The organism is Paenibacillus sp. ov031 (assembly GCF_900143165.1).
Taxonomy (GTDB): domain Bacteria; phylum Bacillota; class Bacilli; order Paenibacillales; family Paenibacillaceae; genus Paenibacillus; species Paenibacillus marchantiae.
Genome location: NZ_FRDO01000002.1, coordinates 403,700 through 634,385 on the forward strand (window position 1 = coordinate 403,700; position 230,686 = coordinate 634,385).

Here is a 230,686-nt window from a genome sequence, read left to right on the forward strand (position 1 = left end):
TTACCCTTCAGAACGATTGTTTATTGACAAATTTTCGCATATAAGTTATGTTTTCCTGCTAGATGTGTAACAAACTACAATGCTGAGTGGTGAGGTAATGAACGTCACTTTCGACGAAAAGCAGCCAATTTTTCAACAAGTAGCAGATATCATTGAGGACGATATTCTCAACGGAACTTACCGAGAGGATGAGCAAATTCTTTCCGTTGCTCAGTTTTCTCAGCTCTTTCAAATCAATCCAGCGACTGTTGTGAAGGGAATTGGCCTGCTCGTAAATGAAGAAATATTGTATAAAAAAAGAGGGCTTGGCATGTATGTCTCGTCTGATGCCAAACAAAAGATTAAGAATAAGCGAAGAAATCGTTTTTATAAGGAATTACTGTCCAATCTCATTTGTGAAGCTGACAAACTTGAACTGGCAACCGAGGATATCATTGAGATGATTAAACAATTAAGGAAGGAATGAATTCATTGTGAGCATCTTGGTGAGTTGCGACAAATTAAATAAGAAATATGGTCGAACCTATGCATTACGGGATCTGGATATACAGCTCGAGGAAAACGTTATTTACGGCTTGCTCGGACGAAACGGCGCAGGCAAAACAACCTTGCTAAACATCATAGCAGGTGGACTCTTCGCGAATGATGGCACCATTGAGATAAGAGGTAAAAAGTTGGGTAAAGGAGCCCTACCAGAAGATTGCTGTTTCGTACGGGAGAATAACAAGCTATTTGGAGGAGCTCGATTGATTGAGATTTTGCAGTTCGCTGCAAATTTCTATCCCAATTGGGATTGGACGTTTGCTCATAAGCTTCTTCAAACGTTTGAGCTTGATCCCAACAAAAAAATCAAGCAGCTCTCAAGAGGCACAGAATCACTCGTAGGAAACATTATCGGTCTGTCTAGCCGATCGTCGTTGACATTATTCGACGAACCAGTGCTTGGCCTTGATGTATTGATGCGGGAAAGGTTTTACAAGGAGCTTTTGGAGGATTACGCCAATCATCCCCGTACGATTTTAATTTCTACGCATTTGATTGATGAAATCGCCCCAATCGCAGAGCGAGTCTATATCATTGATGAGGGCTCTCTCCTGCTTCATGACGAGATGAATCGGATACGGATGGCAGCTTATTTGATTCGTGGAAATTCAGATGCCGTAGCTTTGTTCACAAAAGGAAAGCGAGTATTACATACAGAATCTTACGGCCACGGAAAGCTTGCCGCCGTCTACGAAAAATTCAACGATGAGGACAGGCTGCAGGCCCGCAAACTAGACATAACGATTGAAAATTTGACGCTTCAGAAGTTTTTTTCGTATTTGATCGAAGGAGGTCGTTAAATTGGGTGCATTGACCGTTCATTTAAAGGCGACCTATTTGCAAATGAGGATTTATATATGGATGGTCATTATTTTAATCCTCCTTGGCAGGTTGGCGGAATTCATTGTTGGCCTCTTTATAGACAGCAGTCAGAACACAGGAATCGCGGATGGCAACCTGCTGCTGCTTATTTTGCTCATTTTCGCAATCGTACTTCCGCTTAGCTATTACAACCGCATCGTACATTTAGGAGCAAGCCGAAAGCAATATTTTTTTGGTCTTCAATTCGTTTATGCTGTGTGGGCAGTGGCCATCGCTTTATTTAATTCTTTATGGCCTATGCTTGAAGTGAATCTACTCCACAAAAACACCGTAAACCTTATTGAAGCGTTTCATTGGAACGAATTTGGCGTGGCAGGTTCTTTTCTCTACCAAACTATTTTTTATTTGATGACGATGGCGCTCCTAAGCATGCTAATCTCCGGCTACCACCACCTTGTCGGCTGGCTGCTGTGGGTGCTATTCATTCTGGCGATTCCAACCGGAACAGCGATTCCCGCGCTACGCGCTCATGTTGTTTCTTTTTTCGAAGCATTGTTATTCAACGACTCACTAATCAAGGGTGTTGGATTTAATCTTGTGCTTTTCATCGTGTTCGTAGCCGGTGGTTGGTTTTTCACAAAGGGGAGAACATACTAAACTATCTGGGTAGAAGCTTAGGTTACAATAATGACATCGACAGATTTCCTGTTTAGCTCGTATAATAGGGGGAAATTGGTAGATAGGAGTGAATCAAGCGAATTTATGGTATACATACTGGCTTTTATGCTGTCTTTTGCTATCGTGGTTCTGCTTATTCCGCCGCTTGGTCGACTGGCACATCGGCTCGATTTTGTGGACAAGCCCCGAGAAGATGTGGAGCGTAAGCTGCACAGGCAGCCCATTCCACTGACGGCGAGTTACGCGATATTTACTGGATTCTTCCTGACATACATTGTTCTTACGAAAGAAATTTCATGGGAAACGGCGGCCCTGGTCGCCGGCGGAATGCTTCTGTTAACGATTGGTACAGTTGATGACTGGTACAAAACCAAAGGCAAAGACTTCCCTGCCCTGCCCAAGATGCTCGTACAGATCTCTGCCGCAGTGCTCGTATTTGCTTCCGGCATTGCGTTCACCGGGTTCGTGAATCCCTTCAATTCCGAATACATTATGCTTCCGATCTGGCTGCAATTTATTCTGACGATCCTGTGGATCTTCGGTGTGACAACAGTCATTAACTTCACGGACGGCATGGACGGACTGGCAGGCGGTTTGTCCGCCATCTCAGCCATTACACTGTTTATCGTGGCAATGACCAAAGGCCAAACCGATTCTGCCCTTATGGCCATTACGCTGGTCGGGGTCACCCTGGGTTATCTGAAATATAACAAAGCCCCCGCCAAGGTGTTCATGGGCGATGCAGGAGCTACGTTTCTCGGCTTCATCCTGGCGGTAATCGCCCTGGATGGTGCTTTCAAACAAGCGACCATGCTGTCTATCTTCATTCCGATTTTGGCACTCGGTGTGCCGATCTTCGACAACATTTTTGTGGTCATCAAACGTTTCATTCAAGGCAAAGCCATCTATCAGGCAGATGCAAGTCAAGCCCATTATCGCTTGCTGCGCGCTGGTCTGAATCACAAACAGGTGGTTGGCGTCCTGTATCTCATCAGTACCTGTCTATGCCTCTCTTCCATTATTTTGATGCTGGTAGAGATGTAATATTAGTAACAAACGTTTCAACAAAAGATGTAAAAAAAGAGACGAGCCCACTGATCCTGTGGCTCGTCTCTTTGCTATTTCACTGACGAAGTGAATTATCCTTTTAATAGAGTAACTACCGATTCATGCACAAACTTCTGTCAACGCGCCATACTCTATCCGATCCCTGCCCTGCCTGCATCTGCACCTTATATTCGCTCTTATCTTGAGGCTACAGGTGGTAGAAGGACCACAGGTTGCTGCCCATCTGTCCAACCCGGTCGATCAAGTTCAACGAGACGGCGATAACGCTCTTCCCGGGCTAGCAATTGTTCGTGAGAACCTTGCATGGTGATCTGTCCATTTTCCATAAAAATAAGTTCATCCATCCGTTCCACTCCCATCAGGTGATGGGTGACCCAGATCATTGTTTTACCTTGCATGCTGTCCAGAATCGTCCGCATGAGCGCTCGCTCCGTTACAGGATCAAGTCCTACAGTCGGTTCATCGAAAATAACGACAGGCGTTTCGCGAAGAAGTACCCGAGCCAGTGCAATCCGCTGTCTTTCTCCACCAGAGAAACGAAGTCCTGTCTCCAGCATCGGGGTATGATAACCCTGCGGTAAAGATTCAATGAGATCGGATAAACCTACTTGCGCAGCCACTCGCTGGATTTCCTCGTCTGTTGCATGCGGACGGCCGATCCGCAGATTGTTAGCTACTGTTGTATCAAATAGATGTGGACTTTGGTTCAGCACCGCAATGACATCCGTTATATTTTCGCCCATCGTTTGTACTGGAAGATCATTGATGAATATGTTCCCGGCAGATGGGAGCAACGCTCCCTGAATGAGCTTCAGAAGGGTTGATTTCCCACCGCCGCTGCGACCGAGTATAGCCAAGTGTTTGCCCTGCGGAAGATGAAGAGACACCTCCTGCACAGCCAATGGAGCACCTGACGTATAACGATAACTCACCTGATCGATCTGAATATCGGCTCGCAATCTGGGAGGAATACGTAGGCGGATACGTCGGTCCGACGCTTTTTCCTTACGCTCCAGAGAACCCAGCTGTTGTCCTTCTACAGGATTGCTGCCTGATATACCTGTCGTCATATCATCTTTGGCTCCGGCTGCTGCTTTCGCTTCTTCAGTTCCAGACTGTTCTGGCAGATGCTCTTCACCTTCCAAGTGCTGCAATCGTTCCAGCGATTCACGATACTGCGGGATATGCTCCACCGCATCTCCTACGGGCAGCAGTGCTTCCGTGAGTGGAAACAACACCAGCACAAATGCAGCAATCATAACCGCAGGCAGCTGTCCGGCAGAAGCCGCACTTCCCGCCCATAAGGTCACGGATACCACCATCAGTCCAATCACGCACTGCGCAACCAGATCACGCCAGCGCGTCCATTGCCGCAAGCGGAGTCGAATCATATCCGCCTGTCCTTCAGCCTCTTCCTGCTGACGCACAAATTCTTCAGCTCGTCCACTCGCTATCCAATCACCGAGGCCAAGCACACCATCTGTCAGACGAGTGTACAACTTGGCGTTCTCCCGCTTTAGTCGCACCCGCAACTTCCACGTCACGCGGAGGGAGATGGCAGGCAGCACGGCAACCAGAAACAGCATATACAACCCCATCCACAGTGCAAACCCCAGATCAACGCTGCCAAAGACCACAACAGCTCCACCGTACATCATGAGCGCGGTAACCGCTGGAAATACCGTACGCAGGTAAATATCCTGCAGTCGTTCTACGTCCTCTGCGAGGGCACCAAGTACGTCTCCCGTCTGCATACGAGAGCGCAGGAACAATGCCTGCGGCTCCAAAATTTGATACAGCTTCACGCGCTGATCCGCCAGTATACGCAAAACCGCATCATGTCCGGCCAGACGTTCGACATACCGGAATACGGCACGGAAAATCCCAAATGCACGAACACCCACGATAGGTACATATACCATCAAAATATTTTCAGGACGGAGCGCCGACTTGGAGATCAGAAACCCGGAGGTGAAGAGCAGCAGCACAGCACATAATGTAGCGCATATCCCCAGCGCAATGACTGCCACGAGTCTCCAGCGGTACTGTGCCACGTACGGAGTGATCCAGCTATTCTTTTTGCTCCCGCTCCGGGCTGTTTCTGTCTGCTCATATCCGGCTTTCATCTTACACCGCCTCCATCTGGGCCTGAATCATCTGGTAATATACGCCTTGTCGGGCCAACAATTCCTCATGTGTTCCTGTCTCTGCAACCGTGCCGCCCTCCATCACGATAATGCGATCCATATGGGGCATCCAATGCAGTCGATGTGTTGCCAAAAACACCATCTTACCCTCAAACAGCGTTAACATCGTCTGTTTCAGTTCATACTCGGTCTCCACATCCAGATGCGCAGTCGGCTCATCCAGCAGTAGGATCGGGCGCGCACTAAGCAGAGCTCTCGCCAAAGCTACCCGTTGCTCCTGTCCCCCACTGAGCTGCCTTCCCCCAGCCCCGATCGGCTCCTGCAACCCATTCGGCAAAGAGGAGGTAAGCTTATGCAGACCTGCTGCGTGAATGGCGTCAGCCACCTCCGCATCCGAAGCTTCAGGCATATAGAACCGAACATTATCCGCTAAGCTGCCACTGAAAATAGTTGGATGCTGCGGAATCGCCGCCGTTTGTTTTCTCCAATCTTCCATCATCTCTGGAGATAAGGGCTGGCCGTTATATAAAATCTGACCTGAAGTAAGCTGCTGGAAACCCGCCAGTACATCAATCAGGGTCGATTTCCCTGCTCCGCTCGCTCCGATAATCCCTACTTTACCAAGACCAGAAACCTGAAACGTCACATCATTCAGCGAACATGGCCCGTCTTCCTGATGCCGTACCTGTACGTTAGTGAGCGCCAGTCTGCTCGCTGCCTCCCAAGAGGGTTTCGATGAGAAAGCAGCCACACCACTTCGGGCATCCACCTCACGCATGACCACCCGTATGGTGGATGGAGCCACACCGCTTAGGCCAGAAGAAAGCTCAGAAGAAGAGGATTCTCCGTTCTTTTCTGACACCCCATGCAGAACAGCACTCGTGTATGCTTCCTTTTGCTTACGTTCGGCCATTTTCCCTCGTTCAATCATCTGGCTGATCGATTCCCCGGCCTCTTTACCGTCCAGTGTAGCGTGGTAATCTGCGCCTACCATTCGTACAGGCAGGAAGTATTCCGGCGCGAGAATGAGTACGGTCAGCGCTGGTCCAAGCAGCATATGTCCTTCCGTCAGGCGCAGCCCCAATCCAACCGCCACCGAAGCCACCGACAGCATGGTGAAGAAATCGAGTGCGAAGGAGGATAGAAAAGCCATACGCAGCGTAGACATCGTAGCCTTGCGATATCGCTGACTGACCCGAACGATTGTTTCTCCATGCTTAACGCTTTGTCCCAGTGTTTTGAGTGTTTCCAGTCCACGGAGCGTATCTACGAAATGGTTGGCCAGCGCTTTGTACGACTTGAACTGTCCATCGATCTTGCGTTGTGCAGCCAACCCCACCAAAATCATAAACACAATCAGGATCGGCAGCGTCAGCGTCAAAATAACCCCGGACATCATATCCAGCTTGAAGACATAGAACAGAATAACGATTGGCGTGAACCCCATCCCCAGCATTCGGGGAATAAACAGTTCAAGATACGTCTTATACTGGGCTGTTCCTTCGCGTGCCAAGGTTACCAGGTGCCCTGTTCCTTCCGTTTTGGCAAAACGCGGCCCCAGCCGGAACCACTGCTCCACCATCTGTCTACGCAGATCGTTCCCTGTCTTCTCCGCGTACCGCGAAGCGATGAGCTGCAACCAGAACGATAGGGCATAGCGGGCGGCAAAAGCGGCCAGGAACAACAGCAGCACTGGGTACTGCTCCGTTACAGGTGAACCTTGAAACAATGCCGTAATCGCCTGTGCCAGCCATTTCGCCTGCATGATAATCGTCATTGCCTGCAACAGTACCAGCGCTGAAGCCAGCGCCAGTACCGGTCGAATGCCCGGCAGCTTCAACAGCCCCCGTCCCATATCAGTACTCCAGGTGATGCTGGTCGTTCAGACGTTTGCGGAAAATATAATAACTCCAGATCTGATAACCGAGTACAAACGGAAGCAGCGTACAAGCCACAATCGTCATCACTTTTAGCGAATATGCACCGGATGAAGCATTGTAGACCGTCAGGTCAAACGCCGAACCCATTGAACTCACCATGACCCTTGGGAACAGACCGATAAATACGGAGGCAAACGCGATTGCAATCACGGCTCCAGTCATGCCGAAAGCCCAGGCTTCACGTTTCTGTCGCACGAAGTAAGCGGCCAAACCCAATGAAGCAGCGCCAAGGACAACCATAATCCAGAGAGCCCAGCCGCGTACGGCAAACACATCGGTCATGAAGTATGTCATCACAGCGTAGATCACGAGGATCGCGGCCAGCGGCAACATCAGTTTTTTGGCCATATTCAGGGCACGTTCTCTAAGATCTCCGACGGTCCGCAATGAAGCAAACAGCAAACCGTGCACCAGACACAACAACGTAACGCTCAACCCACCTACAACCGTATACGGATTGACGATGTCCAGGAAGCCGGGACGGAGCTGCATCTGCGCATCAATAGGCAGTCCTTTCATCAAGGTAGCGAAAACAACCCCGAACAGGAATGGCAGTAGCGCACTGGAGACTACGATAATGATGTCCCATGTTTTGCGCCAGCGTTCATGTCTCATCTTGCTGCGGAATTCAAAGGCAACTCCGCGGCCGATCAAAGCCAGCAGCACCACGACCAGTGGCAGATAAAACCCGCTAAACAGCGTGGCGTACCAATGCGGGAAGGCTGCAAACATTGCACCCCCTGCCGTAATCAGCCAGACCTCATTGCCATCCCAAAACGGACCGATCGAGTTGATTAGAGTACGACGTTCACGATCCGTTTTGCCAATCATTGCAGTGGACATGCCCACACCAAAATCAAAACCTTCCAGAAAGAAAAAACCAACAAACAAGACGGCAATCAGCAAAAACCACAATTCACTTAGTGACAACAGAATAACCCCCATCCACGCCGAACGGATCGGCCGATTCATCATGCTCCTCCGGCTTTTCGACTGCATATGGCCCTGCCTTGATTTCACGAACGAACAGATAGACCATCACCGCTCCCAGGATTGCATAAGTGACTGTAAATGCGATGGTGGAAAACAAAATCTGACCTGCGCTTACGTTCGGGGATACCCCGGCTTCCGTCGTCATATAACCGAATACCGTCCACGGCTGCCTTCCTACCTCAGTCATAATCCATCCCGATGTATTGGCGATAAACGGCAGAGAGATGGCAAACACCATCAAGCGCATAAACCATTTGCCTGCTCCCTCTAATTTGCGGCGCATCGCCAGGAATGTACCGTAGATCGCTAGCAAAATCATCAATCCGCCCGCAGCAATCATGATGCGGAAGCTCCAGAACGTCGTCCGTACCGGTGGAATATAGTCCCCTGGTCCATACGTTTGCTCATACTCCGCTTGCAGCTCCTTCATGCCTTTGACACTGCCAGAGAACTTGCTATAGGACAGATAACTGAGCAATCCAGGGATTTTGATCTCGCCGGAATTTTCCTGTTTGTCCGGATCAACAAAGGCTACCACCGTCCATGGTGCCGGATCTTCCGTCGTCGTCCATGTTCCTTCACTGGCCGCCATTTTCATAGGCTGCGTCTCCACCAGATATTGCGCCTGGAAGTGACCCGAGAAGGCAACCCCCAGCGAGGAAACCAGACCAATTATGATGGCAATGTTGAACGATTTGCGGAAGATCTCCACATCCTGCTTCTTCATCAACTTGTAAGCACTAATCCCAGTTACCACAAAAGCACCTGTCATTAATGCGCCAAAGATCGTATGTGGGAACTCCACTAGTAGCTGACCATTCGTAATCAGTGCAAAGAAATCATTCATCTCGGCGCGGCCGTTGTTAATCTCGAAGCCAACCGGATGCTGCATGAATGAGTTGGCTGCCAGAATCCACAGCGCGGACAAGAATGTACCGATGAATACCAGCCAAATGCAGGCCAGATGCACTTTCTTGGACAAGCGATCCCATCCGAAAATCCAAAGCCCAATAAAGGTAGACTCCATAAAAAACGCCAGCAAGGCTTCAATCGCCAGTGGCGCACCGAACACATCCCCGACAAACCGGGAATACTCGGACCAGTTCATGCCGAACTGGAATTCCTGAAAGATACCTGTGACCACACCGACGGCAAAGTTAATCAGGAACAGTTTGCCCCAAAATTTGGCCATCGTTTTGTAAACTTCCTTACCCTTTACTACGTACAACGTCTCCATAATTGCTACCAGCAGTACAAGACCAATGGACAGCGGTACAAAAAAGAAATGGAAAATCGTTGTGAGCGCATATTGGATACGCGATAACATGATCGGATCCATACCGTTACCCCTTCTTTCTGTTCATATCGCAGTTTTCGTATTTGGCATTGAAGCCCCTTCTTCAGTTTCTGTCAGCCAAACACGTATTGATGAACGTATTGTGCCAGATAGACTATTTTATACATGTGACAATTATCACAAACCCTGCCATGACAGCAAAAAAAAGTGACGATGGTCACACAATAGAAAAAAACAAGCCTAATGTTAGAGCTTGCCAGCTTCGTCTATTCACGGAAGATGCTCATGTTTAGGACGGAACGCCCATATGTTAGTCTCAGGCATAAAATACGCCGGGCAAAAAAGGCATTACATATTGAATTATTGGATTCATTGATATCATTCAAAGCAGCGCCAATCCGATGTTTATCAGATGGTGCTGCTTCAATCCATGAACGGACAAAAATGCAAATCAAGTGAGGTGATTCATCGATGGAAGAGCTGTCTCCGATCCCAGACCCGGAGCCTCATCAAGGGGTAGATGCAGAAGAGTTAAGTACGGCCCTGCCTGCCTTTCGTTATGTCCTTTTCCCCCGGAAGGGAGGATGGTCTGCTTTTCCCTATCCAGACATCGCTGCTCTGATGGTTGCGGAAGGGCTTGTCTACTATGTCAGTAGCCTGGAGCGCTCCGAGGAAATGCCTGCGAATATCACCGTCATCACGCTTCCCGAAGCAGAACAATTGCTGCAGGAGCCCCGTACGGTTGCTGTGGTTGCGCATCCCTACTGGCTGACCGCCACAGCCTCGCTCCATCCGGGGCTCTGTATTGTACTTCTTCCCGAGCCAGTTGGTGAAGAAGCGGAGTCTCCCTTATGGGAGAGCTGCATTTCAAGACTGGTCGGTATCGCCGATCTGGTGGGCACGACTTCAGAAACACGCTATATGAAGCTGGTATTCCAGGGCGTACGCGCCATCTGGCTGAATGGAGAGGATACCTCTCCTGCTGGTGTCATGCAAAAGGATGACCTCGAGGTCCCTCTCCGGGACTATGAACTGCTATTCCTGCATGCGCTGCGACAGACGCTCTCGGGTGTTCAGGATACGGTCACCCAGCTGCAATGCAGTGTGCGGGCCGACTTCTATCGTCAGCTTCGTTCCAAAGCAGGAGCGCATGAGACGATTTCCTTTTTGCTGGCAGCCTATGAATATGTGCTAGAGGATTCCAGAGCGGCCACTTCACTCAAGGAAGCCTTCTCTCACGCGGTATTAAACGGGCGCAATGATTGTGTAAGCTCCCACTATCGATTCCTCTCCGCCATTCATGCAAGGGCCGGGGAAATCGAGAATGCGTTGCAGGTGTATGGAATCAGCGCAGGTAACGAGCAGGAACGGCACCATTATGAACAACTCTGTCGCTGGCTTGAGGCCGGGGAGGAACAGCTTGTCCGGGCAGAACTGCTGCGTCTGAATGATGACTATGGAAATGCATTGCACATTTTGGATGAACTCGGAGGCGAAACGGCGCGGCATTGGAAATTTCGTATCTATCAGGAGACTGGACGTGTGGAAGATGCATTAGATTTGGTGCATGCAGTGGATATTCAGGATAGCCCCAGCCGACAGGATTATCGGCAGCTATCGGGTCTAGCTCTGGCTCTGCGCGGAGAACGTCACGGGGCGGTGAGACAATTTCTGGAGACGGCACTGGAGGATGAAGATGCTCTTGCACGAATCGTCGAGATGGAGCTGTTGGATCAAGCCGTCCAGCAATTGCTGGGGGAGGTGCCATGATGCTGGACCCGAAGAAGCGCAGACAACATGTGAATGGACCGATGGTGCATAAGGATATACGATCCGAAACAACTCATACTCCAACGGAAACGCTGGAATCGCTGCATGCTGACCCAGAGGGGCAAGGGGATCAGCAGGATGCTGTAAAACGCCAGGACACAGGCCTATTCAGAGAGCCGTTTTCCGTTCGTCGGGTTCGTAAAAGTCAGGGCAATAAACTGACCGCCATGCTTCAGGTACGTAACGAGCGCGGGCGATATCTGGAGGAAGTGCTGGACGATCTGAGTGAATTCGTAGATGAGATCGTCATTGTGGACGATGCCAGCACTGATGGAACACCCGATATATGCAGAGCCTATCCAAAGGTCGTTCGTCTGGAAGTGCTGGAAAAGCCATTATTTGCGGAGGAATGGCGATTACGCAACGCTCTATGGCAAGCAGCGGCAGGTACCTCCCCGGATTGGCTGCTCTCGGTTGATGCCGATGAGCTATACAGCACGGAAGCGAAGAAAGCGATACGCGCTCTGATTAACCAGGACCACGCGGACTGGATCGCTTTCCGCTTCTACGATATGTGGGGCGGACGAACCCACTATCGGGAAGATGACCTTTGGGGGCTTCACCGACGTCATACCGCTTCCCTGGTCCGTTATATGCCAGGTTATCCTTACTTTTATCCGCAGCAAAATCATCATGTGCCTCGTCTTCCCTTGCCCTGCACTGTATTGCCTGGAATCAGCACAGAATTGAAAGTCCAGCATCTGGGCTGGGCCGGAAGTCTGGAGGATCGGGTTCGGAAATATTTGCGTTATAAACGAATTGATCCACACGGCGAGTGGGGCAGCCTGGAGCACTATGAATCGATTCTTGATCCGGAGCCCCGACTGATTCCGTGGAAGGAGGAGCAGTGAAATGGGCGTGGTCAGCATATTGACACACAGCTTCACCGATGGATATAACCGGGAATTCAGCCGGGTGTTCGGGGGCGGTCTGGAGCGTTACGTCCTGGATTTATGCAGTGTAATCCGCGGATTGGGACACATCCCCGAGGTTCATCAACTGTCCTATTTTGAAGCTTTTCAGACCCGTACGGAACAGATTGATGTATACGGATATGCCTACGATATGAATGATGTGCCCGAAGCTTTTGCCCGAATGGCTGCCGCAGCACGAGGACCTGTGATCTATGCAAGCTGCCTGTGGCAGCCCATTGCCTACAAGCCGGGCAGTCTCGGCATCTGCCACGGTATTAACTGGGATCGTCCCGCGCTGCCGCTCGAAACCAAGCAGCAAGTCGCTGAGCATATTCAGCTGGCACTGGATGGACTTGTACGCATCGTGTCGGTCGATTCACATTTTCAGACCTTTTGCCGTGCTGCTTGTACGTTTGCCGATGCCGGTCAGGTTGTGCTCATTCCCAATGCAGTGGATACCTCCTACTTCACGCCTGCTCCGCCAAGGCGTACATTCGAGCATGAACAGGAAGAAGAATGGTTGGCAGCGTGGAAGAAGGATCTTGCAAGTCATGAAGATCATAGTGAAGCTGCCATCTCGGGGTTGAATGCTCCGTCATCCGTGGAGGAAAGAAGCGATGGAAACGGCATGGTGCGGGCGGACAGATCCGAGGTGACAGTAATCGCTGAAGAACTGGACTCGCCAAATATCAGACAGGGCATGGCTGGTCACCAGCCAAATGTGCTAACGGGTAATCATTTGAAGGAGCAGGAGGATGAAACAACGACTGCAATCCATGTGAGCCCTTCCCGTCCACTACGCATTTTATATCCACGCCGCATCAGCATGGAACGGGGCATTATTCCGATGATGCTGGCAGCTGACCGACTGCTCGGTGCCTTTCCTGATCTAGAGGTCGAATTTGCCGGAGAGCTGGTTGAAGGCAGCACGGTGGGCCGATCCTTCCGGTATTGGCATCGCACGCACCCTCATGCGGATCGAATTATACAGCGCACGTATGATTTTCGGGATATTCGCGAGGCCTACCATCAGGCAGATATCGCCGTGATTCCGACCGTCTTCTCGGAAGGAACATCCTACGCTTGTCTGGAGGCGATGAGCTGTGGGCTTCCGGTTGTTGCTTCCAATGTTGGCGGTCTGAATGATCTGATTCAGGATGGCTTCAACGGACTGCTGGTACCTCCAGGTGAAGAAGCGCTGACCGCTGCGCTGGTACGCCTCGTTCAGGATCGGGCTGAGCGGGAGCGGCTGGGTATCTATGCCCGCGAGACGGCGCTGTCCTACGACATATCCCACTGGCGGCGCAGGTGGAGTACGGTATTGGAATCTTTTTTGGCAGAAGCAGGATTAAAGGAGGGAATTCGGGGATGATGGATACGCCAAATGCAACGGATTTCACGGAATCAAGATACATTCGGGAGGGTGACCCCAAAACGGATACATTGGTTTTTCCACTGCATCCTGCGTGGTGGAGCCGTCCGTACGAGTACGAATGGGCACGCTTGTTTGCGCGGCAGGAAGACGTCGTACTCGACGCTGCCTGTGGTATATCCCATCCGTTCAAATTCTGGCTGGCAGAGCACTGCCGGGAAGTTCATGCCTGTGATTGGGATGAGCGTATTTTGTCCAGAGAAGCGATCCGGCTGGATATCGCTTCTGATTTTGGTGAACAGGCCGCACGTGACCTGCCGGAATCGAGCCTGGACCGACTAAATCTTGCGCAGGCCAATCTGGCTCAGCTTCCGTATGAATCGGAGATGTTTGACAGCGTATTCTGCATCTCTGTGTTGGAGCATCTGGATACAGGCACGATGCTGCGCGCCTTTCGCGAATTCGCCAGGGTGCTGAAGCCGGACGGACGGTTGATAGCCACGTTTGATGTGCCCGAGATGCGTCCAGACCTGCTGGAGACGATTATGGCTGTTACCGGACTGACGATCGAAGGCAAGCTGAGCGTGAAAGAACCAGAGGATGCCATCTGGTCTGACATGTACGGCCCGGCAATCCGTTGTTTTCGTGCTGTTATTCGTAAAGAGTAATTGGGATGGATAAACGGGATCACGGATCAGGGGCATAGATTAAGATTAACTCTACATCCTTAAATTTTTTGAATACCGAAGCCGTTAGAGATGAACCAGCAGCATGCTGCACTGGTTAGCGTATGCTTCGGTGGATGCTGCGCCGGGTGATGTCAGGCGCAGCAGGGTGTGCAGGCCCGGCGGGATTGTCGTCGTCGGGCTGCCGGAAGCGGCAGGTTGCCGTGCAGTGACTTGGGCCCATTCGGCCCAATCACGCGCAGTGCGCTGCCGCCCGGCGAGCAAAGCGAGCGTGCCCGCCAGTACCATGGCGGGCACTTCGTGCGTGAAGGACTGCTGCGCGCCATGCGGCGTGCCGAACAGCGCAAGCAGCCCTTCACGCACACTTGCGGGCGCGCGCAGCAGCCCGCAGCGGGCCGCAGGCGGAAGCGCCGCGAGCAGTTCCGGCGCCTGGCCGGGCGCCAGGGCCTGCAGCAGGCGCAGCCATGCGGCCCAGGCGCCTACGCGTGCGAGCGCCAGCGCCGCGGCGTGCACGGCCTGCGGCGCTGGCGCGGCGCAGCTGGCCGGAGCGCCCCGCAGCAGCGCATCGGCTGCGCGGGCTGCATCGGGCGTGGCTGCCTGCTGGCGGGCCTTACGCCGCGCTGGCGGCGACGCGGCTGCGCCTCGCGCTGAGCCCGCAGCAGCACTGGCGAAGGGCTCGCCGGGCTGCTTGTGGCCGAGCGCCCACAGCACCAGCGCCGCCTCCGGCCCGTGCTGCGCATGCGTCGCCCAGGGCTGCAAAGCCGCACGGGCAGCGGCGTCCTCGCCGAGCTGGGCCAGCACCAGCCCGGCGGCGAGGGGCTGCGCCCGCAGCGCGGCGGACAGCGATGCCGCGTGGCGCAGCAGCCATTCGGGCCGATGCGCATCCAGCGCGGCCGGGATCAGCGCCTGCCAGGCCGCAGGCGGCAGACTGATCCGCTGGGCTGCGCTTGCGATGGCGTTCGGCCGCCCGCTAGCTGCGGCCAGCAGCAACAGCCGCTGCAATGCTGGCAAGCTGCCGGGCTGTACGGCGAGCGCAGATGTATAAGCCTTAGCTGCCTCCTGCCAGCAGCCCAGCCGTTCATGGGCCATGCCTTCCAGAGTCAGGCTGCGATACGTTCCGGCACCGGAAACGGACGTATATCGACTGGCTGTGGAAGCTGCTGCTTTGGCCTGCTTGAGCCAGTCGAGCGCCGCAGCATCCCGTCCTTGATCGAGCTCCAACACAGCACCAAGCTCCAGCAAGTCAGGGAAGTCAGCATATAGCGGCCTCCATTCCTCAACGATAGCGAGTGCTCTCTCTGGGCGGCTACGTTCCCGCCAGGCATAAGCCGTTTTGAGTACCAGATCCGAATGATAGCCACATTCCGGCGTAAGCTTTGCCAGCAAAGATTGTAACAACTTGAGCGCTTCATCGTATCTCGCTTGCTGAAACCACTCGGCAGCCATGGCATATAACAGTTCCGGTTGATCCGGCGACTTATGGAGAGCGGAGCGAATCAGCCGCATATTGCGCTCGGGTTTATTTTTGCCAACAATAACGTGCTCCAGGTAGCCATAATGAATAATCTCAAGCTCGGAATCGACCACACCCCACGGAGCGAAGGATAGAATCGAAGATGCCACTTCTTCATGAATCATGCCTTGAAAAGCAATCCGGGGATCATTCCGAAATAAACGACACACCGCATCCGTCACACGCTCTTCTCCAGACATTCCGAGCAAACTCGTGACCTGTATCCAGTAGCCCCATACGTCGTCCTGACTTGAGGTCAGCAGCCGCTTCATCTTCGTCAGATTGTGCTCGGTCTGCATCCAGACTTCATCCGCATCCAGTACCAGAATCCAAGGATGAGTGGCCGCAGCAAGAGACAGGTTGCGGGCAGCACTAAAATCTCCGGTCCATGCCGCACTGATGACAACCGCCCCATAACGACGGGCAATATCGATCGTCTCATCCGTTGATCCCGTATCCACAATGATGATCTCATCCACAACATCCTGAATAGCATCCAAGCATCGCTGAAGCGACCGGGCCTCATCCTTCACAATCATGCACAGGCTGATTCCTGTCTGCATGTTCATCCTCCCTCCTTCCTATACGGGGTTCTGCTCTCTTTCATTCAATCTTCAAAACTCAAAACCATCCGGCCCCGGTAAATCCAGCCTAATCTGTTGAACCACAGGCCAACAACGGTCTCGCTGTCCTTCTGTCCCTTGAGCATATGCCTCGAAGTGATGATCGGCAGCACTGACAAGCCCTTTCACCAACCAGCTGGTTCCCACACGTGAATCGGAGGCTCCAACAAAGGGTTCTCCCGCTTCCTGCCGGGCGCCTTCCACCAATGGATATACTCCTTCTGCCAACTGCCCCTGACCAAGCTGAACCAGCGCATGCAGGACATCCCATTTACCGGATGACACGCATCCCTCCATCATTAATCCAATTGCCTGCCAGCCATTATATGCTGTTCCAGCAGCCACGTTTGTGTCGTCATTTTGGGCATCGGCTTGTGAACTCCCGATTCGTTCTGTCTGTTGATATCGCTCCGACTCCGTACCCGGTTGCGAATGACGATACAGCCACGCAGTCAGTTGATCTTTCCCCTCTATTGGTCTACCTTCAATCCAGTTTAGTCGCTCTATCCAATGGGTAGCTGATACAGAAAGCTCTCCTTTTTTTCGCCGTACCGTGTCCAGCTTAAGGCGTGCCTTGTTCCATTTCCCCTGTTGAATCTGAAGCAAAGCCTCAGCCATGGATAACCTCTCCCGCATCTCCCCGGAAAGGTCTGAAGATATGTCTGGCAACAACTTCACAGCTGTATCATAACAACGACACTGCTCCAGAATGCCCAATACTTTCTGGATCGCCTCTTCTGAAGTAATTGCAAATCGCTCCTTAATCAGCTCCACCAAGTGTTGCTCTTGACCCGAAACCCGCATGATCCGAAAAATCCGGTACAACGGCGGCAGCAGGCTCGATTTCGCACGGACTGCTTCCACATAAGCATCCACAGCACCTTCAAGATCCGCCCGCCCCTCCAGCAGCCTACCCAAGGTATACCAGGTCTGATAGGTTCCAATTCCTTCTTCTGTATGAAATATGGGTGGCGGCGGTCCCATACGAACTGCTTCACGCAGCGATAGTTCTGCCTTTTCGGTCTCCCCCAGCGCCTCCTCACATACTCCGCGATGATGCAGCAGGTCCGTGTATTCTGGGAAGAGTTCAAGAGCAGCATGGATATGATCCAATGCTTCCTGCCAGCGACTCAAATGCTGGAAACAGCGAATCTCATATTTGAACAACAGATGCGCATAACTTGTCAGGGTTGGATCAATTCCCGCTTTTGCTACGCCAAACGTCTTCAGTGCCTGTTCCGTTTCCCCCATCCGCAGATACTCGACACCCAGGTTATAGTGATGAAATGGCTGCTCCGGCTCTTCCTCCACCGCCTGTTGAAGCAAACGCAAATTCCGGTTCACCTTATCCTTGCGCTCCACAATGGCTGTCTGATACCCGTAATGGTGAATGATCATGTCTGTCACGTGAAAAGCAGCCTGTGGATTCTTCCGACAGATTGCCACCGCAATCTGCTCATGAATCCGACCCTCAAACCGATGCTCCGGCTCGTTCCTGAAGAGGCGCAATACCGGATTTACCGTCACCCCCTGCTGACCTGAACCCGTATAGTTATGGATATTTAAAAACAATCCGTCACATCCGCTGGCTGCCGTCCAGCTTCTGATCTGCTCCCGTGCATTCTCATCCAACGCCTCGTCCGCATCGAGAAAAAGAATCCATTCGCCCGAAGCCCGCTCCAGCCCAGCATTTCGTGCCGCGGCAAAATCGTCGCTCCACACAAACGGCACAACTACTGCCCCATATTCCCTGGCAATGGCAGCACTTCGGTCCGACGAACCGGTATCCACAACAATGATCTCGTCCACCGCCCCGCGGACACTTTCAAGACAATGAGGCAACAGTTCTTCTTCATCCTTCACGATCATGCATAATGAAATGTGCTTGGTCGGCAAGCTGGTTCCTCCTCTCCTTCGCACGGAACACCGTGCGCCAAGGGATACCCTCTGCGGTGCGTAGTTGCTGCTCCAAAACAGTCTGTTGTGCCAAAAGTACCTTGTCAGCGGGTGAGCGAGTTCGTTCCTGTCTGATAACCTCTAGCGCCAACCTCATATAACAGACAGCAGCTCCAGCTCTCGCCTGTCGCTGTTCTGAATCCTTCTCCAATACCTGCTGGAAAAGAATCAATGCCTGATTGTAATGCCCTTTAGCATACACGGCTTCCCCAAGGTAAAAGAGGCTTTCCGCATCCAAATCGCCTTGTGACATACATTGAATGAGCAGATCTGCGGCCGCCATGGTGTATCCCTGGCGGTAAAGAACAGCGGCCAGCCATTGGCTATGAACATCATTTTCGTCGTGTTCAGGATTAGTCGAAGCCATCTTCTCGTACAGCTTCCTGACAAACGCCAGTTGCCCCATCTGCACTGCCCGAGTCAATATGTTCTTACTCAGCTCCGTTGCAACCTGAAGCGTCTGATGAGCTGTTTTCCCATCTCTGTCATCCACGACATGCACCCGTTTTCCCGTATCCAGCAGGTCATTCAGCAGCCTCCAGCCTTCCCTTTCCTGTGGTTCTGCTGCTGCCACCAATGATTCCGGTACAGATAATTCATTTGTCCAAAAGGTCACTGCCAAGTCCGATCGTTGCTCAGGATGGAGGTTCCTAGCCTCACTCAGTTCCTCACTCCACTGATTCTGCACGTACTGCAACGCATCTGATACCCTGTTGTCACATAACATCCAATACAGGTACTCTTCATTTTTTATACGCGTATTTCGGGCATCTCCATGTAGCAAGTTCAATGCCTGCCCATACGCTCCACTGGAAGCAAGTGCATAAACCACATGCGCCAGATCATCCTCGTATGTTATTACGCTCGGATCTGAATCCTCTTCCTTTGAGCGCTCTTTCTTTGAAATCTCTTTCCAGCGTGCGAGTAATGTCTCTGTTATGCTTTCATCCGTCTCTCCGGATTGCTGCAATACATCGGCTAACCCTGTCCATGCAGGAGCATACGTGATCTCGCTCCCCAGAGCCAGGCTGTACAGATGAGCAGACTCCTGCAGAAAGCCTCTTTTCTGTGCAAGCCTTCCCATGGCTGTATAGGCCTTGTAGCTATCGCAACCTATATCCGTTACGTAATATCTTTCCATTCGAGCTGGCTCTCTGTGAACATCTTCAGAGGACTTGCCCTCACATAATTCATCGCTTCCTGGTTTATCTGTTTGTTCAATTGCCTGCTGATGTACGCCTCGAATCTCTGCCTTGTTATTGTCCTTGAGATCAGCTCCATTGAAGCCCTCCCGGCAATCTGTTGCTCTTGCATAAGACTTGTAGGCCCTCTCCTCCAGACCCTGTTGCTCCAAAATCTCTCCATATATCAGATGCAGGTCGGCATACCCTGCATAACGCTGTCTTTCTACCGCCAATAACCCATGAGCCTCGTCATAGCGCCCCATTGCCAGAAGAACCTTGGCATAGTCCCGAACCAGAGTGGAGCGATACGGAGCTTGCAGGGGTGTATGAAGAAAGGATTCAGTAAAGGCTTCTGCTGCCTGTTCGATATTCCCTAGCTGACAGTATGTTACCCCCACATTATAGAGGTGAAAAGGTTGCCCCGGACGATCAGCTAATTCCAGCTGCAAAAGCTTTAGATTACGCAAGGGTTTATGTCCTAGAGCAATCGTGGACGGCAAATAACCATCATGAACCAAACACAGTGGAGCCAAGGGTTCATGCTCAGCGATCCCGTCTTCCTCACGGGTAGAGGAGTCGTTTATTTCCAGAGCGCCTTCTTCTTGTTTTCCATCATCCTTTGCTCCTCCACGAACCAATTGCTCATGGATACGCCCCGCATACCGATATCCTTGGTGGGCGCGAAAAAGACGCACAGGTTGGAAGATGACACTCTCTCCCGTTCCCTCGCCAATTCGGTTCTCTATCGTAATCCGCAGTCTCGAAACGCTCTTATGGACCTTCGGTAGATAATCCAAAAGCTCTTCCAATCCCTGTATGACATACTCATCCGCGTCCAGACACAGAATCCATTCCGTGCTCGCGAGAGGCAAACTTATATTTCTGGCATGTGCAAAATCATCTTCCCAACGGGCGTGAAGCACCGTTGCTCCATAATGTCTGGCGATCTCCGGTGTACGATCTGTTGACCCGGTATCTGTAATGAAGCATTCGCTGCCCATCGGCTTGAAGCTGTCGAGACAGCGGGCCAGATGATGTTCTTCATTTTGCACAATCATATGAATTCCGAGTAACCTGTTCTGCATATGCAGCCACCTCCAATGCAAAAAAAAGTACATGAAGCCCACCAAAGGGACTCCATGTACCTATATGACAACAAACCGGGTTATGTGCCTTGTCCATTGAAGAACACATCAATCGTGCTGGATGCTCCCAGCAGACTGGAGCGGTAGGAAAGACGTGTATATTTGAGAAAACGCTGCGGCACCAGAACATCGACCGAGCCTGGCAAAATCCCGGTCACCGTGTCCACATCATCGTACCAGTTGGTACCGTTGGCACTGATTTCCACGCGGGCATCGACCCGGTTAAGCCCCGGCCCCCTGTTATATACAAAGAAAGAATAAGTGCCGAATACACTCGTCGTGACCGCCGGAAGCGGTGTAAACGTGTTTGCCGTTGGCGTGCTGAGAAGCTGTGATTCCTGAAAGCTTTTTTGCGAGATGGACGTCACGCTGCTGAGTGTACCCGCCGTAATCGTGGCTCCCAATACGCTGGTAATGGTACCATTCAACAAATTGGTCAACGTTCCGGCTGTAATGGTGGCACCAAGTACACTGGTAATCGTACCGTTCAGCAAATTCGTTAACGTTCCCGCTGTCACGGTAGCTCCCAGTACACTAGTGATGGTACCATTTAACAAGTTCGTCAGTGTTCCGGCTGTAATCGTTGCTCCCAGTACACTTGTGATTGTACCGTTCAACAGATTGGTCAGCGTCCCTGCGGTAATCGTCGCTCCAAGCACGCTGGTGATTGTACCTGCCGTGATTGTTGCTCCCAGTACACTGGTGATCGTTCCGGCTGTGATTGTCGCTCCCAGTACACTTGTGATTGTACCATTCAGCAAGTTCGTCAGCGTCCCCGCCGTCACCGTGGCTCCAAGCACACTGGTGATCGTTCCGGCTGTGATCGTCGCTCCCAGTACACTCGTGATTGTACCGTTCAGCAAGTTCGTCAGTGTCCCTGCGGTCACTGTGGCTCCTAGAACGCTATTGATTGTACCCGCCGTAATCGTTGCTCCCAGTACACTAGTAATTGTTCCGGCTGTGATCGTCGCCCCGAGTACACTGGTAATTGTACCGTTCAGCAAGTTCGTCAGTGTTCCCGCGGTCACTGTGGCTCCAAGCACGCTGGTGATCGTTCCGGCTGTGATCGTCGCTCCCAGTACACTGGTAATTGTACCGTTCAGCAAGTTCGTCAGTGTTCCTGCGGTGATTGTAGCTCCAAGCACGCTGGTGATGGTACCATTGAGCAGGTTTGTTAATGTCCCCGCCGTCACGGTTGCCCCGAGCACACTTGTGATCGTTCCGGCAGTAATGGTGGCTCCCAAAACACTGGTGATTGTACCATTCAGCAGGTTTGTTAATGTTCCGGCTGTGATGGTTGCGCCAAGCACGCTGTTAATTGTACCCGCCGTGATCGTTGCTCCGAGGACGCTGGTAATCGTTCCGTTAAGAATATTTGTGATAGTTCCGGCATTAATCGTAACGGTAGTCAGACCTGAGATATTACTGATCGTACCATCCAAAATAATTCCGAGTACGTTCCCGCTTGTATCGGTGTGAACCGGCTGGGCTGCGCCTGTACTATCATGACCAAAAATCAGAGTTCTCAGATTATCCGGATTCGTGTTAAACGTTGTAAAGTTAGGCATATGCCTCGTCCTCCTCCCTGGTCAAATCGGTTGTAGAATTCCACGTTCTTACGGCATACGCTGTGCCTGAAAATAAACATCGAGCCGGGTCGGCTGATCCGGTTCAACCGATTGGATAACCAGCCGGGTATAACGCAGGAATCGCAGCGGCACAAGCGCTTTGGTCTGCCCTCCGGCAATCACTTCCTGGCTGTCCACAGCATAGTCCCTGGCATTAGGGCTGATCTGAATCTGCACAAGAGCCGGATGTTCGCCCCGATTTACAATGCCATATGTGTACATGCTGAGCGATGAGGTGTCTTGAGCCGGAAGAGAATTCATACTACCGTTTGTCTCGGCTCCGACATACGTATGCTCTGTAAAACAGTGAGTAGCACCAGGGAGTGTCGTACGTGAGGAAGTACCCTGCTTGAACCGGGGACGAGTAATCCGGGAACAAGGAGGTTTCAGCAATTTAGCGCGGCAGGAACGACGGGATTGGCGACGGCTGACATATTTAGTTGTTTGGTTCGTTCTCTTCTTGCTACGCTTCGCTGTTCGACTCATATCGATTTCCCCTTAAAAAATGTGCTTACGCATCGTATGCCTGCATGTAAAATACGGGCACGGCATACGCCGTTATTTGAGGATTTACTGTTTGTATCCCAAACCCTTCCCCTTTTTCCCACATACACTGCAAGTACAACCTCTTCACGTCTCTATTTCAAAATTTCATAGAAGCAGCACATTCCAAAAAATTCACTTTGGTTATCTTATTCAGGCAGATTGGAGGTGGATTATATGACCAATTCCAATGTATTCAATCAATCTAACGGTCCCTTATATACTCAACTGACTAATACATTCTCTGCCCCTGGCATTGAGTCCACTCCAGAGGGCGGGGCGGCAGCCGCAGGCAGTTCTTTTGCACTGACTACCAATAATGTCAGTGTAGGTGCTGGACTAAATCTGTTGCTGCAGGTCGTTAATGCAGTGGGCAGTGGGCGTACCTTGTACGTCTCTAGGATCAGCGGAGGCACAACCGCAGCTGCTACACTCATTGTCTATTCCGGCGGAACCATTACAGGTGGTACCACACCTGTGCCAGTCAATACATTGTTGGGCAATACCAATACGAGTGTAATGACAACAAGGCAAAATACCGGCACATTAACGGGAACATTAACAAGCTTGTTAAGCATTCCTCTTACAGCGGGCATGTATATGTTAAACCTGAACGGTTCTATCATCGTCCCTCCAGGACAGACACTATCCATCAGTGCGGGAACAGGCTCCCAAACCGCCTCCATTAATCTTTCCTGGTGGGAATTCTGACATATCATTTAAAAAAGGAGTGTGCACAATGCCGAATGATCACGTGTTCAACCCGCTAAACCGTCCCGTTTATACATCCATTACGAATACGTTTACCTCTCCCGGCATTGTGGCTCCACCTGAGAATAATGCAGGTAGTACTGGCAATCTGTACAATGCAGGCTCAACCAACTCCACAACACTAGGATTGCTGGGGGGCAGTGTTATTGCTACTGTCCAACTGACCAACCCAGCCGGGAGCGGTAAAAATGTATATATATCACGGCTTTCTGGCGGAATCACAGTCGCGCTCAACTTGCTTTCTTCCTTCAGTGGTACCATGACTCTGTCTGCAAATGGAACATTGACATCACCGAGCACACTCACACCGGTAAACAATAATTTATCAAGCAGTAACACGAGCATTGCAACGGTGCGATTCTCCGCTGCCGCTCCCACGGGTACCACAACCTTATTGGCTATGCCCTTGCAGGTAGGTCCCTTTCTATCCAATGAGTTAGGACGTTACGTGGTTCCTCCCGGTCAGTCCATTAACCTGTCGGTGAGTGGCTCACTCTCAGTTGGGGGGCTGATGGCCTCCACCTCCTATTTCTCTTGGTGGGAAGTATGATGTACTGCCCTATTAGATGGAAAGAGCCGCTTACGGATAAGTAACCGTAGCGGCTGTTCATCGTTCGATCTTCTTTTTACCGTAACGATGGCAGTTATGGCTGTCTGACTGGCTTCTGCCCATGTTCACCAGTCGATTCTGCCGGAAGTGGTTGTTCCCCCTTCCATAAGATTCGTTGCAGCAACATGCCGGCCAAACCAATGGCCAGTGTCACCATGCCAATATATTGAAATGTGGGACTGGGCCCCACGCTCCGAATCAAGGCACCTCCAGCAAGTGGAGCAACGACCAGCACGACACTCGAAAGCGAGTTTTGAATACCGAATACACGGCCGACAAAGGCAGGAGGGGTTTCTTTTTGCAGCAAGTAATTCAACGTCACCATGAACAGTCCATTGCCCACTCCGATGCATAAGCCCCAGATGATAATCCAGAACTCGGACGTTTGGGAACTGACCCAGCCAAGCGCAGCAATTCCGGCACCAATCAGCAAATATCCTCCACCCAACCCCCAGCCATACCCTATTCGCGGAAGTCGATTCAATAGTAGAATAATCACAACCGCACCTGCCCCAGCGGATGATCCCAGCCAGCCGATCAGAGCTTCGTTGCCAGGCTTGATCTCCCGAAACAGCGTCGTAAACTGGTAATCGATCATGAGGATCGCCATTAATCCAAAGCAACCAAACAGAATCGTACTCAGAAGGGTGCGGCTGCTCTGGATAAAACGCCAACCCTTCTGCCATTGAATGAATAGAGATTCCGCGGTCTCCCCCGTTTCCAAAGGACCTCCATCCGATGCAGAAGGTTCTGGATCCTCTGTTAGACGCCGTAAAGGCCATAACACGACTCCGGACAACAAACGTGTACAAGCATTGATTAAAATACAGACTTGCGGTGAAAAGACGGCCACAATGACTGCACCCAGCAGCGGTCCCGCTACTTTGGAGCATTGGTTCACAAAACCGTTCAGTGACGATGCTTGAAACAAATGCTCCTCTGCTACCACTTGACGCGTAAGTGCCTGCTGCGCAGGTACATGGAATACCCCCATCATCGCTCGTAAAGCAAGAAGCGGCAGCAGCCAAGCCGCACTTGGCGCGAACAGAATTGCAATCGTTAATAAGACGGTGATCACATCACATATCATCATGATTTTCACCTTATGCAAACGATCAGCCAGTGCACCTGCCACCGAGCCAAGTACGATCCCCGGAACAGCCATACATACCGGAATAAGGGCTATGATCAGAGGATCAGCACCCCAACGATAAGCGACCATTACCTGGATGGCGAGCGCGTCAAACCAATCTCCAAAGGTTGCGAGCGAATAAGCAATAAACATCCGCATGAAGCGGAAGTTGGTCCATAGGCTTTTGGATGAACCATTGGACGAAATGGATGATGGATTGGGTTCATTTGAAATGACGTTCATACGTATACTTCCTCCCCTGATTACAGCCTTGTTGCTGGCTTATATGTTCCTTGGCTGTAATCATAAGGGTGTTATATCAGAGGAAGATCAGAGGATGGAGCAAACGGGGATAAAAATGTGCGGATTTCATCCACAATTTGTTGTCCATAAATAGGCACGCCGTAACTTTTGGAGATATCCGCATAAATTTGATGGTATTTAGTGCGAAGTCGCCCCTCTATCCGGTGGTGTGCCATGAACAACAATATTTGGTAAGCCGAATTGAGATATAGCGGTGCGTTCAATGTCATTTTCAATACGTCCAGACCATCGTCCATTCTAGGCTCTGCCTCTCGGATTCTCCCTTGTCTAAGCAACCATAGGCCTTCCATAACTTGAAAGCGTCCGATTTCCCGCAAGTATGGCGCATCTTTCAACCCGGAACGCAGAGCAGACATCTGATCCTCTACCGCTTCGCCGCTGCCACCCCACAGTTCCACATACAACGCTGAGAGCTTTACCGGAAGTCTGAAATGAACCAGTTCATCTTTCTCCATCACGTGATACGTTTCAATGAGTCGAGCCTTGGCTCGTTCATACTGGCCCACCTCTGCGTAGACTTCAACAATGTTCAGAATACGAAGTTCACGAAGCTGATCGGCAGACAAAGCGGATGATTTCAGAGCCTTTTCGTACAATGGCAAACTCTCCGATGGTTCAATCAGGGTATGTGTAAAAATTAGCAGCCAATACAAACGTTCCTCGAAGGGAATTTCCGTCGTTGTAATCAACCATTCCAGATCTCCCTGAATAAAGTGAATATACAACTGATAAAATGGATCAATCTCAATGCCCAGTGCTTCTTGCTGATCCAGCAGCGTGAGCATCGATTTGCCCTGCCCATACAGATGATATTTGCGGAACAATCCATGAATCACTTCTCGCATCTCCTGATCTTGGGCGGAAGGGTTAGAGGGCAATATTGCCATATTCGATCGGATGATAAGTCGGTAACCATAACCACGCACGGTCTCCAGTGCAATTTCTTCCCAACGTTTCAGTTTCTTGCGCAGTCGATACACATGGTCGTCCACGGTGCGTTCAACCGGATATTCCAAGGGCCATACCCGATCCAGCAGTTGGCTGCGAGTAAAGGCTTTTTCCTTGTTCTCATACAAAAAATACAGCAGTGCAAATTCCTTCGCCAGCAGGCGGATGGAATCGGTGCGCTGGATTACCGTGTATGTTCCTTCATCGAATTGTAACAACATGCTTGGCCCTCCTATGTATGCTTACTACTTGTGATCCTTATTCTGTTCAACATACCACAAAAACCCTTTGCGAGAACGCAAAAGGTTTTTGTAATGAGATGTACTGGCTCTCTTCGGTAATCGCAAGGTGCTCCCTGGATTTAACCCAGCACCACGCGATCGTCGGCCATTTTTTTACCGCTGATACGTTCAAACTCACCCAATAACTCAGGTACGGTCAGCGTGCGCTTACGCTCTTCACTAACGTCCAAAATAATTCGGCCTTTGTCCATCATAATTAGACGATTGCCCAAACGTATGGCCTGCTCCATATTGTGTGTGACCATCAACGTTGTAAGTCTCATCTCACGTACAAGCGTCTCTGTCAGCTCTGTGATCAGCTCCGCACGAGAAGGATCAAGCGCAGCCGTATGCTCGTCCAGCAGCAAAATTTGCGGCTGGGTGAATGTTGCCATGAGCAGGCTGAGCGCCTGGCGTTCACCGCCAGACAGAAGGCCCACTTTGGCATTGGGGCGTTTGTCGAGTCCAATGCCGAGTTTCTCCAACTGGGCGTTGAAAATCTCCCGTCTTGCACGGGTCACTCCAAAGCCCAGTCCACGGCCCTTGCCACGTTTGTACGCCATCGCCATATTCTCCTCAATGGACATATGCGGTGCTGTACCCGCCATCGGGTCCTGAAACACACGGCCAATCCAACTGCTGCGTTTATGCTCAGGCAGGCTTTTGATGGAACGATCATTGATCAGCACATCGCCCATATCTGGCTTCATGACGCCTGAGATAATGTTCATCAACGTTGATTTTCCCGCGCCATTACTGCCAATCACGGTCACGAAGTCTCCCGGGTTCATCGTCAGGTTTACGCCAACCAGCGCAGTCTTCTCGTCGGTCGTTCCCGGATTAAACAGTTTGGTCACTTGTGTAATCTCAAGCATAATCACATGCCTCCCTTCGCCTGTTGGCTCGACGAGCCCATAAGCTCTTCGGTTCGTTTGCGAGCCAGGCTTTTCTGCTTCATGGAGCGCTGCATGGTTGGGAAAACAAGTGCGATAATAACGATCACAGCGGTGATCAGCTTCAGATCCGATGTATCAAACCATTCGACCTGGAGTGCGATCGCGACCACAATCCGGTAAATAATTGAACCGACAACGGCCGCAAGTGTGGCCCAGAATACGGTTCTTGCACCCAGAATGGCTTCCCCGATAATAACGGAGGCCAGTCCGATAACGATCATCCCAATTCCCATCGTAATATCTGCAAAACCGGATTGCTGTGCAATAAATGCTCCAGACAGCGCAACAAGTCCGTTGGACAGACTGACACCAACAATGGTGGTCACATCCGTATTCGCGCCGAAGCTGCGAATCATGCGTTTGTTGTCACCTGTGGCGCGCAGTGCCAGTCCGATATCTGTTTTCATAAACAGATCCAGCATGATTTTGAATACCAGCACAACTACGATAATGATAACCATGACATGCTCACCCGAGAAGGGGTTATCCATGCCCATAATGGATTTGTTCGGTGCGCCGAGAATACGCATATTAATTGAATACAGAGCAATCATCATCAGAATACCGGATAACAGCCCGTTAATTTTGCCTTTGGTGTGCAGCAGACCTGTACAGGCGCCAGCCACCATTCCTCCAGCCATTGCTGCCAAGCAAGCGAGCCAAGGAGAGAAGTCGTTGGATATCATGACCGCCGCGATTGCGCCTCCAGTTGTAAAACTTCCGTCTACGGTGAGATCGGGGAAGTCCAGTATGCGGAATGTAATATATACACCCAATGCCATCAGTGCATACAACAATCCAAGCTCGATTGCCCCTTCAATTGAACCCCAAGTCAAATTCACATTGCTTCCTCCCTGTCTATCGAAAAGAATGAGGCGAACCCGCCTGCACGTCCGCCTCGCATCCGTACTGCCGGAGGATCTCCGGTCAGATTATTGAATAATGTTGTTATCCTGGTCCTTCACTTCTGCCTTCATCTCATCGGTAACAGTGATGCCTTGAGCTTCAGCAGCTTTCAGGTTCAGAATCAGATCCAGCTTGTCCGGCACGGTGACTTTCATGTCGCCCGGTTTCGACCCATTTTTCAAAATGTCCGCAGCCATTTCACCCACTTGGTATCCGTGATCGTAGTATTTGAAGCCAACGGTTGCGAAAGCCCCTTTTTCCACGGTATCCCGGTCACTGGAGAAGAACGGAATTTTATTTTTGTTCGCGGTCTGGATGATTGTATCCACTGCGCTAACTACCGAGTTATCCAGCGTGATATAGAAGGCATTCACTTTGCTAACCAGAGAATCGGTTGCCTGTTTTACTTCGGATGTGTTCGTAACTGGTGCTTTGACCAGCTTGATATTATGTGTTGCCAGCGCTTTTTCCGCATTGTTCGCCATCACCACCGCATTCGGTTCGCCCTCGTTAATAACCAGACCTACCGTCTTCACATCCGGTAAATATTTGGCGATAAAATCAGCCAATTGCACGATCGCCTCCGGGTTCGTATCCGATGCACCTGTTACGTTACCACCTGGCTTGTCCATGTCACTCACCAGTTTGGCACCCAGCGGGTCCGTCACTGCCGCGAAAAGCAATGGCTTGTCCTTCACTTGTTGAGCCAGGGCCAGTGCGGATGGCGTTGCTATCCCTAGAACCAGGTCATTCTTGGAATCGCCGGCAATCTTCTGGGCAATGGACAGGTTGTTCGTTGAATCGCCTTGCGCGTTATTATAGTCAATCGTCAAGTTCTTGTTCTCTTCAAGACCAGCATCCTTCAGCGCTGCAATGAATCCTTCACGTGTGGCATCCAGCGATGGATGCTCGACGATTTGCGAGATCGCGATGCGATACGATTTTTCTGCCGTACCTTCACCTGTTGTGCTGCCCGATCCCTCGGTCGTTGTGCTACCGCCGCTGTTATTTCCGCAACCTGCCGCTACGATCATAGATGCAACCATCATCAGAGACATTAACCATTTCTTTTTCATGTGTGAGAACCCCTCTCCATCTTCTAAAATGTTGATGCCCTCATCGTTATCCAAGTGACACGATAGGACGGGACAAAACGAACGCTTCAACGCATTGTTGCTTTGACCGACAAAAGCAGACAAATATAGACTTTTCTCATGCGACTGAAGTCCATGACTCGTGTTGGTATTTTATTGTTTCCCTAATATTAAGGTGCGACCTGTTTCCCGTCAATGGTTGAACCGCTTCCAATTTGCATTCATTGCAGATACGTGAGAGAAAACATTACATAAAACAAAAAAAGGCCTCTGCAATTTTGCAATAAGGCCTCTGCTAAGAAAGGATATACAACTGGGTGAAGAGAAAATACACATCATTCTTTTTCTTTTTTCAATTCTTCTAGTTCAGATAATGTTAGCCCGGTAGCTTTGATAATGGTATCTTGATCAAGCCCCAAAGCGAGCATATTGATTGCGATTTTACGTTTACTCTCTGCTTCTCCTTCTTTGATGCCTTCTTTGATGCCTTCTTCGATTCCTTTTTGGATGCCTTCCTCCAAGCCTTTCTTGAGAGCTTCTTCTCGTGCGCCCTCAATCATGGAAACTTCATCCCATAGAAATTTCTGACGGTCGATATATTGTTGACGTGCTTGCTCATCCTGGCTCAGAAACTCCAATACACTCATGGCTTTTTTCAACGCCGGTTCCGGTTCGTGCATCAATAACTCCTCCCAGCTAGACTTGGTTATCCCCTTTAAAAATAATAGCCATCGCACTAATCCATCATTCATCATAATGTTGTTGTCTTTTAACTTCGAAATTTCGCCTAAAATGAATCTCTATATCATCTGTCAGGGATATATCTGTATGATCTTCTCTTAAATGAAATACGTTGTGATAATGATCATTAGCGAGCATATTGAAATTAACAATGTTAATCGCTACGCATTTTTTTGAGCTGGATGTAAATTTAATAATAACACGCATCTAATACTTAATATAACGTTTTTACGTCATTTTCCAAACAAAAAAGAGACTGTTCCGAGTGATCGAAACAATCTCTATACATGCTAATTCCCAGCCGCTTCGCGAATCTGGTACGTGCATTTTTTGCCGCCATCCGCATAACATTCGGTGCGCTCCACATCAGCCTGCAGCAATGAACGGAACAGTTCCAGTTCACAGCGGCAAGCCTGTTTATAGACACTCGCTACCTGCACAATAGGGCAGTTCAGCTCGGTAAGCACATAGGTGCCATCCTCTTCCTTGGAGGCATCGGCCATATATCCGTTTGCATTCTGAATGCGCGCGAGTTCCTCGACACGTCCGGCCAGATCCTGACCTTGCATCTGTGGCTGTCCGCTGCGAAGCAGCTTGTCCCGGCGGCTCTCGAACAATGCATCCACGACACCGCTGCCCGCTGAATCCGACAGTTCCTCCAGCAGTTCCAGGGTCAGTGATGAATATGATTTTGGGAAAAAGCTATCCCCGCGTACCGTCAGATGGTATACGGCGGAGGGACGTCCAGCTGTAGCTCTGGCTTCCCGAACTTCAATCCATCCCTCCTGCTCCAGTGCCGTGAGGTGACGGCGAATCGCCATGCCGGTCAGACCAAGCTCAGCTGTCATTTCCCTTGCGGTCATTGTGCCTTGCTGCTTCAGCATGAACAAAATCCGTTCACGCGTCGTTCGTTCCTCTTCGCGCTTCACGATCAGCACCTGCTCTCCCTGCTTATGCGGTTACCGGTGCTGCCTCCCGGCAGGCATCCGAGCAAAAGCGGTTATGCGTCTCTTCGCAATCCTCACAGCTTACATGCTGCAGGTTGCAGGTTGGACAGTTAATATAACGGTCATGCGTCGTTCCACAGTGATAACAGCTGGCAATCACGATATCTTCATCCGTCCGGTTAATCGGCACGGAAATACGCTCGTCAAAAACATAACATTTCCCATCAAACAAACGACCTTGTACCTCATCATCCTTACCATAGGTCACGATTCCGCCATCAAGTTGAGCCACGTCCTGGAAACCTTCCTTAATCATGAACCCGGTCAGCTTTTCACAACGGATACCGCCAGTACAGTAAGTAATGATCTTTTTGTCCTTCATGTCGCCCAGGTTATCCCGAATCCATTCCGGAAACTCGCGGAACGACTCTACGTCCGGACGAATTGCACCTCGAAAATGACCAATCTCGTACTCGTAGTCATTGCGGCCATCAATTACAATGACATCCTCCTGTTGAAGATGCTCGTAAAATTCTTTCGGGGACAACCGTTTACCGCTAATTTCGTTCGGGTCCAAGTCTTCGTCCACACGGAACGTAACCAGCTCAGCTTTGTGACGAACAAATATTTTTTTGAACGCATGCTCTTCGACATCATCAATCTTGAATACCATATCGCTGAACAGCGGGTTGGCATGCATATCCTTCATGTACTGCTCGGTTTGCTCTGGTGTACCGGATACGGTACCGTTAATGCCTTCCGAGGCAATCAGAATACGTCCTTTTACACCCAGGTCCTTACAGTATTGCAGATGCTCTTGCGTAAACGTTTCAGGGTCTTCAATCTTCACGAACTTATAATATAAAAGCACGCGGTACGCGCTGTTACACATGTGTATCACCTGTTCCTATTCCATGTTGTTATTGGCCGGATCATCCGACAAGACTACAACGTTGCAACCTTGCTTATGAAAAAGAAAAGAAACAGCCGTCCGAAACAATGTCTCGAACTGCTGCTTTGAACATTCGACTTTTATTCCTGCATTCTAGTTTATCGGAAGCGGAATAGCTTAGTCAATATAAATGTATAGAAAGGAATGTAAGTTATGGAATACATTTTTCGCTACTTACCTTAATTGAACGATTAAGAATACTGAATGGCATTGGCGATCAGCATAAATACAATACCCATAGCGATCCACATGACCATCAGCGGCCAGAAGAATCTAACCCATTTCTGATACGGAATGCCGGATACCGCGAGACTACCCATTAAGGCTGAAGACGTTGGCAGAATCATGTTGGTGAATCCGTCTCCGAACTGGAAAGCCAGTACGGCAGTCTGACGGGTAACCCCGAGCAGATCCGATAATGGAACCATAATCGGCATCGTTGTCACTGCCATACCTGTACCCGAGGTGATGAACACGTTCATGATATTTTGGAAGAAATACATACCCAGTACCTGCACGGAGGACGGCAATTCGCCAACCGCTGTAGACATTCCGTATACTACGGAGTCAATCACGTTACCCTGATCGAGGACAACCATGATGCCTCTTGCCAGACCGATGATAAAGGCACCATAAGCGATGCCACTAGCACCTTTGACGAATTCACTTGCAATTCGACTAGGACCGAACCCGGAGACAAGACCAGCGATCACGCCCATGCTCAGGAAGAGGGCCGCCAGTTCTTCCATCCACCAGCCTTCTTTCGATACACCCCAGATTAACAGGGCAAAGCCAGCTACAATTGTAATGATAGTCAGAATATGTGTGATGCGAATCGTTGGCAGTTTGTTCAGGTCCACCGCAGGTGTATCTGCTGCCTGCTCCTGCTCCAGCTCATGCACCAAACCACGTGTTGGATCAGACTTCACTCTGGACGCGTACCGCATAATATAGATACTTGTCACGGAGATGAGACACACCAGGATAATTGCACGAAGCCACATCCCTGAGAAAATTGGAACTTCTGCAATGGCCTGAGCCAGTCCTACGTTGAACGGATTGAGCAGTCCGGCAGTGAAACCACACGAGGCCCCCAGCGAGATCATCGCCGTACCGGTTAGAGCGTCATACCCCAGCGCACGCGCAATGGCAATCCCGATCGGTACAAAGACCATAACCTCTGTGGACATGCCCATCGTGAATCCACCAACTGAGAACAAGGTGATGAATATTGGAATGACCCATAATCCCTTATTGGCGAACGAACGGGCTACCCTACCTGTAAGGGCTTCAATCGTTCCCGTACTCGTAATGATCTGAAATGCTCCGCCGATGATGAAAATAAAGAATACAACGTCCGCGGAGTCAACCAGTCCGCGAACGATGGACTTGGGAATATCCCATAATCCCGTTGGATTGGCCTCTACATGATGATATGAACCTGGAACGAGCAAGGATTTGCCTGTTGCTTCATCCTTGACCCGATCAAATTCCCCTGCTGGAATAATGTAGGTTAGCACGGTAGCTACCAGCACCAGAATAAACAAGATGACGAAGGTGTGAGGCATCTTAAACCATTTGCGCCGTTGTTGTGGTTGTTTTGTTATGTTTTCCAATTCATCATCCCTCGTCCTTCTGTTGTTTCCATGCTTCAAATTCATCACGTACCTGCTGCAATGCTGCCTTGTCTGCGTACAAATCGAACGCCGTCAGTGCAAGTGCCTTCGCCGCACGGTTCAGCTCAATCATGCCTTCCTCTGCTCCGGCAAGCCGGGCAAATTCAGGTGTGTGTGTTGTCGCATCTCCTAACCGAATATACGGATGGATTGCGGCTGTAATCTGGCTTACGTTACCGATATCCGAAGAACCGACGCCGCCCGTTTGCGGTGGATCATGCACTTCAATACCCATATCCTCCAGGTTCTGCTGGAACAGACCCGCCAGAGTCTTGTTGTTATTCCGCTCGGCATAGATCAGGCCTTCCGTAATATCTACCGTAGCCCCAACACCTTCCGCAGCATGGCGCACGACGCGATATACTTTGTCCATGACGATTTTCAGCTCTTCGACGGTCTTCGCCCGAATGATATATACGGCTTCAGCCAGCTCAGGCACCACGTTGGGCGCATCTCCACCCTTGGTGATAATCCCGTTCACCCTAACGTCATCCTTCAAATAAGGACGCAGTGAGTTTATACCCGCGTACGCGTTGACCAAGGCATCCAGTGCACTAATACCTTTCTCAGGAGATGAGGCAGCATGTGCCTGTTTGCCGTGGAACGTAAAGGTTGCATCCACACAGGACAACGCACCTCTCAGTACCATCGTTTTTTGCTGCGGGTGACACATCATGACGGCATCAATCTCATTGAATACGCCATCGTTCACCATAATGATTTTTCCGCCGCCCTCTTCTTCAGCCGGTGTGCCAAGAACGACGATCCTTCCCGGAAGATCAGGGCAAGATTCCTTGAGCGCCAGTGCTGCACCTACAGCAGAGGTTCCGATCAGATTGTGTCCGCAGGCGTGTCCGATGCGGGGCAGCGCATCATATTCAGCGAGCAGTGCAATCGTGGGTCCACTTGGTTGGCCTTCCCATACAGCACGGAACGAGGTGTCGAGGCCTGAAATGCCTTTTTCCACCTGAAATCCGGCTGCTTCCAGCGGTTCGGTTAACCATTGTTGTGCTTGGGCTTCCTGAAAGCTAAGTTCAGGGTTAGCGTGAATGCGCAGGGATAATTCCCGCAAGTCGGGGTCCAGCCGATCTACGGTTTCTTTGATTTTTTGCTTCATATGAGCTGGGTCAGGATACATATTGTTTTGCCGCCTTTCTCCAAATACAGCATTTCTATATTCAATTTAATCGAATAAATATACAATCAGATTGGATATATTGTATGTGTGACCAAGCCAGAAGTAAATTCAAAAAAATTAAGGAATAGCCCATAAAAAATTTTATGGACTCGCTAGACAATAACATATGGATATCATTAGATGTCAGTATATTACTGGTTATTTTTCATATTAGCCAAGACGGCATCGGTATACATTTTAATCTTATGTACATCCTTCGAATGGGTACTTCCTATAAAAATGACACTGCCAAACAGCAATAAAATTCCTTATTTGATAATAAAATATCGGATAATTATGCATGAATAAATGCACCTATTCCGCTATGTCTGTATCTAGTTTCCGTCCACAACATGCTGTGTTCCAGCCGTTTTCATCAAGTCAATAAAGCGACCCACCGTTGCCTGCTGCAGCACACTTCCCTTATACACTAACCACGTATTACGCCGCAATCCCTGTCCATTCTGTCGAATCAATTCCTGCTGGTGAAGGCCATCCGAATCAGACACAAAAATACCCGGAATAATGGCATAACCAAGCCCATAACGCACCATTTCCTTACATGTCTCATAGCTGTCCACACGCATCGCTACGGTTGGTGAACATTCATAGCGCTCATACCACCAGGCCGCTACTCCCTCTCGGAAGGGGCTCACAGGAGTTCCACCCGTTTTCGTCAAGGGCTCCTGAAATGCAATTTGCGGAAGCTCGGGAAGTTCATCCAGATTAATGGGTTCACGGGATACAATACAGATCGGTTCATCGTGCAGCAGATGTTTCCCCTCATACCATGGATGCTCCCCCCGGATGACCCCTACCTGAATTTCATCCCGCATCAACAGTTCCATAACCTCCACACTCAGAGCACAGGTCACAGCAAACTGAACCTCAGGGTACAGTTCCTTGAACTGCTTTAACAAGGGAGGAAGCTTGTACAACGAATAATGATTGGCAATCCCAAGACGCAGCGTTCCCTTAACCTCATTCCGAATGTTCGACAGCTGCTCCTTGACCTGATTAAGCTCATTGAGCATTTTACGGGCATAGATCGCGAGATGCTCTCCTTCGGGAGTAAATCTGGCGCCTTTTAACGTTTTATCGATAAGTGGCACGCCAAATTCCTTCTCCAATTGCTGCAAACGGTATGTCAAAGCCGGCTGGGTCATAAACATGCGCTCCGCAGCCTTGGTCAGACTACTTTCTTCGGAAACGCTCAGCAGCAGACGGCAGTCCTTTTCATCCATGATCATGTTCCCCCTTTACTTCTCGTCTCTTCAGTATAACCCAGAAAACCAGCGTTAAAGGTACAGAAAAAGCCCAACTCGATATGAGTCAGGCCCGCTCTGCTAATTTACTTCTTCTTCGATGATGATTTACTGCGAGATCGTAATGACCGAGGTGACAAAGTGGTATGATTCATTTTCCTGCACTGCCTGTGACAGCAAAATTCGGTTGCCTTCCGGACTCCAGCTCAGTGGATCAGATGCGTTATCCATTTCGGCCGAGATCTGGAACTGCTCCGCCGATTCCGTATTAGAGACGAACAGCCCTTTTTCATCGTCACTTTCCGAATTGATTGTGTAGGCGATTTTGGAATCGTCACCAGACCAGCTCGTGCCGAAGATCTGCGTGCCTCTGGCAAGCGTGGCTTTTTCATTCCCTTCCAGATCGGTTAGCACCAGCGCCCGTTTGGTATCGGCTGTTTTTTTCACAATCGCCAGTCTTGATCCATCGTTGGACGGGATTACCCTCTCTACACTTTTCAACACCTGCTTCACTTCACCGGTCTTCGTATCGTAGCTATTCAACTGTCCGTCCGTGCCTGTGATGTAGTAAATTACATTCCCCGAAACGCTGACACTGCTTACATTGAAGTTCCCCGTCTTGACCAGCGCTTTGGTTGTTCCATCCACACTTGCTGATATGATATCCCCATTCATGTTTGGAAAAACAACATGCTCCTTATCCAGCCATGCGCCTTCAAAGACAAATCCATCCTCCTTGCCTGCAGGAACCACTTCCCCGTTGTGCAGGTTCAGAATGAAGCCTTTGCCCGTCGATTCCTCTGGTTCTCTGTAGAAAATATACTGACTATCCGGGGACACGAGTGGTGAGCCCAGATTCACTTCACTTTCCTTCACGGGTGTATCTGTGCCCTTTGTAATATCGTACATGTATAAGTTATGCGGGTAACGTTTCTCACCCTCAACGGTGACAGGCTTCATGGACTCGTTTACTTTATCCGACAAAATCCAGTCATTGCTTAGCCACGCTACCCCGCGCATATTCGACAGTTTATCGATTTTCTCCAGCTTAAAGCTCTGGTATACCGATGTATTTGTATTGTCCTTGACTGTAATATCCGTGCCGGATTTCCCGTTCTGTGTATTATCCCCTGGTTTCGTTGTTCCCCCGCATGCTGTTACCGATAATAGGACAATCGCCCCGAGCGTGCCCATAGCCGCCTGTTTCCAATTCATCATGGTCCCTCCTGAGTGCTTTCTATAGACCAAGCATACACATCGCATACTTCCAAAGTTATTCAGACTTGTTTCCAACTTGTAAACTTGAATGGGCAAGAGGGAAAACAAGCTGGAACGTCGTCCCTTCCCCGTGTTTCGGATCGCCCGGCAACAATGAGATTGTGCCGCCCTGCTTCTCTACAAATTGCTTGACGAGTGATAGTCCCAGCCCGGTTCCCCCGGTTTTTCTGGCCCTGTCTTTGTTGATGGTGTAAAAGGGTTCAAAGATTTTCTCGCTCGCCTCATCCGGAATGGGCGTACCTGAGTTGAAGATGCGAATCACCGCTTGTCGCTCCTGCATTCGCAGTTCATTGCTTACCCGGATGACACCTCCCGGCACATTATATTTGATCGCATTATCCAACAGATTGATGAAAATATGCATCAGGCTCTCCCGATCGCTGCGGATCACCGCAGGCAGTAACGTCAGCTCCATGTTCAGCGCAAACTTCTCGGCTTTGCCCCGCATCCGGCCACAGGCATCCTCCAGTAGAGCACGAACCTCCACGTCTTCCGCCTGATTCTCAAAATCATATTTCTCCAGGGCTGATAAATGTAATACCTTCTCAACCATCTCGTACAACCGCTCCGTTTCCTTGCCAATATTGCTCGTGGCATCATCCAGCAATTGCGGATCATCCTTATACATGTCCAGCAGCTCCACATATGCCTTAATCGACGTAAGTGGTGTCTTGAACTCATGGCTGATGTTACCGATATATTGTTTCTGCTGCTGCTCCAGAGCCTGAAGCTTCTCGATAGCGAGCTGAAGCTTCTGCTGTTCCGCATGCATGGCTTCAATATTTTGTTGAATCGATGTGCTCATATAATAAATGCCCTGTCCCAGTTCGCCCAATTCATCCTTGCGACTCACTGGTGATTCGGTAATATAATGCCCTTCACGAATGGAATCGGCAGACTTCTTCAATCGGGTTATAGCAACAGCAAAACGATTGTAGAAGAGATATCCCAGAATGAAGCTAAGTCCAACAACCGCAATCCCCGCCCACATAAACAACTGAAGGATACGGGCATAGAATTCATGATAGCTCTGAACCGGATACTGCATGCGCACAGCACCCATCTGTCCATCCGGTCCGTCCAGCGGTGCTACATATAGCAGGGTGTCCCCCTGTTCGTGATAAGCAATTTTATTTTGCAGCGCATAGTTCAGCGTCGCTGTGATATCTGCACTTTCCTCAGACATGATTGATGAACCAACCTGCTGTCCCTTCATATCATAAAGCGCGATGGGCAGACCTGTGGAGCTTGCAAGCTCTTGAGCCAACCTGCGGCCATTTTGCTGTAAAAAAACCTCCTGCTCCAGACGAACGGACTCGGTATAGTAAGACTGCCGCACATTCAGATTCACCAGACGGGTCTGCTGGGACAGAATGGTCTCGATCTGCGTCTGCTGGTTGCGCTCAATACCTCGCAATACCAGCGAGCTGAGCACAACGACGGTCAGGATTAGCAATGCAGCTAGAAAAACGCTGAACTTCAGCTTGATGCTGATTCTCATACCGAGCCGCCCGGTTCAGGGGCTGATGCCTTATAGCCGATTCCGTATACCGTTTGCAATTTTTGCTGGTCGGTATCGCCGATCTTTTTGCGCAGCCGCTGAATATGAATATCCACCGTGCGTGTGCCCCCGGCATATTCCATGCCCCACACCCGGTCCAGCAGATCATCCCGCGTGTATACACGCTCGGGGTTGGACATCAGAATGGTCAGCAAGTCGAACTCTTTTGGCGTCAAATCCAGCTTCTCCTCATTCACCGTCACGGTGCGGTGAGCGATATGGATGCGCAGTGTTCCATTGACGATAACCTGATTCTTCTGGTCGTCAGGGGACGGGCTGCTTTTCTCCACACGGCGCATCAATGCCTTTACCCGGGCGAGCAACTCGCGGATCTCAAACGGTTTAGTCATATAATCATCCGCGCCCATTTCCAGGCCTACGATCTTATCCACGATATCATTTTTGACAGTCAGCAAAATAATGCCGATATCCTCTCGATCCTCCAGCCTGCGGCATACGCCGTATCCGTCCAGCTTGGGCATCATCACGTCCAGAATCATGACCTGCGGATGGAATGACGCCACCTTGACCAGCGCTTCTTCGCCGTCATTTGCTGTCTCTACTTCATATCCTTCGCGCCGCAGCGCGTAAGCAATGGCACTGACAATGCTTGACTCGTCATCCACGACCAATACTTTCTTATTCATCGAAATCATCCTCTATATGTGTCATGAGTTATCGTATTCTTTGGATCTATGTTAACAAGGTATGGCCTGATTAGCTATGGAGGACTTTTCGATTTGTGAGAAACGCCAGATATACTGTATCCTCTCAGCTTCGACTTCGCTCCACTTTTTTTATACCCCAAACACAACAAAAAGAGCCAACCCGTAATTGGATTAGCCCTGTAAAGTGTAATTTCAGTTTCATATCACTGCTTAGGCAGCAGTTTTTTGATTTCCTCTGCAGAGAGTCCGGAGGCTTTCACCACAGCTGAAATATCTACGCCAAGTGCAAGAAGCTCGCGAGCCATTTCCACTTTACCTTCTACTCTACCTTCTACTTTCCCTTTGGCTTCACCCTCAGCACGTGCACCTTCAATCATCGACTTTTCATCGCTTAGTGCTTTCATCCGTGCATCATAAGCCATTCTCGTAGCTGCATCCTGACTCAGAAATTCCAGCGTGTCCATCGCCTTTTTTAGCATCGGTTCATTCATCGCCAGCACCTCCCAGTTTGATGGATCAATCCCTTTTAAGAATAAAAGCCAGTTCACCAGTCCACCCTTATCCATAGGGACAGGGTGTTGATCCAGTTTGGTCAATTCCATCACATGAATTTCTATATCATCTGTCAAACCAATACCTGTATGATCTTCGCGTAAATGAAAAACATTGTGATATCGTTCATTGTCCAGACATGAGTAATTTAAAATATTGATCGTCACACATTTTTTCAAAAGATTATAGTTTTCGCCCTTCTTGATCTGGTGAGAGTACATTTCACTCCAGTAGAACAGCGTCCTTTTTTCCATATTATACGGATTAAACAGCTGCATCTCAATGTTGATTAACTTACCCTCCACCGTACGCGCTTTGATATCTAAAATGGATTGTTTATCTTCCGGACTATCTTTGTCCGTAAACGTGTTAATAAGTGTAATCTCCGTAAGAGGCGACTCACCGGTTTCAATAAACGTGCTGTTAAGGAAAGCTAACAAAACATCTTTACTTTGCTCACTTCCAAAAATACGTTTGAATACAAAATCAACTCGAGGATCGAGCAAATCCGTCATCCTGCATCAGCTCCATTCTTACCCAGGATTATATCATAATTCCCATACTTTCTTCAGCTTAACGTTGGACCTGCATTCACATCTGATCACTCTTCAAAAGACAAATTCATTGGCTCGTCCGACATCTCATACTCTGTCTCCATATGAGTCAATGGTGTATTCGGATCAACCTCTTCGAAACGGAAACTATCCACCCAAACTTTTCCTTTGCCGTTCAAAATAACCCCGAATGAGATGACCGCACTGCCCTGCGGAACACCTGATGATAATGATAGGGTGACAGAAGCGCTTCAGACGCCACTTCTTCAAGCCCGATATCCTCGTACAGATTCGTTTCAATAAAGTAGAGACTTTGCTGAATCAATTCACTGTATGAATTCAAATAAAGTCCAGCCCCTTTCCATATCCTTACTATACGTGTGGCTGCACATTTCGTTTTGATCATTTTTGCTAACCTGTTCTGGTGACAAACTTCGCTACAGCCCCCACCTATGATCTGAACCTCTCTAAGATAACGAGGTAATACTGCACAAATAACGAAAAAAGAGCCCATCATCAGGAGGAATGCTCCATCCCATGATTGGCTCTTCTTTAATCTGACTAACGCCCCAAGTGCGGCGCCTTTTTATTTCTATACTCCACTCAAATCGAAATTATTTTCCAAAATCAACATCATACTGCCGGCACCGGCTGAGCTCCAACTTCCTCCTCATGATCCAACAGATCATGTTTCTCCCAAGCCCGGCTCTTCCAACGGAAATACATAATGACAGCTCGTGTCCACTCGTCTGCGGCAATAGCAAGCCAGACACCGGCGAGCCCCATGTGAAGCTTGAACACCAGCAGATAGCCCAGCGGTAGACTCATGCAGACCATGGAGATCAGTCCCATGTATACCGGGAACTTTGCATCACCTGCGGCACGAAGGGAACCAATAATCACAATATTGCAGGTTCGCCCGGTCTCCAGCAGAAGACTGAGCAGGATGACCTGTGCGCCCAGCTTGATAATTTCCGGATTATCTGTGAAAACACTCATCAGCGGAACACGGAAGAGAATAATAATTACATCGATCACAACCGTGGCGAGCAGCGCCCATTTCACACTGTCGAATACACGTTTGTATGCATCGTTCTTGCGCCGTGCACCGACCAGTCGGCCAACAATAATGGATGTCCCCATTCCGATCGCCATGCTGAATAGATAAATGTAGCTTGAAATGTTACCCGCATATTGCCGGGTTGCCATCGCTTCAGCTCCGAGATAGGTCACGTACAGTGTGAAGACGAGCTGGCAGGACTGATATACAACGGATTCCAGTGCAGAGGGGATGCCAATTCGCAAGATTTTGCTGATAAATTTCTTCGAAAGGTTGATGTAATAGCTAAACTCTACCCTTACATCCATAACCCGATAGAGCAACCAGAAGAAAATAATCAAACAGATCAGACGGCTTCCGACCGTTGAGATCGCTGCCCCTTCTACACCAAGCTTCGGCATGCCGAAATGGCCAAAAATAAGGGCGTAGTTACCAACGACGTGAATCACGTTCATCAGAACGGAAACATACATCGTCTCTTTGGTGTAACCATGCGTACGAATCGTCGCGGCCAGCGCGTTAATCAGCGCCTGAAGGAAGATCCCGCCTCCGACAATACTTATATAAGAACGGGCAAAATCGTATATTTCACCTTGGATATGAAGCAGTGTAAGCAGATGTCCTCCTAACAGAAGGAAGCTTCCGCTCAGGATCAGTCCAACAATCAGATTTAGTGTAATCGCGTTACCTGTTACCTGTGCCGCCTCACTCAACTTCTTCGAACCAATATATTGTGCCACAACAATAGCAGCGCCATGTCCAATGACTTCCAGTACAAGAATCGCAATGGAAATAATCTGGTTGGCTGCTCCGACTCCGGATACTGCATTATCGGACACTGAACTGAGCATGAACGTATCCACGCTCCCCATCAACATAAACAAGAAGAGTTCCAGGAAAATAGGCCATGTTAGCCGAATCAGATTCAGATCCTTGGCATCCGAACGCAGGGACTCTTTGGTTGAGGATATTGCTGTCATTTTCTCACCTTTCCCGTGTGGGCTTTAATTCTTAGGGTATGTTAGCACAGGTGGTTTGAAAATGCAGTAGTTTTGCGAAAAAACTTGAAAGTTTTTTGAAATTCCAATAATAGGTATTTTCAGTCCTTTCATTTAGTTTGCATTATAGAGAAGAAATACATTCATATAGTCGTTCTAAATACATGTTCTCAGGAGATATACGAAGTCCGAGACGATGAGCAAAAACCCTCACACATCCCTATTGGATCGGGATATGTAAGGGTCCAAGGTTTAAATTAGCCAATAACTCATGTGTGGTGCTCAGATCTATCCTTTTACCGATCCGGCAGCAATACCTTCAAACAATTCGATTGCTCAAGACGAGGAAAGCGATCAGGATCGGCAGGATGCTAATCATCAGTGTCGCACCAATCACTCCCCAATTTATTTCACTGAACCTTGTGTTACACCATTGATAATCCATTTCTGTGCAAACAAGTAAATGATGATCATCGGCAGCAACGCCAGCAGGTACGATGCAAACGCCAGGTTGAAGTCAGTATTGAATTGACCCTGGAACACATATTGTACCAGTGGAAGCGTGTATTGTGCCGGATCACTAATAATAATGAGTGGCAGCAGAAAGTCATTATAGGTAGACAGACAAGTTAGAATACCAACCGTAGCACTGATCGGTGCCATCAATGGGAAAATGATTTTCCAGAATGTGCCCCAGGTTGTTGCTCCATCTACGAAGGCTGCTTCCTCCAGCGCTACTGGAATGGACCGAATGTAACCTACATACACAAATACGTTAAAGGCGAGACCATACACCGTATGCAGCAGGATAAGACCCAGAAGATTGGTCATTTCCAGTGATGCAGTCAGCTTAACAATCGGCAGCATGATGATTGGAAACGGAATAAACATCGCGCTGACGAAGTAATAATACAGCCCTTTGAAAAATTTCCGCTTCTCCATATTCCGGGCAATCGCGTAAGCAACCATAGAGTTACTGAGCAAGGTCAGAATGACTGTTGACGCAGTAACAATGGCACTGTTACGGAACGATTGGAAGAAGTTTGTCATGTCTATTGCACTTGCAAAGTTCTCCCAGTGAAGCGTTGTCGGAATAGCAAAGACCGATTGGGCCATTTGCTCCGGATTTTTCAATGCGATTGTAACCGTCATATATAAAGGGAACAGAATGAACAAGGTACCCAGAATAATTAACAACATAACGGGCCAGTTGGTACGTAAACGGCTTCTCATTACAGATCCGTCTCCCTTCTTTGCAGGAACCGGATTTGCAGAATCGAAATCACCGCAATAACGATGAAATAGATAACCGAGTTCGCAGATTGATATGCATATTCGCCGCCTTCAAATCCACCCGTGTAGATCAGATGGGAGATGGACTGTGTTGCCCGTCCCGGTCCACCATTCGTCAAGGCCACGATCTGGTCAAAGACCATCAGTGAGTTTTTCATCGCCAGCACCATATTAATTGTGAAGAACGGGGCAATAAGCGGAAACGTAATGCTCCAGAATTCACGCCATTTTCCAGCGCCGTCCAGATTTGATGCTTCATACAATGTCGTAGGGATGGTTTGCAATCCCGCCAAATACAGAATCGTATTCAACGCGACTGATTGCCACACCGCTACAATTACGATCCCAATCCATGCCAGACTTTCGCTGCCCAGAATGTTGGTGGATAGGGCGTTGATGCCCAGGTTTTGTCCCCAGATCGGGAATACGTTGGAGAACAGGTAGTTAAATATGTAACCTACAATCAATACACTCAGGATATTCGGCAAGAAGTAGATGCCACGGAAAAAGTTACGGAACTTGATCTTGGCATTCAGCCCGAGTGCAATGAGCAGGCTTAGAATATTCGTAAGGATCGTTACAACGATCGCAAACTTGAAGGTAAACCAGTAGGCGTTGCCTACATTGTCATCTTGAAACAAATTGAAATAGTTTTTGAATCCAACAAAATCATAACCTTTACCGAATCCGTTGTAGTTCGTAAATGAATAATAGATCCCCTGGAGGGCCGGCAGCGTCATAAATACAAAGAACAGTATTACCGCCGGAACCGTCATCCAGTAATAAGGCGCGATGCGCTTGTTCATACTCCATCCTCCTTCGGACAAGGCGTTATCGCCGATTCGCTACCTTGTCCCATTCTTTGTCGAGTGTATCCAGATAGTTGTCGATGTTCTTGTTTTGCAAAAAGGACTGTACGATGGAATTCAGCTGCACCGCAGCCGGAATATAGTGATCGGCGAAGTCGATAACCTTGCCCTGCTCAATGTAAGGTGTCAGTTCCTGTACAGCAGGATCATCTTGTTTTACACCTTCCACCGCAGAGAACAGCGTCTGTTCCTTAATGTACTTGCCTATATTTTCAGGCTCCAGCAGAAACGCGATGAACTGCTCGGCCTGCTCCTTGTTTGGTGTATTCGCTGAAATGGTAAACAGAGAGTCGATTCCGTTCACCAACTTGATCTGGCTCGGATCGTTGCCTGTCGGGAATGGGAAGAAACCAATGTCCACATTCGGGTTGGCTTTGCGAATCTCGGAGATCGCCCAGGTACCCTGGATGTACATATAAGCTTCACCATTGGCAAAGGCACGGTTACCATCCGAATACGCTTTACCGAAGTTGTCGCCGTGACCGTAATTCATCAGCTCCAACTGCTTCTCCGCAACCTCACGGTATTTCTCCTTGAAGGTCACTTTGTTCTCGCGACGCTCCAGGTAGAAATCAATACCAACCAAGTTAGGTCCGAGTGCATTGAACGGCAGATTCGTCTGCCAATCATCCTTGTATGTGAAGTAAAACGGAATTTTACCCGCATCCTTAATTTTTTTGGCTGTAGCAATCAGCTCGTCCCAGGTCTTGGGTACGTTCAGACCCATTTCTTTAAACAAGGTTTTGTTGTACATGATGCCGTTTGCATTTGTTGCGTAAGGAACACCTGTCACTTCATCCATGCCCGTGACATCCTTCAGCATCTTTATGTAGTTGGGATCGATCGTTTTTAACAGTGGACTGTCTGTCAGATCGGCGAAAATATCACTCTGTGCAAGAATGGAATAGGTATCGGTTGCCCCCATTGCCATAATGTCTGGCACATCGTTCTTCACCACACGTGTCTTCAGCACCGTCTCCGCGTCAGGTGGATTCACCTGAGTGACCTGAATATCGGGGTGTTCGGCGTTGAATGTTTTGATTAATTCGTCAAAGGTTCCTTTGGCTTCGGGTTTGTTTTGAAAAAATTCAACCTGCACTTTGCCATTGGCATTATTCCCGCTTGTGCAGGAAGACAGAAGTACAGCCGTTATTCCACAAAGCAGCATTAACCCGAGTGCCTTGGTAAGCGATGTTCTCATGTTGTACCTCCCTCAGCTTATATACGTAAAGATTTACCCATTAAATTAGTGAAGTAACCACGTGGTTAATCCTTCCACCGTTTTATACTTAGAGCGTTGACTATAATGTGTCCTATTATTCCTAAAACGGTTTCGGTAAAAATGAATCAGTCCCACTGACCGCGAGTCCGCTCGTCGACATAACAAAAAAGGACATCGGAAATATCCAATGTCCCTCATGTATCCAGTTACGCTGCTTACATCACAGCTGTTGTTAACTCATTATCAACGCTCTATTTTCGGCAAAGCATTACGTAAACGCTTGGCTCGGTAACTCTGAAATGCACGGATTAACATGCCGATGACCAGCATAACCACACCAACATTTATTGCTACATCCGCCAAATTGAGAATACCACGTCCCGACGGAAATACGAGAAAATCCGTTACACGTGCGTAGATAAAACGATCAATTGCATTACCCAAAGCACCACCGACCATGAAACCGGCACCTGCCTGCATCCAGAAACCGCGAATCTCACCTTTTCTCCGATAATACATCATACCCGCCACGAACAGAATGGCGACCACACCGAACAGACGCGCATTCCCTTGAAACAGGCTGCCTGCCATTCCACTATTCTCATAATGCTGCAATTGCATTCCCGAGTCGCCAAGCCTCATCGTGTCCCCAACTTCCATATACATCCTCACCGCCATCTTGGTTCCCTGATCAACCAAGGTAACCAGCAGTGCTACAAAATAAAATAACATTGTGCCACTCCTCCTGCCGGACGCTCAAAAGTTAAACTAAAGGGTCTCCGCTGTAACATTTCCTTCACTTTAACACACCCGAAGCGTTGTCACCAACTGGACAGAGAACGCGCATTGTACACACTCATAGGAATGGAATGGGCAAAAAAAATCCGTACCTGGAATAGGCACGGATGATAAATACTTTTATTGGAGTTAAAACCACAATTTTATTGAATAGCAGAGAGCACATCCAGCAGCATGGATTTGAATTTCGGACGGTCAATGGCCTCGCAGACACGTACATTCGGCTCTTTACCGAAACGTCCGTTGATATCCACAACGCTATATCCGCGCGTTAACTCTCCTGCTGCTTCTACATCCACATAATACTGACCGGATTTGGTCATGAGCGACTCATCTGCGGCAACAGCCATCAGCAACGTGTCCGGGTGAGTGGTGCCATTCAGTTTATGTACCGATTTGTTGAACTGCATAACCACTTTGTTGATGGCTGTGAAGAAATCGGCACCAGATGTACCCAGTGCTGCAATTTCAGCGTGATCATCATCATCCATAACAGAATACTGAGTACACATTTCCCAGCCAACCATGGTCGTCGGAATGCCTGCGTGCAATACAATTTTGGCTGCTTCCGGATCTACATAGAAGTTATACTCCGCGGCTGGTGTGATATTACCCAGTGCATTATTCGTTCCACCCATGATGTAGAGGTGAGCAATCTCCGGAATAATGGTTGGGTCCTTCTGGATTGCCATCGCAATGTTGGTCAGAGGTGCAATGGCCAGAAGCGAGATTTCGCCCGGATGTGCGTGTACCTTTTCAATGATAAAATCAACCGCATGCCCTGCCTCTGGACGCTGGTCCGCCTTCGGGAAATGGGCTCCGCCCATGCCGTCATCACCATGTACGTCTTCCACCGTGCGGTGCTGGGCCTTGCCATAGGCCATCAATGGGCGTTCGCACCCTTTGTACACAGGCACCTTGCCGCCATGTCCCGCAACCTGTACCGTGTACAGGGCATTTTCAACCTCCTGGTCAAACTGTACGTTCCCACCTGTAATCGTAATGCCCTCCACCTGGAAATGGTGCAGTGCCGTCAGGATCGCAATCGTATCGTCTCCTGCTGTATCTGTATCGATGATGACTTTTCTCATGATGCCGCGCTCCTTCTTCGTTGAATTGATATTCATTCCAAATAAACACTAGGGTTTATTTTACATCAAAAACGTACCGATGACGATGGAAACGCCGATGATAATGGAACGCAGCAGCTGTGCTACCGCCATATTGCCTCGTGCGATTTCGTCACAGACCCGCATCTTGGGGGTAAGGAAGTCAAATATAATATAGACCAGACACAAAATAATGATTCCAAGCGCCGACCAGAGCAGCATATCCAGCCATGAATGCGTAGAAAAGGACACCATGCCCACAATGATACACAGGCCCAGCAATTTGCTGCCCATATACATGCCTGCCGCCTCATTGCCTTTCGCGATTTCCTCGCTATCGTTATACCGGGTCAATTGGCTAAAAGCGAAATACCCACATACCAATACTACCAGCAGAATGCCTACACCTACCGCTACATTCAGCAGGTTCAATCCCAAATTGTCCATTCCTTCTCCTCCTCGTCATCCATCCGTTCATTGACCACAGCCGCACAATAATAGGCCATATCTCCGGTTACCTTCTCCCCGATCCGGGGCAGCACACCGGCAAAACGTCCACCGATGACAAACACTCCTGTAAGCAAATAACCGCTGTATTCGCCATCTTCTGTCTGAATCACGGCCTGTTCCATCGGTACCAGCTGCTGATATATTTTAGGCTGATTATTATAATAGGCTGCGATCTCATCTTCTTCTTGCAGTTCGGCTATTGTGTTGGAGTTCGTAGGGGCGTGCAGCTGATGAGAAGCAGCCGTTTGGCCCGCATGATGATCCGATCCCTCACCCAGCAACGATGTGCCTCGACCTTCGCGGCCCCAATAGCTTTTAGCCACATAAGGCATTGCGCTCCATTCGAAAGGTTCAGCTTCGAAATAAGTAGGTAGCAGATAACGCGAAATCGCCGCTAACTCTGCATCGTTAAACAGCCGAAACCCGCAATATTCCATGGTTTGTTCGTTGCGTTCATAGAGTGACCAGATCGCCGCCATGAAACCCTTGCTCTGCATCAGCACATGCTGTGCAGGATTCATCAGACCCAGGCGGTTATCCTGAACCAATTCAAGCAGTGCTGCGCCGATGTCCACGCCGGTCGTTTCATCTCGATCATCGATTAGATATTCCAGGGGATAGAGCCGGTACAACAGGTTAATCTCGCGTCCATGATGGTAGAGCGCCTCCCCTGGAATAATCTCCAACTCCTCCAGTGGAGCGTAAAACGTTTCATACCCCGCCTTCTGGCACAGCTTCATCAGATACTCCGTATTGGTCCGATCCTCCACATGCTCTCCAAATGAAGTAAAGGTCACCGGGCCCAGCAAACCCTGCTGTGCGTAAGCATCCAGCCAGCGGCGAAAGCATTCCCGGATACATTCATCCATTCCTTTGGACGGAGCATGGAGCGATATTTTTTCAACCATCCCCACCAAAATACCTTCCAATGCAGCTGCTTCAGGTATGCCGGTTGGGGTATCCGTGTTATTTTCGATACATTTAGGTCCGGCTTCCCCAATAATCCAGTCCTGCCGAGTAATCCCGCCTGTCACCATCTCCATACGAGCCGCCGGAATAAGGCCGGGATGAATGCCCAGCTGCTGCTCCAGGAAAGAGTCGGGCATGTATTGCTGAATAAAACGCATCACCTTGCAATAAATCCCGTCTACAGCCTCAACTGCTGCACGCAATTCCTGCATCTCTGCAGGGGAATAAACCGTCAATGCAGGCACACAATATTGCTTGCCATACATCCGATGGTAGGGAACTTGCTGCCCTGCTTCACCCCTGAATACTTCTTCATGACTGAATGGCAGTTGGTATATATTCCTCATCAGGTTCTAACCTCCCGAACTGCGGAAGAAGCTGCCAAAGCCGCTCGATTTTGAACTGGATTTGCTGTAGGAGCTGCTGTCCTTGTTGCTCCGATAGGACGATCCGCCACCGTAATAATAGTGCCCACTGCTGGAGTCATATTCACATCCGGTATCGTATTCCGGGTCACACTCATCGCTATTGCTGCTACAACCGGATAATACGGCTGGAACCGCAAGCATTAGCGAGAAGGCAACCAGCTTGGCGCGTGATCCAGGTTTGGGTTTGGGATTTTCGTCCATTACAAATCTACCTCCTTCATAAAAAACAACACTTTCTTGCGATCCGCATCCAACACGGAATACACAAATTCATAGGTCGTACCGCCCCGGACCATGTAATGGTCCAGCAGTTGCTCGGCAAGTTCCATCGTGTACGAGGAGGATTCTGCCAAGTCCAATTCCTGAAATGCACACCCATTCCACAGCATGTATTCCGCACTGTACATGGAGGACATTTTACACATTGCCAGTGCAGCGTCCGCAATCGCTGTACCGTATTCCGCAGGTTTTTGATTGTCATACTCGGTCACGTAAACTGCATGCTCCCGACGATCCTCGGATTCATTGGATAGATGCGCCCAGAGCTTATTTTTCATCAGGGTAGCATCGACCAGCTTGCGCATGAAAAGCTCATCGCGAGTACCCGATACCTGCTCCAGTACGCCCGTCTCCACCTGCCGGTCATCCGACCAGTTCCGATAAGTCAATAAATAATAAATAACGATAACCTGCCTTTCTGTGAGCTCTAAGAGGAGCCGTTTCAATACACACAAACGTATTAAACGCATGAGAAGGAAAAAAGTTACACTATTCCCGATGACATGTAAAAAAGCATTTTGCATAAATCCCAAGAGTGGTTTTCAATCAGCAAGATATAGATCGAAATGAATCTATTCGTCTAGATCTTTTGCACGCGAACAATAAGAATCGAATTATGCAAAATGCTAGTAAAGATAACATTGTGGCGACACACAATTTTACCAGCTAATTACCTCGGATATCATCCCGTTATAAAGCTAACTTTGAAAATCAAAAAGGCCAGAGATCTCCCTCCGGCCTTCTTTCCTTCTTCATCTATTTCAAGATAAGCTCCATAATCTGACCAGTCTCACAGCTCTGCCCACTGGGCCAACATATCATTGTATTCACCAGACAATTGCTCACGTTCGTTCCACATTTGCTCCAGCTCGTTTGGATTATCCTGCACGGATTCAAGCTGACGATCCATCTCCTGGATTTGCCCTTCAAGGTGAGCCAGTCGCTGCTCCAATTGTTCAGCGGACAGCTTTTTAGAAGTGGACGTTGTATCAGGCGTTCTACCCGACTCCGTCTCCAGTTTCGGTTTTGAACTTCCACGTGATGGAGTGGCTACAACTGCTACATGCTGATTTGCCGCAGCTGCGCGGGCTTGCAGATCAAGCTTCTTCTCGCGATAGGCTTCATAGTCTCCAAGATAAGTGGTCATCCGCCCATTCTCCAGTTCCCACACGCGGGAAGCGAGTCGATTGACGAAGTAACGGTCATGCGAGATGGCAAGCACCGTTCCTTCGAAATCAACGAGCGACTCTTCGAGCGCTTCCCTTGAAGCGATATCCAGATGGTTGGTCGGTTCATCCAGCAAAAGCACATTCGGCTTCCGCTGAACCAGCAGAGCCAGCCTTAGCCTCGTCCATTCCCCACCAGATAACTGTCCTACCGAGCGAAATACATCTGCTCCATAGAATAGATATCGGGCCAAAATGCCGCGTGCTTCTCCTTCTTCCACGCCCGCTTCCAGACGGAAGTACTCCAACACATTCAGCTTCGGATTGGAAGGCTCCTCCTGCTGGGCCAGATAGCCAACATCTACACGTGCACCCCACTCCAGGTTGCCTGCACTGGGTTGTTCCTCGCCCAGCAACAGCTTGAACAACGTTGTTTTGCCTGAACCATTGCGTCCAATAAGGGCAATTTTGTCGCCATATTCGAGCAATCCTGATACACCGCGCAGAATTGGACGTTCTCCATAAGCCTTTTCGACCTGTTCCATAACGGCCACTCGTTTTCCCGTACGGTCTGTAGGGCGTACATCGAAGTCGGCGTTACGCCGCTCCAGTACCGGGCGTTTCACCTGTTCCATCCGTTCGATTGCTTTACGCATCGAAGCTGCACGCCGGAAGAACTTTTCATTACCCCCGACTCGGCCCCATTCTTCCAGTTGGCGGATCGTTTCTTTCATTTTTTTGATCACCTTCTGCTGCTCTTTGAACTCCTCGAATTGCTGCATCAGTCGTTGTTCCTTCACTTTCATATATTCCGTATAACCACCAGCTGACGTCTGCGCTTCTCCATCCTCCAGTTCTAACGTCCGGGATGCTACACGGTCCAAAAAGTAGCGATCATGTGAGATCAGAATTATCGTACCTGTGTAGTCACGCAAAAATCCTTCCAGCCATTCCACCCGCTCCAGATCAAGGTGGTTGGTCGGCTCATCCAGCAATAACAGATCAGGCCTTACAATTAGCTGTGAAGCCAGCACAACCCGGGTCTGTTCACCACCAGACAACGAACCAAAACGCCATCCGTAATGCTCCTTCGCAATATCCAGACCGTCCGCCACCTGATCGATCCGGGCATCCATTTCATATCCACCCTCGCGCTCGAACTGATCCTGCAAGGCCGCGTACCGCTTCAACAGTCGCTCCAATTGGTTCGGATCGGATGCACAGTCCGGATCGGACATCTGCTGCTCCATATCCTTCATTTCACTCCGGCACGCCATAAGCTCCCTGAATCCAAGACTCAGCACATCTAGCACCGTGTAATTATCCATTCCCTCCGGCACCTGAGCCACGTAACCGATACGTGTATCCTTCTTGATCATCAATTGTCCTTCATCCGGCTGGTTCAGTCGTGCCATCAGACGCATCAATGTCGTTTTACCGCTGCCGTTGCGGCCGATCAGGGCGACCTTGTCGCCCTCCATAATTTCAAACGTAATGCCGTCCAGCACCAGATGTGCTCCGTGGTATTGAGTCAGTTGTTGCGCGCTAATAATCATCATAATAAGGTTCCTCCTATGGATTGGAAGATCCTGACCGCAACACAAAAAGAGCCGCAGGAGGTTAGCTCCGCGGCCCTTCAGAATTCAAGCAATATCGCTTATCGTCCGAATGAGGTCAAGGCAGGCATCTTCTCGCAAATGTTAATTTCCGTATATTCAAAATTGGACAGACTTCTCCCGTTGGTCAGAAAAGTATGAACAATGCCAGCCATAGCAATCGGCAGCTGGCTAATACGGTTGTTAAGCATCTCGTGATTCACCTGTCTTCACCTCCCTTGTCATAATTAATGTCAATATATCACAGACGAATGCATTCCTGCAACCGCCCTATCGTCCAATTCACTCTTACTGTACAGCAGCTAACCCTCCGATTAATTCCGTCTCCGACGCCGAAACACTACATCCGTAATCGCCACCGTAATTAGTGTCAACATTCCCGCTGCACCCAGCGATGCACCAAGCAAGGCATAACCGATACCGTTCCACCCGCCAATCTCAATGCTAATCATGATCACAACGGCTCCGCCGAGCAAGGCCACACATGGCAGTATATATTGAACACCGGTCATTCGACGTCCCTGCAACCGATAGATAAGCCATTCGATCAGCAGCTGCACAGCCCACATGCCAAGCGTCCACAGGATGAGTACTTCCATAAGGTTCTCCTCCTTCTTGCTGAATGGTTAGAGCCTTCGCTACAGACCTCTCATTACTTCAACCAGTTGGCAAAGAACTCCCGGTATCCCTCTTTCATGATCGTGCGCGAAAAAGCACCAAAGGCATACTCACGGTTGTCTTCCGACACACTGCGCGGTGCAGCAGCAGCCATGTTCACCAGTTCAAACCAGTTATCCTCATTGCCTGCAAAGGCATGCGTTGATCGAATGTGACCATAGCAGGCATGCTCCGGCTTCACAACCATTTTGCCCATCGCCATGGCTTCAGTCAGCGGCATCGCAAACGTATCAAAGGCCGAACAGCTCCAATACACCTTGGACGAGTTCATCAGGGTAAATACTTCATCCTGTGTCAGCGCAAATTGCAATTTTACATTGTCCGGAATGTTGTATTTCTTCATGCTTTCCTCATAGCGGCGACCGCCGAATACCATGTATACTTCCTTGTCCGGGTTCTGCCGGGCGTATTCCAGCACCAGATCCGGGCGACGATTTGCTTCATCCCGACCAATCCAGAGCACACGATTATGCACAACCTGACTCGGGTCGTAGTGGCGGTTTGCGAGCTCTTCGTTGAAGCCGATCGGGATGACGTTCACGTCATGTACACCGAAATTCCGGCCCAGTTCTGTTTTCAAAAACTCCGTCTGCACAATTGCTTTATCCACCATCGTATAAAATGGCTTCATCATCTCATACCCCGTCAGCGCCGGGTCGGGAAAACTGTGTGGGAACAACACACTCTTCGGTAAAAACATCTTCAAAAACGTAAACCCGGATACGGTGTAGATGACATGCTCTATATTTTGGCTATATATCTGGTCTAATACGATATCATAGTTCACCAGGTCGCCTTTCTCATGCTCATAACCCGGTAACCAGTCATACCCGCTGACATGGCGCTCCGGCGAAATGAACACAATCTCCACGCCCAGCTCCAGCCCGATCTGCTTCAACCGATCCGCAAATACGCGCGGGCCTTGTGCCTCCGTGAATTGAATTTTACGCATTACGAGTCCTACTTTACGCATGTTCTGCACCCCTCATTTCTATTCCCTACAACACTGCTTCATGCACTGTTTCAGCGTCATTGCCGTCTCGTGCCACTGGTTCCGCAGCTGTTCCTCAGGCCATACACAGTCTGCGCTTCTCAGATCCCCATCAATCAGACGCAGCATCCAGAGCGAGAATACAATGGCATACGCACTGTACCACCTTTTATAAGAAACTCGATCAACCTGAACGCTATGGCGCTCCAGCCCGTCCAGATAAACATCGATAATCCGCTCCCGCAGCTCAGGCGTAACGGTTCTCGGGAACAGCGGATGCGATAGATCCACCAGATGATACAAGTCCCAAAGAGCCGTATTCAGGTGCGCATGCTCCCAATCGATAATTACCAGCCTGCCATTCACATCCGCCATGTTGCCGGGATGGAGATCTCCGTGACACAAGACACGAGGTAACTCCTCCTCTGCCGTATGGATTAGCGCGGCGATGTTGTGCCAATCCGATGGTGACAGCGTGATCTCCAGTTTGGATAACAAATCAGCGGTGGATTCCTTTTGCTCAAGCAGATCATCCAGCATGTCCCGAATTGGCGGTTTCTGACCGACCCGGGGCAGCTCACCCCAATCTGCAACAGATAACGTGTGCCACTCCGCCATATGTACAGCAGCAGCCAGCATCGTCTCTTCCCGCGAATCATGCACCAGTTCGCCCAGATCCTCATAGATGATCCAGCTCTGTTTTGCGTTAATTTCACGGTCTGATGCAGCAATCAGCGCTGGATAGATAGGGGGCAATACAGACAGCACATGCCTCGACATCCATTGCTCGCGCCCATATTGCTCAGGATTAGTTAGCGGTTTGAAAATATAACTTTCCCCTGTATGAACAGTGAAACGCTCCACATACTTGCCATTCATGCCTCTGTAGAGCTGTTCCCTGCTTGTTATATATTGTTCATTCAACGTCCCTTCTGGAGTCACCCAGCGATGCGCCTGCACGTCTTCATTCACGCCATTCACCTTCCATTTCGTCCCCAGGCTTGGAGCTGGTGCTATTCATGTTTGCCTTTGCAGCCCTACTTCTGTCCACGCTCCGTGCCCGTCTATCCGTTAGTATTTCTATCCATCATACGTTGCCGTTCATAAGCCTGCAAGCTTTGAGCAAAAGCACTTTTCCTAGCGTTAAATAAGAGTTTCTGAAATGGCAGTTGCAATTTAGTTAGTAATCACTTACTATACAATCATGAAGAACAAACCTCATGTTGACAGCAAAAAGAAAGACATCCTACAAGCGGCGATGCGCTTGTTTGCAACCAAAGGCGTTGACGGCATTTCCGTCAAAGAGATCGGTGACGCCGCCGGAGTAACGGATGCGGCGATCTACAAACATTTTAAAAACAAAGATGCCGTTGCCCTTGAGGCCTTCACCCAATATTGCGCGGACTATACCGCCCTCATTGACGGGTATGTTCGCCAGGAGGGCCCGGTGCTGGAACGCTTCCAGCAACTGATTACCGAAGTTCTCCACCTGCATGATGAAGATCCCTACGGACTGCTGTTAATTTCACAAAATCACGAGATTTTCATTGAAGCTGGAAGCAGTGAAGATTACCGCCAGCCGCTGGATGCGTTGATTGATCTAATCGATCAGGGGATTATGCGAGGTGAACTGCCCGCTCAGGATTCTCGGCTAACTGCCGTTTTGGTCATTGGTGCCATTACACGCATGGCCGTATCTAGTATGCAGGGTGAACTGCCGGAGCTGCTTGTTCCATACACCGGGGAGACCGTTCACCGTCTTGTGTCGATGTTGGGCCAGGGGGCAAATGATATGGGGCAGAAGCGGGCGGAATAGCTTTGCGAAGATCGTTCCGGTCTGTCGGCGATCAAGAGATGCATCTGATCGCACAGTGCTCCTGTGTAAAAACATTCTTTTAAATTAGAAGCGCCGGCTTCAACTGACTTTCAGGAGGTTCCTGAATATTTACCAGGTCATTCGTGACCTTTTCTTTTTGCACATGATGTTAGTGTTCATTAACTAAAATAGTCAGGACGTGTCATCATTATGAAGAAAATATTAATTATTCAAGGCAACCCCGTCTCCCCAAGTTACAATGGCGCAATCGCCGAAGCTTATCGTAAAGGCGCTGTGCAGGCAGGTGCCGAGGTTCGCATGATCACCCTGAACGAACTAGAGTTCAACATGAATTTAGAGGGAGGCTATCGTAATAAACTGCCGCTCGAACCGGACTTGCTGGAAGCCCAAGAGGCCATTAAGTGGGCAGAGCATCTCGTATGGGTGTTTCCGATTTGGTGGGGAGGACCACCAGCTTTGTTCAAAGGATTCATCGACCGCATCTTCATGCCAGGCTATGCCTTCAAGTATCACAAAGGTAAACTTTTCCCGGATCAACTGCTCAAAGGTCGCTCCGCACGCATGATCACCACCATGGATGGTCCGAACTGGTACTACAAATGGTTCCAGGGTGAACCTGCACACAAAATGATGAAGATCTCCACCTTTGCTCTGACAGGCATCAAACCTGTGCGCATAACACCTGTAGATCTGGTCGGCAAACAGTCCGAGGAACAGAGAAAGAAATGGCTGGAGAAAATTGAGCAGCTTGGACAGAAATTGGGGTAAAAAAACAACTCGTTCTTGAAGGGATTTTCATATAATGTTATCACTAAATTAAACGATATATTCTTCTAACAATTTATATTCGAGACTATTTACATTTAATAGAAAGAAATTAAACTTAACCAAAAAAGATACTGCGTGCATAAGCACAGCAGTATCTTTGTCCATATATAAACGCTATTCAAGTAGATGGGATAACTCAACTCCAAGACAGACTAAGCTTCCAATGCAATGCCTTCATAGAACCGACGAATGACCTTCTCGGCTGGTTTACCATAAACTCCGTATCCATCATCACTCAAGGCATCTTGCTCCTGATGCAGATGGGCGCTCCAGTCCCACAGACCAAAGCCGCGTACCCACTCCCGCTTACTTGCATGACGGAACATGGCTTTATAGAACTGCTCCTGCTCTTCCGCATTCACTTCACCTTTCAATCCCCAGTCGTTCGGCACCTGTGCCGATCCACTGCGGCTAGGGCAGCCCGCTTCTGCGAAGAAAAAGGGTTTACCATAAGGTGCAATGGCCTGTTCAATCCGATCCAATTGCGCTTCCCAATCTCCGATGGGATAGTACCCACTGGACGAGATGACGTCCACGGCATCCCACCAATTCACATGCCCTTCCTGATACTTGTCGGTGTTGTAGGATACTAGCCCCGAATACACTTCACGCACTCCCGCGATGACCTCGCGCCATTCCTCGCTCCGACGCTCAGACTGCACCATCTCACAACCCACAATAAACATCTCGCATTTCTCACGCTCTGCAATGGCCGCATAATGCTTCTGATACACGGTATAACTGTGGAACCAGTCCTGCCATTTTGGCTCACACGGCACATCGATATCAAAGAAGTTAATGTGTGCACGCCATGTGCCATCGGTGCAATTGACGGTTGGTTTCAGAATGACCCGCAGTCCCAGTGTGCGGGCATAACGTATCATATCCACCAATTCATCGTCTTCCACCATATGTTCACCCTCATATTTGACCTCTACAGCCTGCGGACGATCCTGATGTGCCGCCAGTGCAATAATAACATGCGAACTACCAGTGCGTTCAGCCATCAGACGCAAGGATTCTTTCGCTTCCGGCTTGCGGAAGTCTCCCCTACCACTCATCCAGCCAAATGTAAATCCCTTGATGTATTCCATATGCATTATTCCGCAATGCCCCTTTTTCAATTAATGTAAAATGAATGACCGAATGTATAACACGTCCCACTACGATTGCAGTACCATCAGCTTTATTTAAAATTGTTTCACTTCAATTATAATTTGCCTTCCTCACGGTCTCCGGCAATGACTTCGTCGGTCTCGATAACGTAGTTCACAATCTCTTCGACAGTGGTATAAGCCACTCCAACGTATGTGTCGGCTGCACCATAATAGATGGCAATCCGTCCTGTCTCTGCATCATGCAATGTGGCGCATGGGAAGACGACATTGTCCACAAAGCCTTGCTCCTCATACCATTTTTCCGGGGTCAGTACGAAGTTGGAGGAACGATATTTCACTTTGGATGGCTCATCCAGATCCAGAATGACCGCACCCATACTATAAACAAAACCATTGCACGTTCCGGTTACGCCGTGGTAGAACATCAGCCAGCCTTCGGACGTTTCAATCGGTGCCGGACCGCCGCCAATTTTGACCGATTGCCACCAGCCCTGACCACCTTTGCTCATGACATGACGGTGCTTGCCCCAGTACACGAGATCCGGACTTTCGCTCAGAAAAATGTCCCCGAATGGCGTATGTCCGCTGTCGCTTGGTCTAGACAACATCACATAGTTATCATTGATTTTGCGTGGAAACAACACGCCATTGCGGTTAAACGGCAGCATCGGATTCTCAAGACGCACAAACGTTTTGAAATCTTCCGTCTTAGCCAACCCCAGCGCTGCACCGTAAAAATCGGTACACCAGATGATGTAATACGTATCTTCCACTTTCACCAGACGTGGGTCGTATGCATAGTTCGGCATGAAGGAATCGCCGTTCTCGTCCACAAAAGTAATTCGTTGTTCTTCAATATTCCACTTCAGGCCATCCTCACTAGATCCCATGTGCAGGTGTGGACGTCCATTAATGGTTTCTGCGCGGAATACTCCGATGAATTTCCCCTCATAAGGAATCACCGCACTGTTGAAAATACGGGCAACTCCCTTGACCGGGTTACGCGGCACAATCGGGTTGGCGGAGTGTCTCCATACAGGACCTTCCGTTCCCTCCGGTTTATCCTCCCAAGGCATATTCGGCAATGCATCCCCAACAATGTGTACGTTTTTCGTATCAACAACTGTCATCGTTTCATTTCTCCCTTCGTTTTTATTTAACGGAGCCTTGTGCGAAGCCGTTGTAGATGTACTTCTGTAGCAGTAGGAAGATGATCATCGTTGGAATGATGGCGATCATGATACCTGCGCTGATGACCTCCCACTGTGATCCGAACGGTCCCTTGAATTTGAAAAGAGCCGTGGATATGACCTGTAAGTCTGTCTTGGGCATGTACAGGAATGGTGTGTAAAAGTCATTGTAGATGTTGACACCCTTCACGATAATGACCGTTACAATCGCTGGTTTCAGAAGTGGCAGAATGATTCTCCAATAGATCGTGAAGTAGGAAGCGCCGTCCAGCATGGCGGATTCATCCAATGCATTCGAGATGGAACCCAGGAATTGCAGGAAGATATATACCGCGATGATATCTGTACCAAGGTACATCACAATGGCTGCCCATCTGGTATTGAACAGGTCGAGCGCGTTGATGATCTGGAATGTGGCGACCTGCGTCGTCACACTCGGAATGAGGGTAGCGAGCAGAAACGCGGCGACCATAATTTTCTTGCCTTTGAATTTGAAACGATCCAGCACATACGCGATCATGGAACCCGTTAAAGTGGCACCCACGATGGAGATGATCAGGATGATAATCGTATTTTTGAAACCGACCAGCATGTTGCCGTCCACAAAAGCCTTGGTATAGTTCGCAAAGTTCAGCCAGTTGGCTGGTGGGGCCAGCGGACTGCTGGTCGCATATTCTGCATTGGTTTTGAGCGATGCAAACAGCACCACAACGATGGGTACAAGCGCAATGAACGCTGCGAGAATGAGTGAAGCATATTTAAATATGCTCGCAAGGGTATATTTGAATGGTTGCACGTTCATTCCTCCCCTTTCATGGTGACACGCTGAACCAGCGTAACAAGAATGACAATAAACAACAGCACAACAGCCATTGCCGATGCCAAGCCCAGCTTGCCGTATTTAAATGCCAAGTGAACGGTCTGAATCACAAATGTCTCACTGCCATTGGAACCGTCTGTCATAATGTATGGAATATCGAACGCACTGATTGCGCCGCTAATCGCCAAAATCAGGTTGAGCTGCAGGATACGCGTAATGCTCGGCAGGATGATATGGCGGAACTGCTGCCAGCGATTGGCCCCGTCAATATCTGACGCTTCATAGACATCCTTTTGAATGGAAGAGATCGCACCCAGGAAGATAATGAAGTTAAAGCCCATGTATCTCCATACTGATGCTCCTGCGAGCGACACGTTAATAATATTCGGATTCCCAAGCCAGAGCTGGGTGTATTGTCCAAGCCCTACGGCCTGCATGAGTGTATCGAGGGTACCATCCGGTTTGAAGAAAAAGAGGAAGATAAATCCGATGGCTACGCCATTCAGCAGATAGGGGAAGAACAATATGCCTTTGAAAAAGTTTTTGCCGCGGATTTTGAAGCTTAGAATCGTTGCAAAGTAGAGGGCCAGACCCATTTGTACGAAGGTAGCCACAAAATAATACAAACTGACAATAAACACTTTAAAATACTCAGGGTCACTGAATATCCGCGAGTAGTTCTCAAACCCCACATAGTCGAACCTTTTGCTATATCCGTTCCAATCGGTGAAGCTGTATTTGAACATATTAATGACAGGCAAATAAGCAAACGTGAACAGCAGTGCCAGCGGAATGATCGAGAAGGCACAGATGATAAATATGCGTTGCGCTGAATAGCCCCAATTCGAAATCTTCAAGTATTTCATGCTCTCCACACCTCCAAGCGGTTCTGCCGCTTTTATATCGAAAGACTCCCGTCCAATGAACAAATCCGGCTGGATAATCAACCACCGAAGGTGGCATTTCACATCCGATATGCTGCATCCAGATGCAAAATGCCGTGGGAAAAGGGGAGACCCTCTCCCCTCAGCCAAGGCGTGGTGCCTCGCTGTATTTCAGCGGTGGTCGGCCAACAGGTAGCGCCTTTACAGATCGATGAATCCCCGCAATCTGCTTATTTCGCCAGTTCTGTCCGCGCTTTAACCCATTTATCATTCAGATCCTTCATGATGTCGTCGTACGATTCGCTGCGATTACCGATGGCAGCTTCGATAATGCGTTTCTTGAAGTCAGGCTGCCAGAGGCCAATCTCGCCTTCGTTGTCGATTTTGTCAACCAGACCTTCCTGTCCTTCTTTGGCAGGAGTCAGTGTGGAGAATGTAACGTCTTTGTATTGATCCAAAATCGGTGGCAATTCCGCATTTTTGTCTGCGCTCATACCCCCGCCTTGCTCAACCGCGTAATTCGATTTCGCCAGGAACCAGTCAATCCAGGCTTTCGCAGCAGGTTTGTTCTCACTGTTCACGTTCATGCCGATGTTATAGTCTGCTGCGAGTGGAACGACAACATCACTTGCATTCGTAGGAAATGGCAAGAATCCGATATTATCCGGTGTATCCGTCAAGCCTTGAATTTGGGTAATCGCCCAAGATCCAAGCGCCATCGTTGCAATTTTCCCATTCGCCAGATCAGCCTTGGAGCTTTCCCAGTCGGTTGTGGTCGGATCTTTCTCAATCAGGCCATTCTTGGCTGCGTCGTAAAGCACTTTGTACAATTCATAGTGCGGCTTGCCAGCCACAAAGTTTTCATCCGTGTTCGGTTGGTCAATGTTTACGTAGTCCACACTGCCTGCAACCGTCGGCAGATCTGCTTCCCATTGTGTCAAAGCCCAGCCGGAGGCATAGTTGGTGTACAATGGAACTGCGTCCGTATTGTCTTTCACCAATTGCAGTGCAGCCTGGAACTGCTCAGGCGTTTTGGGAACTTCCGCAATGCCAGCGTCCTTGAACACCTGCTTGTTATAGATGATGCCAGAGAACGTGATAACGGTTGGAATTCCATATATCTGACCGTCCACCATACGTTCTTCGATGCCTGTGTACTTCTCTTTCAGCTCATCGTACGTGCCTAGTGGTTCAAAAAAGTCCGGAATGTCGGCAATCGGTACGCTGGTGGGGATCATCAGCACGTCACCATAATCTTTGGTACTCATACGAATCTTCACTTGTCCCTCATAATCGGCCAGTGCCTGGAAGTTTACTTTGACATCCGGGTATTCCTTATTGAACTCCGCGGCGTAATCTTTGAATACGCTATCAACAATATCTGTACGCTGCGTGAGAACGGTGATTTCACCCTTAATATCCGCAGGATCTGTACTGATTTCCTCTCCTGCCTGTGGAGATCCACCCCCGGAAGAGCAAGCTGCGAGCAGAGAAGTGATGAGCAGCATGGTAAGCAGAAGCATCCAGCCTTTGTTTTTTCTCATTTGGTTCTACCCCTTTTCTAAGTTAATTTAAGTTATCGTTAAGGTTACAAAATGAATTTTATTATGGCAGTGTTTACCTGTCAATTAAATTATTTATTACTTAGCAAAAGTTTTTATCACAAGATTCGTTGACAACGTATTTTCCCGACACTAATATTAATAAATAAAGTTAACGTTAACTTAAATATCAATTGAATCCTGTACTTTGAAGGAGCGCTCACTTATGACTCACACCAATGACACCAAAACTGAAATAAAAGAACACTGGGAAGGTCATATTCTGCCATTTTGGTCTGCCCTCAAAGATCATAACAACGGCGGATTCTACGGCTGGGTCGGTAATGACCTTCAGGTCGATCCACTCGCTCCCAAGGGCGGAATCGCCACGGCACGACAATTATGGTCTTTTGCAGCAGCCTACCGGGTAACCGGAAATGAAATCTGGCGTGATCACGCTGAACATGCTTACCGTTTTCTTGTGGACCATGTGATAGATACGGAGTATGGCGGCATGTACTGGATGGTGGATGCCAAAGGAGAACCAATGGACACGAGCAAGCATGTATATACGCAATCCTTCGGCGTCTACTCACTGAGTGAGTACTATCGTGCCACTGGGGATGCATCTGCTTTGGAACTTGCGAAAACGCTTTTTGCCCTGATAGAGGATCAAGGGCTGAATGCCGAATTACCTGCATACAAGGAACAATTTGATCGCTTCTGGAATGAACAGCCCAATGAAATGCTGAGCGAGAATGGTGTGATCGCGGATTACACGATGAATACGCATATTCACGTGTTGGAGGCCTATACCACGCTCTACCGAGTGTGGCCAGATCAGCAGGTGAAGACGGCGCTGGAACGCTTGCTCGGCATCTTATATGAACGGGTGTATGACAAAGACACGAAGTTTCTCGGGGTATTTTTCAACAAGGATTGGGACTCCATCATCGATCTACGCTCATTCGGGCATGACATTGAAGCCAGCTGGCTGATCGACGAAACGTTGAAAGTGCTGCGTCTGGATCAACACCCGGAGTATTCTGCGATGGTTACGGATATTGCCTATAACATTTCCAATGTGGCTGTACAGGCCGATGGCTCCCTGATGAATGAACAAGAGGGTGACCGTGTGGATGAGAAACGGATATGGTGGGTTCAGGCCGAGGCGATGGTCGGCTTCTACAACGCCTATGAGCGTACAGGTGACCGTTTGTTTTTGGAGAGAGTAGAACGCTTGTGGACATATACGAAGGAACACATTATCGATCACCGCGCTGGCGGGGAATGGTACTGGTCGGTAGACGGGAACGGCACACCGGATCAAAGCGAAATCGCCGGACCGTGGAAATGCCCATATCACAATAGCCGATTCTGCATTGAACTAATTGAGAGGATGGGATAACGATGATACACCCCAAATACAATGAATTATTGGAGCAACAGGAGCAGCTGCTTACGCGCCAAAATGAAATTGACTCTTCCTTCTACAATGGCGTATATGATCGGTACCGTTATCCGGTAATCACACGCCATCATGTACCGCTGCACTGGAGATTTGATCTGGACGAAACGACGAACCCCCACTTCATGGAGCGTCTGGGCATTAACGCTACGCTTAATCCGGGGGCCATCTATTTCAATGGCAAATACGTGATGGTCATCCGAACCGAAGGATTGGACCGTAAATCCATCTTCGCTCTAGCTGAGAGTGATAACGGCATCGACGGATTTCGCTTCACAGGCAAACCCTTAGTGTGGGAAGATATCGATGCCGACGAAACCAACCAATATGATATGCGATTGGTTCAGCATGAAGATGGCTGGATCTATGGTATTTACTGCTCGGAGCGCAAAGACCCTGAAGCACCAGCATTTGATACATCCAGTGCCGTAGCCCAGGCAGGACTTGTCCGGACACGCGATCTGCTCAGCTGGGAGCGTCTGCCCAACATCACGACCAACTCTCCTCAACAGCGAAATGTTGTATTGCACCCCGAATTTGTAAATGGTAAATATGCGTTCTATACACGGCCACAGGACGGATTCATCTCCACAGGCAGCGGCGGCGGGATTGCCTTTGGTCTGTGCGATGATATTCTGAATCCAGTAATTGAGGAAGAGACAATCATCGATGAACGGAAATACCATACCGTATACGAAGTGAAAAATGGTCAAGGCCCTGCTCCGCTCAAAACGGATCGCGGCTGGATTCACATTGCCCACGGGGTGCGCAACACGGCGGCGGGTCTTCGCTATGTGCTGTACACGTTCGCCACGGATCTGAATGATCCGGCACGCATCATCGCCAAGCCGGGCGGACACTTCATTGCTCCATATGACGACGAGCGCGTAGGCGATGTGTCCAATGTTATTTTCTGCAATGGTGCGGTGGTCAACGAACAGGGTGAGGTCTTCATTTATTACGCATCCAGCGATACCCGCTGTCATGTGGCCACAACGACGCTGGATAAACTGGTCGATTACACCTTCAATACCCCATCTGATCCTTATCGTTCCCTGGATTGTGCCAACCAGCGCGGTGACCTGATTGAGCGGAATGAGAAGCTTCTCCAAAAGCAAATGGTTTAAAACTGAAGATCAGCCTTCAACGGAAAATGTGGCATGCTGAAAAATTAGCGCAGCGCTAACCAGAATTTCTTTATTCCATGTGGGTAACGATGTATACTAATATGGATTGTTGTTATGTTTGAAGGAAGCGCTAACCATAATGACAGCACATTGTACGTAAACCGGCTTGAAGGAGGCGACCAAAGCTGAAGAACAATATCACCATGCGGGATATCGCCGACAAGCTCGGAGTTAGCAGTGTGACGGTCTCGAAAGCATTAAATGATAAAGATGGCGTCAGTGGCGAATTGAAGGAAAAAATTAAAGTGCTTGCCGTTCAGATGGGCTATCGGTATAACGCCGCAGCCCGTTCGATGAAGGAAGGCCTGACTCATAATATTGGTGTTATTATCCCGGAGCGTTTTACCGGACCTACACAATCGTTCTATGTACGTGTATTCCAGCGCATCACCAAACATCTGGAGGATCAGGGGTACTACGGTATTCTGCATATTCTGAATGTTCAGGACGAAGAGGAATTAATACTACCGAAGCTCTATAGTGACAACAAAGTGGATGGTTTCATTGTGCTTGGACAAGTCAGCAAGGAATATATCGAGCTGGTCCAGTCGATGGAGGTACCCAAAATGTTTCTCGATTTCTACGATGAGCATTCTGATATTGATTCTGTCGTTACCGATAACTTTTACGCTGCTTATGAGCTGACAAACGTTCTGGTACAGCAGGGACACCGCCGCATCGCTTATGTGGGGAATCTCTATTCTACTAGCAGCATTCAGGACCGATTCCTCGGTTATTACAAATCATTGCTGGAGCATCGGTTGCCGATGAATCCGGATCTTGTGCTTAATGACCGCGATGAGCGAGGTACGTTTATTGAAATTGATCTGCCAGAGCAGCTGCCTACGGCATTTGTATGCAACTGTGATCAGGTGGCCCATCTGCTCGTTCAGAAACTGACTTCACTGGGTATTCAGGTTCCTGCACAATGCTCCGTGGTTGGGTTCGATAATGATATCTATGCCACACTCTCCGAGCCCAAATTAACTACGGTTGAAGTCGATGTCGAACAGATGGCGCGCACTGCGGTTCATTCCATGCTCAAAAAGATTGATAACCCGAGTCGCAGCTTCGGCCGCGTACACGTGAAGGGTAATATCATTTATCGTGATTCGGTAACTGCTGCACCTGCCCTTTCGGATAACGTATCTAACTAAAAAGGAACGAAGACTTCCCGTTCCACAAAAAGAGTGCTCCCGGCCATTACGGCTGCAGGAGCACTCTTTGCTTATGAAAAAAAGAGAAAGTGGTCAGGAACCACTATAGATCACGGCCACTCTCCACTCGATTCCAAAAACCTAACTCCTGTTACAGCCTAGTAACTCGTCTTCAGCCAGTTGTCTTTGGACCAGGATAATTTGCCTGCACCTGCTCCGCTCGAACCGGTGAGGCGTGCATTCAGCGTCGCTGGATCATCGGTAGTGTAGCTGTAAGGAAGTGAAGAGAATCCGTTCCAGGAGAAAGCTTTCACTGCGGCCGGAACCGGGCTGAGCGGACTGCCGGATGTATCACTGTTTCCACGGAATGAGCTTCCATCCAGAGAATACATCGTGTCAGTCACCTGAATTTTACCGGTATATGTTGCGTCGGCCGGGTCCGTCTGGTTATTGCGGACCGGGAACAGTACGTCTTTGATCACCGACTTTTCGACCAGTACTGCACCATCTTCAGTGGAAATCGCTCCGTTGCCGATGATATCAAAGTGATACCCTTTGGACGAAATCGCCGTTGCCATTGCAGAAGTGATTCTGGATTTGGCCGCACGTGCCCCTGTCGCATCCATCACAATATTGTAGGCATGCGCATTGCCTCCGCGCAGACGCGGCATGCGATCCTGGATATCTTTGTACAAGTTATGGTGCAGAGTCATGGACAGATTAGCATTGGCCGATTCGAAGCTGGTCGAACCAACCAAATGACCTTTTTTCTGAGGAGATGAAATGGCAATGATATCGGCTTTGCTGAGCCCAACCGCGCTGCTGCGCAGGTAGTTGTACATCGGATAGGAAGCCTTGTTCGCCTCCAACTCGTTAATCTGCTGGGTAACCCAGCTGTTTGAGCTGCCGTCATCCCCTTTGAAGAGGGACCAGGAGATGGTCACACCGCTCGTTCCTTTTTTCGAATCGACAAGCCCGTCGTAGGCTTTATTGAATGTGCAGTGATCAATCCATACGTTGCTGTTCTCTTCAAGGGTGATGTAATCCCAGTCGTTTTTGTCGTAGTCGCCTTTGGTCGCTTCATCCCATTCCCATAACTCATCGAATTCGAGGTTGCGGATAATAACGTTGGAACTGCGTTTGACACTGATGGCTCCGTGCTTGATCTTGGCCCCGTTGGCTGAGAAGATGGTCAGGCCATTAAAGCTGTCGATCGTCAGCTTGCTGACACCCGTTTGCTTCAATACAGGATGAGTCAGCGCATCATTATGCTTGGCAAAAGGCGATGTCTGTGCAGCGCTCGGAATTTCGTTCCATCCCAGATTCAGGTCGTTCATAATCTCGACGACTTTGACACCGGAGTTCTTTTTCAGCGCCGCTGCGAGATCCGTTGCATTGTATACCTTCTTATACTTGGACGTGTCCGATTCGCTGATGGTACCTCCACCCGTATTGCCTTGGGAGAAACCTGTAAGATTGTAATCTGCATTGCCTGCTGCCTGTACACTTGTCGGTCCAGACAGTAGGGTGAAGCCCAACGTCAGAGCCAGCGCGGCACTGCACCATGTTCGAATTTTGCTTTTCATAAAACCATTCCTCCCTAATTATAATGATTGCGTCTGTCCATCTCTGCCATCGCAAGTCACGAAGGACATGTCCTCAATGTAAATGTTGGAAGCGATTACAACAATAATCCTTATCTCAGATCGTTTTGGGATCCTGATATCAGTCCTCAAATAACACCCGATTTAACCCGGAGCATTCCCATTTCAACTTATAGACATGAAAAAAAGCCCCCAAAGGGGCTCACTATTATCTCGAATATTCCTAATTTATCTTTTGATGGAACGTGTCCAGAACCCGCCATGGAACTGTTTGGGCTCAACGGTGATGACAAATGCTTTGGGATCAAGCTCCAGAATCGTCTGATATAGAAGTTTCTGGTTTTTTCGTTTCGCCAAAATCTCCATAACCAGCCGGTCTCCATCTCGTCCACTACCAACCCAGGCGGTGACACCGTATCCTTTATCCCGCAAGGCATTCGCTACATCCCCGCCCATCTGGTTACAAATAACCTTAACGGTAACGTAACCAAGCGCAATCTTCTCTTCGATCCAGGCACCCAGCAATACCCCCAGCCCATAACCAACAGCATATACAATTAACGCAGATGGCTGGGTCAGATATTTGAGTACCAGATTCAGACCGAGTACGTAGATCACAATTTCGCCCATACTGATGAGCGCAGCAATATATTTCTGTCCTTTGAGCGTCAGAATCATCCGAAGTGTATAAGCAGATACATACACAATCTGGATCAAAAAGATAAATACCAATATTTTAAACAATCGCAATCCCTCTTTCCTGACTTTCACAACGAAATGGGCCGTTTGTTGCGTGCCTTCTTTCCGCTTCCTCTACATATCATTTATTCTTCTGCCTGTTTACTCTATCTCCATCATTGGACGTTATGCGGTCATTTTAAACGGTTGAACGTAAATTGGACTGCATTTTCTATTTTCTGCGCACTGGCAAGCCGGAACTGACATTATAGAGCCCTTTTCACTCATTATCAACCCGGCCTGAGACCCAGGGGCGAAAAGCGGCGTGTCTGAATATGCTGAACCAACAGCAATTCGATTGAGGCGTACAGGCAAAAAGGTTCGGGAAACGACGGCTACCAAAAGGGGGAACTGTCATGCAGTTGTGGCACGAGGCAGCGGGAAGGTATGGAACAACTCATATTTTGCCATGATCCACGGAGCGGGCTTAAAGCCGTTATCGCCATCCATAGTACAGTGCTGGGTCCCGCACTCGGGGGATGCCGCTGCTGGACGTATGCATCGGAGGAAGAAGCGGTTCGGGATGCCATCAAACTCGCGAAGGGCATGACCTACAAATCGGCGGTCTCCGGTCTGCCATATGGCGGGGGCAAAGCTGTGGTGTGGGATGTGCCAGCCGAATTGATCATCAAATCGGGCGATGCCAGCCCAGACAACAATCTGAATCCCAAAAAAGGCAAGGATACATCGAACGGATTAGATAAGGATTTAGATAAGACATCCAAAAACAGCCTACAAGCCTGCCGGCGTGCCGAAACATTCCGTTCTCTGGGCCGCTATCTGGAACGACTGAACGGACGTTATGTGACGGGGCTGGATCTGGGCACTACGGCGGCAGATATGGACCAGATCCGGCTGGAGACGGTACATGTGACGGACACGACCGGATCGCTTGGCGCACAGGATGACTTCACAGCCGAGATGACCGCCTACGGTGTATACACTGGCATTGTGACATCGCTGCGTCACCAAGGCATTGACGCCTTGCAGGGCATTGACGCCTTGCAGGGCATTGACGCCTTGCAGGGCATTTGCGTTGCCGTCCAGGGACTGGGCAAGGTCGGGTATGCCCTGTGCCGTTACCTGCATGCAGCCGGGGCACGGCTCATTGTGGCAGACGTTGTACCCGAACGTGTACAACGTGCCCTTGTGCAGTTCAGCGGCGCCATGTCGGCCGATCCGGCCCATATTCACGCCGCTGACTGCAAGGTGTTCGCCCCCTGTGCCCTAGGGGGCGTATTGACCCCGGCAACGGTGGAGGAGCTGCGCTGCTCCATCGTTGCCGGGGCGGCGAACAACCAGCTCAGCCATCGGGAGCTGGTTGTTCGCGGCATGCAGGCGCGCGGCATCCTGTACGCGCCTGACTATGTGCTCAACGCAGGCGGAATCATCAGCACCGCCTACGAGCTGGAAGGCGCAGGGCCAGACCTGATCCGCCAAAAGGTGGCGGGGATTGCGGGCACGCTGTCCAAGGTCTATGCGATAGCAGAGCAATCTGCCCTCTCCACGGCGGATGCAGCCGATCAGCTGGCAGAAGCTGTCCTGCAAAGCGGAAACCCCCATGCTTAGCATACCGATACCGATTTAACACACTAATTCAATCTCCCAATCGTTTAAGTGCTACAGAATCCAGATCACTGTTACAGCTCGCATATCATTTATTTTCTCCATCTTTAAAGTACATCGCATCACGTAAAGAATTAGAAAAAACGTAAAAAAGCCAATCCGATTCATCAACACCGGATTGGCTTTAATCAGCTTTTCTTCAGGATTCCATCTGCTAAACTTCATCAGGCAACCTCAACCAACCTACTACCGCCCGCCTTAAACTTCAACCATTACAGAAGCCCGCTTCACCCGATGCAGCATCGTCCAGAATAGCATGTTAATAAATACTAGGAGTGCTACATAGATCCAGATGCCTGCTGGTATGGTGCGGATGAATACATGTAGTCCCCATAACAGTGCCATGAGCGGAAAGAAGGCAAAGACGAGCCAGCCGTCACTCTGTCCGGCCACACTAAAGGATTGGGAAAACGGCGGTTTTCGCATCAACAACTTTCCAGACAGCGGAATAAGTGCAGTTGCCACCAAAAATATTACGATCAGATCAGGAAGAATTCTTAACCCAAAGGTCCACACAAATACAATGGCGTTCAATATAAATACGGGTAAGAACATGTTGCATAAGAAAGCTTTTAGCGCTCCACTATATAGCACATTCTCGTTGGCCAGAGGGGCTGCCCGGAAAGTCCAAAACGCCTTGTATTGTCCGGAATACTTCAGCATGGTCACAACAGACACAATCAGCAAGAGCACAATATATAGCGTGTAAAAGAAGGAGCTTTCCCTAAATTCTGCCCACGAAGAACTCTGCAATTGGGTGAACCAGAATACATAGGGCAATACAAAAGATAAACCCATCGACGGGTATACCTTCAACTTGAACTCCCTTTCACTTCGCATCATACTGGCAGACAAACGAAAGCACGCCTGCTCTTCTCTGGAACGGGAGAATACCTTCGCCATGATGCGATCCCAATTCCCACGTCTTCGTCCAGAGGCCTGACCTGCGTGTGACATTTTCTCCAAATACAATTCGAAGGAAGGCATCAGCTTCACGTACACCAACAGACTGACCATTGGAACGATCACAGCAAGCGCTGAGAAAGTATACAGCCAGGCATCTCCCCCGCCGCCGAACAGCAGCTCAAAAACCGCTGCATACCATACCGGAGGCAGCAGTAACTGCCACCAGGCAGGTGTGAACACCATATTAAAGTCGATGATGCTGAACGAACGTATGACCAGCTGATAGCCTACGGCAATGCCGATGGAAAGAAGGATTTGCATCATATTGATCATGTCCTTAAGCTTCTCGCCATCCAGAAACTTCATCATGAATAGATAGATCAGGGACGTGGTCACCAGAATTAACATATTAATCAGCACCAGTTCCACCAGAAAAAGCAGGAAAAAGCCGATCCCGTGGGCAATCAATCCGGCTACCAGCGGCGCAGCCGTCAGAGAGCCTGTCAGGAGCAGCAAATAAACCCCTGCGTGAATGGCACGAGCCAAGCCAACAGTGCGTCCATTTACCGGCTTGGTCATGATGATATTACGATCCCGAATATCGAGCAGTACCGAAGAAAAGTCGGAGATCATGGAGGTCATGATCATAAACATCAGCATGGCGGTCACTAGACCCATCTGAAGCATATAATGTCCCGTATCCCAGACGACAAACGGAACCATAATCAGCCCCATCAGTGCATACAACCAGAGGGAACGCAGATACAGATTGCCTTCTTTCTGCTCCTTATTGCCATTGCGTGCTGACAATACCGTCGGTACCCTCCGCTGATCCATCTGGAACTTCACCCGTAGAATCAAACGCAGTACGTCATAATCCGCTCCTGTTCTGGCGATGATAGGCCGAAAACGATCCAGAATCTTCAGCGTGCGGAAGTCGGAGGATTCCGCCATATCAGTACACCTCCTGCACGATGGACACAAAACGTTCTGCAATTGCCCGATGCTCATTGAAGCCCGTCAGTTGATTGAATACTTCCTCCAGTGAGCCTTCCATGGATTGCTGCTGGAGCTGCCTGAACGTACCATCCGCCATCACGCGTCCTTCGGCAATCAGAACGATTCGGCTGCTGATCTTCTCCACCACATCCATGATGTGTGACGAATAGAATATCGTTGTACCCTTGGCCGACAGCTGTGTCAAAATCTCCTTTACCACCATTACACTGTTGGCGTCCAGTCCGCTGAGTGGTTCATCCAGGAACAACAAATCCGGGTCATGCAACAGCGCGGAGATCAGCAGCACTTTCTGACGCATGCCTTTGGAGAAGGAAGCAATGCGGGAATGATATGATTTTTCCAGTCCAAAACAATCCATCAACTGCTTCGCCTTATAATCGGCATCTTCATAGGACAACCCGTACAATTCTCCTATAAAGGTCAGATACTCTGCCGGGGTTAATTGCTCGTATAGCTCCGCGACTTCCGGTACATAACCGATTCTTCGCTTATATTCCGCGTCACCATCTGCGATATCCTTGCCAAAGATGCGGACCGTACCCACATATCCCTCAACTAGTCCGAGCAAAATCTTGACCGTCGTGCTTTTACCCGCACCGTTCGGACCAATATATCCGATCATCTCGCCCCGATTCACTTCTAAATCAATCCCATTTAGCACATAACGCCCGTTATACCGCATACGCAAGCCTTCAATTGACAGTACTTGTTTTTCACTCACTTCGTTATCCAGCCCCTGTCTCTACTATTTCTACAATTCTACTAGTTTACCACAGATTGGATTAACAGAGAGGGATAAAGAAAAATTAAAAGACCTTTGCTCTGCACAAAGAAGTGCATAACAAAGATCCTGAATTTATAGAATAGAATTTGATTTTTGTTAATTTATCAATTAAGTCTGGTAATTATTATTTTTTTATTTAGTTGAAATTCTTATTAGTAAAATGTAAAACAACACACCTCCTACCACTCCAAAAAAAGCATATAAATCTATAAAAATATAAGCTATAAACGCGGATGATATCAACGTCACAATAATCCCAGCTCTATTTTTTAATAATATTCTATAGGTTAGATAACCTAGCAATCCAGAGATTAATGTCGACAACAAAAAAGGAAGAATAACGTACATTTGCTAACCTCCTAACTCGCACCCGTGTTTTACCATTTTTATTTTGTGGCAGGATCCTACCAATAATATATCTTAGCAATGTAATCGTCCTGAGGATTAAGCTTTTCCGTTATTTATACTAATACCTTATTTCTGCTATTGATAATCTAAAGTTAGAATAAAAGGTTCAATTGGAATGTTTAATCTCTAGCTTATAGAGCTTCATATTTTTCACAATTAAACCCCTGTCCCACTCATAATGAGGGACAAGGGTTTAATTGTGAATCTTTATGATGATTAACCAACAAAACAATCAATCCTTATTGAACCTTAACAATCTGGAAGTGCTGATTCGTACCACCATTATCTGTCCACTGGATTGCAGCTGCCCCGTCTGCCAGGGATTGTCCCGAAATATCAAGCACCTTGCCTGTGCTGCGGTTTTTCAATTTATAATAACCACCACCCACACTAACCAACTGCCATTGCTGACTGGCCCAGCCGCCATCGTTCCACTGTTCAATAACAGCTCCATCTGCTGTGGAACCATTCTCTACACCGATTAGCTTGCCGCTGGAACGATTGATGATTTTGACATAACCGCCACCCTCATCCGTGATCTGCCACTGCTGGCTGGTCGTTCCGCCGTCTGCCCGCTGCTCCAGATCCGCACCGTTATCCGCAGAACCACCGATGACATTAAGCAATTTATTGCTTTTGCGACTAATCAGCTGATACGAAGCATTCGGGTCCCATACATCGGGCGTATCCACTCCGGTTACGGAACCCGTGGCTGCATCTATGGTAATACTGCTTGCCCAGTTCATCGCCAGACTGGTTGCACTTGGGAAAGACAACGGCAGCCACACATATTTAGAATCCTGCACTGGCCCGCTCCAGGCGCCAGCCCAGCGATCGCCCATGTAGAGATAGGATGTTGTCTGTGAGCCTTCCACGGGAAGCACATACGCCGATTGGGAACCATAGGTTGTACTATCCCCAAAGTTGCTCAGGCCGCTCCATGTGCCAGTTATGCTGGTAGCAGTCGCATATTTTGCCTGATTCGGGTTCCATCCCGTAGCCCCGGATGTGATCAGGAAATAGACGCCACCCTTTTTGAACATGGCAGGTGCCTCACGATATTGACCCGGCCATAGCGTCGTTACGAGCGATTCCACACCGAGAAAATCAGGAGTCAGCTTGTAGATATTCAGGTCAGCATTCACTTTGGTCGCCGAGATGAGATAAGCCGTTCCGTTGTCGTTGAATACCGTCATGTCTCTCGAATCATAGCCAAGCGGACGATAGCTGCCCACATACGTATAATTGCCATCCACTGTACTTGAGGTCGCTACCGCCACTCTCGCTTCACCATAGTCAACCCCGTTTTCCTTATGCATCCAAAGAACATACTTGCCTGTTGCACTGTTATAAATGACTTTCGGGCGTTCGATGTTGGAAATGTTCAGCTCGGCAGCCGAGCTGCTGGTAAGCACATCATTGCGATACTCCCAGTTTTTCAGATCTGCTGAACGATATACAGATACCGCCTTGAACGTTCCATTAGGGTTGCGATTCTCCCCAAACCAGTAATAGTACCCATTAGCCTTAATCATCCCGCCCCCATGGGCATGAATGACATTGCCGTTTGTATCCTTGAACTGTACCCCGTTGATTACACTGAGTGGAGCAGCGGAAGCCTGTTGTCCTGGAGCGACCAGCATACCTAGCGATTGTAGCGCCAGGATTAGAGCAAGCAGATAACAAAGGCGACGAGTGTAACGATGTGTTTTTGTTTTCTTTTTCAACCAACCCTCATTCATAGAACAATGCACCTCCGTAATTAATTTATAAAGCGCTTACAATAAAATCGATACGTCTCTTCTTCCTCCGATCGATGATGCATTTCATAGGATTACCTGTTTCTCAGACTGGCTCGGCACTCACCTCCTGATTACGATTGTATCCGCCATCCCCCTGCTCGAATAGTGAACAATACGGCGGAACATGTACGAATAAACACTGAACTTATGGAGTGAACAGCAAAAAGACGCTTCATCCGAAGCGTCCTCTGTTATACATAAGCCAAATCCCTATAATATACGTTATCTCCAGCTAAACTTAGATTAGCTGCAACAACATGTTGTTCATATTCGTTATCTTGTGTAATAACATTTTCTTATGTGCTAACGCTTTTCTTAATTTTCGTCGTCAAAATCCTGGTCAAACGAAAGCACTTTGCCTGTATTGGCATCGACGTCTACATCGGCTTCACCGTTTGCTGTTCTTAGTTCCACTTCATAAACATAACGGCCGTTATCATGATCCAGTTCGATTTCGGTTACTTTTCCGCCTGTCACCTGTTTCAGGGCAATGTTCGAAGCTTGTGCCTCTGTCAGTTTAACCTGTTTTGAAGCAGAGTGATTGGAAGACGTACCTGCCACAGTGCCTTTATAATCATCGTCGTCATCGTAATCTTCATCATCGATTACGGCAAGGATTTTACCGGTGTAGGCTTCCAAACGAACGACAACGTCCTTGCTTCCTTTTTTGTCGATTTCAACTTCATAGAACGTTTGGCCGTTTCTGCGCTCCAGATCCACATCATCCACTTTGCCATCCGTTGCTTTCAAGGCTGCTTCTTTTGCCTGTGCGACTGTCAGCAATGTATCTGTGTTCTGGGTCTGTGTTACTGATTGTGTAGTGGACGTTTGCGTAGGCTGAACCGATTGTCCATTTACACTCCCACTGGCCAGAGCGGCTGATCCTCCGAGCAGCACCGCTGCCGACAAGCTGCCAATCCATAGTTTATGTTTGTTCATCATCATCATTCATCTCCTCGTTGTTGTTCTCGTTTTCGTCTACAGTTATAGATTAACCTGTACGAATGAGAGATCAGCGAGAGTCAGATTAGAATTTGATGAGAAAAGGAGTGAGCACCTCACATTATTCCTTAGAATAGCAATGTGACTGGCTTCATGCAGAGCTTTTAAACCATCGTGAAGTCCCTAATCCTCGTCCTCATCCCAAGTAACCGAACGAATCGCGCCTGAAATGGCATTCACCTGCACAATGGCCTCACGACCGTCATCCAGGTCAATTTCAACCAGATAATACGGATTGCCACTATTCGTTCCACGGAGTTCGATATCATCCACTTCACCAGGAACCTTAGCCAGTGCCTTCTGCTCTGCTTCTTTCTCGCTCAGAAATGAAGTCTTGGTGCCTTCCCCTGTTGTCGGGTCGGGCGAAGATGCCTCCAGCGGCTTTGAAGACTGTTTCTCCCCGTTATACGGATCAATGGTCCATTGCTCCCGACCATTGTCCTTCATCTTGAATACCGCCAGATACACCGGGCTCCCCTGCTGCTCGACAAGTTCGAGCGACACCAGTTCGGCATCCGTTTGTTTCAGCAATTCCGTCTTGATCTGTTCCCGGCTCCATAACGTCTTCTCCTCGGCTTGTGGGTTGGACTCCAGCCGTTTAATGGAATTCACGGTCGCCGTAACCGCATCAACTTGTACGTCATACAGTCCGGTTTCTGAGCGGAGCTGCATGATGTAGGTTCCGTCCTTCAACGTGGAATTCAGGATCTCTCCCGGATATTGATCCAAGACCGCTTGGGCCGCTGCATCTGCTGTTAACATCACGCGGTCTGATTGCCACGGCCTCCACCACATGACCGCTATAACGACAAGGAGAGCCAGGAGCCCCGCACCCCACCATAATGAACGTCTTGGCTTCGCCCATCCTTTGCGTCGTTGTTCTTCCCGTTTCATTTCCGGACGCCCCTCATGCTCTTCCATCATGGTTCCCCCTTACGCACTCTCTTATGATCCGTAATCCTACTGTGTTTACCAGTATATAAGAGAAGAATGAGATTTTCATGAGAGTGATCCGTTCTGTACGGATGTGGGCAAAATTATCGAAGCCTCGGTTCCCCTGCCCTCGGTGCTGTTTAATTCAATACGTGCGCCCACGGCTTCTGCGATATCTTTGGCCAGGGAAAGTCCCAAGCCCGAACCGCTTGCTTCGCCGCTGCGTGTTCTGGCCTGATCAACTCGATAGAAACGGTCAAACACCTTGGACAGTTCCTCTTCCCGCATACCGATTCCCTTATCCACAATACATATCCGACATTCCTGCCCCTTTGCCTCCAGCCGGACTTCAATGGCATCCTCACTATATTTACGAGCATTGTCCAGCAAAATAAAAAGCAGCTGCTTCAGCTTGCTCACATCGCTAATCGCCCATATCCTGCCTGGGTCATCGCAGTGGACTTCCCGATGATAGGCTTCGCGAAATGCACGTGTGGAATCCAGCGCAAGCCGGGTGATATCCATCCGCTCCAGCTGTACATTCCACTGCTCTGGCTGCTTTGCCAGCAATAGCAGCTGCTCGGTCATCTCCCGCATGCGCACGGATTCGGACAGAATGGCTTCTACCGCCTCGTCGAATACTTCGGGACGTTCCTTGCCCCTTCGTTGCAGCAGACTGGCATAACTTTCAATGATGGTAAGTGGTGTTTTCAGTTCATGAGAAGCATCAGAAACAAAGCGCTCCTGCCGCTCGAAGTTGGATTCCAGCAGATCCATCATACGGTTGAACGTCTGCCCCATCGTTTTCAACTCATCCTTCGATTTTTCGTCGAGTGGAAGCCGCTTGAACTGGCCGCTCGACTGGATATCACTCATCGTACGTGTCATCTGCTGGATCGGCCGTGTCATCCGGTTCGCCAGAATACGGCTGGAGATGATGGCCGGAATCAGCGCGATGATGGTCACGGCAACTAGAACCGTACGAAGCACAGACAGGCGATTCTCGGTATCTTCAATGCTCTCGGTGACTTGTAGATTCACTACTTCTCCATCCGGCCAGATCACTGGAACAGAGACCCAGACATAACCGATTTGTTCAACTTGGGTATACTCCGATTTTTTTTCGCTTTCGTATTTGTAGGACAGCTTGCTCAGCTGCTCCTCTGCCGAGGTCGTCACCGGCGGGGAGCTGGTGCCGTCTTCATTGACGATCCGCAGCATGCCGTCCAGCGGCGCGTAGGCCCGGAGCAAGTCGTCCGGCGGAATGGAACCGGCAGACTGGCGCACTCCTTTTACAATAGACTCGGCCTCAGCCTCTACCCGCTTGATCTCGTTATCGATCGACATCCGTTCGAACACGATATACACCGACAGGTTGACGGCAATCAGCAGCACGGCAAACAATACGGACGAATATCCGTAGATTCTGCTGCGCAGACTCATACTTGCTCCTTCAGAACGTAACCAACACCCCGAACGGTATGTATTAAGGGTGGTGTGAATCCGTTATCGACTTTTTTGCGCACATAACGGATATACACATCCACCACATTGGTATCTCCATAATAATCGTATCCCCAGACGGCCTGAACAATCTGGTCCCGGCTCAGCACCTGGCGCTGGTTTTGCAACAGATACACCAATAGATCGAACTCACGCGGTGTAAGCTCAATCGATTGACCATCCCGGGATATCTCACGGGTTCCTTCATTCAGCTTCAATCCACCTGCGGTAAGCCAGCCTGTCTCATTTCCCGCCGTATGCTCGGGTGATTGCGCCGTATCCCGTGGGACCGAAGTGGCAGAGTGGGTAGCAGCCGATGCAGCACTCAGGCGCAGTGCAGCGCGTACTCTGGCAAGCAACTCTTCAATACGGAACGGCTTAGTAATGTAATCGTTGGCTCCGAGATCGAGTCCGGATACTTTGTCTTCCACAGAGTCTTTGGCTGTAAGCATCAGAATGGGCACGGTCGCATCTTTGGCACGTATCCGTCGCAACACTTCAATCCCACTCAGACCCGGCAGCATAATATCCAGCAGAATCAGATCCCATTGCCCCTCCCCATACATCTCCAGCCCTTCCGTTCCGCTGCCTGCCTTGCCTACCTGATATCCCTCATACTGTAATTCCAGTTCAAGCAGGCGTGCAATTTTGGGCTCATCCTCGATCACCAGCACGGCTTCATTCATGCAGAGCTCCCCCTCATTCCGTCATTCCATTCTCCCGTTATATTACAATACGAATTACAATTTACCTAAGGCATCCTCTACCAATTCATCCCCGGCGATCAGATCAAAAGCCATTCGATACGTCTTCTCCTCCTGGAGGGAAGCAGCGATTACACGAGCCACATCTTCACGTGGAATACTTCCCGGTTTCAGATCTGTTCCTACAGAGATTTTGCCGATACCCGGCTCATTTTTCAAACCACCTGGACGGATAATGGTGTAATTCAGATCACTTGCGAACAACGCCCGATCGGCATAATGCTTCGCCACGTAATACGGCTTAATGGCGTCGGACCACTTCTCCCGCTGATCTGCCCCAAACGCACTGACCAAAATATATCTGGTAATTCCCTGCTGCTGTGCCGCCTCCATTGTTTTCACCGCACCATCGAGATCAATGAGCAATGTTTTGTCTTCGCCCGTAGATCCACCGGAACCCGCTGTAAACACAATGGCATTGTGATCTTTCATTGCCTCGGCCAGATCATCCACGCTGCCTTCCAAATCGCCAATCACCACATTGGCACCAAACTGCTTCAGTGCATCTGCCTGCTCCGGTTTGCGAATCATCGCGGTGACTTGATGTTTCCCTTCCTGTGCCAGTTGCTGCAACAGAAATTTGCCGATTTGTCCGTTCGCTCCAATGACTAATACGTTCATATGTCATTCTCCTCTCGGTTTTCCTTTTATAAGCTAGCTTTTATAAAACAGACTTGTCTTTAATTTAAACGAAAGCCGACGCTTCTAAGCGCCGGCTGCTATGTATTACTACCGTTCAGCGCATCTGGCAAGATGCGGATAACACGTCTTTCCTTTAATATACCATACACCCTATACGGTTATACCGAGCACTTTTTTCTTCAATACATATCTGATAACAACGGTTATACTTCCGCATTCACTTCATGGAACTTAGCCCCTATGCCAAACGGATGCTGGTTAAAAATAAAAAAAGGCACCCCAAATGGGGTGCCTTTCTGTTGCATGGCGTACAGGTATTAGTAAGCCAGTGCAAACAAACCGTGAATATGAGCAAGGTAACGGATGTTACTTGCTTCTTTCATCATGGTTGCTGGCAGACCTTTCAGACGAGTCTGGTTGCCACCGATCATGCCGACAGCATCCTTACGACCCAGACTTCCCAGTGTACCGGAGAATACTGGTGTGAAGGATTCCATTGCGCCACCTTTGAACATTACGCCCAAGTTGTGACCAATAGTTTCACCCATTTGCCAAGCCAATTGTGCTGTTGGAGGGTATGGACGAGCGCCTTCGCTAGGGAAGACCACTGCGCTGTCACCAGCAACAAACACGTCTTTATGGGATGTGGATTGCAGTACTTCCGTAACTTTCGCACGGCCACGATCCACTTCAATTCCGCTGTTGGCAACAACTGCATTACCTTGAACGCCGCCTGTCCATACGAGTGTGTTCGTAGGGATCGAGCTTCCGTCTTTCAGCAGAACTTCATTTTCTTTCATTTCGGTAATCGCTACGCCAACGATGAAGTTAACGCCACGTTTTTCCAGACTCGCTTTTGCACGCTCAACCAGTTCTGGCGGGAATCCTGCCAGGATGGAAGGACCTGCTTCAACCGTGTACAGGGAAACTTCTTTGAAGTCGATACCTTTTTCTTGGCATACAGCCGGAAGAAGGTCAGCGAATTCACCAACAAGCTCGATACCTGTCAAACCACCGCCACCGATAACAAACGTAGCGTCTGCTTTGTTGCCGGATTGTTTGTAAGCATCCAAACGAGCTTCCACGTGTGCACGAATGCGATTAGCATCGCTAACGGATTTCAGCGTGAAGCTGTACTCCTGCAATCCCGGAATTCCGAAGAATGCCGTTTCACTGCCCAAGGCAACAACGAGTGCATCGTAAGAGTAAGTAGAACCGCTGGTCATGAGAACTTTTTTCTCGTCCGGCTTGATTGTATCCACCGTATCGATTTTCAAGTTCACATTTTTACCACTCAGCAATTTTTCGAGTGGAAGGGCAACTGCTTTTTCAGCAATGCTTCCTGCTGCAAGACGGTGCAGTTCCGTAATAATTTGGTGCGTAGGGTAACGGTTCACGACTGTAATAGTCGCTTCTTCCGGTGTCAGGTATTGACGCGCAGTCAGCGCAGTCAACAGACCACCGTAACCTCCGCCCAAGATCAAAATTTGCTTCGACATATCCATCCTCCGTTCTTCTAATCTTAACGTTGCTGTTGTTGACGCTCGTTCAGGATGCTCAGGAATGATTGAGCAAAACGAAGCGTTTGTTGTACGTTTGGATCTTTAAGCATTTTGAGCATAGCGAACAAACCAACCGAAGTTTGCTCGGCTTGCGCACGATCACTTGCTTCGATGGCAGCAGAAGCTACACCTTTAGCTTTGTCTACAACAGGTTTAGCAAACTCGCCCATTGCGCTCATTGTGTCGCTGATCAGAACTTTGTCTGTAGCTACGCTTTGTGCAAAGTCATAAGCTTTGGTCATTGCAGTGACCATTTCAGCCAGTTTAGGCAAGTTCTCCACCAGAACGGTCAGAGACTCCTGTACCTCAGGCTTCATCAATTGATCCAGTACGTCCAAGGACTGGCGTTGGGAAACGTCGGCACCTTCTGTAACCGGCACCTCTTGTTGAGTAGGCGATTGTGACATAAGAGAAAGTCCTCCTTTACTTTGGGATAGAAGTCCGCGACTTTCATGATGCCTGTCAAGCAGAGCCGAACCACAAATACATCCAATACAACTAAATGTACCAAATTTCACACAATAGAATGAGCATAGCCCAAGGGCCGTTCCCACATCGTGTATTGTATCTTGGGTCTATTGCGGACAACATGTGTTGACGCAAAACGACAAGCAGGCCGAAACCGAACTCTATACCCCTATATTACACCTCTTACACATGAACATGAAAAAGAAATTTTTTACACTTGTGAAGATATTGTGAACATTGTAACAAAATCGATTTTTTTGTCAAGCATTGTGGTCGGATTAAAATCGATTATTCTCCTGTCCCAGATCCGTAATCCTACCACATGTGGTAGGAAGACAAGATCACATATGACCATATGTGCGATATGTACACAAGGAAGGATTTTTTCAAATGAATTTTTCAGGAATTGTTTTCCAAAACCATGAATTTCATGCAACGAAATTGGTCACTGTCGTTATTATGCAGCTAGGGGTGCAGCCTTATTCCTGAAATGACATCATTTCTTGTTCAAGTATGAACCTATCCTGGCACGAAAGCAAAAAAGACAGAAAGAAGGCCTGACGGATCGTCCTGCCTCCTGATATTTCTTTCACTGTTCGCCAGATCTAATCGTTACATTTCGGCCACACCATAACGATTTCTGGGGAATGCTGATCCATTTCTTCAAGCAACGCTTTTATTGCAACGACAGCAGCTCGCTCTAATTCCTCCACCTCCAGAAGTATCGAGATAGCTTGATCGACCTGAAGCTTCTCGTTTGGCTTTCCGCCTTCAGGAAAAGGAAAACACTGTTTGAGCACGTTTAACCTTTGGGACATGTTTCGATATAACTCTTCCGCCTGAAGACAGAATGGAATCAAGCTGGAATAGCGGGGAATCGAAGCCCACTTTAGACAAAGTTCCCTGAAAAACTCACTTGCATAACGTCTTGCATCCCACAAAACCGCAATGTTATAAGCGTGACCGTTCGGTTCTACCCTTCTGTATTCTAGGGCTTCTCTCCAGACCGCATAAGCAGCCAGACCACTGACTGTGTTCGACAAGGTATACGGGTCCTCCCCACGATAATGAGCCAAAACATCTGTCAGTGCCGCGCGCAAGTTCATTTCTCGTATCATGCCATCTGATTCCGCTGCCAGTACAAATACTTCCTGATTCACCCCCCGGCCCACATGATCATAGGGAATTGTCACTGATTTAATGAAATCTGTACCGTACAGGGTCCGGGCTGCATCATCATAGCCATAAATCAATCCGAATTCGGGAATATTCAGGTCCCATACTACGGCCGGAATTCCCCTATGAATGGAGTAACGAATCAAGGAGAGGGCCCGAACAAGCCTTGGATTTAGCAACCTTTTCCCCTTCGCTTTCTCCTCTAGCATCGAAGGATCGATCAGATTGGCATTGAGTCCCGCTTCGCTCGCCAAAGCCTCAACCGCATGGGAACGATAACCCATATGGTGCAATCCTCTGATAAGTACCTCTTTGAAGTTATAGGCGGTGGGTCCAGCGATATGTATGTCCTGAGGCAGGATGGTCAGACGAAAAGAAAGTCCACTCATCCCCATAACCATGGGGAGAGATGGAGATGAACCGATATAACCTAACATCTCGTGAATGGATGCTGCTGCCGAGTTCCAGGTTTGGGGAGCCCGAAACGAAAGGGGTTCCTCCAGAATCACTCGATTTTGCCCGAGTGAATTCCACTCTGCCAGCATTTCTTCTACGGATAAATGAATATGAAGCTGCGACACTTTTTTACGTGAACGGGACAGAATTTGATACGCATTGGCACTTGTCAGATTGAATTTACAGGCAATTTCTTGCGGTGACAGCTGCTCCATCCAATACGATGTGAAGACCTGCTGCTCTCTTAAATTCAGACATCCCAGCAGCTTGTAGAGATTATTCCTCATTTCCTGCTGAGCAACAGCTTGATACGGATCATAGCCAGTCTCCTGCGATATCCGTTCGGTGTCATTCAAAAGATGGTTCAGCGTCTTGTCGAGCGAGTCTTGATCGCTCCATGAGGGATCATCGGCTCCAAATGCAAGGAAAGAAGAAAAATGTTGTTCACGCTGCTGCTCTCGGCGTTGCATATGTGAGTACGCCTGATTACGCACAATGCGCTGCATCCAGGCCATAAAACGCTCGGCATTCTGAAGCTGCCCCATATGAATGAACGCCCGAATAAGCCCATCCTGTAAAATATCTTCTGCGAGATAAGAATCATGTGTAAGTGCTCGCACATAACGGAACAATTGCCTACGGTAACGGTGAATCAATTCACCAAAAGCCTCTGTATCCCCAGTTTGGGCTCGTTGGATAAGCGCGACATCCGACTCCTTTTGCCGATTCTCGAATGTCTCATCTTCCCCTGGCCTGATATGGCGATTGTCAGCTAATTCATCCATGTGTATCTCCCCTTCTCATAGCCTTGCTTCACTTACAATTACATTATTCCATCTTCAAAATAGCAGCTTCGATCATGGCTTCCGTCTCCGCGAGTGCCACCATGATTGTCGCAGCAGCCTCCCAGTTCCGGGAGACAAGACGGGATTGGCATTCCCCGAATTGGCGCGATTGTGCGTATTTCAAAGCAGAAAGGTCAGGATGGATTGTTTTAAAAAATGACCCATAATCATGGGCACGACGCGCGCCTACTGGCAGAGCAAAATACACATAATGAGCCCACTCATTACCATCGATTGCATCAGCACGAACCTGTTCCGCCTTATGAAGAATCGCTGAAGCTCCTGTTCGTCCTTCCTGTGCAGCAATATCATGGATCTGTTCTGTAAGCGTTGATTTGAACCAAGTAAAAGCACGACGGTTAATCTCCTCCAGATCAGGCTGTTCAATGCGTTCAGGACTCCACCATCGTCGATACACACCGCTACTCCACGGGAATTCAGACTTCCATGCTTCCTCAAGTTTATCCAGTGTCAGGAAGACATTCGGGAATCCAGCAGGATCATGCAGGCATATTTCATCGCCCTCCATGCTCAACGCCACTACATAATGATCGCAACCACCCAGGTTGGGAGAGTTGGGATTGTAGACGAGTTTGCCCATATCCAGCGGACCCATCATCACAGGACCCTGCTTCAAAGCCTCTCTTAGCTCATCTACAGGCATCTCTGTACCCGGTGATTGCACACTTTCGCGCACACTAAATCCCAGAATGCTCATCGCTTTGCTGATGGCCAGATCAGGACTAGAGGTACAGTTATCAAAAAAAAGCATATCTTCCTGCGTTCGAAAGGCCCCTAGTGAAAAGCCACCGACTGCTTCAAGCAGACCGGGGTCTACCTTTTCTCCAATGGACGACAGCAGCATTGAAGCTGAATTAGCGTAGCAATATGCACCATTTCCAATATAATTGCTCATATCATAACATCCTCTCATTTCTTTAATGAAGCACGCGGTTATGCAATGCCTATACTTATACTGACTCTTCGTACTGATCATTTCTGACAGAATATCCAGAACAAATTTCTGCCCTTATCACAATAGCAACGTTTAGAATACGGGCATCCCGGTTAATAAGGACTACACCAGAAACGAAGGAGATGTTCGATATGAGTAATTCAACTAGCGATAAAATTAAAGCAGGCGTAAACAAGGCCAAAGGCGAAGTGAAAGATCAGATCGGTAATGCGACTAACAACAGATCCCTTCAGGCTGAGGGCAAGAAAGACAAAGCCAAAGGTGCTGTGCAGGACAAAATTGCTGATGTAAAAAAACATCACTAGATCCATTTGTTAAACGTGAACACGCACGACAATTCGTGCAGTAAATATAGGATCATTGCCCGACCGTCCATACCGGTTGAAAGCCGGGATTCGACGGGGGCGCAAAAAAGCCAAGGAAGGTGTTATTCACTACACCCTTCCCTGGCTTTTTTTGCCCTGGTTAGATAGCCGGAACTGCATATCTCGCCATATCGATAATAAAGCTGCGTGCTTCTCTTGTCGTGTGGTATTCACGGCTGAATTGTCTTACCCATTCGGGATGTTCCTGATACCATCGAAAGGTCTGCTCCAGTCCCTGCTCCAGCGTCATCTGGGGAAACCATCCGGTCTCTGATCGTAATTTTCCCGAGTGAACGACCAGACTCGAACCTCTGGACTGGGTGGGCTCCTGCTCCCGAATCTCCGCCGTTCCATTAGAAGTATGCAATTGGTGCAAAAGATCTCCGATCTCTTGCATGGTTGTTCCTTGCCCTGTCGAAATGTTATAGATCTGCTGATCTTGTCCATTCAGCATAATCTGTTCAATCGCTCGCAGCGCATCATCTACATACAAAAAATCACGTACAGCTGATCCCTGAATATCCAGAGGAAGGCTGTCCATCATTCGGCCAAAATTACGCGGGATAATCCGGTCCGGCAACTGCCAAGGTCCATAAAGATTGGTTAAACGAAATATTTTTATAGGAAGCTGGTAACATTGAGCGTAGGATCGTGCGAGCATCTCACAGGCTACTTTGGAAGCGGAGTAAGGGGATACCGGAGCATATTCATCGGATTCATGATACACTCTGCCCATCTCCCCTCCGTATACCTCAACAGATGAAGCCAGCACCACGGGAATATGGTGATCGGAAGCGTATTGCAGAATGGCCTGTGTACTGAGGGTGTTGTTACGAAACACTTCTCCGGGGTGATGATACGAATAATCTACGTGTGGCATCGCTGCCAGATGAATAATATAGTCTGTTTCGTGCGGCAAGCTAAATCTGTCCTTCGCGAGATCACAACAGATAAAGGCCATCTCATGAAGTGGAGAGCTGTGAACAAGCCTCTGACAATAATCATCCTGGTCCACCAGGGTGATTCGATGTCCTTTTTGCGCCAAATACTGAGAAAGGTTAAATCCTACAAATCCAGAAGCCCCTGTAATGACAATATTCAAGCACATTCCCCCTTGGATTAATACAACAAGTTACTGAAGAGAGTCTATGTTCTGATTATAACCTTATAGTGATACATTTTGTATCATTTTACAATTGTTTTTTGTTCTTCACCAGAAATAAACGGGTAATGCCATAGAGAGGTGATATTTACGATGAAAGAGGCCATCAACAATGTACAAACGATGTTATTTCAGGACGATGGTGTGATCCCCAATCATCCGATTCTGCCTGTACTTCTGTATAAAGGAATTTGGGCAACAAATTCCGCTCGTGCAGAGTCGTTACTGAACCAAAATGGATGGGGAAACAGCTGGATTAACGGTGTGTTTGATTATCATCATTTTCACAGCAATGCTCATGAAGTACTTGCAGTGGTTAGTGGCTGGGTTGAGCTCATTCTTGGTGGGCAACATGGAAAGGTTGTGCGTCTTCATGCAGGAGATGTGGTCGTATTACCTGCGGGAACCGGACATAAGCGGCTGAGTGCGAGCCGTGATTTCCGCATTGCAGGGGCCTATCCAGGTGGCATGAGCTATAATACCCGAACGGGTGAACCGGGGGAGCGTCCCAAAGTTCTGCGTGAAATTCAGGAGGTTCCCATTCCGGATACAGATCCAGTCTATGGGCAAGAGGGGCCACTATTGGAGTTATGGAATCAGAATAAGACATGAAAGAATAAATGGACTGCTCCGGGATAAAAAAACTACCGGGAACAGTCCATTTCGGTTACTGGGGGAGCCTCACACTGTAGAATCGCATGGCATGTGGCTTCCCTTCCATCTCAAGCCGTCCCTTTATGATCAACTGTCGAACACGGTATTCAATGAATGCGTCTCCGACAGCTTGTTCAAGATGGCCCAGCACCTCACCTACGACGCGGGCTGATTTTATAAACTCGCCAGGCTGTCTGGTTAACGTGACCTCTCTAGCCTTCTGCATAATGTACTCATCAATCGCGTCTTCGGGCACGCTCTGAATCTGGCCATCCTTCATTAATCGCAGAAGTCCTGGCTGTACAGCCAGATTCACCCACTCTTGCTCCATGTGTTTTCGTTCCTCCACAGACAACGGTTCAGCATTCACACAGTGTTGCCACATCGATAACAACTTCTCAGAAAAAATTCCACCTGTTCTAGGAACATCATACTGAACTTCAGAAGGTTTGAATAATTCCTGATATAATGCACCGGTATCGATCAAATAGATAGGCCCCAGCCTTTTACGTAGCAAATGCATGGCATATAAAAGCCCCGTTCTCTCATGAGCATTATTCGCATACCAAATGGTGATTCGCGTATCTTCATCAATTGAACTCAACATGTTGTTTAATTGAAGCAGCTTATCCATGCCTTGGACGGCATAACTTCCATGCTCACCCAAATAAAGTTTCTCAAGTAGCCAGAGGTGCCTGCGGTGTAAATCCGCCTTGTTCGTCAGATCGCCCAATGGACCGATGGCATAGTAGTCATTCATAGAGAAAAACCGCCGCTCCGAGCGACCTGGAACCTTGCCCATCGCAACCTTAATGCTACCTAGTGGCGATTCACCAATCGCTATATGAATTTCACGTGGTATCTGTGCCTTTAATGCCTGTTGCTCCGCTTTCTCCCGGTTCCGATTCTCATCCAATGTCTTAAATATCGACTGTATTTTCGTTACAAAATGAACAGAATGTTCTTCCGCTGACTGATCACTGACTGCCATATCTGCGCTGAGATAGAGCGTACGCAATAACGAACGCAGCTCGTCCTCATCCATACGGTACAGCTCCTGATCAAAATCAAAGATATTGTCAATCATGTTTATCCCCCTCCAAACAGTCTAAACCGATGGTTATCTGCGACTAAACCATACAAAATCGAACGTACGTATTTGTATCATCGTAAGTTTACGACGAAATAGACTTTCCAGAGGAGTGACTCAGATCATTCATTTCCTCACGATTGGATGACGAACGGGTAAAATGCCGCTCCAGCTTCCGACTTGCCCAAAGGGATACCGCGATAAACAACAACACGCCGCCCCATCGCACAGGGTGCTCCATAAACTGAGCTACATTGGAACCGATATACGTCACACAGAAGATCATAATGGCTTTACCAAAACTCACCGCAAGCAGGAAGGACATTAATCTCATCCGCGCAATACCTGCCGCTACATTAATAATGACGAACGGACCAACCGGAAAAATACTCAACAAAAACACATAACTGAATGCATTCCGCCGAATCCATACCATGCTGCGCTGCACACGGGGTTTATTAGCCCAACGTTCCACAAAAGCCGACTTCCCAATCTCCCGTACAATCAGGAACGTAACGGTACAGCCGAGTACCATCCCGATCCATGAATATAAAAATCCTGCCCATAGCCCGTACACCGCTCCGTTAACCCCAACAATGAGCAGTGTAGGCAGCGGGGGCACGAACGATTTCATAAAGGTAAGCAAAATTGCCGGTAAAGGGCCCAGGGAGCGAAACTTCTCCAGCCAAAAACGAATATTCTCTTCCGTAATATAGGACATGATGTCCAAAGATGCCGGGTTCATCTGCTTCCCTCCAATCTATACAGTTCAAATTTACTAAAGATGTGGTGCCCATTATAAAATACATCTGGTAAACCGATGTGAAGTTTCACGACTCACTTCTCCCCAGTATAACGTACATATGAGCGCTGTACCGTTGTCAATTTGAAGAAATTTCACCAGCGAAGCTAAAAAACAAAAAGCACACCCTGACCCGTTCAGTCTTGGTGTGCTCTCTATATCGGATACCCCGCTTGAAACCCATGGTGAACAAGCTTGGGGAAGTATTTGTATTTCGCATAAACCGTTTATTCTAGCTGAGCTTCCTGCATTGCCAATTCATTCAGCTCTTCCTGATGCGCAGCATTCCACTCGGGAATACCGGAACGCATGAATTCTTCGGCATCCATCGCTGCTTTGGACTGGTTGCACAGATTGCAGGCGCAGACACAGTTAAGTGGGGTGGTATGCCCACCTTTAGCTCGTGGCAGAAGATGGTCAATCGTGTCTCCATACGATCCACAGAAGTAGCAGGTATAGTTATCACGGGTCAAAATAAACCGTTTGAAATCCTTGTTGCTAAACAATCGACGGATCGTGTACCGATTAACCACAACAGCGGCTTTTTCCTTGACCAACGTGACCGCCAGCTCCATATCCACTTCCTGATGCCAGCGCCGCCCTTTGTCCGTCTTGCCACGCATGCGCACCATGCCCTGCCGATTCGTCCGAAGCGATGACGGATCTTCCGGATCAATCGCTACAGGCACCGCCGGAGTATGACGGCGGGGACGGCTTTCCGTTCCAGCCCCATGACTGCGGCTGGAATGTGCAGGCGCCCGCTGCCCGGATGATCCGGCACGGGCTGCGTCTTCGCCGCCTGCCTTAGGCGCACGCTCCTTGCGTGCCGGGCGCGGCTTCGACCCGGGCGAGCCTGGCTGGCGCCCGGGTGCAGGAGGCGCAGCCTCCATGGCCGTGCCCGGCGCTTGGCCGGGGGCGGGCTTTGCAGCAGCGGCAGGCTGCGCGGCTGCTGCTGGGGGTCCGGCGACCGCGGCATCGCCACGGTCGCTCAGGTTCGGCGCACTGGCCTCAGCTATGCTGCGGGCCTGTCCTGCGCCGGACAGCAGCGCGGCAGCACGTTTGCGGCGCCGCTTGCGTTTGCGCTTGGCTGCGGTCGGCTGATCCGCAGCCCCTGGCTCTGCTGCCGGGCCTTGCGGCTTGGCTAGCAGCAGAGCCTTCGCCGCCGCAATCTCCTGCTCGGCGGCCTGATCCGTGCCAGCGGCTATACGCGCGCGGGCACGCTTCGCAGATGGATCAGCATTCGCTGTATGCGTCTGCGAATCCCTTTCTTGCAGATCAGCCCTCGTCTGCGGCTGATCTACCTTCTCGCTCTCCACCTCAGTTCCGGAGAGCGGCTCCGTTTGCTCATTACCCGACTGCAGTTCTGGGCGCTTCGCCTTTCTCCTCCTTCTCCTCTTCTTGCGGTTGCCCGAAGGCGAAGAAACAGTTGAAGAAGCAACGAAGTCAGCCGTTTCACCTTCCATCGAAGAAGATGAACTTACGGACGGCTTAGACTGCTCGTGTCTTTCTGAAGTAGAAGCAACAGAAGGCGTACTATTTGCTGTATCGACGATCCGTTCTGCTGTATGACTTGCAGATGCAGAAGGCCGTGCAGCCGCAGCACCTTTATGACTCTTTATCGCCTCATCCATAGGCCGGAGTGAGGTATTATTGTTATCGGCTTGTCCACCGAGCTGACGACAGTGACGACAAGCGCCACGTCTGGCTCCCGGGCCAGCCCGCTTTCCGGTTCTTCGTCGAAATTCGGACAAAGGTCGCTTTTGCCCGCAATACATACATGTCTTGGTCAGTTGCGCTTCATGTTCCGTCATTTCCTGCCGGAAAGGGGCCGAGCCCATCTCCATGTTGTCACCTCGGTTCCGTATGAATCCGGTTTCTTTCTATTGTATCACATCTGCTCGCCAACACACTCATAGCCAGATGTCCCATAGTCTTTGGTCTTGTACTCCTGGGTCTGCCCCACGCATTCGTGAAGGATGTGTTCCACGTATTCCAATATATCTTGCATCGGTTTCCCGCATTGTTCACATGTTGTCATTGTTCTCACCTTAATCCTGTTCTTAAAAGTCAATACATCCATTGAATAAATGAATATACACTGTTTTACTACGCTGGCAGAACAACCTTCCGATCGCTGTTACCCCCAGATTTCTTTAATCCCCTTTTTAAAAGGTAAAATCCGGTGCTAAAGGCGAGCGCTACGCTTCTTCAGGTTTTTTCTGCCCTCTCCGTTAATGTGTATTTTTTATTCAAACCTAGATTAGACTTATAAATTATTTAAAATGTGTTCCGCCTTCTCATTACCCTTCGCTTATGAAAAAGAAACATCCGTTCCCCATGTATGAATCTAATCGGCAATCAAAAAAACCGTTCCCCGCTCAACCCTAATGGTCGACCAAGAAACGGTTTATTATTCCTGTATTAGCATAAATATTTTAACGAACGTCGAGTTGTCCCGAGTTTTGTTGTGGTACCAGACGTGGCTTCGGTTTTGGCAAATTGCCGAATATTACCCATGCAAACGGAACAAATCTTGCCGTGAGTCCAACCACAATCCACGATGCGATTAACGCCACACCAAAACCTCCGGCGTACCACAGGTGAATCAGCCAGGATACCCCGGTTTGTGGTGGATAATTCCGATAGATCAACAGGAAGAATGGATGAATCAGATAAATACCGAAGGACAATGCCCCAAGCCGATTGAGCGGCTTAACGATCAGCGATGGTCCTTTACGATAGAGAAGGTACGCAATCTGAATGAGCACCAACGCACAGGCGAACGTATGCAGATTCCAGAAAAACTCGTACCACAGCGTGTTATATGTCGCAATCTTCAGGCGCAACAGATAATAAATGTATACATGGCCGAGTCCGGCAAAAATCCATACCGCCCACAGCAAAATCCATGAAACTACACGAGCTTTAGTTGCATTTTCCCGACTAATGACAAACCATTGTTTAATCTTCGGAAAGTATACCCCGATAAATGCACCCAGCATGAAATAAGAGAAGTACGAGAATGCCCAACTTCCCTTGTTCGGCACCTGGAAGCCATATTTATTACTTACGATAAATGCCCACTGAATGAGCAACCCAATCGGTACCGACCATTTGACAACTGAGGGATATTTCTTGAGCAGCCACAATACCAACGGGAATAACAGATAAAATTGCATGTTAATAAATACAAAGTACAGATGCGTATACGCCTTGCCGGTGAACAGTTTTGTTATGAAGCTTACTGCTGATTCTCCGAACGGACGGCCCTGATAATGCGTGAAGTGCAGGATAACAAAATACATTAATGAAAATAGAAAATACGGTAGTAAAATGTAAACAAATCTTTTTTTGTAAAAATTGCTGACCAGCTTCTTATCTAGCGGGCGAGAATAATAGTTATAGAACAGTACAAAACTGCTCATGAAAATAAACGTTGGTGTACCATATTTCATAAAAATATTAATAAAATTGTACAGCCAGTAATACCCTGAACCCGTCATGTCTACCGTCGCATATGAAGTGGAATGCACACACAGCACGCCGATGATAGCCATTGCCCGTACGAGATTCAGCTCTGGGATTCGCTCTCTTTTGATTGTTTCACTCATAATTAGCGTTTCTCCTTAATATGTTTCGTTGATATGTCTAAGATGACTTAATACGATAAGCACACTATCTATTAAAAAGCATAAAGCTTAAGATGGGTAGTCCAAATTCTTAAAAGTTCCTAAATATTCAACATGTTTCACAGTCTTTTCATGTCTATATATGTAAAAAAAGACCGCTATGACGCGGCCTGCGAGCTTGTTTCGTATCTGTCCAAAATATTGCTGGTTCACTGGGATGAAAATGGTAAACTTCAATGCTGACGACTAGCTAGAATTTGTTTATAGATCTCAATAGCCGATTGTCTTGAGGTTTTCAGATCCACAATGGCATCCTGGCGAGGCTGATGAATCTCTTTGCTATGCAAACCCTTCAGGTCAGGCAGCCATTTGCGGATATAATCCCCTTGGGGATCATACTTCTCTGACTGTGTCACCGGATTGTTCACCCGAAAGTATGGAGCTGCATTCTCGCCAAGTGATGCACACCACAGCCAGTTGCCCCGGTTTTGAATATTGTCATAGTCACGAAGCTTGCGTCTGAAATACGCTTCACCTAGCGTAAACGGGCATTGCAGATTTTTGGTAAGAAACATTGCGGTCAGAATACGAAGCCGATTCGGCATATGTCCAGTCTCATTCAGTTCCGTCATCGCTGCGTCGATAATCGGAATGCCTGTTTCGGCCTTGCACCAACGTTCGAAGTGAACCTCGCTGAGCAGCGACAGATCATATACCTTTTCATATGTAAAATAATGACTCTCATACACCGCCCGATACAGATAGAAGTCGCGGAAGCACAATTGTCTGATCCACTCGTCCGAATGCTCCGTGCGTTTCGCAGCATCGTACATCTTGCGGATGGATACAGCCCCCACAGCTACATAAGAACTGAGCCGGCTCGGTTCATAAGCTTCATATTCATCCCGATGGTCGCCGTAATCGGCAATTCTATCAGATAAAAATCCATCCAACATTAGATGAGGATCATTCAAATCAGATACATCATATGCCAGCAATTGTTGTGGTACCTGGAAGGTCTCTGGCCATTCTATCTGCTGATCACTGACCTTCACCTCTGCAACCGTAGTGGTTGAAGCTGGATTAGGATGCTCATTCATGAATTCCACCCAGCGTCGGTGGAAGGCAGCAAATACTTTATATGGCTCGGACTTGCCCGTAAAATCAGCGAATCCCTTCAAATCCATCAGCAGATGATCCGTCAGCTGCGTAAATGTGACTTCTCGTTCCTCGGTTACCTTGCGTATTCCACGGTCCCGTTCAATTGCATATGGGGTCATATCCCGATGAACTACAACTTCATCTATACGACCTTGCATCTGTTCGAGAATATAATCAATCACCTCAGCTGGTTTGCCATAAGCCATGTGCAGCGTAAGGCCTGACTTGCGGTACCGCTTACCAAGCTCTACAGCATGCTGTAGAAAATTCACTCCACTATGTTCCTGTTCACGACCTTGCCGCAGCAGAAACGGATCATAGATGAGCACATGCAGACTCTCTGCATCCTGGTGCAGTAAATAATCGAATGCGACCAGGTCATCTGTGCGCAAATCTTTGCGATGTATGAATAACTTCATGCTTCATCCTCCTGCCTGAACTTCTGCCTACTTTGCCGTTAAATCTTCATACAGCCTGCTTGTCTCCGGCTCCGGTTGATGTCCCAGTTCCTCAAGCAGGGTCAGCGTAAATGAATGATATATTCTGAGTATGGCTTGTTGATCATCCATGGATGCACTTACCCTCATCATTAATCGGCAGATTTCTTCGGCATATGGCTCCCGTTCCTGTAGTTCACTCAACTGCTCCATCGCTTCCTTGCCCCGTCCATGCTTCATGTCCCATTCCGCGATATCCATAACCAGTCCTATATACTTAATTCTCAGATCTCTCGCTTTGGCTTGAGCCCAGCGATAATCATGCTCCTCCAGATAGTCACCACGGTAGAGGGGGACGATATCCCGCAGTTGATCGACATTGTCTGATGTAACGTCAGCGTATGCCATACCTTGCTCGAACTGCTCTACATCACTCACCAGATTACCCGATAACAAACGATAGCGGTTCATGTTGTATTCCAGCTTGCCCGTCATGTTCCATTCTTTCAGCAGTTTACGGATCTGATAAACGGAAGTATGCAGATGGGTTAGCCCTTTCTCTTGCGAGACATCCGCCCACAACTTATCGAGCAGAATCTCTTTGCTTACCCAATCCCCTCTATGGTGAAACAAAAAAGCAAACAGTTCTTGCGATTTGGCTGTGCGCCACTTGTGCTTTTCTGCTTCCTGATCCAGGCTTCTGTAAATATCCAGATGTTTAAAAGTAAGCAATCCAGGCAAACGGATATCCAACTCCACAGCCTCAGATTCCTGAACCTCAGCAGTTGCAGCAACCTGAGAGGATGAGGAAATCATGCCTGCGGCAATGCGATCGATTGTTTTGGCAAGCCTCGCTGAACTTACCGGCTTCAGCACATAATCCAGCGCCTGAAGTTCAAAGGCTTCAACCGCATGATCGGCGTAAGCCGTTATAAATATAATGCGAATACTGCTGTCCAATTGCTGTATATATTCAGCCGCTTCCAGTCCATTCATTTCCGGCATGCCAATGTCCAGAAACACAACGTCCACACGCTCTTTTGCCAGAAAATCCAGACCGGCACGGGCTGTTGAAAAACACTGCACGGGGGTAATCCGCCCATCCGATCGTAACAGGCGTTCCAGATGAAGCTGCGCCGGTTTCTCGTCATCGATTACAATGGCTTTCATCGCTCTTCCAGCCTCCTGCCGTGAATTATTCAATGGGAATACCGATTATCTTGGCATTCGTTTAATAATCTGTTAACCAAATTCGCCTAACTCGGCCCATTATTTGGAACCGTTTTTCTTCTCCACAGGTATGCGAAACCGTATTAGCGTTCCTTTCCCCGAATGACTCTGAATCTCCAGCCCTTGACCATATAAAGACAACAGGCGCCGATTAATATTCTGTAGCCCTACACCTCCAGGACCTTCGATTCGCCCTGAACTTACCTGAGCCAAACGCTCAGGAGGTATGCCTACTCCATCATCCTGTACCACAATGACGATGTGTTCATCCTCCCTGGTAATGCCCAGGTTAACCATGCCGCCTGCAGCACGTTCCATCACCCCATGACGAATCGCATTCTCCACAAGCGGTTGAATACTAAGCGGTGGCAGGTAAAGACGAACATCTGGGTCGATATCATAATGGACCACCAAACGTTCCTCGAAACGTGCTTGTTCCAGATGTACATAGGACTCCACTAACTCCAGTTCCTTCGCTAGTGGAACCAGTTGGTCGCGGTTCTGGAAGTCGAAACTTCCTCGCAAGTAATGACTCAGTTCAATAAGCAAATCGGTCGCTTTATCCGGATTGACGGCGCATGTCGCTATGATGACGTTGAGCGCGTTATATAGAAAGTGCGGTTTGATCTGGGCCTGCAAAAAAGCCATTTCCGTACGAACAACCTCCTGTACCGAGGTACGCATCTCAATTAACGTCCGTACTCTTGCACGCAATTCACCTGCATCCACAGGTTTGCTCAGAAAATCATTTGCTCCTGCCTGGAATCCCATTTTGATATCCTCTGGCAGCCCGCGAGCTGTCAGCATTAGAATGGGCAACTCGGACAAGGAACTGTTCTCACGAAGCTTACGGCACAGCTCAAGCCCGGACATTTGCGGCATCATCCAGTCTGTAATCACAAGATCAATGGAGGGGTGTTCTTCACGAAGCTTCAGTGCTGCTGCCCCGCTATCTGCTGCAATGACACGGTAACGTTCCGTGGATAGAAGATTGAACAATACCTGTCGATTCACAGGATCATCGTCCACAATCAGAATGGTATGCTCTGCTTCCAGATTATCATCCGTCTCATCCCAATCCATTGCTGCTGCCGTATCCTGCGTTCTTCTTTCTTGAGTAGATACATATTGGGCTGCAACAGGCCTCGAACTCGCTTGCAGCAAAGGAAACTGCACAACTGGCAGGGTAAAATGAAAGGTCGAACCTTCACCTGGCTCCGAATCTACCCAGATGGTCCCTCCGCCAAGCTCGACTAGTTTGCGAGTGATACTCAGTCCAAGACCAGTTCCCCCGTTAACCCTCTCACTTGTTCCATTGCCCTGTTCGTAAGACTGAAATATGTCTTCCAGTTTATTTTGGGTGATACCGACACCTGTATCAGCGACAGATACCGTCACCATAGCTCCATCCACACGAGCATAGATACGAATCTCACCCTGCTTCGTGTACTTATACGCATTGCCCAGCAGGTTGTACAGAATCTGCCTTAGGCGATCCTCGTCCGCTTCAACCAACGGCAACGCTGGAGGCCATTGCTGGATCAGTACAACCGGTTTATCTTCAAAGGTAAAACCAGAGACTTCAACGACCGATCGGGCAACTGATTCGAGGTCCACAGCACTCCGTTTTAATTCAATTTCACCATTTTTGAGCTTGGAAAAGTCCAAAATATCGTTTACCAGCAGCGAAAGCCGCTTTCCAGTTGAGGTGATCATGGACAGATTTTTGGCCTGCTTGGGTGTGACCGCCCCGGCCGCCCCTTCCAGCATCGATTGAGCTATATTAATGATGCCGTGAAGGGGCGTTCTTAGTTCATGGGACGTATTCGCCATAAACTCATCCTTGAGACTGTCGATGGCAAGCAAACGTTCAGACAACGCTTCAACTTCACGGAATGACTGTGCAAACCGAATCGCTGTTAGAATCATCTGTGCAAAGACAAATAACAGCAGCTCATACAGTGCTAGAAATGTCGTATCCACGGTGGTGAAAGCACCAACGGTGTGCAGCACAACCACCATAAATATACTCATCATGCTCATCAGGACATAATGACCGTCATTCGGTTGCTTTTTCAGCCAATGGAGCATCGCTCGCAACGTGTAACCAATCACCACGAGTGAAATTAGCAGCATGGGCAGCTCCAGCAATGAGAACAGAACAGGAGACAATGTAAGACCAACCGCGCATTGGACGAGTACCAAAACCACACCCAAGCGAACAAACCATTGATGGACCGCTCCAGGTACCAGTGCATCCATATAACGGAGCAAGAAATAATACGCAAGAGCCGCGCTGATTAATTGAAGCCGCAGAATATCATTATTCGGTAAGAACGGTAACAGTGTTCCCAGCAACTTCTCTCCATGAGTCAATGCGTACAACGCACCGGATAGGCTGAATAATCCCAGATACTGAAGCTCTTTTTCACTGCGCCGCAGCCGGAAGAGCATCAGGAAGAAGGCCGCTGGCAGAATAAATCCGAACAGTGTCATCAGATCCTTGAGCCAGTCCTGCTGTTGGCCTTTCAGAATGCTGTGCTCGTCTCCGAACAAAATGGATGCAACAATGCCGCCAGACGAGTAGCTGTAATTCGATACCTGAATGATAATATCTGCAACGTCGCCATCTATGGAGGTAAATCCCGTAAAAGGCAAATTGAGCTGAATATCGGTATTTTCCGTTGTACCTGGCAGCCCTTTGCCGCCAATCTCTTTGCCATCTATGAATAAACGATGGGCCATGCGGATATTTTGAGTACGTATCCCATAATCGTTCTTCTCTAATCTCGGGGGAATGCGAACACGCAAATGATACGTTCCATAACCGTGCGCCTCTCCAAGAGTTCCATTCCATCGGGATGGGACATGGATAGGGAGAGGCTTGGAAATCGGCTTGCGTCCAGATACATCCGCTTCAAAGTCAACGGGTGTCAACAATTGGCCCGGATAGAAATCCCACGTACCATCCAGGGAAGCAGCCCCCTGTCTATCGAAATTCCAGCCGGTCAGGTCCATAACCCCATCATTCGCATGAGGGTTGCCGCGCTCGGTAAATATCGTCTGTACAATGGAACCCAGAGGAAAAACAACAATACATATAAAGCTAATGGTGAGCATAATCCAGTGTTTTCTCATCTATGTAATCCTTCCGCCTCCATGGCGAGAGACGTCTAATTTTGTCGTTTTATACCTATAACTCCATGTTACACGTTTCTGTTGCTGACGGAAATAGTTCTTACATGATATTTTAACGTCAAAAAAGCCACAGGCTCAGCTACCGGAATGCAGACCGGAGTAGGACCTGTGACTTTTTTGAACTTGTTGGCTATCTGTTTTACTTTTCTCGTTTCCTTACGCTTGTCCAACGACCTGGGCCAGTTTCTGCACGATTCCAGCCCATCCCTGCTCCATCCGTTCACGAATGATGGCATGAGCCTGTCCAAATTCAGTCAGTTTGTCCGCGTCCCAGCCACTGTGAATCAAGGTAAAGTCGGTGTCTTGTCCTTGCTCCGTCAGTTCAAACGTAAGCGTCCAGTCCTTACCCCATTGGAATGACAGCTTGCGTGGCGGCTGAACTTCCGTAACTTTACACGGTGATTTTCCGAAGGGTCCAGCTTCCAGTATAAATTCATGCCCTTCCACTGGCTCTAGATTGCTTGGCATAAACCATGATTCCAAGCCTTTTGACGTCGATACAATCCCCCATACTTTCTCCACAGGCGCGTGAAGCAACAGCTGCTCCCGAATATCTGGCAATGCACTTGAAGATTCCATGATATCTCTCCTTCTAAATGGATATAACTCATTGTTCAAGATTAGATGATGTGTGTCAAATATATTCTGCTAACAACAGGTACTCTGGCAGGCGCTTTGTTGACCGGCTCTCAAACCCACCCTATAATTGGAACATATTACATAAAAGGTGTGTGATTTCTCATGATAGTCTTCTCTGAAAAATTCAATTCCAACCGTTGCCGGAAGGGATAAACATTTCGTAGCTAGTCCCTTCCACATTCTTATTTTAATTATGTTGTGGAGGAAACGTTACATGTCTTTTAGTTATTATGGTCCATTATGTACCGAGGTTTATAATGCCACCAAACCCGTTGGTCAATCTCTTGGAGGCGATATTGAATTTTACCGTAATTATCTGACGAACTGCAATGGACGCATCCTGGAAGCGATGTCTGGTTCAGGTCGAATGCTAATTCCATTACTTGAGGCTGGTTTAAACGTGGACGGACTTGATTATTCATCAGATATGCTCAATTCTTGCCGTACTCTTTGCACCGAGCGAGGGTTGCCCCTGCCTGAATTGTTCGCTGCTGATCTGGAGACACTTGATCTTCCTTACCGGTATGAAGTCATTATAATCGCCGCAGGCTCCCTGCTACTTATTCAAGACAGGCAGGCTTCCATAAAGGCCCTGCGTAATCTGTATCAACATCTGGAACCGGGAGGTCGACTTGTGCTGGACCTCTTTCTACCCGATGTAACGAATACGACCTCACACTACTCAGGTACCTCAACTGTTCAATTACCGGATGGCGATACGATTACAATGGAGAGCAAAGACATCGAAGTAAATATGCTTCAGCAGTACAAAGTAAGTCTGATACGCTACGAAAAGTGGCGCCATGGCACCCTCATAGCCACAGAACTGCAACAGCTTGCATTACGTTGGTACGGTGTGGAGGAGCTGCGTATGATTCTGGAACAGATCGGTTTCATCGACGTTGTTGTATATGCTGACTTCGATCCCAAACAGGCACCTTCGCGTTCTGATCAGAAATTTGTGTTTGAAGCTACACGAGGAATACCCTCGAAGTGATTTCACTTTCAGGCCAAAGCGCTAACGAATCGATCTCACCGGGAAGGATCCAAGATCGAGGAAGAAACGTGCCTACGATTTGTTAATCCGTAAACCTGTGGAAATTGCAGCTAATAACAGCTGTTCGGTTCGTTAGATCGTAATGATACAGAAAAGGGATGTCCTCCGTCATGTTCATGACTTATGGGACATCCCTTATTAATTGCATTTATATAAATGTTCTAATTAAGATCAGTATCCGCGGGAATATGGCTGTGCAACAGGCGCTTTATCTTTGCTAACACCCAGTTCCAGAGCTGCATGAGTCGCCCAGTAAGGATCGCGCAGCATACCTCTGCCAACCGCGACCAGATCTGCATCACCGTTGCCGATAACTGCTTGAGCCAGTGCTGAATCCTCAAGCATACCTACCGCAATGACAGGAACGTTCAGTTCTTCACGGAAACGACGAGCAAAAGGCACTTGGTAACCAGGATAGTTACCCGGTTTACGTTGTCCGGAAGCCCCTTCACCACCGGAGCTAATGTGGAATATATCCACGCCTGCTGCCTGATAGGCACGGGAAATTTCAATGGTATGATCAATATCATATCCGCCATCAGCGTACTCCACTGCCGAAATCCGCATAATCAGAGGCATATCTTCAGGCATTTCTTTTTTCACTGCATGAATAATCTCGACACCAAAACGGGAAAGATCCTGTCCATACGCATCCTCGCGATGGTTCATCAGCGGAGAATGGAACTGGTGGATGAGGTAACCATGTGCACCATGCAGCTCAATAGCATCGACCCCAGCAGCTACTGCGCGGCGTACACCGTCCGCAAACTTCTGTACCATAGCTTGTGTTTCCTCTGTAGTTAAAGCATGTGGCGTATTGAAGCTCTCTCCAGGGAAGGTAACCACCGATGGAGCTACAGGTCGAGCCGCATCCTCTGCTTTACGTCCAGCATGCGCGATCTGAATCGCCACCTTGGAGCCATAAGCGTGAATGCCATCCACCAGCTTGGTAAAGGCAGGAATGTGTTCATCTGACCAGATGCCCAAATCATTGTCGGTAATACGTCCGTCCGGATCAACATCCGTCATCTCAATCACGATCAATCCTGTACCCCCAACCGCACGGCTTACATAGTGTACCTGATGCCAATCGTTCGGAATACCGTCTTTGGCAGTAACGGAATATTGGCACATCGGTGCCATGACGACACGGTTATTTAGTTGAAGTCCCTTGAATTGATACGGGGAAAATAATTTCTCTGTCATTTCAATTACATCTCCTATTCAATATGATGATGATATATGTTGAGGCAATTCCTTGTTTTCCAGATCGGAAAACAGCTGCCCATGCTTGCCGCAGTTGTCCTGCTTCAAATCCTCAATCACTATTATGAACCTAACCTATAGAAATACAAGTACGTACTTTTTTGTGAGATAGTACCCTTTTTTATACCTAGTCGACCCTTTCCTCTGATGCATTCACCACAACTCGAAATGAATCTAAAACATGATATGATAGCCATACAGACATACAGGTTATAATATACCCAACTATAATAAACCGAGCCGAAGGAGCGATTACTGGTGAAAGATATTTTAATTCAAAGACTGACAACCTATGCTCAAATGGATACGCAATCCGATGAAAATAGTGAAACCTGCCCTTCCACACCAGGCCAGCTGGTCTTGGGTAAATACCTGGTTGAAGAATGTAAATCCATTGGATTGCAGGAAGTGACCATGGATGATAACGGCTACGTAATGGCGACATTGCCATCCAACACCGACAAGGATGTTCCAGTGATCGGTTTCCTCGCACATCTGGATACAGCAACCGACTTCACAGGCAAAGATGTCAAACCACAGGTCATCGACAACTATGATGGACAGGATATTGTGCTGAATCAGGAATTGGATGTAGTGTTATCCACCACTGATTTCCCTGAACTGCGTGAATATAAAGGCCACACTCTGATTACAACAGATGGCACAACACTGCTTGGTGCGGACAATAAAGCCGGTATTACCGAGATCATGACGGCAATGGCCTACCTGATTGAACACCCGGAATTAAAACACGGAAAGATTCGTGTTGCTTTTACCCCGGATGAAGAGATTGGCCGTGGGCCGCATAAGTTCGATGTGCCTGCTTTTGGCGCCAAATATGCCTACACGGTGGACGGCGGACCTCTCGGTGAGCTGGAATACGAAAGAATCAACGCGGCGGCTGCCAAAATCACAGTACGGGGCACCAACGTGCACCCGGGCACAGCCAAAAACAAGATGGTCAATTCCGCTAAAATTGCGATGGAGTTGAACCGCCGACTGCCTGCGGAGGAAGCTCCCGAATTCACAGAAGGTTATGAAGGATTCTATCATTTGTTATCTATCGAGGGAGACGTCGAACTGACCAAGATGAGCTACATCATCCGGGACTTCGACCGGGAGAAGTTTGAGAAACGTAAAGCGTATTTGTTGGATGTCGTGGGCGAATTGAAAAGCAAATATGGCGAGAAAAGCATTTCCATTGAATTGAATGATCAATACTATAACATGCGTGAGAAAATCGAACCTGTGCGCCAGATCGTCGATATTGCACATGAAGCGATGACTCGCCTGGATATCGAGCCTGTCATCCGCCCAATTCGGGGAGGTACAGACGGTTCCCAGCTCTCGTACATGGGTATGCCTACACCCAACATCTTCACGGGCGGAGAGAACTATCACGGCAAATTCGAATATGTATCGGTTGATAATATGGTGAAGGCCACACAGGTCATCGTGGAAATTGCTCAATTATTTGAACAGCGTGGAGATATTTAATCCAATTCAAACATAAAGCTACAGCACAGCAATTCAAATGGATCATCCACCGACAGGTGGATGCAAAACACCCTCTGGCATAGGACATGCAGAGGGTGTTTTTGTCGTACTAATGGTTTAAGAATGCTGTAAAATAGCAGAACTATCCTTATTTATTCGTACATATTACCTCCCGCAATTTCGCGCAACTGCTCCAGATTGCAGATGACAATGTTGCGCTGTTCTTTGCGGATGATTTCACGGTCGCGGAGGTCATGGATCACTCGGTTCAAATGTCTATAGCTCGTGCCCAGCATATCCGCCAGTTCTGTCAGCTTGGAAGTCTGGATTTCTTCTGTGATCTGCTCCCCCTGCTCCATCGTGGACAGCAAATAGCTTGCAAAACGGCTCTCGACAGGATAAAGCAGATTAAGACTCGACAGATTCGAGAAGGTATATAATTTGTGGGTCACATGACTGAGCATAAAATGGAGAAACTTCGGGTTTTCAGCATATGTATTCTTGAGATAGCGATAGCTTACACCGAGCAGCAGGCTCTTATTGACGGATTCCACCGTGTTTTTGGCTTCCTTGCCATTGACCAGCTCCAGATCACCTACCAGCGCAGGAGGCATACTGAAACGAAGCAACAAAGACTTGCCATTCGGCAGTGTTGTATAAATCTTGAGCTTACCCTGGACGAGAAAATATAATCGTTCGGGCCGTTCACCTTTGGCACATATAATCTCACCTTTGGAGGCTTCGAGCAACCTTAATTCAGCAAGCGCAGGTTCGTCGAGCACCTGATCCAGGCCATGCTCCCGCGCAAGCTGGCGCAGCAATCCAAAGTCCATAATTTCTCTCATCTCGGATAAACCCCCTGTGTGAATCTACATATACAATGGACACATGTCCCATAAACGATATAGGTTCGTACAAATATCTTGATATAAAAATAGTTACAACTAGATTTTATATCCAATACATTCATTCAAATGGGAAATATTCTAAAATTAAGCCTTCAAAATGACAATATTTTATGGAAAATGGAGTACATGATAGCGCACTCTTATCCGATGAAAGATAAAGCGATAAGCATAGTTACAACTGCTAATTTAGAATCCAAATAAAGAAAGGATGGTTCGACCTACTATGAACGTTGTAGATGCCCTTTTGAAAGTAATGCCTTATATCCGTCTGATTCTTAGAGAACCAGCCAGTCTAACGGTGTATGATCACGAGAAGGTATTGTATTCTGTCTCCACCGAAAAGTTCAATCTCGGATTCAACGAAGGCGATCCTCTTTTGGATGGATATAAGAACTTCACCGCTCTCAAGAACGGAAACGAAGCCTCTCTGACCCACCTGCCGGCAGAATACTACGGTATTGAGCTGGATGTCCTTAATATACCGATCTTTGATGACAATCATCAGGTCGTTGCTATTTTCTGCGTATCGTATGATCAATCGAACCAGAATCAGCTTGAAGCTATTATACAAGAAAACCAAACGATTAATGGAAACCTGGTTGAAATGGTCCAGCACGTTGCCGCTCATGCGGAGGAATTGCAGGCCACCAGCGAACAGATTCTGGAGAATACACGTCTGGCAGTAAAGAATTCGTCTCAGATCAACAAGGTTGCCGGGTTCATTCGTGAAATCTCGGAACAGACCAACTTGCTTGGGCTTAATGCCGCTATCGAAGCTGCGCGTGTAGGTGAAGCCGGAGCAGGCTTTGGTGTGGTCGCAACGGAAGTGCGCAAACTTTCTGTCGATGCCAAACAGGCTACCAGCGATATTGATATCAGCTTAAAAGATGTACAACAGGTTATTAAACAGATGGAAGTCGAAGTATCCCAGATTGCAGCTTCTTCTCAGGAGCAAGCCACGCTCGTATCCTCCTTTACGGATGTCATCGAGAAGCTGAATGAAGCCGGAGAACGCATGAAAGCTCTGTCTGAACAACTCATCAGTTACTCTGTGAACGATTAAGGGCAGGTACATCTCCCGATAGGATGGTTACCCATTCCACCAGATATACTGAACATTAACTACTTTATATGTAATAAACAGGACTTGGAATCCCCGTCCCCGTGACGGAAATTCTAAGTCCTGTTTCATTTGTCTTTTTATCGTAGTGTATGTGGATCTCTTGTTGTATTTGTATCCGTTATTTCTTCGTTATTTAGCAACTTCACTTCATTTTGTTCCTACTACCTCGGCCTCCGACTCCCAGCATTCAACTTCGCCCGGAATGTGAATACGGTCCCGAGTAAAGATCGGGTCACGTCCTTCGGCCTTTTGTTTCTTGTAATCTTTCAGCGCATCGAATGTCACCTTGGACAGCATCAGGATGGCAATCAGATTCACCACAACCATCAGCCCCATGAATAGGTCGGCCAAATCCCATACCAGCTGGACCTTGGCAACGGCACCGAACAGCACCATCGCGATAACACACACACGGTATACCCACAGCCAACCTTTATTGGATTTGATAAACTCAATATTGGTCTCCCCGTAGTAATAATTCCCGATGAGCGTACTAAAGGCAAACAGGAACACCATCACTGCCAAAAATCCGGACGCCCATGAACCCATATGCACACTTAATGCCGCTTGAGTTAATTCAATTCCACCCAGATTGGAACCTTTGTATACACCTGATAGCAAAATAATCATGGCCGTGCTTGTACAAATGACCAAGGTATCCGTCAACACGCCAAACGCCTGAATAAGCCCTTGTTTGACCGGATGTGTTGTATCCGCCGTAGCCGCAGCATTCGGCGCACTACCCATACCCGCCTCATTGGAGAACAAACCACGTTTGACACCATTCATCAGCGCGGCTCCAAGTGTACCACCAGCGACCTGTTCAATGCCGAAGGCATTTTTCACAATCAGCGCAATCATGGCCGGAAGCTGTGTGATGTTCGACAGAACAACAAATGCAGCCACGCCAATATACAGCACAGCAAGAACAACAACGATGTATTCGGACGCCTTGGCAATCCGTTTAACACCACCCATGATGATTGCCGCAAACACAACGGCCATAATAATACCTACCGTCAACCGATCGATGCCGAATGAATTTTTGAATGCGACTGTAATCGTGTTGGACTGCACAGCATTAAAGACCAAACCGAACGACAACGTGATGAGAATTGCGAACAATATCCCCATCCATCGTTTCCCGAGGCCACGCTCCATATAATAAGCAGGACCCCCGCGGAATCCGCCCTTATCTTTGATTTTATAAATTTGAGCAAGCGTACTCTCCACAAAACTCGAAGCCGAACCAAAAATCGCGATAACCCACATCCAGAATACAGCCCCTGGTCCCCCCAGTGCGATTGCCAGTGCAATACCGGTAATATTCCCGGTTCCCACGCGCGCTGCCATACTGATACAGAATGCCTGAAACGGCGAAATTTTGCCGGGCTCCTTGCTCTTTGGCTCCTTGAGCACTTTCACCATATCTCCAATCATGCGGAATTGCATGAACCGGGTCTTGGTCGTAAAATACAAACCACATACGACCAACAAGATGATTAACAGCTTGGACCATAGAAAATCATTGAAAACTGCAATAATATCTTGTATTGTTTGCTCCATTGGCAATGCCCCTTTTCGTTGATGGTTCGTTAAAAAGCGTTCCCCAGCTGTATGACTGAGCGAAAAATTCTCATACTACTTCATAAAGGCATGCAGTTCTATCGCCTCAGACGGACCGTTTTGTGCTGAAGTACGATAGGTTAAGAGATCGTTTGTACCATTCTGCATATCTCGGAATCCACATTTTCGGATGTTACCTATACTACAGGGGCATCTACGGAAACCGACAAATACCTACACAGAAACATTTAAATTTTTTATAAATAAGCAACGTTTATCCATTCACTGTCACTTTATCTGACATATTTGTTAGCATGCACGGGTCTTCACATCAGGATATACAACCAAGTATGATAATAGGGGACATTAATAGCAGGGAAAGATCATTTATAGATGCAGAGAACGGAATATATAGGAGTTAACTTAATCAGAAAGGAGGACACGGAAATGCGTTATTTTATTGTGGATGATGATCCTGGGATTCGATCCATGCTGATGGATATTATTGAAGATGAGGGGCTCGGCGAGATTGCGGGGGAAGCTGAAGATGGGGCTCATATTCATGCTGAACTGCTGGAGCTGCATAAGGTGGATGTACTGCTGATTGATCTGCTCATGCCGCAGCGAGACGGGATTCAGACGATACGTGCACTTGAAGGAAGGTTCGATGGCAAGATCGTGATGATCTCCCAGATTGAGTCGAAAAATATGATCGGGGAAGCCTATTCGCTTGGCACCGAATATTATATTACGAAGCCGATTAATCGGCTGGAGATCCTGTCTGTTCTGCGTCTGGTGGACGAGCGTCTGCGTATGCAGCAATCCATCGCAGATATTCAGCGTACGTTGCAAGGACTGTCTAGACTGCAATCTTCCGAACGTGCTTCAACACCAGCCCCCGACAAAACAATTACGACCGCAGGACATTTCCTGCTATCCGAGATGGGCATGATCGGAGAAGCGGGCAGCAGAGATTTGCTGGACATGCTGGAATACCTGGAGCAGATTGAAACGGAGGAGCATAAGCTCTCTCCATACACGTTCCCATCACTTAAGGATATCTTCCAGAATGTAGCCATACGCAAACTGGGTTCCGATGCCTCACCAGCGGAAGTAACGAAGGAGATTAAAGCATCTGAGCAGCGCGTTCGCCGTGCAATTTTCCAAACATTAAGCCATGTCGTATCGCTCGGACTCACGGATTACACACATCCGAAGTTTGAGAATTACGCGTCGAAGTTCTTTGACTTTACGGAGATTCGCAAGAAAATGCTGGAACTACAAAACAATGTGGAGCCCTCCTTGTCCCAGACCCGCATTAATACCAAAAAGTTCGTTCAGGTACTGTATCTGGAAGCCAAGCGGCTGTTGCATTGAGGAGTAACAAAAAAACATGCGCTCATGATTGAACTGGAATGATAGAGCATTCGTTCTTCCTGCTCTCTATTCCAGCTATTATCATGTGCGCATGCAAAAAAAGCTCATCTATATCCATCAAGCCCTCGGCTTGCTTAAGTGCATTCGATTATACTCATTGATCAATTCATCCAGTACCATGGACTGCTGAAGCACATCGGGATGTCCAAATCTACCCTCGTTATGCTCTACCAACATATGAAGGTTATGTCTGGCTTTCTCTATTTGATTTTTCAATTCCAAACTCATAACCATCGCGTCTAATCCCTCCCTATTTCTGTGTTACATTTTAGGTTTTCCTGTCAATCTATAGTTGGATTAACATATCGCATAGTTCACATGGATGTTTTGTATCCTTCTCCAATTTTTGAAAGTCTCTATAGCTATTCCTAGAAGACGATCCGTAAATGGCTCTGGAACGCCTAATTGAAGGCCAGATTACAATTTCATAAGCAAATTTTCCCCACTAACTTCATAATCAAACAGTTGTGTCATTATTGTGTATGTTAAAAAAACCAAAAAAAACACCTCTCGATCTAAGGCTTACCCAAGGGGTTATCCTATATCGATAGAGAGGTGCTTTATCGTTAGATTACTTTAATCAATGTGTGACCTTCACTGTGATGACTTCGCTAGAAACCGATCCACTTTCGTTAATCCATTCCACAACATATTCATACTCGCCAGGTGCACGATCTTTGATCACTGTTGTTGCTGTCTGTGCATTCGGAGATGCTGCAGTCAACGGTTGGCTGTCGATCTCTTGACCATTCTCAGACAAACGATAGGAGGTGGCATTTGTGCCCCACCACATATTCATCGTAATCGTGTAGTTTCCATCCCCATCCCAGTTGTCATGAGAGAGCACCGGCTTCCCTGGTGCTGCATCACGAACGATTACGGTATGCGGAGCGCATTCGGTAGTCCCTTTTGAATTGATTAGTTCGCAAGTATATACATACGTACCGTTTACCCGACCCGAAATATCCGTGGATGCCTTTTGGGCAGAAGGGCTTGAGGCCGTGAGCTTCTGCGTATCGATCAGTTCACCGTTCTCATACAATTTATACTGTGTACCGTTATTCCCCCACCACATATTCATGGTGATGGTGTATGTTCCATCCGCCAAACCGTCGCCATGTTGGTTATCGTCGGACAAGGAAGGTACACCCGGTGCACCTGTGGCTTGGTCTGCGGCGATGACTGTCACTTCCACGGAAAGCTCGGTGATGAGTCCCGCGCCGTTAACTGCTTTGGCTGTAAAGGTGTGTTTTCCCACCAGACCCGTCAGTGCAATCTCATCACCCTGTTCTACGGCCTCACCGTCCCAAGTCAACTCCAGAAGAGTAATCCCGGACTCCGGATCTTCTGCCTTCACATCAACTTGGAGTACATCCTCTTCACTCATCTGTTCCGCAGGCATGCCTGTAATGACCGGAGGTGTCGTATCTTCTACTTCTTGCGGACCACCTACATAACGAATATTCGGTGCCGCTGGCTGCTCCATGCCTACTCCAAGATGGAAGCCGGTATGTGGCGGCTGGTTATAGGCTACATTTTGCCAAGCTACCCCAAGGCGGTAGACTGGATCATGCATCAACGTGCGAATACGCACATCCGTCTCATCTGTCGTCGTATAAATGCGTAATTCCGAGCTGTCCTGACTGCGCCACATCACTTCTTCACGCCAGTCTCCAAACAGATCTGCCTGCAAACTCGGGTTCGCTTTGGTGCTATTGTTCGAAGCTGCACCTGTTGCCGTCAGCAGATTAACTGTCGTTTGGTTCTCATAATCCCATTTGTCGATACGAATATCATCCTGAAGCTCACGCAGCAGGTCACCGTCCCACCAGATGCCGAAGTTGGTGGACGATGGAATCTTCGTCGTGATCAGTTCCCCCTGAGCACTGTATAGCCCGGTGATTGGAATATGCTCAGCATTGGTAATGGTTGCAGCCCATACCTCAGCTCCCGGATAGTTCGGATCAATATCGGCAGCCATGCCACGTCCGGTATCGATGCCTGTGAACACACCCCAGAGGATTTCACCTGTAGCCGCATCGCGCATTTCCATACCATACTTAGAATCTTTATGTTCGTGTACGTCGAACACTTCCAGTCCTGGACGTGTCGGGTCCAGATCACTCAGATGCATGGCATCACCATGACCTAGTTTCGTATTGTAGAGCGGTTTGCCATTATCGTCGATGGCCATCGCACCAAATGTAATCTCATCCTTGCCGTCGCCATCCACATCTGCAACCGAGAGATTGTGATTCCCTTGGCCTGCATACTCGCCGTAGCCATCGTCGCTTGAGTCAAAACGCCATACTTTGCTTATCTTTCCATCACGGAAATTGTAGGATGCCAGCACAGTACGCGTATAATATCCACGGCTGAACATGGCACTTGGATGTTCGCCATCCAGATACGCTACCGCTGCCAGGAAACGGTCCACCCGGTTTCCATAGCCATCGCCCCAGGAAGCAACATCTCCACGCGGCGGATCATATTCCACCGTATCCAGTGCTGCTCCGGTTTCACCATCGAACACCGTCAGGAATTCATCACCAAGCAGAACGTAACCGGAACTGTTCCGGTGGTCTGCATTGGCGTCTCCAATGACTTTTCCTTGTCCATCGACGGTACCATCTGCGGTACGCATCATCAGTTCGGCTCTGCCATCACCATCGAAGTCATAAACCAGGAATGGAGAGTAGTGCGCACCCGCACGAATATTCGGCCCCATATTGATGCGCCACAATCTTGTTCCATCCAGCTTATAGGCATCCATATAGACAATACCGGTATATCCGGATTGGGAGTTATCCTTGCCGTTGTTTGGCGACCACATCAGAACAATCTCATATTCGCCATCACCATCGACATCGCCCACGCTGGCATCACCCGCATAATACGAATACGGCTGCCCGTCTTTCGTATAGGCATCAGCAGGCTTTTGCAGAGGTACAGACAGGTATTGCTCCTGCCAAACGCCGAATTCCTTCGTTGCCGCTTTTTCAATGCCGTTTTCTACCGTCATGACCCGGTATTTGGACGCATCGGTGCCTTCGGCATCCGTAAAGTTGGTGCTTCCCGTTATCGGTTCATCGTTAAGCTTCACACCATCCCGATACAAATTGAAAGCAATGGTCTCGGCATCCAAGCCTAGCATGCGCCAGCCGATATAGTTGCCGTTTTCTGTTTTTACAGCCACCGGAGCACGGTCCAGATACTCCATTTCACGATTCAGCGTCGTTGCTACTGGTGTTTCGAGTGCAGCCGAAAGTTCGGATACCCCTCCCGCATTCACAGACGCCACTTTATAGAAATAAGGAATGGTGCTGAGAATGGTGGAGTCTGTGTATGCCGTCTCCTTGGTGCGAGCGATGAGATCATACGGTCCATCCTGCTTCACAGCACGATAGATTTGGTATGCACGCGCTCCTGTTGATTCCGTCCAAGTGATGGAGACGTCATTTTTGTTGATGCTTTGTAACGACAGACCTGAAGGAACCTCTGCCTTGTCTACAGATGAATCAATCGTCGATACAGGCAATGCATTGGATGCTACCGATTCCGTACCTGTACGATCCGCAGCCGTTACCGTATATACATAATTCATGCCCAGGTCAATCTTATTATCGGTATAGGTTGTTGCATCCGTGGTTCCCAGCAGCTCGGCCTTGGCCGCTCCAGTTGACTGACGGTATACCTTATACTGTACGTCATCGGCAATAGCATCCCACGACAATGCAGCGGTGATCGGATCACTCTCCAGATCCAGGCCATTCAGTTTCAGATTGGAAGGGGCCACCAATACAGGTGTAATCTCAAGTCCGTTGAGATGCGCCGTAGCCCCACTGAAGACCAGATTCATCTGCCCGTCCTGCACGGTAATCTGGTTGATCACTTTTTCGGCAATATTCTGAGCACCGGAAGATACGGTTCCATAATCTTTGCCTTCGATGTTAATGTTGGTTTTTGCTGACCCAATCCAGTCCCCAGTGTACGTCTTGACCGAATAGGTACCATTCGGCAGATCCACTTTGAATTCATATGATCCGTTAAAATAGATCACGAAGTCACGACGCAGGTTATCCGTCGCACTGCCACGATCCCGATCCGCCATATTGGCGGAAGACGTTAATCCATAACCGCGTTCTGGTGTATACAGCGTATTCCGATTGACTTCCGTATACCCTTCAGCAACCGGAGAACCTACCGGGCCAAAGTCATATCGATACGTTGCCGATTTGGTGGTGAAGCTGACTTCATCCGAAGGATCGGATTCGCCGCGGCCATTCACAGCCGTTACTCGAACCGTGTACGACTTACCTTCAACCAAACCACTTAGCGTTAAAGTAGGTACGGTTGCCGTTCCTGCCAGCTTGTAGGCAGTTTGCGGCTCTGTTGAGAGCTTACGGTATACTTTGTAGATGTCTGCGGTGTCATCCGCCGTCCATTTCAATACCGCTCCGGCGTTGCTAATGCTGCCTGCCTTCAATCCAGCAGGTTTGGCAGGCAATTCAGCTGGAACTTCAGCATCCTGAACCGCTTCCGATAACGGCAGATCCAGTTCACGAACGGCACCTGCAACCAAACGGGCAATCTGAATCGCTCCATATTCCTGGAAGTGCGTATTATCCGTTGCCCCGTTCGGGAATGCCTGATAGATGCCTGGTGATACATGGAGGAAGACAGACAATGTCGCTTCCGGTCCAATGGAATCATAGTACGCAATGCTGAGTGCGCTCAGATCGATCAGCTTCACATTTTTCTCGGAAGCCACCTCTTTCATCGCCTGCACATATTCAGGGAAGGATACATTGAACTTGCCTGTGTCTGCATTAAAGTCCCTGCGACCCATTGGGGTGACCAGAATTGGGGTAGCTCCCCGCTGCTGAACGCCGTCTATGTAGGTTTTCAGATAGTTTTTGTAATCGGCGGGTGAAGCATAACGGTCAGGAACACTGATCGTTGCATCGTTGTGTCCGAACTGCACGAACAGATAATCTCCCGGACGAATGAGGCGCAGAACCTCATCTAATCGGCCTTCGAAAATAAAGGATTTGGAGCTGCGTCCACCGATGGAATGGTTCTTAATCTCCACGGCATCACTGAAAAAGGACGGGAACATTTGTCCCCAACCCGCTTGGGGCTCCCAATATGGATTATACGTCTGCATCGTGGAGTCACCCGCAAGGTACACAGCAGGTTTGTTCCCTGCCTCGCGTTCCTGTTGTTTGGTGATCACGAGCGCATTGATATTAGCGGCCGTTCCGGAGAATTCAAAGTTCATCTGCCCATCCACCAGGGCAATATCGAAGCTCATCTCCAGATATTCACCCGCTGGCTTGGTATTCTGCTGAACCTTGTTCATGCTCTCCACTTTGATCGCAATATCTGTGTTGCCTGCACTGTCGCCAGCGACAAGGGAGACGGTATAATCACCGTTTGGCAAATCCACCTTGAATCCGCCCCCATCGGCGATTTTGGCAAAATCGGATTTAATCGGATCACTTGTACCCCGATCCTGTACCGTTACCTTGGATACATCGGTGAATCCATAGCCACGTTCCGCCGAATACGCAGACGTTGCGTCCACACCTGTATATCCATTCGCAACAGCTCCTGAACCAAAATCGAATTTATAAGTGCCTCCACCGGCAGCTTCATCAGCCGATACGGCTGCACTTGCTGTTGGTGTGCCAAACATTGTTCCCCACCCCAGACTGGAAATTGTAAATACCCATAGGAGCAAAACCAAACCAACCTGCCGCGTCTTCGCGATCATGAACACCCATCCTTTCGTTTCCTCATCATAGAATGATTAAAGCCAGAACGATGGTACAACCCATAAGTAAGCGCTTGCATTTTGTCGTTTAAAAAAAGAACTACTTTTGATTAACGGATCACCTCTTTAATTTTTAATTTTCAAATTCTTTAATGCTTCACATCAGTAAACTTTGAGGCAAAGGTTTTCATTTCCCCTCGATACTATCCCTTCTTCCAGGGAATGAACATGTAATTTCCCGTCTTTTTCCACCAATAAACCGATTTCTTCGTTCTTGATCTCTAACACATGCCTTACAAGGGAAGGGATAATGCCCCAAAAGGTAATAAAATCCCTTTTCATACGAAATACATTCAGGTACAATAGGGCGATGTGTGTGTCCGGACCAGGCGGATACGAAATACGAAGTATAGAGGACGGTTCAGTTCGAACGGATCATCCTGATTTGATTATTTGGAGGCTCATCAACACCATGCAAACCGATTCACAGACTAAAGTCAAAATCATAAACGCCGATCCCAGCGCGATGGGATTATTTGGGTTGGCCATCGTCACTCTGGTCGCTTCCTCCCAAAAGCTTGGCATTACAGACGGCCTTAGCTACGCCATTCCTTGGGCGATTTTCCTCGGTGCCTTTGCCCAGCTGTTCGCTTGCATTCAAGATTCCAAACGCAACAATACCTTTGGTACAACTGCCTTCGGCGCATACGCATTCTTCTGGTTCGCGATGGGTGCCAACTGGCTGATCAAAATGGGCGTGTTTGGCTCCACTCTTGCGGAACAGGCAGATGGCAAGCAGCTCGGATTTGCTTTTGCCGGATACCTCGTGTTCACCCTGTTCATGACGCTGGGTGCCGTGGAAGCCAACAAAGTATTGCTCATCATTTTCATTCTCATTGACTTCCTGTTCCTTGGCCTGACCTTTGACGCGTTCGGCGTAGCTCCTCATATCTTCCATACCATCGCAGCTTATGCTGAAATGGGAATCGGAATCGTGTCGTTGTACGGCACAGGTGCTTCCGTACTGAACGCTCACTTCGGCTATACGTTCTTGCCCATCGGCAAGCCGGCTGGCATTTTCAGACCCAAGGCTTAATATACAGCATCAAACCGCCAGCGCGCCGGTCCGCGCCTGGCGGTTTTTTTGAATTATGCTTCACTTGAATAGGGATACAGCTTCTTTTTTACTTTTTACCATTTTTTTATTTCTTTTTCTGAAAAAAAGTATAATATTAACATGTCATATACAACATTCTACTAGGTGAGGGAGTTTATAACAAATGAGAAACAAAGCAAGATCGGCAGTTTTATCCTTAGCACTAGCCGCAACTTTGGCGATTCCAGCAGTAGTTAGCGCTGATAGCGTCCAAGCAAATCCGGCAGATGAGACAACGCCACCAATTGTTACTCCGTTCTCTGTTGGTAACCAACAGCCGCTCACAACTGTGAGCGCTGCTACTTCTATCGTCCCCGCTTATTTCTCGGTTCCAGCTGGTTACGGACATGGTAAATTCTACTTCCTAAACAATGGAACAAGCAATCTAACTGTTACGATGACACACTCATCAGGATTAGAGTATATTGCAGCTACTGTTAAGCCGGGAGCAGCATATACTTGGAGAAGCACGGCGGATTATCCGCAAGGTATGCGCGGTGGTGATTATACCATCTCATTCCATTGTTCCAGTGGTGTAAATGCAAAGTGGTCTGCATTCGCTTCCAATAGCGTCACTGAAGCTAACGCATAAAACATTAAAATCCGTTACGACTGATTATTCACAAAAAAGGATTCGAAATGTAACAGTGTATGACAGTCTATTATATTGGTACATCAGACGGCATGTCGTCGACGCTAGAAGCGCCTTAGCTTCCGATAATATCGGTGAACGAGCAGGACTCAAGCAGTCGGCTATTGCCCGTCTGGAGAGCTCCGCGCAGATTCCGCGCTTCGATACGCTCCAGAAGGTGGCTTTTGCGCTTGGCTTGCGCTTTGAACTGGTTCCTGATGGCGAGGAAGAAGTGATCGACACCTATACTAGAACTAACATATAGAGAGGATGGACGCGGCATATCTTGCAGCGTCCATCAGCCATACTGTCAGGAGGACTACAAAGAATGAGAGAGATACCTAAACCTACGGAATCAGATCAAGTGGAGAGAAAGTATGTGCGCGAAACACGTTGTTTCAAGACGGCAAGAGTATTTCCAACCGATGTAAATAACCATAATACCTTGTTTGGCGGCAAACTCATGTCCTATATCGATGACATTGCATCCATCGCCGCATCCAAGTTGTGCCGGGTCAATACCGTTACGGCTTCGACCGATTCGGTCGATTTCTTGTATCCGATTAATCCGACGGATTCGGTGACGTTGGAATCCTTCGCATCGTGGACGGGACGAAGTTCGATGGAGATTTTTGTGAAGGTGATCCGCGAGGATCTGAAGACGGGGGAGAAGAAGATTGCGGCGACCGCATTCCTTACCTTTGTCGCTTTGGATGAAAATAACCGTAAACTCATTGTCCCTCGCATCATTCCGGAGACGGAGGAAGAGAAGAAATTATACGAGACTGCTCCAGCCCGGGCGGCCATGCGGAAACAACGGCGGGCAGAAAGCAAGAACTTCGCCGACTTCCTCACCGTTAGTTATCCTTGGGAATAAGAGAATCAGGCACGCTATTCAGTCCTGAAGCATGCGTTCATGAATGGTCCGGCCCTTCTGCCCTGGTTCAATCAGGAGACGGGTCGGTTTGATGTTAATTAGCGCGGTCAACTGTTCTCCCATGTAGTGGGAAGAATACTTGAACCCAATCTCCGCCCAGTGCATAATCACACCAACGGTCGCAGATACCAGGTAACTTAGCATGATATCGTAATTAATGGTGTAGTCGCTATCTTCGGTCACCAATACAAAATCCTCGGTTAAATATGTTCTGAACATATTGCAGAGTCTCGTTCCCATATCCCCATGCATCGTCATCAAGGCTCGAAAGATATCCTGATGTGCTTCGATATATTCAAATACAGGCATCGTTGATGGCAGCAATGCCGTCATATCCACTTCTTTTAACTCCGCGTAAGGTGATGCATAAGCTTGTCCCACGCCCTGCATGAAATCATCCAGAATGAATTGCAATAGCTCGGGTTTACCAGGAAAATGTAAATAGAACGTTCCCCGGTTATAATCTGCCCGCTCCGTAATGTCACGAATCGTGACGGCTTCAGCTCCCTTTTCCAATATCAAAGAAACTGCCGCAGCAATGATGGCATCCTGCGTTCTTCGTGCTCTCCGATCCTGAGGGTGTTCGATAATCAACATTTCCACCTCCTCTGTCCATTATTGTAACCTAAATGAACACCGCTTACATCTCTGTCCGATAGCTGACATATGCGCTGTCAATGATGATTGTCACATTACTATGTATATCTTAACATTGAGATAGGAACGATAGACCACAGGTTGAATGTTCACTCACAGTTCACCTGATTTCATTTTATAAGGAGCGAATACATGATGAGTACATCATATACCCAAACAGCAGTTATTACAGGAGCAGCCGGAGGCATCGGTAAAGAATTGGCACGCCGCCTTGCTGAACGCAAAATTAATCTGGTGCTGGTCGACCTGAACGAAGAAGTCATCCAGCAAACCATCACGGATCTGAAACTCGACAAAGAGCACGCCATTGCAGTGAAAGCAAACGTATCTCAGGAAGCCGACGTGAAAAACTATGTGCAGCAAGCACTTGATACGTTTGGTCGTATCGATTATTTTGCCAACAATGCCGGCATTGAAGGTCCAACCGGACTGATCGAGGATCTGAGCGTTGAAGCGCTCGACCTCGTATATAACGTCAATGTGCGCGGCGTATTCCTTGGTTTGCAGAACGTCATCCCTGTCATGAAAAAACAAAAATCAGGTGCGATTCTGAATACCTCTTCCCTCGCAGGTCTGATGGGTGCTCCAGCCGTATCTCCATATATTATGTCCAAACATGCCGTGATTGGCCTCACCCGCACAGCAGCGAATGAACTCGCGCCTCATGGTATTCGGGTTAACGCGGTATTGCCAGGCACCATTAATACCCGTATGATGCGTCAAATCGAAGCAAACTCCGGTAATGTGGAAGATTATCAATCAGCTACCGTATCCGCAATTCCGATGGGCCGCTATGGTGAACCGGAAGAAGTCGCAGCCATCATGAACTTCCTGTTATCCGAAGAAGCTTCGTATGTCACCGCTTCGCTCTATACTGTCGATGGCGGTATGATGGGTCAATAAGAAGAATGGGGCTAGCCTAACTTGGCTGACGCTTTAAAAGGTATTTCCGAGTGTACAATCCAAAATGACCTCAAATTCCACAATAACGTGGAGGCTGAGGTCATTTTTTTAATAAATAGATTGATTTAAATTTAATCCACGTAGCCTGCGAGACCTTTTTCCATCAAGTAGTCCATTTCAGCATCCAGTATGCTTTCAACGGTTAGTTCATCCAGCTTTACATCTTTGCGGCTCAAAATGTAGTCGGCCAGATCGTCACCGTCGATATCCACGTCGCCTTTGGCATTTTCATGTGCTTTGTTAATGTACGCCTGCTCATGCTTCAGGACAAGAGCGATATTCGCTTCGCTTGCCTTCGTCTTCTCTGCAATATATGCCTTCATTTCCTGTTCATTCATTGAATTTGCTTCAGTCACGTTAAAGTCAGCTCCTTGATTCATACGTTCTGTTGCCATTGTAGCATAGGTTAACCCACAACAGACATGCCTTATTCCTTATCCCTAGGATAAACGAACGTAAAATGTTGCACCTTCCCCTACTACACTGCGGGCGTAAATCTCACCTTTGTGCTGCTCCACGATCGACCTTGCAATCGCAAGACCCAATCCATGTCCACCATGTTTCCGTGCTCTGGAGGCATCCGTGCGATAGAAGCGATCGAAGATCCGGTCCAGATGTTCGTGCGCAATGCCTTCTCCCGTGTTGGAAACGGCCAGCACAACGTCATTGTTCTGTTTCTTCAACGATACGTTGACCGAGCCCTTGGCTCTGGAGTATTTCACAGCATTATCGAGCAAAATCAGAATGACCTGCTTGATCTGTTCGCTGTTGCCATGGACCATGAGCTGCGGCTCAATGCTGTAGTCCAGAGATATATTTTTCTCAAAAATTACGGCTTCCATCGTCAAAATAATCGTCTCCACCGCATCGCTCATATTGAATTTGGCATGAATCATCGAGGATCTTGAATCGTCAATTTGAGTCAGATATAACAGATCATTCGTCAGTCCCGACATGCGTTCCGTCTCCGACTTGATGTAATGCAGCCATTTAGCTTGATTCTCAATCGTATCCTCCCGGTTCGCGAGAAGCACATCTGTGTTGGTATTAATGATCGCCAGCGGCGTTTTCAATTCATGTGAAGCATCGGCTATGAACTGCTTTTGCTTCTCAAAGGCTTCCTTAACCGGGGTAATGGATCGATTGGCGAAATAGCGGCTCAGGAAATAGATAACGATCAGCATGATCAAACCCACGACGGCAAAAGTATAAATCAGATTCGTAAGGATGCCCTGTTGGGCCGTCACATCGATGAACACAATCATATGCCCTGTGCTGCTCGGGTCGATCACATAAGCCCAGTCCGTTCCATTCAGTGTAAACTGTCCGGTCTTCCGATCCAGATCGTCGACTTTATTCACCTTTTGCAAAGCTTCAGTATAGAACGTGTCATCCATATCAAACCTGGAGTGTGCATCGGTGATTTTCCATTCACTGTCCGTCTTGACCATGAACGATACAGAGCGTCCTGGCGGTGAATTCGGATCACTCCCCGGTGCTCCATCGGCAATGGAATCGGATGGCTGAGATCCTGCCACTGAACCCCTGTCATCACCGCGCGGCATCTTGCTGGAGTTGTACGGACCATGATAGAAATCCGACACTTTGAACAGCTCCATGTTGGTTTCCCGCTGTACATTCTGGTACGTAATGATGTAGATCGTGGCAAAGGCAACCAGCATCATAATTGATATGGATACCAGGTTCACGATCAGAAATCGGTTTCTGAGTTTCTTGAACATCAGGACGTCACCTCAAGTACGTACCCCACACCCCGAATCGTATTGATGCGGACCGAGGAGTTCAGGAAGGTTAATTTTTTGCGTAAAAACGAGATGTACACCTCCACATTGTTATACTCCACTTCCGAATCGAAACCCCACAACTTCTCAATAATCTGCTCTTTGGAAGTAATGGCCTGTTTGCGCGTGATTAGCAGTTCCAGCAGTTCATTCTCTTTCAGATTCAGCTTGATCTCCTTGCCTTGCACACTCAGCTTCAGCTGCGTCGTGTTCAGTTCGATGTCACCGAACTTCAGTCCATCCTCTGGAACAACTTCTCCCTTCCTTCTAAGGGCTGCCCGAATCCGTGCGAGCAATTCCTCCGTGGCAAAGGGCTTTGCTATATAATCATCGGCTCCATAATCCAGCCCGGTCACTTTGTCTGAAATTTCTCCTTTGGCTGTGAGCAGAATGACAGGCGTATGATTGCCTTCGCTGCGCAGTTTTTTCAGCACGGTAATCCCGTCCATTTCCGGCATCATGATGTCCAGCAGCAACAGATCATAGATTCCACTTAGCGCATAATCCAGACCCGATCTCCCGTCATGCACCATGTCTACAGAGTAATTGTGTTTTTTCAATATTTGCGATACGGCTTCTGCCAAATGAACCTCATCTTCCGCAATTAGTATTCTCATCGGTTCTTCATTCCTCTGCATGAATTGGTTTCGATATATGTCAATCTATTATACCAACGATTGTAGCAACCGAACCTTGAATCAATCTTAATTTCAGTTTTTTCGCGAACTATTAAAGGAAGGTAAAAAAAGATCAACGGAATGTAAAATCATTTAAGATTCATTCAAGGTTGGCGCTCTAAGATACAGACATGGAAGCAATACACGATGCAACAAAACATACAAAACATGGATGAAAGGACTGAACCCCAATGGCAATTGAAGTATTCAACCGATATGAGAGCAAGTATCTCCTGACAGATGAGCAATACGAGAACTTCTACACCGATCTGCTGAAGTATATGGAACTGGACGCCTTTAACAAGAAACACGAGTTTTACTCCATCAGCAATCTGTACTTCGACACTCCGCAGGACTCCCTGATCCGCGCAAGTCTCTCCAAACCTAAATACAAGGAGAAGCTGAGACTGCGGGCATACGGAGTTCCTGAAGAGAATGCGAAGGTATATCTGGAGATCAAAAAGAAAGTATTTGGCCTGGTGAACAAACGCCGAACTGCCCTGAAGCTGGATGAAGCCTACGAATTTGTTCGGACAGGCAAAGCACCTGATCTCGCCGATTACATGAACAAACAGGTTGTCGAAGAGATCAAGTATTTCCTCCGGCTGTACGATCTGGAACCAAAAGTATATCTGGCGTATGAACGCAAGGCACTGTTCGACAAGAACAGCCGCGATCTCCGCATCACCTTTGATACCAACATCCGCAGTCGTAGATACGATCTGAAGCTGGAGCAAGGAGATTATGGTGAGCCGCTGGTGAAAGACGGACGCTGGCTGATGGAAGTCAAAGCCGAGAAAACCGTTCCGATGTGGCTCTCCCAACTGTTATCCGAACACGGTCTTTACCGCACCGGATTCTCGAAATACGGCAATGAGTACAGACATCTGGCCAGAACAACCAACCTGAACTACCAGACTGAACGAGAATTGCTGCCGGGTACCGATTTCAACCCATCCATAGAACAAGAAAAAACAATCACAGAAAGAGAGCGTGTCCTGTATGCTTGATTCCATCTTTAGTTCCGCACTAACCGATACAACTCTGACCTTCAGCAATGCCATTGTTACCATCGGCCTTGCCATCATTATGGGGGCCATTATCAGCCTGACATACATGAAGACCAATCAAAGCACCTACTCCCAGAGCTTTACGCTAACCATGGTTGTTTTGCCAGTCATCGTAGCCATTATCATTCTTCTGATCGGCAGCAACATTGCCCGTGCATTCAGCCTCGCCGGTGCCTTCTCCATCATCCGATTCAGAAGTGCGCCTGGTGACCCGAAAGATATTGCTTATGTTTTGTTCACCATGGCTTCCGGTCTTGCCTGCGGTGTAGGCGCATTCGGTTATGCCGTAATGTTCACCATCATCCTGTGTGTACTGATGTTTGTCCTGAGCCGCTTCAACTTCGGAGCGAAGAAAAGCCAGCAAAAAACATTGAAAGTGACTATTCCCGAGAATCTGAGTTACGAAGAAGCACTGGACGAAGTATTCCACAAATTCAATGTCGTACATGAGCTCAAAAAAATCAGAACAACCGAACTTGGCAGTCTGTACGAGCTGGTCTACAACGTAACCATTCATGAAAGTGTCAATCAAAAAGAATTCCTCGACATGATCCGTACCCGAAACGGTAATCTGGATATCTCGTTAACTATGAGTCCAACAGCCACTGAATATTAAAATTCGAAGGGAACGATATAATATGAAAAAGAAAATCATAACTGGCAGCAAACTGTGGTCCGTCGCGATGATTACTGCAATGGTTACAGCTTGCAGCGCTCCGGCAGCAACCAGCAGCACTGCAAACGCCGCAGTGTCAACGACAGGGACAACCAAAACCGTATCCGTCAGTGAACAAACCTCGGTGAAGTATGCCGATCTGGTCACAATGGATGCAGACGATACCAACGTTAGCTGGAGTGCAACAGATTCCACAACGATTAAGCTGAACGGGACGACCGCTTCCATCACAGGATCGGGTGCAAAAGCAGCAAACGGATCAGTAACCATCTCCGCAGCAGGTACCTATGTACTTAGCGGCAAACTTACCGATGGACAGATTGTAGTTAATGTTGCTGATAAGGGCACCGTACATCTCGTATTAAACGGGGCAACAATCAATGATAACGACAGTGCAGCCATCTATATCCAGAAAGCGGGCAAAGCTATCATTACGCTGGAGGAAGGAACCGAGAATGCTGTCTCCGATGGCAAGACATACGTATACGCCGACGCTACAACGGATGAGCCGGATGCAGCCATCTTCAGCAAGGCAGACCTGACGTTCAATGGTACAGGCAAGCTGACGGTTACAGGCAACTACAATGAAGGTATTACGAGCAAGGATGATCTGAAAATCGTCAGTGGCACAATTAACGTCAAATCTGCGGATGATGGCATCAAAGGTAAAGATATGGTGGCCATTCAAGCCGGTACCATTACCATTGATTCAGAAGGTGACGGCATTAAATCCACAAACGATACGGATACGACTAAAGGCTTCGTTGCCATTGCTGGAGGTACATTCAACATCCAGAGCGGCAGCGACGGCATTCAAGCGGAAACCGCATTGGTTACGGATGGCGGCACATTTAACATCGTAACCGGAGGCGGCAGTGCCAATGCACCAGAAAAAGTAGAAGAAGGACCATTTGGCGGCGGTGGCGGCGGATGGGGTGGCGGTACACCTCCAACCGATATGGGTACACCACCGGATGGTGAACCACCTGCTGATATGCCGAGCAATAATGGCACGAACGCAACAGGCGCAGCTCCATCCAGCTCTACAAATGCCAAAGCACCTGCTGATTCCAATGCGGATGCAGACACAAGCACAACAACAGAAGAAGAAACGACGAGTGCCAAAGCACTTAAAGCTGGAGTTGACCTCACCGTCAATGGCGGTACGTATACCATTGATTCCATGGATGATTCCCTACACAGTAACAACAATGTAATTGTCAATGACGGCAAGTTCAGCATTGAATCCGGTGATGACGGCATTCATGCAGATCAGGCGCTTACCATTAACGGCGGAACGATCACCATTGCCAAGAGCTATGAAGGCCTTGAAGGTGCAATCATCACCCTGAACGATGGGGATGTGGATGTGACTGCATCAGATGATGGCGTGAACGCTTCGGGTGACATAACTGCAACTGACGCTGATGCTGATGCCGATGCTGCAACCACTGCAGATGACAGTACTAAAGTAGCCGATACCGATACAACTGCAGTCTCCAACACTTCTGTTACAGAGACGACTGGCACAACATCAACTACGGATCAGTCCAATCAAAGTACAGACGCGAATAGCAATGCTCGCCCACAAGGCGGTGGGCCAGGTGGTATGCCGGGTGAATCCGCCAGCAACAGTGAGCTTCATATCAACGGCGGTTCCCTCACCGTAAATGCAGGCGGCGATGGACTGGATTCGAATGGCTCCATCTATATGACAAACGGAACGGTCATTGTGAACGGTCCAACGGATAACGGCAACGGTCCACTCGACTATGATGGTACATTCGAGATGAGTGGTGGATATTTGGTCGCTGCCGGCAGTTCCGGCATGGCACAAGGTACATCCGATACATCAACTCAAAATACAATCGTGATGACATACCCTGAAACACAAAAAGCAGGCACACTCGTTCATGTGCAAGACAGTGAAGGCAATAACATCCTGACCTTTGCTCCAGCGAAAGATTATCAATCTGTTGTGGTTAGTTCCCCTGATCTGAAGAAGGATGGATCTTACGTGATTTACTCCGGCGGAACATCGACGGGCAAAGCAGTGGATGGACTCTATACAGACGGAACGTATAGTGGTGGGACCAAAGTGGTTGCCTTCCAATCCACAAGCAATGTAACTTGGGTGAATGAATCTGGTGTTACAACTGCCAATACAGGTATGGGTCCAGGTGGAGGCGGTGGCCAAGGTGGATTCGGCGGCGGAAGAAACAGACCGCAATCGGGTACAACAACCGATACTACAGGTACAACGGGCACTACGGATACCGCGAAGTAAGTTAAGATTCAGGTCATAAAAGGCAACAAATAAATGATTAAAAACAAGGGATGTCCCATACGTCATGAATATGACGGAGGACATCCCTTGTTTTTGCTATTTTGTTCTAAAGAAGCTCGTACAAGCTATTCGCTCCCAATGGATGAAGGAATAACGTTGCTGATGTTCATTAAATGCTGCATTCCTTGATTATTCACCTTTTAAGATGCGGTAGGTTTGTTAGTACTCAAAACGTATATACATACACCTTGGTACGCAACGTGTCCCGGCATGTGATTGTCCGTAGCGGTACCTTGCCTGGCAATGCAAAACAGACGCTAATCACCTTTGCTCCCGGAGGCAGCTCCCGATTGAACTTGTCGACGAGTCGATTCATTGCTCCAGGAAACAAATAACAGATGACGCAATCTGCGTGTTCATATGAACTAGTATAGATGTTGCCACGGATGAATCGCAGCCGTCCCTCCAGAGAATGGCGCTTTCCCTTTGCTCGCCGTAAGCGGACACTTAGAAAAGCAATCAGTTGGGAGGCCCATAAGGGAACAATTGAATTCTCAATACCCGTTAGCCGTTTGCCTGGACAATGCCTCACTACGTCCAGTGCGAGCGTTCCCCAGCCGGAGCCTGCTTCAATCACGTCACCGTAACCGGGAATACGGTTGACCTCTTGAATGACTGTCTGCCTGACGATGCTGGATGTGGGCATCGGTGAGATTCCATTTTTCCAACTGACCAGCACGATGGATACTACCGATATAAGTGTCACCACAGCAATCAGCCATGGGATAAATTGAAATATGAACATAACCTCAACCCTTTGGATTTTAATTAAGAGGTGGCATTTGCACCTTCATCATAACAAAAGAAGCTTCTCCAGGTCTAAAAAACCTGACAGAAGCTTCCTTCTTGTTATTCTATTTTAACTATATCTCATTCCATCCCGCTGCTCATTCCACGCATTCAGTCCGGCACATGGGACTTCATGTATACACCCTTTTTGTACACCGATTTGATTGTAAAATGTACGCCCAGCTTGCGATTCGTCCGGTAGATCAGCGAGTTAATCTCGTCAATGCCTACCGGTTCACTCTCCAGCATGCTTCGCTCCGGCCACACTTGGCCGACAATCTGCTCCCGTGTCACAAAGTGATCCAACTGGCTGTACAATAGCTTGAACAGTTGGTACTCTTTCTTGGACAGTGGAATCTCCACTTCTCCAATCTGCACCGTTTGCAGGTGATCCTGTAAACGCACGCCCTCGCCCAGCAGGTCAGATAGCCGATATTCTCTCGTTTCTTCGAGATCCCCTTCTACGCGAAGCTGAATCAAGCCGTTGACCAGTGTCAGGCTGTCTCCTTCGGCAAACGGGTATTTCTCATAAGGAACGAGGCGCTGCCCGTTCAATTCCGTTCCATTTTTACTATCCAGATCCTCAATCCAAAGTTGCTGCTGCACATCATAATGAATGCGGCAGTGCCGCTTCGATATCAACTGATTGTAAACAGACAAGTCCAGTTCGTCTCCACCCGTATAACGCCCCACTGTAATAGAACGCCCCTGGCTGACATAAGCGAACGAACCGTCACTTTCCTGCCCTGGCGTACGAATGACGATTTTTGCCGTCTCCCGCATGTTATTCTCCCACCTTCAAATATCACTCTATCTCTATGAGCGTTCCGTTCATAAATAATGATAAATTCATCAGATTTGTTCCATTGTTTGCATCCATAATAATTTATATAGTGTATACAGGCATCGTTATATGCTTTTCTCTACTATACCAGACGTTGTGCCTTTTTTCTCATAACAGTCGTATCCATGCCCTAGCCCAATCAACAAGAGAGGTCCCTCATCATGAACAAAAAAAACATTTTCATATATGTGCTGCTCGCCTTCACCCTATCCATTACATTAACAGTGCTCTCCCGCATCAATGATGATCACGGAGAATCACTGAAAGGCACAACCACAACCGAAACTTCATGGTTGCAACTGAATACCCAGCCGTAAGTATACTCTATTATAACGTGATCAACAGAAAAAACGTTTCACGAATGTCATCTTATGCTGGGTCATGCCATCCTGAACGAGGTTCGATCATAATCCGTTCATCAGAATAAGGCCCCTGGACGCTAAAAACCAGCGCTCAAGAGCCTCATTTTAATGCATATTTATGATATGGATACCGATCAGTTCATCCGATAATGACTTATGTCAAAATCAATGTTGCAACGGCATTCCCCGCCCTCAGCGCCGCTTTTTCCTGATACCAAGTTTCCTCCACCCATACACAATAAGAGCTACAGAGCCAGCAATCCATAATAATTGCCATAACATGATACTCAGATCAAATCCCATGTTGTATCCCTCCCCTAAAGATTGTGAATGCTGTATCGAATATCCTAAAATTGGTTTTTTTATCCTACGGCAGATCGGATTCATTAGACTGTTCTATCTCTCTAGCCTGAATTTCCTCCATCCGGCTCGACACCTTCTGATACAGATAAGAAATGCCAAGCAGCAGTACGCCAAAGCTGAAATAGGCAATGATCTTGCTGCCCGATGTAAGCAATCCCACATCATAGAACACCATTTTCCCGGTGGAAAATAACGTCAGGCCCAGACCGAGGCGCCGAATCATCACATATTTTCTTCGGAACCCGTAGGCGATATACAGGATCGCAAGCAGCAGATAGATTAGGCTGAACATCAGCCCTACATCTCCCCAATGGAACTGGACCGTCAAGAACACGGTGATGACACCCAGCAGATAGACCCCTGCGATCACCGGATACCATTCAACGCTCTTGAACTGCCCGCGGATTGCCGTGATCAGCAGATCCCTTCCTGCAAAAAACACGCCCACATTAAAGATAATTAATACGAGTAAACCTACGACTTCAGCCGCTGTGTGCTGCTGAACATCCGGCTGAAGTGCCGGCATGGATAACGTTACTGCCAGTGCAATACAACAGCCCACCGCATGCAGGAAGACGATGTAACCCTGCACGATCCGATCACGCAAAAGCCTCACTTTACTCAATCCATAGGCCATGGCAATGGTCAGCGCAGCGAACATCAGCCATTTGTAGAACAGGTATAACAGGAATGAGTCATCAACTGCTTTCATATACAATTCATTCGATTCATACAGCACATATAACCACAGATTGGCGAGTGTGATGTACTTGAATGCATTCAAAAAGCCAAGCTCTATCTGGCTATAATGATATTTCTCTCCGGATAGGGAGCCGTTGCGATCCAAGGCGTAATAGAGTGTAATAAGCAGCGCACCCAGCGTGATGCAGGAGTATTTTAGCATGAAATAGGATTGCTCCCCCATGATGAACAGCACCAGCACGTCATAGTACACAAAGGTGAACATGCACAGAAGCACGATTCCCCATCCAGCACGTTCCACCAACTTGAACCGCTTCAGATGTCCGAGCGTAACCAACAGAACTCCTTCGATCAGCCAGCCCATAGACAGCCACTTCGCACCAAACTGGAACGGTATAATCAGAATGGCAAAGGTCAGTGAAGTCACGTAGAACAATAGAAGGGTCTGCTTTTCCTGAGGCATCCTCTGCTGGATAAAACGGGCGAGCCCGAAATAGACCAGAGCGAAAATCAGAGCAAGCAAACCTTGTGCGTCATTCCAGCCCGCTGCATCGAACAATACATATAACATCAGGCAGCTGATGCTCGTATTCATGGCGAGCAGTGCAAAGTCCCACCAGGTTAACTTCACCCTATGTTTAAACGGATACGCCAGTGTAATGCCGAGATATAATGCAAATGTCACAATGGAATACACCATGCCGATCTTCTCACTTGGTGAGAGCCATAACAGGATGAGCATGGACGGTGTGTTGAACAGAAAACTGATATAGTGCACGATTGGCCACCGTTTGCCAAATGAAATCAAAACAATAATTCCGTTCAGGAGCAACAGATAAATCATGGCCACATAAACAGCCGAGCCTTGAAGGCCGAAATAGGCCATGTAGGAGATTAACGGTAAATACCCTCCAACCAAACCAAGTGAGCAGATCGTCCTGGACTGATACCTTAACGAAAGTAGAACGGATAACGCCGAAACCAGCACCGACAAGGCAAGTCCCGTATATAACCCGATGATATGCAATAGAAAATAGCTGTAGAAAACGGAGCCAAACAGAACCGATATCCCGCCGCCCAGCAGCCCCATCGCGAACGTCTGTCTTTTACGCCGGAACAGCCATTCTCCCCCGGCAAGCATAAGCGCACCAAGCAGGAAGAACGCTACGCCTTTCACCTCATCGCTGAACCAGGTCTTGTAGGAGTACTGAAAGGCTGCACCAACGCCAAGAATGATCAGCAGGATGGCGACCTTGTTGATCCAGCTCAGGCCAATCTTCATCTCCATCCGATTCTGGCGAATGCGCCGCTGAATGGTCTCTTCGCTTAAGCCTTCTTCTGCCATATGCTCATATCCTTGTTGCATCTGTCCGCGCAGCTCCTCTTCCCTCTCCCACAGGGTCTGCCTATGCAATGCAATACATTCCTGCACCTCAGCAGCCAGATGAGCAATTCTTTCCTTCATCTCATTGGCGTCACCCTGAAGTTCCTCTGAAGCTCGGTTGAATATGGCATTCAAATTCACTTTGGCGCGGTGCTCATGCGCCACGAGCCGATCATTATGTACACTCGTCTTTCCCCGAAAGTAGGTCTCCATCTTCTCCTGGGATACACGAATGAGATTCAATTTCTCATCCAGCATCTGTTCTGATAGAGCCATGCGAAGACGGGCATTCTCCTCTTCCATTTTCCGTGTGCGTACTTCAAGCTGTTGGAGCTTGAGTTGGTGCGCTTCATATTGCGTTCGCAGTTGTTCGTTCTGCACGATCAGGTCATCGGATTGATAGTCCTGAAGCAGAGCATTATATTCCTTTACCAGCTGCTTCTGCTGCTCCTGAACCTGGTGAAGCCGATCCTTGAACTCTTTCATGAGCTTCCTCCGTTGGTTGATGTTGAATTCATTCCCTATATTTTACTATATGTATGCCATAAAATGGGGTTTAAGGAATAGAATCATTCAACCGTTTTCTGCGGATTGGAAGTCGTTACGGGATTTTTTCAAAAAGCTTACATAAAAAAAAGCCCGGGAAGCATCAGCTCCCAGGACTCTCATTCATTGATATAGTCATTCTACACACGTATACAACTTCTGGTGATCTTACTGAGCCTCGGATACTTGCTTACGCCGGATCTTTCGTATCCGCCGTCTCCGGCTCCATAATTTCGGTGGTATCCGGGTCCAGCCAGTTCGCGAGCAGGGTCCGTACATATTGCAGATCACTCTCTGACAAATCATAGTACCATGTGCCGCTGCGTGTTGCGCCTTCACCCTTCAGCATGTAATTGCTGATTGTTGGCGTGCTGTCTTTCATATATAGAGACTCGGCAAATTTCACGATGAAATCCGAGTTCATGTTGGTTGTAAAATTCGATCCAGCGATTTGGATAACGTCCGGGATCTTAGTCAGGTTTTTGACCTCAAGCGCACGATTCATGAAAGCACTTAGAAAAAGACGGTGCCGCATCGTCCGATTGAAATCGGAATCTTCCCGGTAACGGACATAGCCCAGCGCTTCTTCGCCGCTGTAGATCGGTTTGTTCGCTTCAACAAACAGCTTCTCATGCGTTTTCAATTTGTTCTCAATATTTTTCTTAATCGGCAATTCAACACCGCCAACCGCATCAACAATATCCTTGAGTCCGTTAAAATTAATCGCGGCATAGAAATCGACTTTGTTTTCCAACAAATGCTCCACGGTATCCATCGCCATCTTGGCTTCACCATGTGCATAGGCTGAATTAATCTTCGACTTCACATCCCGGCCGATAATATCGGTGTAGGAGTCACGTGGAATCGACAGCAGCAACACTTTATTTTCTTCCGGACGCACAACAGAATAGATCATGGTATCCGAACGGCTTGGTTCGTTATCTCGTTGATCAATTCCTAACAACAACAGCGAGAATGGATCGGTATGTTCTACAACGGGTGCATCCTTATCGCCAACTGGCTTGAAGGATTCATCGAGCGTTTCCTTTACGGTTTCCGAAGCAAACAGGTTAAATGCAAACACAACGAGTTGCTTTTGATAGATAAATCCGAGTCCCCCCAGCACAATTAAAGTACTCAGGATGATAATCAAAGGTTTCTTCCATCTCTTCTTCGGTTTCTTCGGCTTCCGTCTGGTTAAATGTGCGGCACTGTTCTCCATCATATCTCCTTTAATAACGGTCTTAGAATCATTTAACTATATTAATAACACGTTTTCAATAGATTACGTTATAATCTGCTATACAAGAAATGACACAGAAGGAGCGATGAACGATGGAATATCGACGTTTGGGGAATAGCGGTCTGCGCGTTTCCGCACTTGGACTCGGCACCAATGCCTTTGGTAAACGGGCGGATGACCCAACTTCTATCCGCATTATTCATGCGGCACTGGATCAAGGAATCAATTTTATCGATACCGCCAACATCTACGCCGGAACGGAATCGGAGCGGATTATTGGACAAGCCCTGATGGGCAGACGTGAAAACGCTGTGCTTGCTACCAAAGCCGGACTTCCCCGGCATGAGGGTCCCCATGGGCGCGGTTCCTCCCGCTATCATTTGCAGCAAGAGCTTGAACATAGCCTGCGGCGTCTGCAAACGGACTATGTGGATCTGTATCAGATCCATACTTTTGATCCGCACACCCCGCTGGATGAGACGCTGCGCACATTGGACGATATGGTCACTTCCGGCAAAGTCCGCTATATCGGAGCTTCCAACTATGCAGCCTGGGAGCTGATGAAAGCCCTTGGTACCAGCGAGCTAAAAGGATATGTACGTTATATCTCGACCCAAACCAGCTACTCTCTGGCTGATCGCACACCTGAGCATGAGCTTGTACCGATGTGTCTTGATCAAGGCGTAGGTATCATTCCATATTTCCCGCTGGCTGGTGGCATTCTGACAGGCAAATACAACGGTGAAGCGGGCGTGCCTTCCGGTTCCAGAGCGGATACCGATCCGGCCTTCAATCGTTTCCTGCTGGAACACAATATTAAATTAGGTGAGCAGGTCAGCGAAAAGGCATCGGCGTATGGCTGCTCTCCAAGTGTCCTGTCGCTTGCATGGCTGCTGGCACGCCCTGCTGTTTCGACGGTTATCGTTGGGGCAACGAGCACGGAACAGCTGGAGCATAATCTGGCTAGCCTGGACATGAAACTGACCGATGATATAATCTCGCAGCTCGATCAACTCAGCGACTCTTTCCGTCATGGTAAGCCATTTGCGACTTATCGGATTAATTGAACCAATACAAAAAACCTCCCGGCTAAAAAGTCTGGGAGGTACAACTTCACTACACTCTGTAGTCTAATAAAGCATAGAAAAAATCTTTCTATGAATTAAACATCTGTTTTATGTTGGATAAATTCTTGCATGATTTCCATGTATTCATCCTTACGATCACTTAACACATCAAAGAACACCTTGTCCGCGGCTTCAACAAGATGAATACCTTCAAGCGCCAAGCGAGTTCCTTCCGGCGTTGTTGTAATAATATTCGCACGGGTATCGGTAAGATGACGCTTGCGAGTTATTAACTCTCTCTTTTCAAGAGCACGGAGCACTTGAGAAGTAACGTTAACATCCACATTGGCAAATTGCGCAAGCTGGACCTGAGTTACCCCCTTACCCTCTGTATCGCGTTCATTGAGCCACACACAGGCATGCAATAATACAAATTGGGGTTGTGTTAATTCCAGAGGCTCGAGCACCCTGCGTATTTCCTTTTGCCACATCGTAGTAACCTGCCATAGCAGATACCCCGGACTTTCCTGAGCATTTTTATACCGTGAGCTTTCCATCTCATATACCTCCATCATTACACCTTGAGCTTCATCCTATCTTATAACGATTGTCGGAACGCATGCGTTTCAACGTTGTACATTTTCAGCGGAAAACATTAGCGTGAAGGAATAAATTGCTTGACCCATTGACCAAATCCATGCGGATTACGGCTCTGGATCAGGACTGTACCTTCACCTCGAAATCGGCATACCAATCCTTCTCCACTGGTCACGCTAGATAACCAACCTTGTGAAGCTTTCTCAATGCGATAATTCATATAATTGGGCCATGCGACCAAGTGGGCATTATCCACGATCACTTCTTCACCCGCAGCCAGATTAATCGCATGGATTGCACCATAGGATGATAGGAACACTGTTCCTCGCCCACTGATCTCTATAATAAAGAAACCCTCTCCCGAGAAGAGACCTTTCTTCAAGTTTTGCATTTTGGTATTCACCTGGATGCCTTCCGTTCCGGCCAGAAAACCATCTTTCTGTACGTAGAGCGAATAGGAGCCATCCAGTTCAATCGCCTCCACATCCCCCATGCTGGAGGGTGACAACAGAATTTCCGCAGATCCCCCTGCAGCCGTTAATTCCTGAAAAAAGAATTTCTCGCCGCTGATCATTCGTCCGAATCCGGCAAACATACCGCCTTCAGCAGATCCCTTCAAGTCAACGGTTGGTGTCATGGATACCATGGCCCCGCTTTCTGCCTTGAACCGTTCTCCCCGTTGCAATTGCACCTTAAGCATCGCAAATGCACCATCATATAGAATTTCATAGTTCACGGCTTCATCAGCTCCTTATTGTCCGTGTTAAAATCATTTAACCCATTATCCTCTAACACTGAGAATTTGTCTCCGTATTCCTTAATAATGTGCTGATCTCCCCAGTTACAAAGGGCATTCAGAATCGGTTCCAAACTTCGGCCATACTCACTCAGTTCATACTCCACCTTGGGAGGTACCTGATTATACACAATGCGGTTCACAATCCCGTCATCTTCAAGCTCCCTCAGCTGCTGTGTTAACATTTTCTGCGTAATTGCGGGCATAATACGTTTGAGATCACTAGTGCGTTTCTTCCCGTGTGTCAGATGGCAGAGGATAACGCATTTCCACTTGCCACCGATGACTTCAAGTGTCGCTTCAACTGAAATATTATACTTCTTTCTGATCATGCTGAATGTCCTCCCGGAAATTGTTATTCATAAAAGCAATTGCTATATAGGCACTAAAAAGTACGTAGGGTACTAAAAAGTACGTACTATTCATTTTATGTCGAATAACTCATAATAGCATTTGCCGGTACGTAAATCTACATTCTGGGGAGTTGAACAAGACATGTTACATGATTCAAAACGCAGTACCTGGGCACTGCTGGCGCTGGCAATCAGTGCGTTTGCCATCGGCACCACTGAATTTATCAGCGTTGGTCTGCTGCCCCTTATTGCAGATGACCTGGGCATTTCCGTAACGACAGCGGGACTGACCGTTACTTTATATGCATTAGGCGTAACCTTCGGGGCACCGATTCTGACATCATTGACGTCAACGGTGTCACGCAAGACGCTGCTGCTTGCCATTATGGTTGTTTTCATCGCTGGTAACACCATGGCGGCGCTCTCGAGTGGAATTACCATGCTGCTCATTGCGCGAATTGTCTCCGCCTTGGCACACGGAGTGTTCATGTCCATTGGTTCCACCATTGCGGCAGACCTGGTTCCTGCAAACCGACGGGCGAGCGCTATTGCCATCATGTTCTCTGGTTTGACCATTGCTACAGTAACTGGTGTACCCCTGGGTACACTCATCGGTCAAAACTGGGGATGGCGCGCAGCTTTCATTCTTATCGTTGTCGTAGGTGTTGTGGCCTTTATCGGCAACATGCTTCTCGTGCCATCCACGTTGCAACGCGGAACGCGAACTGCCTTCCGAGAACAACTGAAGCTGGTAACAGGCGGACGGTTGCTGCTGGCTTTTGCCATTACCGCCGTGGGATATGGGGGAACGTTTGTGGTATTCACTTATCTGTCCCCACTATTGCATGATATCAGCGGGTATTCCGAGAAAACGGTCGCGGGAATTCTGCTGCTGTACGGGATCGCCATTGCTATCGGCAATATTATCGGGGGGAAAGCCGCCAACCGCAATCCGCTCAGAGCACTCTTCTATATGTTTATCATCCAGACCGTTATTCTGGGCATACTGTATTTCACAGTTCCATTTAAGCTGGCAGCGTTACTCACGATACTCGGCATGGGTCTGCTTGCCTTCATGAATGTGCCAGGGCTTCAGACGTACGTCGTGACGCTCGCAGAACGTTATGCTCCACAAGCCAAAGACGTCGCCTCCGCCTTCAACATCGCAGCCTTTAACGCAGGTATCGCAATAGGTGCATATTTGGGCGGTGTAATCACAGATTCCATCGGTCTGATTCATACCACATGGGTTGGTGCAATTATGGTTCTGGCTGCTGTTCTTCTGACTGGTTGGGCAAGAGCGCTTGATCGTAAACATCCCTATTCCCCATCAGAGTCGTAAGACAGGTTAGGAGGTTCGGTCAGATATCAGCCTAAACACGCGTCTTTCCTAGGTTGAAGCTGCAACTCGGAACCGGTTTCGCCTTTATTTTAATCTAGTATAATACGTTAATTCGAATTTAATCTACTATGACTTAATGAAGGAAACTAGAATTTATCGTTTAACATCGTTACTATCATTTTGATTCATAATATGAGGAGGACTTCACATGACAGCACAACATTTACAATCCACAGTAGCTTTAAATAACGGCGTTCATATGCCTTGGTTCGGACTGGGCGTATTTAAGGTAGAAGAAGGAGCTGAATTAATCGAGGCCGTTAAACAAGCCATTGCTCACGGTTACCGCAGTATTGATACAGCTGCTATATACGGCAACGAATCCGGTGTAGGCCAAGCGATTGCCGAGGCATTGAGAGAGAATAATCTGAAACGTGAAGAATTGTTCATTACGTCCAAAGTGTGGAACGCAGACCTCGGATATGATGAGACGCTTGCGGCATATGAGACAACGCTGAACAAACTTGGACTGGAATACCTGGACCTGTATCTAATTCACTGGCCAAAAGCAGGGAGATACAAAGGCGCATGGAAAGCGATGGAGCAGCTGTACAAAGCAGGCCGCATTAAAGCCATTGGCGTCAGCAACTTCCAGATTCATCATCTTGAAGATCTGTTGCAGGATGCTGAAGTGAAGCCAGCAATTAATCAGGTAGAGTACCACCCTCGTCTGACTCAAGCTCCACTTAAAGCATTCTGTGAGAAAAACGGAATTCAATTGGAAGCTTGGTCGCCGCTCATGCAGGGTCAACTTCTGGACAATCCGGTTCTGACCGAAATTGCCACTGCAAAAGGTAAATCGGTAGCACAAGTCATCCTGCGCTGGGACTTGCAAAACGGTGTCATCACCATTCCCAAGTCTACCAAGGAAAAACGTATTGTCGAGAACTCTTCCATCTTCGACTTTGAATTGTCCAATGATGAGATGGAGCGTATTAGCGCCCTGAACGAAGATGTTCGCGTTGGACCTGATCCTGACAACTTTGATTTCTAATTGATGATTCTAATTATGTCGGAGTATATTTCCTCTAGATAAACTAAGTAGGGCAAAGCCTTGTTGGAGCCTGCTTTGACATACCATAGCCAAAAACCACCGGATCAAGAGCCGGTGGTTTTTGGTCTTCCCTTTTCTTATCTTCTTCTGTTTAGCGCCGAGAAACAATCCATGTGTCATATTCTCTTTCCACTAACTAAGCTCGCCAACACTGCACATTTCAATTAAAAATGTTGTATTTCAATTTTTAACTATTGAAGCTGCCACAAGGCAGGAACGTTGGATGGTTCCCATCCTGACAAGGAGGTGTGGGGCTGCAAACATTTATACGTCTTGCCGCTATATGTGACCAGTTGTCCCGCAGTATAAGCTGTGTTGACCTGCCATGCGGATACACCAGGATTTGTCGTTTCGGCGGCTGTCTTCACACTCACCGCGTTGCTCGCTGCAGACACGTTGCCTGCCGCATCCTTTGCTTTTACCGTAAATGTATACGAGGTATCCGCAGCAAGTCCGCTGATCGTTGCCGTCGTACCGGTTACCGTTGTTGCCAGTGTCGTTCCGTTGTACACGTCATAACCCGTTACACCCACATTGTCAGTGGATGCCGACCAACTCAGCGTTATGCTGGATGTGGTTTGTGCCGTCGACGCAAGGTTCGTTGGTGCAGTTGGCGCTTGCGTATCACCTCCCGGCTGAGCCGTTGTGCTTACAGTTACAGCATTACTGGCTGCAGACAGATTACCTGCTGCATCTTTTGCTTTTACCGTGAAGGTATAGGAAGTACCCGCTGTAAGTCCGCTGATTGTTGCTGTCGTTCCGGTAACCGATGTCGCAAGATTAGCGCCATTATAGACGTTATAACCGGTAACCCCTACATTATCCGTTGAAGCATTCCAAGCCAACGTTACAGAGTTTGCCGTCACACCTGTCGAACGAGCATTCCCGGGTACGCTTGGTGCCGTCGTATCTACTGGTGGCACTGTACCTCCAGTAGGCAGATCGGCTTTCAGTTTGTTTTGAAGTGTTTTGTTACGGTCACCGCTGAGCTCCCAGAACATCGCTCCGCCGAGTCCTTTGCTCTTGATATAAGCCGTTTTATATCCAACGGACTCCGCATCGTCATAGCTGATAAAGCGCTTGTTGGACGCATTATAGAGATATGGCACTTTGGCTGTGTCATTCCAGTAACGCGTGTACCCGTTTTTGTTGATGTAATTGGCTTCCAGATCGTAGAAATCAAAAGAGCCTGCTTCCCATGTTCCAACGGAAGAACCACCCGTGCACGTCTGATACTGTCCGTTGCCTGCTTGTGCGCATCCATCCCAGCCACGACCGTAGAATGGAACACCAAGCACGAGTTTAGCGGCCGGTACACCTGCATCCAGATGCCCTTGTGCTCCGGCTGCCACATTAAATGTATTGGCATCTGGCACGCCAGCGGCTGAAGCTGCAGGATCATAGTTCAACGGCGCATTATGTGCGCTGATTTTTTGCCAAGCCCCGTTAAAATCGTATGTCATAATGTTAATCCAGTCGACGATGGCAGCAATTTTTGCAAGCTCCGTATTGGAAGCATAGGTCGCAGATGCACCGCTTGCAATCGTAAGCAGATACTTCTTGCCGTCCACAGCTCCCGCTGCATCCAATTTTTCACGGATTTTGCTCAGGAGCAATGTGTAGTTTTGCTTATCTTCAGGACGTTTGCTGTTACCATCGAGACCGCCTGATACCGGGTACTCCCAGTCCAGATCTACCCCGTCAAAATTGTACTTCCGCAGGAAGTCAACAGCAGAGTTCGCAAAGACCTCTCGAGTTGCAGCAGTCGCGGCTACATCAGAGAAACGGTTGGACCACGTCCATCCTCCAACGGAGATAATAGTCTTCAGGTTAGGATTAGTTTGTTTCAACTTGTTAAGCTGATTGATATTACCTGCAATGGGCTGATCCCACGTATCCCCTGCAAATGTCTTGCCCGTATCGATCCATGGATCGCCGAGCACAATCGTTCCGTTCGGTACATTGATCGTTTGGCTTTTTTCATTCTGACAGGTCCAGGTTACAGGATTGGGGCCCGAAGGGTCCGGATTTCCATGAATGCCGTTCCAGCAAATATCAGCAAAAGCATAGTTGATATGCGTCACTTTGGTCGGATCGATATCAGCTACATTATAGTTTCTGCCGTACGCAGCCCAGGACGGATAGTAACCAACAATTTTATAAGAATCTGCTGCTTCGGCCGTAGCAGGTTGGAGCGCGAAGGAAGGAACGATGACGGATAAGAGCAGGGACAGACCAAGGAAAAACTTTGCAGTCTTCTTAAAAGCAGTGTGTTTATTTAAATGTATCATTTAATACACAACCTCCTCTGTCTTTTGCGTGCTAAGCCCATTCAGGAATGGACGATGTGCGTTCGAGAACTGGTTATTCGTATACGCGTCCCAGTTGATTGACCAGGTCATAATGCCCTTGAGACCGGCATAGCCCGCAGGCTGGCGCAAGGTATAGGAACCGCCGTATGATACTCCTTTGATCAGATAATTCAATGCCTTTTGCAGCTCAGCTGGCGCCGTATAGCCGCCTCCAGCCGCTTGCTGGGAAGCTGGTACGCCAATCGCGATCTGGTCCGGGCGCAGAGGACTAAAGAATGGACCCGAGCTTCCGCCTACGTTAAACCCTTGAAGCAGCATTTCGGCCATGGCGACATGGAAATCAGCTGTCCCTTGAGCGTAAGAACGTCCATCCAGCCCCACCATCGAACCGGTGTTATAGTGCTGCACATGAAGTAGGGTCAGGTCATTGCGCAAGGCATGAATCACTGGAAGATACGCCCCCCAAGGACCACCATAGTTCAGATATCCGCCTTGTACATAGGCCGTTTCCGGTGCAGCGGTCAGGACGAAATTAGCACCAAAGTGTGATTTAAGCGCTTTCACGCCGTTAATCAGGTTAACGATCTTCGGAGTCGTTGGACTGCGGAAGTCGGTATCGCCCGCATTTAAAGACAGGGAGCTTCCTTCAAGATCGATGTCGAGACCATTGAATCCGTAAGTTGAAATAATGGATTTTAGGGAATCCTCGAACTGTTGTCTCTTGGTCGCATCTGTGAGCTCAATCGTGCCATTGGCTCCCCCCATAGATATCAGTACCTTCTTCCCTTGGCTTTGAAGGTACGCAATGTCCGACTTGAACTCTTCTACCGTAGCGTTATACGGAGTAAAAGCGAGCGTTCCGCTGCCGGGTGAAATCGGCTCGGCAAAGGAGACATTAATAACATCATAAGCTGTTGAAACGTTGCGCAGTTTAATGTTGGTAGAGCCATTATCGAAGTTGTGCCAGTAGCCGATCAGCCATTTGCTGCCGCTAGGCCCAGGATTCGAAGATCCGTTGGAAGTGGTAACGCTGAGAGAGGTGCTTGCTGCGGACAGATTGCCTGCCGCATCTTTTGCTTTGACTGTAAAAACATATGTGGTGCCAGCTGTCAGTCCTGTGACTACAGCCGTAGTCGTTGAAGTGTTCGCCGCGAGAGAACCGTTCCGGTACACTTCATATCCGGTTACGCCCACATTGTCCGTGGAAGCGTTCCAGGTAAGATTGACCGATGTATCCGTGACGAGGGATGAGGTTAAACCTGCAGGGACGGTAGGTGGTGTCGTATCCGGAGTTGGAGTTCCCCCTCCCGTACCTTCCCCGACGTATTTCCACAATGCAGGCACATTTGAGGGCTCCCATCCGGTCAAAGCCGTATGGGGCTGAATACATTCATAATCTTTATTTAAATAGGTTACTAGATCTCCTTGTTTGTATGCGGTGCCTGCCTGCCACTGGGCAGCGGCGTCTGCTCTTGGTGCAAACCACGTAATAATCAGAAGAAATGCCAAAGCGAATGTAATGACCGGGCGGAATCGAACAGCTTGATTCAAGCAAAATCCCTCCTGTATTCAGATTATTTTCACCTTGCAAACAAAGCTTCACTGGTGCACTTACATGTGATCCGCGATCTATAGAGCTTATAAAACCGTCTGACGATGAGTATCGCTTCACTCCCTTCCCTTATCAAAATGGACCTTCCCTCTCGTATTCTTTTTTTGCAGACATCATCCAAATTTACAGGGAATTTACAGATCCTCACCCTGTATTTAATCAGTAAAATGCAATTGAGATAAGGGATAAATTATTTCTATGGGGGGCGAAAAATGTAATATACCGCACAAAAAGGCCATCTACCAAGTCATTAAGAGACTTGATAGATGGCCTTTTTTTATTTTTATTTTATAAATAAACGGATGTATTACAACGCTTATTTTAACTTCGAGGAGACTAGTTCAAATGACAGCAGACCTTCGAAAGGTTGCCACCCATCCTCACCGGATAAAATAACAGGCACAGTATATTCGGCCGCTTCCTGATCACTGAGTATTTTCGCCCACGGAACTCTCCCCATCACACTTCCGGCCCCAGGTCCGGCACTATGATATTCGAAGTACGCTACCGTCGCTTCCGCATCGTTCTTGTTCCAGTTATGCCAACCCTCCTGCTTCACATGCGCCCCCATCCAGCAGTTCAGGAAGCAGACTTTGGCATGATTTCGCCACGGTCTGCCTAGATATACGGACTGAACGGGGGCGTTGCTGGTCAGGTCACAATCGATAAACACATAGCCATAACGTGCATCCTCTGGTGTGGAAGCAGCCGTGATCCAGCCATTCACTTCTCCCTCTGCAGCAGCAGCATCGCACAAGCGATTCTTCGCAAAAATCTCACAGCCCTGGAACACTGCCGTAGCCGAGCCAAAAATAAAATCCACATCGCCCTCAATGTAACAGTCCTCATAATATTGGCGCAGCTTCCGCCGCTCTGCCCCGTCACGCGGTCCCCCGAAGAAACTCCGGTCAATGGGCTGCTCGGGCAGCGGTCCGGTAAAGATCGTGTCCTGGTGACCTATAAATCGGCAATGCCTGAAGGCTGCCCGGTCCCCATCCACGTAGACAGCCAACGCCTGACCCACCTCACGACCAGGTCCAGCCGAGTTGATGAAGGAAAGTCCTTCAGCGGTGAAATCATCTGCACCAATAAAGGCCGTGTACGAATGAAAGGTATGATACAACTCCCCGTTCGGGAACTTTTTGAGCGCATAATCATCATACCTGATGATAGTCTGATCAGCTCCCGCACCGACGAGGTGAACCATCGGCTTCTCGATGTGTAGTTTTTCAATATAAGTGCCTGGCTTTATGCGAATCGTATACTTTTCAGTGCAGTCGGCCGGAATCGCATCAATGGCAGCCTGAATAGTGGGAAAATCGCCGCTTCCGTCCGCAGCAACCAGGTAACCATTCCTGTACAGATCCACATCTGATCCATGTGACAGAGGTTTGTTCATGGCAATCGCTCCATTTCCAGCGCAGCCAGCAAGAGCGGTGCCATGCCCATAAACGAGTCGCTTACAATCTGCTCGCCGACATAATAACTGTATGAACCATCCCGATCCAGACTGAGCCCTGCCCCGTGACAGATCGCGTTCAGCTTCACGCCTTCCTCCGTTTCTTCCATCAAACGGGACGTCAGTCCCTGCCATCCCTTCTCTGCGGCCTGCCTGAAATGCGGCTCAAGGTAACGCAAGCGAACGCCCTTCGCCATGGCATACACAAACATGCTTGAACCGGAAGCTTCCAGATAATTGCCCTTGCGGAATCCCTGGTCCAACACCTGGAACCAGAGCCCGCTCTCCTGCTCCTGTACACGTACCAATGCATTACACATGCGCTCGAAGATGCCAATGATTGTGCCCCGTTGCGGATGATGGATCGGGAAGTGCTCCAGACTATCCACGATCGCCATCGCATACCAGCCCATCGCCCGGCTCCAGAAATGTGCGGAGCATCCGGTTACGGAGTCGGCCCAGATCTGCTCCTTCGATTCATCCCAGCCATGATAGAGCAGACCCGTGCGCGGATCACGCGTCTTGCGTTCGATTAGCAAAATCTGATGAGCCACTTCATCCCACAGATCAGGTCGGTCAAACGTCTTAGCATAATGCGCCAAGAATGGGGACGACATATACAATCCATCCAGCCACATCTGGAACGGATAGATTTTTTTGTGCCAAAATCCGCCCTCCGACGTTCGGGGCTGTCCAGCGAGCTGGGCTGCGAGCAGATGCGCAGCTTCAGCGTATCGCTGATCCCCGGTGGTTTCCAGCAATTCGAACAGGTTCTTGCCCTGATTAATCTGATCCAGGTTGTACTCTTCCAGGGAATACGTTCCGATGGAACCATCCTCCTGAACATACAGATCCATATGTCTTTTCATAAAAGAAACATACTCGTCCTTGCCGTATTGCTTGCCAGTGCGTGCCATTGCCATTAACGTCATTCCCTGAACATATGCCCACCGTTCCGAAGGAAACACATGATAGCCCTCTCCATCGCATTGCTGGCAAATCATCTCCGCTATTCGCTCCGACCAAGATAACTGCGTCTGTACTTGCATAAAAGAACCCTCCCTGGACCTTGAATGTTGTACTCAGCCTATCCTTAATGCTCAGACACCTGCTGACGGCAAACTGCCGTCGAATTGCGATGATTCAGCTTCGGTTGGATAATCACCGGATAATCCGTCTGCTCATCACGGATCAACGATACGATCAACTCTGCTGCCTGTGCTGCCAGTTCATCCAGCGGCGGGCCAATGGTGGTTAGCGCCACCTCGGCATACTGCATATCCGGCAGATCATCATAACCGATTAACGAAATATCATTCGGCACATTGTAGCCGGCTTCCAGCAAAGCCCGCAGCGCGCCTCGGGTCACCAGGTTGTTCAAGCCAATAAATGCCGTTGGCGAATCTGATTCAAACGTATAATTCCGAATGGCAAAATAACCATCCTCCCAGGAGGAATGTGCAGGCAGCACATGGCGTTGATCAAAATCAAGGCCTGTGCGCTGCAACGCTTCCCGATACCCTTCAAGCTTGATATTTTGGGAGTTGCCAATGAAACCAATCCGGCTATGTCCCAGTGATTTCAGATGCTCAACCGCTTTGTATATGCCCTCTTTCCGGTCAATCTTGATGTAAGGGGAATTCGGGGCTTCATCTGTACCAAGCACAAAACATGGCATGTTGAGTGTCGCGAACTTTTTCCAGAAGGCATCCCGATTGTCCAGCGCATAATCCCACAGGATACATCCATCCACGCGAAGCTGGCTAAAAACATCCAGCCCATCATCCGCGACGACCAAAATCATCTGGTATCCCCGCTTCTTCAGCTCCGCGTGCAGATTGCCCGATATATTCGAAAACAACGGATTGCTCAGTTCATCAAGAACAAAGCCAATAATGTTGCTTCTGCCGGTGGAGAGCTGCTGTGCCATAATGTTTTTTCGATATTGATGCTTCTCCGCAACCGCAAGCACCTTCTGCCGCGTCGCCGGTTTGATACGGGGATCACCGTTGAGCGCCTTGGATACTGTGCTGTAGCTCACTCCCGCTAATTTGGCAATGTCCTTAATGGTTATCAAAATCAATCAACACCTCTCAACCCTTGGGAAGCTTATTGCTGTGCAGCCTTATACCGGTCATATTGCGCCTGTCTGCCGGCAATAACCTGCTCAATGTTCATTTTTTTCAAAGTTTCAATATAGCTGTCAAACTGGTCCAGACTGGCATCTCCACTTATAAATTTGAAGTTCATCTCTTCCACATATGTCGTAATATCCGGCATGGACATGCTCTCTACACTCGCCTCATCTGGCAGAGCATATACAAATGGAAACGGCTCGTGGATGTAAGGCTCCAATTCCTTGTCGAGCTTGGCATGCCATTCGGCCACAACGGAATCCGCCGAATCGGTAGACTGAATGTTCGGCAGATTCACGGGACCAATGCCGAGTTTCTGGATATAGTCATTATCTTTGCCTTTGTCCGTGAATGTCTTCACGCCATTCTCTTCGGTGTACGTATCATCCTTGATTCCCCACGTATAATACGTCTGCGCTTCTTCACTAACCGCATAATCGAGGAAACGGAAGGCGAGTTCAGGATTTTTGCTATCTTTGGAGATTCCAAAAATCCCACTCACAGGAGTACGTCCAATATAGAACTGGTCTCCATGCGGTCCTTTCAGTGGCAGAATGCCTTTGAAGATGGGCTCCGCCGGATCATAATCCTTGAACAGCGGGCTGTAGACCATCGACATGTACCAGCTAAAATTAAACGTGGCTCCGGTTACATCCTGCGAGATGCGGGAGGTCACCTGATCACTTGTGGTACTGGCATAGTCCACCCCGAGCAGTCCTTCTTTGTACAGCCCGTTCAGGTACGACAGATATTCCTTGTAGGCAGGCTCGTAATAGCTGAAATGCACCTTACCCTGGTCATCAGCATAGAACTGATTGGACAGATCGAGGCCAAAAGCAGGACCAAATGCCATCGGCACAAACTTGGATTCCATGGACAACGGTATTTCATCCGCCTCGCCGTTTCCGTTCGGGTCGTCTGTCTTGAATTTGCGCAGCATCGCTGTGAACTCATCCAGTGTCGTAGGTTCGTTCAGCCCCAGCTTCTTCAACCAGCGTTCATTCACCATAAACAAGGGCATGTAGTTTTTCGTAAGCGTTTGCTGCGGAACATAATACATTTTACCATCTGGCGTCGTTAAACTGGCTTTGACGGAGGGGGATTTGTCGTATATTTTTTTGAGATTCACACCATACTTCTCCACTAGGTCATTCAGCGGAATAAACAGACCACTGTTAATGTATTTCATGAGTTGATCCTGATCCGGCAGATAGACGATATCCGGCAATCCTGTTCCGGCCGCAAGCCTTGGATTCACCGCATCTGCATAATTCTGCGGCGGAATGAGATCCCAATCGACTGTTACCCCGGCATTACTCTCAATTTTCTTCACAATCTCGGCAGTAGAGAGATCCACGTTAGTCGTCCATGCGTTAGTCCCGAGAATCGACAGCTTGGCATCTTTCTGGTCCGTTACCGGACCTGCCCCTGTGTAGCTGAACGCTGGCTCCGAGCTTGGTGAAGCACTGCCCTTATCTCCCCCTACTCCTGTACTGCTGCTGCATCCGGCGAGACTGATAGCAAGAATCACCGCGAGAACACTTTTTCTTCCGGCCCCTCTGATTATCATCCGTTATTCCTCCTTGTTATGAACAACCTTGGGTGAAGCATGGTGATCAATAAGGCTATCCTTTCACGGCTCCGAGGGTAATCCCTTTGACGAAGTACCGCTGGATAAAAGGGTAGATCGTAACGATTGGCAAAATGCTGACCACAATCGACACATACCGAACCTGAAGTGTGGACACCGCGAGCGCACCCGTGGTCATCGTGCCACCCATTTTTTGCATGACCTCCGGTGATGCCATGATCAGCACCCTGCGCAGGAACATTTGCAAGGGCTGCATATCCTGTTTGCCCAGATATAGCAGGGCTGAGAAGAAGTTGTTCCAGTGGAATACGGCGTAATATAGCGTCAGCACAGCAAGCGTTGGCTTGATAATGGGTATCGCCAGACGATACAGCATCGTCAGTTCATTGGCCCCGTCTATGCTTGCACTCTCGAAGATTTCATTCGGAATACCCTCAAAGGCTGAGCGGCAGATCATGACGTTAAACGTAATGACCAGCACAGGAAGCACCATCACCCAGCGGGTGTTATATAGCCCCAGTGACGTAATCAGCATGTAGACCGGGATGAGTCCACCCGAGAAATACATGGTGAAGGCGATGAAAAAGTTCAGCTTTCTGCGCAGGAAAAATTGCTGCCTGGATAACGGAAATGCAGCGAGGCACGTAGCTACAATATTCAGCAATGTACCTATAACGGTGTACCACAGGGTGTTATAGAAGGACACCCACAACTCCCGGTATTGGAGCACCATTTTGTACCCGGACAAAGTGAATCCTACCGGCCACAACGCAACCTTTTGTTTGTCGATCGCATCAACTGAGCTGAATGAAATGCTGATCACGTACAGAAAAGGATACAGCGTAACGACGACTGCCAATATGGTCAGTAGGTAGACAAATCCGTAGAATAACCGGTCACTTCTCGATTTTTGCATACAGGTCTCCTTTGGGTCGGGATATGGTCTTACCAGAGTGACATCTTGGTCAGACGCCGGGTCATCGTATTAGCCGCGAACACAAGCACAAAGGTGATAATGGAGTTGAACAGGCCGACGGCTGTCGCAAATCCGTAGTTCTGTCCTTCAATCCCCATTCGGTATACGTAGGTGGATAACACGTCTGCGGTCTCATAGGTAGCACCGTTATAGAGCAGATATACTTTCTCAAATCCTACGCTCATAATGCCTCCAAGCGACAGGAGCAGCAGGATGACAATCGTTGGTTTGATACTGGGAAGTGTCAGGTGCCATAGCTCCTGGAATTTGTTGACGCCGTCAATTTTGCCGGAATCGTACATTTCGGGGTCAATGCCCATAATGGCTGCAATGTAGATAATGGAGCTGAAGCCAAAGCTCTGCCAGATATCGGAGCTGGTGAATATCGTTCGGAACCATCCGGCGTCCATCATGAAGTTCACTTTCTCCATACCGAGCTTGGCAATCAGGGTGTTCACGATCCCGTCCGTGGGTGACAGGAAGTTAATAATCATGCCCGCGACCACGACGGTGGAGATGAAATGCGGAAGGTAGGTGACGGTCTGGGCGAACCGCTTGAACGTCTGATTCTTGATTTCTACAATACAGACGGCGAACAGAATGGGGATGGAGAAGCCGAACAGGAGCGGCAGGAAGGCGAGCAAAAACGTATTGCGCAGCAGCCTCCAGAAGTAGATGGAATTCACGAACTGATCAAACCACCTCAGGCCCACCCATTCCCCGCTGAACATTCCCTGCCCCGGCATGAAATTGCGGAAGGCCAGCAGCATGCCCGGCATGGGAACATACATGAAGATGACGTAATACAGAAAAATGGGTGAGAACATCAGCAGCAAATACTTATCCCGTTTGATCAGGCTGAACAGCGTGGACATGCGATTTTTCACTTCATAGACTCCCCTTCGCATTAAAATTACAACGTTTGAATTTTTGAACACAAACATGCCACTTCATGCATAAATCAAATCATCCCCTTAAATACAAAAACCGTTAAATCCCTTTAATAATGGAATATTAATACAAATATGAATCGATTGATGAAGTAGATATAAACTTAAGCCTATAATTACAACGTTGTAATTTTTCCCTAAATGTATACGCTTACATGAACTATTTTTCCCATCTTAGCAAAGTCCATCTGGTTTGGCAACAACAAAAATCAGTGTTTGCTTGCGAAGAGATCTAGATGCTTTTGTCGATCTGGGAGACAGGTTAGCGGGCAAAAAAAGCACGAAAAAAGGGCAATGAACGTGTTTCTTTCGTTCTGCCCGGTTCTTGTCCTGCCTACGCCAGCGTTCTGGTGCAGCGCAGGATTGTTACATTTTTTATACGTGTACCCTTGGCTTCAACCTCTTCGGATTCTACATCTGGTTTCGATACTCCATCGGTGTTACACCTGTCACGCGCTGAAATGCCCTGTAGAACTGACTGACATTGGAGAACCCCAGCCCAAAGCTGATGGTAGTCACCGAATCTGTTGTATGGCGCAGTCGTCGGGTGGCTTCCTCCACACGCAAATTCAGCACGTACTGATACGGCGTTGAACCTGTCAGTGCCTTGAAGGAACGCATAAAATGATATCTGCTCTGGTGCGCAACCGCCGCCATGGATTCAATGTCCATTGGACTTGTATAGTCACTGTGTATATACTCCAGCACCCGCCGCAGATGGGGGTCGATGAACGCGCCGCCGTTGCTATTAGTTCGCTGAAGCAGATTCGAAAGCTGCCCGCAAACCAGGCTAGACCCCACGCTCCCCGCCACACCTATTCCTGCGGTTGCCAGCATCAGGTTACTCCCATCCGGTTGACCAGTCAGCATTCGTCCAAGATATGTCTCTACTGCAAGCTCCGTTTCCTGTATCTGCAATGGTTCAGGCGCATCGTCCAGCAAAATGGCGTTCCAGCCTCGAAACAGTCTGCTAATTTCAGCAGGATCGAAGGTTTGTGTAGTCCGAAATTCGGTCTGCTCCCCTTGCCTTCCTGAATCCTCCAATCCGCCAGCTGGCGGCTTACGAAACTTGATAACGATAACCGCGGAATCCGAACCAATCTCAAAAAAGTGCTCCATCCGGGGATGTGCAATAATCCCTAGTCCTGCTTGTAGTGGATAAGCATGCTGTTCCTGCACCAGATGGCATTGCCCTCTTACAGGCAACGTAACCTGATACCAGTCATCATGCACATGAGGTTCATTGGTGAATCCGCCAGAAGCCTTCCACAATTCCAATCCATTCAGCATCATATTTAATTCCATCGTTTCCTCACCTGCTGACATTATAGCAAATCGTGCTCACTTTCCAAGCACTTTTCACAAAGACAATATCTGTCTGTATCTTTTATCATGGTAAAAAAAATAATTCGAGGTGATCTCCCGTGGCACAAGCCGCTGTAAGCAAAATGCAAATCAATCACTCCGCCAATTGGGCGCTTGCCGGAGTCAGCTTCGCCCATCTGCTGAATGATGCGATGCAGACCGTTGTTCCGTCTGCTTTTCCGCTTTTCCAGCAGACCATGCAGCTCAGTTTCGCCCAGATGGGCTGGATTGCCTTCACATTGAATATTACCGCATCGGTTCTACAGCCGCTGGTCGGTTATATGTCTGATCGCAAGCCCATGCCAATCCTACTGCCCGGAGGCATGTTGTTCTCCCTGATCGGTGTTTTCGGCTTTGCCTTATCTTCCGAGCTATGGATGCTGCTTGTCTCCGCAGCATTGATCGGCATAGGCTCATCCATTCTGCATCCCGAATCCTCACGCGTTGCCCATCTGGCGGCAGGTCGAGGACGCGGAATGGCACAGTCCATCTTCCAGGTCGGTGGCAACACAGGTCAGGCTCTCGCCCCGTTGCTGGTTGCCTTTATCCTGCTCCCGCATGGACAGCTTAGTTTTCTGTGGCTAATGGCTTTTGCCCTAATCGGGATCTTTATCCAGTCTTCCGTTAGCCGTTGGTATAGAGACAAATTGGCGGAAAATCGCAGCCGTCAGCAACAGCCTGTACAGGCAAATGGCATTGTGCAGCCTGCTGCCCAACCTGTAAGTCGGGGATTTATCGCTTTTACAATGGGGATCCTCATCCTGCTGCTGTTTTCCAAATTCGTTTATATTGCCGGCATGACCGGATACTATGCCTTTTATTACGCCGATGCGTATAACCTGCCTCTTTCGCAGGCCCAGATCTGCCTGTTCGTTCTGCAATTTGCGGGTATGGTTGGAACCCTGCTCGGCGGCCCACTGGCTGACCGTTATGGACGTAAACCGATGATCTGGTTCTCCATCGCGGGTACTGCACCATTTTCACTGCTGCTGCCTTATGCGGGACCTGCTCTATCCATGGTATTATGCGGCATCATCGGTTTGATTCTGATGTCCGGCTTCAGTGTCATCATTGTCTACGCACAGGAGTTGCTGCCGCGTCATATTGGGACGGTATCGGGATTGTTCTTCGGCCTGTCGTTCGGCATGGCGGGACTCGGCTCGGTTGTGCTCGGTTCCCTGATTGATGTGACCAGCATTTCATTCGTCATCAAGCTATGTTCTTTTTTGCCGCTGCTCGGGGTGTATGCTGTATTCCTGCGCCGGGATCGGCCAAGAAACGCCTAATATGCATTGAAACGTCAGTCGTTTTGTGACTACAATAAGGTCAGGATAATGGAGACAGAGGCTAAACAGAAGGAAGGAATAACCCATGATCATTGATGTACAGCATGTTACTTGGAAAAGGGGACCAATCACCCTGCTGAACGATGTCAGCTGGCGTGTAAACGAAGGCGAACATTGGGCATTGCTTGGCCTGAATGGTTCTGGTAAAACCACACTCCTGAACATGATCACCGGATATCTCTGGCCCACAGAAGGTACAATATCTGTGCTCGGACACCGTTACGGGGATGTGGATTTGCGTGAGCTGCGGAAGTCGATTGGCTGGGTCAGCTCCTCCCTTCAGGAGAAATTGTATGGCACCGACCGCACCCAGTATGTCGTGATTAGTGGCAAACACGCCACCATCGGACTATACGATAAACTGTCCGACGAGGATCTGGATCAAGCACGAGAATTGATGCATACGCTCGGCTGTCAGCATCTGTGGGATCGCGAATACCGTACCTGCTCCCAGGGGGAGAAGCAGAAGCTGCTCATTGCCCGAGCCCTGATGGCTAACCCGCGTGTTCTCATTCTGGACGAACCTTGCAATGGGCTCGATCTGTTCTCTAGAGAGCGGCTACTTGAAAGTATCAGTGAGCTGACGCAGAAGCCGGATACCCCTTCGCTCATCTACGTGACTCATCATACGGAGGAAATATTGCCTGTGTTCAGTCACAGCCTGCTGCTCCGGCGGGGTGAGATCGTGAATAGCGGATTAACCAGTGAGTTGATGAACAAAGACGTACTGAGTAACTTTTTTGAATCACCTGTGGATGTGGACCGACATGGAGAACGTGTATATGTCAGAGCATCGGATAAATAATTTTTTATATCTACTCACAGTCAGAATAGTCGAAGCAGCCCAAAATCTTATCCACATGTGGACAGGTTTTTGGGCTCTTTGGCTATATTATGAATTATCCACAATTTTCTGTGTATTATTTCCGGGCAGACAGGAATAAAAACAACGGAATCCGCTGTCTGCGCAGGTACGTCTCCTCGTTCACAAAATGCTGACGCTGAGGCGCCGATTCCCGCAGATGCTGTACTTGAAATCCTGCCTGTTGTAATGCCATATAGTAGGATTCGATGGAACGATGCATTTTTTTCACCGTACCTCCAAGCCATTGCTGCTCCCGAAATCCCTCCACAAAATACTGATCGACAACCCAGTTGGTTCGGACCCCCGAAGGCTGCAACGTTGACGTGATCACAGGATGTTCTACCGAAAATACGAATGTGCCATTCTCTTTTAACGTATGGTATACCTTGCGAAATAGGCTGTCCACATCCTCAATATAATGAATCGCCAGTCTGGATATGACCAGATCATATGTATCTGCGGGATAGCTCCAATCTTCCATATACGCTTGCTCAATCTGTGCGTTCTGACCCTTTATCGATTCATTAGCTACCTGAATCATATTCACTGAACCTTCAATTCCTGTGTAACTGCCACCACGGTGGGCGGGACCCAACAGTTCTGCTCCGAACCTTGCATCCCCACAGCCGAGATCCAATATGCTCAAGCCCCCAACGTCTCCGACTAACTCCAGCATTACAGGCTTCTCCAACGTATCATTGGCATTCTCCTGCCACTGCCGGCGTTCCATATACTTCTCGAAATTGGCCCCATCTTCGTAAAAATCCGATCCCCGTTCGCTCATTGCGCAACCCCTCCGTTACTGTAATGAAGTTCAGCTCTCATATTCAGCCTGGAAGATTATACAGAATATCGGCATAGGTTTCTACAGCAAAAAGGCTGTCGCCCGAAATACTCCAGCAGACAGCCCTTACGTATTAGAAGATGATGATTATAATGGCTCAGCCAAAACGCTGCGTTTTGTACCATTTGCTCTCACGTTTCTTGATCTTGTCCATTACCAAAGAGTAGAAAGCTTTGATCGAGATAAGAATAAACAGCTGCGCATACGTAAAATAGGATACACAGGCGTATATGAAATTACGAGTATTGCTCTGTCCAATGTCTGCCGCGAGTGCAAGATTGATCTGCAATACATATATAAAGTACATAAACGCCCATCCAATGACGAGAAATACATACGCATCTCCGGCAAATTGGAACGGTGAACTCACTCCCGGTTTGAATATCGCAATGACCTGGTAGACCAGATTAACGAGAAAGATGATATCCGATACAATGATGGCGAGCATAAACCAAAAGTAACTGACCGCATAATAGATAACCAACAACTTGTTACGCCAGCTGGACCGGTTGAACAGGTTATGGATATTATCCAAAACAACCTGGTAGTTCCCTTTTGCCCATCGTTCACGCTGCTTCATATACACGCCGACCTTTTCCGGCTCTTGTTGATAGGCTTCTGCCTGGGGCGCAAGGGCAATGAATTGCCCTCGATTCAAAATCTCAAAGGATAATGCCGTATCTTCCGTGATCGCTGTAACATCCCAGCCGCCAATCTCACGAATTAGCTCCGTTTTAATAATATAATTGGTCCCCGGAATGGAACCCAGCTGGAATAATTCCCACAGCCCTGTGTGGTAAACCCGCTGTGATGTGATGATCTCCAGATTAATGCATTTGGAAAGGAAGTTCTGTCCCCGGTTCCGAGCTTTATTTCTGCCAAACACGACACCGTATTGTTCCGGGTTTTCCAAAGACTTCTGTGTTAGAAACATCAGGGAATTCCGCTCAGGGGCAGCATCTGCATCAAAGATGCAAATCCACTCACCCGTAGATATCTCTAGACCGTCATTCAATGCACCAGACTTGCCTCCCGTACCCTTACGCTCCATAACAGTCACATTCCGATGTACATAACTGGTTTGGCTCAGAAATGTCCGCAGCTTCTCCGCTGTATCGTCCGTGCAGTTATCCGCAATAACGATGATCTGAACCTTATCTTCAGGATAATTCAGACGCAGGATATGCTCCACGGTAGCTACAATAACCAATCCTTCATTATGTGCAGGTACCATGACGGTTACGGTTGGATAATGATCCATGTTCTTAGGAATCTGAATCCCCTTTTTGTCCTGTTTTTGGATAAAACGAACGGCTCCAGCCATAATGACTATGGATTCAAATACGGCAATCCATATACTAAATATCGATAATAGCAATATAAAATCAGCCACTTACCTTCCTCCGATCGTACTTGCGATTCACCTTGGATCGAAAGCGAAGAGTGGCAATCGTTAATACAATTGTAAAAACCGCGAACATACAGCTGACGGCGATGCAGATCGGGATGAACCATGACATATAGTCCACAGAGCATCTCTCCTTTCCCGCTAGTTTTAGATATACTCTCCAATGAGATCTGTCTCTGTGTTCCGTTCCAGCGCGGCAATAACAGCATCAATATCCTCATACTTGCCGAACTGTTCCTTCTGGAATACCAGTGCACCGGATCGAATAACCGTCTGTAGTTCATTGCCTTTTTTATCAATCATCTGCAGGTCCATCATCGCTTTTTTGATCCGTTCTGTAAGCACTGGCAAGTGCCCCACATCGGTCATCGGGCAAATGATCACAAACCGTCCCCGATCCACATAAAACTTGTAATCCTCATACCGGATTTGCTTTTGGATCGTATTGGACAGCTCAAGCAGAAACTGTGCATATCGTACGGAACCAAGTGACTCCAGTACCAATGGCAAAAATTCAATCTTGAACATGGCCATGCTGAACCCATATTGCTCCGAATAACGTCTGGCAAGATTGCTTTGCTTAATGACCGTATCGGCAAGAGCTTCCTTGTTGCCCAAGGATGTATCTGGATCAATCTGCGGATTACGTTCCTGCAGCTCCTGCAGACGTTCCATGACACGGGCACTGCGCACAAGACTTGCCTTAACAAAAGCAGCCACAGCCACATTAGCCGGGATTAATAGCCACCATGAGAACGTAAGCACATTCACATCTGCATAGGTAACAAGCCAGACAAAGTAAGAGACCAGATATACAAATCCGGCGACGACAGACACTCCGACAGGTATCACAAAACCAAGAACCAGCGCACCAAGCGAGGCGATACTGAACACCACATCCAGTATGGTATAACTCTGATTCATATAAATTTTAAGATAGACAACGAGTTGCTGGATCACGGCTAATCCGATCAAACTGGCATATCCCCATGCAATAAGACGAATGGGTGCTTTGTTCCTCATAGTTACCTTCTCTCCAGTAGAATTTGATAGTGATAATTATAATACAACAAATTATGACATGATTAGACAAATATTATGCTAACATAATATTAAAAATATAAAATGACAGAATAATTACTTTTTAAGGAACTTTTGTAATTCAGTCTCGCCAAGTAAAGGGAATAGGTTATCAAACATATGTGTATTGCCATCAAATACGTACCCTCCCGGATAAGCGTTATCCAGACTGCGCAAGGCGATCATATGGTTATACAGCTGTTTGGCCCATTTTGGATCACCAGATTGAACAGCGAGCAGCATGGCGAGTCCATAAACGGATGGAGATTCATAGGATACGGCGGGTGTACGCCCCGTACGTTTATATTGGCCCGGCAACTGATGACGGGTATCGAATTCTGTTTTCAGAAAAGCAATAAGCTTGTCCGGCGTCCGGTTGGTTGCCGTTAAATGGTTGGCGACAATTAGCTGATCAATTAGATTGACCGTATCATCATATGTATATTCTTTCGTTACAACATTAAAGGTTTTAGGGTAAAATACGCCGTCATCCGGCATGCTTTTCAGCAGAGATTCGTATTTGTTACAGGTTCCTGGTTCCAGCATTTCATGCTCTTCCATCGCTTGCAGCGCCTGCAGATCAATATAAACCAGACTTAATATATCCGGTGAATGTCCATTAGCGAAATCGTGAAAATCAACATAATACCCCTTGGTCTGAACGGATTGCGTCAGTGTACGGACAATATGATTGGCTGTTCCCAGCTTCTCCTCCCGGCCCTGCTCCCATTGATCTGCCGCCTTCAATAATGCCCCGACGATTCGAAAATCATCGCCAAGCGCATTGGTGGTCACATGAGACTTCCCTTCCGCATCCAGCTTCCAGGCAATATAGTTTTGAGGCATCAGGAAATAAGTCTTTAAGAGATCATAACTCTGCTCAAATAACACCTGATCGTTCTTGGTTACGGCGTATTGCATCCACAGTCCGATGGATTCAGACAAAGCCTCCCGACCTGCCACAATATTTGGATCTTCTGACGAAGCATCCTGAAGATAAGTGGCCAGTGTGCCATTCGAATTGGTCATATGATTCTGTACAAAAGAGACTGTCGGGGATGGATCGTTCATCACAAACCGCTCCTTCATAAAAATAATCCATGCTGCCGCGATACCAACTGCCAGTATGACCAACCACACCAGTCTTTTCCGGTTCATGACCTGCATATTTCCCTCCTGTGTTGTTACAGCTCTGGAATATCACTCTTTGCTCATTCAGATTGATCCATATAAGGTCGGCGGCCGCCCTTTTTGACGAATTTCCAATCCACCTCAATATTGTGGCGCATCCGGCGCAGCAGCTTAACCGCAATCTCAATCTCTTCCTCCGTTAAGCCCTCCAGCGTTACCTGGTCCGAATGAACACCCTCCCTGCGGATGAACTCCCAGGCTTCAAGACCCGCATCTGTCGGATATAACAACTTATTCTTTTTATTACCCATTGCCGACTGTTTGACGACAAACCCGTCCGCTTCCAGTTTGCTGATGGCTCTGGCCGCAGTGGTCCGATCCACTTTGATTAATTCAGCGAGCTGGTTGGGGATAATACCAGGATTCTCACATATGCGATAAAGATACAAATACTGTCCACGAGACAAGTTCAGATGTTGGAATTCAACGTTGCTGATTGAATCCAAACAGCGGGCAATCATGCCGATTTCACGCAACACTTCTTTTTTTTCAGTCAATGGATTCACCCCTCTATAAAATTGTTGCATTCGCAACATAATTGATGATATAACTGAATTGAATCAGTTTAAATTTTAAACATGATAACACATCGAACAGGTATATATTCAAGCTATCTACCAGTTTACCATGCCAGAATAGAATTACGATTGACTAAAGGAGAAACATTCATGAATACAACTATTGTTGAAGCTAATAACCAGGAATTGCTCGATGCCTGCTTCGCCATTCGTACCGCTATTTTTGTTGAAGAGCAAGGGGTGCCGGCTGAGGACGAATTCGATGCTTATGATGCACTGGATACGGAAGCAAAACATATCCTGCTCTACGTAGACGGCGTTCCTGCCGCCTCTTCCAGACTACGTGTGGTCGAAAATGTTGCCAAATTGGAACGGATCTGTGTCATGATCGATTATCGGAAACATGGACTTGGTCGTGTGCTGATCGATAAGCTGGAGCAGATGGCTCTCGCTCAAGGGCTGGAGAAAGCCAAGCTGCACGCACAGGTACAAGCCTCAGGGTTCTATGAACGTCTCGGATACACGGCAGTCTCGGACGTATTCATGGAAGATGGCATTCCTCATCTGCTGATGACCAAGAACTTAAAATAAATATCAAAAAGAGCATTCTCAAAGTTCAAGAACAAGACTTTGGGATGCTCTTTTTGGTTTCTAATGAACCCAGTCAGTGCTATTAATGGAGATTCAACCATTTTGGGATTGTAACGAATCGTACACGCCTTAGTTTCTGTTTTGCAAACTAGCTTGCACCTTCTATATCAATTTGACTGCAATAACGTGACAAAGAAGCCAGGCGTTAACCTGACTTCTTCTCTTGCATCCTTATCCCAAAGCCAGACGACCTGGCTGAGATTCAGTGGCATTATTTTTCATCTGCTTACTGCGCAATTGTCCGCATGCTGCATCGATATCGGTACCATGTTCCATGCGTACAGTTGCGTTAATGTTATTCTTTTTCAACGTATCATAAAAGCCCAGAATGGACTCTTCCGTACTCCGTTGATACTGACTGTGCTCATCCACCGGATTATACGGAATCAGATTGATGCTGACCATACTCTTACGACTGGACAACAGTTCAGCCAGTTCTGCTGCATGTTCCCGCTGATCGTTGACGTCCCGGAGCAAAATATACTCAAACATAATACGCTTGTTCGTCGTAGCCAGGTAATAATCCACTGCATCCATCAATTGTTCAATCGGGAAGGCCCGGTTGATCTTCATGATATGTGTCCGCAGTTCGTTATTCGGTGCGTGCAGGGAGATTGCTAGATTAACCTGCAGACTGCTGTCTGCAAATTCCTTGATCTTGTCAGGTAGCCCACTCGTGGATACGGTGATCCGTTTAGCCGCAAGCGCCAGTCCTTTACGATGCTTGATCACTTCGATGAAGTCAGTCATGTTCTGGAAATTGTCAAACGGCTCGCCAATTCCCATTACGACCACGTTAGTTACCCGCTCGCCTTGACCAGCTGCATCAAGATACTGTTGTACATGCATAATCTGTTCTACAATCTCACCACCGGACAAATCGCGGCTCTTCTTGATCAGCCCGCTCGCGCAGAAGCTGCAACCAATATTACATCCCACTTGAGTAGTTACACATACAGTGAGACCGTATCTTTGGCGCATTAAGACCGTTTCAATCAGATTACCGTCCTGCATACGCAGCAGAAATTTCACGGTGCCGTCTGCGGATTCCTGCTTCACATGTTCACTCAGCGAGTTCATCGTGAAGTGCTCGGAAATGACATCCAGGCATTCCTGACGCACGTCCGTCATGTCTGTAAAATCGTGCACACGCTCCTGATATAACCATTCCCAGATGCGGGAAGCACGGGATTTCTTCTGTCCGTGCTCCGGCAGCCAGTCACGTAGTTGCTCTAATGTTAATCCATATATGGATGATTTAATCATGTTATTGTCCTCTTTTCGCAAAAAGCATATGGCTTATCGGTCTATCGAAAAAACCTCTACTCTGTATTGTCCCAAAATTGACGAGGGAACACAAGGGCTTTTGCATTTCTTCCAAGAGGTTTTATCAATGGCAAATCTGCACAGTAGCTTACTTCTCCACTTCAATTCCCAACCGTTTAGAAGTGAATAATACCGGAGGTGTGCAGCAGAACCAGAAGCACCAGGATTGGCGCTATATAACGCAGCATGAACAGCCATACCCGGAACCAGCCTGCACGCAGGCCGGAAGCTTCGGCTGCCTTTTTCCAGAAGTATCCGGCAAAAATAGTAACGAGCAATCCACCAATCGGAAGTAAAATGTTGGACGCCATAAAGTCCATCCAGTCGAACACACTCTTCGAGCCAATCTTCCATTCAGGGAATAACCCGAGCGACAATACCGAAGGAAGCCCAACGATGAAGACCGCAAGTGAGATGGTCCATACCGAACGACTCCGGCTCCAGGATAGTCTCTCCATGAAATATTTCACCGGAACTTCCAGCAAGGATACAGCCGAAGTTAACGCCGCAATCGCTAGAAGCACGAAGAACAACCCACCAAACACGAAGCCCAGCGGCATAGCCGAGAAGGCTGCCGGCAGAGCCACAAAGATCAGCGACGGGCCCTGATCTGGTGCAATCCCGAAGGAGAATGTCGTTGGGAATATGATCAGACCGGCAATGAATGCATAGATCAAGTCACCCGCACCGACAGCAATGGTTGCTGCACCGAGCGATTGATTTTTATCAACATATGAACCGTATGTCACGAGAATACCCATACCCAGCGATAGGGAGAAGAAAGCATGTCCAAGCGCAACAAGCGCAGATTCGGTCGTGAGTTGCGAGAAGTCAGGATTCAGGAAGAAGGAAACTCCCGCACCAGCTCCCGGCAAAGTCACTGCACGAACCATCAGGATAATGAGCAGAACGAGCATCGCTGGAATCAGCACTTTGTTAAATTTCTCGATCCCATTCGATACCCCTTTGGCTACGATCCAGCCTGTAATCAGAACTGAAATCAGCTGCCAGACAATCGGCATATAACCGCCTACAAAATCACCAAATTGCCCAGCATAGTCAGGATTGTTATACAGCGTGCCGCTGAATGACGTCACTGCATATTGCAGCGTCCAGCCTGCAATGATGACATAAAAGGAAAGAATGATAAACGGCGTCAATACTTGCAGCAAACCAGCCGCAAGCCACCCTTTTTGCCCACCCGCTTTAATAAAGGCCGTAGCCGCGCTTCCTCTGCCGCTACGACCAATCGCAAGCTCAGCCAGCAATACGGGCAGACCAATCAATAGGAGACAAACGATAAAGAGCAGGAAAAACGCCGCTCCCCCGTTCTCTCCCGTAATATAAGGAAACTTCCACATGTTGCCGAGACCCACTGAACTACCAATGGCAGCCAGGATAAATCCGGCCTGTGAGAAGCGTTCACCTTTGCCCGGTTCGTCTTGATTCAAATTGGAATTACTGGACTTACTGAAATTCATTATATCTACTCCATCTGTTCTAAGATTTTCCGTTATTATATAACAGTCATCCACTCAGGTCATTCGAAAATCGAAATTAATCGAAATGTTATTTATTTACAGGAATGTCTACATTAAATATGCTGCCCTTGCCTTCTTCCCTTAACAAAGCAATCTGACCATGATGGGCTTCCACTATCCACTTCGCAATCGCAAGCCCTAAACCGTGTCCTCCCGGACCACGTGTACGTGTTTTGTCCCCACGATAAAAGCGATCGAAGATTCGCTCCACATCCTCCGGCCTGATGCCAACTCCCGTATCTGCTACAGACAAATGGAAGATAGGACGTCCCTCTTCATCCCGATCCGACAGCACCACGCGAACCTCCCCACCCCGTGGAGTAAACTTCACAGCATTATCCAGCAAAATGGTCAGTACCTGTCTCAGTTTCTCCGGATCGCCATTGAGAACCATCTTATCAGGCCCTTCCAGCTCCATTAGAATGCCCTTTGCCGCTTTGAGACGCCGAATGGATTGCATCGTCTTTTCGGCAATCGGACGAAAATCGAAATCCCGCTTGACCAGTTCAAGCTCATCCGAGTCAGACCGTGCCAGAACGAGTAGATCTTGCACCATACGTGTCATTCGCCTGATCTCATCTTTCATGTTGGAAAGGGTTCTTCTGGCAAAAGAAGGTGCGTCCTGTCCAAGCTCCAGCTCAAGGGCGTTAACGGATGCCAGCAGCACGCTCAGCGGAGTGCGCAGCTCATGAGAAGCATCTCCTACAAACTCACGTTGTCGATTGTAGGATTTCACAATAGGAACCATCGCTTTACGGGACATCAGCCAACCGATGAGACAGGCAATAAATACAAACAGAATCGCCAATAAAATTAGCAGCATTAGCAGCCTGTGCAGCAGTTTGTATTGCGGCGTTACATTAATACCCGCATAGAGCGTCATTTCTGGACCATTCTTGGTCAGCACGTTCTGGCCGGTTACCATCAGATGGAGAGTCGATGGTGCAACAGGTGCAGCATCTTCCTCTCCGTTATCCAATACATCTGCGGGAACGCTCAGGCTTACCTCTTTAATCTCCTTGGCACGTGGTTTCCAGTCCTGTACAAGCCCCAGAAGGTCTGAACGCATCCCAGGGAACATTTCATTGCCTGAGATCACTTTGCCGTCCGAACCGAGGACATAATAAAAGAACTGGTCGCTGCCCGATCCCCATAACCTTCGATTATCCAGCGTATCTCCGGCCTTGCCTTCTTGCATATTCTTTTCCACCAAAGCCCGCTCAACCGCAACGAGAGAGAGAAGATTATCCTTCTGACCATTGATGACAATGTAAGATAACAGAACATAGACCACGCCTACAAATAGTGCAAGCAGCACAATCGTCAGGCTGCTGTATGTGAGGGTAAGTCGACCCTGCGTACGACCGAACAAATTTCCTTCAGTTCTTCCTGGGTGGATGCCTTGTTCGTCTCTACCTATTCGTTTTCTATTATTCAAGCTTGTAGCCCACCCCTCGGATGCTATGGATCAGGTGTTGTTTGTTGAATAGCTCAAGCTTTTTGCGCAGCAGCTTAATCGTGGCATCCACAATTTTGGTCGAAACGTCCGAGTCGTACCCCCAGATCCGTTCCAGGATTAATTCGCGGCTGAGGGTAGCGCTCTTGTTCCGTAACAACAGATCCAGCATCTGAAATTCACGAGGGCTTAACTGGATGACCTCCTCTTCCATACTCAGCGTCAGGCTGGAACGATTCAGATACAGACCATCCAGCTCAGCAACCTCTTCCAGCAGCGGTGCATAATTACGGCGACACAAGGCTCTCAGCCTGGCTTGAAGCTCTTCCAATTCAAATGGCTTCACCAGATAATCGTCTGCTCCTGCATCCAATCCCTGAACCCGGTCACACAGCGCGTCCTTGGCGGTTAACATCAAGATTGCTCCAGCATAGCCGTTCTCTCTTAATTTCTTGCATACGGATAGCCCTGTCCATCCAGGCAGCATCCAGTCCAGTACAGCCACATCATAATGAGAATCCATGCAATAGTGATAGGCGTCTTCCCCATTTCCCACCCATTCTACAGTCCCAAAGCCGGTTTTCTCCAACATATGAACAATCAACTCACCCAACAAGGAATCATCTTCAGCAAGCAGTATGCGGTGTGTAGTCAATGTGAACCTCCTAAGAAGCAGTATGTGATAAAGACGAGCACGCCAACCCTGCCCGGTTTAATTTTCAAACATTCTCGCACTTCCAGATGGTCCGTGTCCAATACATCGCGTTTGTAAAAATACCCCAGTCTGTCTTTCTCCGTTTTTTCACCTTTCGGGATTACAGTAAGGGTGCAACAAAAAATAAATCAAAATTAGGAGTGAATGTACAATGAAAAAATGGATTCCTGCCATGCTGGGTGCAACGATGATCTTCTCTGCCACATCGGCTTCAGTATTTGCCGCCACCCCGACCGCTGTAACTCAAGTCTCTGCTGCAACGAATGCCAAGGTGAGTTCGAATGGATATAATATCAGTCTGGATCAGAACTCCCTGTGCTCCAATACATCGCTGCAAAAAGTACTCGGCCTGAGCAAAACGGAATTGCAAAAGCAATTCCAGGCTGGTAAAACGTTGGCGGATCTGGCTAAAACAAAGGGCGTCAGCACAACTAAAGTAACCAACGCCTTGTTGCAGCCACAGCTGACCAAGCTCGCAAGTGATCAGAAGTCCGGCAAGCTCACGCAAGCCAAAGTGGCTTCTATCAAGACAGACCTGACCAAGCAGCTGAATAATTCCCTGACCAAAAAAGTGACCACCGTAACGACGGTAACAACAACGTCTACGACCACTTCAACCACATCCAAGACGGCTGCGGCTACAGCAAAATCAACGGATACCACGTCATCCAATAACCTGACTAGTCTGAATAAATCTGCCGCGGCATCTGCACTCAACCTGTCGCAAACGGAGTTGAATCAGCAAATCAAGGCTGGTAAATCCATCGTTGATATTGCCAAGGATCAGGGCGTAGACAAGAGCAAAGTCATTAATACTGTCGTAACCAAAGAAAAAAGCTGGGTCACTTCTCAACTGAATGAGTCCTGGAAAAACACGACCGGTACTTTAACCACAGAGCAGCAGCAATTCAAGGACAGCGGTTATTTGGCCAAGGCTGCCCAGTTGTTCAACACATCCGCAGATGAGCTGCAAACCCAACTGAAGAATGGAAAAACGTTAACTGCGATTGCCAAAGAAAAAGGCGTGGATTCCAGCAAACTGACGGAAACACTCCATACCTATGCCAAAGAGCAAGTAACCGAGCAATGTAACCAAGCCAGCTAATCCCCTTCCCCATTAACCCCAAACTACCACCAAACCATAAAAAGAGAGGGTCCTGTTCACAGGACCCTCTCTCCATCTATTGCATGATACATCTTTTCACTTCCTTGGCTTTCAGCAAACTTTAAGCTTCCATCCGAGTAAAACATGACCCAAAATTCATCCCTTTTTCAGCTTGGTCACCTATACTTGCACCAATCTCAATCGCCCATGCTGAGGAGGAGAAGGATGAACACACTGAGCTACAGAGATCCAAATACCCGATGGAACAGGCATTTCTGGCTGTATGCGGCTCTAATTTTCACTGGCGGTCTATTGCTGCGTTTGTACCTTGGAACACAATTCAGGGGTTATATCGGAGATCAGTCCCTGTTCGTCGATTGGATGAATGCCGTCCATCAATACGGGGTTCGTGAATCATACCTGTATGGAAAAGATCAGAACTATCCCCCCGTGTTTATCTTCATTCTGGGGTTGTACCGCTGGATACTGGGTGGGCTCGGCATAACCGCCTCAGCTGGCAATCTGTCCCTGAAAATACTGCCTATCGCCTTTGATATGCTGTCCTTGGCGGTCTTGACTCTTACATTCAAAAAGCTAAGCTCTGGTGCACGGTTGGTTCTGCTTGCAGTTCTTTCCTTCAACCCCGGTCTGCTGGTCGACAGCGCCATGTGGGGACAGATCGACATCCTGCACAGTACATTAATGGTGCTGTCTACCGTTCTGCTGCTATGTAATCCTCTATTGGCGGGTGTATTGTTCTCCGTTGCCCTGCTGGCAAAGTTTCAGGCGATTGTCATTGTTCCGGTGATCGGTATTGTATTACTACGCCAGCTTTATCACAGGCGATTTCGCGGCACGTTTCTATTTGTAGCAGGATTAATGATGGCTATCCTGCCTGTGCTTCTCTATTTTGCTGCAAACGGAACCCTCGGCACCATGCTATCCAACGCCTACGGAAGCGCCGTTAATATGTATCCGCAGCTTTCGCTGAACGCCATGAATATCTGGTATCACCTGCTTGGTGATCCGGGAACCAGCGATGCTACGGTGTTGTTTGGCATAGTAACGTATAAAATGTTTGGTCTGCTGCTGCTTGCCATTGCCGTGGTTGGAGTAGCGGCCTATCTACTGCTGATTAAGGAAATTCGTATTCCATCCCTGCTCATTGCAGGTGCAGCGGTGAATCTCGCCTTCTTTATGCTGCCAACGGAAATTCATGAGCGTTACAGCATACCTGCTTTGTTATTCTTGGTTCTAGTTCCGTTCTTTGAACGTAAATGGATGTACGCTGCAATCACCTTCTCCCTGACTACATACGTAAATATTGCCATGATCATGAGCACGGGCTCTGGTGGCGACTTTGGAGCTGGGGAAGGGCTATCTCGCATCGGTGGTGAGCATGGTAACTTTGGCGGAGGACATGGAGCGAGCTTTAGCATGCACGGTTCGGGACTGACCAATGGCTTGATGTACAGCATGGGTATTTCCATTGCGATGATCCATATCGTGATCCTGCTCTGGGTTGTATTTGCCATGACCCGTGAAATTCTGGATGGACGAAAAAAACGTAGCTGAATATTATTTTGCAAGAATAAAAAAGAGGTGTTCCAACAGCCATTTCCATGGTTGCCGAAACACCTTTATTCCCATTAAATTTTAATTTCAAGCAACTCATATTTGATAATGCCCATCGGCGCATTGACATGAATGACACTGCCTACTTCTTTGCCCATCAGTTCTTTGCCAAGCGGGCTTTCGTACGATATTTTGTTATCAGCAACATCCGCCTCGGCCGGACCAACCAGCATGTATTCAATCTTCTCGGCGAATTCGATATCATTAAGCAGAATAGTTGAGCCAATGCTTACTTTGTTCGAGTCGATATTGTCCGAAGTGATGACTCTTGCTTTGGTCAGCATTTTCTCCAGAATCAAAATGCGGGTTTCCATAAAAGCCTGATCATCTTTGGCTGAATGATACTCACTATTTTCCTTCAGGTCACCGTAACTGATCGCGAGTTTCAGACGCGCCGCCAGTTCCTTACGCTTCACCGTCTTTAATTCCCTCAGTTCGTCCTCCAGCTTTTCCAAGCCTTCCTGTGTCAAAATCACTTCATCATTAGCCATTTTTTCCATCTCCTAATCTTGCTTTCTATCTATATTCTAACCTATATCCACTCCAAACGGTTAACATACCAAGAAAAAGAAATAACGCTCCCATTGATGGAAAGATGTGTATGCGTAACCTTTACTGTTACTTACTATATATAGGTAATAAACCTAGAATCATCTCAATACGATGTCGCATTTTTTCTATAATGGTCATTATTGCCATATAAAGTCTTCTAACCTACAATAGACGATACTGCTATCGAAGGAGGAAATATTTTGTATGCAACGATTCAATTCATAGGACTCTTCCTGATCCTTCCTGCTGCCTCCGGGTGGATTATGTTGAATAGTTTCCTGAAAAAGGCTTCGGGAAATGGCCGAAAACTTCTCAAGGTGTTCGAATTTATTTTTCTGACCATCACTCTATTGCTTTTCGCAGCAGGTCTTGCAATAGACAGTATGGGTGTTCAGGGAGGAGAACCCTTATCCATGTATGAAGACTCCGGCCTGATGGCATCCAATTACGCCACGCTGGATCACCGTAGTCTTCTTGTCCTTTTGGTCACGTTATTGCTTGGCTTGCTCGCTTATTTAGCAATGTTCACACGTCCAGGTAAGCTCTCACCGATCATTTACACCTTATGCAATAGTATCCTTGTATTAAATATCGTTTGGGGTATCGTCTATATCACGCATACTAGCATTGCTTGGTACACCGAGACGGGTATGTTCTTGATGTTTGCTGTGCTTCTGTTGCAGAGCAGCTATCTATCACTTATCTTCCTTTATATTGGTCGATTGAAACGTTCATGGGATGGCTTTATCGAGGCTACTCTGGTTGAATATCCAACGTCTATGGATATGGAGCATTTACCAAAATGGCAACGACTGCTATACCGGTCTATCATTCGCTTTCATACCGCCCCGATAGTGTGGACCATTCTGATGTTTCCCATACAGCTTGTTATACAATTGATCCTTGTTCTGTTTGGACAACGCCCGGATAGCGCCATTCGCGTATTTCTGGATACAAGCAGCTTCAATTACTCCAGACTGCCGGCTCCACCGCCAAATATGATTCCCGGTGATGGGCACTATCTATGTACAGTTGCAGCCGGTGGACATCAAAAATGGGTCAAACCCGTGCGAGCAGGCATACGACATGGCCACATCATTCACGTTAACCGGCAACTCATGATCGCCAACGCATTCGAGCATGTTATGGAGCAGTATACACCGCGGTTCCATGGCTTAGTTCGAGGTTTGTACAATCGCTATGGATATCCAATTAGTAAACATATTCGTTCCAAATGGACCGCCGATATCGTCTATCTATTGATGAAACCACTCGAGTGGCTATTCCTCATCGTCCTTTATACAACAGACGCTCACCCTGAAAACCGAATTCATATCCAGTACAGTGAGATGCGAGGAAAATATACACGTTTCTAGAAAAACGGAATTTTAACTGTACCGGTACAATTGAACCAAACCAGTGTATTCATTTTATCCGTTCACTTTTACAATGAATTCAGGGCAGCAGCAATTAATAATACGCCCACTACATGACTCGAGGTGATCTGGATGAATGTTACATTGACTCCATCTGAAATACAGGCCTACCTGAAACGGATAGGCATTCATAATATCAAGGAACCCACCCTGGAATTCCTATCCGAAATCCAGCAGGCACATGTGCAGCATCTATCCTGGCAAACGGTCGATATTTTTGCAGGTCGGCCTGCGGGCATTGATCTTCAAGAATCGGTCCAGCTTATATTGCAAGGCCGGAGTGGTTACTGTTTTCATCTGAATGGCGCATTCAGCGTTCTGCTTCGCTCTCTGGGATATACGGTGCATTGGCATCGTGCCGGAGTTCAGCCATTCGGAGAGCAGCCACGTGTGAACTCGTTCCATCTCGGTCTTTCCGTCTCTTTGCCAGGTGAAGACCCGAATGTGGAACGTTGGATTGTGGACGTCGGTCTGGGCGGCATGCCCTTTGAACCGCTTCCTCTTCGTTATGGAACCTACGGTTCGGCGCCATTTACGTATACATTAATGCCTTCATCTGTTGCTCCTGGCGGATGGCGACTTGAATATGAGCCGAACGGGCCAAGTGAGGGTGTCGACTTCGCTCCCGAAGAGCTTACCAACCTGGAGGAGTTCATTCCCAAGCATGAATTCTACAGCCAGTCAGCCGATTCGCCCTGGCATAACGCATTTTTGCTCCGTCAGAGGCATGCTCTCCAAAGCAACGAACTACGTGGATGTATGCTCCGGACGCATGACCGCGATGGTATCCGCAAAAAGGAGATTCAAACCTACACCGATTGGAAAGACGTATTAGCTGAGAAATTCCACGAACCGTTGGTGAATTACACAGAAGTGGAACGCAAAGAAATGTGGGGACGGGTACAGGCTGCACATGAGGAATGGAAAAGAACAAAGCAGGTATGAAGCGACACGCGCAGACCCGATAAACCGATGATTATAAAGGAAAGTGTGCAATCCATGCCGAATACATCGTCAGGTGATAAATGATGATAACGATTCAAATTCTTCAAGTTCCGGCAGAATTGCCGGAGTCATACTGGAATCTTTTTCTGTCGCGAGTATCTGAGGAAAGACGAGGACAAGCTTCACGTTTTGTACATCAGGCGGACGCCTATCGCTCTGTTCTGGGTGAAGTGTTGACCCGTGTGGCGCTGAGCAAGTTGACTGGCCTAAGGCCGGGAGAGCTTTCGTTTACCCGTAACAAATACGGCAAACCTTCCCTCAGTCACCATGCTGATGTTCAATTTAATGTCTCGCACTCTGGCGATTGGATTGCTTTAATCTCTGGCGGTGAGGCTGATCTGGGTGTGGATGTTGAAAAAATAGCGCCTATCGACATGAAGATTGCAGAGCGTTTCTTCTCTCTCACGGAGAGCGGATTCCTGACTGCGGAGCCCGCAGAGATGCAGCTGGAGACCTTCTACCGTCTATGGACGCTGAAGGAAAGCTACATCAAGGCCGTCGGCATGGGCCTGTCCATGCCACTTGATTCATTCTCCATGATCCGCAATGCTGACGGGAACTGGCACTCGCCAGAAGCAGCCGCATATCCATTCCTCAGCCTGCGGCTGGATCACGGTCATATGTTAGCAGCTTGTTCCGCAGGAGAAGATTTACCCACCCAGCCGGATGTCATCACAATCGAAGGGTTGTATCAAGCATTATTATGAAGGAGGGGTTACAAACCCCTCCTTCATTTTTTACATTTTATCAAAACGTGCATTAATCCCTTTCCGAACCATAATTTTCAAAAAAAATGATTAACATTCTGTCCAGTTAATGGTACTATAGGACCAAAAGGAAGAGAAGTAGGTAATATAGATCAGGTATTTATAACTATTTTCTACAGTACATACTTGTTAATGCTCGATTCTCTCTCCATTTATTATTTTAGAAGGAAGTGGACAAATGCATATCTTTTTGCAAAACAATGCAGGTGTGACCAAAAACGTTAAGGTTGGTTTCAGCTGGACAACACTCTTTTTTGGATTTTTTCCTGCGCTTTTCCGTGGTGATTTGAAATGGGCTGCCATCATGTTTTTGATTAGTGTTGCTCTTGGAGTCTTCACTGTGGGCATCGGAGCTTGGGTTAGTGGAATCGTATTCTCCTTCGTTTACAACAAAATTTACATTAAAGAATTGCTGGAGAAAGGCTACCGTCCTGCAAATGCTGAGTCTCAAGCGGTTCTTGAGAGAAATCAGATTATTGCTCGAGCAGCATAAACTTAGAAAAGAATGTAACAAACATAGCAATTTAGATTTTATTGTAGATTGATGAACTAGCACGCATTTAGAAATACCGAAAAGTCCCCGGCGAACCCGCCAGGGACTTTATAATATTCAATGAACTGCATTCACGTACTCCTGATCTGAAGAGATATCATGTTCAACTGCCAGGCTACAGGACTTAACCTTTCGATTGTACAGACGATTCCTGCGTCAATGGTGGAGATTTCTTTTGCCTCCGGAAGAGACCGTGACCACTGGATTTTCGTATCGTTGCTGCCGCGTCAGCATCGCTGATTTTCAGGGCAAAACATAGGCCAATTAACAAAAACGTAGCAGCCCCCAGTAAAGCCAAACGGTACGCCAGCATATTCGGCTCCATCGCTCCAGCCGCAGTAACCGTCGTTGTACCTACGCCAGCCAGAACAGCAGACAATAACGCCATTCCAATGGCGGAACCCAGCCGATTTTGCACCGTGAACCAGGTGGAGGCTCGTCCCATGGAAGGAGGCGGTATTCGGGCAAAAGAAGCAATCTGTACCGCGCCTACCGTCTGCCCCAGGAAGATCCCCACGCCGAACAATAAGGAACGAATGAACCACGGATTCGTATCCACTGTAATCTGACTAAGCGTAATGAAAATCACAGCCGTGCAGATCAAACCCATGGATATCAGCTTACGCGGACCCAGCCGAGGATATGTCCAGGGCACAAGCTGCGAAGCGATCATAAGTCCCAGAGCTTCAGGGAATGTGGTTAGTCCTGTCTCCAGCGCAGAGGCGTTAAGCACGTTTTGATACATCAGCGGAAATACATACAACATGCCCAGCAGACCCGCTGCTCCACATACCGACACCAGACCCGAATAGCGGAATAAACGGTCTTTCAGCAAATGGAGATCAAGCAAAGGCTGCTTCGCGCGCAGTTCGGCAAACACAAGCAACGTGAGCAGGATGATTCCCGTCAGACCAGCTCCAATAATAAGAGGGGAAGTCCACCCTCGCAGTGGACCCTGACTAAGAGCGTACATCGTCAGAGCGAGTCCTGGGGCAGATAATAACCACCCCGGTACATCCAGTCGACCGGCTCCCTGTTCTTTGTGCTCCTTCAGATAAATCATTCCGAAGATTACCGCTGGAATGCCGACGGGTAGATTCACATAGAAGATCCATCGCCAAGAGAGCTGGTCCACAATCAATCCGCTCACAATCGGCCCTAGGGCCGGGGCCAGCGCGATGGGCAGTACGAGCATTCGAGATACCTTCGCCCGTTCCTGGGGAGGGAAGGTTCGAAACAGCATCGCCATCCCCACAGGAGTAAGCAGACCACCCCCTGCACCCTGCAAAATGCGAAAGAATGTTAGCGTACTTAATTGATCGGCCGTCGCACATAGTGCAGAGGATACCGTAAACAGCGCCAGTGCAGATAAGAAAACTCGTTTCGTTCCCCATCGATCACCAAGCCACCCGGCAACAGGCAGGAATACAGCCAAACTCACCAAATACCCCACGTTCAAGGTACCCGAAGCAGCCGGGGGAATCCCTAGCTCCTCACTAATGGTTCGTAATGCTACGTTCAAGACCGTTCCATCCATAGCCACCATAAACATCGCTAACACATAGACGATGCTAACAATGACCTTGGGATTCAGACCGAATTTCATCTGCTAGCCTCATGAACGGCTCCAGGCATACCGATTTCATCACAGAGGCTTAACGGTTTCAGATCTGTCCATTGCTCGGCGATGTAATCAAGACACACCCGGCGCTTGGCCTTGCCAAGCATCACGGTCCAACCTGCGGGCACTTCAAGGGATGCAGGCCAGAGGGAGTATTGCCCCTCCTCATTGATTAACACCAGATAATTGCTGTCTTCATATTCAAATGGGTTGCTCATCGCCTTATCCTCCTATTTATGTTGAATTTCGCGCTTGTTCAGCTCTTCCAGCTTGGCGGCCAGTGTTCGGCAGATTTCCTCCAGCGGTCCAGGCTGACAGAGGTCTTTGTGACGGCAATCGATATCATGACGTTCCAATTGGCCCCCGATATACGCATTCCACATTTCCGGTTCAATCGGGTCGAACCAGTCCGGAATAATGGTGGAACGGAAGAAGATCAGATCCCCCTCGAATCGGGATGGCGTATAGGCCCCCAAGATCCGTACGGAATTTTCATAGGTCTTCCGCAGCTTCATGATCGTATCTTCGTCCAAACTTGCCAGTGCACTGCCCTCACTGCGCAATATGCGCATAGCCGTTGCCATATCCAGCGGCCCATCCCCAATGCTGTCCGGATCATAACCACCCAGTGCAAGCAATGCCGTTAAGGCTTCTTCCTCATCCGGTTCTCCGCGAATCGGCAGATAGTGGCTCGGATACGCATCCAGCATGGCAAGAAACTCCACTTCTTCCCCTTCCGATTGCAGTTGTACCGCCATAGCCTGGGCTACGTTACCTCCGAGAGACCAGCCAAGCAGACGGTAAGGTCCCTCAGGCTGTACCGAGCGGATATGGCGGATGTAGTCTGCTGTCATATCTTCCAGTGTAGACGGAAGTTCCTCGTACTCAGCAATTCCTCTGGCCTGTAACCCATAGAACGGATATTCCATGCCCAGATGTTTCATCAGCCCAGCATAACACCAGCTAAGTCCTCCTGCAGGATGGACACAGAATATAGGCAGATGTTCCCCATGCGTTCTGAGCGGCAACAGAACTTGAAGCGAGCTTTTTCCGGAATCGCTATCCATCTCCAATCGCTCCACCAGCCCCGCTACGGTAGCTGTTTCGAACAGAATGCCGATACCCGGCTCCCTTCCCATCGCTTCACGAATGCGGCTCATCAAGCGAACAGCCAGTAACGAATGACCACCCAGCTCGAAGAAACTGTCGTCAATGCTAACACTCCGCATGCCCAATACTTCGGCAAACAAATCACAGAGGATCTCCTCCTGCGGGTTGCGAGGCGCTCTGCCACCTGTCGTTAATTGCATTTCCGGTGCGGGTAGTGCCTTGCGATCGAGCTTTCCATTAGCTGTAAGCGGCAGGCTCTCCATCGCTACAACCGCAGATGGAACCATATAATCCGGAAGGCTGGCAGACGCATGACGACGCAAGGCAGTCGATTCCGGTATCGTCCCTGTGTCCGAAGCCGGAACGATATAAGCTACAAGACGTTTATCCCCCGGCTGGTCCTCACGGACAATTACAGCAGCCTGGCCCACGCTTGAATGCCTTGCCAGCACCGCTTCAATCTCGCCAAGCTCAATGCGGAATCCCCGTATTTTCACCTGCTGATCCGCCCGCCCCAAATAATCAAGCGAGCCATCATGCAGACGCTTCGCCAGATCTCCTGTCCGGTACATACGTGTGCCTGGTGGACCGTATGGATCAGCAACGAATCGCTCAGCTGTAAGATCAGGTCGTTTCCAATAACCACGAGCCAGACCCTCTCCGGCTACATACATCTCTCCGGTTACTCCTGTTGGTACAGGCTCAAGCTGATCATCCAACACATATACCCGAAGATCCGGTATGGCGCATCCAATCCAGCTGCTCGCGCCTTCCGTAGAACTGCCTGCATGCAGTTCCTGGTAGCTGACATGAACCGTCGTCTCAGTGATGCCATACATATTGATGAGTCTTGGCGCATCATCAGCATGACGTTCATACCAATCATCCAAGCGCCCAAGCTCCAGTGCCTCGCCTCCAAAAATGACATAACGGAGTGCAAGCTGCTGTCCCCAGGCCGGATTTTCCCTGTCAGCCTGCATGAGTTGGTAGAATGCGGATGGCGTCTGGTTCAATACGGTCACCTTTTGCTCAGCAAGCAACTGCAGGAACGCTCCAGGTGAACGGCTAATCTCATGAGGAACAACGACTAATCGCCCTCCATGCAGCAGCGGTCCCCAGATTTCCCATACGGAGAAGTCAAATGCATAGGAGTGGAACAAGGTCCATACATGACTCGCGTCAAAATGGAACCAGTGCTGCGTGGCATCCAATAAACGGATGACATTCGCATGCGGAATAACGACCCCTTTGGGCTTGCCTGTCGAGCCTGAGGTATAGATCATGTAAGCCGGGCTCAGAGGTGTTACACGCCCATTGCGTTCACTATCCGCAGGGTTTCGATCATCCAGCATCTCCAATTGCTGCAAAGTATGCAAATCGTCCATATTAATACACTGAATTTCTGCCACCTGTGGAAGCAAGGTGTATACCTCTGTACTCGTTACCATTACTTTCGGTGCTGCATCTGTCAGCATATGTGTCAACCGATCTGCCGGATAATTGGGGTCAAGTGGCAGATACGCGGCTCCTGCTTTTAGCACAGCGAGAATGCCCACAACCATTTCAACGGAACGAGGCAAGGCTAGCGCAACCATTTGTTCCGGTGCCACGCCTTGAGCGATCAGTAATCTGGCAAGCTGATTGGCTCTTGCATTCAGCTCCCTGTAATTCAAGGTGATATCCTCACAGGTCATGGCAGTCGCTTCCGGAAGAGCAGCTGCTTGTATTTCAAAGCGCTCGGCTATGGTCAGTTGCGCATCCTCACTCAGCGTAAAGGACCATTCTTTTTCAAGCTGGGCCTGCTCTGTTGGGGTCACGACATGAAATCTGCTGATTCGCTCATCCAACTGCTGCACTGCATCTTCAAGCACCTGCATCAATCGGACCACAAGTTCACCTGCAGTAGACTCCCGAAAGAGATCTGCACTATATTCCAGCACACCTTCAATTCCGCCTGGAGATCCGTTATGCTCACGCTGCTCTGTCAGCTCAAGGGTTAGATCAAATTTGGATGAACCCACACCATGCATGCGGGTTTCCGCCACAATACCCGGTAGATCAAGACGAATATCCGGTGTATTTTGCAGCACAAGCATCACTTGAAAGAGCGGATGTTTGGAACGGGATCGAGGCGGATTTAATACTTCAACCAACCGTTCAAAGGGCAGATCCTGATGTTCATATGCTGCCAGGTCGACTTCTCGCACACGAGCCAGCAGCTCACGGAATGTTGGATCACCTGAAGTATCTGTGCGCAGCACAAGGGTGTTAATGAACATACCCACGACTTCATCCAGCGCATCATCGCTCCGTCCGGCAATCGGTGTTCCTATCGCGATATCCGTTCCTGCACCCATTCGGGTAAGCAGCAAGGACAGTGCCGAGTGCAGCACCATGAACAGGCTGACTTTATTCTCACGTGCGATGATCATTAATTGCTCATGAAAACGTTGACTGATCGTAAAAGGCACTGACCCACCGCGATAACTGGACACGACTGGACGTGCGTAATCCGTAGGGAATGTAACCTGCTCCGGTAAATGGGCCAGCTGGTTGCTCCAGAATTCCATCTGTCTTGCAATCAGACTGTCCTGCTGTTTCTCATTCCCTAGCAATCTCTCCTGCCACACCGCATAGTCGGCATATTGAATGCGCAGCGGCTCCCAGGCAGGTGAAGAACCCCTCAAGCGTGATGCATAAGCCACCGACAGATCGCGGATGAGCGGTGACAATGACCATCCATCCCCGGCAATATGATGCAGCAGCAACAACAGCACATGCTCATCAGCGCCGATTCTGAACAACTCGGCACGAATGCCTGGTTCAGTGGAAAGCTGGAAACTGTAGCGTGACGCTTCTGTCAGAAGCTCGGGAAGCTCCTGCTCCGTAGCAGCGGTTATATTCAATTTCACTTTGACGTCAGCAGCATTCAGAATATGCTGGCTCGCAGAACCCATTTCAGGCGGATACAACGTTCGTAATGTCTCATGACGGTCTACAATATCCTGCAGGGCGTTCTCCAGAGCATCCGTATCCAGCTTCCCGGCCAACCGGGCAACCAGCGGAATGTTATACGTCGGATTGGCGCCTTCCAGACAATACATGAACCACAACCTCCGCTGGGCAAAGGAGAGCGGAAGCTCCCCCTGACGTGAAACAGGCTGAATAACAGGTCTCACCGATTTCGCCTGATCCAATCGTTTGGCTAGGCCTGCGGCGGTTGGAGCTTCAAATACACTGCCGATCGTTAGATCTGCACCGAATACATCACGGATACGTGCTGTAATTCGTCCAGCCAGCAGAGAGTGCCCACCCAGTTCAAAGAAATCATCGTCAATGCCCACACGACCAACACCAAGAATCTCAGCGAACAGACTGCACAGAATTTCTTCTTGTGGCGTGCGCGCCTCCCGTCCATTGGCATTGGACAGCAAAGTAGGCACAGGAAGCCGTTTGCGATCGATCTTTTTATTCGGTGTCAACGGCATCTCGGGCAGTAGTGTGAATGCAGCAGGCACCATGTAATCCGGCAACGCATCCGCCACGTAAGCTCTTAGTTCTGCCAGATCCATACGATTCTCGAGTTCAGACTCACCCACTACGTACGCTGCCAATCGCTGGTTTCCCGGTTGGTCTTCGCGAGCCATGACCGTGACCTGAGCTACGCCAGGATACCTGGAGATTACCGATTCAATCTCGCCCAGTTCTATCCGGAAACCTCTAATTTTGATCTGATGATCTGCACGACCCAAATAATCGATAGAACCATCCGGCAGCCATTTCGCCAAATCTCCTGTACGGTACATCCGACTGCCTGGCTGACCGAAGGGATTGGCTACAAAGCGTTCTGCGGTCAGATCAGGCCTGCCCAAATACCCGCGCGCAAGCCCTTCGCCTGCGATATAGAGTTCCCCTACTACACCCGAGGGTACTGGCTTTAAGCCTTGATCCAGCACATATAGCTGCGTGTTGCGAACCGGACCACCAATCGACGGTTTCCCCATTTCCCCTGTGTCGAACGAGGCAGCTGTGGAATAAATGGTTGTCTCGGTTGGGCCGTACTGGTTATTAACGTGACACCCCAGTTCCTGCAAAGAAAGCTTCAGTTCCTCCGTCAGCGCCTCTCCTCCAGTAATCAAGGTTAGCCCATCGAATCGCCCTGGCCGGCTCGTCACCAAAGACTGCCATAACGTAGGCGTAGCCTGCATGATGGTGGTTCCCAGCTCTCTCATCTTCCCAGCCAGAGCTACCGGATCAAGAATCGTCTCTTTGTGTGCAATATCCAGCCGGGCACCCGTCGTAAGCGGCAGAAATACTTCCAGTACGGATATGTCAAAAGCAATCGTAGTCACCGACAGCCAGTGGTCCTGCGGACCAACCTGTAGTCTCGTCTTCATATCCTCAAGCAGATTCGCCAGCCCCAGATGGGTTACGGCTACGCCCTTGGGCTTACCTGTGGAGCCTGAAGTGTAGATAATATACGAAGGATTGTGCAGAGAAGCTGTACTTGTCAGATCATCACCTTCGGGATTACTTCCAAGCCGGCGACTCACTGCCGTAGCAGTATTTGGTTCATCCATGACCATCATCGGTACACTGGATGTTGTCGGCAGACTGGAAACATGGTCCATCACCGTCACCACACAAGCAGGCTTGGCATCCTCCAACATGTAGATCAGACGCTCTTCGGGATAGTCAGGGTCAAGCGGCAGATAGGCGGCCCCCGTTTTGTGGACAGCCACAATGGCGATGACCACTTCGAGCGAACGAGGCAGAGCAATGGCCACCCGCTGTTCCGGTCCTGCCTGATATCGTTGTATCAATTCATGAGCCAACTGATTCGCTCGTTCATTCAACTCCGCATATGTCAGGGACTCCCCTTCGAATGTCAGCGCCGTTGCAGAAGGTGTACGGCGGACCTGCTGTTCAAACAGTGCTGCTGAATTGCTATCGGCCGTCACCCCTCCCGTTCCATTCCATGTCACCAATACTTGTTCACGTTCGGCAGGGAGCAGCAATTCCAGTCGTCCCACCGTCTCCGTCTCCATGCCTTCCTGCATTACCAAGTTCAGCAGCTGCATATAACGAAGCTGATGGTTCTGCAGTTCGGAATCATTGTAGATAGACGGATTCGCATCAAAATCAATGCTCAGCCCATGACCATGCCCTTGGTCCACCACATGAATGGACAGATCGTCTACCGGGCCCGTGGACAGGTTGTGAATCATGCCGCGCTGCCCTGCAAAGTTTAATTCATGGTGGAATGGCATGACATTAATCATGGGTCCGAACAGGCGACGATTCTCTCCAAGCAGCTTCAGATCACGCCGCAGATCCTGGTGCCGATAGCGTTGATGCTTGCGTACCGCCCGAATCTCCTGGACAACCTGTTTCAGCAACTCTGACACGGTCAGATTTGACTCTACGTTGAGACGCAGCGGAAGTACATTCATGACCATACCCGGAACCCGCAAGGATGTTGATCCCAATCGGCACATCACGGGCAGGGCCAGCACAACATCGGTCGCCCCTGTCATGCGGTGTACGTAAATGGCTGTTGCCGCTACAAACAAATCCGGCCAGGTCACACCGAACCTTGCCGCTGCCGCCTGCATTTGCTCGCGCTGCGACTGTGTAAGCAGACCGCTCTGTCTCAGGAAGTAGGTAGAGGTTCGCGGAGCCCGTTCCCCCAGACTGATAACATCCGGTTCATCAGCATATCGATCCATCCAGAACTGACGATCCTGTTCTTTATCCACGGAGCCAAGATAAGCCTCGTCTTCCTGAAGTACAGCCGTCAATGAGCCAAACGACGCCCCCTGCTGCACTTGATCTACAGCTTCTCCTCGTACACTTGCGGAGTATAGGCTCGCCACCCTGCGGGTAATCAGCGAAACGCCGTATCCATCGATTGCGATATGATGAATTCGCTGGTACCAGTAATAACAATTATGGCTTACCTGGAACAACGCCTCCGTGAAGAGTGGACCTGTCGCCAGATTGACGGGATTGGCAAGATCATTTTTCATCCAGGCCAGTGCTGCTGTGTGGGGCTCCGATTCCTCCCTCACGTCGATGACATGAAATGTCCAATGATTCGGGTTGGTGTTCAAAGACTGCCATGGGCCTTGTTCATTTTCGCCATAAACCATATTCAGTGATTCTGCTTCCGAAACGGTCTGTCGCACACTTTCTTCGAATCGTCTGGCGTCTACGCTACCCTCGATGACCACATACTCGGCAGTATTGTACATCGGATTGTCCGGATTCAACTGCTGAGCGAACCAGATGCCGGACTGTGCAGAGGACAGGGGCCAAGCCGTGTCCCGACTGTGCGACGTATGCACGGCCCCGCTCAAAAGTAGTCTCCGTTCGGGAGCACCTTATTTGGGGCCTTATCCAGCAATGCTGCCCATGCAGCCAATGTAGGCAGCTCCGCCAGATCCACGAACGTTACCCCCGCTCCTTCCACTCGAAAGCGCTCAGCCAGACTCATAATACGAATGGAATCCAGTCCCCACATCTGAATCAGATCATCGTGCTCTCCAATGTTGCCAGGCTGCTCCTGGAGCATCTCTCCGACCTGATTTCTCAATGCTTCCAACGTGACTTGTTCAATGCCATGACTTCCGTCCTGAATTGGCTCTGCTGCGGATGCCGTTTGCTGCTCAGCCTCCGAACCAGCCACCTGAGCAGATGCAGCATAGGAGCGCTCCCCTTGCTCACCCACTTCGGATTTCAGTGCTCCTTCATTTCCGTCAGCGGCAGAATCATTTAGCGATTCAAGTAAACGTCCGGTTGTCAGTGTTACCGCGCACCTTTCTGCTGCATACGTCAGGGCCATGCGATGTTTTTCCGCCGAGAAATCAGCTACTGCATCCGCAACCAGGAACGCCTGAATGTCTCTCATAAAGGCTTCACAAGAGGTCATCAGACATCCGATATGAGCATAAATACCGCAAACGATCAGTTGATCACGGCCATCCCGCTGCATTAGTTCGAACAGTTCTGTTTTCTGGAAGGCGCTATATCGCCATTTGGTCATGAACGTATCCTGCGGAGCGGGTGCGAGCGCATCAATAATCTCTTTTTGCACAGGTCCTCCATCAATTCCCGCACCCCAAAAGTCCAGCTGTAACCCACGCTGCTCCGGAGTCTGTCCGCCCGGTTGTGCGGAGTAGACCACCGGAATGCCAAGCTCATGACACTTCGAACGAAGTTGTGAAATATGATCGATCAGCTCCACAACAGGGGATTGCCCTGCCATAAAGGCGTTCATAAAATATTGCTGCATATCATGGATCAGGAGTACCGAGCGCTTCGTATCCGGTGTCCATGTTACCTTGTTGACAGGAAGCTCCGACTCTACAGGCATTGCATAGGGTTGAATCTTTGGAAGTGCCATGAATATCCCTCTTTTCAGCTTTATTTATCACAATCATGTTCATCACTGCGCTGTAGTGCTATCTATCAGAAATAACAATTAGGATATGGGCTGTTTAGCCGTAATCATCTCACGCAACGCTTTTTTGCTTACTTTGCCAACTTGAGTTTTGGGAAAAGACTGCACAAACTCAATCCGATCCGGTATTTTATAGCTCGCCAGGCCCCGGTTACGCAGAAAAGATTTCACTTCGGCAGCTGACGGAGCTTCACCGCTCGGCACGATAAATGCACAGGAGCGCTCGCCCAGATATTCATCCGGCATGGATACCAATGCCGCATCATGTACGGCAGGATGGGCCAGCAGATGATTTTCCACTTCCTCGGCAGCCACTTTGTCGCCGCCACGGTTGATTTGATCCTTCGCCCGTCCTTCCACAACGAGATATCCATCAGCCGTAAGACTGGCAATATCTCCGGTACGATAGAAACCGTCCGTGGTAAACGATCTGGCATTATGTTCATCAGCCTTGTAGTAACCTCGAATCGTATAAGGTCCTCTTGTCAGTAAATGCCCCGATTGTCCTTGTTCCACATCCATGTCCTCTTCATCCACAATTCGTACTTCATCATACGGAGACATCGGCTTGCCCTGAGTGTTAACAATCACATGCAACGGATCATCCAGACGGGTGTAGTTCACCAGCCCCTCCGCCATGCCGAACACTTGCTGTAAGGTGCAGCCTAGGACGGGTTGGACACGTGCAGCCACCTCGGCGCTGAATTTGGCTCCACCAACCTGAAGCACCTCAAGTGAAGGAAGTTTAATCCCCAGGGTAGCCGCCGCATTCAACCATATGAGTGCAAGTGGTGGTACAAGAGCCGTTATGGTTACCTTATGGCGCATAATGAGTGGAAAAGCTTCATCCGGGCTGGACCCGCGTGACAGTACAATGGTTCCACCCGCATACAGCGTACCCAGAAAGCCGGGTGAGCTCATGGGATAGTTATGTGCTATAGGCAGAACGGCTAGGTAGACACTATCTGGGGTAAGTCCGCAGACTTCCACACTTCTCCGCAAACTGTAGATGTAGTCATCATGAGTGCGGGGAATCATTTTGGACAGCCCGGTACTTCCACCAGACAACTGTAGAAAAGCAACATCCGAAGAAACTGGCACATCCGGCAGTGTGACTGTTGCTGTATAAACATCCTCCAAAGCCGTAAATCGCCCCGCTTCTCCCGCCACGAATACATGCCGAAGTCCCGGAACCTCTGCCTGAACCTCTTCGGCCAGTGTGCGGTAATCAAACCCTCCATCCTGATCAGGTATCACGTATGCTACGGCCTCAGAGAAACGGGCAAAATACGTAATCTCACTCTTCCGATGTAAGGGAAGTGCATATACAGGCAGTGCACCAATGCGGAATAAGGCAAAACACACCTCGATAAACGCCGTAATATTGGGCAGCTGGATAATAACTCGATCATGCTGTCGTATTCCTTTGGCATATAAGCCAGCGGCCAGACGATCCACCCGATCGTTCAGCTCCGCATAGGTTAATTGTTGTTCACCACTGATAACGGCTACTCGATTGCCATATAGTTCTGCGCGCTGGCGGAGCATTTCTCCAAACGTAATTCCTTCCCAGCAGCCTTCCTGACGATAACGTTCGGCAACTTCCTCAGGCCAGGCCTGAAATCCTGACAGCATCATTCATTCCTCCTTCATACTGGACACAGATGAATCCAAACCCATGGCGAGCAGCATTGTTCCGAATTTCGCTGAGGTCTCTGCCAGCTCCGCTTCGGCTGTAGAACCTGCCACAATACCCGCGCCAGCGAACAGTTTAAGCGTATTCCCTTCCACTTCCGCACATCGGATCGTTACAGCCCACTCGCCGTCACCCTCACTATCACACCAGCCCACCATGCCGGTGAATAATCCCCGTTCAAACGGTTCCTGTTCTCGGATGGCTTCCCGAGCGGCCTGTACAGGCGTTCCACAAATTGCTGGTGTAGGGTGGAGAGCAAACGCAAGTTCCAGTGATGATGTGTTCACATTAGCAAGCTCCCCGTGAATTTCCGTAGATAAGTGCCACATGGTTCGTGTTTGGATCAAGGAGGGTTCTGCCGGGACGGAGAGCTGCTTACACAACGGACGCAGCGCTTCCGCCACAGCCTCAATGACTACTGCATGTTCATGGCGATCTTTGGCGGAAGCCAGCAGTGCTTTTGCACGGCGACGGTCCTCAGCCGGATCATCACTCCGGGCAGCAGACCCAGCGAGTGGATTGGCTCTCACTTTGGACCCTTTCCGGGTAACCAGCAATTCGGGACTCGCTCCGATATAAGTCCGATGAGTTTCTTTTTCCGCCTCCACATAAGCGCGTTTATTCGTTGTTATATCACCTTTTTCTAGAGAGAGTTTCGTCATCGGAACAGCAAATGTATATCCGTGTGTGTTATCCCTGAACAAATTACGGAGTAACTGATGCGTGTTCACAATCGTCTGTGAAGTCACATGCAGTGTACGGGATAACACCACTTTGTGGAGATTGCCTTGATTTAGATCCAACAAAACGTTTTTTACGCTTTGCTGAAATATAGCTCCGGCAGGTTCTTCACGTACCTCACAACCCACTGCAGCTGGGCGTTTTTCCACCGATGCTCTGGCGTCCGGGGATAAAGGATCAGCCCATTGGATCTTCTCTGGCACGAATAGCTCTGCAGAAGAATGTATCGGATCGAACGGAATGGCGCCGACCACAATCGGTTTCGTTTGGCCCGAGCGTCTCGCCTTTTCCATCAACTGCTCCATCCGGTTAATGAAAAGCTGCGTTTCTTCCTTCCGCTTTTGTTCAGTAACATTAACCGCGCCCATGGAATCCGTTGTATTCCCTTCCGATACCTCCATGGCAGACCATCGGATCTGTTCCCCTTGAGCTAACAGGGTATGTTGCGGTGAAGACCAGAAAAAGGACGTCCCCTCTCGATATTGTTCCAGAAGGTGTAAGGCGGAAGTTGCAGCAACCGTACCCGCTTTTGACATGATTATCATCTCCTTATCTTGATTCAGGCACCTAGCGTGGCGCCTCCGTCCACACACAAGTTATGCATCGTAATATGTCTAGCCTGATCCGATACCAAAAAAAGCACACTATCCGCTATATCCGATGGCAACGCCAGCCTGTTCAGTGGTATGCCCAGTCGGTATGCTTGCTGGGAACCCGCGATAACTGCCTGTGCTCCCTGCTCATCCGCCCACAATGCACGCTGCATATCGGTATCCGTCGAACCTGGAGATACAATGTTACAGCGGATATGATCTGAGGCGTATTCAAGAGCCAAACATTTGGTGAACATGGTTGAAGCCGCTTTGGAGGCTACGTAGGCGGACATATGCATCCGGGGCACACCAGAAGCATTTGAACCGACAGTAACGATCGCCCCCGACTGACGTTCGGCCATGTATCGCACCACAGCACGTGACATGTAAAATACACCATGTGTATTCACGTCAAAAGTTCTTGTCCACTCTTCATCGCGGAGCTCACTCACAGCCCCCGTGTATAGTACTCCCGCTGCATTCACCAAAATGCCAATCGGACCTAATGTATTCTCAATACGCTGGATTGCATCTTCGACGAATTGACGATTAGATATATCCACAGGACAGGCCGTTGCTTGATAACCCTGACTATGCAGATCTGTGACCAGTTGATTCAACTGATCCTCTCGTATGTCGACAGCTGCAACAATAGCGCCCTGCTCAGCAAGCAATCTCGCCACGGCTGCACCGATGCCTTGCGCAGCACCGGTGACTACGGCTACTTTTCCATCAATTCCTGTGTAACTCACTCCTGTTCCTCCCTTGCATTACTGCTCCCTCTCCTGTTGGAGAGATATGTTAGCCTGCTGAACCTGATTGGATCATCCGTAAATCCGTCACATTTCGGTCCACTTGCCTTTCGCCCAATCTCCCATACCGATACCTCTGATTGAGAAATACTGTCGTCTCTTTCCTCCTACGACTCCGGGCTACAGGCAAAACGCATCGTACGACTAATCAGAAACGGCAATACGGATACATGGTTTTCTTCTTCAAACTCGGTATATTTAATGTCCAGACCCGGCTGATTCAGCGCAGATAACCGTTCTGTAAGACTCGAAGCCTTATCATTGTTGCGCGCAGGATGTGTCTTCTCCTGTTCACCCATGCCAATCCACACCTTGACGTTCACGGGATGCTGCTTCAGCCGTGCGACAAATTCCTGTTCCTCCGCCAGCATGACGTTCTGATTCCAGTGAAGCGAAGGGCTGCCCGCAATGTAATAGCGAAAAGCTTCCGGTTTCTTGAACAGCGTATGCAACACGAACAATCCACCAAGGGAATGACCAAAAATAGCCTGTCTGCTCCGATCAATCCTGAACTGCTGTTCCATATCCGGCTTCAGCTCTTCTTCAATAAACTGCAAGAATTCATCGGCTCCACCCTGTTTTGGTAAAGGTGTTCCATCCGAATTCTGGGTATATTCCGTTGTGGTCTGCGGGGTAAAGTCATAGTAACGGTGCGGTGAAAAAGGACCGGCCGTTGGATACCCGATGCCAACAACAATGGCCGGAAGTGCTCCGGTCTTCTCCGGTCTGCGGCCCTGTACACGAACGGCTTCGACCATCGTGCCAAACACCGAGTTGGCATCCAGCAGATAGATCACCGGATATCCCGAAGGCGGTGGTGCTTCTGCCGGTTGGAATACCATGATTTGATAGGCATGATTGCCGTTGCGTGATTTCATGGTCCACTGTTCGGCGCGTGGAATCTGTACGGTACTGCGTGCGATATGTTCAAGGGTGCCAGATGCGGGTTGATTGGGCTGAAACGTCATTACGGATGGTTCCTCCTCGTTGTTCTGCGTATATAAGTTGAATATTGAATTACACATACACTCCACCGTCAGAATAACCTTCCAATCGCTGTTATCTCCAGATTTCCTCTATCCCCTCTTATAAAGGGAGAAATCCGGAGATAGCCTATGCTTTCGACGTAGCTTTCTTTCAGAAAGCTTTCAGGCGAACGCTTCGCTTCTCCAGGTTTTTTCTGACGTCTCCGTTTCTGTGTAGTTCATAAACTCAACTTATACTGTTATGTTTAATATAATTATTGAAATGTATGAGATTGATTCTCATTACCAATTATAAGAGAGTAAATCCGACTGTCCCATGGACGATATCCAGAAATGATTTTGATTATCTCCATATTTCCACATTTCTGTAACCGACTTGGTTACCCCTCAAAATAAAAAAACTCCCTCACGGAATACCTGAAACGCTGGAATTTGTCCGGCTTCTGGCACTCCGCAGGGAGCTACATTTCTCATATTTCGATCAATACATCAATGGATTGTCTCTATTATTGGGTCAACGCCTTCAGCGTGTCGTCAATGACATGACCATAAGCAATCAATCCACCGCCCAGCCACGGAGCTGGCTCTACTGCGTACACATTTCCAGCTTTAACGGCTGGCATGCTGTTCCATACTTTGGTATCCGTCATTTCCTTCATGCTCCCCCGACCCTGTTCCACCGTGAAAATAAAGTCGGCATCAATCTCAGGCAACACCTCGGTCGATACCGTTGCGCTGTTCTCCGTTTGTACCAGTGTTGGCTTGCCAAGCCCCAATTGCTGATATACCACGTAACCACTAAAGTAGTTACCACCCATCATACTAATCCCGCGAGGTGCAAAACGAATGATCGCTGCTTTCTTGCCTTCGGTAACTTTAGCGAGCTTGGCCTTAGCATCATCTACCTTCGCATGATATGTTGCAATGGCTTTTTCGGCCTCAGCCGTTTTGCCCAGAAGATCACCGATCACCTGCAAAGACTTCTCTACATCACCCGAAGCATTCGTAAATACGTAGGTTGGTGCAATTTTCGAATAACTCTCATATACACCGTTCTCAGCATATTGGGCCGTGTGTAGAATAATAAAATCCGGATTGTACGCCATTAGTGCTTCAGGAGAAGGCAAACCACTGGAGAAATCCAGTGTTGGCACTCCGCTCAACTGGTCCTTAAGGTAAACATGGCCTTGCGTACCACTTGCCCACTGAGCTACCGGTTTAACGCCTAGCGTCAGCAGAGAGTCTTCCAGATAAGGTGCAAAAACACGCTCCGTATGCTCAGGAACGATAACATCATGTCCCAGATCATCTTTGACAGTTCGTTCTCCTTTGGTTTCTTCCGTGTTCTCTTCGCTTACAGCAGTCCCTGATGAGGCCGTGGTGGAAGCCTCCGTTGTTGGCTGCTCTTTCTGTGCTTCTCCCTCAACTTCTGATTTTGAACCACAGGCAGACAGCAGACCCGTAATCAATACCAGTACGAGCAAGGCCGAGAAACCGGTACTACGAAATGGACGAACGGAACTTTGTCCGTTACCTTTTTTCTGTTGAAACATGACATATCCCCCTTGATAAACATTCTCATTTAGATAGATGGATTATATGTCATGTAGCCCGGGAATCACCATGGACGTTATCCAGATATACATTTGGACAATATCCCGTGAAAATCAGGAGCGCTTCATCCAGCATGCGCATCACGCCTACGGCAGAGTAGTCAAACCATGGGTCACCTGTGATCAGATGAATCTGGTATTGCCTTACTGCCTTAAGCTGACGCCATACCGGCGAGTGCTGTAGACTAAGCCAATACGCCCGCGATGCGGCCTCAGGACACACCATAACAAGAATCCGATCTTGATTTAGCGCAGCCAGTTGTTCCAATGTTAACCGTGTGTTGGCCTGAACATCGGGAAACGTCTCCAGTTGTAATCCATTATTGTACAACACCTCTTCAATGCCCGGATTTCGATACAGATAAAGGTGCTGACCATACACCCGGACAACGATGACCTTCTCTCGCCCCACTTTCTGTTTTACGGAATCCCGTGCCTTCTCGACTCGCTGATTGTATACGCTAATCCACTGCTCTGCCTGTTCTTCCCGCTCCAAAAAAGCAGCAATCATGCGTAACTGCGCACGCCAATCCAAGTGATACTTCGGTACAAAACAACAAGGTGCAATCTCAGCCAGTTTGGCCTGATCCTGATCACTGATCTGATCCGTACCGACAATAGCGTCCGGCCGGATATGAACCAAACGCTCCACGTTGGCTTCAAATCTCAAGCTGGTATACGGGTCTGTTAGTCTCAAGTGTGACTGAATCTCTGTTCGGTGCGCGTTATAATAATAAGCGGTCCATTTGGGGTCAATCGGCGCAGCGACAGGCATGACATTAAGCGCCAGCAGCTGTCCAATAATGCTGGAGGAGCAGGTGGCGATGCGTATTCTCGCATTTTTGGCATAATCCGAAGGAGATACGCCCACTTCTTTTTTAAATTTGCGGCTGAAATAATACTCATCGCTATAGCCCACTCTCAGCGCGATTTCACGAAGTTTGTATCCTGTTTCTTTCAGATATCGTTTCGCACGATTGATGCGAAGATCGGTCAGATATTCCATTGCACTCTGCCCGTAGGTCTTCTTGAACAGGTCCACGAAATATTTCGCACTGATATTGGCTTTGTGGGCGAGATCCGCAATAGACAAGGGTTCGTCATAGTGCTCATCCATATATACTTTTACCTTGGCAAGATCCGTCTTGGGACTGCGGCCGGTAACGGGTAAGTGCGCAGGGGTCTGCGAATCATTTTCCAGTAACATGAGGCCACTCCTTTCGATCTGCTTGATCGGTTTGATATGAAATGTACAGGGCAATACAGCCGGTACTATATTAGACTAACGAAAATGATAATCATTATCAATTAAAATATCACATTCTTTTCCATTCAGTCAATCCATATATGGAAGAATGTACACAGTTCGATGTTGAGACTATCGCGTAAAAGGCAAAAAAGCTAACTGCGTGTTTTGGGCACGAGTTAGCTTTTGATGACGAATTTTGCAACATTAAGTTTGTAAAAATTTGAATTGAATTTAATCCCGGCTCCGCAGCTTGCCGAGTAGACGAATAATTTCTAGATACAGCCATACCAGCGTAACCATCAATCCAAATGCACCGTACCACTCCATATATTTCGGAGCACCGTTGTCGGCACCACTTTCAATAAAATCAAAATCAAGTACCAGATTCAGTGCGGCCACAATGACGATGACGACAGAAATGCCGATTCCGATCAGGCTGTTGTCATGCAGATAGGGAACGGTAATCCCGAAAAAACCAAGAACAAAACTGAGGAGATACATAATCATGATGCCTCCGGTTGCTGCCACAACCCCCAGCTTGAAATTCTCCGTAGCTTTGATCAGTCTTGTCTTGTATGCCATCAGCAGAGCAATAAAGACGGCCATGGTCAGCAAAGCAGCTTGCAGCGTAATGCCGTTATACAAGTATTCATACGTAGCCGAGAGTGCTCCGAGGAACATCCCTTCCGCAACGGCATAGATCGGCACAAGATAAGGCGCTGCAACAGGTTTGAATGAAATAATCAATGCGAGGATAAATCCGACAATCGCCCCTCCATATGCAAGAGGAAGCACTTCCTGCCCATTGAAAAACATCATCCAAGATGCAAATGCACTGCCCAGCAGGATTACCAGCGTAATAAACGCCTTGTTTACCGTACCGTTAATCGTCATTCTAGTCTGATATCGATCATCTCCATAGCCTCTGGAGTCTTCAAACGTACTATCTTTGAGTGTGGGGTTACCGCTACGTCCGATCAAAACAATCACCTCTTCTATGTATTTGGTTAATCCTGTACTACCATCTCTACGTTCTACATTGCCATTTCTACGAACTACATATTAAATTGCATATTGAAAATATAAATTCTAATGCTTCCAGGCAGACGTGGGATGCAATCCGGAGATCACATCCTTGTCTGTTGACGCAAGGCATGGGCTATATGTCCCAAAACTTTGCGAAGAATACTTTACGCTTTATTCAGCACATTCCATCATTTGATTCCAATTCTTAACGCTCTTGGGGCATATTCGAGATAATTATTTGTACAACACTTTATCTACATTGTATTTCGCACGCATCGTGTTGATGATATAGGTCTCGTAAATTTCGCGATCCACCGGATCTTCAATAACGCACACTTCAATGGTGGTTACTTCCTCGCGGTGTGACTTCATTGGTGATACGGTATCTTCAAAATGTTTCTTGATGCGCGGTCTTAATTTTCGTGCTTTCCCGACAAATAACAACTCATCAGCAGCATTGTAAAACATAAAGATACCGCCCTGTTCCCGCGTAATCAGGTGGAAATCGGTGAATCCATAAATGTGGCTAAGCTGTGGATCAGCCTGCTTCGTGATGGTGACATCTGGTGTTGGCACAGTAATATTAATCAATAGGTTCACTTCCTCATTATCTATAGGTTTACATCCTATCATATATTATAAAGGGAAACCATTTCATTAATAAGAAGCAAGATTCAAGCTTTTTTCAACTATTACGACAAATATTTCAAAAAAAAGGTTAACTTCCCTGATTCAAAGTGGTACTATAGGGGTATGAGGAAGAATTTGGGCACTAAGACATATGTCTTTATATCTACTTCCGTCTATTGTACCCTATGATTGATCATCTTTTTCATACTGAATTCTGTTACGTGCGCACGACAAGAGTACAGTTAGCAAGAACCTAGCCTTATAGTGTTACGATTCATCATCTATTCGACCCTTGCAGCAAGCAAACGTAGAAAGATCCTAGATTTACGAAGATAGTATAGAACTGGATTGACCTAGAAAGCCTGCAATTATAGCCGTACGAGAGTAAATAGACACACGTAGAAGGACAGATAGCTATCGATCCTAGAGAGACTAGTCATGCAACGCCAACCTAGAAAGTTATAAGCAGCAGCACTATAAAAGATGGATCACGTTTCACCCCAGCCCGGCATGATGCCAGGGCTTTTTTACGTTTGCGCAAACAACCAACCACCTCCGCAGGGAAACAGAGGTATCGTGGTTCTTTCTGCGGGGGTTATAATATGGCAAGATAGCAAATAAGGGAGTGATGGGATGTATTCCGATCTGCAACTGACGGAGGACCGCCCTGTATATATACAAGTCAAAGATTATATGAAGCGATTGATGCTCAAAGGCGGCCTGCAAGCCAAACAAAAGCTTCCTTCCACCCGCGAACTCAGTACACTCATGAAAGTAAGCCGCAGCACGATTCTGCTGGCCTATGCTGAACTTGAGGAGGAAGGCCTGATTTACGCGATCAAAGGCAAAGGCAATTACGTAAGCTCCACCATTGATGCACCTGAGGCAACATCCGGGTGGCAGCTGGACTGGAACGAACGTGTCAGCGATTATGCAATCCAGGCAGAGCAGTATGATCTGATGAAACATGGCTCTGGCTCAGAGCGTGGTGAGATTTCATTTACCAGCATCGCGCCGGATGAGAAGCTGTTCGACATGCACAATGTCAAAAGAGCCTTTCTCGACCGGATGTCGCTTGAAGGGGAAGTGCTGCTGAATTACGGATATGCACAAGGCTACAGACCTCTTATGAAGTATCTGCTGCGCTATATGGAAAATAAAGGTGTCGACCTATCCGGCAAAGATATTCTGATTACCAACGGATTTACGGAAGGTTTTGATCTGGTACTAGGCGCACTTCGCAAAAAAAGCGGCAGGGCCCTGTGTGAAAACCCGACACATCATACCGCTGTTAAAAATCTGAGACTTCATCAATTCCATCTCACCGGTGTGGATATGGAATCAGATGGTCTGGACCTAAAGCAGTTGGAACGGGAACTTGCAGCCAACCCGTATGATCTGGCCTATCTCGTGCCCTCCTACCACAATCCAACCGGGATCGTCACATCACCTGCCAAACGGACAGAGATCATTCGGTTGATGAACCAGTACCAGGTGCCGATTATTGAAGACGGCTTTAACGAGGAACTGCGCTATTCCGGTTCCCATGTCTCCCCTCTGATTGCCAGTGTGGGCAAAGGGAACGGACTCGTGTATCTGGGCAGCTTCTCCAAGATATTGTTTCCGGGACTGCGTGTAGGCTGGGTCATTGCGGATGCGGCGCTGATTGATTACCTGGAAAGCATGAAACGGGCGCGCAGCATTCATACCTCGACGCTGGACCAGTCCCTGCTCTATCAATATCTGAGCAACGGCAATTTCGAGAAATATTTGAAGCGGGCCCGTACAGAGTACAAGCGAAAATATGAACTGGTGGTCCGTTGCTTGCGGCAGTATCTGCCAATGTGCCGGGTTTCCGGTGAAGGCGGACTTCACCTGTTCGTACAATTTCCACCAGAATACCGCACGAGGGAGCTGCTGGCGGCTTGCAAGGCAAAAGGCGTTACCTTCATGCCCGGGGATACCTTTTATCTTGAACCAGGCCAGGGACAAAACACGATGCGTTTGGGCTTCTCCCGAGTCAGCGATGAGAACATTCGCAAAGGTATTCGCATCATTGGCGAGACGGTTGCTCAAATGAAATGAGGAGGATTCACATGAAAGTTGGCGTGATAATGGGTGGCACATCTTCGGAGCGGAATGTTTCTCTGCTCACCGGACGGGAGATGATGAACCATCTGGATGGACAGAAGTATGAGGTTATTCCGGTGGAGATCAACAGCAAACGAGATCTCATTGACAAAGCCGCAGGATTGGATGTGGCACTGCTCGCTCTGCACGGCAAATACGGCGAGGATGGTACGATTCAAGGTACGTTGGAGTCGCTGGGTGTTCCTTACACAGGCTGTGGTGTCCTCGCGAGCAGCGTATGCATGGACAAAGATATGTCCAAACGCCTCATCCAGCATGCGGGTGTACCTACTGGCGAGTGGCTTCAGGTAAGCAGTCTGGATGAATTGTCATCAGTCGCTGTGCAGCAGTTAACGTATCCCGTTGTGGTAAAGCCCAATTCAGGCGGTTCCAGTATCGGCACGCAAGTGGTGCAAGAACCCTCGGCTCTTCATGCGGCTGTAGAAGCGGCTCTCGTCTGGGACGAAGTCGTCATGATTGAGCAATATATTGAGGGTGAGGAGATTACCTGCGCCGTTCTGGATGGTCAGATGCTTCCTGTTATCTCGATTCGTTCAAATGCCGATTTTTTCGATTACACCTCCAAATATAATGATGGCGGCGCTGAGGAGCAGGTCGTCCATTTGCCTGCGGATTTGCATAAACGTGTAGAAGCTGCGGCATTAACCTGTTACCGGGTGTTGAAATGTAGTGTCTATGCTCGCGTGGACATGATGATTCGGGATGGCATGCCCTATGTGCTTGAGGTGAATACGTTGCCAGGTCTTACCCGAAATAGCCTGCTGCCCAAAAGTGCAGCCGCTGCTGGTATCTCCTTTGCCAGTTTGCTGGATTCCATTATTGATCTCTCGTTAATAGAACGCCAAAAGGAGGCAACTCGATCATGAGTCTGAATGTAACGATTCGTAACAGTTCCTCTGAAGATCTGCAAGATATGGTCGTTCTTATGGATCAACTCGGTTACCCAACCACGTATGCCGAGATGAAGGAGCGTTATTCGCACATCGCTGCGGATTCAAACTTTGCAACGTTGGTTGCCGAGGTCCGTGGCCGTGTCGTTGGACTGATTGGCCTCCAAACATCTTATCTATATGAAAAAAACGGAAGACACTGCCGTATTATGGCTCTTATCGTGCATGACCAGTTCAGAAGCTCCGGCATCGGTCGTCAGCTTATTCTGGAAGCAGAACAATGGGCAGCCACTCATGGCGTGGATTCCTTGTCTCTAAACAGCGGCAATCGCCCGGATCGTGAAGCTGCGCATGAATTCTACCAACAGATGGGCTTTACCGCGGGAAGCACTGGCTTTAGCAAAAAGCCGCAGGCTTTGCAGCATAGCTGACTGTTTACAAAGTAACATCAAAAAAACGCCCATTTCCGACACAAAGGTCGGAAACGGGCGTTCTCTATTTCGCTATAAGTAAATTATCTTTTGGCCTTCATGGATTCATACGCAGCAAGTAACTCCTCTACAGCCACGCCATTAATCTTCATTCCTGCCACCTGACACTGTTCCAACTGTACGCCGGATAGATTACAGTCATTGAAATGACTGCCCTTGAGGTCACAATGCTCCCAACGCATGGGTGCTCTGTCTGCGCCGAGGTGTGTATCCTGAAAATGAACACCATCCAAAGCACAGAATTCAACCTTGCTATCTGTTAAACGCAAATCGGCCAATAATATGTTGGTCATATTCAGATTGGTGAATTTGCCCCCACTCAGGTTGCAATCGGTCATCCGGATATCCCGAAGATTGCTGGTGCTGAAGCGAAGTGAATCCAGATCAGCTTGGTAAAATTCAGTAACCGTCTCATCCTTAACATTGGATATTTCCTCGGATGGGAGCTGGATCACAGGCTCTATTGTTATGATTTTCTCATATCCATATTCATCTTCAGACGCATAGAGACAGATATAACCCATTTTCTCATAAAAATGATGATTATCCCGCTGTCTTCCCGACGTCTCCAGCTTCCATATCCCAATCTCCGGGAATTCGGCCTCAACAAGCCTGATGACCTGAGATCCTATACCCCGACCATGACAAACGGGATCAATAAAGATTTTATCCAGTCTCGCATGCCTGCTTCCCAATACATTGACACTGACTCCACCAATGGTACATCCATCCCATTCTATAACGTAATAGTCCCATTCACGGATCACGTAACTGTGCATACGAACAGACGAATAGCCTGGTGGACAAAGGTTGCTGTCCGGAACTGTGTCTCCTTTAGCCCAGACCCTGATCGCATGATCAAAGGCTCTGGTGCATATCATCGTGAGCACTTCAGCATCCTCATGGCGTGCACGACGAAGCTGAACTAGAGATTGCAGCCCCAGTGAAGATGCTGGTGCCGGTTGTACTTTATGTCGCTCAAAATAATCGTAGTCTGCCTGATCCGAAAGTTTTCTGCGAGAGACATAACGAAATCCAGCATGCTCAAGCACCTTGCGTGAAGGCTGGTTAAACGGCTTTACAATACCCACAATTCGATCCAATAGAGTATGTTCAAATAAGTATGTCGTTAAGGCATTCACTGCTTCTGTGATATACCCTTTATTCCGATAATCCCGTGAAATGGCGTAAGCCACTTCACGATCATCACTATCCAGCATGTCATTGGGAAACACACCACACCAGCCAATGATTTGCTGATCTTTGTTGTGTACAACAGCCAGCATGACCCGTACATCTTTCGGATCGAACTGCTCGTAACTGCCAACAACAAATTGCAGAAAACCATGCAGCTGTTCCTCTGTCATCCTCCATTCGGGAAGAATATCCGTGATTTCCGGTTGTCGGGTTAATGCGTACAGCGCGTACTGGTCTTCCAGCGTTAGTGGACGTAATGTAATCGAACTGGATTGGATGATTAATTGACTTTTCATATATAACACCTCTGGGGATTTATTTGGGATGGCACGACAAAGAGGAGCACCTCCAATAGAGGCACTCCCCGATTCGTTTCATCATTTCAGAAACGCCGAAGCTCCTCGTAATGGGTCAAAAAGGACACACGTATCCCGTTAATGGTCTAACGGAATTTTTTCATTGTGTTCTTTCATGATCATTACGAGAAATCTGGCATACTCTGAAATCCCCTCTCAACCTAAGACTCACATACAAATCTTACTTATGGCCGGTCGATGAAAATCCAGCCTGTTTCTTTTTCCTTATCTACAGATGCCCCAAGAGATTCGGCCATAAAGCGCAGCGGGACGTAAGTTTTGCCGTTTTTGCCCACATAAGCAGGTTCGACCATTGTTACTTCCTTGCCTGCAACGGTGGCCTTCTTGGAACCCACAGTCAGGACAATCTCATCGCCGGTGATATCGTCAATAACGACGATTTTATCCGACCCTTTGGTCCATTTCACTTCAGCATCCAATTCCTCGGACAGATAACGAAGAGGAACAAATGTTGTATTTTTAACAGTGACTGCGCCATAGGTTTCGTCGTCCGGATACAACATGACATATTTACGGGTGATTCCCGCTTCATCCTTCAACAGCTGATACACAAGTGAATTGGAATCAAAATTGCGCAACATCTGACCTGGAGTGATATCTCCCTGCATCAGATCAATTGCACCAGCCGTTTTGTCCACGGCATCCACAGTTACTGGTCCACCAATATTCCACAGTTCACTGTCACCATATACGGATACCGATTTGATCGGCAGATCTTCAGAAGCAGGCAACGCTACTTTGAAATCATAATTCTGTTTACGGATATTCAGTGCGCTGTCCAGATAAAAGTCCAATTTGAGATTGGTCTCAGTTCCGAACACCGTCTTCAATTCAGGTGTTTCGGTCAACAAGTTGGCTAGTTCCTTGTCGTAATTGGCAAGAATCTCGTCAAGACCGCCCTTAATCATTTCATACAATGAAGCAACTTCGGCATCCCGTGATTCGCTAATCGTAGAAGGAAGGGCACTGCCGTCGCCAATATCAACCGTGTTGAATGTAACGAGGATAGGGTAGAACACATCATACAGATCTCCAATCAGATCCTTGAGTCCTTGCTCATCCTGAGCAACACTTGTCAGAAACGGTTTAACCATGGCAAGAAGCTCTTCTCCACTGATCTCCACATGCAGCTTGGAGAGGCTCAGCGATTCACCGTTAACCGATTCCTGTACCGGCGTTACGGAAATATTTTTCGGGTTGGACAAATGCTTCAGCGCAAAGGTCAGCAATTTCGGGGAAAGCTCCTCGATCTGCTTCTCCAACGCCTTCGTATCTAGCATAGGAAGTGTGTCATCCTCCAAAGATATGTATAGAGGCTTTTGCGCTCCGTCTACATCAATGACCATTTCCGATTTATCCATCGACAGATGGAAAGGTAATTTCTTTCCTTGCATACTCAGTGTACCTTTGACAGACGCCGTGTTGGAGTCCTTCGCTTTGGCATCTTCAATATCCAATGAAACGGAATTAATGAGTTCAATCATTTGAAGCGCATCCTCATCGACGAGGTTTGCTGTAGGTTCAATTTTTATATGCATCGACTGTTTGGATTCACCGGACTTGACGGTTGTGCTGTTGACAACGGCTTTGCTAATATCTACGCCACCTACGGCCTGACATCCCGTAAGCGTAACCATCATCAAAACGAGTGGTACGGCAATCCACTTCAATAGCTTGTGATTTTTGATACGATCTCCTCCTTAGGAAAAATGTGGTTCACTCCTATTATGAGGGTTATAGGTAATTGTTGTAAACCGGATCGGTAAATAAATACCAAAAAAAGGCCGAACGATGGTCCGACCTCGGGTATGACGTATATTTAAAATTTGGTGTAATTGGCTTCAACAACACTATGCCTAGTCCAATCATAAACAGTTCAGTTTATTCTTTTTCCGTATCCTCTGCCTCAGTGTCCTCATCGGATTCTTTACCATCGGTACGTGCAGGGGTTTCAAATTGATCCGGTTCGTCGTCTTGAATGGCTTTGTTCTCTTCATTCTGGTCTTGTGTCATATCGTATTCCCTCTCTTCTACCGGATTTTAGGCAACAATCTGTGCCTTGTTTCTATCAATAACCGGAATAATGAAAAATTAAACAGACAGAGGTGGGAACTTAGAAAATATAAAAGACAATTCCGTTCCCACTTGCAGCCGTTGCCTGATATAAAGCCTGAACATCATTTAGTGTCTGAACGATCTCCTGGAATGTCTCCTCTGCGTCCCAATCCTCCATGACAGGATACACGCCCTCAGCTACCATTTGTTCCAGGCTAAACCGTTTCTTCAATTCTTCAGGTGTTAGTTGTTCTAACGCCATGTACGCCTCGAGCACCTGTTCATTGTTCAGCAGGAACAGATCCATGTCTGAATAGTTGCCCAGATATTGTTCGCCTGCCAAAGGGACCACATATCCCAGAGGAGGCTGCCCCTCTACCACTTCACCAGTCAACGTAAACTGAAGCATCTGCCACATTTTATCGATATCCAGCTCGACCGAACAATCATGAACACTGACTTCACCTGACTTAATGGATGCAATTAATTCATTGGTGACAACAAGATATCTGCCGGACATGCCCATACCCTTATCCCTCCTATGTATGTACTTCCCTTCTTTCCCATTAACCGTGCATGTTGTACAAGAATCGGGGTAAAGAGGTGGAAAGGAACAATAATCTTCAAGGAGGAGCGGAATCCATGAAAAAGTTTGATTACAGCCTCAATTACGAGGAGCTTGATCTGCGCAAGCAGCCTGAACTGTATACCGTTGGCCGGGGAGAGCAAGGAGTATTAATGGTGGAGCCCTACAAAAGCGAGATTCTACCGCACTGGCGGTTCAAAACACCTGAAATTGCGAAAGAATCCTCGCAGAAGATCTACGAACTATTTTTGGAGTATAAGAAAAAGGATGACTTTGTCGGTATGGATATGGCACGCAAGTTTCTGCAAATGGGCTATACGCGGGCAAGGCGGTATACGAATCATAAAGGCGGACGCAAATACTCGAAGGAGGACGGCTCCATCCTGCCTTATCAGAATGATAAGGTGAAGGCTGAATCAGCAGCCATTTTCAAAGCACAATGGGAGATCGCCAAAACGGATCCGGATTATGTGAAAATGAAGCAGGAGCACCGGGAAAAGTACGAGTCGGAGAACGCGCAGAAGCATGGGTGAAAATACATGATTTATGCAGACGTTCATTTTGATATAATGCAATACATCAAGCTTCACACACGAGATTAACGATGTATACCCATCCAAAGGAGCCCTCATGAACCCACCTAGCCACCATTTCGTCCTAGCACTTGTTTGCATCACCCTGTGTCTGTTTATTCTGCTTCCTTTGCCTGCCTCTGCAGCCAAGTCTGAACTTGCCAGACAACATGAAATGACAGCCTTTGGCCCGCTACAAAGCGATGTTGACGGGATGCAGCCGGGATGGAACCTGGGAAATTCTCTGGATACGGTCGGACCTGATGAAACGTATTGGGGCAACCCGCGAGTTACCCGGGAACTGATACAGCAGATCGCTGCTCAGGGATACCGAAGTATTCGTATTCCCGTCACATGGGATGGGCATATTGGGGACGCACCAGACTACACTGTTGATCCAGCCTACATGGCTCGTGTTCAGGAGATTGTCCAATGGGCGCTGGATGCCAACCTCTATGTCGTCGTGAACGTTCACCATGATTCCTATCTCTGGATCAGCCAACTGGAGAATAACCACGATCAGGTGCTTTCCCGTTATAAAGCAGTATGGACTCAGATTGCCAAGCAGTTTAAAGATGAACCGCGTAAGCTGATGTTCGAGAGTGTTAACGAACCGCGCTTTAACCGCGGAGCAACAAATGCCGGAGATATGGGCTCGGGCAGCAATATTGATGAGGCACGGCAGTTGGAGCTTTTGCATGAATTGAACAATGCATTTGTTAAGTTAGTACGGGAAACAGGTGGAAATAACGCCGAGCGTCCGTTGGTCCTGCCTACGCTGGAAAGTTCGCCAACACAGGTGAGACTCGACAGTTTGCAGCAGACGATAGCCAGGCTGAAGGATCACAATCTGATTGCTACGGTGCATTATTACGGATATTGGCCGTTCAGTGTCAACATTGCAGGGCATACCACCTTCGATACGGATACGAAAAATGATGCGGCCAGCACGTTCAATAATGTGTACAACACACTGGTTGTTCAGGGCATTCCGGTTATTCTGGGCGAATACGGCCTGCTCGGTTTTGACAAACATACGGATGTCATTGAACAGGGAGAGAAGCTGAAATATTTTGAATTCATCGGTCATCAGTTAAAAGAAAAAAAGATCACGTCCATGTTATGGGACAACGGTCAGCATCTGAATCGACAAACATTCCAGTGGGCTGACCCGGATTTATTTCAGATGATCCAAGCTTCCTGGACAGGACGTTCTGCCGTAGGAGAAAGCGATCTGCTCTATTTCAGACAAGGTTCGCCTGTGGGAGACAGACCATTGACGATCAAGTTAAACGGAAACAAGCTGGTTGCCCTGTATGCGGGTGAGGAGATGCTGAAAGCTGGCACGGATTATTCGTTCAGTGGCAACACGTTAACCGTCAAATCCACTGCGTTATCCCGGATGATCAGCTCAACTCAGAAGCTTGGGAACAATGGGATACTCACAGCGAAGTTCAATCAGGGTGCAAAATGGAAATGGAATGTGATTGTGTCCACGGAGCCCGAGTTGGGCGACGCAACAGGTATAGTAGACTCCTTCTCCATTCCCACCCAGTTTCAAGGTGATCAGCTTGCCACGATGGAGGCTGTGTATACATCCGGTGAGAACACAGCGCCACAGGACTGGACACCGTATAAGGAATTCTTGACCACATTTGCTCCTTCTTATGAAACGAATGAAATTAAGCTACAGCCCGATTGGCTCAAAGAACTGCACGCTGGACAGATCGAGCTGACATTTCACTTCTGGAGTGGTGAGCTCATTCGCTACACTCTGATTAAGAACGGAAATCAGGTGACTGGCGAGGTACGAAATTGAGCCTGTTCGCGGGTTAGGATTGTACGACCCGTTGATTGCAATGGGCTCTGCTGGATGCAGCAGCGTGACCTACACAGTATTGAAGATTGTTCAAATAGAGACGCTGCCAGTGGGGTATTTCAGCTGGCAGTGTCTTTGAGTTTGGTATGGTTTGGTACACTTAAGCCTGTGCCTTTTGCGGCTTGCCACTCTTCGAACGGGGCCGAAGCATACCCCCTACGATCCTCAGCATTTGTCTGCGCGGCATAAGGCGGGCGAACTGGGCCGTCCAATAATTGGAGGCACCTGGCACAGCATACGGCTTGCCTGACTCCAACGCCCTCATCGCCACTTCCACAACATGCTCAGGCGTATCCCGTTTGCCTACCGAGGCCTCTTCGGCTCCTACTACGTCAAAGAATGAGGTATCGGTTGAGCCAGGGCATAAAGCCAAAAACTTAACGCCTCGTTTCCGGTTCTCTTCATACAACGCCTCTGTAAAAGAAAGAACGAAAGATTTCGTAGCCCCATATACAGCCATGTATGGATCAGGTTGAAAAGCAGCTGTTGAAGAAACATTGATGACGGTACCGTTCCGTTTTTGCAGCATACCTGGCAGGAAAAGATGGGTCATGTTCATGACTGCGAGTACATTCAGCATAATCTCTTCCCGCTGCCGTGCACCATCCACCTGCTCAAACTTTCCATGCGTGGCAAATCCCGCATTGTTGATTAATACATTAACCTGTATGCCCCGATTCATACATTCCTCATAAACGTGTTGTGGTGCATCCGCCTGGGATAGATCCGCTACAATCACTTCCGTCTTCACTTGATAGGTTCGCTCAATCCGTTCTGCCAATTGACGCAATTTGGACTCCGATCGGGCCACCAAGACCACATGTTTTCCTTTGGACGCCATCTCCAATGCAAAAGTCTGCCCAATTCCTGAAGAAGCCCCTGTAATGAGTACCCATTGATTTTGAAACTGCTTCATATCTCATCCACCTTTTCAGAACACTAGTTTTTTATTGGAAACACTGTTTCCTAATGAAATCATCGTACTCTCTTGTCTTCGTACTGTCAACTTCTTTTGATCATTTGACGATTTCCAGCGTAAAACAGTAGAATGACGATAAGAAACACGGTTACCGTTAAACAACAATATGGATGTATGAGGATGAGATAGATGAAAGATCACAATTCCGGTTCCAAAGAATCCGCTCACACGGTCACTACCTTTCAGGAAGCCAGACTCCAGCACTCCGAAAACCTGCGCCAAAATATTGTGCATGCCGCCGCATCCTTGCTGCAAGAGCACGGCCCCGAAGCCGTTACAGTTCGGCGCGTGGCAGAACGAATGGAGTGCTCCACCAAAATCATATATAACCTCTTCGGCAAGAAAGAAGGGTTAGCTAAATATCTATATATGGAGGGGTGCTCCCTCCTATCCCAATCGTTTGAATCCGTGCCGCAGCAAGCATCATTCGAGAATTATTTTCGCGATCTCGCTTATGCCTACTGGGATTTCGGAATTACACAATCCAGCTTCTATCAGCTGATGTTTGGCGGTTCTTTTGCAGAATTCAAACCAGATGCAGAGAGTCTGCAAGGAACAGCAACTGCACTCAAACAAATTACGTCCCTGGTTGCGGTCTCAATTGAGCAGGGAATGCTTAAGGAGAACGATCTCTTGCTTGCAGTTCGTATGATCTGGGCCCCTCTGCATGGCGTCATCCACCTGTACCTGGGAGGCCATATTGAGAGTGAAGAGGCCGCGAAACGGCTATATGATCATACGTTGTCCATGGTTATTCTTTCTCTTGTTGGAGTATCCTCCAAGGGCTAAGCCATGAATGGATAAGGAAACGAAAGAAGGAGCAGGCACTTCATCGCTCGGATGAAGGACCTGCTCCTTTTTATCATTATATATAAGGGATTACTATCGCTAATTAACGTGCGGTTTCGCTCTCAGCTTCCCAACGCGAGATTTCAGCACGGACTTTGGGAGCCACTTCTTTGCCGAGCAGTTCAATAGCTCTCATCACTTCTTCATGCGGCATCGTGCCGAGGGGAGTGTGTAACATGAAGCGTGTAATACCAACTTCTTTACGTAGATAGATAATCTTTTGAGCAACGGTATCCACATCACCGACATACAGCGCGCCTTCCAGACTACGTGCCGCGTCAAAGGTTGCACGGCTATAGTGTCCCCAGCCGCGTTCACGGCCCAACATATTCATTACTGCCTGAGCTGGAGGGAAGAATTTCTCCACAGCTTCATCTGTTGTATCCGCAATGAAGCCATGAGAGTGAGAAGCAACGGTCAGTTTGGAAGCGTCGTGACCTGCATGTGCAGCTGCTTTTTTGTACAACTCCACCAGTGGTGCGAATTGAACAGGACGACCACCAATAATGGCGAGAACAAGCGGTAATCCAAGCAGACCCGCGCGGACAACCGATTCCTGGTTACCGCCACTCCCGATCCATACAGGCAGCTTCTCTTGTACCGGACGCGGGTAGATGCCTAGATTATTAAAGGAAGGGCGGTGTTTGCCTTCCCAGGTTACTTTTTCCGAATCACGCAGTTTTAAGAGGAGCTCCAATTTTTCATCAAATAATTCATCATAATCATTCAGATCATACCCGAACAATGGGAATGATTCGATGAATGATCCCCGCCCTGCCATAATCTCCGCACGCCCATTCGAAATACCGTCCAGCGTTGCAAAATCCTGAAATACCCGTACCGGATCAGCCGAAGATAGCACCGTTACAGCGCTGGTTAGGCGAATGCGTTTGGTCTGTGAAGCTGCGGCGGCCAAAATGATAGCGGGTGATGAAGCGGCATAGTCGGCACGGTGATGTTCTCCCACGCCATATACATCCAGCCCCACCTGATCTGCCAAAACGATCTCTTCAACGACGTCGCGAATACGCTGCGCATGACTTATAAGTTCTCCTGTTTTTATATCTGGGTTCGTCTCCACAAATGTACTGATTCCGATTTCCATTGTCTATTCCTCCCTGGTATGAAGCGATCCGTCGTTCATCTAACCTATTGTAAGTAGATCACCTTTTGTTATTTATCTTAATATTGAACTATTTTGAGGAAAAATACAAGTGCCCCCTGTTTTCCAGAGGGCACTTTCGTGACATATTCTTCTCAAAATCCAATGATTTAATGATTATTTCTTTTTCCCAATGTACAGGAGATGAGACGAGATTCCCAGTATTGACGGGTCTTTGGCCGCCTCAATCATATACTGGATCAACTCATCGTATTCCCCGCGTTCTTTCCAATATTGCTGCTGCTCTTCTGTGAGCATAGCTCTAAGACTGGACGATCCAATTAGGTCTACCGTTTCGAATCCGTACTGCTCCATAAATTGGATAATATCCTGAATGTTGAAATAGTACGCCCCTGTAAACCGTCCTTGATCCAGATGATCGAATGTCCCCTTTTCCACAAAAGAACGGATAGCTTCCATGTGGTCATGTGGTTTCCATTGCTGCGGGGATTGCAAAGAGGTAATGCCCATTCGCATACGGCTCTGCATCGCTACAAACACAGTTCCCCCACGCTTGGTGACCCGATGCAGCTCCCTTACCGCAGCCACTCGCTCTTCTTCCGTCTGCAAATGATACAATGGCCCAAGCATCAGAGAGGCATCATACGTCTCATCTGCAATGCCGTTCAGATGGGTCGCATCCAATACATGGAAACTGTCAAACTGCTGTGTCAAATCCAATTCCTTTGCCTTCTGCTGAGCCATATCCACAGATGCAGGGGTCAGGTCTGACAGCGTGACATGGTATCCGAGCCTGGCAAGCTCCATCGCATATTTGCCTGGTCCGGCGCCATTGTCCAGCACAAGTCCGGTTGCCGGAAGTGACTCTCGGATATAATGCATGTTAATGATGAACTCCAGCGGTTCCCGATCCAACCTTCCCCACTCGTCAAATCTGGAATAATACTCAATCACACGTGATCTTTCCATGATTCTGCACCTGCCTTTTCTCAACATTAAGGCCATATAAAAAAACAAAAACCTGCCACCTCAACTAAGAGGCGACAGGTCTGACCTTCGCGGTACCACTCTTCTTGATCCATGAACAGGATTGGAAACATCATGCTCCAACCTATCCTGCCATAACATCTCAGGACCTGATGACGGAGGTTAACCGTCAGGATCTACATGAAGTCAGCGTATAGCATCATTTTTAACATCCAGCCCTTTGTGCGCTGAGCAATGACGATATTCATGTAACTACGGTTCGATTCTGCTGCTCACAGGTGAGTTGGGGAAAGGTTGGACTGCCTTGCACCGAAGCGACAGTTCTCTGGACCAAACCTTGTGCCTTAATACTCCTGATCATTGCGTTTGACTGTTAAATTTTATCCAGTATATTACTTCTAAATATTTCCTGTCAATTCTTATTTTCCAGTTGCACAGCTACTTCACGTTCCGGTTCTTCTGTACTGTACATCCAGGGATATACGATTGCTGTATCCGACGTGTAATTATTATATCGATCAATACCCAGGTTTTTTCCGTCACCGGCAAATTGAGTTTTGGCAGGAGTACCATAACTTCGTTTGCCCTTCTGGATCGTATAGGTCTGATTAATTCCACCAAAATGTAGATCATCACTATATCTCTCCACGTACAAATCACCCTCTTTACGGTAATATGCCCAATGGATTATGGAACCGCCCAGATTTGAATCAAGGTACTGTGGTTTCTCCCCAATCTCGGATAACGTAATCGGCTCAAATTCACCCTGAAAATAGTTGACTTTATGGCGAGCGTACAAGGTCATTGGTGTATCTTGGTTGATTTCTAGACCAGAGGTCACTTCGAAGCGCAGTTCCGCTTCATGTGCCGGATCGTCCGACGGCCATACCCCTCCAATTAACTGGCTGCCATTTACATCAAGTGTGTATTGCAAATATGGTAATTGCATGAAATATTCGCTATGAGTAACGATCAGCCTGATTTGGGTGGGTGTAATTATGGCTTCCTTGATGACTGCTCCATCCGACTGCTGATCCAGAGGTATATTTAGCACTCTTTTACTCGTACCACTAAGCATCTCTGTTTTATCCAGACGTATACCAATATCCAGTGATTGCTCCATTTTGCCTTCTTCTTTACTGTAAGCCAGTACATAACTTGCTGCTTGTTGCTTCAACTTCTCCAAGTTATAGAACTGTTCCGATATATATTCACCATGTTCTCCCGGCTTTCCATATATGCCTGCTGCATTCCCTTCCAAAATCTTTCCTTTCTGATCGTATATCTTTAAATACGGAAAGGCATAGTCACGAACCTCCGGTTGATCAAAGGTTAATGATGTAGACAACATCATCTTATCTTCCTTTTCATTGAATGCGCTCACTACAAGTTCACCCAAACCATCCTTATTGATATTGAACACCTGTGATTGTTGCTGAAAAGGATTTAGGGTAATTTCCTTTTCTTCCGGAACTAATATTTGGATTCCACCTACAGTGAAGTCGACATTCGCTTCTTTTCCTGATGGTGTCCACTCCGTCTCAAAGTACCCTTTAAACTTTCCATCGGTCTGATCAGGAACATGGTAGTATCTTCCCTCGATTAGCTTACCACTCTCATCCCGCAGGCCAATAGAAGGGAATTGTAATGTATCACCTCCGTACTTACCAGGGTCCAATGTATACAAAATAACCGTGCGATTATCATCGGAAAAGGCTGTATCCAGTGTTAAAGTCACACCGTTGACCGTTACGGACTGATTCAGTTTCTGTCCAAGATCCTTTTGCATGGCATTCTGGATACCACTACGGTCATTTAAAATTTCACCCCAGTTATAATGGACTGCTGCATATACTGGCGTCGCCATGAGAATAACTGCAGCGGTTCCTATCAGTGCAGTCTTTTTCCATTTGATCTGTTGCGGCAGATGTTCTTTATTCTCTGATACATGAAGCTCTGGGCAACGCTCCTGATCCTGTTGAATCTGATTCCACATGGCATCGAAATCGGGATAGCGAATATCTGCATTATTTTTCAGATGACGAGATAACAGATTTTCCGTATGCTTCACTATACATTTCCCCTTTCTGATGTTGCTTTTTGGCTTGATCCCATTTTTTCCTAAGCAATCGAATTCCCTTATATACTCTGGACTTCACCGTTCCCAGTGGCACTTCCAGAATCTCTGCAGCTTCGGATAAACTTAATTCGTTCATATAACGCAGCAGAATCGCTGAACGTATCTTTTCAGGTAGCTCATGAACCCATTGTGCCCAGACCTCGGACTCCTCCACATGTTCGATCAACGTATCAACCGGATCAGCAGTTCGTTGAGGGGTGAGAATAAACTGCCTTTTCTCCCGCTGCTTGGCTGTACGTTCCCTCTTCAGAAAGTTAAGACAATGATTCACCGTAATTCTCATCAGCCATGTCTTCATGTATTCAACCTTCTGCCAATCCTGACGAAATACCGTAATAAAAACATCGTGGCATACATCTTCGGCATCCTGAGCATGATGGAGCATGTAATAACAAGTTCGGTACACATCCTTGTTGTATATCTCAAACAATTCCTTTTCGTTCAAAAGCTTTCCCTCCTTTCTCTGCATCAGCCTTCTCAAATCTATAGACAAAGCCGATCCTTCAAAGGTTCATTCTTACCCTTTCTCCATACAACAAAAAAGAACCTTCACTTCCACAGCATTGCAGAAATGAACGTTCTTTATGGTTTAAGACAAGGCCAATAACATGGCAATCCAGCGTGCCAAAAGGAGATGCTAGATTTTTTTCACAAACTCGGACTTCAGCTTCATCGCACCCAGGCTGTCGATTTTGCAGTCGATGTCATGGTCACCGTCAATCAGACGAATGTTTTTGACTTTGGTACCCTGCTTAACTACCAGTGAGCTGCCTTTCACCTTCAGATCCTTAATGACCGTAACGGTATCGCCATCATTCAGGACATTACCATTGGAATCGCGTATTACTTTAGTTTCTTCCGCATTCTCTTGTTCAGACGCTAGCGCCCATTCGTGCGCGCACTCTGGACACACCAACAAATTACCGTCCTCGTACGTGTATTCGGAATTACATTTGGGGCAATTAGGCAAATTAGACATATGTATTAAACTCTCCATTCATTTTGTGGCTTCCTCGCAAGTATACGGGAATGCAATCCATTGTTCCATATAGGCCACGGTGGTTAATTGATTTTAAACTAAATTTAAGATTGCCCCGCCCCCTGATTTAAGGAAGATTCCTTATACTGAAGCAATAAAAGAAAAATGGTGGAGCATCACAACGAAATACTATTCTTAAAAGTCGTGTCTTACACGAAATGCTGATATATATCCTATAAAAGGAGTTTCTGCTCATGTCACCCTATGTTTTTCCTGTCCAAACGGCTTTCTTTATTTTTGTCCTTATCGCCATGTTTCTGCTGGTTCCTTGGTTGATCTACGGATATCGGAAAGATGGATTTTTTAGCTGGTCGCGGTTTGGGGTCAGCTTCTCATTTATTTTCTACCTACTGGCTGCGTACTGTCTGGTTATTCTTCCTTTCCCGACCACTCGTAATACATGTGCACAGCAAGCAGCGGATACCGTATATTACAACCTTGTTCCGTTCACCTTTATAAAAGATATTATGAAAGAAACACCAATCATCTGGTCTCAACCGGCCAGCTATATGGGAATGATTCAGGGCAGGGCTTTTCTGCAGGTTCTGTTCAACGTAATGCTTCTCATGCCACTTGGCGTGTATATCCGTTATTTTTGGCAAAAGAGATCGTACTGGAAACAGGCTTTGTTAAGCGGATTCGGCTTATCCCTGTTCTTTGAGATTACCCAGATCACCGGCTTCTACGGTTTTTATGATTGCCCGTACCGGCTGTTTGACGTGGATGACCTGTTACTGAATACTTCAGGAACGATACTGGGATTTTTCGCAGCTCCCATCTTGCTTGCCTTATTCCCGTCTCGAGCAAGTATTCAGGCGAAGAGCGAGCAGATTCTGGAACAAAACAAGGTCTATCCTGTGCCTCAATTACTGGCACTTATCATTGACGGTGTAGTTGTTGTATTCCTGTCCAATCTGATGTCCATATTTAATTGGAGTAATACAAATGTGATCGTCAGTACGCTAAATACGGCGATCGCCATGCTGTTTGTATTTTTCTTTATTCCATCCTTGCGAGATGGCAAGACTCCAGGGTCTGCCCTCATGCGGTTCAGATATGTTCACCGGGAGACTGGGGAGCCTTCCAGCGCATCCCTGTTTAAAAGGTTGCTGGCACTTTACGCCCCTTGGATCTTGGTCACCGTAGCTCAATTCATAACTGATTATGCCTTTCTGAACGAAAATGTAATGCTCGAACCTTATAAGGTGTGGATCTCTGTCGGAATTTTTGGTCTGCATATGCTTATTCTCTTGGTGTTGTTCGTGCATGTCATGCTGGTGCTGTTCTCCCGAGGCAAGCGTGCGTTTTACTGTGATGATGTGTCCAAGACACGAGCTTCAAGAAAATAAAATTCCTGACTCACAACACTCACAGCACATAGTTTCAGATGACAGATAGTACCGTAGCGTTTGCCATTAAAGCCGGCAAGTTTGATCCATCGTAAAAAAAGGTGTGCCTCGTCAGCCAATGACGAGACACACCTTTTAAATATATTGAGATGAAGTACAGATGGGATAAACTATAGCCCCAGCAGCTCACGTTTGGAAGCTTCCGGGTCATGGACCACCTCTACTTCATGATTGAATATCAGCGTAGCGCGATTATCTTCGTAGGCAGGCCAATTAACTTCCGATGTCTCAGGCTTGCCCTGCTTGGCAAACGAAATCCATGCATCCTGCACTTTACCTGCAAGTTTTACCGCGGCAGCATCCGGTTCGGCATTCATAAACTTCAATACAGGTAACGTATTAAAAGCAAAGAAGATATCGATACTATGGATTGATTTATGCAGCAGTGGATGCTCCGGCATCACCCAATCAAAGCGATACATCCATACAGGTGCATGTTTCTGCTGAGCAGCCGCATATTGCACAGCCGAGCGCCAGAAGAACAGATCCGTCATCACCTGGGCCTGGCCATCTGCAGTTTTGGGATAATTGTCCGCAATGGCAGCCCGATTCTCCAGATCAGGTGTCATAAAATCAACAGCCTTCACCATGTTGATCTCTTCGGAGTAAGGCACCTGAGGCTGAATGAACAACGAGCCTTCATGCAAAGTAGTTCCAATCAGTACAGGGATATCCTGTGCGGCTCCCTCTTCTACCGCCTGAAGAGGCGACTTCGGAAGTGTAACTCCATCCAGTACGGGCTGGAACAACAGGGCCATCCCTGCACCGCTTTGTTGTTTGACCGTCTCGCCAGCAGCGATGATTTGCTCCACTGGAATGGATTTGAGTTTATGCAGGTCATCCGGTGTTACACCCAGAACCTTCAGCATGCCATCACGAATGGCTGAAGCCTGCTCTGCTGGCATAACTTGTGAGGCTCCACTTTGCATAATGGCGCGGTGGAATAACCCTTTGGCTGCTGGCATCGCCATCAAAGCCGCAATACTCATGCTGCCCGCAGATTCTCCGAATACAGTGACGTTATGCGAATCACCGCCAAAAGCTTCGATGTTGTCCTGTACCCATTGCAGCGCAGCAATCTGATCCAGTAAACCCACATTAGATGCAAAACCATCTCCAAGCGGAGCCAAATGCAAGAACCCTAGCGGCCCCAGGCGATAGTTGATCGTCACGACGATAACGTCTCCCCGGAGGACAAGTTGTGTTCCATCGTACATGGGCTGGCTGCCAGCGCCTGAAACGAAAGATCCGCCATGAATCCATACCATTACGGGAAGTGGATCATGGCTTTCTTTTTCGGGTGCCCAGATATTCAGGTAAAGGCTATCTTCCGATTCCACCGGAGGCTGTCCAGATAGGCCCTCGGCTTGAGGATTTCTTGGCTGTATATTTTCAGGACCGAATTGTTTCGCCTCCCGAACTCCGTCCCACGACTCGGGTGGGATTGGAGCCTGAAAGCGTAATTCACCCACGGGTGGTGTAGCATAAGGAATGCCTTTCCATACACTCGCTCCATGCAGAAGCTCTCCTTGAACCGTGCCATATCTTGTGTTTACTTGAAGTTCCCTCATGCGCACATACATCCTCTCTACTGATCGATAGTTCCAGTTTACGACTGGTATTGTTCAGATCTGGGTGTAACTTTGAGCTGATGAAATTCTGTCTCAAGGTTTATTAAATAACGTACACGAAGAATAATTTTGTATTGCTTCAACGCCCTTTCGTACGTACTGGCAGGCGCGTTTCCACTTATTTGAGTATAGATCTCCGCGATACCCATTTACAAGTTTGTCCAGATTCAAGTACCACTGCTACGTTTCACGTGGAACTTTTACAGCAATAATAAAGACTCCGCTTCATTTAACGAGCGAAGTCTTCTATTGCTGTCCTGCATATTCCATCAAATCACCCGATGTATGGATCAATTACCGCCGTTTACTTTTAGCGGATAAGGAACCGTATATTCTGCGCCTTCAATCCAGCTCCCGGTTATATGATTACGTCCCTTAACGACAACCCGATCACGGTATACATCCACATGCAGACTCTCACTTCCCTCCAGATGCTCATCCTCATCCGTCCAGAGATAAGCTACAGAGGAAGCATTAAACATCGTTGGCAGCTGTCCGCCACCTTCGTACATGGTGCGATGAGCCTCTAATTGCCAATGGGTGTGCCCAGAGAAGAGAATGACCTGCGGATAACGACTTAGAATTGCCTTTAATGCTGCGTCCTGACTCACACCATACCAACCCTGTTCCTTCATGGAACCCGCGACTGTATCCATCAGTGGTTGATGGAGAAAGACAAAAATCGGCTGCTCAGGCAATGCTTGCTCCGACAGTTTTGTTTCCAGCCATTGCAGTTGATCGGCAGACATATCACAATCTTTCGGATGAGGCTGCTCCGTACCTAGAAAGATATAATGATAACCGTCGATCCAGTGGTCGTGATACGATCCGTTCATACCTGTGATTGCTGTAAAATTGTTCAATCGCTTCTGCCATAACTCTTCAATCGAGATGGAATTCTGGGGTTTCTCAAAATTTTGAACCTTTATTTCGCTTTCGCCTACATCGTCTGAATGTCCCAACACCTCGCCCACCTCATGCTGGGTCATTGTGGTCAAGTTCAGCGGCGGATCTCCCCATAGAATGGCTCCGATATCATGATTACCTACGGTGTAACGTATTTGAGGCAGTGAATCGCCCTGAGCCTCCAATATACGCTGCAACTCTTGGTATTCTTGAGGCAGTCCACGATCGGTCACATCGCCCACATGCATAATTCCGCTGCTGCCATGGCTATACGTTGCGATGTCTTCCAGCGCTTTCTCCAGATGACGGTTATGGATATGATCAGCCTGCTCTCTCACATGCGTATCTGTGATGACCTGGAAGCTGATTATCGGTTGTTCGTATTTATTTTCATTATCCATCAGGAATCACTCCATTTCAGTCCAATAATGCCAATCAGAATAAAGCCCATCCAGACGATCGACATCGCCTTCAGACGTTCACCCAGAAAGTAATGTCCCACGATCCCAATCAATGTAATGCCTACACCCGACCAGATGGCATAAGCAACACCCAGCGGCATATACTTCACAGCAAAATTCAACAGGGTAAAGCTCGCTCCATAACAAGCAAACATAAGAATGGAAGGCCATACGCGGGTAAAACCATCCGAGACCCTCATCAGAATCGTACCGCTCAGCTCCAATCCAATCGCTAGGGCAAGTAGTATCCATCCCGTATACGAATGGTTCGTCATCGGTTTACCTCGACTTCCAGCAATTCATCAAACGAACGAACCGTAAGATCCGCGAGCTTGATATGAGCAGGTTCGCCGACAGCAATCTTCCAGGCAGCTCCGGCAGCACGAGCCATCTCCATATCACCATCCGTATCGCCGATCACGACAACTCTTGCAGTAGGTACACCCAGACGCTCACACGCCAGCAGCAACATGTCAGGAAACGGTTTTCCCCGTCCAACCTGATCCGTTCCTACAACTACGGTGAAAAAAGATTCAATCCCCATCCACTTCAAATGACTTAGGGCATTTTCTGTCTCATCCGCTGTGACGACCCCCATTTTCAGTCCTTTGCTGCGACAGTGCTCAAGAAAGGCAAGAACGCCTGGGAGGGGCTGAGCAGGGCGCTCCTTATTCATTGCGTATTCTGCCTGCAGCAAACATTCCCTCACAATAATTTTCGCTTCCGCCCAGCTTAATCCTGCACGATAGCCATGCCAAGTTAATACGGCGTAGACTTCCTCCATCGTTCCCATGGCAAGGGGTCCTCGCACATCATAGCCGTTCATTCGTCCCTGCTCATCATGGAATGTTCCCCATATATGAGGAATCTCTACTGCATTGAACTGAAGGCCACGGGCAGCAAGCTCTTCCCGGAAGTTCTCCATCACGCAATCGGTCCAGAAGCCCCACATGGCTGTAAAATCAAGCAATGTCCCATCCTTGTCAAATAAAATAGCCTCAATTGGGGTAGAAAGGCTCCCAAGCGTTAATTCGGGCATTGGTTACGCTCCTTATCTGCTGAATTACTAAGTCAGAAAAGCGGCACATGACTGCACCGCTCCTCTAAGTTAAACTTGTTTCCCTTGTTATTTCACGCGATCCAATTCTTTTTGAGCCTTTTCTTTGGCTTCTTTCAGCGCTTGTGCCGCTGGAATGTTATTAATCTGTACCTGATCTGCCGCATCCTTCAGTGCATCATTGATTTTGCCTCCGGTCGGGTCCTGGAACGGAGCCGAAGCATGGGAAGCCTGCTGCAGTGGAACCTTGATTTGCGGGTTCTCTTCACTGAACGTTTTGAAAGCAGGATCTTCTTGAGCAGATTGACGAACTGCAATGTAACCTGTGTTCATGGACCAAGCTGCTGTATTCACTGTTTCCGAGAAATACGTCAGCCATTTATAAGCTGCTTGTTGCTGTTCTGGACTCGCTTCGGCCGGGATACCTGCCATGATCGCACTCGCTACAGGTTTGCCTTGGCCTACACCTTCCCAGCCCGGTTGTTCCATGGCTGCAACGATGCTGAAATCGAGATCTCCCTGGTCACCACTGGAACCGGTGTATCCAGCTGCTTTATTTTTCATGACATCATCAATGGTTTTGTACCAGTACTCCCAGCCTTGGCCGCCAAAATGAATACCCATGGTCTTGTCCTCATTAATCCACTTGCGGAACAGCTCCCACGTCTCTACCCATTCCGGTGAATCAATCGTTACGGTCTTGCCGTCATCACTCAGAATCTTCCCGCCTTTGCCCAGCACGGCGTCGATCATGTTATCGCTACCCCACATCGGCTCCCAGCCGTAGAAGGTTGTCTTGCCATTCTCCTGCTTGCTCATCTTCGCTGCCGCTTCAGCAAGTGCCTCCCATGTGGTCAGAGTGGCAGGATCGATATTATTCTCCTTCAGCGCATCCATACGGTAATACATGATCTGAGTTGTTCCGTACATCGGTAAGAAATATTGCTTGCCGTCTACTTTTCCCTGCTCCAGGAAGGTTTGCACGTAATCTTCCTTGTTAAAGCTCTGATCGGCGGCGATCAGCTCATCCAGAGGTGCATAGTAGCCTTTGCGCGCCCAGTCGATATTGGAGCTTAGTACAGCGGCGGGTACTTTTTTCGAGGCAATGGCAGCCTGCAGTTTCTGTTCGGTCTCCGTGTAATCGGCTTGTACAATCCCTTTCACAACAACTTCGTTCTGGGATGCATTGAAGGCGTCAATCGTCTTCTTCATGTTATCTCCCAGGTTACCACCCAGACCATACCAGAACTCAATCTCGACCGGACTACTTGATGCAGAATCAGCTCCATTCGCAGCTACTGCATCTGAACCCGTGCCCGTGCCGCTATCGGCAGAGGAACCACACGCGGTGATCAGGGCAAAACTCGCAGCCAGTACCAGCGACATGCCCCCTCTCCACCTGAGCTTTAATTTGTTCCGCCATTTCATACTCGCTTGACCCAATTTCATTTTGATTCCTCCTATATAAAGTATGTTGTGAAAATCAGTTCTTGTTCACGCCGGCAGTAATATTCACACTCTGCATGATCGTTTTCTGGGTAAACAGGAAAAGGATAAGCAGCGGTGCGATGGTAAAAGCACTGGCAGCCATGATCTGCGGCCATGCCAGACCGTAGGCTCCACCTTCCACGAAAAAGCTGCGCAGACCTGCGGATACCAATTGCAGATTCGGGTCTTTGGTAATGAGCATCGGCCAGAAATAGTTGTTGTACTGGTCAATGAAAGTAATCAACACCATCACGGCAAACGACGAACGAACCAGCGGCGTCATAATGGTCCAAAGAATGCGGAAGTGCGACGCTCCATCCAACTGGCCGGCTTCCACCAATTCGTGGGATACCTGCATGAACGCCTGACGAATCAGGAAGATAGAGAACACACTGACACAGTTGGACACAATCAGTCCGGTATAGGAATCCAGTAATTTAAGTTCGCTGAGCACCAAATAACTGGGCAAATAAACGGCGGTACTCGGAATCATGTAGCCTACCAGAATCAGTCCGGTGAGTACCCCTTTTATACGAAAACGCATATGGGTGAGTGCATAGGCCATCATGCTGGAGTTAATGACCTGGATCAGACAGATCGCTGCCGCTACCCCTGTACTGTTCAGAATGTAACGGGCAAATGGAGCAGACTGCCACGCATCCACATAATTGTTCCAGCGGAACGTTTCGGGCCAGAAGGTTGGCGGGAACTGCCAGATCTCGTCATTGGTCTTTAAACCGCTAATGACCATCCAGTAGAACGGAAATGCCATCGTCAGACTCACCAGCACAAGCAGCAGATAGCGAAGTGCGGTAGCAAATCCTTTTCCTGCACGAGGGACCTTCCGTTTCTGCACTTCCTCACGACGATTATCTTTTCTTGTTTGGTTGCTTAGAGTGGTCATGTTCATCAATAGTGCACCAGGCGTCGGCCGAGCAGGAAAGATACTCCTGACAGCAGAACGCAGATCAGAATAATAACAACGGCGATGGAAGAAGCCTCGCCCACATTGAAGGACTCAAATGCAGATTGATAATACATGTAAAGCAGTGTTCTTGTTGATCCCGCTGGTCCCCCTTGCGTCATCACGTTGATCTGGTCGTAAGCCTGAAGCGACTGGATCGTCAGAATGATGGACAGGAAGAACGTGGTGGGTGAAATCAACGGCAGTGTAATGCTTCGGAACTTGTCCCAGCTGCCTGCCCCATCAATCGATGCCGCTTCAAGCAGATCGGATGGCAGGTTACGCAATGCGACCAGATAAAATACCATAGACCAGCCAATCGATTTCCACAGCGTGACGATGAGCACAGCTACCAGTGCCCAGTTCTGATCTTTCAGCCAGCCGATCGGGGATATGCCGACCCAGCCAAGCAACAGGTTGGCCAGCCCCACTTCAGGTTCGAAAATCCATGACCACGCAATGGAGACTGCGACTGTCGGAGTCACCCAAGGGGAGAACAGCAGCGTCCGGAACAAGCCGGAGGACTTAATCTTGCTGTTCATGAGCATGGCCAGCGCCAATCCACCCACAATCGTAGGCACTACACTTCCAAGACCGAACAACAGCGTAACTTTTAATGAACGGTAAAATTCAGAATTGGTTAGCAGATAGCTGTAGTTATCCAAACCGACGAATAATTTGTCAGGACTCATGAAGTCCCAATCCGTAAAACTCAGATATACAATGTATCCCAAAGGCCCCAGCCAGAAAATGAGTAATGGGATAAGGGCAGGAAGGGTGAAGAGAACCGCTTCTGTCTCCCTCCATAATTTCACACGCAATTTGCACACTCCTAATCGTCCAAATTTTATTTAATTTCTCTAAAAATCATGTCTTCAAACTCCCTTTAATCTCTTCTGTACAAAAATGATTGTATAATACATTTGAAAAATGTAATTCCGGGTTATGTTAAAATAACGCGAGGTCATGTAAAATATGAAAAGGAAACAGGGAGTCCCATCCATATACTAGAGGTGAGATTGTGGGAAAAGAAGCTGCCGAGGACCAGAACCATTCGTCGTTGTCCTATCGGCCCGAGCTGAGGGAGAAAGTCATTGACGCCATTGCCAATACCATGGATCTGTATGGAGTCAATCATTCATTTGGTCAACTGTATGGCATTATGTATTTTGAGGATCGTCCCATGACGCTGGAAGAGATGAAAACGTCCATGAACATGAGCAAAAGTAATATGAGTTATGCTGTACGTTCGCTTACCGAATCTCAGATGATCTATAAATTGGAGGAAAAGCGGGAACGCCAGGATCAGTATCTGGCCGAAACCAACTTTTTCCGTACGTTTCAGAACTTCTTCGGGGCCAAGCTTCAACGGGAAATCGACGTGATGCAGGAAAGCCTTCGGGAGGTCATTCCGCAGTTATCGGAGATTATTCTCGCCAGAACAACTCCGCCGGAGGAACGGGAAGACGCTTTGCGCGATTTGCATAAACTTCAGCATGCGGAGCAGTATTATGAGTGGTTGCAGGGATTTGTAGATCAACTGCGGGATGGAGTTTTTTACAAAGACGCTCCACATGAAAGTGATTAATAAAGTGTATACACCTTATAAAAAAGCCAACTCGCCGAGCAACGATGTGCTTGCTGAGCTGGCTTTAAATAATCAAAAGGGGAGCCCCACCATGTCTTCATGGTCGGAGCTCCCCTTTTATAGATATGGTTATCTTACTTCTGTGCCGCAGCCTCAATGTCTGCATAAGCCCAGTGTGTTGCAGGTACGTCTGTAAAAGTTGGCGTAGTTACGCCTGTTGCCGGCGTCCGTTTGAACAGTACATTTAATACTTTCACGGCTTCAGCACGAGTCAGTTTGCTGTTCGGTTTAAATGTATCATCGTTATATCCAGTCATCAGACCAGCCGATTGTACGTAGGCAATCGCATCGGAAGCCCAAAGGTCGGCGGACACATCTGTAAATCCAGCACCATCTGTTGCTTGTGTTGTGCTGCTTGTTGCGTCTGCGCTTTGTTGCTGTATCCAACGGTATGCAATGGTCGCCATTTGTGCACGGGTAATTGAACCCTCTGGCGCAAATTGAGTGGCGTTCATACCGTTCATGATGCCTGCGGACTGCGCTTTTTCAATATCGCTTGCTGCCCAATGAGTTGCAGATATATCGTCGTAGTTTACAACGTTCGCAGATGCAGTTCCCGCATCATCAGACAAATTACGAGCCAGCATTGCTGCCATTTGCGCACGGGTTACGAATGCATCCGGGCGGAAATCAGCACCAAATCCGTTGATATACGGGTTGTGCGAGCCTTGGGAAGCTTTCAGTCCATCCACCACAACGAGCGTGAACGTGCTGAATTTGTTAACAGTAAACTCGATGCCTTCACTAGAATCGCTGAGCTTCACCAGTTTTCCTTGAATCAACTCTTTCGTACCGTCACTGTGTTCAATGTACACAGCCAGGTTGTCCAAAGCTTGCTGGCGTGCAGCCGGATCAGTTGGCAGACTGTCACGCAGCGGTAATGTCAGTGTTACTTCATGACTTTGCATATTCGTTTCAATCTCAACCGGACGAGCCAGTACTTTCACGTTTGAATTTGGAGTAATCTGTTGAATCAACTGCTCTTTCTTCGCACGTTCTTCCACTTCTTTACGCTCGGATTCCTTTTTCAACGGAACGACGCGGAAGTATAGATCCTGGTCGAATCCGGCAATCGACTTCGTTGGAACCGAAATAATAGCGTTCTCTGTGGAAATCTCAAGGTTAAGCCCACCATCGTTCAGCTGTTTCACCGCTGCTTTTGGCAGTTCAATGCGTGTCTCAGACACAGCATCTTTAGCGTCAGGGATAACAATGCGTGCTGTGTTCATGTTTAATTGCTTCGCTTTTTCCACCGATTCCTTGGCAATCGCCTCAGACATCTTCACGAGGTCCTTAATCGTACCGTCTGCCTCGGTTGTACGTGTAATTGGCGTTTTGGTGAGGTTGGTGCCATTCGCTCCGTTCACGTCCACGACGATTTGTTCCTGCTTGGTCGTCGGTGTAGTCGTTACAGGTGTAGTCACTGACGATCCACCACCTGTGCTTCCACCCGTGGTTGGTGTTGAACCATTTCCGTTATTGCTATCGCCATTCGCCGTGAAGACAATCTTCACCGCACGTCCTGGCAATAAGTCACTGATGGCTTTGTAACGAACCCATACCGTTTTGTCACCGCTAAAATCAAATTTCTGAATAGAAGCAACATCAATCCAGTTCAGTTTGCCGTTAAGGGAGAGCTCCATGGTGTCATCCAAGCCAGTTATGGTGTTGTTGATATCGTTTCCCGTTACATTTGGGGCCGTAAAGAATCGGTTGATTACATATTGTAGATTCCCAACATCCTCGTATCTGTCTTGTTCATTAAGCACCCATTCGGCCAGTTCTCTTTTGCCTTCCGTGCTAAGTTCAGCTCTTTTGGACAAATCAAGGGCACCTGTACGTCTAAATTTATAGTTATCGAAGAATGCTTCCCCTGCAATCCATTCGTTCATGGCATGATCAAGCCATTGATCCATTAGCGGAATAGAAGTAGCATTCTCAAAGGATTCCAAAGGCATAGAAAAGAGATTCAGCACAATGTCCGGATTAACAATATTCCCTTTAAATTCTCCTTCCAACCTTTCAAAAGCCACCTGATGCAGGTATTTATAAGCAAAAACTCCTTTATCTACTTGGCTACGGTCCAAATGTTGTTGCCCCAAGCTGCGCAGCACATATGTTTGTTGGTCATTAAAATAATCTGGTCCATCCACCAACTTTTGTGCAAATAAATCCAGTTTGTTTTTAAGAACGTCGAATTCCTTCTGCCCCCAGATGGATTGTGCCAGAACAGCGAGTTCAATCATATATTGAACCTGATCTTTATTTCTATAATCGTTCTTCACATAATCAATCAGGAAACCAGCAATGAATTTCTTAACTTGCAAGGATTCATAGTATCCATTCGGTAAATTAATTTCCAGATCAGGATTTTCCACGGCCAGAATCATACCATCAATATCGTTGCTACTCTTTGCAGCATTTACAGCAGCCAACGCATCAATTTCATTACCAGGGAAAAATTCGTTAAATGTAGTCTGAATGGATTCAAAACTTGCATATCCACCAATCGGTCTTTCAGTAAGCATATGATCAGCCAAATGCTCCTGCTCTTCCGTTGCAAGGTTTTCCCATTTACTTACATTCGAAGGAAAGCTCGCCATCGGGTTTTCCGGATTCGCAGTGTTGTATGAGTTACTCTCTTTCTCAATGTCACGGAATTTCTGCAACGATTTCAACATTTCCTCAGTCGTGTTTGCACGATTAATGAATGGCGTTTTTTCTACTGCTGTGTCTGTATATTTCAACACACGAGAAATGGACGGTGTTTTTTTGAGTCTAAGCTCGTACAGATAAGCAGTCATTCGTTTATCAATCTCGGAGGAAGTGCGATATGCATTAATGAGTTGATAGAATTTATCTTCTGGACCAGGGTAATCAAAATGCTGCCCTCGTTCTGCCTGTTTCGCATACATGTCATCAAGTGCAGTTATGGATCTTTGTCCCCCGATTTGGCGAGTCACTTCAAGGGCTTTCAGAGCTAATTGCACCAAAAACTCAACTTGCCCTTTGTTCTCGTATCCAGCGCTTGTTGGTGGATCAATTTCTAATAAGTATTGTGCAATAGCCTCCTGATCTCTTACAGGCAAAGATTTAAAGTCAGGCTCTCCAATGAATTGCTCATTACTAAGCAGCAAGATAGCTTCTTGGATAAAGTCATCGCTGTTACCCCGGTCTGCCTTCTTTTTGAGTTCGTTGTACTGATCTAGCTCACTCAGTTGTGCAGTGAATTGGATAGATTGCATTTGATACGTAGCTTCCAAATATCGGTCTTTAACTACTACATTGAAATAGTACGTATCGCCTTCGTTTAGATCTGTAATTATTTTCGAAAATGTACCATTTGTAGTAGAAGCTGAACCATTAATCGGATCACCATAAGCCTGTCCTGATGCTCCACTGATTTGTTGCATGTCTGCAAGATCAGGAGCATTAGATATGTAAACCTGGTAATTTACATCAGGTGGTGTAGAAGATGAGGATTGTGCATACTCCCACTGTAGTTCTATTGATTTCTCGTCCACATACTTTATCGTTAATAGACCGTTATTTCCGGGTACCGGATACGATGCCCCTGCATGTACCTTTCCTGCCGGTACTGCTAACCAAGGAGCTACCAACACCAAAATGAGCAGCGTGCTAAATATTTTTCTGTATTGCATATACGCTTTCCTCCCTAATCTCGCTTGTCGAAATATAGGCCTATTGTATTACGCAACTCTGAACGGATTCTGAACATTCGCTCCAATAAACGGAAAAAAATCCGGCCTGTAGGTGAAAAACAGGCCGGATTTCAAATATTTTTCGTCATTATTCATCATTTTTACTTCTTCATTTAATTATAGAGTCCTATATTCCATAAAATTTATGATTCTTGTCACGTCGTACCTGTACTCATCCACCGCTCCTTGCCACATCAAACAGGTAGACGCATCAAATCATCGTGTATCCGCCATCGACAAACAATGTGCTCCCTGTCGTAAATGTATTCGTCATAAGGTACGTAACCGTATGTGCAATCTCCTCATTGTACCCCACACGCTTGAGCACAGACAGCTTCTCATAGTCTTTAAAATGTTCACCGCGAGGTGTACCCTCCTGCCCCTCTCGCCAGATGGTTCCGGGGGACACGACATTCACGCGAACAGGCGCGATCTCCACTGCAAGTGCTTTGCCCAGACTTTCAATCGCTCCGTTACACGCAGCGTAAGAGGCCCCGCCCTCCAGTGGGCGTTGGCTGAAGCCGCCCGACATTAACGTGATCGAACCCGAAGCCGATAAATACGAAGCTGCGTATTTGGCAGCAAAATATTGAGGCCAGAACTTGCCCTTGAAACAGCTTTCGGCCGTCTCTCGATCTGAAGTTAACGGACCACGGGTGTATGCAGCTCCAGGGGTGAACAGGTGATCGAATGCACCAACCTGATTGAAAAATTGTTCGATTTGCTTTTCATCCTGATTGTCCAATACATACACTTCGATGGACACCGTGCCAGTCTTGCCTTTGCCTGCGACACGAGCAATCTGCTCCCTCGCTTCCTCTAGTCTGGTCTCCGATCGTCCCGCGATAACTACATGTGCACCAGCCTCAGCAGCCTGGATTGCCGTTGCAAGTCCAATCCCAGAGCTTCCTCCTATAATCACGACACGTTTATTCTCCAATGTAAATGGACACATTCTGCATTTTCCTCTCGTATAGCTGGATTTTTCGTTTTTCTAGCATTTGTTCATTATTATCGAAAAGATTAGCCCTGAACAGTACGCAATTGAATCGTACCAGGTACGAAAATTCGTACTATTGGAACCAGATGACACAGTTATTCCTGCCCAATTCACATAGACAAAACAAGCAGAACGCGAAGAAATCAGGTATGATGAAGTTACATATAGTTGTTTAAATTGAGGTGAATACTATGGATTTACAGGAGCCACGCTTACAAGGTGTACTCGTTACGTTGGAAGCCATTAATGGAAAATGGAAACCGCTCATCCTGTTTATTTTATTGAAGGAAGGCACGAAGCGATTTGGTGAACTAAGACGCATGATTCCCGATGTAGCGCAGGGGACGTTAACGAAACAGCTGCGCGAGCTGGAACAGGATCAGATTATTGTGCGCACTCTCTATGGCGATGTTCCACCGAAGGTCGAGTACAGTCTGTCCAAACACGGGCAGACGATTGGTACGCTGTTGGATGGCATGTGCGGCTGGGGCAAGGCTCATCTGGAGTATTTGAACGGAACCAAACATATGATTACTGCGGAGAAATTAGTCGAGGAATCCCATAACGAAGCGAAATCTGAATAAAAACTCATGCCTTCATCTCTGTTAGCAGACGAGACGCCAGTATTGCCATCTGTTATGAACAGGCTACGCCTCATAACCGAACCACAGAATGTTAAGAAATCAGACCCAATTTTAGCACTCTCGCAATATTCTCGGTTGTACGCTCCACATTCTCCGGGCCTTCGCGCAGAAGTTGTTCCAGATCAGCCGCCCCCGGCACAATACCGAACACCGCGTCAATACCTTCAGTGTACAACGTATCTATCCCTTCACCAACGTAACCTGCAATGGCGATAACTGGCTTGCCTGCTTCCTTGGCAGCACGCGCTACACCGTAAGGCGTCTTGCCAAATTTCGTTTGAAAATCAATGCCGCCTTCGCCCGTAAACACCACATCCGCATGTAGCAGCTTGTCACGCAATCCAGTGTATTCAATGATGATTTCAATACCTTTGCGTAACACAGACTGTGTAAAAATCAAAAGCCCTGCGCCCAAACCACCTGCCGCACCAGCACCCGGCACATCAAGTATATCCTTGTGCAGCTGCTGCTTCACCACATCTGCATAATGGGAAAGATTCGCATCCAGCACCTGTACCATCTCCGGTGTAGCTCCCTTCTGCGGTCCAAACACCCGTGAAGCGCCATGCTCTCCACATAACGGATTCGTTACGTCGCAGGCGACAATGAACTCCACATCCTGCAATCGTTCATCCAGGCCGGACACATCGATATGTGCCAACTGATCAAGTGCCCCACCTCCACGTGCAAGTGGATGCCCGTGTGCATCCAGAAAAGTTACGCCAAGCGCCTCGGCCATGCCTGTACCCCCATCGTTGGTCGCACTTCCACCAATTCCGATAATGATTTTGCGAATACCCTGATCCAGACACGCCCGAATCAGCTCTCCCGTGCCATAGGTTGACGTGTGAAGCGGGTTCCGGGTTGCCTTGGTCACCAGATGAATGCCGCTCGCCGATGCCATCTCAATCGCCGCCGTTAACCCATCGCCCAGAATACCATACTGCGCTAGTACAGGCTGTCCCAGTGGCCCGCCCACCTCTCTCTGGTGAATTACGCCGCCAGAAGCATCCACCAGCGACTGCACTGTTCCTTCGCCTCCGTCAGCCATCGGTACATGAATATAGTTGGCGGTTGGGTAGATTTTACGCAATCCTTTCTCCATGGCCACACATACTTCTTTCGCTGTCATGCTCTCTTTAAATGAATCCGGTGCCAGTACAAATGTCGTCTCTCTCATCTTCTCCCACCCCATCCGTGTTATTAAAGGATAAACCTTTTTTGAACGCGCTTTCATTATAGTTACTGGTAAGCCAAATAAATATTGATGAACAGACGAAATTCATTGTGCACGTGCACAATGAATAATGGCAGGACCGAATATCCTGCCACCCATACACTAAAGTGCTTCGCTGCTTCCTAGAGCAGCACACGGTGTTCCATTATATTTTTCATACTAATATGGGATTTGGATGGACCAAGCTTCACAAGCGAGTCTTGGAACTCTGCAAGCTCTTCAATGGTTGCCGTCTGTACCTTGATCAGATAGTTGTACTCACCGCTAATCCGATATAAATCCGTAACCTCAACAGCCTGTTCACAGAAGTAAACGAATTCCTCACAATGCTCTGTTTTGAGTAAAATAAACGTCGTTGTCCCACGATTTAGTTTGGACAAATCATAGATGGTTGAATATCCCGATATGACTCCGTTTTCCTCCAGTTTGAGAATTCTCTCCTTGACTGAAGGCTGGGACATGTTTACCTCTTTGCTAATCTGTACAATTGGCATGCGAGCATGGTGCTGCAGCAGACGCATAATCTGCTGGTCGATCTCATCTATAACATAACCCATTTGTAGACCCTCCCGAGAATCAGGCTAATTTAATAAGTTTTTTGTGATAAAAGAGCTTATATATCGCAACTCTCACTCCATTATATCCTTTGATATCGCATGGTTCCAATGCAGCGTTCCCTTTATACTTTAGAAAACAATCTGAAGAAGGAGTGATGAGCATGAGTGTAAACGGACTTGCTCACGTAGCCATTCAAGCACGTAATTATGAGGATACCCTCTCATTCTATACGAATGTATTAGGATTTAAAGTTGGTCACTCCTGGAGTCTGCCCGCCTTTCAAATTACTGAGGCGTGCATGCTGATCTCACCGGATCAACGGACCTGCATTGAACTGTTTGACCCCGGAGCCGTAATCGCGGCCGAAGGTGAACCAGCAGAGTCTCCCGAAGCAGTAAAACATGGGGCATTACTGCATTTCGCCTTTTACGTAGACCATGTGGAAGAGATCTACGAGCGAGCGCTTGCTCATGGTGCAAAACCATATATTCAACCCGATTGGATCTCACTTGGTGAGCCCCCACTTCAAGTTCGAAATGCGGTTGTGCATAGTCCAAATGGTGAAGTGATCGAATTCCTCGAAGAGGTTGATTTTGACCGTTCCTCTACACCATCGATCTAGCGTTACACAAACCGAACAGCCTGTTGCGCGGAAATCCGTGGCGGCAGGCTGTTTTATATTATGTTTTTTGAGTGATAAGAAAGCGAGCGCATGGTCATAAGACATGCTCCTTGCCCTCATTCACCCTTTTCAATTCCCGGCGTATAATCGCTTAACTTCCCTTCATACACCAACTGCAGTTGTTCACTTTGGCGAAAATCATCCGGGGTCACCAGCGCAGGCAGCTTGTTCCACAGCTTGATGCCTGAACGCTGCAGTATCTCGGCAACAAATTGCGAGCAAAAGTAGGAGTTGCTGAACTCCACAGGCTCCTTCAACGTAATGCCAATCACACCAAGCAGATTGTACATATATTTCTGGCGGCTGCGAATGAAGATGTGCAGCACCCGTTTCATTTTTTCCACTTCACGCTCCGTCACCTGAAGCTCATAAATGACACATGTGGTATTTGGATATTTACTGTATGTACCTGTCTGAATATCTTCCTTCACAAACCCGCCATTCAGCGGATTGCTCGGATGCTTGCGACCAAAGCTGTACAGCTCGGATAATTCCCGGTCAAATGAGATGGAGGCATGATTGTATGGCGCTCTGGTGTAACTTTGAATGACTTTGGTAAACAACGTTCCCGTATTCGTAAGCAGGATATAGATGGAGCGTGGTTCTGTCATAACGAAATTTCCCCTTATCAAGTTGGCACTATTCCTTCATAATAACATAGGTACCCTATATTGGAATCTTACTTCTGGATAAGCAGGTGATTGTACTTGAGCAGTTCACTCTTTACCTTAACACTGATTTTTATTGCTTTATTGGTCATACATATCGTGTACAAAATCATTACGAAGCTTCAGCCGGATAAGGATTATTCGGGCATTGGCAACAAAATCAAAACCTGGTGGGGCATGTTTGTCATCTTCTGTCTCGCCACCCTCTTCAATCCGATTGTCTCCCTGATCTCCCTTATGGTACTCACCTTTTTCGCGCTGAAAGAGTACTTCTCCATGATCCGCAGCACCCGCAAAGCTGATCGCAGGTTGTTTCTATGGGCGTATCTGGCGATTCCGGTACAGTTCTACTGGATCTATATTGGATGGTATGGGATGTTTATCGTGTTTATTCCACTCTATGTCTTCCTGGTGCTGCCCCTGCCCCGTCTAATTAATAAGGGCACGGTTGGTTTCCTGCGCAGTGTCAGCTCGACACAATGGGGATTAATGCTAATGGTATTTGGACTTAGTCATCTGGCCTACTTCCCGTTCGCAACACCGGAATATGGTTCAAAGTTGGTCCTGTTCCTGGTCGTGTTAACCCAGCTGAATGATGTGGTGCATTATCTGGCCTCGCTCTATCTGGGCAAACGCAAAGTGGTGCCCACGGCCAATCCTTTTTTGACATGGGAAGGGTTCGCCTGTGCATTCGTTATAACCACCGCTGCCTCTTATTTCATTCATCCTTACCTGACTCCGTTTGATGCACGTTTCGCAATTTTCATCGGTGTGTTGATCGCTCTGGCTGGGTTCTTCGGAAGTCTGACGGTTTCTGTTCTGAAGCGGGATTTGTTAATCGGGGATGACAATAAGTTCGATGCGTTGAAAAAAAGCTACCTGAGCCGGGTCGACAGCCTGACGTACACCTCTCCAGTCATGTTCCACGTGGTGCGTTATTTCTTTGACTTCATGTAGGAGCAGGTCCGTTATAGACACGAGAGCTGGACACACTCAGTCTACTAGAACAAAGCGTAAGCTTGCAGATCAATAAAAAGCAGCCTTGACGGCTGCTTTTACTCATTTATGGGAGAAATGAAGGCGCACGTATAATGTGTCTGTTTCATTTTCCATTTTTTAATTAACAGAAAGCACTGCACACGGTTATGATCTGCCTGATTATTTTAATTTAATTTCCTTCTCCGAGATCACTTCTTTCCCCTCTTCATTGGTAAATACAAACGTCGCTTTGCCGCGTTCACCCTTCATCTCATCCGAATAAATAAATCCGGAGAATTGCCCGTCACCGCTGATATAAAAACCTTCTTTTCCATTCGCGCCATGCTCGATCGCTTCCTTGTAGGAGTTCACAATCGTTACCGTGTTGGACGTCCAGCGCATCTCGGATAAAGCGTAGCCCTCAGGAATTTGTTTTATCGCAAAATCAAAGCTATTGCCCTCGGACGGCTTATCCGTCTGGTCAATTACGATCATGACCTGTCCTTCCGCATCAGCAGAGGATTCCGATTGAGCCGTAGGCTTGCCTTCATTCACACTTTCGTTCGCCTGATTATTGTTATTCTTCGCCTCCATATTGGGAACGGAACTATTTCCCGCTTCCTCTATGGGCTGCTTCGATTGTGGATAGGCGTGTTCCTGTACGGATTCGTTGTTGTTTTTTGCCCCACATGCGCTGGTCAACAGCAGAATACATAGAACAGACACCCAGAGAATAGATTTATTTTTATTAAGATTCATATTGGTACTCCCTCCATTTATCTAAAGTAACAAACCTTATGCATTCATCCAAAGAGAACTTTCCAAACAGCACCTTCTATAGTAATTACTACACCATATCATCTCACATTAAGCTCCATATTATGTAAATGAGTACTAAATTCAATTCGTTAATACACTTCGATGAACCCTGAAATGTTGGCGTGTTACCCTGAAAGGGTCAAAAAAACATGCTATTTGAGGGGGTAAAAGGTTGAATCGCTTTGCTTTTATGATGCTCGTTATACTCGCCACTTCGCTTATGGGTTCATCCTTTGCTGTGGGCAAAATCGGATTGACTTATGTCTCACCCATTCTGCTGGTCGGCATTCGATTTACGCTCGCTGGAGGATTAATGGCGATCTGGGTACGAAATAAAAATCTTCCCGTGACCGCGCCTGACTGGCTCCGGTTATTCGTCATCGGTCTGTTCCAGACGACGGGCGTGATGGCCTGCATTTTCCTGAGCATGCGTACTATTCCTTCCGGGCAGACATCCATTCTCACATTTACAAATCCGCTATTGGTAGTTCTTCTCGGGAGTGTATTTCTTGGTCTGAGATATCGGGCATACCAGTGGTTTGGGGTGCTCATCGGTATAACAGGAGTTTTCATCACGCTTGGTTTCCATCTTCAATTCTCCGGAGGAACGTTACTGGGTATGGGGTCTGCCTTTTCCTGGGCGATCGCTACCCTCTTGGTCAAACAATGGGGCTCACACTTCAGCACATGGGTGCTAACGGCATATCAGATGTTATTCGGCGGACTAACGCTGTTATTGCTCAGTTTTACCATGGAATCAACAAAACTAATCCTGAACACCACGTCCATAGGGGTGATTCTATATCTGGCGATCCTCGGTTCCATTGTGCAGTTCGCTACGTGGTATTACCTGTTAAGCAAGGGCGATCCGGGCCAGACAAGTGCGTTTCTGTTTCTTGCTCCATTTTTCGGGGTCTTATCCGGCTGGCTGCTTCTGGGCGAAGTCATTCGGAATTACGTCTATATGGGCGGGCTATGCATATTCCTGGGTATCTTTCTGGTAAACTGGACTGGACGAACAAATAATAAGAATGTATTGATGAAATAAAAATATTCATGCCTGATTTTCGGCGATGCCCTGCGCATCGTTTTTTTATAATATCAATAAAGATAAACTCTACTGATATAAGGACGTGCGCCCAATGATTTCTGCTGAACTGAAAGAACAATACTATCAGGCTCTGGTTGCCAAGGATTCGGAATACGAAGGTTTATTCTATGTAGGCGTCAAGACGACGGGTGTATTCTGCCGGCCTACATGCCCCGCGCGAAAACCAAAATTCGAAAACTGTGAATTCTATGAGACGGCGCAGCAGGCATTGCTTGCTTCGTATCGTCCTTGCCAGCGTTGCCGCCCGTTGTCTCATCCCAATCAGGTATCTGATGTGGTACGCGTATTGGTGGAAGCCGTGGAGAACCATCCGGAGAAACGCTGGAAAGGCCAGGACTTCAAGGCATTATCCATCGACGAATCGACGGCCAGACGTCAGTTCAAGAAGCGATTTGGCATGACCTTTGTGGAGTATGCCCGTGCCCGCCGCATGGGACTGGCCCTGAAAAATATTCGCTCCGGTCGTACGGTCATTGATGCCCAGCTGTCCACCGGCTACGAGTCTGGCAGCGGGTTCCGGGATGCCTTCTCGCGAATCATGGGCGCAGCGCCTACACAAGTAGATGAAGAACATGTATTGAAGGCGTCCTGGATCGACACACGTCTTGGACCCATGATGGCTGTAGCCGATGAGAAAGCATTATATCTGCTCGAATTCGTGGATCGAAGAGGTCTGGAGCGCGAGGTGGAACGATTGCGCAAACGAACGAAGTCAGCCATTGTACCTGGAGTAACAGATCCGATTCGTTCCATTGAACGGGAACTTGCGCAGTATTTTGAGGGCACGCTAGCTGTATTCCATACCCCGTTGTTCTGGTTAGGAACACCATTCCAGAAGAGTGTATGGGAGCAATTGATTGCGATCCCGCCGGGGGAGACGAGGTCATATCAAGATATCGCGAATGCACTGGGTAAACCCACAGCATGTCGAGCGGTAGCACAGGCCAACGGAGCTAATCAGCTAGCTATTGTTATTCCTTGTCACCGTGTGATCAATGCTAGTGGTGAACTGGGTGGATACGGAGGAGGTCTGACACGCAAAAACTGGCTTTTAACTCACGAGAAGCAGGGTAGCTGAGTACTCAATAGATAAGAAAAGAACGGCAAGTGATATGAAGGATACAGCTATGTAACGGAGGAGATAAGTCTTATGAGTACCCTACAAGAAAAAGCGATGATGTTCCACCAATCCCATACCAAAGGCAATCCATTGGTTCTGGTCAATGTCTGGGATGCCGGGAGTGCACTCGCCATCCAATCTGCTGGAGCAGCAGCAATCGCTACTGGAAGCTGGTCTGTAGCTGCTGCCCACGGTGAACAAGATGGAGAAGCGATGCCATTCCAGCTGGTACTGGACAATCTGGCCCGGATTACAGCGAGCGTGGATTTGCCTGTTACGATCGATATTGAGGGAGGGTATGGCAGGTTGGCGTCAGAAGTGAAGGGAAATGTGAGCCAAGTGATCCATCACGGTGCGGTAGGAATTAATATTGAGGATCAGCTCCCCTCTGGCGCGGGACTGTACGCTGTGGAGGAGCAATGTCTGAGACTGTCGGCTGCCCAGGAAGCTGCGGAGCAGGCAGGCATTCCGCTGTTCATTAACACCCGCACAGATATCTTTTTGCAAAATGCACCTGAACGACACAATCACGCTCTCCTGGAAGAAACACTTATTCGCTCCAAGGCATATGCAGAAGCAGGCGCCAGTGGTCTGTTCGTTCCGGGCTTACAGAATCAACAACTGATTCAGGAATTGTGTGAACGTTCGTCGCTTCCGGTCAACGTGATGGTTACATCCCCTGAACCCTCACCGAAACAACTTGCCGGGCTGGGTGTGGCACGCGTAAGTTATGGTCCTTATCCTTATCTGCAAGCGATGGAATACCTGAAAGAACTGGGGCAAAGTATTCTATCTGGAAACTAACACAAAGGCGCGCTTCTCAATTTCCACCAGAGGGAAGCGCACTTTTTCACGATATTCATTTAATGCTACTATTATAAGCGATCATCTATGATGTGAATCCTCAAACAGGTGCTATACTGCGCCTGTTTTTTGATGCTTATCTTTTCACCTATGTATGTTATAATCACCACTACCCAACACTAACAGGAGGAAAATATGCTTAACGTTGAACAAAAGCTTGAAGTGCTACAATCGTATCCCCAACTGCAACGCAAAGATGTTTCTCTCGGCCGTGTTAATTTCCACTACGAAGAAAGTGCGTACGAGAAAAAGATTGTTGCTCTCCATATTCATCCTAACGGTAACGGTTATATCTATGCAGGGCTGCTGCCCAACTATGAGACAGATAATAAAGGATTCGTCAATATTCGTGATTACTCCGAAGCAGATCTACGCACATTGTTAGATGAAACGATTAAAGCAATGTCAACCAATCCCAACGCAGTAGAATCAGAAGAGCCAGAACAAGCCAAAGCTGCTCCTACATTGGCTACAACCTCTACCGGTGGCGGAACATGGGTCGATGAAGATGGACATACACTTACTTTAAAATATGAAGATGACATGTGGT

The 230,686-nt window shown here is 48.2% G+C and carries 199 protein-coding genes and 1 pseudogene (1 of these 200 only partly in view); 58 read left to right on the forward strand and 142 right to left on the reverse strand.

Annotated elements, in window-relative coordinates:
- Nucleotides 1–79: 79 nt before the first annotated feature.
- From BUA17_RS11980 to BUA17_RS11995, 4 genes are all read left to right on the forward strand, one after another.
- Entirely contained in the window at nt 80–466 is a 387-nt protein-coding gene (locus BUA17_RS11980; RefSeq protein ID WP_072733740.1) for a GntR family transcriptional regulator, read from the forward strand.
- Between the two features lie 7 nt (nt 467–473).
- Entirely contained in the window at nt 474–1,343 is an 870-nt protein-coding gene (locus BUA17_RS11985; protein ID WP_072733741.1) for an ATP-binding cassette domain-containing protein, read from the forward strand.
- Between the two features lies 1 nt (nt 1,344).
- A complete protein-coding gene (locus BUA17_RS11990) occupies nt 1,345–2,022 on the forward strand; it encodes a hypothetical protein (RefSeq protein ID WP_072733742.1) in 678 nt (225 codons plus the stop codon).
- A 105-nt stretch (nt 2,023–2,127) separates the two neighbouring features.
- Nucleotides 2,128–3,087, forward strand: a complete 960-nt coding sequence (locus BUA17_RS11995) for an MraY family glycosyltransferase (RefSeq protein WP_072733743.1) — start codon at nt 2,128–2,130, stop codon at nt 3,085–3,087.
- Between the two features lie 200 nt (nt 3,088–3,287).
- Here BUA17_RS11995 and cydC read toward each other — a convergent pair whose 3' ends face one another.
- From cydC to BUA17_RS12015, 4 genes are read right to left on the reverse strand one after another with little or no spacing between them, the layout of a single operon-like run.
- The gene (cydC, locus tag BUA17_RS12000) at nt 3,288–5,237 is read right to left on the reverse strand and encodes a thiol reductant ABC exporter subunit CydC (protein ID WP_072733744.1); all 1,950 of its coding nucleotides are present in this window, start codon (nt 5,235–5,237) and stop codon (nt 3,288–3,290) included.
- 1 nt (nt 5,238) lies between these two features.
- Nucleotides 5,239–7,113 carry a thiol reductant ABC exporter subunit CydD gene (gene cydD / locus BUA17_RS12005; protein ID WP_072733745.1) on the reverse strand — a complete coding sequence of 625 codons (1,875 nt, stop codon included), beginning with the start codon at nt 7,111–7,113 and terminating at the stop codon, nt 5,239–5,241.
- 1 nt (nt 7,114) lies between these two features.
- Nucleotides 7,115–8,131, reverse strand: a complete 1,017-nt coding sequence (cydB, locus tag BUA17_RS12010; RefSeq protein WP_072733951.1) for a cytochrome d ubiquinol oxidase subunit II — start codon at nt 8,129–8,131, stop codon at nt 7,115–7,117.
- Entirely contained in the window at nt 8,115–9,530 is a 1,416-nt protein-coding gene (locus BUA17_RS12015) for a cytochrome ubiquinol oxidase subunit I (protein ID WP_072733746.1), read from the reverse strand. Before BUA17_RS12015 ends, cydB begins: the two co-directional genes overlap by 17 nt.
- Before the next feature lie 429 nt (nt 9,531–9,959).
- Here BUA17_RS12015 and BUA17_RS12020 point away from each other — a divergent pair, with 429 nt between their 5' ends.
- The 4 genes from BUA17_RS12020 to BUA17_RS12035 are packed head-to-tail and all read left to right on the forward strand — an operon-like array spanning nt 9,960 to nt 14,272.
- Entirely contained in the window at nt 9,960–11,258 is a 1,299-nt protein-coding gene (locus BUA17_RS12020) for a hypothetical protein (protein WP_072733747.1), read from the forward strand.
- Nucleotides 11,255–12,169, forward strand: a complete 915-nt coding sequence (locus tag BUA17_RS12025) for a glycosyltransferase (protein WP_244552128.1) — start codon at nt 11,255–11,257, stop codon at nt 12,167–12,169. Before BUA17_RS12020 ends, BUA17_RS12025 begins: the two co-directional genes overlap by 4 nt.
- 1 nt (nt 12,170) lies before the next feature.
- Complete coding sequence (locus BUA17_RS12030) at nt 12,171–13,604, forward strand: glycosyltransferase family 4 protein (protein WP_072733748.1); 1,434 nt, start codon at nt 12,171–12,173, stop codon at nt 13,602–13,604.
- A complete protein-coding gene (locus BUA17_RS12035; RefSeq protein ID WP_072733749.1) occupies nt 13,601–14,272 on the forward strand; it encodes a class I SAM-dependent methyltransferase in 672 nt (223 codons plus the stop codon). The genes BUA17_RS12030 and BUA17_RS12035 overlap by 4 nt, the downstream gene beginning before the upstream one ends.
- Nucleotides 14,273–14,356: 84 nt before the next feature.
- On the opposite strand, the gene BUA17_RS12040 is transcribed toward BUA17_RS12035, so the two are convergent.
- From BUA17_RS12040 to BUA17_RS12060, 5 genes are all read right to left on the reverse strand, one after another.
- On the reverse strand, nt 14,357–16,372 hold the full coding sequence (locus BUA17_RS12040) for a glycosyltransferase (protein ID WP_083584679.1): 2,016 nt from the start codon (nt 16,370–16,372) through the stop codon (nt 14,357–14,359).
- A 45-nt stretch (nt 16,373–16,417) separates the two neighbouring features.
- Nucleotides 16,418–18,322, reverse strand: a complete 1,905-nt coding sequence (locus BUA17_RS12045) for a tetratricopeptide repeat-containing glycosyltransferase family 2 protein (RefSeq protein ID WP_072733751.1) — start codon at nt 18,320–18,322, stop codon at nt 16,418–16,420.
- Nucleotides 18,279–20,651 (reverse strand): glycosyltransferase family 2 protein, encoded by a 2,373-nt coding sequence (locus tag BUA17_RS12050; protein WP_072733752.1) that lies wholly within the window; start codon nt 20,649–20,651, stop codon nt 18,279–18,281. The genes BUA17_RS12045 and BUA17_RS12050 overlap by 44 nt, the downstream gene beginning before the upstream one ends.
- An 80-nt stretch (nt 20,652–20,731) precedes the next feature.
- Nucleotides 20,732–22,279, reverse strand: coding sequence for a DUF6385 domain-containing protein (locus BUA17_RS31610; protein WP_244552129.1), 1,548 nt, complete (start codon nt 22,277–22,279; stop codon nt 20,732–20,734).
- A gap of 48 nt (nt 22,280–22,327) precedes the next feature.
- The gene (locus BUA17_RS12060) at nt 22,328–22,825 is read right to left on the reverse strand and encodes a DUF6385 domain-containing protein (protein ID WP_072733753.1); all 498 of its coding nucleotides are present in this window, start codon (nt 22,823–22,825) and stop codon (nt 22,328–22,330) included.
- 234 nt (nt 22,826–23,059) lie between these two features.
- Here BUA17_RS12060 and BUA17_RS12065 point away from each other — a divergent pair, with 234 nt between their 5' ends.
- Together BUA17_RS12065 and BUA17_RS12070 are read left to right on the forward strand one after the other, a co-directional pair.
- Nucleotides 23,060–23,593: a hypothetical protein gene (locus tag BUA17_RS12065; RefSeq protein WP_072733754.1), complete on the forward strand. Its 534-nt coding sequence runs from the start codon at nt 23,060–23,062 to the stop codon at nt 23,591–23,593.
- Nucleotides 23,594–23,621: 28 nt separating this feature from the next.
- Nucleotides 23,622–24,203: a hypothetical protein gene (locus tag BUA17_RS12070; protein WP_072733755.1), complete on the forward strand. Its 582-nt coding sequence runs from the start codon at nt 23,622–23,624 to the stop codon at nt 24,201–24,203.
- A gap of 94 nt (nt 24,204–24,297) precedes the next feature.
- Here BUA17_RS12070 and BUA17_RS12075 read toward each other — a convergent pair whose 3' ends face one another.
- The 33 genes and pseudogenes from BUA17_RS12075 to BUA17_RS12230 all read right to left on the reverse strand — a co-directional run bounded on the left by BUA17_RS12075 (nt 24,298) and on the right by BUA17_RS12230 (nt 56,242).
- Nucleotides 24,298–25,638: an MFS transporter gene (locus BUA17_RS12075; protein ID WP_072733756.1), complete on the reverse strand. Its 1,341-nt coding sequence runs from the start codon at nt 25,636–25,638 to the stop codon at nt 24,298–24,300.
- Nucleotides 25,639–25,709: 71 nt separating this feature from the next.
- Nucleotides 25,710–26,888, reverse strand: coding sequence for a winged helix-turn-helix domain-containing protein (locus tag BUA17_RS12080; RefSeq protein ID WP_072733757.1), 1,179 nt, complete (start codon nt 26,886–26,888; stop codon nt 25,710–25,712).
- A gap of 140 nt (nt 26,889–27,028) precedes the next feature.
- Entirely contained in the window at nt 27,029–27,823 is a 795-nt protein-coding gene (locus BUA17_RS12085; protein WP_063567603.1) for an ABC transporter ATP-binding protein, read from the reverse strand.
- A 2-nt stretch (nt 27,824–27,825) separates the two neighbouring features.
- Nucleotides 27,826–28,746, reverse strand: coding sequence for an ABC transporter permease (locus tag BUA17_RS12090; RefSeq protein ID WP_072733758.1), 921 nt, complete (start codon nt 28,744–28,746; stop codon nt 27,826–27,828).
- A gap of 90 nt (nt 28,747–28,836) precedes the next feature.
- Nucleotides 28,837–29,886 carry an ABC transporter substrate-binding protein gene (locus BUA17_RS12095; RefSeq protein WP_072733759.1) on the reverse strand — a complete coding sequence of 350 codons (1,050 nt, stop codon included), beginning with the start codon at nt 29,884–29,886 and terminating at the stop codon, nt 28,837–28,839.
- Nucleotides 29,887–30,239: 353 nt separating this feature from the next.
- A complete protein-coding gene (locus tag BUA17_RS12100; protein WP_072733760.1) occupies nt 30,240–30,659 on the reverse strand; it encodes a PD-(D/E)XK nuclease family transposase in 420 nt (139 codons plus the stop codon).
- The gene (locus tag BUA17_RS31850) at nt 30,649–30,852 is read right to left on the reverse strand and encodes a PD-(D/E)XK nuclease family transposase (RefSeq protein WP_072733761.1); all 204 of its coding nucleotides are present in this window, start codon (nt 30,850–30,852) and stop codon (nt 30,649–30,651) included. The genes BUA17_RS12100 and BUA17_RS31850 overlap by 11 nt, the downstream gene beginning before the upstream one ends.
- Nucleotides 30,853–30,935: 83 nt before the next feature.
- Nucleotides 30,936–31,583: a helix-turn-helix transcriptional regulator gene (locus BUA17_RS12110; RefSeq protein WP_090809140.1), complete on the reverse strand. Its 648-nt coding sequence runs from the start codon at nt 31,581–31,583 to the stop codon at nt 30,936–30,938.
- 13 nt (nt 31,584–31,596) lie between these two features.
- Complete coding sequence (locus BUA17_RS12115; protein WP_064641719.1) at nt 31,597–32,484, reverse strand: oxygen-dependent tRNA uridine(34) hydroxylase TrhO; 888 nt, start codon at nt 32,482–32,484, stop codon at nt 31,597–31,599.
- A 251-nt stretch (nt 32,485–32,735) separates the two neighbouring features.
- On the reverse strand, nt 32,736–34,160 hold the full coding sequence (locus BUA17_RS12120) for a YfcC family protein (RefSeq protein ID WP_244552130.1): 1,425 nt from the start codon (nt 34,158–34,160) through the stop codon (nt 32,736–32,738).
- 4 nt (nt 34,161–34,164) lie between these two features.
- Nucleotides 34,165–35,358 (reverse strand): M20 family metallopeptidase, encoded by a 1,194-nt coding sequence (locus tag BUA17_RS12125; protein WP_072733762.1) that lies wholly within the window; start codon nt 35,356–35,358, stop codon nt 34,165–34,167.
- A gap of 374 nt (nt 35,359–35,732) precedes the next feature.
- Nucleotides 35,733–36,641 (reverse strand): LysR family transcriptional regulator, encoded by a 909-nt coding sequence (locus BUA17_RS12130; protein WP_072733763.1) that lies wholly within the window; start codon nt 36,639–36,641, stop codon nt 35,733–35,735.
- 129 nt (nt 36,642–36,770) lie between these two features.
- Nucleotides 36,771–37,880, reverse strand: coding sequence for a DUF5050 domain-containing protein (locus tag BUA17_RS12135; protein ID WP_139295654.1), 1,110 nt, complete (start codon nt 37,878–37,880; stop codon nt 36,771–36,773).
- Nucleotides 37,881–37,935: 55 nt separating this feature from the next.
- Entirely contained in the window at nt 37,936–39,441 is a 1,506-nt protein-coding gene (locus BUA17_RS12140) for a sensor histidine kinase (RefSeq protein ID WP_072733765.1), read from the reverse strand.
- The gene (locus BUA17_RS12145; protein ID WP_072733766.1) at nt 39,438–40,148 is read right to left on the reverse strand and encodes a response regulator transcription factor; all 711 of its coding nucleotides are present in this window, start codon (nt 40,146–40,148) and stop codon (nt 39,438–39,440) included. Before BUA17_RS12145 ends, BUA17_RS12140 begins: the two co-directional genes overlap by 4 nt.
- A 224-nt stretch (nt 40,149–40,372) precedes the next feature.
- A complete protein-coding gene (locus BUA17_RS12150) occupies nt 40,373–41,236 on the reverse strand; it encodes an Rpn family recombination-promoting nuclease/putative transposase (RefSeq protein ID WP_072733767.1) in 864 nt (287 codons plus the stop codon).
- A gap of 214 nt (nt 41,237–41,450) precedes the next feature.
- Complete coding sequence (locus BUA17_RS31175) at nt 41,451–41,618, reverse strand: hypothetical protein (protein WP_161490643.1); 168 nt, start codon at nt 41,616–41,618, stop codon at nt 41,451–41,453.
- A 290-nt stretch (nt 41,619–41,908) separates the two neighbouring features.
- On the reverse strand, nt 41,909–43,315 hold the full coding sequence (locus tag BUA17_RS12165; protein ID WP_063567592.1) for an MATE family efflux transporter: 1,407 nt from the start codon (nt 43,313–43,315) through the stop codon (nt 41,909–41,911).
- Between the two features lie 306 nt (nt 43,316–43,621).
- Nucleotides 43,622–43,739, reverse strand: a pseudogene (locus BUA17_RS31615) (carbohydrate ABC transporter permease); the annotation flags it as partial.
- Entirely contained in the window at nt 43,739–44,566 is an 828-nt protein-coding gene (locus BUA17_RS12170) for a carbohydrate ABC transporter permease (protein WP_053782648.1), read from the reverse strand. The pseudogene BUA17_RS31615 and the gene BUA17_RS12170, both read right to left, overlap by 1 nt.
- Complete coding sequence (locus BUA17_RS12175; protein WP_063567591.1) at nt 44,566–45,432, reverse strand: carbohydrate ABC transporter permease; 867 nt, start codon at nt 45,430–45,432, stop codon at nt 44,566–44,568. Before BUA17_RS12175 ends, BUA17_RS12170 begins: the two co-directional genes overlap by 1 nt.
- Nucleotides 45,433–45,457: 25 nt before the next feature.
- The gene (locus BUA17_RS12180; RefSeq protein WP_139295659.1) at nt 45,458–46,663 is read right to left on the reverse strand and encodes an ABC transporter substrate-binding protein; all 1,206 of its coding nucleotides are present in this window, start codon (nt 46,661–46,663) and stop codon (nt 45,458–45,460) included.
- Between the two features lie 297 nt (nt 46,664–46,960).
- The gene (lspA, locus tag BUA17_RS12185) at nt 46,961–47,449 is read right to left on the reverse strand and encodes a signal peptidase II (RefSeq protein WP_063567589.1); all 489 of its coding nucleotides are present in this window, start codon (nt 47,447–47,449) and stop codon (nt 46,961–46,963) included.
- Nucleotides 47,450–47,658: 209 nt separating this feature from the next.
- Nucleotides 47,659–48,606, reverse strand: a complete 948-nt coding sequence (locus BUA17_RS12190) for a nucleoside hydrolase (protein ID WP_063567588.1) — start codon at nt 48,604–48,606, stop codon at nt 47,659–47,661.
- A 60-nt stretch (nt 48,607–48,666) separates the two neighbouring features.
- Nucleotides 48,667–49,071, reverse strand: coding sequence for a DUF350 domain-containing protein (locus BUA17_RS12195; protein ID WP_072733770.1), 405 nt, complete (start codon nt 49,069–49,071; stop codon nt 48,667–48,669).
- Nucleotides 49,053–50,450 carry a glutathionylspermidine synthase family protein gene (locus tag BUA17_RS12200; RefSeq protein WP_072733771.1) on the reverse strand — a complete coding sequence of 466 codons (1,398 nt, stop codon included), beginning with the start codon at nt 50,448–50,450 and terminating at the stop codon, nt 49,053–49,055. Before BUA17_RS12200 ends, BUA17_RS12195 begins: the two co-directional genes overlap by 19 nt.
- 6 nt (nt 50,451–50,456) lie before the next feature.
- Complete coding sequence (locus BUA17_RS12205) at nt 50,457–50,732, reverse strand: hypothetical protein (protein ID WP_063567585.1); 276 nt, start codon at nt 50,730–50,732, stop codon at nt 50,457–50,459.
- Nucleotides 50,732–51,166, reverse strand: a complete 435-nt coding sequence (locus BUA17_RS30615) for a hypothetical protein (RefSeq protein WP_244552131.1) — start codon at nt 51,164–51,166, stop codon at nt 50,732–50,734. Before BUA17_RS30615 ends, BUA17_RS12205 begins: the two co-directional genes overlap by 1 nt.
- Before the next feature lie 434 nt (nt 51,167–51,600).
- The gene (abc-f, locus tag BUA17_RS12215; protein WP_072733772.1) at nt 51,601–53,535 is read right to left on the reverse strand and encodes a ribosomal protection-like ABC-F family protein; all 1,935 of its coding nucleotides are present in this window, start codon (nt 53,533–53,535) and stop codon (nt 51,601–51,603) included.
- 98 nt (nt 53,536–53,633) lie between these two features.
- Nucleotides 53,634–53,795 carry a hypothetical protein gene (locus BUA17_RS31180; protein ID WP_162842465.1) on the reverse strand — a complete coding sequence of 54 codons (162 nt, stop codon included), beginning with the start codon at nt 53,793–53,795 and terminating at the stop codon, nt 53,634–53,636.
- 111 nt (nt 53,796–53,906) lie between these two features.
- Nucleotides 53,907–54,191 (reverse strand): hypothetical protein, encoded by a 285-nt coding sequence (locus BUA17_RS12220; protein ID WP_063567583.1) that lies wholly within the window; start codon nt 54,189–54,191, stop codon nt 53,907–53,909.
- 53 nt (nt 54,192–54,244) lie between these two features.
- The gene (locus BUA17_RS12225) at nt 54,245–55,243 is read right to left on the reverse strand and encodes a glycosyltransferase (protein WP_072733773.1); all 999 of its coding nucleotides are present in this window, start codon (nt 55,241–55,243) and stop codon (nt 54,245–54,247) included.
- An 18-nt stretch (nt 55,244–55,261) separates the two neighbouring features.
- Complete coding sequence (locus BUA17_RS12230; RefSeq protein ID WP_083584684.1) at nt 55,262–56,242, reverse strand: phosphotransferase family protein; 981 nt, start codon at nt 56,240–56,242, stop codon at nt 55,262–55,264.
- Between the two features lie 223 nt (nt 56,243–56,465).
- Here BUA17_RS12230 and BUA17_RS12235 point away from each other — a divergent pair, with 223 nt between their 5' ends.
- On the forward strand, nt 56,466–57,077 hold the full coding sequence (locus tag BUA17_RS12235) for a TetR/AcrR family transcriptional regulator (protein WP_072733774.1): 612 nt from the start codon (nt 56,466–56,468) through the stop codon (nt 57,075–57,077).
- A 207-nt stretch (nt 57,078–57,284) separates the two neighbouring features.
- Nucleotides 57,285–57,866, forward strand: coding sequence for an NAD(P)H-dependent oxidoreductase (locus BUA17_RS12240; RefSeq protein WP_083584685.1), 582 nt, complete (start codon nt 57,285–57,287; stop codon nt 57,864–57,866).
- A gap of 212 nt (nt 57,867–58,078) precedes the next feature.
- Here the strand turns inward: BUA17_RS12240 and BUA17_RS12245 are convergent, their stop codons facing one another.
- The 5 genes from BUA17_RS12245 to BUA17_RS12265 all read right to left on the reverse strand — a co-directional run bounded on the left by BUA17_RS12245 (nt 58,079) and on the right by BUA17_RS12265 (nt 63,482).
- Complete coding sequence (locus BUA17_RS12245; protein WP_072733954.1) at nt 58,079–59,020, reverse strand: glycoside hydrolase family 113; 942 nt, start codon at nt 59,018–59,020, stop codon at nt 58,079–58,081.
- A 116-nt stretch (nt 59,021–59,136) separates the two neighbouring features.
- Complete coding sequence (locus tag BUA17_RS12250; RefSeq protein ID WP_072733776.1) at nt 59,137–60,174, reverse strand: glycoside hydrolase family 130 protein; 1,038 nt, start codon at nt 60,172–60,174, stop codon at nt 59,137–59,139.
- 22 nt (nt 60,175–60,196) lie between these two features.
- A complete protein-coding gene (locus BUA17_RS12255; RefSeq protein ID WP_244552132.1) occupies nt 60,197–61,030 on the reverse strand; it encodes a carbohydrate ABC transporter permease in 834 nt (277 codons plus the stop codon).
- A 2-nt stretch (nt 61,031–61,032) separates the two neighbouring features.
- The gene (locus BUA17_RS12260) at nt 61,033–61,920 is read right to left on the reverse strand and encodes a carbohydrate ABC transporter permease (RefSeq protein WP_072733955.1); all 888 of its coding nucleotides are present in this window, start codon (nt 61,918–61,920) and stop codon (nt 61,033–61,035) included.
- A 248-nt stretch (nt 61,921–62,168) separates the two neighbouring features.
- Nucleotides 62,169–63,482 carry an ABC transporter substrate-binding protein gene (locus BUA17_RS12265; protein ID WP_063567577.1) on the reverse strand — a complete coding sequence of 438 codons (1,314 nt, stop codon included), beginning with the start codon at nt 63,480–63,482 and terminating at the stop codon, nt 62,169–62,171.
- A gap of 223 nt (nt 63,483–63,705) precedes the next feature.
- On the opposite strand from BUA17_RS12265, the gene BUA17_RS12270 reads away from it, so the two are divergent.
- The 3 genes from BUA17_RS12270 to BUA17_RS12280 all read left to right on the forward strand — a co-directional run bounded on the left by BUA17_RS12270 (nt 63,706) and on the right by BUA17_RS12280 (nt 67,291).
- Complete coding sequence (locus BUA17_RS12270; protein WP_072733777.1) at nt 63,706–64,887, forward strand: AGE family epimerase/isomerase; 1,182 nt, start codon at nt 63,706–63,708, stop codon at nt 64,885–64,887.
- 2 nt (nt 64,888–64,889) lie between these two features.
- Nucleotides 64,890–66,074 carry a glycoside hydrolase family 130 protein gene (locus BUA17_RS12275; protein WP_072733778.1) on the forward strand — a complete coding sequence of 395 codons (1,185 nt, stop codon included), beginning with the start codon at nt 64,890–64,892 and terminating at the stop codon, nt 66,072–66,074.
- Nucleotides 66,075–66,277: 203 nt separating this feature from the next.
- The gene (locus BUA17_RS12280) at nt 66,278–67,291 is read left to right on the forward strand and encodes a LacI family DNA-binding transcriptional regulator (protein ID WP_072733779.1); all 1,014 of its coding nucleotides are present in this window, start codon (nt 66,278–66,280) and stop codon (nt 67,289–67,291) included.
- A gap of 158 nt (nt 67,292–67,449) precedes the next feature.
- On the opposite strand, the gene BUA17_RS12285 is transcribed toward BUA17_RS12280, so the two are convergent.
- Both BUA17_RS12285 and BUA17_RS12290 read right to left on the reverse strand, forming a co-directional pair.
- On the reverse strand, nt 67,450–68,877 hold the full coding sequence (locus BUA17_RS12285) for a pectate lyase family protein (protein WP_072733780.1): 1,428 nt from the start codon (nt 68,875–68,877) through the stop codon (nt 67,450–67,452).
- Nucleotides 68,878–69,123: 246 nt separating this feature from the next.
- Nucleotides 69,124–69,639: a DUF2179 domain-containing protein gene (locus tag BUA17_RS12290; RefSeq protein ID WP_053782622.1), complete on the reverse strand. Its 516-nt coding sequence runs from the start codon at nt 69,637–69,639 to the stop codon at nt 69,124–69,126.
- Nucleotides 69,640–70,020: 381 nt separating this feature from the next.
- Between BUA17_RS12290 and BUA17_RS31855 the strand changes: the two genes are divergently transcribed.
- Nucleotides 70,021–71,202 carry a Leu/Phe/Val dehydrogenase gene (locus BUA17_RS31855; RefSeq protein WP_072733781.1) on the forward strand — a complete coding sequence of 394 codons (1,182 nt, stop codon included), beginning with the start codon at nt 70,021–70,023 and terminating at the stop codon, nt 71,200–71,202.
- Nucleotides 71,203–71,253: 51 nt separating this feature from the next.
- Here the strand turns inward: BUA17_RS31855 and BUA17_RS31460 are convergent, their stop codons facing one another.
- From BUA17_RS31460 to BUA17_RS12360, 13 genes are all read right to left on the reverse strand, one after another.
- A complete protein-coding gene (locus BUA17_RS31460; RefSeq protein WP_177031212.1) occupies nt 71,254–71,424 on the reverse strand; it encodes a hypothetical protein in 171 nt (56 codons plus the stop codon).
- A 33-nt stretch (nt 71,425–71,457) separates the two neighbouring features.
- Nucleotides 71,458–73,119, reverse strand: coding sequence for a hypothetical protein (locus tag BUA17_RS12300; RefSeq protein WP_063568219.1), 1,662 nt, complete (start codon nt 73,117–73,119; stop codon nt 71,458–71,460).
- A 1-nt stretch (nt 73,120) separates the two neighbouring features.
- Nucleotides 73,121–73,906, reverse strand: coding sequence for an ABC transporter ATP-binding protein (locus tag BUA17_RS12305; RefSeq protein ID WP_063568220.1), 786 nt, complete (start codon nt 73,904–73,906; stop codon nt 73,121–73,123).
- Between the two features lie 710 nt (nt 73,907–74,616).
- The gene (locus tag BUA17_RS12315) at nt 74,617–76,119 is read right to left on the reverse strand and encodes an RICIN domain-containing protein (protein ID WP_090809173.1); all 1,503 of its coding nucleotides are present in this window, start codon (nt 76,117–76,119) and stop codon (nt 74,617–74,619) included.
- 375 nt (nt 76,120–76,494) lie between these two features.
- Complete coding sequence (locus BUA17_RS12320; RefSeq protein ID WP_170867835.1) at nt 76,495–77,121, reverse strand: PepSY domain-containing protein; 627 nt, start codon at nt 77,119–77,121, stop codon at nt 76,495–76,497.
- A gap of 183 nt (nt 77,122–77,304) precedes the next feature.
- A complete protein-coding gene (locus tag BUA17_RS12325; RefSeq protein WP_083584687.1) occupies nt 77,305–78,105 on the reverse strand; it encodes a PepSY domain-containing protein in 801 nt (266 codons plus the stop codon).
- A gap of 75 nt (nt 78,106–78,180) precedes the next feature.
- The gene (locus BUA17_RS12330) at nt 78,181–79,557 is read right to left on the reverse strand and encodes a sensor histidine kinase (protein WP_072733785.1); all 1,377 of its coding nucleotides are present in this window, start codon (nt 79,555–79,557) and stop codon (nt 78,181–78,183) included.
- Nucleotides 79,554–80,303 carry a response regulator transcription factor gene (locus BUA17_RS12335; RefSeq protein WP_063568224.1) on the reverse strand — a complete coding sequence of 250 codons (750 nt, stop codon included), beginning with the start codon at nt 80,301–80,303 and terminating at the stop codon, nt 79,554–79,556. Before BUA17_RS12335 ends, BUA17_RS12330 begins: the two co-directional genes overlap by 4 nt.
- A 54-nt stretch (nt 80,304–80,357) precedes the next feature.
- Nucleotides 80,358–81,002, reverse strand: a complete 645-nt coding sequence (locus tag BUA17_RS12340; protein WP_072733786.1) for an SDR family oxidoreductase — start codon at nt 81,000–81,002, stop codon at nt 80,358–80,360.
- Nucleotides 81,003–81,340: 338 nt separating this feature from the next.
- On the reverse strand, nt 81,341–82,522 hold the full coding sequence (locus BUA17_RS12345; protein ID WP_063568226.1) for an NAD(P)/FAD-dependent oxidoreductase: 1,182 nt from the start codon (nt 82,520–82,522) through the stop codon (nt 81,341–81,343).
- A 23-nt stretch (nt 82,523–82,545) separates the two neighbouring features.
- On the reverse strand, nt 82,546–82,992 hold the full coding sequence (locus BUA17_RS12350) for a DUF1641 domain-containing protein (RefSeq protein ID WP_024629786.1): 447 nt from the start codon (nt 82,990–82,992) through the stop codon (nt 82,546–82,548).
- Between the two features lie 666 nt (nt 82,993–83,658).
- Nucleotides 83,659–85,470, reverse strand: coding sequence for an RNA polymerase sigma factor (locus BUA17_RS12355; protein WP_072733787.1), 1,812 nt, complete (start codon nt 85,468–85,470; stop codon nt 83,659–83,661).
- A 43-nt stretch (nt 85,471–85,513) separates the two neighbouring features.
- On the reverse strand, nt 85,514–86,446 hold the full coding sequence (locus BUA17_RS12360) for a cysteine peptidase family C39 domain-containing protein (RefSeq protein ID WP_072733788.1): 933 nt from the start codon (nt 86,444–86,446) through the stop codon (nt 85,514–85,516).
- Nucleotides 86,447–86,637: 191 nt separating this feature from the next.
- On the opposite strand from BUA17_RS12360, the gene BUA17_RS12365 reads away from it, so the two are divergent.
- Entirely contained in the window at nt 86,638–86,811 is a 174-nt protein-coding gene (locus BUA17_RS12365; protein WP_064506464.1) for a CsbD family protein, read from the forward strand.
- Between the two features lie 160 nt (nt 86,812–86,971).
- Here BUA17_RS12365 and BUA17_RS12370 read toward each other — a convergent pair whose 3' ends face one another.
- The gene (locus BUA17_RS12370) at nt 86,972–87,979 is read right to left on the reverse strand and encodes an NAD-dependent epimerase/dehydratase family protein (protein WP_072733789.1); all 1,008 of its coding nucleotides are present in this window, start codon (nt 87,977–87,979) and stop codon (nt 86,972–86,974) included.
- Between the two features lie 147 nt (nt 87,980–88,126).
- Here BUA17_RS12370 and BUA17_RS12375 point away from each other — a divergent pair, with 147 nt between their 5' ends.
- A complete protein-coding gene (locus tag BUA17_RS12375) occupies nt 88,127–88,645 on the forward strand; it encodes a cupin domain-containing protein (RefSeq protein ID WP_063568229.1) in 519 nt (172 codons plus the stop codon).
- A 55-nt stretch (nt 88,646–88,700) separates the two neighbouring features.
- On the opposite strand, the gene BUA17_RS12380 is transcribed toward BUA17_RS12375, so the two are convergent.
- The 8 genes from BUA17_RS12380 to BUA17_RS12415 form a co-directional block, all read right to left on the reverse strand.
- A complete protein-coding gene (locus BUA17_RS12380; protein ID WP_072733790.1) occupies nt 88,701–89,774 on the reverse strand; it encodes a DUF1835 domain-containing protein in 1,074 nt (357 codons plus the stop codon).
- 88 nt (nt 89,775–89,862) lie between these two features.
- On the reverse strand, nt 89,863–90,522 hold the full coding sequence (locus BUA17_RS12385; RefSeq protein ID WP_063568231.1) for a TVP38/TMEM64 family protein: 660 nt from the start codon (nt 90,520–90,522) through the stop codon (nt 89,863–89,865).
- A 284-nt stretch (nt 90,523–90,806) separates the two neighbouring features.
- Nucleotides 90,807–92,423 carry an HNH endonuclease gene (locus BUA17_RS31970; protein ID WP_348537071.1) on the reverse strand — a complete coding sequence of 539 codons (1,617 nt, stop codon included), beginning with the start codon at nt 92,421–92,423 and terminating at the stop codon, nt 90,807–90,809.
- 591 nt (nt 92,424–93,014) lie between these two features.
- Nucleotides 93,015–94,190 carry an acyltransferase gene (locus BUA17_RS12395; RefSeq protein ID WP_063567780.1) on the reverse strand — a complete coding sequence of 392 codons (1,176 nt, stop codon included), beginning with the start codon at nt 94,188–94,190 and terminating at the stop codon, nt 93,015–93,017.
- 251 nt (nt 94,191–94,441) lie between these two features.
- Complete coding sequence (locus BUA17_RS12400; protein WP_072733791.1) at nt 94,442–95,788, reverse strand: cryptochrome/photolyase family protein; 1,347 nt, start codon at nt 95,786–95,788, stop codon at nt 94,442–94,444.
- A gap of 27 nt (nt 95,789–95,815) precedes the next feature.
- Nucleotides 95,816–96,976 (reverse strand): response regulator, encoded by a 1,161-nt coding sequence (locus tag BUA17_RS12405; RefSeq protein WP_072733792.1) that lies wholly within the window; start codon nt 96,974–96,976, stop codon nt 95,816–95,818.
- Between the two features lie 99 nt (nt 96,977–97,075).
- A complete protein-coding gene (locus BUA17_RS12410) occupies nt 97,076–100,174 on the reverse strand; it encodes a hybrid sensor histidine kinase/response regulator (RefSeq protein ID WP_072733793.1) in 3,099 nt (1,032 codons plus the stop codon).
- A 216-nt stretch (nt 100,175–100,390) separates the two neighbouring features.
- Nucleotides 100,391–100,813 carry an SRPBCC family protein gene (locus BUA17_RS12415; RefSeq protein ID WP_063567776.1) on the reverse strand — a complete coding sequence of 141 codons (423 nt, stop codon included), beginning with the start codon at nt 100,811–100,813 and terminating at the stop codon, nt 100,391–100,393.
- A gap of 274 nt (nt 100,814–101,087) precedes the next feature.
- Between BUA17_RS12415 and BUA17_RS12420 the strand changes: the two genes are divergently transcribed.
- On the forward strand, nt 101,088–101,870 hold the full coding sequence (locus BUA17_RS12420; protein WP_072733794.1) for a class I SAM-dependent methyltransferase: 783 nt from the start codon (nt 101,088–101,090) through the stop codon (nt 101,868–101,870).
- A 231-nt stretch (nt 101,871–102,101) separates the two neighbouring features.
- Here BUA17_RS12420 and BUA17_RS12425 read toward each other — a convergent pair whose 3' ends face one another.
- Nucleotides 102,102–103,136: an NADH:flavin oxidoreductase/NADH oxidase gene (locus BUA17_RS12425; protein ID WP_063567774.1), complete on the reverse strand. Its 1,035-nt coding sequence runs from the start codon at nt 103,134–103,136 to the stop codon at nt 102,102–102,104.
- A 318-nt stretch (nt 103,137–103,454) separates the two neighbouring features.
- On the opposite strand from BUA17_RS12425, the gene pepT reads away from it, so the two are divergent.
- Nucleotides 103,455–104,693 carry a peptidase T gene (pepT, locus tag BUA17_RS12430; protein ID WP_072733795.1) on the forward strand — a complete coding sequence of 413 codons (1,239 nt, stop codon included), beginning with the start codon at nt 103,455–103,457 and terminating at the stop codon, nt 104,691–104,693.
- Between the two features lie 152 nt (nt 104,694–104,845).
- Here pepT and BUA17_RS12435 read toward each other — a convergent pair whose 3' ends face one another.
- Complete coding sequence (locus tag BUA17_RS12435; protein ID WP_063567772.1) at nt 104,846–105,538, reverse strand: Crp/Fnr family transcriptional regulator; 693 nt, start codon at nt 105,536–105,538, stop codon at nt 104,846–104,848.
- A gap of 286 nt (nt 105,539–105,824) precedes the next feature.
- On the opposite strand from BUA17_RS12435, the gene BUA17_RS12440 reads away from it, so the two are divergent.
- Nucleotides 105,825–106,664 carry a methyl-accepting chemotaxis protein gene (locus BUA17_RS12440; protein WP_079695423.1) on the forward strand — a complete coding sequence of 280 codons (840 nt, stop codon included), beginning with the start codon at nt 105,825–105,827 and terminating at the stop codon, nt 106,662–106,664.
- 207 nt (nt 106,665–106,871) lie between these two features.
- Here BUA17_RS12440 and BUA17_RS12445 read toward each other — a convergent pair whose 3' ends face one another.
- Entirely contained in the window at nt 106,872–108,290 is a 1,419-nt protein-coding gene (locus tag BUA17_RS12445; protein WP_063567770.1) for an alanine/glycine:cation symporter family protein, read from the reverse strand.
- A 447-nt stretch (nt 108,291–108,737) separates the two neighbouring features.
- On the opposite strand from BUA17_RS12445, the gene BUA17_RS12450 reads away from it, so the two are divergent.
- Nucleotides 108,738–109,667, forward strand: coding sequence for a response regulator (locus tag BUA17_RS12450; protein ID WP_072733796.1), 930 nt, complete (start codon nt 108,738–108,740; stop codon nt 109,665–109,667).
- Nucleotides 109,668–109,784: 117 nt separating this feature from the next.
- On the opposite strand, the gene BUA17_RS12455 is transcribed toward BUA17_RS12450, so the two are convergent.
- The gene (locus BUA17_RS12455) at nt 109,785–109,961 is read right to left on the reverse strand and encodes an aspartyl-phosphate phosphatase Spo0E family protein (protein WP_053782597.1); all 177 of its coding nucleotides are present in this window, start codon (nt 109,959–109,961) and stop codon (nt 109,785–109,787) included.
- Between the two features lie 346 nt (nt 109,962–110,307).
- On the reverse strand, nt 110,308–115,503 hold the full coding sequence (locus BUA17_RS31860; protein WP_072733797.1) for a rhamnogalacturonan lyase family protein: 5,196 nt from the start codon (nt 115,501–115,503) through the stop codon (nt 110,308–110,310).
- 472 nt (nt 115,504–115,975) lie between these two features.
- Between BUA17_RS31860 and BUA17_RS12470 the strand changes: the two genes are divergently transcribed.
- The 4 genes from BUA17_RS12470 (at nt 115,976) to BUA17_RS12485 (ending at nt 118,167) form a co-directional block, all read left to right on the forward strand.
- On the forward strand, nt 115,976–116,599 hold the full coding sequence (locus BUA17_RS12470; RefSeq protein WP_063567767.1) for an acetate uptake transporter: 624 nt from the start codon (nt 115,976–115,978) through the stop codon (nt 116,597–116,599).
- Between the two features lie 184 nt (nt 116,600–116,783).
- A complete protein-coding gene (locus BUA17_RS12475; RefSeq protein WP_063567766.1) occupies nt 116,784–117,251 on the forward strand; it encodes a hypothetical protein in 468 nt (155 codons plus the stop codon).
- A complete protein-coding gene (locus tag BUA17_RS12480; protein WP_139295656.1) occupies nt 117,199–117,555 on the forward strand; it encodes a helix-turn-helix domain-containing protein in 357 nt (118 codons plus the stop codon). The genes BUA17_RS12475 and BUA17_RS12480 overlap by 53 nt, the downstream gene beginning before the upstream one ends.
- 99 nt (nt 117,556–117,654) lie before the next feature.
- On the forward strand, nt 117,655–118,167 hold the full coding sequence (locus BUA17_RS12485; RefSeq protein ID WP_063567782.1) for an acyl-CoA thioesterase: 513 nt from the start codon (nt 117,655–117,657) through the stop codon (nt 118,165–118,167).
- An 18-nt stretch (nt 118,168–118,185) separates the two neighbouring features.
- Here BUA17_RS12485 and BUA17_RS12490 read toward each other — a convergent pair whose 3' ends face one another.
- Entirely contained in the window at nt 118,186–118,824 is a 639-nt protein-coding gene (locus BUA17_RS12490) for a TetR/AcrR family transcriptional regulator (RefSeq protein WP_063567764.1), read from the reverse strand.
- 195 nt (nt 118,825–119,019) lie between these two features.
- On the opposite strand from BUA17_RS12490, the gene BUA17_RS12495 reads away from it, so the two are divergent.
- The gene (locus BUA17_RS12495) at nt 119,020–119,787 is read left to right on the forward strand and encodes an SDR family NAD(P)-dependent oxidoreductase (RefSeq protein WP_072733799.1); all 768 of its coding nucleotides are present in this window, start codon (nt 119,020–119,022) and stop codon (nt 119,785–119,787) included.
- Between the two features lie 131 nt (nt 119,788–119,918).
- On the opposite strand, the gene BUA17_RS12500 is transcribed toward BUA17_RS12495, so the two are convergent.
- From BUA17_RS12500 to BUA17_RS12510, 3 genes are all read right to left on the reverse strand, one after another.
- Nucleotides 119,919–120,185: a hypothetical protein gene (locus BUA17_RS12500; RefSeq protein ID WP_072733957.1), complete on the reverse strand. Its 267-nt coding sequence runs from the start codon at nt 120,183–120,185 to the stop codon at nt 119,919–119,921.
- Nucleotides 120,186–120,287: 102 nt separating this feature from the next.
- Complete coding sequence (locus BUA17_RS12505) at nt 120,288–121,589, reverse strand: sensor histidine kinase (protein WP_072733800.1); 1,302 nt, start codon at nt 121,587–121,589, stop codon at nt 120,288–120,290.
- Nucleotides 121,589–122,266, reverse strand: a complete 678-nt coding sequence (locus BUA17_RS12510; RefSeq protein WP_063567761.1) for a response regulator transcription factor — start codon at nt 122,264–122,266, stop codon at nt 121,589–121,591. Before BUA17_RS12510 ends, BUA17_RS12505 begins: the two co-directional genes overlap by 1 nt.
- Nucleotides 122,267–122,517: 251 nt before the next feature.
- Between BUA17_RS12510 and BUA17_RS12515 the strand changes: the two genes are divergently transcribed.
- The 3 genes from BUA17_RS12515 to BUA17_RS12525 are packed head-to-tail and all read left to right on the forward strand — an operon-like array spanning nt 122,518 to nt 126,359.
- On the forward strand, nt 122,518–123,336 hold the full coding sequence (locus BUA17_RS12515; RefSeq protein ID WP_063567760.1) for a polyphosphate polymerase domain-containing protein: 819 nt from the start codon (nt 122,518–122,520) through the stop codon (nt 123,334–123,336).
- Nucleotides 123,329–124,012 (forward strand): DUF4956 domain-containing protein, encoded by a 684-nt coding sequence (locus BUA17_RS12520; RefSeq protein ID WP_063567759.1) that lies wholly within the window; start codon nt 123,329–123,331, stop codon nt 124,010–124,012. The genes BUA17_RS12515 and BUA17_RS12520 overlap by 8 nt, the downstream gene beginning before the upstream one ends.
- A 22-nt stretch (nt 124,013–124,034) precedes the next feature.
- Entirely contained in the window at nt 124,035–126,359 is a 2,325-nt protein-coding gene (locus BUA17_RS12525) for a carbohydrate-binding domain-containing protein (RefSeq protein ID WP_072733801.1), read from the forward strand.
- Between the two features lie 226 nt (nt 126,360–126,585).
- Here the strand turns inward: BUA17_RS12525 and BUA17_RS12530 are convergent, their stop codons facing one another.
- Together BUA17_RS12530 and BUA17_RS12535 are read right to left on the reverse strand one after the other, a co-directional pair.
- Nucleotides 126,586–127,164, reverse strand: a complete 579-nt coding sequence (locus BUA17_RS12530) for a class I SAM-dependent methyltransferase (RefSeq protein WP_072733802.1) — start codon at nt 127,162–127,164, stop codon at nt 126,586–126,588.
- Nucleotides 127,165–127,319: 155 nt separating this feature from the next.
- Nucleotides 127,320–127,991 carry an FHA domain-containing protein gene (locus tag BUA17_RS12535; RefSeq protein WP_063567756.1) on the reverse strand — a complete coding sequence of 224 codons (672 nt, stop codon included), beginning with the start codon at nt 127,989–127,991 and terminating at the stop codon, nt 127,320–127,322.
- A gap of 222 nt (nt 127,992–128,213) precedes the next feature.
- Here BUA17_RS12535 and BUA17_RS31190 point away from each other — a divergent pair, with 222 nt between their 5' ends.
- Nucleotides 128,214–128,369, forward strand: coding sequence for a hypothetical protein (locus BUA17_RS31190; RefSeq protein WP_170867836.1), 156 nt, complete (start codon nt 128,214–128,216; stop codon nt 128,367–128,369).
- Between the two features lie 412 nt (nt 128,370–128,781).
- On the opposite strand, the gene BUA17_RS12540 is transcribed toward BUA17_RS31190, so the two are convergent.
- Together BUA17_RS12540 and BUA17_RS12545 are read right to left on the reverse strand one after the other, a co-directional pair.
- Nucleotides 128,782–131,349: a DUF2339 domain-containing protein gene (locus BUA17_RS12540; RefSeq protein ID WP_072733803.1), complete on the reverse strand. Its 2,568-nt coding sequence runs from the start codon at nt 131,347–131,349 to the stop codon at nt 128,782–128,784.
- Nucleotides 131,350–131,599: 250 nt separating this feature from the next.
- Nucleotides 131,600–132,634, reverse strand: coding sequence for an LCP family protein (locus tag BUA17_RS12545; RefSeq protein WP_326066741.1), 1,035 nt, complete (start codon nt 132,632–132,634; stop codon nt 131,600–131,602).
- 110 nt (nt 132,635–132,744) lie between these two features.
- On the opposite strand from BUA17_RS12545, the gene BUA17_RS12550 reads away from it, so the two are divergent.
- On the forward strand, nt 132,745–133,719 hold the full coding sequence (locus tag BUA17_RS12550; protein WP_072733805.1) for an aldo/keto reductase: 975 nt from the start codon (nt 132,745–132,747) through the stop codon (nt 133,717–133,719).
- Between the two features lie 95 nt (nt 133,720–133,814).
- Here the strand turns inward: BUA17_RS12550 and BUA17_RS12555 are convergent, their stop codons facing one another.
- The 3 genes from BUA17_RS12555 to BUA17_RS12565 form a co-directional block, all read right to left on the reverse strand.
- Nucleotides 133,815–134,276: a MarR family winged helix-turn-helix transcriptional regulator gene (locus tag BUA17_RS12555; protein WP_063567752.1), complete on the reverse strand. Its 462-nt coding sequence runs from the start codon at nt 134,274–134,276 to the stop codon at nt 133,815–133,817.
- 98 nt (nt 134,277–134,374) lie between these two features.
- Nucleotides 134,375–135,052 (reverse strand): TIGR00266 family protein, encoded by a 678-nt coding sequence (locus BUA17_RS12560; protein WP_063567751.1) that lies wholly within the window; start codon nt 135,050–135,052, stop codon nt 134,375–134,377.
- The gene (locus BUA17_RS12565) at nt 135,049–135,444 is read right to left on the reverse strand and encodes a winged helix-turn-helix transcriptional regulator (protein ID WP_063567750.1); all 396 of its coding nucleotides are present in this window, start codon (nt 135,442–135,444) and stop codon (nt 135,049–135,051) included. Before BUA17_RS12565 ends, BUA17_RS12560 begins: the two co-directional genes overlap by 4 nt.
- Before the next feature lie 163 nt (nt 135,445–135,607).
- On the opposite strand from BUA17_RS12565, the gene BUA17_RS12570 reads away from it, so the two are divergent.
- Nucleotides 135,608–136,807, forward strand: coding sequence for an MFS transporter (locus BUA17_RS12570; protein ID WP_072733806.1), 1,200 nt, complete (start codon nt 135,608–135,610; stop codon nt 136,805–136,807).
- Nucleotides 136,808–137,015: 208 nt separating this feature from the next.
- Nucleotides 137,016–137,861 (forward strand): aldo/keto reductase, encoded by an 846-nt coding sequence (locus BUA17_RS12575; protein ID WP_072733807.1) that lies wholly within the window; start codon nt 137,016–137,018, stop codon nt 137,859–137,861.
- Nucleotides 137,862–138,112: 251 nt separating this feature from the next.
- On the opposite strand, the gene BUA17_RS12580 is transcribed toward BUA17_RS12575, so the two are convergent.
- The 9 genes from BUA17_RS12580 to BUA17_RS12620 form a co-directional block, all read right to left on the reverse strand.
- A complete protein-coding gene (locus tag BUA17_RS12580; protein WP_083584689.1) occupies nt 138,113–140,212 on the reverse strand; it encodes a glycosyl hydrolase family 18 protein in 2,100 nt (699 codons plus the stop codon).
- Nucleotides 140,213–141,784: a chitinase gene (locus tag BUA17_RS12585; RefSeq protein ID WP_090809204.1), complete on the reverse strand. Its 1,572-nt coding sequence runs from the start codon at nt 141,782–141,784 to the stop codon at nt 140,213–140,215.
- A 377-nt stretch (nt 141,785–142,161) separates the two neighbouring features.
- A complete protein-coding gene (locus BUA17_RS12590; protein WP_072733809.1) occupies nt 142,162–143,244 on the reverse strand; it encodes a pectinesterase family protein in 1,083 nt (360 codons plus the stop codon).
- Entirely contained in the window at nt 143,241–144,353 is a 1,113-nt protein-coding gene (locus tag BUA17_RS12595; RefSeq protein WP_072733810.1) for a glycoside hydrolase family 88/105 protein, read from the reverse strand. The genes BUA17_RS12590 and BUA17_RS12595 overlap by 4 nt, the downstream gene beginning before the upstream one ends.
- A 44-nt stretch (nt 144,354–144,397) precedes the next feature.
- Nucleotides 144,398–145,381, reverse strand: a complete 984-nt coding sequence (locus BUA17_RS12600; RefSeq protein ID WP_063565929.1) for a LacI family DNA-binding transcriptional regulator — start codon at nt 145,379–145,381, stop codon at nt 144,398–144,400.
- 32 nt (nt 145,382–145,413) lie between these two features.
- The gene (locus tag BUA17_RS12605; protein WP_072733811.1) at nt 145,414–147,009 is read right to left on the reverse strand and encodes an extracellular solute-binding protein; all 1,596 of its coding nucleotides are present in this window, start codon (nt 147,007–147,009) and stop codon (nt 145,414–145,416) included.
- 55 nt (nt 147,010–147,064) lie between these two features.
- A complete protein-coding gene (locus BUA17_RS12610) occupies nt 147,065–147,946 on the reverse strand; it encodes a carbohydrate ABC transporter permease (protein ID WP_063565907.1) in 882 nt (293 codons plus the stop codon).
- Between the two features lie 29 nt (nt 147,947–147,975).
- Complete coding sequence (locus BUA17_RS12615; RefSeq protein WP_063565906.1) at nt 147,976–148,893, reverse strand: ABC transporter permease; 918 nt, start codon at nt 148,891–148,893, stop codon at nt 147,976–147,978.
- Between the two features lie 474 nt (nt 148,894–149,367).
- A complete protein-coding gene (locus BUA17_RS12620; RefSeq protein ID WP_072733812.1) occupies nt 149,368–150,261 on the reverse strand; it encodes a helix-turn-helix domain-containing protein in 894 nt (297 codons plus the stop codon).
- 143 nt (nt 150,262–150,404) lie between these two features.
- Between BUA17_RS12620 and BUA17_RS12625 the strand changes: the two genes are divergently transcribed.
- Both BUA17_RS12625 and BUA17_RS12630 read left to right on the forward strand, forming a co-directional pair.
- Entirely contained in the window at nt 150,405–151,607 is a 1,203-nt protein-coding gene (locus BUA17_RS12625) for an MFS transporter (protein WP_170867845.1), read from the forward strand.
- An 85-nt stretch (nt 151,608–151,692) separates the two neighbouring features.
- Nucleotides 151,693–152,472, forward strand: a complete 780-nt coding sequence (locus BUA17_RS12630) for an ABC transporter ATP-binding protein (RefSeq protein ID WP_024629731.1) — start codon at nt 151,693–151,695, stop codon at nt 152,470–152,472.
- Between the two features lie 115 nt (nt 152,473–152,587).
- On the opposite strand, the gene BUA17_RS12635 is transcribed toward BUA17_RS12630, so the two are convergent.
- The 6 genes from BUA17_RS12635 to BUA17_RS12655 all read right to left on the reverse strand — a co-directional run bounded on the left by BUA17_RS12635 (nt 152,588) and on the right by BUA17_RS12655 (nt 157,516).
- The gene (locus tag BUA17_RS12635; RefSeq protein ID WP_063565903.1) at nt 152,588–153,316 is read right to left on the reverse strand and encodes a class I SAM-dependent DNA methyltransferase; all 729 of its coding nucleotides are present in this window, start codon (nt 153,314–153,316) and stop codon (nt 152,588–152,590) included.
- Between the two features lie 157 nt (nt 153,317–153,473).
- Entirely contained in the window at nt 153,474–154,769 is a 1,296-nt protein-coding gene (locus tag BUA17_RS12640) for a glycosyltransferase family 2 protein (protein ID WP_072733814.1), read from the reverse strand.
- Nucleotides 154,762–154,905: a hypothetical protein gene (locus tag BUA17_RS31195; RefSeq protein WP_162842446.1), complete on the reverse strand. Its 144-nt coding sequence runs from the start codon at nt 154,903–154,905 to the stop codon at nt 154,762–154,764. Before BUA17_RS31195 ends, BUA17_RS12640 begins: the two co-directional genes overlap by 8 nt.
- A gap of 26 nt (nt 154,906–154,931) precedes the next feature.
- Nucleotides 154,932–155,807, reverse strand: coding sequence for a diguanylate cyclase domain-containing protein (locus BUA17_RS12645; RefSeq protein ID WP_072733815.1), 876 nt, complete (start codon nt 155,805–155,807; stop codon nt 154,932–154,934).
- Between the two features lie 114 nt (nt 155,808–155,921).
- A complete protein-coding gene (locus BUA17_RS12650) occupies nt 155,922–157,022 on the reverse strand; it encodes a glycosyl hydrolase family 8 (protein ID WP_348537072.1) in 1,101 nt (366 codons plus the stop codon).
- Between the two features lie 53 nt (nt 157,023–157,075).
- Nucleotides 157,076–157,516: a MarR family winged helix-turn-helix transcriptional regulator gene (locus BUA17_RS12655; protein WP_240343003.1), complete on the reverse strand. Its 441-nt coding sequence runs from the start codon at nt 157,514–157,516 to the stop codon at nt 157,076–157,078.
- Between the two features lie 207 nt (nt 157,517–157,723).
- Here BUA17_RS12655 and BUA17_RS12660 point away from each other — a divergent pair, with 207 nt between their 5' ends.
- On the forward strand, nt 157,724–158,164 hold the full coding sequence (locus BUA17_RS12660; protein ID WP_072733817.1) for a GNAT family N-acetyltransferase: 441 nt from the start codon (nt 157,724–157,726) through the stop codon (nt 158,162–158,164).
- 231 nt (nt 158,165–158,395) lie between these two features.
- On the opposite strand, the gene rlmN is transcribed toward BUA17_RS12660, so the two are convergent.
- The 4 genes from rlmN to BUA17_RS12680 form a co-directional block, all read right to left on the reverse strand.
- Nucleotides 158,396–159,490: a dual-specificity RNA methyltransferase RlmN gene (gene rlmN / locus BUA17_RS12665; protein ID WP_072733818.1), complete on the reverse strand. Its 1,095-nt coding sequence runs from the start codon at nt 159,488–159,490 to the stop codon at nt 158,396–158,398.
- A gap of 176 nt (nt 159,491–159,666) precedes the next feature.
- On the reverse strand, nt 159,667–161,031 hold the full coding sequence (locus BUA17_RS12670) for a sodium-dependent transporter (RefSeq protein WP_063565896.1): 1,365 nt from the start codon (nt 161,029–161,031) through the stop codon (nt 159,667–159,669).
- 88 nt (nt 161,032–161,119) lie between these two features.
- Nucleotides 161,120–162,529 (reverse strand): sensor histidine kinase, encoded by a 1,410-nt coding sequence (locus BUA17_RS12675; protein WP_139295657.1) that lies wholly within the window; start codon nt 162,527–162,529, stop codon nt 161,120–161,122.
- A complete protein-coding gene (locus tag BUA17_RS12680; RefSeq protein WP_072733819.1) occupies nt 162,522–163,202 on the reverse strand; it encodes a response regulator transcription factor in 681 nt (226 codons plus the stop codon). Before BUA17_RS12680 ends, BUA17_RS12675 begins: the two co-directional genes overlap by 8 nt.
- A 211-nt stretch (nt 163,203–163,413) precedes the next feature.
- Here BUA17_RS12680 and BUA17_RS12685 point away from each other — a divergent pair, with 211 nt between their 5' ends.
- Entirely contained in the window at nt 163,414–164,367 is a 954-nt protein-coding gene (locus tag BUA17_RS12685) for a hypothetical protein (RefSeq protein WP_072733820.1), read from the forward strand.
- A gap of 225 nt (nt 164,368–164,592) precedes the next feature.
- Complete coding sequence (locus BUA17_RS12690; RefSeq protein ID WP_072733821.1) at nt 164,593–165,942, forward strand: hypothetical protein; 1,350 nt, start codon at nt 164,593–164,595, stop codon at nt 165,940–165,942.
- A gap of 74 nt (nt 165,943–166,016) precedes the next feature.
- On the opposite strand, the gene greA is transcribed toward BUA17_RS12690, so the two are convergent.
- Nucleotides 166,017–166,493, reverse strand: a complete 477-nt coding sequence (greA, locus tag BUA17_RS12695; protein WP_063565893.1) for a transcription elongation factor GreA — start codon at nt 166,491–166,493, stop codon at nt 166,017–166,019.
- A 261-nt stretch (nt 166,494–166,754) separates the two neighbouring features.
- Between greA and BUA17_RS12700 the strand changes: the two genes are divergently transcribed.
- The 4 genes from BUA17_RS12700 (at nt 166,755) to BUA17_RS12715 (ending at nt 170,255) form a co-directional block, all read left to right on the forward strand.
- Nucleotides 166,755–167,930, forward strand: coding sequence for a DUF6688 domain-containing protein (locus BUA17_RS12700; protein ID WP_083584692.1), 1,176 nt, complete (start codon nt 166,755–166,757; stop codon nt 167,928–167,930).
- A gap of 132 nt (nt 167,931–168,062) precedes the next feature.
- Complete coding sequence (locus tag BUA17_RS12705) at nt 168,063–168,935, forward strand: arylamine N-acetyltransferase family protein (RefSeq protein ID WP_072733823.1); 873 nt, start codon at nt 168,063–168,065, stop codon at nt 168,933–168,935.
- Between the two features lie 83 nt (nt 168,936–169,018).
- The gene (locus tag BUA17_RS12710) at nt 169,019–169,702 is read left to right on the forward strand and encodes a 4'-phosphopantetheinyl transferase family protein (protein WP_072733824.1); all 684 of its coding nucleotides are present in this window, start codon (nt 169,019–169,021) and stop codon (nt 169,700–169,702) included.
- A 238-nt stretch (nt 169,703–169,940) separates the two neighbouring features.
- A complete protein-coding gene (locus BUA17_RS12715) occupies nt 169,941–170,255 on the forward strand; it encodes a hypothetical protein (protein ID WP_024629712.1) in 315 nt (104 codons plus the stop codon).
- Between the two features lie 184 nt (nt 170,256–170,439).
- On the opposite strand, the gene BUA17_RS12720 is transcribed toward BUA17_RS12715, so the two are convergent.
- The 12 genes from BUA17_RS12720 to BUA17_RS12775 all read right to left on the reverse strand — a co-directional run bounded on the left by BUA17_RS12720 (nt 170,440) and on the right by BUA17_RS12775 (nt 189,815).
- Entirely contained in the window at nt 170,440–171,921 is a 1,482-nt protein-coding gene (locus BUA17_RS12720; RefSeq protein ID WP_072733825.1) for an MDR family MFS transporter, read from the reverse strand.
- Complete coding sequence (locus BUA17_RS12725; protein ID WP_072733826.1) at nt 171,918–172,154, reverse strand: MbtH family protein; 237 nt, start codon at nt 172,152–172,154, stop codon at nt 171,918–171,920. The genes BUA17_RS12720 and BUA17_RS12725 overlap by 4 nt, the downstream gene beginning before the upstream one ends.
- Nucleotides 172,155–172,166: 12 nt before the next feature.
- Nucleotides 172,167–179,405, reverse strand: coding sequence for an amino acid adenylation domain-containing protein (locus BUA17_RS12730; RefSeq protein ID WP_244552133.1), 7,239 nt, complete (start codon nt 179,403–179,405; stop codon nt 172,167–172,169).
- Nucleotides 179,402–180,451: an isochorismatase family protein gene (locus BUA17_RS12735; RefSeq protein ID WP_072733827.1), complete on the reverse strand. Its 1,050-nt coding sequence runs from the start codon at nt 180,449–180,451 to the stop codon at nt 179,402–179,404. Before BUA17_RS12735 ends, BUA17_RS12730 begins: the two co-directional genes overlap by 4 nt.
- A 78-nt stretch (nt 180,452–180,529) precedes the next feature.
- On the reverse strand, nt 180,530–182,143 hold the full coding sequence (locus tag BUA17_RS12740; RefSeq protein ID WP_072733961.1) for a (2,3-dihydroxybenzoyl)adenylate synthase: 1,614 nt from the start codon (nt 182,141–182,143) through the stop codon (nt 180,530–180,532).
- 3 nt (nt 182,144–182,146) lie between these two features.
- Nucleotides 182,147–183,481 carry an isochorismate synthase DhbC gene (dhbC, locus tag BUA17_RS12745; protein WP_072733828.1) on the reverse strand — a complete coding sequence of 445 codons (1,335 nt, stop codon included), beginning with the start codon at nt 183,479–183,481 and terminating at the stop codon, nt 182,147–182,149.
- A 23-nt stretch (nt 183,482–183,504) separates the two neighbouring features.
- Entirely contained in the window at nt 183,505–184,290 is a 786-nt protein-coding gene (locus BUA17_RS12750) for a 2,3-dihydro-2,3-dihydroxybenzoate dehydrogenase (RefSeq protein ID WP_072733829.1), read from the reverse strand.
- A gap of 167 nt (nt 184,291–184,457) precedes the next feature.
- Entirely contained in the window at nt 184,458–185,318 is an 861-nt protein-coding gene (locus tag BUA17_RS12755; RefSeq protein ID WP_072733830.1) for an alpha/beta hydrolase, read from the reverse strand.
- Nucleotides 185,319–185,842: 524 nt separating this feature from the next.
- Entirely contained in the window at nt 185,843–186,889 is a 1,047-nt protein-coding gene (locus tag BUA17_RS12760; protein ID WP_083584694.1) for an ABC transporter substrate-binding protein, read from the reverse strand.
- 49 nt (nt 186,890–186,938) lie between these two features.
- Nucleotides 186,939–188,156: an AraC family transcriptional regulator gene (locus tag BUA17_RS12765; RefSeq protein WP_072733831.1), complete on the reverse strand. Its 1,218-nt coding sequence runs from the start codon at nt 188,154–188,156 to the stop codon at nt 186,939–186,941.
- Nucleotides 188,157–188,429: 273 nt separating this feature from the next.
- Nucleotides 188,430–189,179 carry a Bax inhibitor-1/YccA family protein gene (locus BUA17_RS12770; RefSeq protein ID WP_063565881.1) on the reverse strand — a complete coding sequence of 250 codons (750 nt, stop codon included), beginning with the start codon at nt 189,177–189,179 and terminating at the stop codon, nt 188,430–188,432.
- Nucleotides 189,180–189,458: 279 nt separating this feature from the next.
- Nucleotides 189,459–189,815, reverse strand: a complete 357-nt coding sequence (locus BUA17_RS12775) for a nucleotide excision repair endonuclease (RefSeq protein WP_063565880.1) — start codon at nt 189,813–189,815, stop codon at nt 189,459–189,461.
- A gap of 672 nt (nt 189,816–190,487) precedes the next feature.
- On the opposite strand from BUA17_RS12775, the gene BUA17_RS12780 reads away from it, so the two are divergent.
- From BUA17_RS12780 to BUA17_RS12790, 3 genes are read left to right on the forward strand one after another with little or no spacing between them, the layout of a single operon-like run.
- Nucleotides 190,488–191,939, forward strand: a complete 1,452-nt coding sequence (locus BUA17_RS12780; protein ID WP_072733832.1) for a MocR-like pyridoxine biosynthesis transcription factor PdxR — start codon at nt 190,488–190,490, stop codon at nt 191,937–191,939.
- 11 nt (nt 191,940–191,950) lie between these two features.
- Nucleotides 191,951–192,871 carry a D-alanine--D-alanine ligase gene (locus tag BUA17_RS12785; protein ID WP_072733833.1) on the forward strand — a complete coding sequence of 307 codons (921 nt, stop codon included), beginning with the start codon at nt 191,951–191,953 and terminating at the stop codon, nt 192,869–192,871.
- Entirely contained in the window at nt 192,868–193,326 is a 459-nt protein-coding gene (locus BUA17_RS12790) for a GNAT family N-acetyltransferase (protein ID WP_072733834.1), read from the forward strand. The genes BUA17_RS12785 and BUA17_RS12790 overlap by 4 nt, the downstream gene beginning before the upstream one ends.
- 83 nt (nt 193,327–193,409) lie before the next feature.
- Here the strand turns inward: BUA17_RS12790 and BUA17_RS30625 are convergent, their stop codons facing one another.
- The 4 genes from BUA17_RS30625 to BUA17_RS12810 all read right to left on the reverse strand — a co-directional run bounded on the left by BUA17_RS30625 (nt 193,410) and on the right by BUA17_RS12810 (nt 197,541).
- Entirely contained in the window at nt 193,410–194,879 is a 1,470-nt protein-coding gene (locus BUA17_RS30625; protein ID WP_083584695.1) for a GNAT family N-acetyltransferase, read from the reverse strand.
- Between the two features lie 245 nt (nt 194,880–195,124).
- Complete coding sequence (locus BUA17_RS12805) at nt 195,125–196,630, reverse strand: copper amine oxidase N-terminal domain-containing protein (protein ID WP_244552134.1); 1,506 nt, start codon at nt 196,628–196,630, stop codon at nt 195,125–195,127.
- A 211-nt stretch (nt 196,631–196,841) separates the two neighbouring features.
- A complete protein-coding gene (locus BUA17_RS31865) occupies nt 196,842–196,973 on the reverse strand; it encodes a hypothetical protein (protein ID WP_256336468.1) in 132 nt (43 codons plus the stop codon).
- A gap of 100 nt (nt 196,974–197,073) precedes the next feature.
- Nucleotides 197,074–197,541, reverse strand: a complete 468-nt coding sequence (locus tag BUA17_RS12810; RefSeq protein ID WP_072733835.1) for a YfbM family protein — start codon at nt 197,539–197,541, stop codon at nt 197,074–197,076.
- A gap of 116 nt (nt 197,542–197,657) precedes the next feature.
- Here BUA17_RS12810 and BUA17_RS12815 point away from each other — a divergent pair, with 116 nt between their 5' ends.
- Together BUA17_RS12815 and BUA17_RS12820 are read left to right on the forward strand one after the other, a co-directional pair.
- Nucleotides 197,658–198,134 (forward strand): DUF4385 domain-containing protein, encoded by a 477-nt coding sequence (locus BUA17_RS12815; RefSeq protein WP_063565875.1) that lies wholly within the window; start codon nt 197,658–197,660, stop codon nt 198,132–198,134.
- A 97-nt stretch (nt 198,135–198,231) separates the two neighbouring features.
- Nucleotides 198,232–199,992 carry a cellulase family glycosylhydrolase gene (locus tag BUA17_RS12820; protein ID WP_072733836.1) on the forward strand — a complete coding sequence of 587 codons (1,761 nt, stop codon included), beginning with the start codon at nt 198,232–198,234 and terminating at the stop codon, nt 199,990–199,992.
- Nucleotides 199,993–200,152: 160 nt separating this feature from the next.
- Here BUA17_RS12820 and BUA17_RS12825 read toward each other — a convergent pair whose 3' ends face one another.
- Nucleotides 200,153–200,968, reverse strand: a complete 816-nt coding sequence (locus BUA17_RS12825; protein ID WP_072733837.1) for an SDR family NAD(P)-dependent oxidoreductase — start codon at nt 200,966–200,968, stop codon at nt 200,153–200,155.
- A gap of 192 nt (nt 200,969–201,160) precedes the next feature.
- On the opposite strand from BUA17_RS12825, the gene BUA17_RS12830 reads away from it, so the two are divergent.
- Complete coding sequence (locus BUA17_RS12830; protein ID WP_063565872.1) at nt 201,161–201,820, forward strand: TetR/AcrR family transcriptional regulator; 660 nt, start codon at nt 201,161–201,163, stop codon at nt 201,818–201,820.
- A 103-nt stretch (nt 201,821–201,923) separates the two neighbouring features.
- On the opposite strand, the gene BUA17_RS12835 is transcribed toward BUA17_RS12830, so the two are convergent.
- The 5 genes from BUA17_RS12835 to BUA17_RS12855 form a co-directional block, all read right to left on the reverse strand.
- On the reverse strand, nt 201,924–202,985 hold the full coding sequence (locus BUA17_RS12835) for an LLM class flavin-dependent oxidoreductase (RefSeq protein WP_072733838.1): 1,062 nt from the start codon (nt 202,983–202,985) through the stop codon (nt 201,924–201,926).
- A 174-nt stretch (nt 202,986–203,159) separates the two neighbouring features.
- On the reverse strand, nt 203,160–203,972 hold the full coding sequence (locus BUA17_RS12840; protein ID WP_072733839.1) for a class I SAM-dependent methyltransferase: 813 nt from the start codon (nt 203,970–203,972) through the stop codon (nt 203,160–203,162).
- A 430-nt stretch (nt 203,973–204,402) separates the two neighbouring features.
- Nucleotides 204,403–206,061: a DUF4179 domain-containing protein gene (locus BUA17_RS12845; RefSeq protein WP_072733840.1), complete on the reverse strand. Its 1,659-nt coding sequence runs from the start codon at nt 206,059–206,061 to the stop codon at nt 204,403–204,405.
- Nucleotides 206,018–206,575: an RNA polymerase sigma factor gene (locus BUA17_RS12850; RefSeq protein WP_072733841.1), complete on the reverse strand. Its 558-nt coding sequence runs from the start codon at nt 206,573–206,575 to the stop codon at nt 206,018–206,020. The genes BUA17_RS12845 and BUA17_RS12850 overlap by 44 nt, the downstream gene beginning before the upstream one ends.
- Before the next feature lie 192 nt (nt 206,576–206,767).
- Complete coding sequence (locus tag BUA17_RS12855; protein ID WP_063565920.1) at nt 206,768–207,109, reverse strand: zinc ribbon domain-containing protein YjdM; 342 nt, start codon at nt 207,107–207,109, stop codon at nt 206,768–206,770.
- A 254-nt stretch (nt 207,110–207,363) separates the two neighbouring features.
- Here BUA17_RS12855 and BUA17_RS12860 point away from each other — a divergent pair, with 254 nt between their 5' ends.
- Nucleotides 207,364–208,518, forward strand: coding sequence for a VanZ family protein (locus BUA17_RS12860; protein WP_072733842.1), 1,155 nt, complete (start codon nt 207,364–207,366; stop codon nt 208,516–208,518).
- Nucleotides 208,519–208,688: 170 nt separating this feature from the next.
- Here BUA17_RS12860 and BUA17_RS12865 read toward each other — a convergent pair whose 3' ends face one another.
- The 7 genes from BUA17_RS12865 to BUA17_RS12895 form a co-directional block, all read right to left on the reverse strand.
- The gene (locus BUA17_RS12865; protein ID WP_072733843.1) at nt 208,689–210,149 is read right to left on the reverse strand and encodes a carboxylesterase/lipase family protein; all 1,461 of its coding nucleotides are present in this window, start codon (nt 210,147–210,149) and stop codon (nt 208,689–208,691) included.
- Nucleotides 210,150–210,499: 350 nt separating this feature from the next.
- Nucleotides 210,500–211,516, reverse strand: coding sequence for a metallophosphoesterase family protein (locus tag BUA17_RS12870; RefSeq protein ID WP_072733844.1), 1,017 nt, complete (start codon nt 211,514–211,516; stop codon nt 210,500–210,502).
- Entirely contained in the window at nt 211,516–211,851 is a 336-nt protein-coding gene (locus BUA17_RS12875) for a DMT family transporter (RefSeq protein ID WP_063565864.1), read from the reverse strand. Before BUA17_RS12875 ends, BUA17_RS12870 begins: the two co-directional genes overlap by 1 nt.
- Nucleotides 211,848–212,615, reverse strand: a complete 768-nt coding sequence (locus tag BUA17_RS12880) for an HAD family hydrolase (RefSeq protein ID WP_063565863.1) — start codon at nt 212,613–212,615, stop codon at nt 211,848–211,850. The genes BUA17_RS12875 and BUA17_RS12880 overlap by 4 nt, the downstream gene beginning before the upstream one ends.
- A gap of 87 nt (nt 212,616–212,702) precedes the next feature.
- The gene (locus BUA17_RS12885; protein ID WP_072733845.1) at nt 212,703–214,082 is read right to left on the reverse strand and encodes an ABC transporter substrate-binding protein; all 1,380 of its coding nucleotides are present in this window, start codon (nt 214,080–214,082) and stop codon (nt 212,703–212,705) included.
- A gap of 34 nt (nt 214,083–214,116) precedes the next feature.
- A complete protein-coding gene (locus tag BUA17_RS12890) occupies nt 214,117–215,031 on the reverse strand; it encodes a carbohydrate ABC transporter permease (protein ID WP_244552135.1) in 915 nt (304 codons plus the stop codon).
- Nucleotides 215,031–215,906 (reverse strand): carbohydrate ABC transporter permease, encoded by an 876-nt coding sequence (locus BUA17_RS12895; protein WP_063565861.1) that lies wholly within the window; start codon nt 215,904–215,906, stop codon nt 215,031–215,033. Before BUA17_RS12895 ends, BUA17_RS12890 begins: the two co-directional genes overlap by 1 nt.
- Before the next feature lie 200 nt (nt 215,907–216,106).
- Here BUA17_RS12895 and BUA17_RS12900 point away from each other — a divergent pair, with 200 nt between their 5' ends.
- Nucleotides 216,107–216,673, forward strand: a complete 567-nt coding sequence (locus BUA17_RS12900) for a GbsR/MarR family transcriptional regulator (RefSeq protein ID WP_072733846.1) — start codon at nt 216,107–216,109, stop codon at nt 216,671–216,673.
- Between the two features lie 134 nt (nt 216,674–216,807).
- Here BUA17_RS12900 and BUA17_RS12905 read toward each other — a convergent pair whose 3' ends face one another.
- Nucleotides 216,808–220,395 carry an S-layer homology domain-containing protein gene (locus BUA17_RS12905; RefSeq protein WP_072733847.1) on the reverse strand — a complete coding sequence of 1,196 codons (3,588 nt, stop codon included), beginning with the start codon at nt 220,393–220,395 and terminating at the stop codon, nt 216,808–216,810.
- Nucleotides 220,396–220,666: 271 nt separating this feature from the next.
- Nucleotides 220,667–221,410 carry an SDR family oxidoreductase gene (locus BUA17_RS12910; RefSeq protein WP_072733848.1) on the reverse strand — a complete coding sequence of 248 codons (744 nt, stop codon included), beginning with the start codon at nt 221,408–221,410 and terminating at the stop codon, nt 220,667–220,669.
- Nucleotides 221,411–221,646: 236 nt separating this feature from the next.
- On the opposite strand from BUA17_RS12910, the gene BUA17_RS12915 reads away from it, so the two are divergent.
- Nucleotides 221,647–222,039, forward strand: a complete 393-nt coding sequence (locus BUA17_RS12915; protein ID WP_083584696.1) for a winged helix-turn-helix transcriptional regulator — start codon at nt 221,647–221,649, stop codon at nt 222,037–222,039.
- Nucleotides 222,040–222,130: 91 nt separating this feature from the next.
- On the opposite strand, the gene BUA17_RS12920 is transcribed toward BUA17_RS12915, so the two are convergent.
- Together BUA17_RS12920 and BUA17_RS12925 are read right to left on the reverse strand one after the other, a co-directional pair.
- Nucleotides 222,131–223,279: a glycerate kinase family protein gene (locus BUA17_RS12920; protein ID WP_072733849.1), complete on the reverse strand. Its 1,149-nt coding sequence runs from the start codon at nt 223,277–223,279 to the stop codon at nt 222,131–222,133.
- A gap of 179 nt (nt 223,280–223,458) precedes the next feature.
- Nucleotides 223,459–223,893: an Lrp/AsnC family transcriptional regulator gene (locus tag BUA17_RS12925; protein WP_072733850.1), complete on the reverse strand. Its 435-nt coding sequence runs from the start codon at nt 223,891–223,893 to the stop codon at nt 223,459–223,461.
- Between the two features lie 161 nt (nt 223,894–224,054).
- On the opposite strand from BUA17_RS12925, the gene BUA17_RS12930 reads away from it, so the two are divergent.
- Entirely contained in the window at nt 224,055–224,516 is a 462-nt protein-coding gene (locus tag BUA17_RS12930) for a VOC family protein (RefSeq protein WP_072733851.1), read from the forward strand.
- 116 nt (nt 224,517–224,632) lie between these two features.
- Here BUA17_RS12930 and BUA17_RS12935 read toward each other — a convergent pair whose 3' ends face one another.
- On the reverse strand, nt 224,633–225,187 hold the full coding sequence (locus tag BUA17_RS12935; RefSeq protein WP_072733852.1) for a C40 family peptidase: 555 nt from the start codon (nt 225,185–225,187) through the stop codon (nt 224,633–224,635).
- Nucleotides 225,188–225,283: 96 nt separating this feature from the next.
- Here BUA17_RS12935 and BUA17_RS12940 point away from each other — a divergent pair, with 96 nt between their 5' ends.
- Nucleotides 225,284–226,201 (forward strand): phosphatidate cytidylyltransferase, encoded by a 918-nt coding sequence (locus tag BUA17_RS12940; protein WP_072733853.1) that lies wholly within the window; start codon nt 225,284–225,286, stop codon nt 226,199–226,201.
- Between the two features lie 201 nt (nt 226,202–226,402).
- Here the strand turns inward: BUA17_RS12940 and BUA17_RS12945 are convergent, their stop codons facing one another.
- Nucleotides 226,403–226,981 carry a hypothetical protein gene (locus BUA17_RS12945; protein ID WP_072733854.1) on the reverse strand — a complete coding sequence of 193 codons (579 nt, stop codon included), beginning with the start codon at nt 226,979–226,981 and terminating at the stop codon, nt 226,403–226,405.
- Between the two features lie 232 nt (nt 226,982–227,213).
- On the opposite strand from BUA17_RS12945, the gene BUA17_RS12950 reads away from it, so the two are divergent.
- The 4 genes from BUA17_RS12950 to BUA17_RS12965 form a co-directional block, all read left to right on the forward strand.
- Nucleotides 227,214–228,089, forward strand: coding sequence for a DMT family transporter (locus BUA17_RS12950; RefSeq protein ID WP_072733855.1), 876 nt, complete (start codon nt 227,214–227,216; stop codon nt 228,087–228,089).
- A 94-nt stretch (nt 228,090–228,183) separates the two neighbouring features.
- Nucleotides 228,184–229,230: a bifunctional transcriptional activator/DNA repair enzyme AdaA gene (locus tag BUA17_RS12955; RefSeq protein WP_072733856.1), complete on the forward strand. Its 1,047-nt coding sequence runs from the start codon at nt 228,184–228,186 to the stop codon at nt 229,228–229,230.
- Between the two features lie 72 nt (nt 229,231–229,302).
- Nucleotides 229,303–230,076, forward strand: coding sequence for an isocitrate lyase/PEP mutase family protein (locus BUA17_RS12960; protein WP_072733857.1), 774 nt, complete (start codon nt 229,303–229,305; stop codon nt 230,074–230,076).
- A 195-nt stretch (nt 230,077–230,271) separates the two neighbouring features.
- Nucleotides 230,272–230,686: the 5' portion of a hypothetical protein gene (locus BUA17_RS12965; protein ID WP_072733858.1), read on the forward strand. It continues 101 nt past the right edge of the window; 415 of the gene's 516 nt are visible here — the first part of the coding sequence; it begins with the start codon at nt 230,272–230,274; its stop codon lies off the right edge, out of view.

Excerpts from the sequence above, each read along its gene's own strand:
- BUA17_RS11980 (WP_072733740.1), top strand. The coding sequence starts at position 80 with ATGCTGAGTGGTGAGGTAATGAACGTCACTTTCGACGAAAAGCAGCCA.
- BUA17_RS11995 (WP_072733743.1), top strand. The coding sequence starts at position 2,128 with ATGGTATACATACTGGCTTTTATGCTGTCTTTTGCTATCGTGGTTCTG.
- cydC (WP_072733744.1), bottom strand. The coding sequence starts at position 5,237 with ATGAAAGCCGGATATGAGCAGACAGAAACAGCCCGGAGCGGGAGCAAA.
- cydD (WP_072733745.1), bottom strand. The coding sequence starts at position 7,113 with ATGGGACGGGGGCTGTTGAAGCTGCCGGGCATTCGACCGGTACTGGCG.
- BUA17_RS12015 (WP_072733746.1), bottom strand. The coding sequence starts at position 9,530 with ATGGATCCGATCATGTTATCGCGTATCCAATATGCGCTCACAACGATT.
- BUA17_RS12020 (WP_072733747.1), top strand. The coding sequence starts at position 9,960 with ATGGAAGAGCTGTCTCCGATCCCAGACCCGGAGCCTCATCAAGGGGTA.
- BUA17_RS12025 (WP_244552128.1), top strand. The coding sequence starts at position 11,255 with ATGATGCTGGACCCGAAGAAGCGCAGACAACATGTGAATGGACCGATG.
- BUA17_RS12030 (WP_072733748.1), top strand. The coding sequence starts at position 12,171 with ATGGGCGTGGTCAGCATATTGACACACAGCTTCACCGATGGATATAAC.
- BUA17_RS12035 (WP_072733749.1), top strand. The coding sequence starts at position 13,601 with ATGATGGATACGCCAAATGCAACGGATTTCACGGAATCAAGATACATT.
- BUA17_RS12040 (WP_083584679.1), bottom strand. The coding sequence starts at position 16,372 with ATGAACATGCAGACAGGAATCAGCCTGTGCATGATTGTGAAGGATGAG.
- BUA17_RS12050 (WP_072733752.1), bottom strand. The coding sequence starts at position 20,651 with ATGCAGAACAGGTTACTCGGAATTCATATGATTGTGCAAAATGAAGAA.
- BUA17_RS31610 (WP_244552129.1), bottom strand. The coding sequence starts at position 22,279 with ATGCCTAACTTTACAACGTTTAACACGAATCCGGATAATCTGAGAACT.
- BUA17_RS12060 (WP_072733753.1), bottom strand. The coding sequence starts at position 22,825 with ATGAGTCGAACAGCGAAGCGTAGCAAGAAGAGAACGAACCAAACAACT.
- BUA17_RS12065 (WP_072733754.1), top strand. The coding sequence starts at position 23,060 with ATGACCAATTCCAATGTATTCAATCAATCTAACGGTCCCTTATATACT.
- BUA17_RS12070 (WP_072733755.1), top strand. The coding sequence starts at position 23,622 with ATGCCGAATGATCACGTGTTCAACCCGCTAAACCGTCCCGTTTATACA.
- BUA17_RS12075 (WP_072733756.1), bottom strand. The coding sequence starts at position 25,638 with ATGAACGTCATTTCAAATGAACCCAATCCATCATCCATTTCGTCCAAT.
- BUA17_RS12080 (WP_072733757.1), bottom strand. The coding sequence starts at position 26,888 with ATGTTGTTACAATTCGATGAAGGAACATACACGGTAATCCAGCGCACC.
- BUA17_RS12085 (WP_063567603.1), bottom strand. The coding sequence starts at position 27,823 with ATGCTTGAGATTACACAAGTGACCAAACTGTTTAATCCGGGAACGACC.
- BUA17_RS12095 (WP_072733759.1), bottom strand. The coding sequence starts at position 29,886 with ATGAAAAAGAAATGGTTAATGTCTCTGATGATGGTTGCATCTATGATC.
- BUA17_RS12100 (WP_072733760.1), bottom strand. The coding sequence starts at position 30,659 with ATGATGAATGATGGATTAGTGCGATGGCTATTATTTTTAAAGGGGATA.
- BUA17_RS31850 (WP_072733761.1), bottom strand. The coding sequence starts at position 30,852 with ATGCGTGTTATTATTAAATTTACATCCAGCTCAAAAAAATGCGTAGCG.
- BUA17_RS12115 (WP_064641719.1), bottom strand. The coding sequence starts at position 32,484 with ATGTGTAACAGCGCGTACCGCGTGCTTTTATATTATAAGTTCGTGAAG.
- BUA17_RS12125 (WP_072733762.1), bottom strand. The coding sequence starts at position 35,358 with ATGTATCCTGACCCAGCTCATATGAAGCAAAAAATCAAAGAAACCGTA.
- BUA17_RS12130 (WP_072733763.1), bottom strand. The coding sequence starts at position 36,641 with ATGGATGAAAAGGACTGCCGTCTGCTGCTGAGCGTTTCCGAAGAAAGT.
- BUA17_RS12135 (WP_139295654.1), bottom strand. The coding sequence starts at position 37,880 with ATGATGAATTGGAAACAGGCGGCTATGGGCACGCTCGGGGCGATTGTC.
- BUA17_RS12140 (WP_072733765.1), bottom strand. The coding sequence starts at position 39,441 with ATGAGAATCAGCATCAAGCTGAAGTTCAGCGTTTTTCTAGCTGCATTG.
- BUA17_RS12145 (WP_072733766.1), bottom strand. The coding sequence starts at position 40,148 with ATGAATAAGAAAGTATTGGTCGTGGATGACGAGTCAAGCATTGTCAGT.
- BUA17_RS12150 (WP_072733767.1), bottom strand. The coding sequence starts at position 41,236 with ATGACGGATTTGCTCGATCCTCGAGTTGATTTTGTATTCAAACGTATT.
- BUA17_RS12165 (WP_063567592.1), bottom strand. The coding sequence starts at position 43,315 with ATGACAGCAATATCCTCAACCAAAGAGTCCCTGCGTTCGGATGCCAAG.
- BUA17_RS12170 (WP_053782648.1), bottom strand. The coding sequence starts at position 44,566 with ATGAGAAGCCGTTTACGTACCAACTGGCCCGTTATGTTGTTAATTATT.
- BUA17_RS12175 (WP_063567591.1), bottom strand. The coding sequence starts at position 45,432 with ATGAACAAGCGCATCGCGCCTTATTACTGGATGACGGTTCCGGCGGTA.
- BUA17_RS12180 (WP_139295659.1), bottom strand. The coding sequence starts at position 46,663 with ATGCTGCTTTGTGGAATAACGGCTGTACTTCTGTCTTCCTGCACAAGC.
- lspA (WP_063567589.1), bottom strand. The coding sequence starts at position 47,449 with ATGTTATTTTATTTTGTAGCACTGCTGGTTACCTTGGTTGATCAGGGA.
- BUA17_RS12190 (WP_063567588.1), bottom strand. The coding sequence starts at position 48,606 with ATGAGAAAAGTCATCATCGATACAGATACAGCAGGAGACGATACGATT.
- BUA17_RS12195 (WP_072733770.1), bottom strand. The coding sequence starts at position 49,071 with ATGGACAATTTGGGATTGAACCTGCTGAATGTAGCGGTAGGTGTAGGC.
- BUA17_RS12200 (WP_072733771.1), bottom strand. The coding sequence starts at position 50,450 with ATGAGGAATATATACCAACTGCCATTCAGTCATGAAGAAGTATTCAGG.
- BUA17_RS12205 (WP_063567585.1), bottom strand. The coding sequence starts at position 50,732 with ATGGACGAAAATCCCAAACCCAAACCTGGATCACGCGCCAAGCTGGTT.
- abc-f (WP_072733772.1), bottom strand. The coding sequence starts at position 53,535 with ATGATGATTATTAGCGCGCAACAACTGACTCAATACCACGGAGCACAT.
- BUA17_RS12220 (WP_063567583.1), bottom strand. The coding sequence starts at position 54,191 with ATGGAAGTACTCATCCTGTGGACGCTTGGCATGTGGGCTGTGCAGCTG.
- BUA17_RS12225 (WP_072733773.1), bottom strand. The coding sequence starts at position 55,243 with ATGCGTAAAGTAGGACTCGTAATGCGTAAAATTCAATTCACGGAGGCA.
- BUA17_RS12235 (WP_072733774.1), top strand. The coding sequence starts at position 56,466 with ATGAAGAACAAACCTCATGTTGACAGCAAAAAGAAAGACATCCTACAA.
- BUA17_RS12245 (WP_072733954.1), bottom strand. The coding sequence starts at position 59,020 with ATGGAATACATCAAGGGATTTACATTTGGCTGGATGAGTGGTAGGGGA.
- BUA17_RS12250 (WP_072733776.1), bottom strand. The coding sequence starts at position 60,174 with ATGACAGTTGTTGATACGAAAAACGTACACATTGTTGGGGATGCATTG.
- BUA17_RS12260 (WP_072733955.1), bottom strand. The coding sequence starts at position 61,920 with ATGAAATACTTGAAGATTTCGAATTGGGGCTATTCAGCGCAACGCATA.
- BUA17_RS12265 (WP_063567577.1), bottom strand. The coding sequence starts at position 63,482 with ATGAGAAAAAACAAAGGCTGGATGCTTCTGCTTACCATGCTGCTCATC.
- BUA17_RS12270 (WP_072733777.1), top strand. The coding sequence starts at position 63,706 with ATGACTCACACCAATGACACCAAAACTGAAATAAAAGAACACTGGGAA.
- BUA17_RS12275 (WP_072733778.1), top strand. The coding sequence starts at position 64,890 with ATGATACACCCCAAATACAATGAATTATTGGAGCAACAGGAGCAGCTG.
- BUA17_RS12280 (WP_072733779.1), top strand. The coding sequence starts at position 66,278 with ATGCGGGATATCGCCGACAAGCTCGGAGTTAGCAGTGTGACGGTCTCG.
- BUA17_RS12285 (WP_072733780.1), bottom strand. The coding sequence starts at position 68,877 with ATGAAAAGCAAAATTCGAACATGGTGCAGTGCCGCGCTGGCTCTGACG.
- BUA17_RS31855 (WP_072733781.1), top strand. The coding sequence starts at position 70,021 with ATGGAACAACTCATATTTTGCCATGATCCACGGAGCGGGCTTAAAGCC.
- BUA17_RS31460 (WP_177031212.1), bottom strand. The coding sequence starts at position 71,424 with ATGAAGTTTAGCAGATGGAATCCTGAAGAAAAGCTGATTAAAGCCAAT.
- BUA17_RS12300 (WP_063568219.1), bottom strand. The coding sequence starts at position 73,119 with ATGGCGGAATCCTCCGACTTCCGCACGCTGAAGATTCTGGATCGTTTT.
- BUA17_RS12315 (WP_090809173.1), bottom strand. The coding sequence starts at position 76,119 with ATGAATGAGGGTTGGTTGAAAAAGAAAACAAAAACACATCGTTACACT.
- BUA17_RS12320 (WP_170867835.1), bottom strand. The coding sequence starts at position 77,121 with ATGATGAACAAACATAAACTATGGATTGGCAGCTTGTCGGCAGCGGTG.
- BUA17_RS12325 (WP_083584687.1), bottom strand. The coding sequence starts at position 78,105 with ATGATGGAAGAGCATGAGGGGCGTCCGGAAATGAAACGGGAAGAACAA.
- BUA17_RS12330 (WP_072733785.1), bottom strand. The coding sequence starts at position 79,557 with ATGAGTCTGCGCAGCAGAATCTACGGATATTCGTCCGTATTGTTTGCC.
- BUA17_RS12335 (WP_063568224.1), bottom strand. The coding sequence starts at position 80,303 with ATGAATGAAGCCGTGCTGGTGATCGAGGATGAGCCCAAAATTGCACGC.
- BUA17_RS12340 (WP_072733786.1), bottom strand. The coding sequence starts at position 81,002 with ATGAACGTATTAGTCATTGGAGCGAACGGACAAATCGGCAAATTTCTG.
- BUA17_RS12345 (WP_063568226.1), bottom strand. The coding sequence starts at position 82,522 with ATGTCGAAGCAAATTTTGATCTTGGGCGGAGGTTACGGTGGTCTGTTG.
- BUA17_RS12350 (WP_024629786.1), bottom strand. The coding sequence starts at position 82,992 with ATGTCACAATCGCCTACTCAACAAGAGGTGCCGGTTACAGAAGGTGCC.
- BUA17_RS12355 (WP_072733787.1), bottom strand. The coding sequence starts at position 85,470 with ATGGATGAATTAGCTGACAATCGCCATATCAGGCCAGGGGAAGATGAG.
- BUA17_RS12360 (WP_072733788.1), bottom strand. The coding sequence starts at position 86,446 with ATGAGCAATTATATTGGAAATGGTGCATATTGCTACGCTAATTCAGCT.
- BUA17_RS12365 (WP_064506464.1), top strand. The coding sequence starts at position 86,638 with ATGAGTAATTCAACTAGCGATAAAATTAAAGCAGGCGTAAACAAGGCC.
- BUA17_RS12370 (WP_072733789.1), bottom strand. The coding sequence starts at position 87,979 with ATGTGCTTGAATATTGTCATTACAGGGGCTTCTGGATTTGTAGGATTT.
- BUA17_RS12375 (WP_063568229.1), top strand. The coding sequence starts at position 88,127 with ATGAAAGAGGCCATCAACAATGTACAAACGATGTTATTTCAGGACGAT.
- BUA17_RS12380 (WP_072733790.1), bottom strand. The coding sequence starts at position 89,774 with ATGATTGACAATATCTTTGATTTTGATCAGGAGCTGTACCGTATGGAT.
- BUA17_RS12385 (WP_063568231.1), bottom strand. The coding sequence starts at position 90,522 with ATGAACCCGGCATCTTTGGACATCATGTCCTATATTACGGAAGAGAAT.
- BUA17_RS31970 (WP_348537071.1), bottom strand. The coding sequence starts at position 92,423 with ATGGAGATGGGCTCGGCCCCTTTCCGGCAGGAAATGACGGAACATGAA.
- BUA17_RS12395 (WP_063567780.1), bottom strand. The coding sequence starts at position 94,190 with ATGAGTGAAACAATCAAAAGAGAGCGAATCCCAGAGCTGAATCTCGTA.
- BUA17_RS12400 (WP_072733791.1), bottom strand. The coding sequence starts at position 95,788 with ATGAAGTTATTCATACATCGCAAAGATTTGCGCACAGATGACCTGGTC.
- BUA17_RS12405 (WP_072733792.1), bottom strand. The coding sequence starts at position 96,976 with ATGAAAGCCATTGTAATCGATGACGAGAAACCGGCGCAGCTTCATCTG.
- BUA17_RS12410 (WP_072733793.1), bottom strand. The coding sequence starts at position 100,174 with ATGAGAAAACACTGGATTATGCTCACCATTAGCTTTATATGTATTGTT.
- BUA17_RS12415 (WP_063567776.1), bottom strand. The coding sequence starts at position 100,813 with ATGGAATCTTCAAGTGCATTGCCAGATATTCGGGAGCAGCTGTTGCTT.
- BUA17_RS12420 (WP_072733794.1), top strand. The coding sequence starts at position 101,088 with ATGTCTTTTAGTTATTATGGTCCATTATGTACCGAGGTTTATAATGCC.
- BUA17_RS12425 (WP_063567774.1), bottom strand. The coding sequence starts at position 103,136 with ATGACAGAGAAATTATTTTCCCCGTATCAATTCAAGGGACTTCAACTA.
- BUA17_RS12435 (WP_063567772.1), bottom strand. The coding sequence starts at position 105,538 with ATGAGAGAAATTATGGACTTTGGATTGCTGCGCCAGCTTGCGCGGGAG.
- BUA17_RS12440 (WP_079695423.1), top strand. The coding sequence starts at position 105,825 with ATGAACGTTGTAGATGCCCTTTTGAAAGTAATGCCTTATATCCGTCTG.
- BUA17_RS12445 (WP_063567770.1), bottom strand. The coding sequence starts at position 108,290 with ATGGAGCAAACAATACAAGATATTATTGCAGTTTTCAATGATTTTCTA.
- BUA17_RS12450 (WP_072733796.1), top strand. The coding sequence starts at position 108,738 with ATGCGTTATTTTATTGTGGATGATGATCCTGGGATTCGATCCATGCTG.
- BUA17_RS12455 (WP_053782597.1), bottom strand. The coding sequence starts at position 109,961 with ATGGTTATGAGTTTGGAATTGAAAAATCAAATAGAGAAAGCCAGACAT.
- BUA17_RS31860 (WP_072733797.1), bottom strand. The coding sequence starts at position 115,503 with ATGATCGCGAAGACGCGGCAGGTTGGTTTGGTTTTGCTCCTATGGGTA.
- BUA17_RS12470 (WP_063567767.1), top strand. The coding sequence starts at position 115,976 with ATGCAAACCGATTCACAGACTAAAGTCAAAATCATAAACGCCGATCCC.
- BUA17_RS12475 (WP_063567766.1), top strand. The coding sequence starts at position 116,784 with ATGAGAAACAAAGCAAGATCGGCAGTTTTATCCTTAGCACTAGCCGCA.
- BUA17_RS12480 (WP_139295656.1), top strand. The coding sequence starts at position 117,199 with ATGCAAAGTGGTCTGCATTCGCTTCCAATAGCGTCACTGAAGCTAACG.
- BUA17_RS12490 (WP_063567764.1), bottom strand. The coding sequence starts at position 118,824 with ATGTTGATTATCGAACACCCTCAGGATCGGAGAGCACGAAGAACGCAG.
- BUA17_RS12495 (WP_072733799.1), top strand. The coding sequence starts at position 119,020 with ATGAGTACATCATATACCCAAACAGCAGTTATTACAGGAGCAGCCGGA.
- BUA17_RS12500 (WP_072733957.1), bottom strand. The coding sequence starts at position 120,185 with ATGAATGAACAGGAAATGAAGGCATATATTGCAGAGAAGACGAAGGCA.
- BUA17_RS12505 (WP_072733800.1), bottom strand. The coding sequence starts at position 121,589 with ATGTTCAAGAAACTCAGAAACCGATTTCTGATCGTGAACCTGGTATCC.
- BUA17_RS12510 (WP_063567761.1), bottom strand. The coding sequence starts at position 122,266 with ATGAGAATACTAATTGCGGAAGATGAGGTTCATTTGGCAGAAGCCGTA.
- BUA17_RS12515 (WP_063567760.1), top strand. The coding sequence starts at position 122,518 with ATGGCAATTGAAGTATTCAACCGATATGAGAGCAAGTATCTCCTGACA.
- BUA17_RS12520 (WP_063567759.1), top strand. The coding sequence starts at position 123,329 with ATGCTTGATTCCATCTTTAGTTCCGCACTAACCGATACAACTCTGACC.
- BUA17_RS12525 (WP_072733801.1), top strand. The coding sequence starts at position 124,035 with ATGAAAAAGAAAATCATAACTGGCAGCAAACTGTGGTCCGTCGCGATG.
- BUA17_RS12530 (WP_072733802.1), bottom strand. The coding sequence starts at position 127,164 with ATGTTCATATTTCAATTTATCCCATGGCTGATTGCTGTGGTGACACTT.
- BUA17_RS12535 (WP_063567756.1), bottom strand. The coding sequence starts at position 127,991 with ATGCGGGAGACGGCAAAAATCGTCATTCGTACGCCAGGGCAGGAAAGT.
- BUA17_RS31190 (WP_170867836.1), top strand. The coding sequence starts at position 128,214 with ATGAACAAAAAAAACATTTTCATATATGTGCTGCTCGCCTTCACCCTA.
- BUA17_RS12540 (WP_072733803.1), bottom strand. The coding sequence starts at position 131,349 with ATGAAAGAGTTCAAGGATCGGCTTCACCAGGTTCAGGAGCAGCAGAAG.
- BUA17_RS12545 (WP_326066741.1), bottom strand. The coding sequence starts at position 132,634 with ATGATGGAGAACAGTGCCGCACATTTAACCAGACGGAAGCCGAAGAAA.
- BUA17_RS12550 (WP_072733805.1), top strand. The coding sequence starts at position 132,745 with ATGGAATATCGACGTTTGGGGAATAGCGGTCTGCGCGTTTCCGCACTT.
- BUA17_RS12555 (WP_063567752.1), bottom strand. The coding sequence starts at position 134,276 with ATGGAAAGCTCACGGTATAAAAATGCTCAGGAAAGTCCGGGGTATCTG.
- BUA17_RS12565 (WP_063567750.1), bottom strand. The coding sequence starts at position 135,444 with ATGATCAGAAAGAAGTATAATATTTCAGTTGAAGCGACACTTGAAGTC.
- BUA17_RS12570 (WP_072733806.1), top strand. The coding sequence starts at position 135,608 with ATGTTACATGATTCAAAACGCAGTACCTGGGCACTGCTGGCGCTGGCA.
- BUA17_RS12575 (WP_072733807.1), top strand. The coding sequence starts at position 137,016 with ATGACAGCACAACATTTACAATCCACAGTAGCTTTAAATAACGGCGTT.
- BUA17_RS12580 (WP_083584689.1), bottom strand. The coding sequence starts at position 140,212 with ATGATACATTTAAATAAACACACTGCTTTTAAGAAGACTGCAAAGTTT.
- BUA17_RS12590 (WP_072733809.1), bottom strand. The coding sequence starts at position 143,244 with ATGAACAAACCTCTGTCACATGGATCAGATGTGGATCTGTACAGGAAT.
- BUA17_RS12595 (WP_072733810.1), bottom strand. The coding sequence starts at position 144,353 with ATGCAAGTACAGACGCAGTTATCTTGGTCGGAGCGAATAGCGGAGATG.
- BUA17_RS12605 (WP_072733811.1), bottom strand. The coding sequence starts at position 147,009 with ATGATAATCAGAGGGGCCGGAAGAAAAAGTGTTCTCGCGGTGATTCTT.
- BUA17_RS12610 (WP_063565907.1), bottom strand. The coding sequence starts at position 147,946 with ATGCAAAAATCGAGAAGTGACCGGTTATTCTACGGATTTGTCTACCTA.
- BUA17_RS12620 (WP_072733812.1), bottom strand. The coding sequence starts at position 150,261 with ATGGAATTAAATATGATGCTGAATGGATTGGAATTGTGGAAGGCTTCT.
- BUA17_RS12625 (WP_170867845.1), top strand. The coding sequence starts at position 150,405 with ATGCAAATCAATCACTCCGCCAATTGGGCGCTTGCCGGAGTCAGCTTC.
- BUA17_RS12630 (WP_024629731.1), top strand. The coding sequence starts at position 151,693 with ATGATCATTGATGTACAGCATGTTACTTGGAAAAGGGGACCAATCACC.
- BUA17_RS12635 (WP_063565903.1), bottom strand. The coding sequence starts at position 153,316 with ATGAGCGAACGGGGATCGGATTTTTACGAAGATGGGGCCAATTTCGAG.
- BUA17_RS12645 (WP_072733815.1), bottom strand. The coding sequence starts at position 155,807 with ATGAGGAACAAAGCACCCATTCGTCTTATTGCATGGGGATATGCCAGT.
- BUA17_RS12650 (WP_348537072.1), bottom strand. The coding sequence starts at position 157,022 with ATGAACCGGAAAAGACTGGTGTGGTTGGTCATACTGGCAGTTGGTATC.
- BUA17_RS12655 (WP_240343003.1), bottom strand. The coding sequence starts at position 157,516 with ATGATTGCCCGCTGTTTGGATTCAATCAGCAACGTTGAATTCCAACAT.
- BUA17_RS12660 (WP_072733817.1), top strand. The coding sequence starts at position 157,724 with ATGAATACAACTATTGTTGAAGCTAATAACCAGGAATTGCTCGATGCC.
- rlmN (WP_072733818.1), bottom strand. The coding sequence starts at position 159,490 with ATGATTAAATCATCCATATATGGATTAACATTAGAGCAACTACGTGAC.
- BUA17_RS12670 (WP_063565896.1), bottom strand. The coding sequence starts at position 161,031 with ATGAATTTCAGTAAGTCCAGTAATTCCAATTTGAATCAAGACGAACCG.
- BUA17_RS12685 (WP_072733820.1), top strand. The coding sequence starts at position 163,414 with ATGAAAAAATGGATTCCTGCCATGCTGGGTGCAACGATGATCTTCTCT.
- BUA17_RS12690 (WP_072733821.1), top strand. The coding sequence starts at position 164,593 with ATGAACACACTGAGCTACAGAGATCCAAATACCCGATGGAACAGGCAT.
- greA (WP_063565893.1), bottom strand. The coding sequence starts at position 166,493 with ATGGCTAATGATGAAGTGATTTTGACACAGGAAGGCTTGGAAAAGCTG.
- BUA17_RS12705 (WP_072733823.1), top strand. The coding sequence starts at position 168,063 with ATGAATGTTACATTGACTCCATCTGAAATACAGGCCTACCTGAAACGG.
- BUA17_RS12710 (WP_072733824.1), top strand. The coding sequence starts at position 169,019 with ATGATAACGATTCAAATTCTTCAAGTTCCGGCAGAATTGCCGGAGTCA.
- BUA17_RS12715 (WP_024629712.1), top strand. The coding sequence starts at position 169,941 with ATGCATATCTTTTTGCAAAACAATGCAGGTGTGACCAAAAACGTTAAG.
- BUA17_RS12720 (WP_072733825.1), bottom strand. The coding sequence starts at position 171,921 with ATGAAATTCGGTCTGAATCCCAAGGTCATTGTTAGCATCGTCTATGTG.
- BUA17_RS12725 (WP_072733826.1), bottom strand. The coding sequence starts at position 172,154 with ATGAGCAACCCATTTGAATATGAAGACAGCAATTATCTGGTGTTAATC.
- BUA17_RS12735 (WP_072733827.1), bottom strand. The coding sequence starts at position 180,451 with ATGGCACTTCCAAAGATTCAACCCTATGCAATGCCTGTAGAGTCGGAG.
- BUA17_RS12740 (WP_072733961.1), bottom strand. The coding sequence starts at position 182,143 with ATGCTGTCAGGATTTCAGGCCTGGCCTGAGGAAGTTGCCGAACGTTAT.
- dhbC (WP_072733828.1), bottom strand. The coding sequence starts at position 183,481 with ATGTCAAAAGCGGGTACGGTTGCTGCAACTTCCGCCTTACACCTTCTG.
- BUA17_RS12755 (WP_072733830.1), bottom strand. The coding sequence starts at position 185,318 with ATGACGTTTCAGCCCAATCAACCCGCATCTGGCACCCTTGAACATATC.
- BUA17_RS12760 (WP_083584694.1), bottom strand. The coding sequence starts at position 186,889 with ATGTTTCAACAGAAAAAAGGTAACGGACAAAGTTCCGTTCGTCCATTT.
- BUA17_RS12765 (WP_072733831.1), bottom strand. The coding sequence starts at position 188,156 with ATGTTACTGGAAAATGATTCGCAGACCCCTGCGCACTTACCCGTTACC.
- BUA17_RS12780 (WP_072733832.1), top strand. The coding sequence starts at position 190,488 with ATGTATTCCGATCTGCAACTGACGGAGGACCGCCCTGTATATATACAA.
- BUA17_RS12785 (WP_072733833.1), top strand. The coding sequence starts at position 191,951 with ATGAAAGTTGGCGTGATAATGGGTGGCACATCTTCGGAGCGGAATGTT.
- BUA17_RS12790 (WP_072733834.1), top strand. The coding sequence starts at position 192,868 with ATGAGTCTGAATGTAACGATTCGTAACAGTTCCTCTGAAGATCTGCAA.
- BUA17_RS30625 (WP_083584695.1), bottom strand. The coding sequence starts at position 194,879 with ATGAAAAGTCAATTAATCATCCAATCCAGTTCGATTACATTACGTCCA.
- BUA17_RS31865 (WP_256336468.1), bottom strand. The coding sequence starts at position 196,973 with ATGACACAAGACCAGAATGAAGAGAACAAAGCCATTCAAGACGACGAA.
- BUA17_RS12810 (WP_072733835.1), bottom strand. The coding sequence starts at position 197,541 with ATGGGCATGTCCGGCAGATATCTTGTTGTCACCAATGAATTAATTGCA.
- BUA17_RS12815 (WP_063565875.1), top strand. The coding sequence starts at position 197,658 with ATGAAAAAGTTTGATTACAGCCTCAATTACGAGGAGCTTGATCTGCGC.
- BUA17_RS12820 (WP_072733836.1), top strand. The coding sequence starts at position 198,232 with ATGAACCCACCTAGCCACCATTTCGTCCTAGCACTTGTTTGCATCACC.
- BUA17_RS12825 (WP_072733837.1), bottom strand. The coding sequence starts at position 200,968 with ATGAAGCAGTTTCAAAATCAATGGGTACTCATTACAGGGGCTTCTTCA.
- BUA17_RS12830 (WP_063565872.1), top strand. The coding sequence starts at position 201,161 with ATGAAAGATCACAATTCCGGTTCCAAAGAATCCGCTCACACGGTCACT.
- BUA17_RS12835 (WP_072733838.1), bottom strand. The coding sequence starts at position 202,985 with ATGGAAATCGGAATCAGTACATTTGTGGAGACGAACCCAGATATAAAA.
- BUA17_RS12840 (WP_072733839.1), bottom strand. The coding sequence starts at position 203,972 with ATGGAAAGATCACGTGTGATTGAGTATTATTCCAGATTTGACGAGTGG.
- BUA17_RS12855 (WP_063565920.1), bottom strand. The coding sequence starts at position 207,109 with ATGTCTAATTTGCCTAATTGCCCCAAATGTAATTCCGAATACACGTAC.
- BUA17_RS12860 (WP_072733842.1), top strand. The coding sequence starts at position 207,364 with ATGTCACCCTATGTTTTTCCTGTCCAAACGGCTTTCTTTATTTTTGTC.
- BUA17_RS12865 (WP_072733843.1), bottom strand. The coding sequence starts at position 210,149 with ATGAGGGAACTTCAAGTAAACACAAGATATGGCACGGTTCAAGGAGAG.
- BUA17_RS12870 (WP_072733844.1), bottom strand. The coding sequence starts at position 211,516 with ATGGATAATGAAAATAAATACGAACAACCGATAATCAGCTTCCAGGTC.
- BUA17_RS12875 (WP_063565864.1), bottom strand. The coding sequence starts at position 211,851 with ATGACGAACCATTCGTATACGGGATGGATACTACTTGCCCTAGCGATT.
- BUA17_RS12880 (WP_063565863.1), bottom strand. The coding sequence starts at position 212,615 with ATGCCCGAATTAACGCTTGGGAGCCTTTCTACCCCAATTGAGGCTATT.
- BUA17_RS12885 (WP_072733845.1), bottom strand. The coding sequence starts at position 214,082 with ATGAAATTGGGTCAAGCGAGTATGAAATGGCGGAACAAATTAAAGCTC.
- BUA17_RS12890 (WP_244552135.1), bottom strand. The coding sequence starts at position 215,031 with ATGAACATGACCACTCTAAGCAACCAAACAAGAAAAGATAATCGTCGT.
- BUA17_RS12905 (WP_072733847.1), bottom strand. The coding sequence starts at position 220,395 with ATGCAATACAGAAAAATATTTAGCACGCTGCTCATTTTGGTGTTGGTA.
- BUA17_RS12910 (WP_072733848.1), bottom strand. The coding sequence starts at position 221,410 with ATGTGTCCATTTACATTGGAGAATAAACGTGTCGTGATTATAGGAGGA.
- BUA17_RS12915 (WP_083584696.1), top strand. The coding sequence starts at position 221,647 with ATGGATTTACAGGAGCCACGCTTACAAGGTGTACTCGTTACGTTGGAA.
- BUA17_RS12920 (WP_072733849.1), bottom strand. The coding sequence starts at position 223,279 with ATGAGAGAGACGACATTTGTACTGGCACCGGATTCATTTAAAGAGAGC.
- BUA17_RS12925 (WP_072733850.1), bottom strand. The coding sequence starts at position 223,893 with ATGGGTTATGTTATAGATGAGATCGACCAGCAGATTATGCGTCTGCTG.
- BUA17_RS12930 (WP_072733851.1), top strand. The coding sequence starts at position 224,055 with ATGAGTGTAAACGGACTTGCTCACGTAGCCATTCAAGCACGTAATTAT.
- BUA17_RS12935 (WP_072733852.1), bottom strand. The coding sequence starts at position 225,187 with ATGACAGAACCACGCTCCATCTATATCCTGCTTACGAATACGGGAACG.
- BUA17_RS12945 (WP_072733854.1), bottom strand. The coding sequence starts at position 226,981 with ATGAATCTTAATAAAAATAAATCTATTCTCTGGGTGTCTGTTCTATGT.
- BUA17_RS12955 (WP_072733856.1), top strand. The coding sequence starts at position 228,184 with ATGATTTCTGCTGAACTGAAAGAACAATACTATCAGGCTCTGGTTGCC.
- BUA17_RS12960 (WP_072733857.1), top strand. The coding sequence starts at position 229,303 with ATGAGTACCCTACAAGAAAAAGCGATGATGTTCCACCAATCCCATACC.